At 72.0% G+C, this 166,766-nt stretch carries 154 protein-coding genes and 6 pseudogenes; 97 read left to right on the forward strand and 63 right to left on the reverse strand.

Going from position 1 to position 166,766, the window contains the following annotated elements; all coding sequences use genetic code 11:
- Positions 1-35 precede the first annotated feature (35 nt).
- The 3 genes from ACLZN2_RS42995 to ACLZN2_RS43005 are packed head-to-tail and all read left to right on the forward strand — an operon-like array spanning position 36 to position 2,291.
- On the forward strand, positions 36-842 hold the full coding sequence (locus ACLZN2_RS42995; protein WP_416985223.1) for a hypothetical protein: 807 nt from the start codon (positions 36-38) through the stop codon (positions 840-842).
- A 10-nt stretch (positions 843-852) separates the two neighbouring features.
- Complete coding sequence (locus tag ACLZN2_RS43000; RefSeq protein ID WP_416985224.1) at positions 853-1,662, forward strand: CoA transferase subunit A; 810 nt, start codon at positions 853-855, stop codon at positions 1,660-1,662.
- Positions 1,662-2,291, forward strand: coding sequence for a 3-oxoacid CoA-transferase subunit B (locus tag ACLZN2_RS43005; protein ID WP_416985225.1), 630 nt, complete (start codon positions 1,662-1,664; stop codon positions 2,289-2,291). The genes ACLZN2_RS43000 and ACLZN2_RS43005 overlap by 1 nt, the downstream gene beginning before the upstream one ends.
- 56 nt (positions 2,292-2,347) lie before the next feature.
- On the opposite strand, the gene ACLZN2_RS43010 is transcribed toward ACLZN2_RS43005, so the two are convergent.
- A complete protein-coding gene (locus tag ACLZN2_RS43010; RefSeq protein ID WP_416985226.1) occupies positions 2,348-3,529 on the reverse strand; it encodes a S1 family peptidase in 1,182 nt (393 codons plus the stop codon).
- A gap of 252 nt (positions 3,530-3,781) precedes the next feature.
- Between ACLZN2_RS43010 and ACLZN2_RS43015 the strand changes: the two genes are divergently transcribed.
- Positions 3,782-5,233, forward strand: coding sequence for a nitronate monooxygenase (locus tag ACLZN2_RS43015; protein ID WP_416985227.1), 1,452 nt, complete (start codon positions 3,782-3,784; stop codon positions 5,231-5,233).
- Between the two features lie 236 nt (positions 5,234-5,469).
- Here ACLZN2_RS43015 and ACLZN2_RS43020 read toward each other — a convergent pair.
- Positions 5,470-6,021, reverse strand: a pseudogene (locus ACLZN2_RS43020) (SMI1/KNR4 family protein); the annotation flags it as partial.
- Positions 6,022-6,141: 120 nt separating this feature from the next.
- Positions 6,142-7,377, reverse strand: a complete 1,236-nt coding sequence (locus tag ACLZN2_RS43025) for a transcriptional regulator (protein WP_416985228.1) — start codon at positions 7,375-7,377, stop codon at positions 6,142-6,144.
- Between the two features lie 56 nt (positions 7,378-7,433).
- Between ACLZN2_RS43025 and ACLZN2_RS43030 the strand changes: the two genes are divergently transcribed.
- From ACLZN2_RS43030 to ACLZN2_RS43070, 9 genes and pseudogenes are all read left to right on the forward strand, one after another.
- Complete coding sequence (locus tag ACLZN2_RS43030; protein WP_416985229.1) at positions 7,434-7,874, forward strand: alpha-hydroxy-acid oxidizing protein; 441 nt, start codon at positions 7,434-7,436, stop codon at positions 7,872-7,874.
- A gap of 96 nt (positions 7,875-7,970) precedes the next feature.
- Entirely contained in the window at positions 7,971-8,315 is a 345-nt protein-coding gene (locus tag ACLZN2_RS43035; RefSeq protein WP_416985230.1) for a creatininase family protein, read from the forward strand.
- Positions 8,285-8,794, forward strand: a pseudogene (gene mftE, locus ACLZN2_RS43040) (mycofactocin biosynthesis peptidyl-dipeptidase MftE); the annotation flags it as partial. The gene ACLZN2_RS43035 and the pseudogene mftE, both read left to right, overlap by 31 nt.
- Positions 8,791-8,859, forward strand: a pseudogene (locus ACLZN2_RS43045) (hypothetical protein); the annotation flags it as partial. The pseudogenes mftE and ACLZN2_RS43045, both read left to right, overlap by 4 nt.
- Positions 8,860-8,918: 59 nt before the next feature.
- On the forward strand, positions 8,919-9,131 hold the full coding sequence (locus ACLZN2_RS43050) for a hypothetical protein (RefSeq protein WP_416985231.1): 213 nt from the start codon (positions 8,919-8,921) through the stop codon (positions 9,129-9,131).
- A 27-nt stretch (positions 9,132-9,158) separates the two neighbouring features.
- Positions 9,159-9,578, forward strand: coding sequence for an SDR family oxidoreductase (locus tag ACLZN2_RS43055; protein WP_416985373.1), 420 nt, complete (start codon positions 9,159-9,161; stop codon positions 9,576-9,578).
- A gap of 298 nt (positions 9,579-9,876) precedes the next feature.
- Positions 9,877-10,188 carry a hypothetical protein gene (locus ACLZN2_RS43060; RefSeq protein ID WP_416985232.1) on the forward strand — a complete coding sequence of 104 codons (312 nt, stop codon included), beginning with the start codon at positions 9,877-9,879 and terminating at the stop codon, positions 10,186-10,188.
- Between the two features lie 154 nt (positions 10,189-10,342).
- A complete protein-coding gene (gene acs / locus ACLZN2_RS43065) occupies positions 10,343-12,328 on the forward strand; it encodes an acetate--CoA ligase (RefSeq protein ID WP_416985233.1) in 1,986 nt (661 codons plus the stop codon).
- 28 nt (positions 12,329-12,356) lie between these two features.
- Entirely contained in the window at positions 12,357-12,917 is a 561-nt protein-coding gene (locus tag ACLZN2_RS43070; RefSeq protein WP_416985234.1) for an adenylate kinase, read from the forward strand.
- A gap of 28 nt (positions 12,918-12,945) precedes the next feature.
- Here the strand turns inward: ACLZN2_RS43070 and ACLZN2_RS43075 are convergent, their stop codons facing one another.
- Positions 12,946-14,097, reverse strand: a complete 1,152-nt coding sequence (locus ACLZN2_RS43075; RefSeq protein ID WP_416985235.1) for a WD40/YVTN/BNR-like repeat-containing protein — start codon at positions 14,095-14,097, stop codon at positions 12,946-12,948.
- Between the two features lie 216 nt (positions 14,098-14,313).
- On the opposite strand from ACLZN2_RS43075, the gene ACLZN2_RS43080 reads away from it, so the two are divergent.
- Positions 14,314-14,898 carry a hypothetical protein gene (locus ACLZN2_RS43080; RefSeq protein WP_416985236.1) on the forward strand — a complete coding sequence of 195 codons (585 nt, stop codon included), beginning with the start codon at positions 14,314-14,316 and terminating at the stop codon, positions 14,896-14,898.
- A gap of 186 nt (positions 14,899-15,084) precedes the next feature.
- Here ACLZN2_RS43080 and ACLZN2_RS43085 read toward each other — a convergent pair whose 3' ends face one another.
- A complete protein-coding gene (locus tag ACLZN2_RS43085) occupies positions 15,085-16,743 on the reverse strand; it encodes a DNA alkylation response protein (RefSeq protein ID WP_416985237.1) in 1,659 nt (552 codons plus the stop codon).
- Between the two features lie 82 nt (positions 16,744-16,825).
- On the opposite strand from ACLZN2_RS43085, the gene ACLZN2_RS43090 reads away from it, so the two are divergent.
- The gene (locus ACLZN2_RS43090) at positions 16,826-17,572 is read left to right on the forward strand and encodes a PaaX family transcriptional regulator C-terminal domain-containing protein (RefSeq protein ID WP_416985238.1); all 747 of its coding nucleotides are present in this window, start codon (positions 16,826-16,828) and stop codon (positions 17,570-17,572) included.
- 126 nt (positions 17,573-17,698) lie between these two features.
- On the opposite strand, the gene ACLZN2_RS43095 is transcribed toward ACLZN2_RS43090, so the two are convergent.
- Entirely contained in the window at positions 17,699-18,502 is an 804-nt protein-coding gene (locus ACLZN2_RS43095; protein WP_416985239.1) for a pectate lyase, read from the reverse strand.
- Between the two features lie 53 nt (positions 18,503-18,555).
- Positions 18,556-19,533, reverse strand: coding sequence for a pectate lyase family protein (locus tag ACLZN2_RS43100; RefSeq protein ID WP_416985240.1), 978 nt, complete (start codon positions 19,531-19,533; stop codon positions 18,556-18,558).
- A 294-nt stretch (positions 19,534-19,827) separates the two neighbouring features.
- Here ACLZN2_RS43100 and ACLZN2_RS43105 point away from each other — a divergent pair, with 294 nt between their 5' ends.
- Positions 19,828-21,129 (forward strand): PHB depolymerase family esterase, encoded by a 1,302-nt coding sequence (locus ACLZN2_RS43105; protein ID WP_416985241.1) that lies wholly within the window; start codon positions 19,828-19,830, stop codon positions 21,127-21,129.
- 189 nt (positions 21,130-21,318) lie between these two features.
- Here ACLZN2_RS43105 and ACLZN2_RS43110 read toward each other — a convergent pair whose 3' ends face one another.
- On the reverse strand, positions 21,319-22,656 hold the full coding sequence (locus tag ACLZN2_RS43110; RefSeq protein ID WP_416985242.1) for an FAD-dependent oxidoreductase: 1,338 nt from the start codon (positions 22,654-22,656) through the stop codon (positions 21,319-21,321).
- Between the two features lie 213 nt (positions 22,657-22,869).
- Here ACLZN2_RS43110 and ACLZN2_RS43115 point away from each other — a divergent pair, with 213 nt between their 5' ends.
- Positions 22,870-23,346 carry a DUF6214 family protein gene (locus ACLZN2_RS43115; RefSeq protein ID WP_416985243.1) on the forward strand — a complete coding sequence of 159 codons (477 nt, stop codon included), beginning with the start codon at positions 22,870-22,872 and terminating at the stop codon, positions 23,344-23,346.
- Between the two features lie 34 nt (positions 23,347-23,380).
- On the opposite strand, the gene ACLZN2_RS43120 is transcribed toward ACLZN2_RS43115, so the two are convergent.
- Positions 23,381-24,019 carry a DUF305 domain-containing protein gene (locus ACLZN2_RS43120; RefSeq protein ID WP_416985244.1) on the reverse strand — a complete coding sequence of 213 codons (639 nt, stop codon included), beginning with the start codon at positions 24,017-24,019 and terminating at the stop codon, positions 23,381-23,383.
- Between the two features lie 188 nt (positions 24,020-24,207).
- On the opposite strand from ACLZN2_RS43120, the gene ACLZN2_RS43125 reads away from it, so the two are divergent.
- Complete coding sequence (locus ACLZN2_RS43125) at positions 24,208-25,710, forward strand: LVIVD repeat-containing protein (protein ID WP_416985245.1); 1,503 nt, start codon at positions 24,208-24,210, stop codon at positions 25,708-25,710.
- On the opposite strand, the gene ACLZN2_RS43130 is transcribed toward ACLZN2_RS43125, so the two are convergent.
- The 6 genes from ACLZN2_RS43130 to ACLZN2_RS43155 form a co-directional block, all read right to left on the reverse strand.
- Positions 25,698-26,372 carry a TetR/AcrR family transcriptional regulator gene (locus ACLZN2_RS43130; RefSeq protein ID WP_416985246.1) on the reverse strand — a complete coding sequence of 225 codons (675 nt, stop codon included), beginning with the start codon at positions 26,370-26,372 and terminating at the stop codon, positions 25,698-25,700. The two genes, ACLZN2_RS43125 and ACLZN2_RS43130, sit on opposite strands and share 13 nt — an antisense overlap.
- Positions 26,373-26,586: 214 nt before the next feature.
- Positions 26,587-27,300, reverse strand: coding sequence for an HAD family hydrolase (locus tag ACLZN2_RS43135; RefSeq protein WP_416985247.1), 714 nt, complete (start codon positions 27,298-27,300; stop codon positions 26,587-26,589).
- Positions 27,301-27,310: 10 nt separating this feature from the next.
- Positions 27,311-27,832, reverse strand: coding sequence for a hypothetical protein (locus ACLZN2_RS43140; RefSeq protein ID WP_416985374.1), 522 nt, complete (start codon positions 27,830-27,832; stop codon positions 27,311-27,313).
- Positions 27,820-28,491, reverse strand: coding sequence for a phosphatase PAP2 family protein (locus ACLZN2_RS43145; RefSeq protein WP_416985248.1), 672 nt, complete (start codon positions 28,489-28,491; stop codon positions 27,820-27,822). Before ACLZN2_RS43145 ends, ACLZN2_RS43140 begins: the two co-directional genes overlap by 13 nt.
- Positions 28,492-28,620: 129 nt before the next feature.
- Positions 28,621-29,556: a M56 family metallopeptidase gene (locus ACLZN2_RS43150; RefSeq protein WP_416985249.1), complete on the reverse strand. Its 936-nt coding sequence runs from the start codon at positions 29,554-29,556 to the stop codon at positions 28,621-28,623.
- A gap of 91 nt (positions 29,557-29,647) precedes the next feature.
- On the reverse strand, positions 29,648-30,232 hold the full coding sequence (locus tag ACLZN2_RS43155) for a DUF5134 domain-containing protein (protein ID WP_416985250.1): 585 nt from the start codon (positions 30,230-30,232) through the stop codon (positions 29,648-29,650).
- Positions 30,233-30,397: 165 nt separating this feature from the next.
- On the opposite strand from ACLZN2_RS43155, the gene ACLZN2_RS43160 reads away from it, so the two are divergent.
- The gene (locus ACLZN2_RS43160; protein WP_416985251.1) at positions 30,398-30,550 is read left to right on the forward strand and encodes a hypothetical protein; all 153 of its coding nucleotides are present in this window, start codon (positions 30,398-30,400) and stop codon (positions 30,548-30,550) included.
- A complete protein-coding gene (locus tag ACLZN2_RS43165; RefSeq protein ID WP_416985252.1) occupies positions 30,547-31,092 on the forward strand; it encodes a MarR family winged helix-turn-helix transcriptional regulator in 546 nt (181 codons plus the stop codon). Before ACLZN2_RS43160 ends, ACLZN2_RS43165 begins: the two co-directional genes overlap by 4 nt.
- Positions 31,093-31,128: 36 nt before the next feature.
- Here the strand turns inward: ACLZN2_RS43165 and ACLZN2_RS43170 are convergent, their stop codons facing one another.
- Both ACLZN2_RS43170 and ACLZN2_RS43175 read right to left on the reverse strand, forming a co-directional pair.
- Entirely contained in the window at positions 31,129-31,896 is a 768-nt protein-coding gene (locus ACLZN2_RS43170; protein ID WP_416985253.1) for a VOC family protein, read from the reverse strand.
- Positions 31,897-32,076: 180 nt separating this feature from the next.
- Positions 32,077-32,469, reverse strand: coding sequence for a VOC family protein (locus ACLZN2_RS43175; RefSeq protein WP_416985254.1), 393 nt, complete (start codon positions 32,467-32,469; stop codon positions 32,077-32,079).
- Positions 32,470-32,585: 116 nt separating this feature from the next.
- Between ACLZN2_RS43175 and ACLZN2_RS43180 the strand changes: the two genes are divergently transcribed.
- Positions 32,586-33,125 carry a GNAT family N-acetyltransferase gene (locus tag ACLZN2_RS43180; RefSeq protein WP_416985255.1) on the forward strand — a complete coding sequence of 180 codons (540 nt, stop codon included), beginning with the start codon at positions 32,586-32,588 and terminating at the stop codon, positions 33,123-33,125.
- A gap of 6 nt (positions 33,126-33,131) precedes the next feature.
- Here the strand turns inward: ACLZN2_RS43180 and ACLZN2_RS43185 are convergent, their stop codons facing one another.
- Positions 33,132-33,839: a glycerophosphodiester phosphodiesterase gene (locus ACLZN2_RS43185; RefSeq protein ID WP_416985256.1), complete on the reverse strand. Its 708-nt coding sequence runs from the start codon at positions 33,837-33,839 to the stop codon at positions 33,132-33,134.
- Between the two features lie 260 nt (positions 33,840-34,099).
- On the opposite strand from ACLZN2_RS43185, the gene ACLZN2_RS43190 reads away from it, so the two are divergent.
- The 4 genes from ACLZN2_RS43190 to ACLZN2_RS43205 all read left to right on the forward strand — a co-directional run bounded on the left by ACLZN2_RS43190 (position 34,100) and on the right by ACLZN2_RS43205 (position 38,025).
- Positions 34,100-35,497, forward strand: coding sequence for a DUF6421 family protein (locus ACLZN2_RS43190; protein ID WP_416985257.1), 1,398 nt, complete (start codon positions 34,100-34,102; stop codon positions 35,495-35,497).
- Positions 35,498-35,532: 35 nt separating this feature from the next.
- The gene (locus ACLZN2_RS43195) at positions 35,533-36,279 is read left to right on the forward strand and encodes an SDR family NAD(P)-dependent oxidoreductase (RefSeq protein ID WP_416985375.1); all 747 of its coding nucleotides are present in this window, start codon (positions 35,533-35,535) and stop codon (positions 36,277-36,279) included.
- Complete coding sequence (locus tag ACLZN2_RS43200) at positions 36,276-37,346, forward strand: threonine aldolase family protein (RefSeq protein WP_416985258.1); 1,071 nt, start codon at positions 36,276-36,278, stop codon at positions 37,344-37,346. The genes ACLZN2_RS43195 and ACLZN2_RS43200 overlap by 4 nt, the downstream gene beginning before the upstream one ends.
- A gap of 82 nt (positions 37,347-37,428) precedes the next feature.
- Positions 37,429-38,025, forward strand: a complete 597-nt coding sequence (locus ACLZN2_RS43205) for a transglutaminase-like domain-containing protein (protein ID WP_416985259.1) — start codon at positions 37,429-37,431, stop codon at positions 38,023-38,025.
- Positions 38,026-38,043: 18 nt separating this feature from the next.
- Here ACLZN2_RS43205 and ACLZN2_RS43210 read toward each other — a convergent pair whose 3' ends face one another.
- Complete coding sequence (locus ACLZN2_RS43210) at positions 38,044-38,772, reverse strand: lysophospholipid acyltransferase family protein (protein ID WP_416985260.1); 729 nt, start codon at positions 38,770-38,772, stop codon at positions 38,044-38,046.
- Positions 38,773-38,958: 186 nt separating this feature from the next.
- Positions 38,959-39,375, reverse strand: coding sequence for a DUF4395 domain-containing protein (locus ACLZN2_RS43215; protein ID WP_416985261.1), 417 nt, complete (start codon positions 39,373-39,375; stop codon positions 38,959-38,961).
- Positions 39,376-39,450: 75 nt separating this feature from the next.
- Here ACLZN2_RS43215 and ACLZN2_RS43220 point away from each other — a divergent pair, with 75 nt between their 5' ends.
- From ACLZN2_RS43220 to ACLZN2_RS43235, 4 genes are all read left to right on the forward strand, one after another.
- Positions 39,451-39,864 carry a TlpA family protein disulfide reductase gene (locus ACLZN2_RS43220; protein WP_416985262.1) on the forward strand — a complete coding sequence of 138 codons (414 nt, stop codon included), beginning with the start codon at positions 39,451-39,453 and terminating at the stop codon, positions 39,862-39,864.
- Positions 39,865-40,078: 214 nt separating this feature from the next.
- Complete coding sequence (locus ACLZN2_RS43225; protein ID WP_416985263.1) at positions 40,079-40,588, forward strand: flavin reductase family protein; 510 nt, start codon at positions 40,079-40,081, stop codon at positions 40,586-40,588.
- A gap of 218 nt (positions 40,589-40,806) precedes the next feature.
- Positions 40,807-41,595: an electron transfer flavoprotein subunit beta/FixA family protein gene (locus tag ACLZN2_RS43230; protein WP_416985264.1), complete on the forward strand. Its 789-nt coding sequence runs from the start codon at positions 40,807-40,809 to the stop codon at positions 41,593-41,595.
- A 52-nt stretch (positions 41,596-41,647) separates the two neighbouring features.
- Positions 41,648-42,610 (forward strand): electron transfer flavoprotein subunit alpha/FixB family protein, encoded by a 963-nt coding sequence (locus tag ACLZN2_RS43235; RefSeq protein ID WP_416985265.1) that lies wholly within the window; start codon positions 41,648-41,650, stop codon positions 42,608-42,610.
- Positions 42,611-42,673: 63 nt separating this feature from the next.
- Here ACLZN2_RS43235 and ACLZN2_RS43240 read toward each other — a convergent pair whose 3' ends face one another.
- A complete protein-coding gene (locus ACLZN2_RS43240; protein ID WP_416985266.1) occupies positions 42,674-43,591 on the reverse strand; it encodes an endonuclease/exonuclease/phosphatase family protein in 918 nt (305 codons plus the stop codon).
- A 206-nt stretch (positions 43,592-43,797) separates the two neighbouring features.
- Here ACLZN2_RS43240 and ACLZN2_RS43245 point away from each other — a divergent pair, with 206 nt between their 5' ends.
- Positions 43,798-45,093: a DUF6986 family protein gene (locus tag ACLZN2_RS43245; protein WP_416985267.1), complete on the forward strand. Its 1,296-nt coding sequence runs from the start codon at positions 43,798-43,800 to the stop codon at positions 45,091-45,093.
- Between the two features lie 29 nt (positions 45,094-45,122).
- Here ACLZN2_RS43245 and ACLZN2_RS43250 read toward each other — a convergent pair whose 3' ends face one another.
- Both ACLZN2_RS43250 and ACLZN2_RS43255 read right to left on the reverse strand, forming a co-directional pair.
- Positions 45,123-45,893, reverse strand: a complete 771-nt coding sequence (locus ACLZN2_RS43250) for a hypothetical protein (protein WP_416985268.1) — start codon at positions 45,891-45,893, stop codon at positions 45,123-45,125.
- Positions 45,894-45,909: 16 nt separating this feature from the next.
- Positions 45,910-46,947 (reverse strand): LacI family DNA-binding transcriptional regulator, encoded by a 1,038-nt coding sequence (locus tag ACLZN2_RS43255; RefSeq protein ID WP_416985269.1) that lies wholly within the window; start codon positions 46,945-46,947, stop codon positions 45,910-45,912.
- 238 nt (positions 46,948-47,185) lie between these two features.
- Between ACLZN2_RS43255 and ACLZN2_RS43260 the strand changes: the two genes are divergently transcribed.
- The 3 genes from ACLZN2_RS43260 to ACLZN2_RS43270 all read left to right on the forward strand — a co-directional run bounded on the left by ACLZN2_RS43260 (position 47,186) and on the right by ACLZN2_RS43270 (position 49,815).
- Entirely contained in the window at positions 47,186-48,130 is a 945-nt protein-coding gene (locus ACLZN2_RS43260) for an ROK family protein (protein ID WP_416985270.1), read from the forward strand.
- 134 nt (positions 48,131-48,264) lie between these two features.
- Entirely contained in the window at positions 48,265-48,459 is a 195-nt protein-coding gene (locus ACLZN2_RS43265; RefSeq protein WP_416985271.1) for a hypothetical protein, read from the forward strand.
- A 312-nt stretch (positions 48,460-48,771) separates the two neighbouring features.
- Positions 48,772-49,815: an NUDIX hydrolase gene (locus ACLZN2_RS43270; protein ID WP_416985272.1), complete on the forward strand. Its 1,044-nt coding sequence runs from the start codon at positions 48,772-48,774 to the stop codon at positions 49,813-49,815.
- 1,082 nt (positions 49,816-50,897) lie between these two features.
- Here the strand turns inward: ACLZN2_RS43270 and ACLZN2_RS43275 are convergent.
- Entirely contained in the window at positions 50,898-52,253 is a 1,356-nt protein-coding gene (locus ACLZN2_RS43275) for a dipeptidase (RefSeq protein WP_416985273.1), read from the reverse strand.
- A 202-nt stretch (positions 52,254-52,455) separates the two neighbouring features.
- Between ACLZN2_RS43275 and ACLZN2_RS43280 the strand changes: the two genes are divergently transcribed.
- Positions 52,456-53,721, forward strand: coding sequence for a geranylgeranyl reductase family protein (locus ACLZN2_RS43280; protein WP_416985274.1), 1,266 nt, complete (start codon positions 52,456-52,458; stop codon positions 53,719-53,721).
- Between the two features lie 66 nt (positions 53,722-53,787).
- Here the strand turns inward: ACLZN2_RS43280 and ACLZN2_RS43285 are convergent, their stop codons facing one another.
- Entirely contained in the window at positions 53,788-54,240 is a 453-nt protein-coding gene (locus ACLZN2_RS43285; protein WP_416985275.1) for a nitroreductase/quinone reductase family protein, read from the reverse strand.
- Positions 54,241-54,387: 147 nt separating this feature from the next.
- On the opposite strand from ACLZN2_RS43285, the gene ACLZN2_RS43290 reads away from it, so the two are divergent.
- Positions 54,388-55,080, forward strand: a complete 693-nt coding sequence (locus ACLZN2_RS43290; RefSeq protein WP_416985276.1) for a TetR/AcrR family transcriptional regulator — start codon at positions 54,388-54,390, stop codon at positions 55,078-55,080.
- Here the strand turns inward: ACLZN2_RS43290 and ACLZN2_RS43295 are convergent.
- Positions 55,077-55,229, reverse strand: a complete 153-nt coding sequence (locus ACLZN2_RS43295) for a hypothetical protein (protein ID WP_416985277.1) — start codon at positions 55,227-55,229, stop codon at positions 55,077-55,079. The genes ACLZN2_RS43290 and ACLZN2_RS43295 overlap by 4 nt on opposite strands.
- Before the next feature lie 107 nt (positions 55,230-55,336).
- On the opposite strand from ACLZN2_RS43295, the gene ACLZN2_RS43300 reads away from it, so the two are divergent.
- Together ACLZN2_RS43300 and ACLZN2_RS43305 are read left to right on the forward strand one after the other, a co-directional pair.
- Positions 55,337-56,596, forward strand: coding sequence for a sensor histidine kinase (locus tag ACLZN2_RS43300; RefSeq protein WP_416985278.1), 1,260 nt, complete (start codon positions 55,337-55,339; stop codon positions 56,594-56,596).
- The gene (locus tag ACLZN2_RS43305; protein WP_416985279.1) at positions 56,593-57,258 is read left to right on the forward strand and encodes a response regulator; all 666 of its coding nucleotides are present in this window, start codon (positions 56,593-56,595) and stop codon (positions 57,256-57,258) included. The genes ACLZN2_RS43300 and ACLZN2_RS43305 overlap by 4 nt, the downstream gene beginning before the upstream one ends.
- Positions 57,259-57,363: 105 nt before the next feature.
- Here the strand turns inward: ACLZN2_RS43305 and ACLZN2_RS43310 are convergent, their stop codons facing one another.
- From ACLZN2_RS43310 to ACLZN2_RS43325, 4 genes are all read right to left on the reverse strand, one after another.
- Positions 57,364-58,134, reverse strand: coding sequence for a maleylpyruvate isomerase family mycothiol-dependent enzyme (locus ACLZN2_RS43310; RefSeq protein ID WP_416985280.1), 771 nt, complete (start codon positions 58,132-58,134; stop codon positions 57,364-57,366).
- An 88-nt stretch (positions 58,135-58,222) separates the two neighbouring features.
- Positions 58,223-59,596: an MFS transporter gene (locus ACLZN2_RS43315; RefSeq protein WP_416985281.1), complete on the reverse strand. Its 1,374-nt coding sequence runs from the start codon at positions 59,594-59,596 to the stop codon at positions 58,223-58,225.
- An 83-nt stretch (positions 59,597-59,679) separates the two neighbouring features.
- Positions 59,680-60,255 (reverse strand): carboxymuconolactone decarboxylase family protein, encoded by a 576-nt coding sequence (locus tag ACLZN2_RS43320; RefSeq protein ID WP_416985282.1) that lies wholly within the window; start codon positions 60,253-60,255, stop codon positions 59,680-59,682.
- Positions 60,252-61,601: a hypothetical protein gene (locus ACLZN2_RS43325; protein ID WP_416985283.1), complete on the reverse strand. Its 1,350-nt coding sequence runs from the start codon at positions 61,599-61,601 to the stop codon at positions 60,252-60,254. The genes ACLZN2_RS43320 and ACLZN2_RS43325 overlap by 4 nt, the downstream gene beginning before the upstream one ends.
- A gap of 148 nt (positions 61,602-61,749) precedes the next feature.
- Between ACLZN2_RS43325 and ACLZN2_RS43330 the strand changes: the two genes are divergently transcribed.
- From ACLZN2_RS43330 to ACLZN2_RS43365, 8 genes are all read left to right on the forward strand, one after another.
- Complete coding sequence (locus tag ACLZN2_RS43330) at positions 61,750-62,586, forward strand: SDR family NAD(P)-dependent oxidoreductase (RefSeq protein WP_416985284.1); 837 nt, start codon at positions 61,750-61,752, stop codon at positions 62,584-62,586.
- On the forward strand, positions 62,579-63,505 hold the full coding sequence (locus ACLZN2_RS43335) for an amidohydrolase family protein (RefSeq protein WP_416985285.1): 927 nt from the start codon (positions 62,579-62,581) through the stop codon (positions 63,503-63,505). The genes ACLZN2_RS43330 and ACLZN2_RS43335 overlap by 8 nt, the downstream gene beginning before the upstream one ends.
- Positions 63,506-63,605: 100 nt before the next feature.
- Positions 63,606-65,006: an FAD-binding oxidoreductase gene (locus tag ACLZN2_RS43340; RefSeq protein WP_416985286.1), complete on the forward strand. Its 1,401-nt coding sequence runs from the start codon at positions 63,606-63,608 to the stop codon at positions 65,004-65,006.
- A 60-nt stretch (positions 65,007-65,066) separates the two neighbouring features.
- Positions 65,067-66,074 (forward strand): ABC transporter substrate-binding protein, encoded by a 1,008-nt coding sequence (locus ACLZN2_RS43345; protein ID WP_416985287.1) that lies wholly within the window; start codon positions 65,067-65,069, stop codon positions 66,072-66,074.
- 2 nt (positions 66,075-66,076) lie between these two features.
- Positions 66,077-66,844: an ABC transporter permease gene (locus ACLZN2_RS43350; RefSeq protein WP_416985288.1), complete on the forward strand. Its 768-nt coding sequence runs from the start codon at positions 66,077-66,079 to the stop codon at positions 66,842-66,844.
- A gap of 5 nt (positions 66,845-66,849) precedes the next feature.
- Positions 66,850-67,683 carry an ABC transporter permease gene (locus tag ACLZN2_RS43355; RefSeq protein ID WP_416985289.1) on the forward strand — a complete coding sequence of 278 codons (834 nt, stop codon included), beginning with the start codon at positions 66,850-66,852 and terminating at the stop codon, positions 67,681-67,683.
- Complete coding sequence (locus tag ACLZN2_RS43360) at positions 67,680-68,477, forward strand: ABC transporter ATP-binding protein (RefSeq protein ID WP_416985290.1); 798 nt, start codon at positions 67,680-67,682, stop codon at positions 68,475-68,477. The genes ACLZN2_RS43355 and ACLZN2_RS43360 overlap by 4 nt, the downstream gene beginning before the upstream one ends.
- A gap of 142 nt (positions 68,478-68,619) precedes the next feature.
- Positions 68,620-70,602, forward strand: a complete 1,983-nt coding sequence (locus ACLZN2_RS43365) for a hypothetical protein (RefSeq protein WP_416985291.1) — start codon at positions 68,620-68,622, stop codon at positions 70,600-70,602.
- Positions 70,603-70,775: 173 nt separating this feature from the next.
- On the opposite strand, the gene ACLZN2_RS43370 is transcribed toward ACLZN2_RS43365, so the two are convergent.
- On the reverse strand, positions 70,776-71,558 hold the full coding sequence (locus ACLZN2_RS43370; RefSeq protein ID WP_416985292.1) for an SDR family NAD(P)-dependent oxidoreductase: 783 nt from the start codon (positions 71,556-71,558) through the stop codon (positions 70,776-70,778).
- Positions 71,559-71,601: 43 nt separating this feature from the next.
- The gene (locus tag ACLZN2_RS43375) at positions 71,602-72,342 is read right to left on the reverse strand and encodes an SDR family NAD(P)-dependent oxidoreductase (protein ID WP_416985293.1); all 741 of its coding nucleotides are present in this window, start codon (positions 72,340-72,342) and stop codon (positions 71,602-71,604) included.
- A gap of 105 nt (positions 72,343-72,447) precedes the next feature.
- Here ACLZN2_RS43375 and ACLZN2_RS43380 point away from each other — a divergent pair, with 105 nt between their 5' ends.
- Genes ACLZN2_RS43380 through ACLZN2_RS43400 form a run of 5 tightly spaced genes read left to right on the forward strand, consistent with a single transcriptional unit; the run spans position 72,448 to position 77,378 of the window.
- The gene (locus ACLZN2_RS43380) at positions 72,448-73,332 is read left to right on the forward strand and encodes a fumarylacetoacetate hydrolase family protein (protein WP_416985294.1); all 885 of its coding nucleotides are present in this window, start codon (positions 72,448-72,450) and stop codon (positions 73,330-73,332) included.
- Positions 73,333-73,339: 7 nt separating this feature from the next.
- Entirely contained in the window at positions 73,340-74,161 is an 822-nt protein-coding gene (locus ACLZN2_RS43385; protein WP_416985295.1) for a fumarylacetoacetate hydrolase family protein, read from the forward strand.
- A 30-nt stretch (positions 74,162-74,191) separates the two neighbouring features.
- Positions 74,192-75,412 (forward strand): amidohydrolase family protein, encoded by a 1,221-nt coding sequence (locus tag ACLZN2_RS43390; RefSeq protein ID WP_416985296.1) that lies wholly within the window; start codon positions 74,192-74,194, stop codon positions 75,410-75,412.
- Positions 75,409-76,872, forward strand: coding sequence for a carboxylesterase/lipase family protein (locus tag ACLZN2_RS43395; RefSeq protein ID WP_416985297.1), 1,464 nt, complete (start codon positions 75,409-75,411; stop codon positions 76,870-76,872). The genes ACLZN2_RS43390 and ACLZN2_RS43395 overlap by 4 nt, the downstream gene beginning before the upstream one ends.
- Before the next feature lie 14 nt (positions 76,873-76,886).
- Entirely contained in the window at positions 76,887-77,378 is a 492-nt protein-coding gene (locus tag ACLZN2_RS43400; RefSeq protein ID WP_416985298.1) for a carboxymuconolactone decarboxylase family protein, read from the forward strand.
- Positions 77,379-77,391: 13 nt separating this feature from the next.
- Here the strand turns inward: ACLZN2_RS43400 and ACLZN2_RS43405 are convergent, their stop codons facing one another.
- Positions 77,392-78,357 carry an alpha/beta fold hydrolase gene (locus tag ACLZN2_RS43405; RefSeq protein WP_416985299.1) on the reverse strand — a complete coding sequence of 322 codons (966 nt, stop codon included), beginning with the start codon at positions 78,355-78,357 and terminating at the stop codon, positions 77,392-77,394.
- Between the two features lie 153 nt (positions 78,358-78,510).
- Between ACLZN2_RS43405 and ACLZN2_RS43410 the strand changes: the two genes are divergently transcribed.
- Positions 78,511-79,254, forward strand: coding sequence for a GntR family transcriptional regulator (locus ACLZN2_RS43410; RefSeq protein ID WP_416985300.1), 744 nt, complete (start codon positions 78,511-78,513; stop codon positions 79,252-79,254).
- A 17-nt stretch (positions 79,255-79,271) separates the two neighbouring features.
- Here the strand turns inward: ACLZN2_RS43410 and ACLZN2_RS43415 are convergent, their stop codons facing one another.
- A complete protein-coding gene (locus tag ACLZN2_RS43415) occupies positions 79,272-80,045 on the reverse strand; it encodes an SDR family NAD(P)-dependent oxidoreductase (protein ID WP_416985301.1) in 774 nt (257 codons plus the stop codon).
- A 435-nt stretch (positions 80,046-80,480) separates the two neighbouring features.
- Between ACLZN2_RS43415 and htpG the strand changes: the two genes are divergently transcribed.
- Both htpG and ACLZN2_RS43425 read left to right on the forward strand, forming a co-directional pair.
- Positions 80,481-82,379, forward strand: coding sequence for a molecular chaperone HtpG (gene htpG / locus ACLZN2_RS43420; RefSeq protein ID WP_416985302.1), 1,899 nt, complete (start codon positions 80,481-80,483; stop codon positions 82,377-82,379).
- A 159-nt stretch (positions 82,380-82,538) separates the two neighbouring features.
- Positions 82,539-84,869: an MFS transporter gene (locus ACLZN2_RS43425; RefSeq protein ID WP_416985303.1), complete on the forward strand. Its 2,331-nt coding sequence runs from the start codon at positions 82,539-82,541 to the stop codon at positions 84,867-84,869.
- Positions 84,870-84,993: 124 nt separating this feature from the next.
- On the opposite strand, the pseudogene ACLZN2_RS43430 reads toward ACLZN2_RS43425, so the two are convergent.
- Positions 84,994-85,092 (reverse strand): annotated as a pseudogene (locus ACLZN2_RS43430) (alkaline phosphatase); the annotation flags it as partial.
- Between the two features lie 15 nt (positions 85,093-85,107).
- On the opposite strand from ACLZN2_RS43430, the gene ACLZN2_RS43435 reads away from it, so the two are divergent.
- Both ACLZN2_RS43435 and ACLZN2_RS43440 read left to right on the forward strand, forming a co-directional pair.
- A complete protein-coding gene (locus tag ACLZN2_RS43435) occupies positions 85,108-85,983 on the forward strand; it encodes an SIS domain-containing protein (RefSeq protein ID WP_416985304.1) in 876 nt (291 codons plus the stop codon).
- Between the two features lie 21 nt (positions 85,984-86,004).
- Complete coding sequence (locus ACLZN2_RS43440) at positions 86,005-86,841, forward strand: class II fructose-bisphosphate aldolase (protein ID WP_416985305.1); 837 nt, start codon at positions 86,005-86,007, stop codon at positions 86,839-86,841.
- On the opposite strand, the gene ACLZN2_RS43445 is transcribed toward ACLZN2_RS43440, so the two are convergent.
- Positions 86,828-87,967 (reverse strand): methyltransferase, encoded by a 1,140-nt coding sequence (locus ACLZN2_RS43445; protein ID WP_416985376.1) that lies wholly within the window; start codon positions 87,965-87,967, stop codon positions 86,828-86,830. The two genes, ACLZN2_RS43440 and ACLZN2_RS43445, sit on opposite strands and share 14 nt — an antisense overlap.
- Positions 87,968-88,045: 78 nt before the next feature.
- On the opposite strand from ACLZN2_RS43445, the gene ACLZN2_RS43450 reads away from it, so the two are divergent.
- Positions 88,046-88,750 carry an alpha-ketoglutarate-dependent dioxygenase AlkB family protein gene (locus ACLZN2_RS43450; RefSeq protein ID WP_416985306.1) on the forward strand — a complete coding sequence of 235 codons (705 nt, stop codon included), beginning with the start codon at positions 88,046-88,048 and terminating at the stop codon, positions 88,748-88,750.
- A 27-nt stretch (positions 88,751-88,777) separates the two neighbouring features.
- Positions 88,778-90,022, forward strand: coding sequence for an ROK family protein (locus ACLZN2_RS43455; protein WP_416985307.1), 1,245 nt, complete (start codon positions 88,778-88,780; stop codon positions 90,020-90,022).
- A 13-nt stretch (positions 90,023-90,035) separates the two neighbouring features.
- Here the strand turns inward: ACLZN2_RS43455 and ACLZN2_RS43460 are convergent.
- A pseudogene (locus ACLZN2_RS43460) lies at positions 90,036-90,585 on the reverse strand (LysR substrate-binding domain-containing protein); the annotation flags it as partial.
- 3 nt (positions 90,586-90,588) lie between these two features.
- Here ACLZN2_RS43460 and ACLZN2_RS43465 point away from each other — a divergent pair.
- Together ACLZN2_RS43465 and ACLZN2_RS43470 are read left to right on the forward strand one after the other, a co-directional pair.
- Positions 90,589-90,900: pseudogene (locus ACLZN2_RS43465) on the forward strand (ketol-acid reductoisomerase); the annotation flags it as partial.
- Positions 90,901-90,915: 15 nt separating this feature from the next.
- Entirely contained in the window at positions 90,916-91,806 is an 891-nt protein-coding gene (locus tag ACLZN2_RS43470) for an NAD(P)-dependent oxidoreductase (protein ID WP_416985308.1), read from the forward strand.
- A 36-nt stretch (positions 91,807-91,842) separates the two neighbouring features.
- Here ACLZN2_RS43470 and ACLZN2_RS43475 read toward each other — a convergent pair whose 3' ends face one another.
- On the reverse strand, positions 91,843-92,028 hold the full coding sequence (locus ACLZN2_RS43475) for a DUF1272 domain-containing protein (protein WP_416985377.1): 186 nt from the start codon (positions 92,026-92,028) through the stop codon (positions 91,843-91,845).
- A 260-nt stretch (positions 92,029-92,288) separates the two neighbouring features.
- Here ACLZN2_RS43475 and ACLZN2_RS43480 point away from each other — a divergent pair, with 260 nt between their 5' ends.
- From ACLZN2_RS43480 to ACLZN2_RS43490, 3 genes are read left to right on the forward strand one after another with little or no spacing between them, the layout of a single operon-like run.
- On the forward strand, positions 92,289-92,570 hold the full coding sequence (locus tag ACLZN2_RS43480; protein WP_416985309.1) for an SHOCT domain-containing protein: 282 nt from the start codon (positions 92,289-92,291) through the stop codon (positions 92,568-92,570).
- Entirely contained in the window at positions 92,567-93,316 is a 750-nt protein-coding gene (locus ACLZN2_RS43485; protein WP_416985310.1) for an ABC transporter ATP-binding protein, read from the forward strand. Before ACLZN2_RS43480 ends, ACLZN2_RS43485 begins: the two co-directional genes overlap by 4 nt.
- On the forward strand, positions 93,313-95,874 hold the full coding sequence (locus ACLZN2_RS43490) for an ABC transporter permease (RefSeq protein ID WP_416985311.1): 2,562 nt from the start codon (positions 93,313-93,315) through the stop codon (positions 95,872-95,874). Before ACLZN2_RS43485 ends, ACLZN2_RS43490 begins: the two co-directional genes overlap by 4 nt.
- 222 nt (positions 95,875-96,096) lie before the next feature.
- On the opposite strand, the gene ACLZN2_RS43495 is transcribed toward ACLZN2_RS43490, so the two are convergent.
- On the reverse strand, positions 96,097-96,636 hold the full coding sequence (locus ACLZN2_RS43495; protein ID WP_416985312.1) for an ATP-binding protein: 540 nt from the start codon (positions 96,634-96,636) through the stop codon (positions 96,097-96,099).
- Positions 96,637-96,828: 192 nt separating this feature from the next.
- Complete coding sequence (locus ACLZN2_RS43500) at positions 96,829-97,152, reverse strand: hypothetical protein (protein WP_416985313.1); 324 nt, start codon at positions 97,150-97,152, stop codon at positions 96,829-96,831.
- Positions 97,153-97,520: 368 nt separating this feature from the next.
- On the opposite strand from ACLZN2_RS43500, the gene ACLZN2_RS43505 reads away from it, so the two are divergent.
- On the forward strand, positions 97,521-98,645 hold the full coding sequence (locus ACLZN2_RS43505) for a PLP-dependent cysteine synthase family protein (RefSeq protein WP_416985314.1): 1,125 nt from the start codon (positions 97,521-97,523) through the stop codon (positions 98,643-98,645).
- Between the two features lie 15 nt (positions 98,646-98,660).
- Here the strand turns inward: ACLZN2_RS43505 and ACLZN2_RS43510 are convergent, their stop codons facing one another.
- Both ACLZN2_RS43510 and ACLZN2_RS43515 read right to left on the reverse strand, forming a co-directional pair.
- Complete coding sequence (locus ACLZN2_RS43510) at positions 98,661-99,137, reverse strand: SRPBCC family protein (RefSeq protein WP_416985315.1); 477 nt, start codon at positions 99,135-99,137, stop codon at positions 98,661-98,663.
- A gap of 52 nt (positions 99,138-99,189) precedes the next feature.
- Positions 99,190-100,020 (reverse strand): DeoR/GlpR family DNA-binding transcription regulator, encoded by an 831-nt coding sequence (locus ACLZN2_RS43515; RefSeq protein WP_416985316.1) that lies wholly within the window; start codon positions 100,018-100,020, stop codon positions 99,190-99,192.
- 279 nt (positions 100,021-100,299) lie between these two features.
- Between ACLZN2_RS43515 and ACLZN2_RS43520 the strand changes: the two genes are divergently transcribed.
- Positions 100,300-102,642 (forward strand): hypothetical protein, encoded by a 2,343-nt coding sequence (locus ACLZN2_RS43520; RefSeq protein WP_416985317.1) that lies wholly within the window; start codon positions 100,300-100,302, stop codon positions 102,640-102,642.
- A gap of 5 nt (positions 102,643-102,647) precedes the next feature.
- Here the strand turns inward: ACLZN2_RS43520 and ACLZN2_RS43525 are convergent, their stop codons facing one another.
- The 4 genes from ACLZN2_RS43525 to ACLZN2_RS43540 all read right to left on the reverse strand — a co-directional run bounded on the left by ACLZN2_RS43525 (position 102,648) and on the right by ACLZN2_RS43540 (position 107,282).
- A complete protein-coding gene (locus ACLZN2_RS43525; protein WP_416985318.1) occupies positions 102,648-105,086 on the reverse strand; it encodes a right-handed parallel beta-helix repeat-containing protein in 2,439 nt (812 codons plus the stop codon).
- A 114-nt stretch (positions 105,087-105,200) separates the two neighbouring features.
- Positions 105,201-105,806 carry a hypothetical protein gene (locus tag ACLZN2_RS43530; RefSeq protein ID WP_416985319.1) on the reverse strand — a complete coding sequence of 202 codons (606 nt, stop codon included), beginning with the start codon at positions 105,804-105,806 and terminating at the stop codon, positions 105,201-105,203.
- 184 nt (positions 105,807-105,990) lie between these two features.
- On the reverse strand, positions 105,991-106,815 hold the full coding sequence (locus tag ACLZN2_RS43535; RefSeq protein ID WP_416985320.1) for an MOSC domain-containing protein: 825 nt from the start codon (positions 106,813-106,815) through the stop codon (positions 105,991-105,993).
- A 41-nt stretch (positions 106,816-106,856) separates the two neighbouring features.
- Positions 106,857-107,282 (reverse strand): DUF6643 family protein, encoded by a 426-nt coding sequence (locus ACLZN2_RS43540; RefSeq protein ID WP_416985321.1) that lies wholly within the window; start codon positions 107,280-107,282, stop codon positions 106,857-106,859.
- Between the two features lie 298 nt (positions 107,283-107,580).
- Between ACLZN2_RS43540 and ACLZN2_RS43545 the strand changes: the two genes are divergently transcribed.
- Positions 107,581-108,855 carry a TerD family protein gene (locus ACLZN2_RS43545; protein ID WP_416985378.1) on the forward strand — a complete coding sequence of 425 codons (1,275 nt, stop codon included), beginning with the start codon at positions 107,581-107,583 and terminating at the stop codon, positions 108,853-108,855.
- A gap of 15 nt (positions 108,856-108,870) precedes the next feature.
- Here ACLZN2_RS43545 and ACLZN2_RS43550 read toward each other — a convergent pair whose 3' ends face one another.
- Positions 108,871-110,064, reverse strand: a complete 1,194-nt coding sequence (locus tag ACLZN2_RS43550) for a glycosyltransferase (RefSeq protein WP_416985379.1) — start codon at positions 110,062-110,064, stop codon at positions 108,871-108,873.
- A gap of 39 nt (positions 110,065-110,103) precedes the next feature.
- Here ACLZN2_RS43550 and ACLZN2_RS43555 point away from each other — a divergent pair, with 39 nt between their 5' ends.
- Positions 110,104-110,889, forward strand: coding sequence for a glutamate racemase (locus ACLZN2_RS43555; RefSeq protein WP_416985322.1), 786 nt, complete (start codon positions 110,104-110,106; stop codon positions 110,887-110,889).
- Positions 110,890-110,994: 105 nt separating this feature from the next.
- A complete protein-coding gene (locus tag ACLZN2_RS43560; protein ID WP_416985323.1) occupies positions 110,995-111,552 on the forward strand; it encodes a hypothetical protein in 558 nt (185 codons plus the stop codon).
- Positions 111,553-111,592: 40 nt separating this feature from the next.
- Here ACLZN2_RS43560 and ACLZN2_RS43565 read toward each other — a convergent pair whose 3' ends face one another.
- Complete coding sequence (locus ACLZN2_RS43565; protein WP_416985324.1) at positions 111,593-112,663, reverse strand: O-antigen ligase family protein; 1,071 nt, start codon at positions 112,661-112,663, stop codon at positions 111,593-111,595.
- Positions 112,664-112,896: 233 nt separating this feature from the next.
- Here ACLZN2_RS43565 and lnt point away from each other — a divergent pair, with 233 nt between their 5' ends.
- On the forward strand, positions 112,897-114,507 hold the full coding sequence (gene lnt / locus ACLZN2_RS43570) for an apolipoprotein N-acyltransferase (RefSeq protein ID WP_416985325.1): 1,611 nt from the start codon (positions 112,897-112,899) through the stop codon (positions 114,505-114,507).
- Between the two features lie 62 nt (positions 114,508-114,569).
- Positions 114,570-115,043: an NUDIX hydrolase gene (locus tag ACLZN2_RS43575; protein ID WP_416985326.1), complete on the forward strand. Its 474-nt coding sequence runs from the start codon at positions 114,570-114,572 to the stop codon at positions 115,041-115,043.
- On the opposite strand, the gene rfbB is transcribed toward ACLZN2_RS43575, so the two are convergent.
- Positions 115,038-116,018 (reverse strand): dTDP-glucose 4,6-dehydratase, encoded by a 981-nt coding sequence (gene rfbB / locus ACLZN2_RS43580; RefSeq protein ID WP_416985327.1) that lies wholly within the window; start codon positions 116,016-116,018, stop codon positions 115,038-115,040. The genes ACLZN2_RS43575 and rfbB overlap by 6 nt on opposite strands.
- 184 nt (positions 116,019-116,202) lie before the next feature.
- Here rfbB and ACLZN2_RS43585 point away from each other — a divergent pair, with 184 nt between their 5' ends.
- On the forward strand, positions 116,203-117,000 hold the full coding sequence (locus tag ACLZN2_RS43585) for an antibiotic biosynthesis monooxygenase (protein WP_416985328.1): 798 nt from the start codon (positions 116,203-116,205) through the stop codon (positions 116,998-117,000).
- Positions 117,001-117,044: 44 nt separating this feature from the next.
- Here the strand turns inward: ACLZN2_RS43585 and ACLZN2_RS43590 are convergent, their stop codons facing one another.
- The 3 genes from ACLZN2_RS43590 to ACLZN2_RS43600 all read right to left on the reverse strand — a co-directional run bounded on the left by ACLZN2_RS43590 (position 117,045) and on the right by ACLZN2_RS43600 (position 119,851).
- Positions 117,045-117,848: an AfsR/SARP family transcriptional regulator gene (locus tag ACLZN2_RS43590; RefSeq protein ID WP_416985329.1), complete on the reverse strand. Its 804-nt coding sequence runs from the start codon at positions 117,846-117,848 to the stop codon at positions 117,045-117,047.
- Positions 117,849-118,003: 155 nt separating this feature from the next.
- Positions 118,004-118,408: a hypothetical protein gene (locus ACLZN2_RS43595; protein WP_416985330.1), complete on the reverse strand. Its 405-nt coding sequence runs from the start codon at positions 118,406-118,408 to the stop codon at positions 118,004-118,006.
- A gap of 27 nt (positions 118,409-118,435) precedes the next feature.
- Positions 118,436-119,851, reverse strand: coding sequence for an NDP-hexose 2,3-dehydratase family protein (locus ACLZN2_RS43600; protein ID WP_416985331.1), 1,416 nt, complete (start codon positions 119,849-119,851; stop codon positions 118,436-118,438).
- 178 nt (positions 119,852-120,029) lie between these two features.
- Between ACLZN2_RS43600 and ACLZN2_RS43605 the strand changes: the two genes are divergently transcribed.
- Both ACLZN2_RS43605 and ACLZN2_RS43610 read left to right on the forward strand, forming a co-directional pair.
- A complete protein-coding gene (locus tag ACLZN2_RS43605) occupies positions 120,030-120,278 on the forward strand; it encodes an acyl carrier protein (protein ID WP_416985332.1) in 249 nt (82 codons plus the stop codon).
- Between the two features lie 44 nt (positions 120,279-120,322).
- Positions 120,323-121,102, forward strand: coding sequence for an SDR family NAD(P)-dependent oxidoreductase (locus ACLZN2_RS43610; protein ID WP_416985333.1), 780 nt, complete (start codon positions 120,323-120,325; stop codon positions 121,100-121,102).
- 91 nt (positions 121,103-121,193) lie between these two features.
- Here the strand turns inward: ACLZN2_RS43610 and ACLZN2_RS43615 are convergent, their stop codons facing one another.
- Entirely contained in the window at positions 121,194-122,411 is a 1,218-nt protein-coding gene (locus tag ACLZN2_RS43615; RefSeq protein ID WP_416985334.1) for a cytochrome P450, read from the reverse strand.
- 2 nt (positions 122,412-122,413) lie between these two features.
- The gene (locus ACLZN2_RS43620; RefSeq protein WP_416985335.1) at positions 122,414-123,106 is read right to left on the reverse strand and encodes a dTDP-4-dehydrorhamnose 3,5-epimerase family protein; all 693 of its coding nucleotides are present in this window, start codon (positions 123,104-123,106) and stop codon (positions 122,414-122,416) included.
- Positions 123,107-123,194: 88 nt separating this feature from the next.
- Between ACLZN2_RS43620 and ACLZN2_RS43625 the strand changes: the two genes are divergently transcribed.
- The 9 genes from ACLZN2_RS43625 (at position 123,195) to ACLZN2_RS43665 (ending at position 135,758) form a co-directional block, all read left to right on the forward strand.
- The gene (locus tag ACLZN2_RS43625) at positions 123,195-124,352 is read left to right on the forward strand and encodes a nucleotide disphospho-sugar-binding domain-containing protein (RefSeq protein ID WP_416985336.1); all 1,158 of its coding nucleotides are present in this window, start codon (positions 123,195-123,197) and stop codon (positions 124,350-124,352) included.
- 43 nt (positions 124,353-124,395) lie between these two features.
- On the forward strand, positions 124,396-126,873 hold the full coding sequence (uvrA, locus tag ACLZN2_RS43630) for an excinuclease ABC subunit UvrA (RefSeq protein ID WP_416985380.1): 2,478 nt from the start codon (positions 124,396-124,398) through the stop codon (positions 126,871-126,873).
- A complete protein-coding gene (locus ACLZN2_RS43635; protein ID WP_416985337.1) occupies positions 126,873-127,988 on the forward strand; it encodes a Gfo/Idh/MocA family protein in 1,116 nt (371 codons plus the stop codon). Before uvrA ends, ACLZN2_RS43635 begins: the two co-directional genes overlap by 1 nt.
- A gap of 52 nt (positions 127,989-128,040) precedes the next feature.
- The gene (locus ACLZN2_RS43640) at positions 128,041-128,352 is read left to right on the forward strand and encodes a cupin domain-containing protein (protein ID WP_416985338.1); all 312 of its coding nucleotides are present in this window, start codon (positions 128,041-128,043) and stop codon (positions 128,350-128,352) included.
- Between the two features lie 45 nt (positions 128,353-128,397).
- On the forward strand, positions 128,398-130,122 hold the full coding sequence (locus ACLZN2_RS43645) for an MFS transporter (RefSeq protein WP_416985339.1): 1,725 nt from the start codon (positions 128,398-128,400) through the stop codon (positions 130,120-130,122).
- A gap of 400 nt (positions 130,123-130,522) precedes the next feature.
- Positions 130,523-130,660, forward strand: coding sequence for a hypothetical protein (locus tag ACLZN2_RS43650; protein WP_416985340.1), 138 nt, complete (start codon positions 130,523-130,525; stop codon positions 130,658-130,660).
- A gap of 1 nt (position 130,661) precedes the next feature.
- Positions 130,662-132,929 carry a TOMM precursor leader peptide-binding protein gene (locus ACLZN2_RS43655; protein WP_416985341.1) on the forward strand — a complete coding sequence of 756 codons (2,268 nt, stop codon included), beginning with the start codon at positions 130,662-130,664 and terminating at the stop codon, positions 132,927-132,929.
- 69 nt (positions 132,930-132,998) lie between these two features.
- Positions 132,999-134,465, forward strand: coding sequence for a SagB family peptide dehydrogenase (locus tag ACLZN2_RS43660; protein ID WP_416985342.1), 1,467 nt, complete (start codon positions 132,999-133,001; stop codon positions 134,463-134,465).
- 81 nt (positions 134,466-134,546) lie between these two features.
- Positions 134,547-135,758: a sensor histidine kinase gene (locus tag ACLZN2_RS43665; RefSeq protein WP_416985343.1), complete on the forward strand. Its 1,212-nt coding sequence runs from the start codon at positions 134,547-134,549 to the stop codon at positions 135,756-135,758.
- Between the two features lie 3 nt (positions 135,759-135,761).
- On the opposite strand, the gene ACLZN2_RS43670 is transcribed toward ACLZN2_RS43665, so the two are convergent.
- Genes ACLZN2_RS43670 through ACLZN2_RS43685 form a run of 4 tightly spaced genes read right to left on the reverse strand, consistent with a single transcriptional unit; the run spans position 135,762 to position 139,695 of the window.
- Positions 135,762-136,367 carry a response regulator transcription factor gene (locus ACLZN2_RS43670; RefSeq protein ID WP_416985344.1) on the reverse strand — a complete coding sequence of 202 codons (606 nt, stop codon included), beginning with the start codon at positions 136,365-136,367 and terminating at the stop codon, positions 135,762-135,764.
- Positions 136,368-136,410: 43 nt separating this feature from the next.
- Positions 136,411-137,526, reverse strand: a complete 1,116-nt coding sequence (locus ACLZN2_RS43675; protein ID WP_416985345.1) for an acyl-CoA dehydrogenase family protein — start codon at positions 137,524-137,526, stop codon at positions 136,411-136,413.
- A 37-nt stretch (positions 137,527-137,563) separates the two neighbouring features.
- Positions 137,564-138,679: a winged helix DNA-binding domain-containing protein gene (locus ACLZN2_RS43680; protein ID WP_416985346.1), complete on the reverse strand. Its 1,116-nt coding sequence runs from the start codon at positions 138,677-138,679 to the stop codon at positions 137,564-137,566.
- A gap of 2 nt (positions 138,680-138,681) precedes the next feature.
- Complete coding sequence (locus tag ACLZN2_RS43685; protein WP_416985347.1) at positions 138,682-139,695, reverse strand: zinc-binding dehydrogenase; 1,014 nt, start codon at positions 139,693-139,695, stop codon at positions 138,682-138,684.
- A 188-nt stretch (positions 139,696-139,883) separates the two neighbouring features.
- Here ACLZN2_RS43685 and ACLZN2_RS43690 point away from each other — a divergent pair, with 188 nt between their 5' ends.
- The 7 genes from ACLZN2_RS43690 (at position 139,884) to ACLZN2_RS43720 (ending at position 147,151) form a co-directional block, all read left to right on the forward strand.
- Complete coding sequence (locus ACLZN2_RS43690; RefSeq protein WP_416985348.1) at positions 139,884-140,366, forward strand: nuclear transport factor 2 family protein; 483 nt, start codon at positions 139,884-139,886, stop codon at positions 140,364-140,366.
- 40 nt (positions 140,367-140,406) lie between these two features.
- The gene (locus ACLZN2_RS43695) at positions 140,407-141,450 is read left to right on the forward strand and encodes a methyltransferase (RefSeq protein ID WP_416985349.1); all 1,044 of its coding nucleotides are present in this window, start codon (positions 140,407-140,409) and stop codon (positions 141,448-141,450) included.
- 226 nt (positions 141,451-141,676) lie between these two features.
- Positions 141,677-142,333 (forward strand): FMN-dependent NADH-azoreductase, encoded by a 657-nt coding sequence (locus ACLZN2_RS43700; protein ID WP_416985350.1) that lies wholly within the window; start codon positions 141,677-141,679, stop codon positions 142,331-142,333.
- A gap of 72 nt (positions 142,334-142,405) precedes the next feature.
- Positions 142,406-143,674 carry a beta-ketoacyl-[acyl-carrier-protein] synthase family protein gene (locus ACLZN2_RS43705; protein WP_416985351.1) on the forward strand — a complete coding sequence of 423 codons (1,269 nt, stop codon included), beginning with the start codon at positions 142,406-142,408 and terminating at the stop codon, positions 143,672-143,674.
- The gene (locus ACLZN2_RS43710; RefSeq protein ID WP_416985352.1) at positions 143,671-144,888 is read left to right on the forward strand and encodes a ketosynthase chain-length factor; all 1,218 of its coding nucleotides are present in this window, start codon (positions 143,671-143,673) and stop codon (positions 144,886-144,888) included. The genes ACLZN2_RS43705 and ACLZN2_RS43710 overlap by 4 nt, the downstream gene beginning before the upstream one ends.
- A gap of 362 nt (positions 144,889-145,250) precedes the next feature.
- On the forward strand, positions 145,251-146,873 hold the full coding sequence (locus tag ACLZN2_RS43715) for an acyl-CoA carboxylase subunit beta (RefSeq protein WP_416985353.1): 1,623 nt from the start codon (positions 145,251-145,253) through the stop codon (positions 146,871-146,873).
- A 2-nt stretch (positions 146,874-146,875) separates the two neighbouring features.
- On the forward strand, positions 146,876-147,151 hold the full coding sequence (locus tag ACLZN2_RS43720) for a hypothetical protein (protein ID WP_416985354.1): 276 nt from the start codon (positions 146,876-146,878) through the stop codon (positions 147,149-147,151).
- Positions 147,152-147,220: 69 nt separating this feature from the next.
- On the opposite strand, the gene ACLZN2_RS43725 is transcribed toward ACLZN2_RS43720, so the two are convergent.
- Positions 147,221-148,138: an MBL fold metallo-hydrolase gene (locus tag ACLZN2_RS43725; protein ID WP_416985355.1), complete on the reverse strand. Its 918-nt coding sequence runs from the start codon at positions 148,136-148,138 to the stop codon at positions 147,221-147,223.
- A gap of 195 nt (positions 148,139-148,333) precedes the next feature.
- On the opposite strand from ACLZN2_RS43725, the gene ACLZN2_RS43730 reads away from it, so the two are divergent.
- Together ACLZN2_RS43730 and rfbA are read left to right on the forward strand one after the other, a co-directional pair.
- Positions 148,334-148,774 (forward strand): nuclear transport factor 2 family protein, encoded by a 441-nt coding sequence (locus ACLZN2_RS43730; RefSeq protein ID WP_416985356.1) that lies wholly within the window; start codon positions 148,334-148,336, stop codon positions 148,772-148,774.
- Between the two features lie 14 nt (positions 148,775-148,788).
- A complete protein-coding gene (gene rfbA, locus ACLZN2_RS43735; RefSeq protein WP_416985357.1) occupies positions 148,789-149,706 on the forward strand; it encodes a glucose-1-phosphate thymidylyltransferase RfbA in 918 nt (305 codons plus the stop codon).
- 82 nt (positions 149,707-149,788) lie between these two features.
- On the opposite strand, the gene ACLZN2_RS43740 is transcribed toward rfbA, so the two are convergent.
- Complete coding sequence (locus ACLZN2_RS43740) at positions 149,789-150,805, reverse strand: ketoacyl-ACP synthase III family protein (protein ID WP_416985358.1); 1,017 nt, start codon at positions 150,803-150,805, stop codon at positions 149,789-149,791.
- Between the two features lie 178 nt (positions 150,806-150,983).
- Between ACLZN2_RS43740 and ACLZN2_RS43745 the strand changes: the two genes are divergently transcribed.
- From ACLZN2_RS43745 to ACLZN2_RS43765, 5 genes are all read left to right on the forward strand, one after another.
- Positions 150,984-152,042, forward strand: coding sequence for an acyltransferase domain-containing protein (locus ACLZN2_RS43745; RefSeq protein WP_416985359.1), 1,059 nt, complete (start codon positions 150,984-150,986; stop codon positions 152,040-152,042).
- Between the two features lie 92 nt (positions 152,043-152,134).
- Positions 152,135-154,171 (forward strand): beta-ketoacyl synthase N-terminal-like domain-containing protein, encoded by a 2,037-nt coding sequence (locus ACLZN2_RS43750; RefSeq protein ID WP_416985360.1) that lies wholly within the window; start codon positions 152,135-152,137, stop codon positions 154,169-154,171.
- Positions 154,168-160,299, forward strand: a complete 6,132-nt coding sequence (locus ACLZN2_RS43755) for a type I polyketide synthase (protein WP_416985361.1) — start codon at positions 154,168-154,170, stop codon at positions 160,297-160,299. The genes ACLZN2_RS43750 and ACLZN2_RS43755 overlap by 4 nt, the downstream gene beginning before the upstream one ends.
- Entirely contained in the window at positions 160,299-161,264 is a 966-nt protein-coding gene (locus tag ACLZN2_RS43760) for an aromatase/cyclase (RefSeq protein ID WP_416985362.1), read from the forward strand. The genes ACLZN2_RS43755 and ACLZN2_RS43760 overlap by 1 nt, the downstream gene beginning before the upstream one ends.
- 10 nt (positions 161,265-161,274) lie before the next feature.
- A complete protein-coding gene (locus ACLZN2_RS43765) occupies positions 161,275-162,483 on the forward strand; it encodes an acyl-CoA dehydrogenase family protein (RefSeq protein WP_416985363.1) in 1,209 nt (402 codons plus the stop codon).
- Positions 162,484-162,548: 65 nt separating this feature from the next.
- Here the strand turns inward: ACLZN2_RS43765 and ACLZN2_RS43770 are convergent, their stop codons facing one another.
- Positions 162,549-163,988: an alpha/beta fold hydrolase gene (locus ACLZN2_RS43770; RefSeq protein ID WP_416985364.1), complete on the reverse strand. Its 1,440-nt coding sequence runs from the start codon at positions 163,986-163,988 to the stop codon at positions 162,549-162,551.
- A gap of 219 nt (positions 163,989-164,207) precedes the next feature.
- On the opposite strand from ACLZN2_RS43770, the gene ACLZN2_RS43775 reads away from it, so the two are divergent.
- A complete protein-coding gene (locus ACLZN2_RS43775) occupies positions 164,208-164,531 on the forward strand; it encodes a 2Fe-2S iron-sulfur cluster-binding protein (protein ID WP_416985365.1) in 324 nt (107 codons plus the stop codon).
- 27 nt (positions 164,532-164,558) lie between these two features.
- Here ACLZN2_RS43775 and ACLZN2_RS43780 read toward each other — a convergent pair whose 3' ends face one another.
- The gene (locus ACLZN2_RS43780; protein WP_416985366.1) at positions 164,559-165,392 is read right to left on the reverse strand and encodes an NAD(P)H-binding protein; all 834 of its coding nucleotides are present in this window, start codon (positions 165,390-165,392) and stop codon (positions 164,559-164,561) included.
- Between the two features lie 142 nt (positions 165,393-165,534).
- On the opposite strand from ACLZN2_RS43780, the gene ACLZN2_RS43785 reads away from it, so the two are divergent.
- Entirely contained in the window at positions 165,535-166,494 is a 960-nt protein-coding gene (locus tag ACLZN2_RS43785) for a helix-turn-helix transcriptional regulator (RefSeq protein WP_416985367.1), read from the forward strand.
- On the opposite strand, the gene ACLZN2_RS43790 is transcribed toward ACLZN2_RS43785, so the two are convergent.
- Positions 166,480-166,766 (reverse strand): hypothetical protein (locus ACLZN2_RS43790; RefSeq protein WP_416985368.1); only part of this gene is annotated, 287 nt, incomplete at its 5' end. The genes ACLZN2_RS43785 and ACLZN2_RS43790 overlap by 15 nt on opposite strands.

Here is a 166,766-nt window from a genome sequence, read left to right on the forward strand (position 1 = left end):
CACCCCTCCCATCCACCAGGCAGCCAGGAGCGACCATGCCCTCTTCCCTCCACTCCCTCGCCGCGGACCCCCCGAGCGGCAACGCCAGGCCGTTGCTCGTCGAGTCCGACGCCTACGCGGCGGCCGTCATCCGCCAGGGAGCGCCGATCCCGTGGACCGACCTCGCCGCCCTCGCCGGTCATGTCGGCCAGGTCCACTCCCTCCTCGACCCGGACGCCCTCTGGGTGGACGTCGAAGCGCTCTACGGCGCACACCTGGCCGTCGAGCCGGATCTCGTCACGGAGATGGGGGCACGGTCCCGGACCGGCCACGCCCTGCGCACTCTGCTCGGGGCCGACTCCGGTGTGGACCGGGTCCTGACGACGGTAGGCACTCTCGCCGAGGCGACGAAACGGCGAGTCGTCCTGGACGTGCCCTCCCCGGCGCGATGGCTCGCCCGGACCCACGCGCTCGCGGGCCGTCCGCTCGACGGCGTCGACGAGGACCAGGCCGACAGCGCGTCGATGTATCTCGCGGAGTGGCTCGGGAAGCTGGGGACTCTTCCGGTCGCCCTCGTCCTGCTCGACGCCCGGGCCGCCGAGGGGGATGCCGAGGTCGTCGCCCTGGAGACGCTCTCCGCCTGCTCCTCGCTCACCAACGTGGCCGGCCACTTCGAATGGACACTCGCCCTCCGGGACGAGGACACGGTGGAGGTTCCGGCCGGCGAGCCCGGCATCGGGCTGGTGCCCGGCGACCACTGGACCGGGGGAGCCGGCGTACCGGCGGCAGACGTCCTCCTCGCGGGCATTCCCCCGACGGCGTCCCCGGAGCGCGTGCTCGACCAGCGCGCCCGGCTGCGTTGAGGGGCGGGTCATGGACAAGGTCGTCACCAGCGCGGACGAGGCCGTCCGGGACGTCGTGGACGGAATGACGCTCGCGACCGGGGGCTTCGGGATCTGCGGCATCCCCGCCGTCCTCCTGCGGGCACTCGCCCGCCGGGGAAGCCGGGACCTCACCGTCGTGTCGAACAACTGCGGCCTCCCCGGGATCGGCAACTCCCTCCTTCTGGAGAACCGCCAGATCCGCAGGCTCATCGCGTCCTACGTCGGGGAGAACAAGGAACTCGAACGGCAGTACCTGACCGGCGAGGTCGAGATCGAGCTCACCCCGCAAGGGACCCTCGCCGAGCGGCTGCGCGCCGGCGGCGCGGGCATCCCCGCGTTCTACACCCGGACCGGGGTGGGCACCCAGGTGGCCCTCGGAGGTCTGCCCGTCCGGTACGCCGCGGACGGCTCCGTGGCGCTCGCATCGGCACCGAAGCCGACGGAGTCCTTCGCCTGGGACGGAACGGAGCGGGCCTTCGTCCGCGAGGAGGCGCTGCGCCCCGACGTCTCCCTCGTACGGGCGTGGAAGGGCGACCGGCACGGCAATCTCGTCTTCCGCAAGGCCGCGCGCAACTTCAACCCCCTGTGCGCCATGGCCGCGCGACGGACCGTCGCCGAGGTCGAGCACCTCGTCGACGTGGGCGAGATCGACCCCGACCAGGTGCACCTGCCGGGGATCCACGTCGACCGGGTGCTGCCCCTCACGGGCGAGCAGGCCGCCGACAAGGGCATCGAGCGGCGGACGGTGCGGCCCTGCCCCACGTCCGGCCCGACGGGACATGGCGAAGGAGCACGGTGATGGCGTGGACCCGCGAGGAAATGGCGGCCCGGGCCGCGGTCGAGCTCAAGGACGGGGACTACGTCAACCTGGGCATCGGACTGCCGACGCTCGTTCCCGGGCACGTCCCCGAGGGCGTCCACATCGTGCTCCAGTCGGAGAACGGCATCCTGGGCCTGGGCCCGTACCCGTTCGACGGGGAGGAGGACGCCGACCTCGTCAACGCCGGGAAGGAGACCGTGACCACGACGGCCGGGGCGAGCTACTTCGACTCGGCGACGAGCTTCGGGATGATCCGCTCGGGAAAGGTCGATGCGGCGATCCTCGGCGGGATGCAGGTGAGCGAGCGGGGAGACCTCAGCAACTGGGTCGTTCCCGGCAGGCTCGTCAAGGGGATGGGCGGGGCCATGGACCTCGTCCACGGGGCCCGACGGGTGATCGTCCTCATGGAGCACGTCGCCAAGGACGGCACGCCGAAGATCCTGCGCGACAACACCCTCCCGCTCACCGGCGAGAAGGTCGTCGACCGCGTCATCACCGACCTCGCGGTCATCGATGTGACGGCCGACGGCCTGCGCCTCGTCGAGTGCGCGCCCGGCGTGCGCCCCGAGAAGGTCAGGGCGCTGACAGACGCACCGCTGGGCGGCTGAGCCCGCCCCGGTCGTGGTGAACCGGGGCAGGCCGGAGGGTGGTTGCCGAGTCGTCGTCAGTAGGTCTGCAGCGTGAGACCGTACGCCCACAGGATCGGGTTGACCGGCTGGAACCAGGTCTCGCCGCCGGAGGTGCAGTTGCCCCACCCGCCGGAGGTGACGCCCTGGGCCTGGTCACCGCTGATGAAGGAGCCGCCGGAGTCGCCCGGTTCGGCGCACACGTTGGTCCTCGTCATCGCTATGACGCTGCCCTCGCTGTAGTTCACCGTCTCGTTCTTGCCGAGGATCGTGCCGCAGTGCCAGTGGGTCGTGGATCCCGAGCGGCACACCGACCCGCCGATCGGCGCCTCGGTGGAACCGCGTACCAGGGCATCGGGGACGGTGCCCCAGCCGAGCACGACGGGCACGGTCCACCAGCCGCTGCCGACACTCACCCAGGCCATGTCGAGCGTGGGGAAGTTGCCGCGCTGGAACGTGCCTATGTAGGAGTTGTCCCAGCCGTAGACGGCGGCTCCCACCTGGGCACAGTGGCCGGCGGTGATGAAGCCGCCGATCACCGAGAAGCCGATGGAACAGCGGATGCCGTGGCTGTAGTAGGGGTCTCCGCCGACGGTACCGGCCGACAACGTTGTCGGCGCTGCGGCGGTGGTCCGGTGCACCGTGACGATGCCGGGGGTGCCGCGCTGCTCGGCCTGGGTGACGAAGGCGCGCACCGCCGGGTCCTGTGCGGAGTCGGCCCGTACCTCGATCACGACGCTGCTGGTCCGGGGGTCGACGCGCCAACTGCTCACCCCCGGTGGGGCCTTGTGCTTCTTGGCCGCGGCGTCGATCGCCGCCTTGGCCGCGTCCAGTTGCCGGGCGGTGTGCGCCACGACCACCGTGGCCGCTCCGGTCCGCCGCACCGCCGTGGTCGCGGACGTGTCGGTGACGGCGACGACCAGTTTTCCGCTCGCCGGGTCGAACCATGAACCTCCGTAGGACTTTCCGGCGGCCCGTTCCGCCTTCGGCGTGGTGCGTGCGGCGGCGGCTTCCTGGCTCAGCCGCTGCCGGGCCTCGGCCTTGGACAGGCCCAGGTCCCTGGACATGGCCGTGACCACGGCGTCCAGCGCACCGGCGTGGGCTGCGGCGCGCGACTCCGGGGCCGGAGCGGCGCTCGCCGTGACGGAGCCGGTGCTTCCGAGGGTGGCGGCCGCGAGTAAGGCGGACAGGCTGACGAGTGTGGCGATCTTGCGTCTCATGAACTTCTTCTTCCGTCCGGGGGATGGGACCGAAGCCAGTGAGAGCGCGCTCTGGTGACGTCCGGCTCAGGATAGGGGCACGCAGGTTGTCATGACTAGACCAATGCGGGCCGAGGGTTCGCGTGGGGCCGACGGCGGCGGCGAGTTGCCCGACCCGGGGGCGCCGATGGGGCGAAGCCTGGTTACGGTAGCGTAGGTTACGGCACCGTAAGTACGCGTTGCCGAACCTGGCGATCACCCTTGCGAGGACCCATGAGCACATCCCCGACGACGACCGACCTGCCCTGGCTGATCCAAGGCGGAATGGGGGTGGGCGTGTCCGGCTGGCGCCTGGCCCGTGCCGTCGCGCGTACCGGGCAGTTGGGGGTCGTCTCCGGCACCGCCCTGGACACCCTGCTGATCCGGGTGCTGCAGAGCGGTGACCCCGGCGGTCACGCGAGGCGGGCGCTGGCCGCCTTCCCCGTGCCCGAACTCGCCGCTTCCATACGGGACCGCTACTTCGTCGAGGGCGGGATCGGCGCCGGCGAGCGGTTCGCGGCCACACCCCGGCTGACCGCTGAGGAGACGTGCCCCGCCCGGGTGCTGACGGTCGTGGCCAACTTCTGCGAGGTGTGGCTCGCCAAGGAAGGCCACGGCGGACCGGTCGGCGTCAACTACCTGGAGAAGGTCCAACTGGCCACGGTCCCCGCCATGTTCGGCGCGATCCTGGCCGGCGTGGACTACGTCCTGGTCGGCGCGGGTATTCCGGCGCAGATCCCGGGCATCGCGACCGGGCTCGCCCAACTGCGGTCCGTCACCGCGCGGGTGGACGTCGACGGCGACGACAAGCCCGTGGAGCTGCGCTTCGACCCGGCCTCGGTGCTGTGCGGGGCGCGGCCGGGGGCCCTGCGCCGTCCCGATGTCCTGGCCATCGTCTCGCTGCCGGCCCTGGCGGCGTACCTGACCCGTTCCGCGGAGACCATGCCGGACGGCTTCGTCGTCGAGGGCCACCGCGCCGGCGGGCACAGCGCGCCGCCGCGCGGGCCGATGCGCCTGGACGAGCACGGCGATCCCGTCTACGGCCCCCGGGACACCCCCGATTTCGCGAAGATGGCCGCCCTCGGCCTGCCCTTCTGGATCGCCGGCGGCCAGTGCGGGCCGGAACACCTCCGCAGGGCGCGGGCCCTGGGCGCGGTCGGTGTCCAACTCGGCAGTGTCTTCGCACTCTGCGAGGAGTCCGGTCTCGACCCACGGTTGCGGCGGGAGATGGTGGAGCGCGAGCTTCGCTCCGAGCTGACCGTGCGCAACGATCCCGCGGCCTCTCCCACCAGCTTCCCGTTCAAGGTCGCCGACCTGCCCGGCACGATGGCCGACCCCGGTGTGAGCGCGGCGCGCCGCCGGGTCTGCGACCTCGGCTATCTGCGCACCCCCTACCGCACCGAGCGCGGCGACCTCGTCTATCGCTGCCCGGCGGAGCCCCGCGCGGCATACGTCCGCAAGGGCGGCGCCGCCGAACAGACGGAAGGCCGGCAGTGCCTGTGCAACGGGCTGCTCGCCGCCGTCGGACTCGGCCAGCGTCGCCCGCGCGGCGTGGTGGAACCCCCCATCGTCACCATCGGCCAGGACCTCGGCTTCCTCCGGCAGATCACCCCCGAAGGGCGGCCGTACAGCGCGGAGTCGGTGGTGCGCTGGCTGTCCGCGGGCCTTGCGGAAGCGCTTGTGTGAGCGGTGCTCCGTGCGGGCCGTACGGATGTGGATGAGCCTGAGAGCCTGTGCCATATCCCCGGCCGGATCAGCGCGCGGCGTCATGGGGATCCCCCCGCGCGAGCGAAGCCGAGCGTGGGGGAGGAGCCACGTGGGTGTTTCGGCAACGCGGCTGGGGGTCCCCCCTCTGGGGGTGGGGGTACCCCCTCTGGGGGAGCGTGCCAGGCGTCGGGCGCCCGGCCGGGGATATGACACAGGCTCTGAAGCCCGGGTGAGGTGAGTTCCAGGGCTCGGTTGTCCAGCCCGGCGGCCATGTGGTCGAGCCATCGTTCGTACCAGGAGAGAAAGTCCGGGGCGGAGGAGACGTTCGGGCCCCAGAAGCCGTCGGCGTTGCCGATGAGCATGCGCCCGGTGAGCGGGCCGGTCACGCCTATGAGGACGAGATCGCTGCAGCCGGCTTCGATGATGTGCAGGAAGAGGTGACCGTCGCGTGTCGGGCGGTAGGCCCGGCTGAATCCTCTTGAACCGGTCCCGGCGCCACCGGGGTTCATCGTGAAGAGGGTGCAGTCCTCCAGCGGGATCAGTCCGTGGTAGGGGGCCGCGCCGCTGCCGCCCATGGTCGTGAGGAAGTCCCGGTAAGGCCGGGGGAGTTCCACGTCATGCTCGGCTTCGAACGCGTCTGCCCGAGCTTTTGGCAGGCGCGGGCCGAGACGAAACGCGTGCCGCTCCTCGCCGAAGGAATGGCTTCGGTCGGGCGCGTAGGGGATGTGTGCCAGCTTGCGTCGCAGCCGCGGGATGCGGGAGTCCATGCGGGCTCTTCTCTCGTGTCGCCCGCAGTCTATTGTGCGGGCGCGAGACGCGTGGAGTGCGGTGCCGCCGGAGACGTCGGCGAGGGTGCCAGGTCGACGCCGCACGCCCGCTGGGGGCGGTCAGTGGTGCAGGGCCGTGGTCAAGCGGCCGGCCGCGATCGCGCGGCGGGTGTCGCCGCGACCGAGCAGGTGGAGCGCGTGCTCGTGTACCTCCGTGTCGTAGGGGGCCCGCTCGCCGTAGTGCAGGGCGTGCTCCGGGCGGGTACTGGCCAGTACCGCCTCGCGCACGGCCACCTCCAGATGGGTGCGCCACGCCTCGATCCCGGGTGCCTCGGAGCGGGGGAGGAGGGGACCGCGGTAGAGGCGCAGCGCGGTGTCCGCGTCACCGTTGTGCAGTGCCTCCAGCACCTCGGCCGCGTCGCAGGAGACGGGGGTGGTCAGCGCGTAGCGGCGCGTGGCGACGCCGCCGCCGAGGGCCCGGCGCAGGTGGGAGATCTCCGCCTTGAAGGTGGACGCGGTCACGGGCCGGTCGCCGTAGAGGGCGTCGCGCAGCCGCTCGGGGGTGAAGCCGTCCGGTTCGAGTGCGAGGAGTGTCAGGATCTCCACCTGGCGGGGCCGCAGGGGCATCGGCCGCCCGTCGCGTACGGCCTGTCCGGCGCCCAGACTGTGCAGCTGCACCGGGGTCCGGGGACCGTGGGGCCCGGGGTTCGGCGCGCTGGTGAGCCGGGCCTCGATGGCGGACACCAGGGTGCGCACGGTGGACATGGCCAGCGGGTGCGAGCGGTCCCAGGTCGTGGACATGTCGAGCACGCCGAGAACGCGGCCGTCCGGGCCGTGGATCGGCGCGCAGTAGCAGACCCAGCCGTGCAGCGCCGTCACCAGGTGCTCGGCGGAGAAGACCGTGCTGGCGCGGCCGGTGCGCAGCGTGAGGGAGAGGGCGTTGGTGCCCATGGCCTGCTCGTCCCAGCGCCCGCCGGGCGCGAAGTTGACCTTCTCGGCCCGTCGGCGCATCGTCCGTCCGCCGCACGTCCACAGGATCGTGCCGGACGCGTCGGTGACCGCGGTGACGAATCCCGCGTCGTCGGCGATGCTGTTCAGCTCGTCGGCGAGGTCGCCGACCGGCCGGTGCAGCGGAGAGCCCGCCCAGCGGTGGTGCACCGCGCCCGAGTCGGCGACCGGCGCGCTGTCCTGGCCGGGATCCACGCTGCTCAGCGAGCGCACCCAGGATTCGGCCACCTCGTCGCGCAAGGCGTCGAGGCCGCCCGGACCGCTCCCCGTGGCCTTCAGCCGGGGCACCCAGCGGGACCACTCGTTCTCCAGCGTGGCCCTGCGGCGCCGGAGGTCACTCTGCGACATGTGCTTCCCCTGCCGTCGAAGGGGGACAACCGAACCAATGTCCGCCATTGTCCACAATGACGTCGCCGGCGCACCTCACCGCCCGGGCCGGTCCCCCTGTCCGAAAGGAGCAGGTGCCGCACCCCGGCAGGCGCGCCTGGCTTGGTCCTCGGTCTGACGACAGTGTTATCGGCCAATCAGGCAGTAAATTCAAGGTTGCGCACGCGTTTCGGGGCCGGACGGCCCTTGATCCGGGCCGAACGGCCCTTGGGGAGGTCGCATGCCTGGCGCTGGGTGCCAGAGCGGTGCTCATCGGGCGCGCCTACCTGTGGGGCCTGGTGGCGGGCGGGCAGACCGGCGTGGAGAACGTGCTGGACATCCTGAGCCGCGGCATCGACTCCGCCCTGCTCGGCCTCGGCCGTTCGTCCGTCCACGAGCTGACCCGCGACGACGTGATCGTCCCGCCGGACTTCACCCGCGCCCCGGGCGCGGCCCGCAGCGCGCTGGGGACGGCCTGACATCCGTCCGAGGGCGTGGACCCGACCCGTCCAAGCAGGTCGGGTGAAGGCCGCTGCGGTGCGACAGCGCCCAAAAGGGGCGCGGGCGGTATCGACATGCGGCTCCGCCACGCGGGCGCGACCAGCCACAGCGGGCCCGCGGATGATCGACGGCCCGACGCGGCACTTCCCGCGGCGCGCTTGGCGGACCTGTCCTGGCCGGACCTGCGGGACCGCCGCCCCGTGGTGCTGCTGCCCCTCGGCTCTTGCGAACAGCACGGCCCGCACCTCCCGTTCGACACCGACACCGCGGTGGCCTCCGCGGTGGCCGAGCGGGCCGCGGCACGCCTGGACGGCGACGTCGACGTGGTCTTCGCGCCGCCCCAGCCCTACGGGCCGGCGGCGAGCACGAGGGCTTCCCCGGCACGGTCTCCATCGGGCACGCCGCGCTGCGCCTGCTGATCACCGAGACCGGCCGCTCGCTGCTGCGCTGGGCGGACCGGCTGCTGGTGGTCAACGCGCACGGCGGCAACCTGGTGAGCCTGGCCGACGCGGTGACCGGCCTGCGCGCGGAGGGCCGCGACGCGGCCTGGTGAACCTGCCCGCCGCCGGGGTCCGACGCCCACGCGGGCCGCACCGAGACCCCGCTGATGCTCCGGCTGCGGCCCTCGGCCGTGCGCGCGGAGAGAGCCGCGGCCGGCCCCACCGAGCCGGTGCACCTGCTGATGGACCGGCTGGTCGCCGAGTCCGTCCGCGGCGTCAGCCCCTGCGGCGTGCTCGGGAATCCCGAGGGAGCCGACGCGAGCGAGGGCGAACGGCTCCTCGGCGAGATGGCGGACCGCGTCGCCGACGACATCCGCACCTGGCGGATTTCGGGGCGGGGCCGACTCGGTCCGCCCGCACGCCGGCCGGTCATCGCCCGTGCCGGGGGCGGGCGATGACCGTCCGCAGGGTCGCCGTCGTCACCGGCGCCGCCCGCGGCATCGGCGCCGCGACCGTAAGCCGACTGGCCCGCACCGGCTGGGCGGTGGTCGCCGTGGACCGCTGCGCCGACGACCCCGGCTGGTGCCCTACCCCCTGGCCGAGCCCGGTCAACTGGACGTCCTGGCGGGGGAGTTCCCTCAGGTGCGTACGGTGCGGGCGGACGTCCGGGACGCGGCCGCGCTGCGGGTGGCCGTCGCCCGGGCCGAAGCGGAGTTCGGCGGGCTGGACGCCGCCGTGGCCGCCGCGGCGGTCATGCTCGGCGGTGGCCCGGTGTGGGAGCAGACCGACGCGTAGTGGCGGACGCTGCTCGACGTGGACGTCATGGGCGTCGCGCATCTCGCCCGTGTCGCCGTACCCGCGCTCCTGCGCCGACCGCAGCCCCGTGGCGGCCGGTTCGTCGACCTCGCCTCGGCCGCCGCGCACCGCGGCCTGTGGGGCCTGGGCGCCTACTGCGCCGCCAAGCACGCCGTGGTCGGCCTGGTCCGTGGCCTGGCCTGCGACCTGCGGGACACCGGCGTGAATGCGGTGGCCGTGTCGCCCGGCTCGACCCGGACGGACATGCTGAGGGCCACAGCGGACCTGTACGGGCTGCCGGGCCTCGAGAAGCTCGCCGACCAGCAGCTCACCGGGCGCCCGCTGGAGCCCGAGGAGGTGGCCGCGGTGGTGGCCTGGGCGTGTTCGGCGGAGTCCTTCGCGGTCACCGGCTCCGTACGCCACGCGGACGGAGGTTTCACGGCATGACACCGCTCCGGTCCGATCCGCCGCTCCGGCGTGGCATCCGGTCGCCCTCCCCGCCGGACGTTCTGCTGCCCGAGGGGTTCGCGGTCGAACTCGCCGCCGGTTCACACCGATCGCGCGACGGACGTCTCATGGTCGGGGGCTCCCCGGCCCGGCTGGTCCGGCTGAGCGCCACGGCGGCCCGTCGACTGGACGGCGGCCGGTTCACCGTCTCGGACCGGGCGAGCGCGACACTCGCCCGGCGGCTCCTGGACGCCGGCGTCCTGCACCCGCGCCCCGCCCCGGAGCACTGCTCTCGCGCATGGCGCTGCGCGGCACCGCCGAACAACTGCTGCACTGCGCGACCCGGCACCACTGGCCGGTGGCGGTGACCATGGCCGCCGTGAGCCGCCGCGCGCGGTACCTGCTGATCGCCGGCGCGGTCGCCGAGGGGCTGGCGGACCACCGCCGTTCACTGCCGCCCCTCACCCATGTGGCGATCCGCCGCCTGGACGACCTCGCCTACGGCTGGGGCGTCTGGCAGGGTGCCGTGCGCCACCGTACCGCCGCACCGCTGAAACCGCGTCTCGCCCTGCGCGTGGTGAGCCGCTGGACGGCGGGGATGCGGCCGTGACCACCGGCCCGCCCCGGCCGTGACCACCGGCCCGGCCGGGCCCGCCAACCTCGCGCCAACCCTCTTCGTCCACGGTTTCCCCCGACGACACCCCACAGCCCCTCACGGAACACCGCACCCGCACTGCCGTCCACACCCCACTGGAGGAGCCCGCATGTCCCCGAGCTCTGACCACCGCGTCCAGCCCGACAGTCCGCCCGTCGCGCCGGGCGAGGCCACGCCCCCACCGCCGGACGGAGCTGCGGACGACCGGCTCGCGTTCTGGGCGCGGCAGGCCGAACACCTCCACTGGGACACCGGGTGGGCCCAGGTGCTCGACTGGTCGAACGCGCCTTTCGCCCGCTGGTTCACCGGAGGCCGGCTGAACGTGGCGTACAACTGCGTCGACCGGCACGTCGAATCCGGCCACGGTGACCAGGTCGCCTTCCACTGGGAGGGCGAGCCGGGCGACACCCGCACCGTCACCTACGCCGAACTGCGCCGCGAGGTCTGCAAGGTCGCAGGCGCCCTGCGCTTCCTTGGCCTGACGGCGGGGGACCGGGTCGCGATCCAGCTGCCCATGATCCCCGAGGCGGTGTTCGCCATGCTGGCCTGCGCCCGCCTCGGGCTGCCGCACACCGTGGTGTTCGGCGGGTTCTCCCCGGCCGCCCTCCAGGCGCGCATCGAGGACGCCGACGCGCGGCTCCTGATCACCTCGGACGGCCAGTACCGCCGGGGCAGGGCGGAGCCCATGAAAGCCAACACCGACGAGGCGACACGGCACACGCCCCGCGTCGAGCACGTCCTGGTGGTCCGGCGCACCGGTACCGACGTGCCCTGGACCGACGGCCGCGACCTGTGGTGGCACGACCTCGTGGACGCCCAGCCCGAAGAGCACCAGCCGGAGTCCTTCGACGCCGAGCACCCGCTGTTCGTCCTGCACACCTCGGGCACCACCGGGAAACCGAAGGGCATCCTCCACACCACCGGCGGCTACCTCACCCAGGCCGCCTACACCCACCGCACCGCCTTCGGGCTCGACCCGGACACCGACGTCTACTGGTGCACCGCCGACATCGGCTGGATCACCGGACACTCGTACATCGTGTACGGCCCGCTCGCCAACCGCGCGACGTCCGTCCTGTACGAGGGCACCCCCAACACCCCGCACGAGGGACGGCACTTCGAGATCATCGAGAAGTACGGTGTCTCCGTCTACTACACGGCCCCCACTGTCATCCGCACCTTCATGAAGTGGGGCGAGCACATCCCCGCACGCCACGACCTGTCCTCGATCCGTGTCCTCGGCAGCGTCGGCGAACCGATCAACCCCGAGGCGTGGCTCTGGTACCGCAAGCACCTCGGCGGCGACCGGGCACCGGTCGTGGACACCTGGTGGCAGACCGAGACGGGCGCCGTCATGATCGCCCCCCTGCCGGGAGCCTCCCCGGCCAAGCCCGGCTCGGCACAGCGGCCGCTGCCGGGGATCTCCGCCAAGGTGGTCGACGACCAGGGCCGCGAGGTGGGCAAGGGCGAGAGCGGCTACCTCGTGCTCGACCGGCCCTGGCCGTCCATGCTGCGCGGCGTCTGGGGCGACGAGGAGCGGTACCGGGAGACGTATTGGTCCCGGTTCGCGCAGCACGGCTACTACTTCGCCGGCGACGGCGCCCGCTACGACGACGACGGCGACATCTGGCTGCTGGGCCGCGTCGACGACGTCATGAACGTCTCCGGGCACCGGATCTCCACCACCGAGGTCGAATCGGCGCTCGTCGCGCACCCCACGGTGGCCGAGGCCGCGGTGGTCGGCGCGTCGGACGTGACCACCGGGCAGGCCATCGTCGCCTTCGTCATCCTGCGCGGCGGCGCGGCCGGGCAGCCGACGGACGGGCTTCGGGCGGATGGGCTTCGGGCGGATGGGCAGGACGCCGCCGTGGTGCTGCGCGAACACGTGGCGAACGAGATCGGCCCGATCGCCAAGCCCCGTCAGATCATTGTCGTCCCCGAGCTGCCCAAGACCCGCTCCGGGAAGATCATGCGGCGGCTGCTGCGCGACGTCGCCGAGCATCGCGAGGCCGGTGATGTCAGCACGCTCGCCGACGCCTCCGTCATGGAACTGATCAATGCCGGGCTCGCGGGCGGATCCCCGCAGACCGGCTGACGTACAACCGAAGGGAATGCAACGGCTGATGCGACTCGTCCTCATAGGCCCTCCCGGAGCGGGCAAGGGCACCCAAGCGGCCATACTCAGCGACTGTCTCGACATCCCCCACATCTCCACCGGAGACCTGTTCCGGGACCATGTGACCCGGCGGACCCCTCTCGGACGGGACGCCCAGCGGTACCTCGACACAGGAGAACTCGTCCCCGACCAGGTCACCGGCGACATGGTCCGTGAACGGCTGGCGCAGTCGGACGCCCGCGGCTTCCTCCTCGACGGCTTCCCCCGCACCGTGGCCCAGGCGCGAGGACTGTCGGCCATGCTGGACGCCACAGGCTCCGCGCTGGACGCGGTGCTGGAGTTCACGGCTCCCGAAGACGTCGTCGTGACACGCCTGTTGAACCGTGGCAGGCCGGACGACACCGAGGACGTCATCCGGCACCGGCTACGGGTCTACCGACGCCAGACGGCACCCCTCCTCGCCCACTACTCGGGCATCCTGCTGACGGTGCAGGCCGTCGGCCCCGTCGAGGTGATCGCGGCACGGGCCATGGCCTGTCTGCTGGGCGCGGGGCGACGGGCCGGGTAGCCGACGCCTCGCGGTCCCCCCGCCGGGCTCATCCGGTCACCGCTGCCCGCACACACAGCACGTCCGGCAGATGAGAGGCCAGCTGCCGCCAGCTGTCGCCGTCGTCGGCCGACGCGAACACCTCACCGTTGCGGTTGCCGAAGTACACGCCCGCCGGATCCGCGTCGTCCGTGCACAGCGCGTCGCGCAGCACCGTGCCGTAGTGGTCCTCCTGCGGCAGACCGGCCGTGAGCGGCTCCCAGCTGTTGCCCGCGTCCGCCGTACGGAACACCCGGCACCGGCGGCCGGCGGGGACCCGGTCCGCGTCGGCGTTGATCGGGAAGACGTACGCCGTGTCGCCGCGCGTGGGGTGCGCGGCGGCCGCGAAACCGAAGGTGGACGGCAGGTCCGCGCCGATGTCCGTCCAGTTCCGGCCGGCGTCGTCGCTGCGGTACACACCCCAGTGGTTCTGCAGATACAGGCGGTCCGGGGTCGCCGCGTCCTGGGCGATCTTGTGCACACACTGGCCGAACTCCGGGTGCGGGTCCGGCAGGAACACCGCGGAGACACCGGAGTTGGAGGGCTCCCAGCTCGCCCCGCCGTCGGTGCTGCGGAACACCCCGGCCGTGGACACCGCCACCGTGACCGCGTCGGGGTCGCGCTTGTCGGTCAGGACGGTGTGCAGGCCCTCCCCGCCGCCGCCCGGCACCCACTTCGAGCGCGTGGGGTGCTCCCACAGCGGGCGGACCAGCTCGAAGGTCTCCCCGCGGTCCTCCGAGCGGTACAGCGCCGCCGGTTCCGTCCCCGCGTAGACCACGTCGGGCTCGGCCGCCGCCGGGTGCAGCTGCCACACACGCTCCAGCGAAGCCTCCGTGTCCTGGGGGAACTTGACGGCGGGCTTGGCCGGTTCGGTCCAGGTGCGGCCGAGGTCGTCGGAGTGGAACACCGACGGGCCCCAGTGCGCGCTGTCACCGCCGGCCAGCAGCCGGGGCCGCTCGCCCCTCGTGTCGATGGCGACCGAATAGATCGCCTGTGCGTTGAAGTACGGGGATTCGTCGAACTCCCATGTGCTCCCGCGCCGACGCCCGATGAACAGGCCTTTGCGCGTGCCCACGGCGAGCAGCACCTCGGTCATACCGATCTCCTCCGCTGTGTCCTCGACCTCGTTGTTCCAGACACCGGCCAGTCTGCACCCCACCACTGACAGTCACCTCCGCACAGGTCGTCGCCGCAGGTCACGGCGGTCGCGCCGGTCCCGTACCGCATGACGTCGGCCACCTTCGGACGGACGCCTGCGCGGGCGGCGGGACACGTGGGACCGTCGTGACGAAGGACTCGCCCTGAGCATCCGGACCGCCCGCCCCGTATGGGAGGGCGGTCCAAGGATGTTCGTGCGCTCATGAGGAGGAAGCCTTCGATGGCGTTCCGTGGTCCGAAGGTGTGGCTGTGGCGCTGGCGGCGCAACCCGCTCAGGCGTCGCGCCGACGCGGTGGAGGCCTGGGTCGTGCTCGGTGCCTGGGTACTGACCGTCCTCGTCGGGATTCTGGCGGGATGGGGGACCGCGGGGTCCGTCGAACACGGTTTGGCCAGAGAACGCGTCGAGTGGCGCCCCCTCGAGGCCCGGCTGAGCGAAACGGCGCCCGGGAAGGCCGTCGAGCAGTCCGGCTCCGCCGGCGCCGACCAGGTCTGGGCGAAGGTCGGCTGGACCGGCCCGGACGGCTCCGCGCACACCGGTCAGGTCCGGGTCGCGACCGGCAGCCCCGCCGGCACACCGGTCACCGTCTGGACGGACCGCCAGGGCCGCCTGGTCACCAAGCCCGCCACCGCCGCCCAGGCCCGCCTCCGCTCCGCCATGGTCGGCGGCCTGGCCGGCGTGGCCGCGGCGGCCCTGCCGTTCGCGGGCGGCCGTCTCCTGCGCGGCCACCTGGAACGCCGCCGCATCGAACAGTGGGACACCGACTGGGCCCGCTTCGACACCCTCCGGGGCCGCCCGATGAGCTGAACAACGCCCGCCGTTCCCCCTGACCGCTCACCCACCGGCCGCGCCCTCTGGCGACCGGTGCCTGGCAGCGCCCCAAAGGGGCGCGGGGCCGTGTCGATATGCGGCTCCGCCGCGTGGGCGCGACCAGCCACGACGGACCCGCAGCTGACGCACTGGACTCCCAGCGGAGCTGGTCGGTGAGGGGCGTCAGTTCGCGGCGGGAAGGCTCCTCTCCAGGATCGCGCCCGCGTCGGCCCCGTCGGGGAGCGTGCCGAAGGCGTACCCCCAGTCGCCGCCGAGCCGGGTCGCGCAGAAGGCGTCCGCGACCGCGGGCGGGGCGTGCCGGACGAGGAGGGAGGCCTGGAGGGTGAGGGCCATCCGCTCCACCAGCCGGCGGGCACCGGACGGTGTCGCGGCACCCAGGTCGGACCGCAGCCGCGCGACGGCATCGTCCAGCCGGGCGTCCGCCCCCTGCGCCAGGGCCAGTTCACCGAACAGCGCCTCCGCGGTCCCCGGTTCACGCGTCAACGCCCGCAGCACGTCGAGGGCGTTGACGTTGCCCGAGCCCTCCCAGATCGACAGCAGCGGTGCCTCGCGGTAGTGCCGGGGCATACCCGAGTCCTCCACGTAGCCGTTTCCGCCCAGGCACTCCAGCGCCTCCGCGGTGAAGGCAGGCCCCCGCTTGGTCACCCAGTACTTGCCGACGGCCGTGGCGATCCGCCGGAAGGCCTGCTCACCGGAGTCCCCCCGCACCGCACGGTCGGCGGCCCCGGCCAGCCGCAGCGTCAGCGTCGTCGCCGCCTCCGACTCCAGCGCCAGGTCGGCCAGGACGTTCCGCATCAGCGGCTGCTCCAGCAGCCGCGCGCCGAACGCGCTCCGGTGCCGTACGTGATGACCCGCCTCGACGAGCGTCTTGCGCATCAGCGCCGCCGACATCATCACGCAGTCCAGACGGGTGCAGTTGACCATCTCGATGATGGTCTTCACCCCCTGCCCCTCCGGCCCCACCAGCCAGGCCACGGTCCCGTCGAACTCCGGCTCGGAGGACGCGTTGGAACGGTTGCCCAGCTTGTCCTTCAGTCGCTGGATGCGGAACGTGTTGCGGGTGCCGTCCGGCAGCACACGCGGCACCAGGAAGCAGGACAGCCCGCCCGGCGCCTGCGCCAGCACCAGGAACACGTCGCACATCGGCGCCGACGTGAACCACTTGTGCCCCCGCAGGGTGTACACACCGGGCTCCGCCGTCGGTGAGGCCGCCGTGGTGTTCGTACGGACGTCCGAGCCGCCCTGCTTCTCGGTCATCCCCATACCGGCCAGCAGCCCACGCTTCTCCGTCGGCACCCGCAGCCCCGGGTCGTACTCCCGTCCGGTCAGCAGCGGCTCGTACACCTTCGCGAGCTCCGGCTGCCGGCGCAGGGCGGGGACGGCCGCGTACGTCATCGACGTAGGACAGCCGTGCCCGGCGTCGGTGTGCCCCCACACCAGCCCGCCCGCCGACCGCGCGACATGCGCGCCGGGCCGGTCGTCCGCCCAGGGGGCGCCCGCCTGGCCCTCGGCGACCGCCACCCGCATCAGCTCGTGCCAGCTCGGGTGGAAGTCGACCTCGTCGACACGGTGGCCGTACCGGTCGTGCGTGCGCAGCACGGGCTCGTGCCGGTTGGCCAGGTCGCTCCACTCCTGCGCCTCGACGCCGCCGGCCAGCAGCCCGAGCCGGCGCACGTCCGGCTCCGCCCAGCCGGCGCCCTCCCGGCGCAGTCCCTCCAGCAGGGCGGTGTCGTCGGAGGCGTCGTAGGGGGCGAGGGACGGCGGCTGATTGGTCACGTCGTGCGTGGCGTACGGCGGTGTCTGCGCGGGTGTCGAGGTCATGGCGACCATGTTGCACTTGTTCTGCGGTCGCAGCAATAGTGCAACACCGAAGTGAAGTAAGGGGCCACGTACAGTCGTGCCCATGCGGATGAACGTCTCTGCGGAGCCCGGCGGGGTCGACCTGCGCCCCCTGTCCGCCCGGTCGGTGGTGCTGAGCCTGCTGCTGGGGGCGCACCCGCCCGAGCTCCCGGCGCGGGACCTGGTGCGCGGCGTGGAGCCCTTCGGGGTGGGCGGGTCGACCGTGCGGGCCGCGCTCAGCCGGATGGTGGCCGCCGGTGACCTGCGGCGCACGGACACCGTCTACCGGCTCAGCGACCGGCTGCTGGAGCGGCAGCGCCGCCAGGACGACGCCGTCAGTCCCGACACGCGCGCGTGGGACGGCGACTGGGAGATGGCCGTGATCACCGCGACCGGCCGGGGCCCCGCCGAACGCGCCGAACTGCGCACCCGGTTGACCGCCCTACGGCTCGCCGAGCTCCGCGAGGGCGTCTGGCTGCGCCCCGCCAACCTGGGCCGCCCCTGGCCCCCGGACCTCGACCAGGTGCTCCAGCGCTTCACCACCCGGCCCGCGGAGCCCGCGCGTGACCTCGCCGCGAGCCTGTGGCCCCTCGACGCCTGGGCCGGCACGGCGAGGGCCCTGCTGGCCCACGTGGAGCGCGTACCCTGTCCCGCCGACCGCTTCACGGCCCTCGCCGCCGTCGTACGGCATCTGTTGGCCGACCCGGTCCTGCCCCCCGCCCTGCTGCCCGCCGGCTGGCCGGGCCCGGCACTGCGCACCGCGTACGAGGAGCACCGCCGCACCATCGCCGAGATGGCCCTCGGCGCATAGGCGCCCGGACGCACGGCACGGCGCGCACGCCGTACACGCCGTACACGGCGCGGCGGCCGTGCGAAGCGCCGTGCGGGGGCGCTTCGTACGGCCGCCTTCACCGTGGGGGGACGGTGTACGGGAGGGCTACTTGTAGGTGAGGTCGGCTGCCGTGTAGTTGCAGTACGTGCCGTCTGCGCTCGTGCCGTTGGTGGTCGGCTCCGCACCCGTGTTGTTCCCTATGTACTTCTGGCAGGGGATGATCTTCTTGCTGCTGTCGCCGACGATGGTGATGGCGCGCAACGCCACGCTGTCGCCGTAGTTGGTGTTGATGCCGGCGATCCGGCCGCCCGGGTAGGTGACCTCGATGGTGTTCAGGATGATCGTCCGCTTGTACTGCGTCTTGCAGTTGCCGCAGGACCTGACGAAGGTGCCGAAGTTCTGCACGGCGAACTTGGAGACGACCAGCTTGCCCGCGCCGTTGAACTGGAACACCTTGTCGCTGGCGGCCTTCGCGCCCCCGCCGTAGACGGTGTAGACGCTCGACGAGGAGGTGCCCTTGAAGGTGGCGGCGTCCTCGCCGACGTCCTCCCACCACACGTTCTGCAGCGTGCAGCTGCCCTTGCAGTGGACGCCGTCCGCGGCCGGGGCGCCGATGATGACGTTCTTCAGGACGGCACCGTCGGCCAGCTCCAGGATCGGCCCCTGGTCCTCGTCCTGGCTGCCGCTGCCCAGGTCGCCGGTGCCGTAGAGACGGATGTACCCGTAGTCCTTGGTTCCGGACACGGAGATGGTGGAGGAGACCGCCTGGCTGCCGGTCGCAGTGGGCCAGGTGGCGGCGTTCGCGGGCGCGGAGCCCAATGTCGTGATCATGCCAACCGAGAGCCCGAGGGCGGCCAGCATGCCGGTCAGCGCGCGCACGAAGGCGCGCGGACGTGCCGAAGAAGTCATGTCCCGATTCCTTCTTCCTCGTTGGGGGGGTGGGCAGGTGTGTGTGGGGGTGGTCAGAGCTTTCCGGCGCCCGCGCCGGACGTCACCGATGCGACGACGGACGAGGCGGGCTCGGCGGTGTAGCTGTACGGCGGTCTGGTGAACGTCCCCACCCGCGAGACCTCGGTCGCGGCTCCGCCGAGGTCGTTGCCGGTGAGGTTGGCGTAGCCGTCCTCGTCGCTGTCGCGGCTGGTGGTCACGGCGACCGCGGTCGAGCGGAAGACGTTGTTCTCGACCAGCAGCTGGGCGCCCATGCGCGAGTGGACGGCCGTCTCGGCGCCGACGACGTAGTTGTCGTAGAAGTGCCCGGTGCCGAACCGCAGACTGGGGATGCGCGAGTAGACGTTACTGAACAGGTTGTGGTGGTACGTCACCCGCAAGTGGCCCGTGTCCTCAGTGGCGTTGTTGTCGCTGTGGCCGACGAGCGAGCCCTTGAAGTGGTCCTTGAAGGTGTTCCAGGACACCGTCACGTAGTCCGAGGCGTGGTTGATGTCCAGCAGACCGTCGTAGTAGTCCTTGTCGTGATCGCGGTCCGCCGAGAAGGAGTTGTGGTCGATCCACACCTTCGTCGAGGCCTGGACCTCGATTCCGTCGGCCGGCTTGAGCGGCTTGCTGATGTTCAGATTGCGGATGACGACGTTCGTCACCTTCTTCAGCCGCAGCCCGCCCCCGGTGAATCCGGACGACGAACCGACGCCCAGGACCGTGGTGTTGGACCCGATGTCGATCTGACCGCTCAGCGAGATCAGGCCGTTGACCTTCACGACCTTCGAAGTGCTTCCGGTCACCGCCGACTTGAAGGCGGCCGACGTCGAGACGGTGACCGGCGCGGCGCTCCCGCCACCGGTCGTGCCGGCGCCGAACCCGACCGGCGAGGTGTCGGCCGCACCGGCCGGCTGGGGGAGAGCGAGGACCGCGGTCGCGGCGAGAGCGGCGGTGGCCGCGGCGAGAGCGGACCTTTGCGCCCGTGCATGTGGGGGGCTTGCGTGCATGCGGATGCGTCCCTTCGGGGGGAGTGGGGAGAACGCATGTATGAACTATGTTCGCGTATCTGAACTGCTTGCTGACGACAGTGCGACCTTTGGGGGATCTTGAACGGGCGGGTCGGTCACACTGCTGAACGGAACGTAGAGGGCAAGCGCTTTCTAGTCAACGCTTTGCGCAGAACGCATCGTCGTTCCGCGCAAAGCGTGGGAGCGCTTCCATGAGACGCATGTGCATGCCACCATGCGAGACGGACTCCACGTACGACGTCCCCCAAGCCCCCACCAGAAAGGGACAAGCACGTGTCCAACTCCTTAGGAAGAGCGCTGCGTTCACTGGTGGGAGCCCTGACGCTCCTGCTCGCCGCGGCCCTCCTCACCGCCCCCGCCGCCTCGGCCCGCCCGCAGACCGCGGCCCCCGTCCCGACCGCCACCCTCGCCGAGGTCACCGACTTCGGCACCAACCCCAGCGGTCTGAGGATGTACGTGTACGTACCGGCGAGCGTCACGGCGCATCCGGCCGTCCTCGTCGCCGTGCACTGGTGCACCGGTTCCGGCCCCGACATGTTCAACGGCACCGAGTACGACACGCTGGCCGACCAGTACGGATACATCGTCGTCTACCCGTCGGTCACCCGTAGCAGCAAGTGCTTCGACGTCTCCTCGCCCCAGGCGCTCAGGCGCGGCGGCGGCAGCGATCCCGTCGGCATCAGGTCCATGGTCGACTGGGTGACCGCGAACTACTCCGCCGACACCAGCCGCGTCTACGCCACCGGCATCTCCTCCGGCGCGATGATGACCAACGTCCTGCTCGGCGACTACCCGGACGTCTTCGCGGCCGGTGCCGCGTTCTCCGGCGTTCCCTTCGGCTGCTTCGCCACCACCGACGGCTCCGAGTGGAACAGCGCTTGTTCGGGCGGCACCGTGATCCACACCGCGCAGGAGTGGGGCGACATCGCCCGCGCCGCCTACCCCGGGTACACCGGCACCAGGCCCCGGACGCAGCTGTGGCACGGCACCGAGGACGACGTCCTGCGCTACCCCAACTTCGGGGAGGAGATCAAGCAGTGGACGAACGTGCGGGGCGTCGGCCAGACACCGGCCGCCACGGACTCGCCCCAGTCCGGCTGGACCCGCACCCGCTACGGCGGCACCGGTGACCAGGCCCCGGTGGAGGCGATCAGCCTTCAGGGCATCGGCCACAACCTGTACGCGTACGGGATGGCGGCCCGCGTGCTCACGTTCTTCGGTCTCGACAGCGGTGGCCCGGCACCCCAGCCCCAGCCGGGCGGCTGCAAGGTGACCGTCACGACCAACGCCTGGAACACCGGACTGACCGCCTCGGTGACCGTCACCAACACCGGCACGACCACCGTCAACGGCTGGCAGCTAGCCTTCACGCTTCCCTCCGGCCAGACCATCACCAACGGCTGGGGCGCCACGTACACCCCCGCCTCCGGGGCGGTGACGGCGACGAACGTGTCGTACAACGCCACCCTCGCGCCGAACGCGAGCGTCAGCATCGGCTACCAGGCGAACCACACGGGCAACAGCGCGGCACCGGGTGCCTACACCCTCAACGGGGCGACCTGCACGCTGGGTTGACGCGCGGACGGTAGGGCACCGAGTGAACTCGGCACACTGTTCGGGACGGCCCTCCCGAACGGTGTGCCGGCGGGCTACGCCGCCTCGCCCGGGGACTCCCCACCCCCGGCCGGGGGCGCCGCCGCCTCCGGTGGACTGAACAGATTGTTGAGTTCCGAGGTGTTGCCGCCGCGTGTGATCGTCAGCGATCTATGCCCGGCCCGCGGCCGCCCGCAACGCCGCCCAGTCCGGCAGCTTCACGGCACCCCGCCCCAGTGAGGCCCCGAGTTCCGCCTCGGCCCGCTCGATCGCCAGCCACCCGTCCCAGCCGACGGGCTCGGCCCCGGCGGCCCGCAGCAGCGGCAGTACGTCCTCGGGCACCGGTGTGGCCACGAGCAGGGGGGCATCCTCCAGTAGCGAGGTCACCGTCTCCTTCGAGCACGGCCGGTTGCTGCCGATGACCCCGGTCGGGCCCCGCTTGATCCAGCCCGCCACATACTCACCCGGCGCCGGCTCGCCCGCGCGCACCACCCGCCCGGCGGTGTGCGGCACCGTGCCTCGCGCGGCGTCGAACGGCAGCCCCTCCAGCGGTACCCCGCGATACCCCACCGACCGCAGCACCAGCTGTGCCTCGACGTCCTCGTACCGGCCGGTGCCGGTCACCCCGCCCCGGCCGTCGGGCGCCGTCCGCTCGAACCGCACCGCGCCCACCCGGCCCTCGTCGGCGAGCAGTTCGACGGGCCGCAGGAAGAAACGGAGCCGGATCCGCCGTCGTACGTCCCGCGACGGCAGGGCCGTCCAGCCGCGCAGCACCTCCACATTGCGGCGCTGCGCCGCCGCCAGCCCGGACGGATCGCCGTAGGCGGGGTCGAGGGCCAGCTCCGCCGCGTCCACGAGCACGTCGGTGTCCGGCAGCGCGGCGAGTTCCCGCAGCTCCTTGGTGGTGAAGCGGGCCTGGGAGGGGCCGCGCCGGCCCACCGTGTGGATCCGCGTGACCCCGCTCGCGGCCAGCGCGGTCAGCGCCCCCTGGGGCATGTCGGTGGGGCCCAGCTCGGCCGCGCCGCGCGCCAGGATCCGCGTGACGTCCACCGCCACGTTCCCCACGCCGACCACGACCGCCGAGCGGACACCCCGCACAAAGCCCTCGGTGACGGCGTCCGGATGCGCGCTGTACCAGGAGACGAACTCCGTGGCCGACCAGCTGCCCGGCAGTTCCTCGCCCGGGATGCCCAGCCGGCGGTCGGTCGCCGCGCCGACGCAGTACACCACCGCGTGGTAGAGCTCCCGCAGTCGGGCCAGGGGCACACCGCCCGCGCCGACCTCGACCCCGCCGAGGAACCGCACCCGCTCGTGCTCCAGCACCGTCCGCAGGTTCCGCTGGAGCGACTTGATCTTCTCGTGGTCCGGGGCGACGCCGTACCGCACCAGGCCGTACGGGCACGGCAGCCGGTCCAGGACGTCGACGAGCACCTCGGGATCCTGCTGGACCAGACTCTGGGCGGTGTAGACCCCACTCGGCCCGGAGCCGACGACGGCGACACGCAGCACGGGGTGACTCCTTACCCGCACGACTTTGTCCGCGCGACGGAGGAGATCGCTGGTGTCTCCAGCATCGCACCGAGGGTGCTCCGCTGACAGGGTGCTGTCGGTTCGATGCACGTGCGTGTCCGTTCGTATGGAAAGTGATCATTCGGTTACGTTGCGTGTGTGCTGGAAGCATCTTTCCTTAATCTTTCTGATCGTTCCGCTGAGGACGGGACCGTGTCCGTGTGGCCGGCGTGGGACCTGCGGCAGACCGGTCACTCCGCCGTGAACTGGTTCAATGTCCGGCTCGCCTTCGCCGACGGGGCCGGAGTCGACGTGCTGGCCGTGGTGTCCGAGGGGTGCGTCTCCGTCGAGGAGGTCCACGCCCGGCCGCCCCTGTCCCTCGTCGACCTGACGGAACTCGCGGACTGGATCGAGGGGCCGCTCTTCGAGCGGTGCGCGGGCGGCGCCGAGACGGAGCCCCGGGGGATCGCCGCGTCGTCGAACGGTCCCCGCCGCGCCCGTCCGGCCTGGCCGCGCGGGGGCGAGGGGCGGCGGCTGGTCGCCGAGGAGTACCGCGCGGCCCAGCGCGAGGGCGTGGACCCGGTGCTCGCGGTGATGTGCGCGACGGGGCACAGCCGCCGCAGGTCCCTGCGGCTGATCGCCCAGGCGCGGGACGCGGGCCATCTGGCACCGCGTCACGCGAAGCGCTGAGCCCCCGCGACGGGAAAGTCGGTCACCACATTGGTCACCGCATCTGCTGCATCCGGGCGATCTCGCTCGTCTGCTGGGCCACCACGTCGTCCGCCATCTCCTCGACGCGCAGGTTGTTGCCCTGCGCCTTGACCTCCGTGGCCATGGTGATCGCGCCCTCGTGGTGCGTGATCATCAGGGTGAGGAAGAGGGCGTCGAAGGCCTTGCCGTGCGCCGCGCGCAGCTTCTTCAGCTGGGCGCCGGTCGCCATGCCCGGCATCGCGGTGTGGTCGTGCGGGTCGCCGGTCCCGGCCTTGTCGTACGACGCGAGCCAGCCCTTCATCGCCTCGATCTCCGGTCCCTGCGCGGCCGAGATGCGCAGGGCGAGGCGCTTGAGGTCGGCCGACTCGGCGCGCTCCGGGGCGAGTTCGGTCATCTCCAGGGCCTGGGCATGGTGCTGGATCATCATCCGGGCGTAGGACACGTCCGCCGAGTTGGGGGTGTCGTCCTCGGCCCGCTGTTCGGCCGCCTCCTGGGCGGACAGCGTCTGGTTCCCCTCGCCGGGCTTGCCCGGCGCGATCACCGAAGGCCCGCTCGCCGCCCCCGACTTGGCCTGCGTACCGGAGTCGCAGCCCGTGAGGGTGAGCGCGAGCAACGCGGCCGCGGTGGTGAGGGATGCGCGGCGGATGAGCACAACGGCCTCCTGGGGCAGGCGGGTTGAGGACCTGGACCTTCCACTTCCGTGACCTTCCCGGATCTTCGCACTACTGACCGGAAAGATTCATTACGAGTGCGTTGCCGACCCTTGATATGTGCATGATGAAGACGATACTTCAGGGGACCGTGAACCGTTCCACAGGAACGGCAACGAGGGAGGACGCAGTGACCCTGTTGAACGATCCCCGAACGCGGCGCAGACGGCTGGGAGTTGCCGCCGCCTGTACCGGGCTCCTGGCCGCGCTGCTCACCGCGGTCCCGGCGGCCGCGACCCCCGACCCCGGGGACGCGCCGGCCGCGGAGCGCGAGGTCTCGCAGAGCGCGCAGGCCGAGGTGGCCGAGGCGATCGCCGACGGCGAGGTACCCGGGCAGGACGAGATCGTCCACTCCGACAACATCGAGCACCTCACCAACATCCCCAAGGACGCGCTGTCCGGCACCAATTCGGACCTCGCCTTCCAGGGGAAGTACGCCTTCGCCGGCAACTACGACGGCTTCCGTATCTTCGACATCAGCAACCCGAAGGCCCCGAAGACCGTCTCCCAGGTGCTGTGCCCCGGCTCGCAGAACGACATATCCGTCTCCGGCGACCTGCTCTTCCTCTCCACCGACTCCTCGCGCAGCGACAGCAGTTGCAACAGCACCACGCAGCCCGCGACCGAGAAGTCCTCCTGGGAGGGCATGAAGGTCTTCGACATCAGCGACAAGGCGAACCCGAAGTACGTCGCCGCCGTCGAGACCGCCTGCGGCTCGCACACCCACACCCTGGTGCCCGAGCGCAAGAACGTGTACATCTACGTCTCCTCGTACTCGCCCAGCGCCACCTACCCCGACTGCCAGCCGCCGCACGACGGCATCTCCGTCATCAAGGTGCCGCGCAAGGCGCCCGAGACGGCGGCGGTCGTGAACTTCCCCGTCCTCTTCCCGGGCGAGGGCCCGGACGGCGGCGGCAACCCCGGCTCGCCCACCAACCCGGGCGTGTCCAAGACCACCGGCTGCCACGACATCACGGTGCTGCCGGAGAAGGACCTGGCGGCCGGCGCCTGCATGGGTGACGGCATCCTGTTCTCCATCAAGGACCCGGAGAACCCGAAGGTCATCGACCAGGTGCAGGACAACGTGAACTTCGCGTTCTGGCACTCCGCGACCTTCAACCAGAAGGCCAACAAGGTCGTCTTCACCGACGAGCTGGGCGGCGGCGGCGCGGCCACCTGCAACGCGGAGATCGGCCCGAACAGGGGCGCCGACGGCATCTACGACATCGTCGGCAAGGGCGACAAGCGCAAGCTGGTCTTCCGCAGCTACTTCAAGATCGACCGTCCTCAGGCCGCCACCGAGGTGTGCGTGGCCCACAACGGCTCGCTGATCCCGGTCAAGGGCAAGGACATCATGGTCCAGGCCTGGTACCAGGGCGGCGTCTCCGTGTGGGACTTCACCGACTCCGCCCACCCGAAGGAGATCGCCTACTTCGAGCGCGGCCCGGTGAACACCGAGCGGCTGACGACCGCCGGCCCGTGGTCGGCGTACTACTACAACGGCTACATCTACTCGAACGACATCGCCAAGGGCCTCGACGTGCTGAGGCTCAGCGACCGGCGCACGGATCCGGCCAAGCGGATCCATCTGCGTGAGCTCAACGTCCAGACCCAGCCGGACTACTTCGACTGATTCCCGGCGGACGGCTCCGTCGCGAAGAAGCGCGACAGATCCTCCGCGCAGCTCCCGTCGGGCGCCTCGGCGTCCGGCGGGAGGCCCGACTCCCAGTCCAGTCGATAACGTTGGAACAGCTCGGAGCGCAACGTCGCCAGCGGCAGGGGCACGTTGGGCAGCACCAGCGCGTAGACGGCACCCATGAGCTGGGAACGCAGCATCGGGTAGTCGTGGTCGACGTCCTGCGATCCGTGCCGCGCGGCGGTCTCCCGCAGCAGCTCGGCCAGCCGCTGCTGTTCGGGGCACTGCATGAACCCCTCGGCCTGCAGCAGCCCGGCCATGTGCTGACGCATCAGCACCGTACGGTCCCGGGCCAGTCCGAGGATCGCGTCGATGGCCCGCGCCATCCGCTCCCGGCCGTCCTCCGTGCGCGGCTCCCGCTCCAGGGCCTCCTCGAGCGTACGGTGCATCAGCCGGTGCACCGCCGACTGCACCAACTGCCGTTTGCCGGGGAAGTAGTACGACACCAGCCCACGGGCCGAACCCGCCCGGTCCGCGATGTCGCCGAGTGTCGTCGCCTCGTACCCGCGCTCGCTCACCAGCTCCAGGGCCGCCTGCAGCAGCCGCTCCCGCGAACGCCGCCGCAATTCTTCATTGACCGAGGCGCTGCGCGGGGACATCCTGTAACTCCTGCGTTGACTGGCTATCAGCCAACTATACTCAGCGCATCCCGGACGGCTCCGCACGGAGTGTGGCCGGGCTGCCGCCTGCTCTGGGCGACGCGGGGGATCGTCCAGAGTGGGCGCGCCTCCGTCCCGATGGTGGCCTCGGGCTACCGACCTGCGGTGTTCCAGGGGGTGCCGACCCCCGTGTCCCGATGTTCTGGCGGTCGCGCTACTGGTTCCCGGTGCCCGGGCGTCGGCCCACGAGGTCCAGGACCGGCCGCAGCCCGTCCGGACGGTCGGCCGTCGGCAGATGGTCCACGAAGTGCACCCCACAGCCCAGCGCGGCCGCCCCGCCGTCGGCCCGCCGGTCGTCCCCGACCATCAGGACCGCGCGCGGATCGACCCCGAGCGCCTCACAGGCCACCGCGAACAGCCGGGGATCCGGCTTCTGGACCCCGTGCTCGTACGACAGCACGTACGCGTCGACGAACCGGTCCAGCCCGTGCTCCCGGAACACCGGCCGCAGGTCCCAGCCGATGTTGCTGACCACGCCCACCCCGACCCCCAGCTCCCGCAGCCCACTCAGCACATCGAGGGCGTCGGGGTACGGCGCCCAGGCCGCCGGTGTCATGTGCCGGTCGTACAGCGCGTCGTGCAGTCCCGGATCCGGCAGCACCACCTGACGCGACAACCCGGTGTACGCGGCCCGATGCGCCGCGGCGCTCTCGTCCCGCACCCCCCACACCCCGGCCACCTCCTCGGGCACCCGCCCGGGAGCCGCCCCGCCCGGCAACGCCCCGGCCGCCTCCAGCGCCCGCGCCGTCACGGCCACGTCCCCCTCCGGCCACCCGATCCCGGCGTCCTCCACCACGGCACGCAACCAGGACTCGGCGGACTCGACACGGAAGAGGGTCCCGGAGAAGTCGAACAGAACGGCAGCCATGAGCCTGATCCTAGGAACGCGGAGGATCTCGCGGGGCCACGTTCCACAACAGGGGCAGCTCCTCCTCGCAGAACACACAGACGTACACCCCTTCCCGCACGACGTTGATCTCCCGGCACCGCTCACAGCGCCGGAACACCAGGGCATGCGTGAACCCGTCGGGCCGCGCGACACCCACCCGGTCCAGGGCGGCGGCGACCGCCGGCCAGCAGTCGGGGTCGGGGCAGTAGCCGGTGGACTGGTTGCTGACCTCGTGGACCTCCCAGCCCCGCCGGGTACGACGGAACGAGATCTCACCCGCGCCGAGCACGTCCGCGCCGCCTGCGCAGGCCACGTGCTCGCTACGGCGAGGCGCCAGCCGCAGCTGGCCGTCGAGTCCCACGACGTACGTGTACGGCTCCCCGTCCTCCGCCGCGAACACGGTCAGGTCGGCCACGTCGCGCACGACGTACCCCCCGGTGCCCGGCACGACGGCTCGCCGGATGTCCTCCGGCCCGACGTAGCCGTACGACGGCGCGCTCACGGGTGCCAGTGACGGTGGGCCATGACCGCCAGGGTCACCAGCAGAGAGCCCAGGAGCCAGCCGCCCATGACGTCCGAGGGCCAGTGGACGCCCAGCCAGACACGGGTCAGGCCCACGCCGATCACCGAGACCACCGCCACCGTCACCGCCGTACGCCATACCGGGCGGCTCACTCCATGGCAGTGAAGAAGCCAGAGGAGGAGGCCCAGGACGACCGTGGCGGTCAGGGCGTGGCCGGAGGGAAACGCCTGGTAGTGGGCGGAGTCGACGGGGTCGGGCCAGACCGGCCGGTCCCGGCCGACCACGGCCTTGAGGCCCTGCTGGATCAGTGTGCCCACCGCCGACGTGACCACCAGCCAGCCCGCCGTCCACCAGGCCGCGTGCCGCCACACCAGCCACACCGCCACCGCCGCCCCCAGCAGCCGCATCGTCACCGGATCCCACACCCAGTCCGTGAGGATGCGGCAGAGCTCGGTGACGCCGGGATCGGACAGGGCCCAGCGGTGGGTGGTCCGGGAGAGGCCGCCGTCGACGGACATCAAGGGGTGCCACGTGGCCGCGACCAGGACGAGAAGGACGAGCGAGCCCAGGCCGAGCGCCACGGCGACGCGGGCGGTCGTGGACAGGACGGGCGGACGGGGCGGGGAGTCGACGTACCGGGTGTGCATGATGCGATCCTCGCCGACCCGTGGGGTCCAAGGCGAACCAGAGGCGTTCGCGGAGGCCGAGTCAAGGGTCTCGGCCCGCTCCCGCTCAGCCCGGGGCCCGCCTCCGCTCAGCCCGGGGCCCGCCTCCGCTCAGCCCAGCGCCCGCAGCCCCGGTACCAGGGTCACCAGCACCGGGATCACCGGCACCAGCGAGGCCGCCGCCGTCAGTCGCAGCCGGCGGGCAGCCGTGAGCCGGTCCGGGGGCGTGAGCAGCCGGTGGACCCGCTGCGGGACATGGGCCAGCGGGGTGGGGGAGGGGCCGAACACCCCGCGGTCCTCGTTGAGCTCGACCAGGGCGAGCGCGGTCGTCAGCCGGCCGAAGCGGCGGGAGGCCATGTCGTCGGCGGCCAGCTCGACCAGCCGGTGCATCTCGTCGCGGAACGCCGCGAACACCGGCACCTGCGGAAACCCGGTGGCCAGCGCCGACGACGAGTGCAGCAGCCAGTGGTGCCGGGCCTGCGCGTGACCCTGCTCGTGCGCGAGCAGGGCATCCAGCTGACGTCCCTTCAGGCGGCGCAACGCGGCCGTGGTGACGACCAGTTGGGGCGCCACCCCCGGCAGCCACCAGGCATCGGCCCGCTCGCCCTCGAGAACGACGAGCCGTCCCCGGGTGGGTTCCTCACCCGGCAACAGCGGTGCGCGCAAACGGACGTCGGCCCGGCGTGCCCGGCTGCGGGCCCGTGCCCGCACCACCTCCCGTACGAGCATCGCCCCGCTCCACAGCCCGGCGCAGGCCAGCGCCACGGCCGTGGCCGCCGCCCAAGGGCCGGTCGGGCCAAGGGCGTAGGCCTCCACGACCGCACGCGGCGCCGGCGCGAAGACATGACCGCGCACCGCCTGCCAGGCCGCCGCCGCGCTGAGCGTCATCGACAGCGCACAGCACAGCAGGACCGCCGCCACCACGCACTGCCAGGCCCACAGCGCGAGCACCGGTTCACGGTCCGGCCAGTCGGCGCGGGCGAGCAGCCGGGGTGCGCCGACTGCGGTCAGGGCGCCGAGCAGCAGCAGGACCGCGGGGACCATCATGGGCAGCACCCTATGAGCGGCGCACCGCTCGGGGGTACGGCTTGTCCCGGCAAAGTGACGCAGGCCACGGCCGAGTTGGGATCAGTCGGGATCACATCGACAGCAGCATCGCCACCATGCCGATCCCCATCGACAGGCGGCACGCCCGCGCCAGCTCGGGACGGTCGCTCCAGCCGACAGCGGCCCCGGGGGCTCCGGTGGTCCCGGCGGACGGGGTGCCCCCGGCGGCCCCCGTCACCGGCAGCAGCCGCGCCCCGGAGAGAAGGACGTATCCGGTGAAGTACAGCAGCAGCGCCCCCGTGAGGAGCGGGACACCGGAGGCGGCACCGCCGTGCGCGTGCGCGTGGGGCGGTGAGACGGCCATCGCGACCGCCATGTAGACCATGGCCGCGGTCCCCACCACGTGGTGCAGATGATGGGTGCTCGTGCGAGCCGCCCACAGGGCCCGCAACGCGGCCGCGCCGAACACGGTGGCGTAGGCCGGCCAGGCCCACGAGGGCGGGGTGAACGCCGCCGTGGGCACCGCCATGACGGCCATCCCGAACCCCATGAACGCCTCACCGCCCGCCGCTCTGCGCTGCTCCTCGACACGGCTGCGCATCCGCAGCAGACAGTAGGCCCCGGTCGCCGCACACAGCGTGACCAGCAGCCAGCCGGGCGAAGTCGGTCCGTGCACGCGCACCTCCCGCTCGACGGGTCGCGTCGAGAGTTGCGATGCCCACGGCACGCGGCGCGCACGCGGCGCAACGATGTACACGGGGAGCATTCGAGGGAGCACGGCGGGTGAGCGATTGCCGACCGCATATGGCACGAGAACGGGCCGCACCGCACGGCCGACGCCGTGTCCGGCAAGTGGTGGCGGCGCGCCCCGCCCGAGGAGCGGGTCGTGGCGGCCGAACGGTCCGGACACCGTACGCTCGCCGCGACGGTACGGCACCAGGGTCTGCACCTGGGCCGGGACGCGACCACGAGAGCGGAAGGCGTGCGGCGATGACGGGGACACGGGGACCAGCGGCGGCCGGAGACGGGGCGAGGAGGGACACCGTCGCGGCGGTGGTGGGGCAGTGGCAGACCGTGCGGCCCGACCTGGACACCGGCCCGATGGAGATCATCGGCCGCGTCAACCGCTGCGCCGCCCTGCTTCAGCAGGCCGAGGACGCGCCCCTGCGCCGGGCGGGCCTGAGCCGCCCGGAGTTCGACCTGCTCGGCGCGCTGCGCCGCACCGGCCATGAACTGACCCCCGGCGAACTGGCCCGGGAGACCTTCTCCTCCGGCGCCGCCGTCACCAAGCGCCTCAAGCAGCTCACGGAACGCGGCCTCGTGGAACGCCGGGGCGACACCCGCGACCGCCGCGTCGCCCACCTCCGCCTCACCGACGCCGGCCGTGACCTCGTCGACGCCGTCCTCCCCGAGCAACTCACCTACGAGCGGGCCGTACTGTCCGCCCTGGACGGCGACCGCCAGGGCGAACTCGCCGGACTCCTGGGCGAGTTGCTGAGCCGCCTGGAAGGACAGACGCAAGGCCTCAGGGCCTGAGTCCCGGCGCAACCAGCGCATCAATGACCGATGTGCTCACCCTTCGTCCCCGGCCCGGTACACCCCGAACGCCGCGCCCTGCGGATCGCGCAGTACGGCGATCCGCGGGCCGTCGGGCACGGAGGTCGGCTCCATCAGCGCGGTGCCGCCGGCCTCTGTCGCCGTGGCAGCGGAGGCGTCCACATCGGCCACCGCGAAGTACGGCAGCCAGTGCGGCGGCACCTCGGGCGGGAACTTCTCGTCGTCCATCCTGATCATGCCGCCGAAGTCGGCGCCTCCGACGCCCCACTGGAGATAGTTCTCCGAGGAGCTCACCGTCCAGCCGAACACGGTCGTGTAGAAGGTCTCCGCGCGGTCCGGATCGCGGGTCAGCAGCTCCACCCAGCCGAGCGAGCCGGGCGCGTTGAACAGCCCCGCTCCAGGAAAGGCCCGCGCCTGCCACAACTGGAACGCGGCCCCGCCCGGGTCGAGGGCGACCACGAAACGGCCCACGTCGAACACGTCCATAGGGCCGACCAGCACCTTGCCGCCGGCCTCGGTGACCAGCCGCGCGCTGACATCCGCGTCGGTCACCGCGAACGACACGTTCCAGGCGCACGGCTGCCCCTTCTGGTACAGGGGGGTCAGCGCGGCGACGGCCGCCTCTCCGAGGTGGGCGACGGTGTAGCCGCCGGCCTCCTGCCGCGGATCGGTCTCCGCGCGCCAGCCGAACAGCTCCGCGTAGAACCGCTTCGCCGCCTGAAGATCACTGGTCCCCAGCTCGGCCCAGCAGGGCCCGCCGGGCACGGGCGCGTCGAGCTTCATGACGTTCCTTCCAGAAAAGGGGACCCCTCCAGCACGCTAAGCCCGTCTCCGCGCCCCGGCATCCGGTCAGCTGTCGACAGGGGCGTCGGCACCCACCTGGGGGCGCGGGGAACTGCGCGATCAGCCACAACGCACCCGCACCCGCCCACGGTGGCCTCCAACCGAGTCGCCAGGCGGCCCTCAAATCCCCGGCCGATACCTGATCGGATGATCCTCCGGCACCTCCACCACCACGATCGGCGTCCCGTCCGGATCCTCGATCCACATCTCCACGAGCCCCCACGGCTCCTTCACCGGCGCCCGCACGACAGCGACCCCCTTCGCCCGCAGCTCCTCGTACGCCGCCGTCACGTCCGCGACCTGCAACCACAGCCGTACCGCGGGATCCGGCGGCGTCTGCGACCGCCCCGAGAGCTCCAGGAAACCGCCGCCTAGGAAGTAGACGACCCCGCGCTCCGGCCCCGTACCGAACTCGCGGTAGACCGCGAGTCCGAGCTGTCCGCCGTAGAAGGCACGCGAGCGCTCGGGGTCGGTGGGACGGAGGAGGACCCTACTGCTGAGTACATGCACCATGCGTGGGGAGCCTAGGGCCTGTCCGGCGGATCATGCCGGAGGCGCGGACCGGGCCGGGGTCGGTGGGGATACCCTCGTCCGAGTCCCAGCCGCGCCACATACCGGAGACCGCCCGCATGGACACCGCCGCCACCGCCCTCACCTTCCGTGACGCCACCGACGCCGACGTGGACGAGCTGGTCGCGCTGGTCGAGTCGGCCTACCGCGGGGAGTCCAGCCGGGCCGGCTGGACCACGGAGGCGGACATCCTCCAGGGGCAGCGGACCGACCCCCAGGGTGTGCTGGAGATCATCGGTTCGGCCGGCGGACGGGTGCTCACGGTCGAGCGGGACGGCCGGATCGTCGCCTGCTGCCAGCTCGAACACCGTGGCGACCACGCCTACTTCGGCATGTTCGCGGTCAGCCCCACGGCCCAGGCCTGCGGCCTCGGCAGGACGGTCCTCGCGGAGGCCGAGAGGCAGGCGCGGGAGGGCTGGGGCGCCACCGAGATGCACATGACCGTGATCTCCGTACGCGACGACCTCATCGCCTGGTACGAGCGCCGCGGCTACCGCCGCACCGGGAACATGACGCCCTTCCCCTACGGCGACGAGCGCTTCGGCATCCCGCAGCGCGACGACCTGCAGTTCGAGCTGCTGGTCAAGCCGCTCGACTGACCCCGCTCACGCCCGATCGCCCGGCCCGGCCCACGCCGTGAAGCGGCCCGTACGCCTGATCTCCGGATAGTCGGTGGTCGCCCCGTCCAGCTCCAGCGCGCGCACAAGGCGCAGCTGGTGCTGGGTGTTGACGACCCAGCCGATGATCCGCAGATCCCGTCTGCGGGCCTCCTCGACGATCTCCAGGGTGAGGCGCCGCAGGTTCAGGCACACGGTCGTGGCCCCGGCGTCCTCGGCCCGGGCGACGATGTCGAGGCCGTAGCGGCTGCCGATCAGCGCGGTGCGCACCCCCGGTACCAGCCGGGCCATCTCGGCCAGCGCCTCGTCGTGGAACGAGGACACCTCCACCCGGCCCACCAGATCCCGGGCACGCATCACCTCGGCCAGCGCCCGGGCCGCCTGCACGTCCTTGATCTCGGCCTGCAGCGGCAGCGTCACGGCGTCCAGGACCTCCTCGAACACCGGCACCCGCTCCCCGCGCCCCGCGTCCAGGGTCCTCAGCTCCGCGAGCGTCTGGTCGGCGATGGGCCCGGTCCCGTCCGTCGTACGGTCCACATCTGGATCGTGCATGACCACCAGGGCGCCGTCCTTGCTCAGATGTAGATCGAGTTCGATCACATCGAGGCCGGCTTCCTCGGCGGCGACAAAGGAGCGCAGAGTGTTCTCGGGCTCGACACCCATGACGCCGCGATGACCGATGGTGACGAAGTTCAAGACGGGGACTCGCTTCCGTCGACGTGCGGGTGCGCAGACTCGCAGCCTAACGGCCTGCGCTGGTCATGGACACGTGTAGATGCGAGTGGTTCCCATGTATGCCCAGTCGTAGCGGAACTAGTCACTCCTCCGATGTCGGACAGGAAAAACTCACGTGAAACTGCGGACATGCAGGATAATTTCCCGTGGCTCCACTTGCTGGAGGAAACCTCGTATGCATACGGTGTCCATACGCGAGGTTCTCCCGTGGAGGATGGGACATGACGGAAATTCTTGTGCAGGCGGCGACGGGGGAGCAGGTTCCTCCCGGCACCAGGGTGGTGGAGCACCCGGCGTGGCCCGTGCTCAAGGATGCCGTGGAGCGGATCCGCCCCTGGCAGTCCAAGGACGGATCGGTCGACTTCACCGCCGGGGACGCCCCTGAGCGCACCGAGGCCGAGCGGGCCGTACGGGACGTGATCGACGCGGTCGAGAAGCTGGCGCCACTGCTCCCGCACGACGCCGACTACCACCGTGCCCTGGTGAAGGACCTGCACCGCTGGGCCGACGGCGGCTTCGGGGTGCCGGACTTCCTCGACTCGCTGCTGGCCTTCCAGCCCGCCGCGAACCGCGCCGACGGGCTGCAGCACCTGGTCGTCTTCCCGATGTACACGCAGAACGGCAACCCGGACCGCAACCTGGAGGCGGTCGTGCTGCGCATGGTCTGGCCGGACTGGCTGGCCGAGCTGGAGCGCACCCGCTACGACAACCCGCTGTTCTGCGGCATCACCTTCGAGGACTTCACCTCCGGCTACGACACCAACTCGGCCGTGCTCTTCCCGGAGACCATCGCCGTCCGTGAGGCGCCGGAACGTTTCTCCTGGGGTGGCATCTTCTGCGACCGCGAGGCCGCCCGCTTCCGCCGGGTCACCGACGCCGCCGTCGGCATCCTGGGCCTGGAACTGCCCGAGGACATCGCCGCCATGGTCCACGACCAGAAGCGCTGCGAGGAGGCATTCGTCCTGTGGGACATGGTCCACGACCGCACCCACAGCCACGGCGACCTCCCCTTCGACCCCTTCATGATCAAGCAGCGCCAGCCGTTCTGGATGTACGGCCTGGAGGAACTGCGCTGCGACCTCACCGCCTTCAAGGAGGCCGTGAAGCTGGAGGCCGACGGCGTCCCGCAGGCCCGTGACGTGCAGTACGCGGTCCTCTTCGACCGCATGTTCCGCTTCCCGGTCACCGGCGAGCGCATCCGCAACTACGACGGCCTCGGCGGCCAGCTGCTCTTCGCCTACCTGCACCGGCACGACGTCGTCCGCTGGACCGACAACAAGCTGTTCATCGACTGGCAGCGCGCCCCGCAGGTCACCAACGAGCTGTGCGCGGAGATCGAGAAGCTGTACCGGGACGGCATCGACCGCCCGAAGCTGGTCCACTGGTTCGCCGGCTACGAGCTGGTGGCCGGCTACCTCGCCCCGCACCCGGGCTCCCGCTGGGCCAAGGGCCCCGACGCCCTTGATCTGACGCAGCCGCCGCGCAGACTCGTGGATGACGTGCTTCCCGACGAGTTTCCGCTGAGCATGTTCTATGAGGCACTGTCCAAGAAGCTGAAGAACGTGATCGCCTCCACCAAGGGCATCACGGCGGACAGCGCGGAGAAGGTCGCCGCGTGAGCGACCGAACGGACACCGCTCAGCAGGAGGCAAGGATGGGGAACGGCGCTCTCAACGGTGCGGTGATCGCGGTGGCCGGCGCGGGCGGACCCGCGGGCCGCGCGGCACTGCTTCGGCTCGCCCGGGCGGGCGCGACCGTCGTCGGCTCGGACAACGACCCCGAACGGCTGGCCGAGGCCGTCGACCACGCCCGCTACGAGGCCGGCGGCGCCACCGTCACCGGCGACACCGTCGATCTGCTCGACCTCAAATCCACCCGTGAATGGGCCACGCGGGTCGAGAAGGACTTCGGCCGTGTCGACGGCCTGGTCCACCTCGTCGGCGGCTGGCGTGGCAGCGAGACGTTCGTCAAGACGAGCCTGGACGACTGGGACTTCCTCGAACTGCTGCTCGTCAAAACCGTGCAGCACACGTCACTGGCGTTCTTCGAGGGTCTCCAGCGCAGCGAGCACGGGCGGTACGTGCTGATCAGCGCGGCCGGGGCGTCCAGGCCCACCGCGGGCAACGCCGCCTACGCCGCCGCCAAGGCCGCGGCCGAGGCGTGGATCCTCGCGCTCGCGGACGCCTTCCACAAGGCCGGGGGAGCGGCGGGGCCCACCTCCGCGGCTGCCATCCTGGTGGTGAAGGCTCTGGTGCACGACGCGATGCGCGCCGAGCGGCCGCACGCGAAGTTCGCGGGCTTCACCGACGTCACGGACCTCGCCGAGGCGATCGCCGGAGTCTGGGAGAAGCCCGCCCCCGAAGTGAACGGACAGCGTCTGTGGCTCACCGACAAGCCGTGAACCCCCCGAAGACCGACGCCCGTCGCCATCACGACCCGGAGGTCCGCGGTTTCGCCAGCGACAACTACGCCGGGGCCCACCCGGAGGTGATGGCCGCCCTGGCCCTGGCCAACGGCGGCCATCAGGTCGCCTACGGCGAGGACGACTACACGGAGAACCTCCAGGGGATCGTCCGCAGCCACTTCGGCCCCACGGCCGAGGCGTTCCCGGTCTTCAACGGCACCGGCGCCAACGTCGTCGCTCTCCAGGCGGTCACCGACCGCTGGGGAGCGGTGATCTGCGCCGAGAGCGCCCATATCAACGTGGACGAGGGTGGTGCTCCGGAGCGCATGGGCGGCCTGAAGCTGCTCACCGTCCCCACACCCGACGGCAAGCTCACCCCGGAGCTGATCGACCGGCAGGCCTGGGGCTGGGAGGACGAGCACCGCGCGATGCCGCAGGTCGTCTCGATCACCCAGAGCACGGAGCTCGGCACCCTCTACACACCGGACGAGATCCGCGCGATCTGCGCCCACGCCCACGCGCACGGCATGAAGGTCCACCTGGACGGCTCCCGCATAGCCAACGCCGCCGCCTCCCTGAACGTCCCCATGCGGACCTTCACCAACGCGGTCGGCGTCGACATCCTCTCCCTCGGCGGGACCAAGAACGGTGCTCTGTTCGGCGAGGCGGTCGTCGTCGTCAACCAGGACGCCGTCAGCCGTATGAAGCACCTGCGCAAGCTGTCCATGCAGCTCGCCTCCAAGATGCGGTTCGTCTCCGTGCAGTTGGAAGCACTGCTCGCGAAGGACCTGTGGCTGCGCAACGCCCGGCACGCCAACGAGATGGCCCAGCGGCTCGCCGAGGGCGTGCGCGCGGTGCACGGTGTGGAGATCCTCTACCCGGTCCAGGCCAACGGGGTCTTCGCCCGGCTGCCGCACGAGGTGAGTCTGCGGCTGCAGAAGCGGTTCCGGTTCTACTTCTGGGACGAGGCCGCGGGCGTCGTGCGCTGGATGTGCGCCTTCGACACCACCGAGGAGGACGTGGACGCGTTCGTCGCGGCGGTCAAGGAGGAGATGGCGCACTAGCGGAAGCCCGGCTGTGCATAGATATGCGGTCACCCGAAAAATCATTGACGATCGGGTGGTCGCGTTTCTATGCTCTACGATCATGGAGCTGATCCAGGAGAACCCCGATCTGTCCGCATATCTGGCCGCCGACGAGGTAATCGACCACCATCACCCGCTCGTCCGGGAGACCGCCGTGCGTCTCGCCAAGGACGCCATGGACTCGTATGCCTATGCGCGCCTGGCTTTCGAATTCGTCCGCGACACCATTCCGCACGCCCAGGACTCCGGCGACCCGCGCGTCACCTGGCGGGCCTCCGACGTGCTGGAGCGGGGCACCGGCATCTGCTACGCCAAGGCCCACGCGCTCACCGCGCTGCTGCGGGCCGAGGACATCCCGACGGCCCTGTGCTACCAGCGCCTCAGGTACGACGCCGGCGACGGACACTGTGTGCACGGTCTTGTCGCCGTCCGTTTCAACGGCGCCTGGCACCGCCAGGACCCGCGCGGCAACAAACCCGGGGTGGACGCGCGGTTCTCCCTGAACGGCGAACAGCTCGCCTTCCTCCCCGACCGGGAGGCGGGCGAGCTGGACCATCCGGTGCTGTACGCGGCACCGCACCCGGCGGTGCTGAACGCGCTCAAGGCCGCCCCGGACCGGGCGTACCTCTGGGAGACGCTCCCGGCCGAGCTGGCCTGAGGCGCCTCCCGGCCCCCGTCAGTGGGCCTCGGTCTCCTGCACCTGCTCCGGCGTCGGCGCCGTACCACCCAGATGCGCCGGCATCCACCAGGTGTCGTTCGCGTCCTTCGGGCGGACGGGGTAGGCGCGCTGGGCGGCCTCCAGAAGCTCCTGGACGCGCTCGCGCAGCTGACGGGTGATCGCGCCCGCGTACTTGTCCTTGGATGCCTCGATCGCCTCACCGACGCGGATGGTGATCGGGGTGTGGCTGCGCTTGAAGTTGCGCGGGTGCCCCTTCGTCCACAGCCGCTGCGTCCCCCACACGGCCATCGGGATCAGCGGGACGCCCGCCTCCTGCGCGAGCCGCGCCGCACCCGACTTGAAGGCCTTCAGTGTGAACGACTGGGAGATGGTCGCCTCGGGGAAGACCCCGACGATCTCACCCGAGCGCAGCGAGGCCAACGCGTGCTGGTAGGCCGCCTCGCCCTGGTTGCGGTCCACCGGGATGTGCTTCATCCCGCGCATCAGCGGACCGGAGATCTTGTGGCGGAAGACGGACTCCTTCGCCATGAAGCGAACGAGACGTTTCTGCGGGAGCGCGGCCAGACCGTCGAAGATGAAGTCGAGGTAGCTGATGTGATTGCTCACCAGCACGGCGCCGCCCGAGCGCGGGATGTTCTCCGACCCCTTGCAGTCGATCTTCAGATCCCACGCCTTGAACAACGTCAGGGCGAGGCCGACGGCGGGACGGTAGACAAGCTCTGCCATGGGCGGCGCGGACCCTTCCTTCTGCCCGGGAAGGATTCCCCCTCGGGCAAAGTTACGCAGCCGTAGGTTTACGGCATCTCGCAGATCGTGCCCGAAGAACGGCCGGGGGGCCAGTCCCCGTGCCCCTTGACGACGAGATCCTCGTCACTAGGCCCCCGTGATCCACCTCGGCCTTTTAAGCCGCCTTTACCGCGCGCGGACCGTCACCCGCCGTACGAGCAGGTAGAACTCGCACCCCAGGCAGTACCCGAAAGCGGCATTGAGGAAGGCGGCCGCGAGCGCCGCTCCGGTCGCCGAGAGCCCCAGCCAGCCGAGCCCCAGCGCGAAACCGGCCAGCCCCACCGCCGCGAAGACCAGCCCCACCGCCTGGGCGAAGCGCGGCGGCTCCGGGGACTCGAACTCCGTCGGCGGCCCGAGCCGCGGCCGGACGACCCTGCGGAACACCCAGCCGTACGGCGAACGCCCCACCCCGCCCGCGGCGCCCAGCGCGAACGCCAGCGTCTGCCAGGCCAGCAGCCACCCACTGCCGGTCACCAGAACGACCGCCAGTACTACGGTCGTGACGGCGGCCCCGAAACGCGGGCCCCTCACATCGATGTCCATGGATCGAGCATCCCTCAGAAGAAACGATTCTTGGTGCGGGGAATCCTTGCAGTCTCATGAACGCTGGAGCAGTTGGTGACCGGACTGATGGTGTGCGTGGCGGTGCTCGCGGCGGCGAGCGCCTACGGAGTGCTGCAGAAGCGGCGGAGCGGGAGGGTGCGGGTGCGCGGGCGCGACGACGGAAAGCGGCTCGGCGCCGACCGGCTCGGTGGCGAACTGGGGGAGCGGGCCACGCTCGTGCAGTTCTCCAGCGCCTTCTGCGCGCCCTGCCGGGCCACCCGCCGGGTCCTCGGCGAGGTGGCCGGCATGGTGCCCGGCGTCTCCCACATCGAGATCGACGCCGAGGAGCACCTGGACCTCGTACGCGAGCTCGACATCCTCAAGACCCCGACCGTCCTGGTCCTCGACGCCGACGGCCGGATCGTCCGGCGCGCCACCGGACAGCCCCGCAGGGCCGACGTCATCGCGGCCCTGGGGGAGGCCGTGTGACCTGCCACCAGGTGAGGGTGAGGCACCTTTCAGATTCCGGAACGTACTTGACTGGACACGCCACCCGTCGTCAGCCTGACCACATGCCTCAGGAACTCCTTCTCCACGGACGGGTCCACGTCGACCTCGTCCGTACCGCGAGCGCGCGCTGTCCGGGCCGTTGACAGCCCTCGGACCCTCCCGCCGCCGCTCACCCCAGAAGGACGACAACTCCATGACGGCCTCGCCCGACCTCGGCACCGCCCAGCTCGCCTCCCCCGACCTCCTGCGTTCGGTCTTCCGGCGGCACGCCGCCGGAGTCGCCGTGATCACCGCTCCGGGTGCCTCCGGTCCGGTCGGTTTCACCGCCACCTCCCTCACCTCCGTCTCCGCGGAGCCCCCGATGCTCTCCTTCGGCATCGGCACGGGCGCCTCCAGCTGGCCCGCGATATCCCGCGCGGAGCACGTGGGCGTCCATCTGCTCGGCGAGCACCAGCAGGACCTGGCCGCCACCTTCGCCCGCAGCGGCGCCGACCGCTTCGGCGCGCCCACCGCCTGGCGAGAGGGCCCCGAGGGTGTCCCCGTCCTCGACGACGTCCTCGCCTGGCTGGTGTGCCGGGTCGTCGCCCGCGTCCCCGCCGGGGATCACCGGATCGTGCTGGCCGAGGTCGTCCTGGGCGACCCGGCGGGCGCGGGCCGGCCGCTGCTCTACCACCAGGGCCGGTTCACCGCCCTGCGGGATTGATCACTGTCCGGCTCTCCTGCGAAGCCGTCGGGTTCCGGTTACGCTGCGTTGCAGAGGTCACACTCCAAAGCGCTTGCTCAGCGGGCGGGAACTGGGTGTACTGACGAGTAATATTTCGTTCGGAGCGCGGGCCGCCCCGATCGGGATCGGCCGCTTGTGGCGCCTATGCTGCCTGAAAGAAGGCAGCCGAGAACTGACGATGCAGTAGGAGAGCCGGCGTGAGCTTGAGGATCGTTGTCACTGTGAAGTACGTGCCCGACGCCACTGGCGACCGGCACTTCGCCGATGACCTGACCGTCGACCGGGACGACATGGACGGTCTGCTCTCCGAGCTCGACGAGTACGCCGTCGAACAGGCGCTGCAGATCTCCGAGAACTCCGACGACGACGTGGAGATCACCGTTCTCACGGTGGGCCCCGAGGACGCCAAGGACGCCCTGCGCAAGGCGCTGTCCATGGGCGCGGACAAGGCGATCCACGTCGAGGACGACGACCTGCACGGCACCGATGCCATCGGCACCTCCCTGGTGCTCGCCAAGGCGATCGAGAAGGCCGGCTACGACCTGGTGATCTCCGGCATGGCCTCCACCGACGGCACCGCCGGTATCGTCCCGGCCCTGCTCGCCGAGCGCCTGGGCGTCCCGCAGGTCACCCTGCTGTCCGAGGTCACCGTCGAGGACGGCACGGTCAAGGGCCGCCGCGACGGCGACGCCGCCTCCGAGCAGCTCGAGGCCTCCCTGCCGGCGGTCGTGTCGGTGACCGACCAGTCGGGCGAGGCCCGTTACCCGTCCTTCAAGGGCATCATGGCGGCCAAGAAGAAGCCGGTTCAGGCCTGGGACCTGTCCGACCTCGACATCGAGGCGGAGGAGGTCGGCCTGGAGGGTGCCTGGACCAAGGTCGAGGACGCCTCCGCGCGCCCGGCCCGTACCGCCGGCACGATCGTCAAGGACGAGGGCGAGGGCGGCAAGCAGCTCGCCGAGTTCCTCGCGAGCCAGAAGTTCATCTAAGGCCCGCGCACGCCGACCGCCCCTCAACTTCGTTTCGCAGGAGAGCAATCCCATGGCTGAAGTCCTCGTCTACGTCGACCACGTGGACGGTGCCGTCCGCAAGCCGACCCTCGAGCTGCTGACCCTCGCCCGCCGTATCGGCGAGCCCGTCGCCGTCGCGCTCGGCGCCGGTGCCGAGAACACCGCCGCCGCGCTCGCCGAGCACGGCGCCGTCAAGGTCCTCACCCACGACGCGTCCGAGTACGCCGACTACCTCGTCGTACCGAAGGTGGACGCGCTGCAGGCCGCCGTCGCCGCCGTCTCCCCGGCCGCCGTGCTGGTCCCGTCCTCCGCGGAGGGCAAGGAGATCGCCGCCCGTCTGGCGCTGCGCATCGGCTCCGGCATCATCACCGACGCCGTCGACCTGGAGGCCGGTGACGAGGGTCCGGTGGCCACCCAGTCGGTGTTCGCCGCGTCCTTCACCACCAAGTCCCGTGTCGCCAAGGGCACCCCGGTCATCACGGTCAAGCCCAACAGCGCGGCCGTCGAGGCCGCCCCGGCCGCCGGTGCGGTCGAGGCGCTCGCGGTGTCCTTCTCCGCTCAGGCGACCGGTACCAAGGTCACCGGCCGCACGGCCCGTGAGTCGACCGGGCGTCCGGAGCTGACCGAGGCCGCGATCGTGGTCTCCGGTGGCCGTGGCGTCAACGGCGCGGAGAACTTCGCGATCATCGAGGCCCTCGCCGACTCCCTCGGCGCGGCCGTCGGCGCCTCCCGCGCCGCCGTGGACGCCGGCTGGTACCCGCACACCAACCAGGTCGGCCAGACCGGCAAGTCCGTCTCGCCGCAGCTGTACATCGCCAACGGCATCTCCGGCGCCATCCAGCACCGCGCCGGCATGCAGACCTCGAAGACGATCGTGGCCGTCAACAAGGACGCCGAGGCCCCGATCTTCGACCTCGTCGACTACGGCATCGTCGGCGACCTCTTCGACGTCGTCCCGCAGCTCACCGAGGAGATCAAGGCCCGCAAGGGCTGATCACCCGATCGGCGCAGTCGCCCGAGGCCCCCGTGACCCCAGCGGTCACGGGGGCCTCGGCGTTCACTTCAGGCTCACCGACGCCAGCACCGGCAGATGGTCGCTCGGATAGCGGCCGTTCACGGTGAACGGGTCGGCCCACGCCCGGTGGACGGTGACGTCCGGGGTCGACAGGATCCAGTCGATGCGGTCCCCGTCGGGCTTGAGCGCCTTCCAGCCGTTGAACGTCCCGAACACCGGGCCGTTCTCCTGCGCCGTGTCCCAGGTGTCGACGAGACCGGAGTCCAACAGAGTGCCGTACGCCTGGTCGGTGTGGGCGACGGCGTTGAAGTCGCCGGTCAGCAGGACCGGACGGGAGGGGCCGAGCCCCCTGATCCGCTCGCCGATCATCCTGGCGGCCCGCACGCGCGCGTACTTGCTGCGATGGTCGAGGTGGGTGTTGAGGACGTGGAACTCCCGTCCCGTGCCCTGCCGGTCGCGGAAGAGGACCCGGGTCACCAGCCGGGGGAAGGCCGCGCCCCAGGTGTTGGAGCCCGGTACCGTCGGCGTGTCGGAGAGGCGGAAGACGTCGTGTTCGAGGGGCTCGAGCCGGCGGACGTCGTAGTAGACCGCCACCGACTCCTCGTCGCCGCTGCCGGGGGTGCCGATCCAGTCGTAGTGCGGGCCCATGTCGGCCCAGACGGCCTGGAGCTGCTTGAACTGGCCCTCCTGGGTGCCCATGACGTGTGGGGCGGTCCTCCGTAACAGCGCCTGCACCACCGGGCGGCGGTGGACCCAGCTGTTGCCGTCCTGGTCGACCGGGACCCGGAGGTTGAACGTCATGATCCTCAGCGGGGGCACGGGGCGCGGCTTCGGGTCCGGCGCCGGGGGCGACCGGCGTGGCTCGGCGGCCCCGACCGCGGCGAGCAGCGGTACCGCGACGGTTGCCGCGACCATCGATCTCAGTCCCGTCCGCCGCGTCGGCCCCGCGGTGCCCGTCATGTGTCCCCTCTCGCCTCGTGAGCCAGGATGAAGGTGTGCGGGTCTGTGCGGAAGAGGTTGAAGGTGCGGGAGTGATCACACAGGACGACAGAGGTGTGCGCGAGACGACCGTGGCGTGGACACGGTGTTGACCCGCCGGAACGTCCACGGATAGCTTCGTTCTACGGATTGTTGATTCCGTACTGCGGAAAACTGGAGGGTATGGGATGGGCCAGGGCCAGCAGGAGACGGTGGCGACGAGCCTCGCGGGCGCCGTCAGCGAGGAGATCAGTGCTTCCCTCGCCCCCGTCGACGCCGAACTCGAACGCCGCTACCCCGGTGACCCCGGCACCCGCCAGCCCGTCCACACCGTCTACGTACCCGCCGACGCCTTCGCCGCCGACACCATCCGCTCCTGGGGCGACCGCGCCCTCGCCGCACTCGACGAACACGCCCCCGACGCCGCCTCCTTCGCCGCCTGCCTCGGCCTGTCCGACGGACTCGCCGGACCCGTCCACGCGCGCGTACGGGCCAAACTGGAGCGCGAGCCGATTGAAGACCTGCGCATCGACTTCGAGGACGGCTACGGACCCCGCCCCGACCCCGAGGAGGACGAGGCGGCCGCCCGGGCCGCCCGGCTCGTCGCCGAGGCGTACGCGAAGGGCACGGCCGCCCCGTACATGGGCATCCGCATGAAGTGCATGGAGGCCGCCGTCCGCGACCGGGGCATCCGTACCCTCGACATCTTCCTCACCGGCCTGCTGGCGGCCGGCGGCCTGCCCGAGGGCCTGGTGCTGACCCTGCCCAAGGTCACCTACCCGGAACAGGTCACCGCCCTGGTGCGGCTCCTGGAGGCATTCGAGAAGGCACGCGGCCTCGAACCCGGCCGGCTCGGCTTCGAGATCCAGATCGAGACCAGCCAGGCCATCCTCGCCACCGACGGCACCGCGACCGTCGCCCGGATGATCCAGGCCGCCGAGGGCCGCGCCACCGGCCTGCACTACGGCACCTTCGACTACAGCGCCTGCCTCGGCGTGTCCGCCGCCTACCAGGCCAGTGACCACCCGGCCGCCGACCACGCCAAGGCGGTCATGCAGGTCGCCGCGGCCGGCACCGGCGTGCGCGTCTCGGACGGCTCCACCAACGTCCTGCCCGTCGGCCCGACCGAGAAGGTCCACGACGCCTGGCGGCTGCACTACGGCCTCACCCGCCGCGCCCTGGCCCGCGCCTACTACCAGGGCTGGGACATGCACCCCGCCCACATCCCCACCCGCTACGCGGCCGTCTTCGCCTTCTACCGCGAGGGGTTCGCCCGGGCCGCCGAGCGCCTCGCCCGGTACGCCGACCGGGCCGGCGGCGACGTGATGGACGAACCGGCCACCGCGAAGGCCCTCAGCGGCCATCTGCTGCGCGGCCTTGACTGCGGCGCCCTCGACCTCGCCGAAGTCACCGACGCGACCGGGCTGACCCGGACGACCCTGGAGGGCTTCGCGACACCTCGACGGGACAGTCCGACGGCCTAGGACCTGTCCTGGGCGCAAGTGCCACGCCGCTACCGTGTCCCGCTCGGGTCACCCCTATCCCAGCCGTCACACCGCAGGTGCTCCAGTCCGGAGTTCGTCACCAGCCTCTCCTCCGCCAACAACCGCGTACCGCGCTCGCAGAGCCGTACGTCGGCCCGGGCGCGGGCGACGAACTCCTCCGGAGTCGCCCCGAACAGCCGCCTCAACGCCGGTGATCCCAGGAGGAGTTCGGCGATCATCGCGCGCTGGCCGGGGTGACTGCGCGGGGAGCCGCTGCCGTTGTGCAGGACTCCGTGCCGATTCACGTACGAGAACACGCCGTCGAGCGTCTCGCCGTTCTCCAGCTCGACACGGAACCGGGGTGCGGGCAGGGCCACCCGGTCGTAGTTCGGCTCTGTCGCGTCGACGGCGGCGAGCTGCTCCTCGTCCAGCCAGATGACGAACAACTCCCGTGCCACGCCCGGGGAGTCGACCGGAGAGGCGGACATGTATCCCAGGCGGCTCACGTGCGCGGAGACACCGACATCGATGCCGGTCACCCGGGTGCGCACCATCGGGATCGGGGAGGTGATCCCCAATACGGCCATCTTGTACCGCAGTTGCGCGGGGGAGGCGTTGGAGCCGACGGCCAGGACAGGGCTGCGGCCAGGATGCGTGAGGCGGTCCAGGGGCAGCAGCAGATCGCCGGCGAGCAGGCCCGACCCGGCCGGCCACACACCCGGGTAGATGAGCGGATGGTCGCGCGGCGCGTGAGCCAGACCCAGCGCCTCCAGCGTGCGGTGCTCCTGGCGTTCGTCCATCTGTGCCCAGTCTGCCTCAGCCCGCGGGCGGCAGCTCGCCCGAACCGCGCGTGATCAGCCGGGTCGGCAGTTCGATGCGCTCCGGGACGACGAGCGTGCCCTCCAACTGCCGGAACAGCCGCTCGGCGGCCGTCCGGCCGAGGGCCGCCGCGTCCTGGGCGACCACGGTCACGCCCGGCTGCAGCAGATCGGCCAGCTCCAGGTCGTCGAAGGCCACCAGCGCCACCCGGTGGGACCGCTCCGCGAGGACCCGGATCACGGTGACCGTCACGCGGTTGTTGCCCGTGAAGACCGCCGTGACCGGCGCGGGGCCGGACAGCATCTCCTCGGCCGCCCGGCGCACCCGCTCCGGGTCGGTGGTGCCCAGCGAGATCCAGGCGTCCGCGACGTCTGTCCCCGCGTCCTCCATCGCCGTCCGGTAGCCGCGCAGGCGTTCCGCGGCGGTGTGGATGCGCGGCATGTCGCCGATGAAGCCGATCCTGCGGTGCCCGTGCGCGATGAGATGGGCCACGCCCTCGCGGGCCCCGCCGAAGTTGTCCGACAGCACACAGTCCGCGTCGATCTGACCGGCCGGCCGGTCCACGAACACCGTCGCCACGCCCGCCTTGATCTCCGGCTCCAGATAGCGGTGGTCGTCTCCGGCCGGGATCACCACGAGACCGTCCACCCGCCGGGCGCACAGCGCCAGCGCCAGCTCCTGCTCACGGTCCGGGTCCTCGGCGCTGGAGCCGTTGATCAGCAGCGCGCCGTGGGCACGGGCCACCTCCTCCACCGCGCGGCTGAGCGGGCCGTAGAACGGGTCCGCGAGATCCTCCAGGACCAGGCCGATGCTCGCCGTGCGGCCCTTGCGGAGCACGCGCGCGCTGTCGTTGCGGCGGAAGCCCAGCGCGTCGATGGCCTCCTGGACGCGCCGCTCCGTCTCGGGGGTGACCCCCGGCTCGCCGTTCACCACCCGGGAGACGGTCTTGAGTCCTACCCCGGCGCGTGCCGCGACATCCTTCATGGTGGGACGGTTGCCGTAACGGCTGTCGGGGCGGCGCGGCGTCTCGGGCACGATGCGGTGTCCTGTTCCTGTCGTCCACGGGACGGCTCGCCGCGCCGACATCCGGGAAATGATGCCGGCGGGGTGGATACGTCCCTGCGTTTGTATGAGGATGTGGCGTCGAGCATAGAGCCTGGACAACGTTGTCAGATGCGGGAGAGACTGTACAGCGACAAACTCCGGCCCACGTCCGCCACCACAGACCGGCCGGCCCCTTTTCCAAGGTTGACCGGGGAGAACCGAGACTTTGATGCAGACCGACCTCGTGGCCGCGCTCGACATGGGCGGCACCAAGATCGCCGGAGCACTGGTGGACGGCGACGGCACGATCCTGGTCCGCGCGCAGCGGCCCACGCCCACGCAGGAGGACGGCGACACCGTGATGGCGGCCGTCGAGGAGGTGCTGAAGGAACTGACGGCCTCACCGCTGTGGCCGCGCGTGTACGCCGTCGGCATCGGCAGCGCCGGCCCGGTGGACGCCTCCGCCGGCACGGTCAGCCCGGTGAACGTGCCCGGCTGGCGCGACTTCCCGCTCGTCGACCGCGTCCGCGCCGCGACCGGCGGCCTGCCGGTCGAGCTGATCGGCGACGGCGTCGCGATCACGGCGGCCGAACACTGGCAGGGCGCCGCTCGCGGCCATGACAACGCGCTCTGCATGGTGGTCTCGACGGGCGTGGGCGGAGGGCTGGTCCTCGGGGGCCGTCTTCACCCCGGCCCCACCGGCAACGCCGGTCACATCGGCCACATCTGCGTCGACCTCGACGGCGACACCTGCCCGTGCGGCGCGCGCGGCTGTGTGGAGCGCATCGCCAGCGGCCCCAACATCGCCCGCCGTGCCCTGGAGAACGGCTGGCGGCCCGGCCCCGACGGCGACACCTCCGCGGCCGCCGTGGCCGCCGCCGCCCGCGCGGGCGACCCGGTGGCCGTCGCCTCCTTCGAACGCGCCGCCCAGGCCCTCGCCGCCGGTATCGCCGCCACCGCGACCCTCGTCGAGATAGACATCGCGGTGATCGGCGGGGGCGTGGGCAAGGCCGGCGACATCCTCTTCGCGCCCCTGCGCCGCTCCCTCGCCGACTACGCCACGCTCTCCTTCGTCCAGCGGCTGACCGTGGTCCCGGCCCAGATGGGGACGGACGCGGGGCTGGTGGGGGCGGCCGCGGCGGCGCTGGCGGGGTCCGGGGCCGTACGGGTGTGAGAGCCGCGGGTGTGGGGCCGCCCCTGCAGGAACGTTCAGGCCTGCCATGCGTCAGGCTGTGACGGCGGGCCGTGCGGCAGGAGGCGACAGCGGTCGGGGCGTGACCTCTGTCGTGTCCGGCCGTTGGAGTGGGCATGAAGAAGCGCAGCATGCTCGCCATCGCCTCCCTCGCCACCGGGTTCGTCGTCGCGGCCATCACCCCCTCCCACGGCGTCGGCGCCGAGGACCTCGACGACCTGAACGTCCGGGACACCGTCGGCAGCCTCGACCACACCATCGCCGGCGACAGCCTGGCGATCGACGACGACGCCCTGGGTCAGAACGGCTGACGGCGGGCGCGGCACGCCGGACGCGTCGGGGCGGGGGGGGGGGGGGGGCCNCCTCGACGACCTGAACGTCCGGGACACCGTCGGCAGCCTCGACCACACCATCGCCGGCGACAGCCTGGCGATCGACGACGACGCCCTGGGTCAGAACGGCTGACGGCGGGCGCGGCACGCCGGACGCGTCGGGCCGTGGCGCCGGGTGCCCCTTCGCGGGAGCACCGGCGCCACGGCCTTCGTGCGCCCTCTTCCCGGAGGTGGTTTCCGTGGCAGGGTGGAGCGGGCAAGCCACAGGGGGCCAACAGAAGAGGGGGACATGTGACCGTCGTTTGGATCAACGGCGCGTTCGGTGCGGGCAAGACCACGACCGCACGGGAACTGATCGACCTGATCCCGAACAGCACGCTCTTCGACCCCGAGGTCATCGGCGGAGCGCTCCCGCACCTGCTGCCGCCCAAGTGCCTCGCCGAGGTCGGCGACTACCAGGACCTGCAGATCTGGCGACGCCTCGTGATCGACACCACGGCCGCGCTCCTCGGCGAGGTCGGCGGCACCCTCGTCGTCCCCATGACCCTGCTGCGCCAGGAGTACCGCGACGAGATCTTCGGTGGTCTCGCCGCCCGCCGGATACCGGTCCGCCATGTCCTCCTCGCTCCGGCGGAAACGATCCTGCGCGGGCGTATAGCCGGTCGAGAGGTCCCGCCCGACCTCCCCGACGGCGAGATACGCGTCCGTCAGTGGTCCTACGACCACATCGAGCCCTACCGCGCCGCCCTCGCCTCCTGGCTCACCGCGGACGCCCACCTCGTCGACACCAGCCACCTCACCCCGTACGAGACCGCCGTCCGCATAGCCGACGCGGTCGGCACCGGGGCCGTGCCCGCCTGCGACATCGTGCAGACCCCCGAACCCACCGGCGAGACGCTCGCCTCCGGAGTGCTGCTCTTCGACGAGCAGGACCGGGTGCTGCTCGTCGACCCGACCTACAAACCCGGCTGGGAGTTCCCCGGCGGGGTCGTGGAGCCCGGCGAGGCGCCCGCCCGCGCCGGCATGCGCGAGGTCGAGGAGGAGACCGGCGTCCACCTGGACGAGGTCCCCCGGCTGCTCGTCGTCGACTGGGAACGGCCGAAGCCCCCCGGCTACGGCGGACTGCGCCTCCTCTTCGACGGCGGTCGGCTCGACACCGCGGCCGTCGAGGGGCTGCTGCTGCCCGGCCCCGAACTGCGCGGGTGGCGATTCGTCACCGAGGCGGAGGCGGCGGACCTTCTGCCGCCGGTCCGCTACGAGCGGCTGCGCTGGGCGCTGAGGGCCCGGGAGCGCGGCGCCGCCCTGTACCTGGAGGCCGGGGTTCCGGTCGGCTGAGCGCGCCTCGGCCGAGCGCACGCCGCACCTCTCGCGCCGGGAACGGAGTCGACCGGCTCTCCTCCACCAGCCGGTGCTGGAACTCCTCCATCACGACGGCGACCGGGGCGTGGCGGCGCAGCAGTGCAGCCGCGCCCCCGGGGATCCCCTGCGGCCTCAGCCCCTCGGCACAGGCACGCACAAAGGCCTCACGCTCCTCGCCGACATACCCGTACAGGTCGGTGACCAGCCACTTCACCAGGTAGGAGCGGGTGTAGGCGTGGTCGTAGTCCTGGTGTACGGCGAGGAAGTCCCGTTCTCCGTGACCGAGCCGGAACCGGGCGGAGACGGCGAGTCCGTAATCGGTGAGGCAGAGCCGCCGCCCGTCCGTGAGGATGTTGTGGAAATGCGCGTCGAAGTGGAGGAGCCGGCGCTCGCGGAGGAAGGACGTGAGGGCCGACAGCTCCCGGTCCACCAGCGCGCACGCCGCGTCCGCCGCCGCGTCCGAGATGCGCAACCGCGCGCCCAGCCAGCCGTGGAGGGTGTCCGGGACGTACTCCAGGAACAGCGTGAGGGCCGTCGTAGCCGCCCGCAGCCCCTCCAGCCGCTCGCGCACCCCCCGGCCGCCGCCCCAGTACGCCACCGTCCGCTCCACGTCCGCCAGTTCGGGCGGCAGCGGACGCGGCTCGTCGGGCAGCAGCCGCCAGTGGTGCAGCAGCGGGAATCCGGCGAACCGCCCGGACAGTGCCCAGCGGGTCGTCATCACCTGAACGGCCAGCTCACGCCACCCGCCGAACCCAGGGCTGCCGATGCCGTAGTGGCAGGCGGGCGGCAGCCCGAACGGATCGGCCGTGGACTGCCGCCGCCCGGGCCGCAGTTCGGCGTCGGACATCCGGATCCGCTTCACGAACACGGTCCGCCCGCCCATCTCGACCCGCAGGACCTGACCGCCGATCCCCGTCCCGAGCGGCACTCCACCGGCCAGGAGAGCGGTGATCTCATCGTCGTCCAGCCGGTCCAGGAACGCGGCGACGGTGCGGTGGGCGACGATCCGGCTGGACGGCACGGACCCATCTTCCGTCAGCGTGGCGGCAGTTGTCCGCTCATCCGGCCGCGTAGTTCCGCAGGAACAGCGCCTCGGCCACCGACAGCCGCTCCAACTCCTCCGGGGACACGCTCTCGTTGACCGCGTGGATCTGGGCCTCCGGCTCGCTCAGCCCGATGAGGAGGATCTCCGCGGCCGGGTAGAGGGCCGCGAGGGTGTTGCACAGCGGGATGGAGCCGCCCTGACCGGCGTACTGCATCTCCTGGCCCGGGTAGGCGACCGCCATCGCGTCCGCCATCGCCGCGTACGCCGGGCTGGTGGTGTCGGCGCTGAACGGCTGGCCCTGACCGATCTGTTCGGTGCTCACCCGGGCGCCCCACGGCGTGTGCGCCTCCAGGTGCGCCTGGAGCAGCTTCGTCGCCTCGGCCGCGTCCACGCCCGGCGGCACCCGCAGGCTGATCAGCGCGCGGGCGCTCGCCTGCACGGACGGGGTGGCGCCGACGACCGGCGGGCAGTCGATGCCGAGGACGGTGACGGCCGGCCGGGCCCAGATGCGGTCGGCGACCGTGCCGGAGCCGATCAGCCCGACGCCGTCCAGCACCTTGGCGTCCTGACGGAACCGCTGCTCGTCGTACTGCAGGCCCTGCCACCCGGCGTCACCGGTCAGCCCGTCCACCGTCGTCGAACCGTCCTCGGCCCGCAGCGAGTCCAGTACGCGGATCAGGGCGCCGAGCGCGTCGGGGGCCGCGCCGCCGAACTGGCCCGAGTGCAGGTTGCCCTCAAGGGTGTCGATCTTCACACGCAGCATGGTCATGCCGCGCAGGGTGGAGGTGGCCGTGGGCAGGCCGACGCGGAAGTTGCCCGAGTCGCCGATCACGACGGCGTCGGCGGTCAGCAGCTCCGGGTGCTGCTCGGCGTACCGCTCCAGACCACCGGTGCCCTGCTCCTCCGAGCCCTCCACGATCACCTTCACCTGCACCGGGACGCCACCGTTCGCCTTCAGGGCGCGCAGCGCGAGCAGGTGCATGATGAAGCCGCCCTTGCAGTCGGCGGTGCCGCGTCCGTACCAGCGGCCGTCGCGCTCGGTGAGCTCGAACGGCGGGGTCGTCCAGCCGGACTCGTCCAGCGGCGGCTGCACGTCGTAGTGCGCGTACAGCAGAACGGTCCGCGCGCCCTCGGGCCCGGGCAGCCGGCCGTACACCGACTGGGTGCCGTCGGGGGTGTCGAGCACGGCCACGTCCTCGAAACCCTCGGCGCGCAGCGCGGCCGTGATCCAGTCCGCGGCGGCCTCGCTCTCACTGCGGGGGAACTGGTCGAAGTCCGCCACCGACTTGAAGGCCACCAGCTCGGTGAGCTCCTCCTTCGCCCTGGGCATCAGCGAGGCGACGGTCTCGGCGACCGGATTCGACGACATGGGCACGCTCCTTGTGGGTGCGACGTTGTACAGGGTGGCACTGGTCCGTTCGGGGGACCGTGCGAGCGTACGCGCTGCCGGGATGGGGTCGCGTACCTCGCCGATCTTTCCACAGCGGACTGTCATCGGGTCGTGACGATCTCCGCCGTAGGATGCGGGGGACAGGTGCGGCAGACGGCTTGACCGGGAGCAGTAGACCATCGTGAGCAGCGAGAACTCTTCAGCGGACGACGTGCGGCAGGTGTGGGACGTCGTCGTGGTGGGCGCGGGACCCGCGGGGGCTTCGGCCGCCTACGCGGCGGCGGTCACGGGACGGCGTGTGCTGTTGCTGGAGAAGGCGGAGCTGCCCCGCTACAAGACGTGCGGCGGCGGCATCATCGGCCCTTCGCGGGACGCGCTGCCCCCCGGCTTCGAACTCCCCTTCCGCGACCGGGTGCACGCGGTGACCTTCTCCAACAACGGCCGCTTCACCCGCACCCGCCGTTCCCGGCAGATGCTGTTCGGGCTGATCAACCGGCCCGAGTTCGACCAGCAACTGGTCGAGCACGCCCAGAAGGCGGGCGCCGAACTGCGGACGGGCGTCACGGTCACCCGCGTCGAGCAGCACGGCTCGGCGGTGCCCGACCGGCGCACGGTCGCGGTCGTCCTGCAGGGCGGTGAGACCCTGCTGGCGCGTGCGGTGGTGGGCGCGGACGGCAGCGCCAGCCGCATAGGGGCGCACGTCGGCGTGAAGCTCGGCCAGGTCGACCTCGGCCTGGAGGCGGAGATCCCGGTGCCGGACACGGTCGCCGAGGACTGGAAGGGCCGCGTCCTCATCGACTGGGGCCCGATGCCCGGCAGCTACGGCTGGGTGTTCCCCAAGGGGGACACGCTGACGGTCGGCGTGATCTCCGCGCGCGGCGAGGGCGCCGCCACCAAGCGGTATCTGGAGGACTTCATCGGACGGCTCGGCCTGGCCGGCTTCGAGCCGAGCATCTCCTCCGGCCACCTCACGCGCTGCCGCGCCGACGACTCGCCGCTCTCGCGCGGGCGGGTGCTGGTCTGCGGCGACGCGGCGGGCCTGCTGGAGCCGTGGACCCGCGAGGGCATCTCCTTCGCGCTGCGCTCGGGCCGGCTCGCGGGTGAGTGGGCGGTCCGCATCGCGGAGGCGCACGACGCGGTGGACACCCGCCGTCAGGCCCTGAACTACGCGTTCGCGGTCAAGGCGGGCCTCGGCGTGGAGATGGCCGTCGGCAAGCGGCTCCTCACCGCCTTCGAGCGCCGCCCCGGCCTGTTCCACGCGGCCCTCACCGGCTTCCGCCCGGCCTGGCGCGCGTTCGCCGACATCACCCGCGGCCGTACGACCCTCGGCGAGCTCGTCCGTACGCATCCGATGGCCCAGCGCGCGCTGACCTTGATGGACCGCAGACAGCAGGAGCCGGTCGCGGCACCGGCAGCGGAGACCGAGACCGAGACCGAGGACTCCTGAGGCTCCCGGCCGGGCGCGGCGTTCGAACACGGTCGGCCGCCGGGCCGAGCCGTCCGCCCGTGGTCGTCAGCCCTCGACCGTGATCCGGAACACCGGGTGGTCGGGGGCCGCCGCCACCAACTCCTCGTCCGTGGACTTCGCCGTGACGCCGTTGAAGTACTGGTTGACCTCCCAGCCCCACTTCTCCAGGTAGGTCCGCAGGACCGGGAGCTTCTCCTCGTCGGGGAGCTCCACCGCGGTGAACGTCCGTACCCCGCGCCCCACCCGCAGCTCCCCACCGCCGGCCACCCGCATGTTGCGCACCCACTGGGAGTGCCCGCGCGCCGAGACCAGGAACTGGGTGCCCTCGTACGTGTGCGGGTTGACCGGGATGCGCTGCATCTGCCCGCTCTTGCGGCCCCGCACGGACATCTCCGCCGAGCCCATGAGGCTCAGCCCGTGCCGGGCCAGCCAGCCGACGACACTGTTGAAACGGACGTTGAGCGGGCTGCCCTTGAGGTAGTACGGCTGCGACGACATCGGTGACCCCCAGTCACGGAGAGAGCGGTGCTCTCGCTTGATTCGAGTGTGCCGGAGATCGGCGATCCAATGCAAGAGCGGTGCTCTCGAACTTTTGCGCTGCTCTCGAATGTGTGCACCGATCCGCTCCGTGGAACACTGGCGTGCATGAGCAGCAACACCACCCAGGGGGCTCGCGCCCGCGCCCGGATCGAAGTCACCGCCGCCATCAAGGAGGAGGCGCGCAGACAACTGGCCGCAGACGGCGCGGCCAAGCTCTCGCTGCGGGCCGTGGCGCGCGAGCTGGGCATGGTCTCCTCCGCGCTCTACCGCTACTTCCCGAGCCGCGACGACCTGCTCACCGCACTCATCATCGATGCGTACGACTCCCTCGGCGAGCGGGCGGAAGCGGCGCACGCCGCCGTCGCCGGGGCGGAGCCGGTCCGGCGCTGGGTCGCGGTGTGCGAGGCGGTGCGCGGCTGGGCGCAGACGCATCCGCACGAGTACGCGCTGATCTACGGCACACCCGTCCCCGGATACAGCGCTCCCCGGACCACCGTGCCGGCCGCGTCCCGCGTCGGGCTTCTCCTCATCGGCATCGTCCGGGAAGCGCATCAGACGCGGGTCCTGGAGGTGCCGCTGCTCACGGACGAACTCGTTCCGGAGGCCGTGCGCATGGCGGGCGACCTCGCCCCCGACCTGCCACCGGGAGCGGTCGCGGCGCTGGTCGCGGCCTGGGCGCAGCTCTACGGACTGGTCGGCTTCGAGCTGTTCGGCCAGTTCAACCGGATGGTGGAGGAGCGCGAGCCGTTCTTCCGGTACGCGGTGACGCGGCTGGCGCACGGGGTGGGGCTGCGCTAGCGCTCGTGCGGGCCGTCCGGTCCGGCGGGTGGGCTCGGGTGTCCGGTCGGTTCGGTGAAGTCCCGGACGAAGCGGGTCAGCAGCCGGGCCAGGGCGTTACGGTCCTCGGCCGGCCAGTCGGCGACCGTCTCGGCGACCACGCGTTGCACGTCGTACTCGTGGGGGCGGCGGGACCGGTCCTACTTCCAGGGGAGTACGGCTGATCACCTCGCCCGGCGGACGTCCGGCGCCGGCCGGCACGTCTAGCGTGGCGGACATGGACGTAGAGCAGGTGCGCGGGGGCGGTGGCCCTGGACGGTGGCGGGGACACGGGCCGCCGTGGTCGCGCCGGTGGGCCGGTGAGGGACCGGACGGCGACCGCTGGCCGTGGCGGTCCACCCTGCTGTTGACCGTCTTCGTCTTCGTCGGCTCGACCTTCGCCGCACGCATGCAGCAGGACGAGCGGGCCGAGCTCGGCCCCTTCGCCCGCGTCCTGCTGCTCGTCGCCTGCGCGCTCCTGCTGTGGCGGCGACGGTATCCGGTGCCCGTCGTGTTCGGTACGGCGGTCGCGGTCGCGCTCTATCTGGGGGCGGGCTATCCGTACGGCCCGGTCTTCCTCACGGTGGCCGTGGCCTGCTTCTCCGCCGTCGTCGCCGGGCACCGCAAGGCCGCCTGGACCGCGCTCGGGCTGCTGTGGGCCGTACATCTGCTGGTCGCGCACTGGTTGTACCGCTGGCTGCCGCCGTCCGGGGACGCGCCGGCGTCCTTCGGGCAGGAGATCGTGGTCACCGGCTGGGTCGTCGCGATCGTGGCGATCGCGGAGCTGGCCCGGGCCCGGCGCGAGCAGTGGGCCCGGGACCGGGCCGAGCGCGCGCAGGCCGCCCGGCGGCGCGCCGACGAGGAACGGCTGCGGATCGCCCGCGAACTGCACGACGTCCTCGCGCACAGCCTCTCCGTCATCACCATCCAGGCCGGCGTCGGCCTCGCCCTGCTCGACGCCGACCCGGAACAGGCGCGCACCGCGCTCACCACCATCAAGTCCGCGAGCAAGGAAGCGCTCGGCGAGGTGCGTCAGGTGCTCGACTCCCTCCGTACGCCCGGAGACGCGCCGCGCGCCCCGGCGCCCGGCCTGGACCGGCTCCCCGAACTGGTCGAGCAGGCGGCACGCGCGGGACTCACGGTCGAGGTGGCGGGGGAGCGGCCCCGGTTGTCGCCCGGCACCGATCTCGCCGCCTTCCGTATCGTCCAGGAGGCCCTCACCAACGTCGTACGTCACTCCGGTTCGCGGCACGCGCGTGTACGGCTCGACGAGGAGAGCGGGACGCTACGGCTGCGTATCGACGACGACGGACCGCCGACCGGCGCTGACGCGGGCGGCAGCGGCAACGGTCTCGCCGGGATGCGGGAGCGGGCGGCGGCGCTGGGTGGCACGATCGAGGCGGGGCCGCGTGCCGACGGCGGCTTCCGGGTGCTCGCCGTACTGCCGGTGAAGTCGACGGTGCGGGCGACGACGGACGAGGGCGGGGAGGATCAGTGATCCGCGTACTGCTCGCCGACGACCAGTCCCTGGTCCGGGCGGGATTCGGGGCGCTGCTCGACGCGCAGCCGGACATCGAGGTGTGCGGGGAGGCCGCCGACGGCGAGGAGGCGGTGCGCGTGGTCCGCGAGCTGCGCCCGGACGTCGTCCTGATGGACATCCGCATGCCGCTGCTGGACGGGCTGGCCGCCACCCGCCGTATCACCGGGGACGAGGCGCTCGCGGGCGTCCGGGTGGTCATGCTGACCACCTTCGAGCTCGACGAGTACGTCTTCGAAGCGATCCGGTCCGGGGCCTCCGGCTTCCTCGTCAAGGACACCGAACCCGATGAACTCCTGCGCGCGGTGAGGGCGGTGGTGGCCGGTGACGCACTGCTCTCGCCGGGCGTGACACGTCGGCTCATCGCCGAGTTCGCCGCCCGCTCCAAGGAGCCCGCGGCAGCCGACGAGTTGAGCCGGCTCACGGAACGCGAACGCGAGGTGATGGCCCTGGTCGGCATCGGCCTGTCCAACGAGGAGATCGCCCGCCGCCTGGTCGTCAGCCCCCTCACCGCCAAGACCCATGTCAGCCGCACGATGGTGAAACTGGGCGTCCGTGACCGCGCCCAACTGGTCGTCCTGGCCTACGAGTCGGGCCTGGTGCGACCGGGCTGGCTGGGCTGAGCCGCGCCCTGGAGAAACGCAGCAGCACACTCACGGCGTGGCCGGTCGCGCCCACGCGGCGGCGCCGCATGTCGACACGGCCCCGCGCCCCTTGGGGCGCTGCCCTTAGCGCCCGGGGCGCTGGCCCCAGGTGACTGCGGACTTCTCTCGCCACAGAGTGGTGAGCGCCGCGTCCCCGGTGACGGCGGGGAACGGGCCCCGGTTCCACAGCGCCAGGTGGAGCTGCGCCGCCGTTCCGGTGATCTCGCAGTCCGCGTCGCCGTCGGCGGTCCGCTCCGTCACGGGCGGCTCCGGAGACAGTCGTACGGTCCACACGGCGCCCTCCTCGAGATCCGTCGCCCGCAGCCGCAGCACCCGGGGTTCCTCGGTGCGCAGCCTGCTCTTGGGGCGGGCGTGGAAGCCGCTCAGCAGCTCGTCGATGCCGTCGGCGGCGAAGGCGGCGGGAAGACTTCGCGCGCTCTCCTGCGGTGTGCGGCCCCACGCCGACTCGGCGTCCACGCGGTGGACGGCCGTCTCGTGCGCCTGCCGTCTGGCCCAGAACGCCAGCGGCGACGGGGCGGGCAGGAAGTGCCAGCACGCCACATCGGGCGGCGCGGCGACAAGGGTGTCGACCAGCCGGCGGTGCCCGTCCCGGAACCAGTCCAGCAGCTCGGGACCGTCGAGGTCCGGCTCGCCCTCGACGGGGTGGTACGTCGTGTGCCCCTCCGCCACGAACGACCCCGCCCACCGATGGACCATGCCCGTGTGCCGCAGCAGGTCCCTGACCTGCCAGCCCGGGCAGGTGGGCACCTTGGCGTCGGTGCCCGCCCCGGCCGCCGCGTCGGCCAGCGAACGCCCCTCGCGGTCGAGGACGCGGATGAACTCGGCAGTCTCCATGGGGGTGAGTCTGCCGGATGGAGTGCGGTCCAACACCCGGATTTCTACGCGGCCTTCTTGCTGCCCTGTCGCCTGCCGTGCGGCCTGCTCACGCCACCCGTCGTGTGCCGAAGCCGATCAGCGCGGCCAGTCCGGCCAGGACGGCCACGCTCGTCAGGGCGGCGGGCAGGGAGATCCACTCGGCCATGAACCCGATGGCGGGCGGTCCGAGGAGCATGCCGCCGTAGCCCAGGGTGGAGGCGGTGGCGACCCCGCCGGGGCCGGCCAGGGCGCCCGCGCGTTCGACGGCCACCGGGAAGAGGTTGGCCAGGCCGAGCCCCGCGATCAGATAGCCCAGCAGTGCCGCCCACAGCGCAGGGGCGAGTGAGCCGAGCAGCATCCCGGCCGCCGCGACGGCACCGCCGGCCACCACCGTACGGGTGCGGCCGAGCCGTTCGAGCAGGGTGGTGCCGGTCAGTCGGCCGACGGTCATCGCCAGCGCGAAACACGAGTAGCCGATCGCGGCGGCCCCGGCCGAGGAGCCCAGGTCCTGCCGCAGATGCAGCGCGCCCCAGTCGGCGAGGGCCCCCTCACCGTAGGCCGTGCACAGCGCGATGAGGCCGAAGACGAGGACGAGACGGCGCGTGCGGGGGTCGGGGGTGCGGGTGTCGGGGGTGCGGGTGTCGGGCCGGCGGGCGGCCGCCGACTCCGGGGAGGGCCGCGGCAGTGTCGTGGGGATCGCCGGCCTCTCGGACGCGGGCGGCTCCGCCGACGTGCCCGGCTCCACGGTGGCAGGCGGCTCCGTGGACATGCGGTGTTCCGTCGGGGACGGCGCCCCTGCGGGCGTACGCGCGGCGGCGGCCGTGCCCGAGCCCGCAGGCGTATGCGGCCCTGCGACCGCGTGTGCCCCCGCAGCCGTCGGCGGTGTCAGGCGCAGCAGGGCCGGTCCCGCCGTCGCCGTCACGACCAGGCCGATGATCCCGAGCCCGAGCAGATGGAGGGTGGGGGAGAGCGACCCGGCGACCAGCGCGCCCAGCCCGGCGCCCAGCATGCCGCCCAGGCTGAACGCCGCGTGGAAGGTGGGCATGATCGGCCTGCGCAGGGCCGCGACCAGATCGACGGCGGCGCTGTTGAAGGCGACGTTGATCCCCCCGTACGCGCTGCCGAACACGAGGAGCACGAGGCCTAGGGTGAGGGCGGAGTGGGTGAGCGGGGGCAGCATGACGCCGAGGGAGAGCAGGACGGCACACGCGACCGTGACCGGATGGCTGCCGTAGCGGCGGCAGAGACGCCCGGTCAGGGTCATGGTGATCACTGCTCCGGCGGAGACGCCGAGCAGGGCGAGGCCAAGGGTGCCCGCGGTGGCGTCGGTCTGCTCCTTGATGGCGGGGATGCGGACGACCCAGCCGGCGAAGACGAAGCCGTCGAGGGCGAAGAAGGCGGTGAGGACGATCCGGAGGCGGGTGAGGGTGCGACCCGGCACGGCACTGTGCGTTCGGGTTTTGTTTATTGGCGGCACAAACTCAGGCTAGAGGTGTGCCGGGGGTTCAAACAAGGTGGCGATTCTCAGGGTGGCGGGGCCGGTACGGCGAAAACGCGCAGCTGAACGGCGAGCGTGCTGTAGTAGCCGACCAGTGTCGACAGTTCGAAGAGGGTGCGTTCACCGAGGGCGGCGCGGGCGGTGGCGTACTCCTGCTCGTCGAGGGTGCCGGAGCGGGCGGTGAGCGCGCGGGTGAACGTCCAGGCGGCCCGCTCCGCCGGGTCGGACAGCCCCGGATCCCCGCCCGAGCGCAGCGCCAGCAGCTCGGCCCCGGTCAGGCCCGCCGCGGCGCCGACGCGTTCGTGGGCGTGCCGTTCGAACGCGCTGTCCCAGGCCTGCGCCACGACGAGGATCGCGATCTCACGGATGCGCGAGGTGAGTTCCGTCCGGTAGCGGATGGCGGCACCCAACTCCTGGAGCGAGCGCCCGAGAGCGGGGCTGAGCAGCATGGCGTTGAACGGGCCCAGCAGGCATCCCTCGTCGTCGGCGAGCGCGAAATGCTGTGGCCCGGCGGCGCGCGGACCGCCGGTGATCTCCTCGTACAACTTCCGCTGCTCCGCGTCGAGTTCTGCCGGAGGGAGCAGCCGTAGACGCGGGTTCACCGCACCTCCTCGGCCAGCAGGGCCAGTTCGGCGTCCGTGAGCAGCCGGCCCTCGTGCGCCATCCGTCCGCGGGCCCGGTCGAGTACGTCGTCCAACTGGGCCCGGTCGAGCGCGATGCCCCGCGCCGCCAGTTTGTCGGCGAGGGTGTACGGGCCGCTGTCGGGAGTGAAGGGGACCCGGCGGGCGTTGCCGACCAGGGCGGGCTCCACGCAGTTGTGCAGGAGCGGGTCGATCTCCGTCTCCTGCGTGATGAAGTCCAGTCCGCCCCAGCAGAAGGCGTGGCTGCCGGTGACGGGATGGTTCCAGGCCGTGTGATAACCAGTCAACTTCTCACCCATACGGGCGAGTTCGGTGAGGCGATCGGTCCTGATGCCCGTGCGCACCCCGTACAGCGCCTCGAAGGCGAGAGCCGTCGCCGCCAGGTCGGCGTTGCCGGGGCCGCCGCAGTAGCCGTTGACCGACAGTTCGACGGCGGTGGCGCCCGCGCGGACGGCGGACACCGCGCAGGCGACCGCCAGGCCGAACGTGTTGTGCGGGTGGAGGCCGACCTCCGCCTCGGGGGCGAGGGTACGGGTGAGTCGGACCAGGTGCGCGTACGCCTCGGGGCTCATCGCGCCCGGCCCGTCGAACAGGGTGAGCTCGCTCGCGCCGGCGGCGGCCAGTGCGGTGACCGACTCCTCGTGGCTCTCCTCGGTCGCGTACGACACCATCAGCAGCGGCACGATCACCTCGAGGCCGCGCTCACGGGCGTACGAGACGAGCCGTGCGGCACGGGCCAGTACGGCCGCCCGGTCGCGCGGGGTGTCCTCGGTGCGCCACTCCTCGCCGCGCCAGGCCCGGGCGTACGCCTGCGGCTGGTAGAGCAGCGAGGTCTCGCCGAACGCCTGCACCCACACCTGTACGGCGTCGTAGCCGGCGGCGGCCGCGCGGTCGACGTCCTGCGGGGAACGCATCAGCGGGCACACCACCCGGCACCGCGCGTTCGCCTCCTTGACCAGCTCGACCTCGCCCTTGAGCGCCGCGTCGGTCCGGCCACCGAGCCCGGCCGTGACGACCTCGGCCACCCCGACGGCCACGAGCCCGCGCAGGAACGCCTCCTTCGCCTCGGCGGTCGCGACGACTCCGGGCAGTGTCTCCACCGAGCGCAGGGTCGCGTCCCGTAGTCGCACCGACGCGGGCAGGGAACCCACCACGTCCGTACGGCGGTTGAGCGGGCTCACCGACCAGCGGCCGGGCTCGTGGGCGCCGGGGGCGCGCCGCGCCGCCAGCTCCGCGCGGAAGCGGGCGATCTCCTCGGGCGTGAACACGGGCGGCTTGTCCAGTGGCTCGTCCAGTGGCTTGTCCATGGGCCTCCTTCGGGGTTCCTGTCCCTGTCATGCATATGACCTGTCGACACTATGGGTATTAACTTCGCATCAGAGTCGTAGATGTTTACTTCGTGTCGACACTTGGTTAGAACTGTCGACAGTTTAGCCCTTCGAGCGAGGAGCATCCATGACTCAAGACCTGTCCGACGACCTGCCCGGACCACGGCTCGGCCGTCTCGCGGGCCGGATCGCCGTCATCGGCGGGGCCGGCAGTGTGGGGCCGGGGTGGGGCAACGGCCGTGCCACGGCGGTGATCTTCGCCCGCGAGGGCGCCACCGTCTTCCTGGCCGACCGGGACAAGGAGTCCCTGGAGGCCACCGCGCGGCAGATCCGCGAGGAGGGCGGTACCGCGCACACGGCGGTCCTGGATGTCACCGAAGCCGAGGCCGTCCAGGGCTACTTCGCGGAGTGCGAGCGGCTGGCGGGCCGCATCGACGTGCTCGTCAACAACGTCGGCGGCTCGCGGCCCGGCGGTGCGGTCGAGCTCAGCCTGGAGGACTGGGACAACCAGCTGCGCACCAACCTCACCAGTGCCTTCCTCGCCTGCAAGTACGCCGTGCCCGCCATGCGGCGCGCAGGCGGCGGCGCCATCGTCAACACCGCCTCCGCGTCCGGGCTGCGCTGGACCGGCGCCGCACAGGTGGGGTACGCGGCGGCCAAGGCCGCGGTCATCCAGCTCTCCCGGGTCACCGCCGTGGAGTACGCGCCGGACGGCATCCGCGTGAACACCGTCGTGCCCGGTCAGTTGCACACGCCGATGGTGGAGGCGCGGCTCGCTCGTCAGCGCGCGGGCGGCGACGTGGAGAAGCTGCTCGCCCAGCGGCAGGCACGGATCCCGCTCGGCTTCATGGGTGACGGCCGCGACACGGCGTACGCGGCGCTCTTCCTCGCCTCCGAGGAGGCGCGCTTCGTCACCGGCACGGAGATCGTCGTCGACGGTGGAATGACGGCGCGCTGTGACTGAACACGCCGTCCACGAAACGGAGTTGGTGCCCTCCCCGGGATGCCCCCCGCCGCACCCCTCCCCCCGGACCCCGTCCCTGGCACTCCCCGGGGACAGCTGCGACGCCCACTGCCACATCCTCGGGCCCGCCGACGTCTTCCCCTACGCCCCGGACCGCACCTTCACGCCCCTGGACGCGCCCAAGGAACAACTGCGGGCCCTGCACGCTCACTTGGGCATCAGCCGCGCGGTGATCGTGCAGTCGTCCTGCCACGGCTACGACCACGCCGTCCTGCTGGACGCCCTGCGCGCCGGTGAGGGCCGGTTGCGGGGCGTGGCACTGATCGGCGAGCGCAGTACCCGGGCCGAGATCGAGGAGCTGCACCGGGCCGGCGTACGCGGATTCCGGCTCAACTTCCTGCCGCATCTGCGCACTCCGCCCACCCGTGACGAGATCGACGCGGTGCTGGAACGCGTCGAGGGCCTCGGCTGGGCCGCCCAACTCCACGTCAGGGGCGCGGAGATCGCCGTTCTGGAAGACCTCGTGCGTGCCCTCCCCGGCAGGGTGGTCGTCGACCACATCGGACGCGTCGACCTGGCGGCCGGCCACGACAGCCCGGCGCTGCGCAGTCTGCGTGCCCTGCTCGACAGCGGGAACGTGTGGGTGAAGGTCAGTGGTGTCGACCGGGTCTCCCGGCAGGGGCCGCCGTACGCCGACGCGGTGGCGCTGGCCGCCTCCCTGGTGGCGTACGCCCCGGAGCGGGTCGTATGGGGAACCGACTATCCGCACGTCAACATCACCGGCGAAGCCCCCGACGACGGCCTGCTCGTCGACCTCGTGGAGCACATAGCGCCCGATCCGGCACATCTCAGGCGGCTGATGGTCGACAACCCCGCGGAACTCTTCGACTTTCCGCCCGCTCACCGGACCGATTCCTAGTGTCGGCAGAAACCCACAGGTTTTTCCCTGTCCCATCCCTTGAAGGCCAAAAGTGTCGACAGTAGTGTCCCGACTCGAACCCCGCGAGAGGAGGACCGCCATGGCTGTGCCGCCCCCCGAAAGGCTGCTCAGGCGCGGCGAGGCCGCGTACGAACAGGCCCGGCTCGACGCCGTCTGGAACGAGCGCAAGCCCCACCGGTACCCCGACGTCATCGTGCTCGCCGCCGACGAGCAGGACGTGGTGGCCGCCGTACGGCTCGCCCGCAGCGAGGGGCTCACCATCGGGATCCGCTCCGGCGGGCACAGCTGGGTGGGCAACGGGGTGCGCGACGGCGGCATGCTGCTCGATCTGTCCCGGCTGCAGGACATCACCGTCGACCCCGCCACCCGCACAGCCTCGGTCCAGCCCGCGGTCAAGGGGCCCGCCCTGCTCGAACAACTGGCTCCACACGGCTTGTTCTTCCCCGCGGGCCACGCGCCCACCGTCGGCATCGGAGGTTTCCTCCTCGGCGGCGGCTACGGCTGGAACTCCCGCCGGCTCGGCCCCGCCTGCATGAGCATCCGCGCGATCGACGTCGTCCTCGCCGACGGCACCCTCGTGCACGCCACCGACGCCACCCACCCCGACCTGCTGTGGGCGGCGCGGGGCAGCGGCCCCGGCTTCTTCGGCGTGGTCACCCGCTTCCACCTCACCGCGCACGACCTGCCCCAGCGGTTGCTGCGGACCGTGCACAGCTATCCGCTGGAGCTGCGCGACGAGGTGCTGGCCTGGTCGTACGACACCCTCGAACTCCTCGCACCCGAAGTGGAGTTCTCGGCCAAGGTGGGGTGGGGGTCTGGGGGCTTGCCCCCAGAAAAGCACAGCACGCCAGGGCTGGACCGGCAGACGGTCTCCGTCACCGCCACCGCGTTCTGCGAGGGCGACGACAACCCCTTCGCCCCGCTGGAGGACGCCCCCTTCCGCGACCGCGCGATCCGTGCGCTCGTCGCGCGGGAGTCCAGCATGGCGGCGCTGTACGAGCACGCCGACCGGCTGACCCCACCGGGCATGCGCTGGGCGCTCGACGGGATCTGGACCGACGAACCCGTGGACAAGGTCCTGGACGCCGCCCGGCCGCTGTTCGACACCATCCCCGACACCACCAGTCACGTCCTGTGGATGCTCTGGGGCGGCTATCCGCAGCGCCCGGACGCCTGCTGGTCCAGCCAGGCCAAGCTGTACCTCTCGCCCAACGCGGGCTGGACCGACCCGGCCGAGGACCTCGCCCACGAGCGGTGGGCCCACGGCCGGCTCGCCGACCTCCAACACCTGTCGGCGGGGCTGCAGTTCTCCGACAACAACCTCGCCGACCGCTTCGACCACGGGCTCAGCCCCGCCAACGCCGCGCGCCTGGAGGAGATCCGGGCCGTGTACGACCCCGAGGGCCGCTTCCGCACCTACATGACCCCCGGGGAATCCACCACCGCCTACGCCGCCGCGGGACACGCGCGGACGCAGTAGCTCGCACCAGCCGGCCTGAACCCGACTGGTTCGTACGTGAGTCATCAAGGAGAGCCGTTCATGGAAACCTCGAGAACCCCGCGGCGTCGTGGCATCGTCGTCCTGTCCGCACTGGTCGTCACCGCCTCGCTCACCCTCACCGCCTGCGGTGGCGACGCCGCCGGTGACACCACCGCCGACGGCAAGGCCAAGGTCACCGTCCTGCGCTCCAACGGCGCCATCTTCGAGCCGCTCTACATAGCCGAGCAGCAGGGCTACTTCAAGTCCGCGGGGCTCGACGTCACGATCAAGGCCGGAGCCCAGGACACCTCGCAGAACGCGCCGTCCGTCCTCAACGGCGAGGCCCAGTTCGCGATGACGGACAGCTCCGGCTTCCTCAAGGGCGCCGCCCAGGACATGCCCATCCGGATCGTGACCGGCCTGCAGTCCGCGACGACGAAGACGGACCCCACCGACGGACTGCTGGTCAAGAAGGACAGCAAGATCGAGTCCTTCGCGGACCTGGAGGGCAAGACCGTCGGCATCTCCGCGCTCGGCGGCACCATCCAGTTCATCTGCGAGTACCTGGTGCAGAAGGCCGGCGGCGACCCGTCCAAGGTCAAGTTCGTGGCCCTGCCGACGACTTCGCTGACCGACGCGGCCACCTCCGGCAAGACCGACGCGATCTTCTCCTTCGGCCCGTTCTACTTCGCCGGCAAGGACAGCGGACTGCGCTCCATCGGCAACGGCATGAACGACGTGCCCGGCATGGTCCAGGGCCTGCTGTTCTCCAGCCAGGAGTACCTGGCGAAGAACTCCGGCACGGCCAAGAAGTTCATCGACGCCGTCGCCAAGGCCATCGACTACGCCAACGCTCACCCCGAGGCCGTCAAGGCCATCGACAAGAAGTACACCCAGGTGCCCGCCGACTTCATCGACAAGCACGACACCAACTACTACGACAAGAACCTCAACACCACCGTGATGCGCACGGTGATCACGAAGATGCACGAGTTCGACCTGCTCGACAAGGAGCCCAAGGACGACGCCCTCTACTGGGACCAGGCCCCGACCTCGGCCGGGGAGTAGCGGTGCTCAAGGTCCGTCTGCTCCAACTGGGCGCGCTCGCCGCCGTGCTGGCGCTCTGGGCGCTCATCACCGCGGTTGGCGTGGTCAGTTCGACCGCGCTGCCGGGACCGCGCGCCGTGCTGGTCGCCCTCGGCGACCTCCTCGGCAGCGGCGCCTTCTGGCAGGCGGTGGGGGAGACCCTGCGCGGCGCGGTCACCGGACTGCTCGTGGCGATCGCCGTGGGCATCCCGGTCGGCCTGCTCACCGGCGTGTACCAGGCGGCCGAGGAATCCTCCCGGCTGCTCCTGGAGATCCTCCGCTCCTTCCCGGTGATCGCCCTGCTCCCGGTGTTCCTGCTGGTCCTCGGCTCCACCCCGGGCATGAAGGCCACGGTCGTCTTCATCGCCTGCGTCTTCCCGGTGCTGCTCCAGGCCCAGTACGGGGCGCGGGCCGTGAGCCAGGCCGTCCATGAGACCGTGCGCAGTTACCGCATTCCGAGGCTGCTGCGGCTGCGCCGGGTGGTCCTGCCGGCCGCGGTCCCGTCCATCACGACGGGCCTGCGGCTGGCAGCGACCACCTCGGTCCTGGTCGCCATCGGCGTCGAGGTGCTCACCACGCTCCCCGGCATCGGTCACATGATCATGGAGTCGCAGCAGGCGGGCGCCTCCGCCCGGGCCTACGCCTACATCCTCACCGCCGGGGCCATCGGATACACGATCACGCTGCTCGCGCAGTTCGCCGAGCACCGGCTGCTGCGCTGGCGTCCGCCGACCCGGGCCGGAGAGGAGTGAGCCGCGTGCCCTGGAAACCGATACTCCGTCAACTCTGGCTGCCTCTACTGGTGTTCGTCGTCCTGCTGGTGACGACGGCCGGCAGCACCAGCTTCTACTTCCCCCCGCTCACCGAGGTCCTCGCCGCCCTGTGGCGCGAGCTGGTGGACGGCGACCTCGTCGGCGATCTGCTGTTCAGCCTCCGCAACATCCTCTGCGGCCTCGCGATCGCCACCGTGGTCGGTGTGGGCGCCGGGCTGGTCATCGGCGAGATCCGCACCCTGCGCCTGGCGACCGGCCCGCTCCTCGACTTCGCCCGCGCCACCCCCACCGTGGGCTTCGTGCCCGTCATCATCCTCACCCTGGGCATCGGCTCCGGACCGAAGATCTTCCTGATCTTCCTCGGCTCGGTCTGGCCGATCCTGCTCAACACCGTCAGCGGCGTCCAGGCCATCGGCCCGGCCGTCCACGAGACCGCGCGCAGCTACCGCATCCCCTGGCCGCTCCGGCTGCGCCGCGTGATCCTGCCCGGCGCGCTGCCGCAGATCCTCGCGGGCATCCGGGTCGCCCTGTCCGTCGCCGTCGTCCTCATGGTCGTGAGCGAGATCTACGGCTCACCCGTCGGCCTCGGCAACTTCATCCTGCAGAGCGGCTCCAGCTTCCATGTCGCCGAGACCTGGGCCGGCACCATCCTGATCGGCGTCCTCGGCTATGGCCTGAGCGTGCTGCTCCTGCTGGTCGAGCACCGCCTCCTGGGCTGGTACCACCAGCGCGCCCCCCGAGTGCGCTCACCACGCCCCGTCCCGGCCGGGGCCACCGACAGCACCGACAGCGTCAAGAGCAACGGAGTCGTCGTATGACACGCGGATCGAGCCTGCACGTCGAGGACCTCGGCATGTGCTTCGGCCAGGGACCGCAGCAGCACCGGGTCCTCGACGGACTGTCCCTGCGCGTGGACCCGGGGGAGTCGGTGTGCCTGGTCGGCCCGTCCGGCGCCGGCAAGACGACCCTGCTGCGCTGCCTCGCCGGACTGACCAGGCCCACCTCCGGCCGGGTCCGGTACGGCGACCAGCAGCTGACCGAGCCGCACGCCGACATCGCCGTGGTCTCCCAGGACTACCGCGGCTCCCTGCTGCCCTGGCTGCGCGTCTGGGACAACGTCGCCTTCCCGCTCCAGGGCCGGGGCGTGAAGAAGGCCGTCCGCAGGCAACGCGCGCTGGAGTGCCTGGAAGCCGTCGGCCTCCTCGACGTCGGCGACAAGTATCCGTGGCAGCTCTCCGGTGGTATGCAGCAGCGGGTGGCCATCGCGCGCGGACTGGCGTACGACGCCCCGGTGCTCCTCATGGACGAGCCGTTCGGGTCGGTGGACGCCCAGTCCCGGTTCGAACTGGAGGACCTCACGCTGGAGTTGCGCCGTCGGCTCGGCATCACCGTGGTCGTCGTCACCCACGACATCGACGAGGCCGTCTACCTCGGCGACCGGGTCGTCGTCCTCGGCGGGAAGCCGACGGCCGTGCTCGACACGCTCACCATCCCGCTCGGCACCGACCGCGACCAGCTCACCACCCGGTCCGACCCCCGCTTCGCCGAACTGCGCACCAGAGTCCTGGCGTTGATCCGGGGCGAGATCGAACTGGCGCCCCGCGCGGTCTGACCCACCGCGCGCTCCCCCTCACAGACCCACCCCCCTCCACCGGCCGACGCCACGCGTCGGTCCGGCCTGCCCGAAAACAGTCCGAATCCCCCGGACGACCCCCTGCACCCCCGACCGAACACTGAGAACAAGGGAGTTCACCGTGACACACACCACCAGCAGGCAGGGCCCCGAGCTCAGCTACCGGAACCGCCCCCGCGCCCTGCTCGTGGCGGTGGCCGCCGCCTTCGCGCCCACCCTCGCCGCCCCGGCCGTCGCCCACGCGGCGACGACCAAGGCCGGCAAGCGGATCACCGTGGCCTCCGGCGAGACCCTGGAACTGACCGAGACCACGACGGCAAGCGTCCTGACCATCGCGGAGGGCGGCGTCATCACCGTCCCCGACGGCTACAGCCTGACCCTCACCGTGAACGGCGTGGAGACCGGCAGCGCCCTGGCCGAACTCACCGACGGCTACGGCGGCGCCGCCACCGCGATCGCCGCCGGCACCTACCGCGGCACGATCATCCTCACGGTCGCCGAGGCCAACGACCTCGCCTACGACGACCTCACCTTCCCCTTCCGCCAGGCCATCTACATCGACGCCGACGGGGTCGACGAGGCCAAGTCGGTCCCCTCCGACGTGCGCGGCGGCACCATCACCGACACCGAGGCCTCCAACATCCAACTCCTGTCCAACGGCGAGGCGTTCAACGGCGTCTACGTCACCGGCGGCGGCAGCTACACGCTCACCAACCCGAAGATCGCCTTCGACGGCAACGGCCGCTGCGACTTCATCGGCTACGGCGCCTCGGTCGTCGGCACCGGTGACGGCACCACCCTCGTCCTGGACGGCGCCACCATCAGCAACGTCGGTGTCGTCCGCACCGCGGTCATCGCCGACGCCACCGCCAACGTGATCGTCAAGAACTCCACCCTGCACTGCGCCGACGGCGTCGTCCCCGACGAGTACCCGACGGCGGGCACCGGCGACACCCGCTACATGATCACCGTGCCGTGGATGCTGGGCCTCTCCGGCAACGTCCGCACCACCAACCTGCTCGGTGCGAGCACCCGCGCCTCGTACATCAACTCCACGATCTCCTCGGAGAAGTGGGGCGCGCTCTCCGTCGACGGCGGCAGCTACTGCACCCTCACCGCCATCAACAGCACCATCGCCAACACCGGCGGCCAGGGCTACGGTTCGTACGCCATCGGCAACGTGACCGAGCACTTCCTCGGCTGCACCTTCGACGTCGGCGACTACGCCCTCATCCACTGGGGCGCGTCGGCGCACTACGGCGACAGCACCGCGGACGCCGTGGCCGACCTGAACGACTCCCTCGAAATCGGGCTCACCAGCGCCGAGTTGAGCGCGCTCGACGAGAAGTCGACCGTCGTCAACTCCGGCCGGTTCATGGTCCTGTGGTACGCGGCGGGGTCCGTGACCATCGACGGCGGCACCGAGGTCAACACCGGTGAGACCACCTTCATGTGCAAGGCGGTCGCGGGTTCGGTCACCGTGGACGGCTCCGAGGGCGCGACCATCAGCGCCGGCAACGGCGTGATCTTCCAGCTGATGGACACCGACCGCCCGAGCAGCGTCTCGGTGTCCGGCAAGGCATGGAAGACCGAGACGATCGGTACCTACACCGAGCCGAGCGGATCGCCGACCAAGTCGTCGAGCTGGGTCACCACCAGCTCGCAGTCCACCGACGCCAAGGGCACCTTCACCGACATCGAGCTGACCGGTGACTTCTACAACTCCGTCTGGGGCGGCGGCAACGCGAGCCTCCAGGGCCAGAACCTCAGCCTCTCCTTCACCCGCTCCTCGATCGAGGGCGTGATCTCCGCGAGCACGGCCAAGCACAGCGTCTCCACCATCACCTCGGCCGAGTACCGCGAGATCAGCGAGGTCACCAACACCCCGAGCGCGGTCGTCAACAACGGCGTCCTCGTCACCCTGGGCACCGGCTCCAGCTGGACGGTCACCGGAACGTCGTACCTGAGCGCCCTCACCCTGGCCTCGGACGCGACGGTCACCGCCCCGTCCGGCAAGACGGTCACCCTGACGGTCAACGGCACCGCCACCACCCTCAAGGCGGGCACCACGTACACGGGCGCCGTCACCCTGACGGTGGCGTAACCACACATGAACCGGCCCCCGGGATGCGAACCAGTTCCCGGGGGCCGGCGTTTGTGTGTGGGGGGCGCAGCCGCCCCCCAGGGGCGCGGGGCTGTATCAATATGCGGCTCCGCCGCGTGGGCGCGACCAGCCCCCACGGACCCGCAGCCGAAAGCGCACCCCCTCGCGGAGCGCTACGCTCCGATCATGTTGTAGCCCCCGTCCGCCACCAGGAACCCACCGGTGATGTGGTTCGCGTCCTCCGTCGCCAGGAAGAGCGCCGCTCCCGCAAGCTCCTCAGGCCCCGGGATCCGACCCATCGGCGTAGCTGCCCGCAGGGCATCCCCGCGCCCGCCCTTCCAGTCCTCGCGCCCCAGCGTCGCGGCCGTCTCGATGAACCCCGGCGCGAACACGTTCACCCGCACCGCCGGCGCGAAGGCATGCGCGTACGACTTGGTCAGCCCGATGATCCCGTACTTGGCGGCCGCGTACTGCGGAGCCCGCGCACTGCCCCGTACGACGACCGTGGAGCCGATGTTGACGATGGCGCCGCCGCCCTCCTGCTCCAGCATCCGCGCCCCGAACTCATGGGTGCACAGCAGCGTGCCCTTGACGTCGACGGCGAGGACGTGGTCGATGGACTCCTCGCTGATGTTCCGCCAGGACATCTGCTCGCGGGCCACGTCACCGACGTTGTTGACCGCGACGTCGAGGCGCCCGAAGTGCCCCCACACCTCGTCGGCGAGGCGCTTGATCTGGTCGTGCTCGGCGATGTCGGCCTGGACGAGGACCGCCTTGCGGCCCAGCGCCGTGATCCGCTCGGCCGTCGCCTCCGCACCCTCGCGCGAACCGCGGTAGTGGACGGCGATGTCGGCGCCCTCCATCGCGGCCCGTACGGCGATCTCGGCGCCGAATCCGGTACCCGCGCCGGTGACGAGGACGGTCTTGCCGGCGAACCGTTCGGGGACGGGGTTCATGAGCTGGTCTCCGTTCGTGAAGTCTGGGGTGTGGCAGGGCAGTTCATACGAGGGTCCGCCCGCCGTCGGCGTACAGCACCTGTCCGGTGACGAAGGCGGACTCGGCGGAGGCGAGGAAGAGCACCGGCCCGGTGAGGTCCTCGGGGCGGCCGAGACGTCCGGCGGGCACCAGGGACTCCAGGGAGTCACGGACGCCGGGGCGGGCCAGGTAGTCGCGGGTCAGGTCGGTCTCGGTGTAGCCGGGCGCGACCGCGTTGACGGTGACCCCGTCGGCGGCCCACTCGCGGGCCATCACCCGCATCAGCTGGTTCACCCCGCCCTTCGTCGCCGCGTACGGCGCGTGGTCCCGGTGGGCGAGCAGCCCGGAGACGGAGGAGAGGTAGACGATCCGCCCGTAGCCGCGCGGCACCATCACCGCCCCGGCCGCCCGGCCCAGCCAGAACGCACTGTTGAGGTTGACCGCGAGCAGCCGCTCCCAGACCTCGTCCGGTGTCTCGAGGACCGGTCTGCGGTCGTTCACGCCCACCGCGTGGACGAACACGTCCAGCCCGCCCAGCAGTTGTACCGCCTCCTCGACCGCCCCCCGGCAGGCGCCGGCCGAGGTGAGGTCGGCCACCAGGCCGGTCACCCCGTCCTGGGCGATCTCGTCGAGCCGGTCCTTGTCCACGTCGAGGACGACCACGTCCGCGTACGCCTCGGCCAGTGCCCGGGCCACCGTCGCGCCGATCCCGCCGGCTCCGGCGATCAAGGCGCGGGTACCCGCGAAGTCCCACGTTGTCCGCATGCCCGGACGGTAAGCCACGCTCCGCTTTTGTGTCCACACTTCGCGCACCTCTTGACGGTCTTCCGTGTGATCGGCAGGCTGAGTGTCGACAGTTAGGGAGGTCTAATGAAGCTGGTGACGTTCGACGCGGGACCGGAGGCGGGGCTGGTGGGCCGGCTCGACGGGGACACCGTCGTGGAGCTGGAGGTGCCGTCCACCCGGGTGTACTTCGAGTGGGAGGGGCGGGTCCCCGAGACGAGGCGGACGTTCGCCCTCGACGGCGTACGACTGCGGGCACCCATCGTGCCGAAGAAGTTCTTCCACACGGCCGGCAACTTCCGTGAGCACCACGAGGACCTGGTCCGCGTCGACTGGTCCCACCCCGTCAACAAGGGCATCGTGTTCTTCCAGAACGTCGACGCGATCATCGGCCCCGACGAGCCGATCGTGTACCCGGCGAACCTCACCCGCGAGCTCGACTACGAACTCGAACTCGCCGTCGTCATCGGCAAACCGGGCCGCTTCTTCTCTGCCGAGCAGGCCGCCGAACACATCGCGGGCTACCTCGTCTTCAACGACATCACCGCCCGTGACATCCAGCGCAAGGAGATGGAGTCCGGGGTCTTCTCCTTCTCCAAGGCGATCGAGACGTTCTGCCCGATCGGGCCGTACATCGTCACCGCCGACGAGATCGACGACCCGCACGACCTCGACATGGAGCTCCGGGTCAACGGGGACGTCCGGCAGAAGTCCAACACCGCCCGGATGTCGGTGTCGATCCCGCAGCTGGTCGCCTACCACTCCCCGCAGACGTACAGCGCCGGCGACCTGATCACCACCGGCACCATCGCGGGCGTGGCCGCGAGCACCGAGGACCCGTTCGCCAACTACCTCAAGCCCGGTGACGTGGTCGAGGCGGAGATCGAGGGCCTCGGGGTGCTCCGCAACCGGGTGCTCTCCTGGCGGGACGCGTACGGCACCGTGGAGCCGCCCGCGGAAAACTGGGTGTGAGCGGCCGATGCGTATCGCACGACTCGCGGGCCGTACCGTGCTGCTGACCGAGGACGGAGCCCTCGACATCCCCGCCGCCTTCGAGGGGCGGCTGTTCGACCGCTGGGACGAGCTGCTCGACTGGTCCAGGGACGCCACAGGGGGGCGCCCCTACGACGAGTCCGAGCTCGAAGCGCCCGTCCCGGCCCCCCGGCAGATCTTCGCCGTCGCCCTCAACTACCGCCCCCACACCGCCGAGGCGGGCTACGAGGAACCCGAGGTCCCCCTCGTCTTCACCAAGTTCCCGACCTGCCTCACCGGCCCGTACGCCACCGTCGAGCTGCCGCCCGGACATGTCGACTGGGAGCTGGAGCTGGTGGCGGTCATCGGCCGCGAGGCGCGCCGGGTGCCGGTGGAGAAGGGCTGGGAGCCGGTCGTGGCGCTCACCGTGGGCCAGGACCTCTCCGAGCGTATCGCCCAACTCGCGGGCCGCCCCGCCCAGTTCTCGCTCGCCAAGTCGCATCCGGGCTTCGGCCCCATCGGCCCCGCCCTGGTCGGCCTCGACGAGATCCCCGACCGCGACGACCTCGAACTGACCTGCACGCTGAACGGCGAGGCCGTCCAGCACGACCGCACCGGCAACATGATCTTCCCGATCCCTCGACTGGTGTCGTACCTCAGCGAGTTCTGCACCCTGCTGCCCGGCGACCTGATCTTCACGGGCACCCCGGCCGGCGTCGGCAACCGCCGCACCCCCCAGCGGTTCCTGGCACCCGACGACGAACTGGTCAGCCGTATCGGGGGAGTCGGCGAGATGCGGCACCGCTTCCGGAAGGCGACCACGGCATGAAGGCAATCACGGCATGAAGGCGACCACGGCATGACCCGTACCCTGTTCACCGACGTCCAGGTCTTCGACGGCACCGGACGCGACCCCTTCCCGGCCCAGGTCCTCGTGGAGGACGGCCGGATCGCCGAGGTCTCCGACCGGCTCCCGCGCGACCTGCGGACCGACGCCCGGGTGATCGACGGGGGTGGCGGCACCCTGCTCCCCGGACTCGTGGACGCCCACGCCCACCTCGGCTTCGGCTCCACCGTCGAGCACCTCTCGCGCCGCCGCGACGAACCGGACGAGGAGAAGGCGCTGCTCGTCGCCCACGCCGGCCGTGTCCTCCTCGACCACGGCATCACCAGCGCCTACTCGGGCGGCAACCGGCTCCCCGGCACGGAGACCGCCGCCCGCAAGGCCTTCGCCGAGGGCTGGATGCCGGGACCGCGCCTGAAGGCCGCCTCCTGGGAGGGCACGGCCGGCATGGTCGAGCCCGGCGTCTACGACTTCCCGGGCGTCGAAGGCCGGTCCTCCGACCCGGAGTCGGTGTCCCGCTTCGTCGCCGACATGGCCGAACTCGGCGTCGACATCGTCAAGTTGTCCCTGTCGGGGGAGAGCGCGGTCGTCCAGGGCACCTCCCGGATCGTCCAGTTCACTGACGAGGAGGTGGCCGCCGCGGCCGCAACCGCCGACAAGCACGGCGTGTGGCTCACCGCGCACGCCCATGCCGCCGAGTCCGTCAAGATGGCCGTACGGCACGGCATCAGGGCCGTCTACCACTGCACCTTCGCCGACGAGGAGGCCCTCGACCTCCTCGAAGCCGCCCGCGACCGGATCTTCGTCGCCCCGACCCCCGGCATCATCCACGCCAACCTCCACGAGGCCGGCAGCGAACCCGAGCCGGGCATGGAGGTCGAGGCGACGGCGGCGGCCGTACGCGAGGTGGTGCCGGAACTCGTCCGGCGGGGCGTACGGGTCCTGCCCGGCGGCGACTACGGCTTCCCGTGGAACCCGGTCGGCCGCAACCTGCGCGACCTGGAACTGTTCGTCGACTGGTTCGGCTTCACCCCGGCCGAGGCCCTGCGCGCCGCCACCCAGTACGGCGGACAGATCATGGGCATGGGCGACGAACTCGGCCTCGTCCGGCCCGGGTTCCTCGCCGACCTCGTCCTCGTCGACGGTGAACCGCTGGAGGAGATCGCCCTCCTCCAGGACCGCGACCGGCTGACGGCGATCATGAAGGACGGCCTGCTCCACAAGGTGCCCGCGTGATCCGGACCAGGACGGGCAGCGGGCGGCTCGTGGGGGAGTGGCAGGGCGGTGTCGCGGTGTTCCGGGGCATCCCCTTCGCCGAGCCGCCCGTCGGCGATCTGCGCTGGCGACCTCCCCGGCCCGCCGCGCGCTGGGACGGCGAGCGGCGCGCGTACGACTTCGGACCGGCCCCCCTCCAGCCCCAGCCCCCACGCGATTCGATCATGTACCACACCAACTTCGCCGACCGGCGGGCCCTGGTGATGAGCGAGGACTGCCTCTACCTCAACGTCTGGACCCCCGACCCGGCGCCCGGCACCGCACTGCCGGTGATGGTCTGGATCCACGGCGGGGGCAACCGCTACGGCCACGGCGGGCAGGAGATCCACGACGGCGCCGCGATGGCCGGGCGCGGCCTCGTCGTGGTCACCCTGAACCACCGGCTCGGCGCCCTCGGCTTCCTCGCCCACCCCGAACTGGCCGCCGAGGACGAGCTGGGCGCCTCCGGCAACTACGGGCTGCTCGACATCGTCGCCGCCCTGACCTGGGTGCGGGAACACATCACGGCCTTCGGTGGCGACCCGGACCGGGTGACCCTCGCCGGCAACTCCGCCGGGGCCGCCCATATCTGCCACCTCATGGCGTCACCGGCGACCCGCTCCCTGTTCCGCGCGGCGCTCGGCCAGAGCGCCTCGGGCATCGGCCGAGCCGAGGGCCCCCTCGCCGACCAGGCGGAGGCCCAGAAACAGGGACTGCGGTGGGCGCAGGCGTTCGGCGACCGCGATCTCGCGGGACTGCGGCGGCTGGACGGGGTGGAACTGGTCCTCCGGGGCCACTTCGGACCGGTCGTCGACGGCCGGGTCCTCACCGAGCCGACCGACACGGTCTTCGCGGCCGGACGACAGCACGCGGTGCCGCTCCTCGTCGGCAGCAACACCGACGAGGGCTCCGTGTACACGACCCTGGACGTGCTGCGCCGACTCCCGGTGGAACCGGGCACCGACGAGGTGTACCCCGTACGGGACACGGAGGAGGCCCGCCGCACGGCCCGCCGGTTCACCGGCGAGAGCCGCTTCACCTACCCGGTCTGGCACTGGGCCACGGCCCATCGGGGGACCGCGCCGACCTGGCTGTACCGCTTCACCCGCACACCCCCGCTGCCCGAGGACCTGCCCCTGGCACCCCCACGGGACGGCCTGCCGGGATACGGCGTCCACCACACCGCCGAACTCCCGTACAGCCTGGACACCTTGCACTGCCGCCCCTGGCCCTGGACCGACACCGACCGCGAACTGGCCCGCACGATGGCCGACGCCTGGGCGCGCTTCGTCGAGACGGCCGACCCGAACGGGGGCGAGCTGCCGTCCTGGCCCGCCTTCACCGGGGACGAGGTCATGGTCCTCGGCGAGCACGTGGCACTCGGGTCCGTCGAACGCCCCGAGGCGATGCGGCTGTTGGCCGACTGCGTCCGCCCTCTGTGAAAGGACTTCCCCGCATGGCACGACTTCCCGACACCGAGGGCACCGGCGAGATCTCCGCCCGTGTCCGCGACCGCCGGGGCGGCGATCTGCGTCCCCTCGACCGGATGCTGCTGCACAGCCCCCAGCTCGCCGACGGCTGGAACACGCTCCTGGGCGCCATCAGAGGGCGGCTCCACCTGTCCCCGGACATCCGTGAATCGGTGATCCTGAGGATCGCGGTCCTCAACCGCGCCCCGTACGAATGGACCGCACACGAGCCCGAGGCACGGCGGGCCGGGCTCGGCGACGCGGAACTCACCGAACTCAGCCGTGAGAAGCCCGAACTCGACGCCCGGATGTCGCGGGTCATCTCCTACACCGATGCGATGACCCGCGACATCCACGTCCCCGACGAGCTGTTCGACGCCCTCCGCGCCGACTTCACGGACGCGGAGCTGGTCGAACTGACGGCGACCGTCGCGGCGTACAACATGGTGTCCCGTTTCCTGGTCGCCCTGGACATCTAGCCGGCCTGGGGGGCTAGGAGCCGCCGTGCCGTCCGAGGAAGCGGATCAGCAGGCGGTTCCAGGCGGCGGGCTGCTCCCAGTGCGGGTTGTGGCCCGCCTCGCGGACGACGTGGGTCTCCACGTCCCGCAGATGCCCGGAGTTCAGACGCATCACCGACGGCGGGCTGTACAAGTCGGCGTCCCCGGTGATCAGTTGGACCGGCAGGGTGAGCGTCTCCAGGGCCGCCCAGGTGATCGTGTGGGTGAGGGACTGGGCGAAGGCGTCGGAGGTGCGGGCGCGCTCGTGGATCTCCAGCCAGGCCGCCACCCCGTCCCGGTCACCACCCCGGTAGGACGGGCCCAGCTCCTTGAAGTCGGCCGGCATGTCTCCGAACGGGTCGGGCTGGAGCGCCGAGGTCAGCTCCTGGTACTCCGTGTCCTGGATGCCCATGACACTGCCCGACACGGTGAGGCTGAGCAGGCGGTCCGCGAAGGAGAGGGCGTAGTCGACCGCCACCGGGCCGCCCGCCGCCGAGCCGGACAGATGGAAGCGGCCCAGGCCCAGATGGTCGGCGAGGGTGTTCAGGTCGCCCGAGGCGGTGTCCGACTCCGCCTTGGTGCCGGCGACGGAGTTGTACGCCCCGCGCCGCGAGTAGCCGATCACCCGGAAGCCGGCCCCGGCGAGCACCGGCTGCTGGTACGGCCAGCTTTCGCCGCTGCCCGAGCCCGGATGCAGCAGCACGACGGCCTCCCCGTCGCCGCCGGTGTCCCAGCACCACAGACTGCCGCCCCCGGAGACCGGCACCTGGTACTCGGTGACCGGCACCTGCGCGGGCACCGGCACGGGCTCCCACGGCGCGGACGACTCCCCGGCGGCGCTCGCCGAGGCCGTACCCTGCGAGACACCGGACGTCGTGAGGGCGGCCAGTGCGGCGCCGCCGACCACCGCCCGTCTGCTGGGCCCCGTGGGGCCGCTGGGGCTGATGCGTACGTGCTTCATGATTCCTCCGGTGGACCATGGGCGTGGGTGTTGACAGGAATGTTGGAAGTCGACAGGAAGCGGGGGATCCCGTATCGGACGCGACACGGGGTGAGATAGTGTCGACACCGTTGAACCGGCTGTGAGCCCGGACCAGGCAGGGAGAAGTGCCGCATGACCGATCAGGACACGCACCTCGTGCTGGAGCGCCTCCTGCGGCTGCGGGACCGGCGCGAGCCGCTGGTCGCGCAGATCGCCGAATGGGTCGGCGCGGGCATCATCGAGGGCCGCCTCGAACCCGGGCAGGACCTCAACAGCGTCGATCTGTCACGCCGGTTCGACACCAGCCGCACCCCGGTGCGCGAGGCGCTGATGCTCCTCGAACAGGAGGGCCTGGTCGAGATGAAGGCGCGCCGCCGGCCCCGGGTCGCCGCGCCCTCCCCACAGGACATCCGGGACATCTACCAGGTGCGCAAGAACCTCCTGTCGATGCTCGCGGCGCTGCTCGTCGAGCGGGCGGGCGACGAGGAGATCGCCGAGCTGCGCACCCGGGTCGAGCGGATGCGGAAACTGGCGGACGACGGTGACGTGGACGGGTACTTCTGGAGCCATGTGACGCTCCAGGAGCGGATGACGGAGATCGTCGGCAACGCCACGCTCAAGCAGATCCTGGACTCCCTCGCGCTGCGCACCCTGATGCTGCGGCACCTGAGCCTGACCCGGGCCGGCCGCCTCGCCTACAGCGTCGACGACCAGGAGCGGCTGCTGCAGGCCGTCGAGGAGCGCGACGGGGAACTGGCCTCCGCGCTGATCGCGGGCGCGACGGTACGGGCACAGCGGGCGGTCGAGGAGCAGCTGGAGCAGGACGCGGCGGGCCGGGGCCGGGGACCCGCGCGACGGCGGCGCACGGCCTCCTGACGGCCGGTGAGGACCCTTCACTTGGCCAGTACTCCGCCGTCCACGGGGAAGTTCCCGCCGGTCACCCAGGCGGACTCGTCCGACGCCAGGTACACCGCGCACCAGGCGATGTCCCGAGGGGTCCCGACCCGGCCCAGCGGAATCCGGGCCAGCAGCGTCTCACGGGCCGTGCCGTCGTGGGCCCCCGCGGACTCCGTGGCGGGTGTGCGCACCATCCCCGGTGAGATCGTGTTGGCGCGGATGCCCGACGGGCCGCCCTCCACCGCGAGTTGACGGGTCAGGCCGAGCACCGCCGACTTGCCCGCGCAGTGCGCGACCATCCCGAAGGTCCCGCTGCCCCGGAAGGCGTTCACCGAGGCGAAGTTGACGATCGAGCCGCCGCCCGAGGCCTCCAGGTACGGCCACACCGCCTGAACGGGCAGGAAGACGACGTCGATCTCACCGCGGATGGTCGGCGTCCACTGCGCGCCGAAGTCCATCTCGGCGGTCGTCGCCATGTGCGGGGCGATCGCCCCCGCGGTGACCAGGACGTCGATCCGCCCGTGCCGCTCGTATGCCTCGTCCGCGAACCGCCGGGCGTCAGCCGGGACCGTCATGTCGTACGGGGCGAGCACCTCGACGGTCAGCCCCCGGTCGGCGGCCTCCTTGCGGGTGCGTTCGGCCGCGGCCGCGTCGATGTCACAGCCGACGACGGTCGCGCCCTGCTCCGCGAAGAGCAGCGCGCAGCCCTGGCCGATCCCGGCCCCCGCGCCGGTGACGAGAGCGACTTTCCCGGAGAGCCTGCCGGTCACATGGACCCCCTTCTCGCGACGTCCGCACGAGACGCGGCGCGACTCGCCCTCCCTTCTTAGTGTCGACAGTATGGGTGGGTCAAGGGGTGTGGCGCGCCGATAGGGGCTATCTGTCGACAGTTGGGCAGGTGGTCGGCCACCGGCGGCGACAGTGCCGTACGTCGGGCAGCCCGTGCCCGCGCGTCCGTACAGAGGTGGGCAGCGCGGACGTGCGGACGTCGAAGCCGCGGCCGTTGTCGGCCATGTCCAGGGAGATCTGGTCGCCTCCGACGCGGGGAGGGAGCGTCCTTCGACCGCACCGAGGGCGAGGAGTCGAAGATCCGTGTCACCCGCGCGGACGACCTCGGCCAACCCTGAACCCCGCCCCACCTGGTCTTTGTAGAGTGGCCCTCACCTGTCCACGAGACTCCGGAACCCGTGAGGTGCACCCCAACCATGACGACCGAAACGTTTGAGTTCCAGGTAGAGGCGCGTCAACTGCTCCAGTTGATGATCCACTCGGTCTACTCGAACAAGGACGTCTTCCTGCGCGAGCTCGTCTCCAACGCCTCCGACGCGCTGGACAAGCTACGCCTCGCCAAGCTGCGGGACGACGCGCTCGACGCCGACGTCTCCGACCTGCACATCGAGATCGACACCGACACCGAGGCCCGGACGCTCACCGTGCGGGACAACGGGATCGGGATGTCGTACGACGAGGTCGGCAAACTCATCGGCACCATCGCCCACTCCGGCACCGCGCAGTTCGCCAAGGAACTGCGCGAGGCCGAGGACGCGGACAGCGCCGAGGGGCTCATCGGCCAGTTCGGCGTCGGCTTCTACTCCGGCTTCATGGTCGCGGACGAGATGACCCTGCTGACCCGGCACGCCGGGGAGAGCCACGGCACCCGCTGGTCCTCGCGCGGCGAGGGAACGTACACCCTGGAGACCGTCGACGACGCGCCGCAGGGCACCTCCGTCACCCTGCACCTCAAGCCCGCCGACGACGAGGACAAGCTCCACGACTACACCTCCACCTGGACGATCAAGGACATCGTCAAGCGGTACTCGGACTTCATCACCTGGCCGATCCGCACGGTCCCGCAGCCGGGCGAGGACGGCACCACGCCCGAGCCCGAGACGCTCAACTCGATGAAGGCGCTGTGGGCGCGCTCGCGCGAGGAGGTGTCCGACGACGAGTACCACGAGCTGTACAAGCACATCAGCCACGACTGGCGCGAGCCGCTGGAGACCGTCAGGCTCCAGGCGGAGGGCACCTTCGAGTACCAGGCCCTGCTGTTCGTGCCCTCGCACGCCCCGCACGACCTCTACACCCAGGGCTACAAGCGCGGTGTGCAGTTGTACGTGAAGCGCGTCTTCATCATGGACGACTGCGAGGCGCTGCTGCCGCCCTACCTGCGCTTCGTCAAGGGCGTGGTCGACGCCGCGGACCTCTCCCTCAACGTCTCCCGCGAGATCCTGCAGCAGGACCGGCACATCCGCATGATGCAGCGCCGGCTCACCAAGAAGCTCCTGTCCACGGTCAAGGAGATGAGGGAGAACGCCCCGGAGCGGTACGCCACGTTCTGGCGGGAGTTCGGCTCCGTCCTCAAGGAGGGCCTGCTCAGCGACTCCGACAACCGCGAGACCCTCCTCGCCGCCGCGTCCTTCGCCAGCACCCACGCCGACAGCGAACCCACCACGCTCAAGGCGTACGTGGAGCGGATGAAGGACGGCCAGGAGGACATCTACTACCTGACCGGCGAGTCCCGCGAGAGCATCGAGAACTCCCCGCACATGGAGGCGTTCCGCGCCAAGGGCATCGAGGTCCTGCTGCTCACCGACGCCGTCGACGAGGTGTGGGTCGACGTGGTGGGCGAGTTCGAGGGCAAGCGGCTCAAGTCCGTCGCCAAGGGCGAGGTCGACCTCGACGGCGAGAGCGACGAAAAGGCCGACGGCGAGCGGGAGAAGCAGGGCGAGGAGTACGCCGCCCTGCTCGGCTGGATGAAGGAGCAACTGGGCGACGACATCAAGGAGGTTCGCCTCTCCTTGCGCCTCACCGTCTCCCCGTCCTGCCTCGTCTCCGACACGGGGGACCTCACCCCCGCGCTGGAGAACATGTACCGCGTGATGGGCCAGGAGGTGCCCAAGGCGCAGCGGATCCTCGAACTCAACCCCGGCCACCAGCTGGTGCGGGGTCTGAACAAGGCCTACAGCGAGCGCGAGGACCGCACCGAGCTCGCCGGGACCGCCGAACTGCTGCACGGCCTCGCGGTGCTCGCCGAGGGCGGCCGGCCGACGGATCCGGGACGGTTCGTGAAGCTGGTCGCGGAACGGCTGGAGCGCGCGCTGTAGAGGTCGCCGGGGGATTCCGGGCAGGGAAGGTGAATCGGCCCCTGCCCGGAATCTTCACGTTCCGAGCACCAAAAGTTCTAGTTGGTTGAGTCAATCAACTGGCCCTACGATGCTGGGCAGTTCGTGCTGGAACGCATCCCCCCACGGAGGCCCCCCACCATGTCCCACGCGCATCCCGCGCCCGCCCCGGCGGGGGTCTCCGCGCCCGCAGAGACCGCGCGGCGGGCGGGCCTCGTCGTCGCGGTGCTGGCCTTCGGCGGGATCGTCGTCTCGCTCATGCAGACGCTGGTCATCCCGATCGTCCCCGAACTGCCGAAGCTGCTGGACGCGTCAGCGTCGGACGCCGCCTGGGCCGTCACCGCCACCCTGCTCGCCGCCGCCGTCGCCACCCCCGTCATGGGCCGGCTCGGCGACATGTACGGCAAGCGCCGCATGCTGCTCGTCAGCCTGGTCATGCTCGTCGCCGGATCCGTCACGGCCGCCCTCAGCGACACGCTCGCCCCGATGATCGTCGGCCGGGCTCTCCAGGGCCTCGCCTCCGGCGTCATCCCGCTCGGCATCAGCATCATGCGCGACGAACTGCCCGCCGAGCGGCTCGGCTCGGCCACCGCGCTGATGAGCGCCTCCCTCGGCGTCGGCGGCGCCCTCGGACTGCCCGCCGCCGCGCTCATCGCGGACCACTTCGACTGGCACGCGCTGTTCTGGACGTCCGCCGCGCTGGGTGTCGTCGCGGCGGTGCTGGTCCCGCTGTGCGTGCCCGAGTCGCCGGTGCGGGCCGGCGGCCGCTTCGACGTCGTGGGCGCCCTCGGCATGGCGGCCGGGCTGGTCTGTCTGCTGCTGGCCATCTCCAAGGGCGCCGACTGGGGCTGGGACAGCACCACCACGCTCGGGCTGTTCGGCGCGGCGGCCGTGGTCCTCCTCGTCTGGGGCCTGTTCGAACTGCGCGTCGCCCGGCCCCTGGTGGACCTGCGGACCACCGCCCGCCGCCAGGTGCTGGTGACCAACCTCGCCTCCCTGGCCTTCGGCTTCTCCATGTTCGCGATGTCCCTGATCCTTCCCCAGCTGCTGCAGTTGCCTGAGGCGACGGGCTACGGTCTGGGCAGGTCGCTGTTGGCTGCCGGGCTGGTCATGGCTCCGACGGGCCTGGTCATGATGGCCACGGCGCCGCTGTCCGCGCTCGTGTCCAGGGCGCACGGGCCCAAGGTGACCCTGATGACCGGTGCCGTGATCGTGGCCGCCGGGTACGGGCTCGGCGTCGTGCTGATGGACGCCGTGTGGCAGTTGGTGCTGGTCTCCTGCGTCGTCGGCGCCGGCATCGGCTTCGCCTACGGGGCCATGCCCGCGCTCGTCATGGGCGCGGTGGACCCCTCCGAGACGGCCGCCGCGAACAGCCTCAACACGCTGATGCGATCCATCGGCACCTCGACCGCGAGCGCCGTCGCCGGGGTGATCCTGGCCCGGATGACCACCACCTTCGGCACGGTCGCCCTGCCGTCCGAGAACGGGTTCAAGGTGGTCATGGCGGTGGGGTCGGGGGCGGCGGTGCTGGCGCTGGTGGTCGCCGTGTTCCTGCCCCGACAGCAGGGGGCCGGGGCGGAACCCGAGGTGCGACCGGCGGTGGTACGGGACGAGCGGGCCCTCGGTGCCGCCGTCGCCGTCCCGCTGGCCCGTGCCGTCGCCGAACTGGTCGCCACGGTGCCGGGGCTCACCGACGGTGAGCCGGGCGGCGGCGGACGTCCCGTGCACGGGCGGGTGCGGGACGCGGAGAGCGCGCCGGTGGCGGGGGCCGCGATGACACTGATCTCCCTGGGCGGACGGCAGTTGGGCCGCACGGTCACCGCCGCCGACGGCTCCTACGCCCTCGACGCGCCGGGAGAGGGCACCTACGTGCTGATCACCGCCGCCGACGGCCATCAGCCGCAGGCGGCCACCGTCGTGGCGGGGGCGGCGCCGGTGACGTACGACGTCGTCCTCGTCGGCAGCAGCGGGCTCACCGGTGTGGTGCGCTCCGCCGACGGCGGGGCGCCGGTCGCCGGAGCGGTCGTCATCGTCACGGACGTGCGCGGGGACGTACTGGCCGGCGTACGGACGGACGGCGCAGGGGAGTTCACGATGGCGGACCTGGTGCCGGGACCGGTGACCGTCGCCGTCAGCTCGCCCAGGCACCGGCCGCTGGCACTCCCCGTGGAGATCGGCGCCACCGGTCTCACCCGGGTCGACGTCGAGCTGCGGCCCGGCGCCCAGGTCCGGGGCACGGTACGCGGCGCGGGCACCCCGCTCGGCGACGCGCGGGTGACGCTGGTGGACGCCGCCGGGAACGTCGTCGCTTCCACGACGACCGGGAGCGACGGCGCGTACGCCTTCTCCGACCTGGACGGCGGCCAGTACACGGTGATCGCGACCGGCTACCCGCCCCGGGCGACCGGGATCAGCCTCGGCGGCGGTGACATGGACGACCACGACATCGAACTCGCCCACGCAGGCGAGTAGTTCACTCGCCGCCCCTCGAGCGGACCGGCATCCGCCCCACTCGGGTGCCGGTCCTTCTTTCCGGGCCGTTCCTTCCGAGCCGTCGCTCGTCCTCACACCGTGAGCACCCGGATCCCCGCCTCGTCCTGGAGTCGGCGGCGCGCCCGGCCGTCTTGTAGCGCGACGGCAGCTCGTACGACACTCCGTGCACCACCGCGCCGCCCCGGGTGCGGACCAGCATTTCAGCGGGAGGTGGGGCATGACCCACGTCGAGGACGAGCTGAGGAGCCAGCCCGAGTGCTGGACCCGGGCCGCGGCCGAAGCCGGCCGGTACGCCCGGGAGCTGCCACAGCCGGGGGAGCGGGTGGCGATCGTCGGCTGCGGCACCTCCTTCTTCATGGCCCAGGCGGCCGCCGCCCTCCGCGAGGGCGCCGGGCAGGGCGAGACGGACGCCTTCGCCGCCTCCGAGTTCCCCCACCATCGTCCCTACGACCGGATCCTCGCCCTCACCCGCTCCGGCACCACCACCGAGGTCCTCGACCTCCTCGCCCGGCACCGGGGCCGGGCACGCACCACCGCCGTCACCGCCGACCCGCGCACCCCGGTCATGGAGGTGGCCGACCAGGTTGTCGTCCTCGATCACGCCGACGAACTCTCCGTCGTGCAGACCCGGTTCGCGACCACCGCGCTCACTCTTCTGCGCGCCCACCTCGGTGTGCACCCCGGCACCGCCGTCGCCGACGCCCGCACCGCGCTCACCGAGCCGCTGCCCCAAGGGCTCGTGGAATGCGGCCAGTTCACGTTCCTCGGGCGCGGCTGGACCGTGGGGCTGGCGAACGAGGCCGCTCTGAAGATGCGCGAGGCCTCGCTCGCCTGGGCCGAGGCGTACCCCGCCATGGAGTACCGGCACGGACCCATCAGCGTCAGCACGGCCGGCACGGCCACCTGGATGATCGGTGAGGCTCCCGACCAACTGGCCCAACAGGTGGGCGACACCGGCGCGTTGTGGGTGCGGGGAGTGCTGGACCCCCTCGCCGAGCTGGTTCGCGCCCAGCGGCTCGCCGTGGCCCTCGCCGCAGCCCGGGGGCTCGACCCGGACCGGCCCCGCCACCTCACCCGCTCCGTGATCCTCTGACCCGGCCGAGCTGGAGCTGCCGTGCCCCTCACCACCACCGGCGAGCTGGTCACCCGCGCCCGCGCGGCCCGTACCGCCGTCGTCGCCTTCAACATCATCACGCTGGAACACATCGAGGCCGTCGTCGGCGGCGCCGAGTCCGCCGGTGCGCCCGTCGTCCTCCAAGTCAGCGAGAACGCCGTCAGGTTCCGCAAAGGACGGTTGCTCCCGCTGGCCCGCGCCGCGATCGCCGCCGCCGAACAGACCGCCGTACCCGTCGCGTTGCATCTCGACCACGTCCAGAGCGATCCCTTGCTCCGCCGGGCGGCCGACGCCGGGTTCGGCTCGGTGATGTACGACGCCTCCCGGCTGCCGTACGCCGACAACCTCGCCGCGACCCGCGCCGCCGTCGACTGGGCGCACTCCCAAGGGCTCTGGATCGAGGGGGAGTTGGGGGAGATCGGCGGCAAGGGCGCGCACGCCCCCGGAGCCCGCACCGACCCCGGTGAGGCACGCGCCTTCGCCGACGGCTCCGGGGTGGACGCCCTGGCCGTCGCCATCGGCAGCGTGCATGCCATGACCACGCGTACCGCCACCCTCGACCACGCCCTGCTGGCACGGCTCGCCGCGGCCGTGGACGTGCCCCTGGTCCTGCACGGTTCGTCCGGGGTCCCCGACGACCAGCTGACCGCCGCCGTCGCGGGCGGGATCACCAAGGTCAACATCGGCACCGCCCTCAACCAGGCCCTCACCGGCGCGATCCGGGAGTTCCTGGACGCCGAGCCCACCGTCGTCGACCCGCGCCGCTATCTGAGCGTGGGAAGGGAGGCGATGGCACGGACCGTGGAGCGCACGATCCGCCTGCTCACCCGCGCCTGACGGCCTTCAGCACCACGAACTTCGGGTCCCCGGCGACGAGTCGGCAGTTCCCGAACAGCCGCTTCAGCTTCACGTGGTAGCCCAGATGCCGGTTGCCCACCACCCACAGCTCCCCGCCCGGCCGCAGCACGCGCCGCGCGCCCGTGAACATCCGCCGGGCCGTCGCGTCCGTGGTCGCCTGGTGGGAGTGGAACGGCGGATTGTTCAGCACGACGTCCACGCTGCCGTCCGGCACCCCGGTCAGCCCGTCCCCGACGCGGAACTCGGCGTGCCCCGGCACCCCGTTGGCCTTGAACGTCGCCTCCGCCGAGGCCACCGCCTGGAACGACTCGTCCGTGAACAGCACCTCCGCCTCCGGGTTGGCCAGCGCCACCGCCGTCCCCACGATCCCGTTGCCGCAGCCCAGGTCCACGACCCTGCGCGTGCCGTCCGTCTCCGGAAGGTGCTTCAGGAAGAAGCGGGTGCCGATGTCCAGCCGGTCGGCGCAGAACACCCCCGCGTGGTTGACGACCGGCCGTCCGGACAGCAGCGCGCCGACGTCGCCCGGAAGGCCGTAGGAGTACGGCCACGGGTTGGCGGGGCGGGGCAGTGACGCGTCCGGGGCGCAGAAGATCAGCCGCGCCTTCTGCCGGGCGAGCGATGTCCTGGTCGGGCCGAGGATCCGCTCGAAGAGGGTCAGCGTGGAGGTGTGGATCTCCTTCACCATTCCGGTGCCGATCACGACCGTGCCCGGGTGGACGGCGGGCGCGAGCCGCAGGAGCTGGTCCTCCAGGAGCGCCAGGCTCTTCGGCACCCGGACAAGGAGCAGGTCGACGCGGTCGGGCACCGGGTCCCGGGTGGTGAGCAGCCGCACGGCGCCGGGCTCGACACCGGCCCGCGCGAGGTTGGCCCGGGTCGCCTCCTGGCCCAGCCAGGAGTCGCTGATCTGCACCGGGCGGTGCGCCGCGAGCGCCGTGACCAGTGCGCCCCAGCGGTCGCCCAGCACCACGACCGTGCCGGACAGGGACACGTCCTGCTCGGCGAGGTGCCGGAGCAGATACACGTCGGAGGCGTCCCAGGCACGCAGCCGGTCGCGCGGTTCCTCGGGGAAGCGGGCCAGGGCGACCTCGCCCCACGGCGTCGTCATACGGTCGTTCATGGTGCCCCCAGGCTAGCCCAACCGCAGCTCAGACCCGGTGTCGGTGCGGTGGGGGAGGATGGCCGTATGGACGGCGAGCTGTTTCCCCGGGAGCGTGCCCGGATCGCGCCGGGCGCGGTCCACGTGCCCGACTGGCTCGACGCGGACCGCCAGCGCGAGCTCCTCGAAGCCTGCCGCGCGTGGGCCAGACCCCCGGCCGGCCTGCGCACGGTCCGCACCCCCGGCGGCGGCACGATGACCGCCCGCCAGGTCTGTCTGGGCTGGCACTGGTACCCGTACGCCTACGCCCGCACGGTCGTCGACGGGGACGGTACGCCGGTGAAGCCCTTCCCGTCCTGGCTCGGTGAGCTGGGGCGGCGCGCGGTGGCCGACGCGCTGGGACCGCGGGCGGCGAGCGCGGCCCCGTACGACATCGCGCTGATCAACTTCTACGACGGCGACGCCCGTATGGGCCTGCACCGGGACGCCGACGAACAGTCCGACGCGCCCGTGGTGTCCCTGAGCCTCGGCGACACCTGCGTGTTCCGCTTCGGCAACACCGAGACCCGCACCCGGCCCTGGACCGACGTGGAGCTGCGCAGCGGCGACCTGTTCGTGTTCGGCGGACCGTCCCGGCTCGCGTACCACGGAGTGCCGCGCGTCCTGCCGGGTACGGCACCGGCGGGGCTGGGCCTGACGGGGCGGCTGAACATCACGCTGCGGGTGAGCGGCTTCACCGGCGCACCCCCGCGCCCGGTCGACGCACCCGGTGGCTTCCCCGGCGGCGACTGAGTAACGGATCATGGGAGACTCCCCCTCATGAGCGGCAAGGCGGACCCCCGGCCGAAGGGGGAAGGGACCACCTCGAGGGCGCGGTTGGACCGGGGGCGCGGTGCCCTCGGGCCCGCGTTGGAGCTCGTGCACACCGGGCGGGCGCCCACCCGGTCCGTGCTCACCGCGGAACTCGGCGTCACCCGTGCCACGGCCGGCGCGGTCGCCGCGGAGCTGGAGGCGCTGGGGCTGATCAGGGTGGACGCGCGGCCCGGTGCCGCCGCCGGTTCCCAGGGCCGGCCCTCGCACCGGCTCGAACTCGCCGAGGAGGGCCCGGTCGCCCTGGCCGCGCAGGTGCACGCCGACGGGTTCCGGGCCGCACTGGTCGGCCTCGGCGGCCGGATCGTCGCCACCACACCCAGCTGCGAGGCCGTGGACGCCGATCCCGCGAAGGTCCTCGGCGCCGCCGTCGACGCCGGCGCGGAGCTGCTGGGCCGGACCGGCCGCCGGTGCGTCGGCGCAGGGCTCGCCGTGCCGTCGGCGGTCACCGAACCCGAAGGCCTGGCCCTGAACCCGCTCCACCTGGCCTGGCCGGTGGGGGCGCCGGTGCGCGAGGTCTTCGCCGAACGCGTCCGGGCCGCCGGGATCACCGGCCCCGCCTTCGTCGGCAACGACGTCAACCTCGCCGCCCTCGCCGAACACCGGCACGGCGCCGGACGCGGGGCGCGCGACCTGCTGTGCGTGGCCACCGGGCACCGGGGCGTCGGCGGCGCACTGGTCCTCGACGGGCGTCTGCACACGGGGAGTTCGGGGCTCGCCCTCGAAGTCGGGCACCTCACCGTCAACCCCGAGGGCCGCCCCTGCCACTGCGGCGGCCGCGGCTGCCTCGACGTCGAGGCCGACCCGCTGGCCCTGCTGACGACCGCCGGCCGCGAGCCCGGCCCCGAGGGCTCACTGCTCCACCAGGCCAACGAACTGATCCGCGAGGAGTACGGCGACCCCATCGTCCGCACGGCCGCCGAGGCCCTCATCGACCGGCTCGGCCTCGGACTCGCGGGCCTCGTGAACATCCTCAACCCCGACCGGATCATCCTCGGCGGACTGCACCGCACCCTCCTCGACGCCGACCCCGACCGGCTGCGCGCCGTCGTCGCCGACCGCAGCCTCTGGGGCCGCAGCGGCGGCGTCCCCATCCTCGCCTGCACCCTCGACCACAACAGCCTGGTCGGCGCGGCGGAACTGGCCTGGCAGCCGGTGCTGGACGATCCACTCGGGGCGCTGAGCGTGGCCTGAACAGCGTTCTACCTCACGGCCCCATCGGGCTCCACAACGCCGCCACCGCCGGCCTGCGCAGATCCGCCCTGCGCACACACAGCCCGATCGGGAACGGCTCCGGCGGCGGACCGGCCGCCGGCACCACCGCCGGCCGCTCCCGCACCGCGCTGTGCTCCAGGACCAGACCAGCCCCGGCATCACGCACGTGCCGCAGCCCAGGGAGACCAGCGCCAGCAGCCCCTCATGGCCGTCCGGTTCACAGACCACCTCGGGGGTCCGGCCGCGCGCCCGGAACCAGCGGTCGGCCGCCTCGCGCACCAGCCCCCGCTGCGGCAGCACGAACGGCCCGTCGAGCCCGTCGTCCGGCCGCTCCCGCGCGGTCACGAACACCAGCTCCGTGACCGCCACCGTCCGGCTCACCAGCGCCTCCGCAGCCGCGCCGGGATGCCCGCCACCGCCGCGTCGACCTCGCCCTCGTCCAGCCGGGCCGGCGCCACCGCGGCGCCCCCGGTCCGCAGATCGAGCCGGACCTGCGGATGCGCCGCCCGCAGCGGCGCCAGCAGGTCCGGCAGCAGCGCCTGACCATCGTCGAGAGCCTGTACGGGCGTTACCGGCTCGCGGGCGACGACGAGATCACCGCGTACGAGAAGTCCTGCGAGAACGTCACCGGCCCGATCGCCCGCACGATCTCCCGGTCCGCACTGCGGGCGGTGCGCGAGGACCTCGACCCGGCCGGACGGGAGGTCTTCGACCGTGCGTACACGGCGACGTACGCACCGGCCCGCGAGATCGTCGCGGAAATCTACGACGAGGTCGCCGACGGCACCGAGCTGCGCAGTGTCGTCCTCGCCGAACGGCGGCTCGCGCGGCGCCCGATGAGCCGGATCGGTGGTTCGAAGTAGGTTGACGGCATGACCGACAAGACCACCGTGAGTGTCCTCGGCACCGGCATCATGGGCGCCGCCATGGCCCGCAACCTCGTCCGCGCCGGACACGCCGTCCGCGCCTGGAACCGCACCCGCGCCAGGGCCGAGCCGCTGGCCGCCGACGGCGTCACCGTCACCGACACCCCCGCCGAGGCCGTCCGCGGCGCCGACGTCGTCCTGACCATGCTGTACGACGGCCCCGCCGCCCTGGACGTCATGCGCGAGGCCGCTCCCGCCCTGCGCTCCGGCGCCGCCTGGGTGCAGTCGACCACCGCCGGCATCGAGGCGATCGGCGACCTGGCCGCCTTCGCCCACGAGCACGGCCTCGCCTTCTTCGACGCGCCGGTGCTCGGCACCCGCCAGCCCGCCGAGGCCGGGCAGCTGACGGTCCTGGCGGCCGGCCCGGCCGAGCACCGGGACGCGGTCGCGCCCGTCTTCGACGCGGTCGGCGCCCGCACGGTGTGGACCGGAGAGGACGGCGGCGCGGGCAGCGCCACCCGGCTGAAGCTGGTCGCCAACAGCTGGGTCATCGCCGCGACCGCCGCGACCGGCGAGGTACTCGCCCTCGCCCAGTCCCTGGACGTCGCCCCGGAGGCGTTCTTCGGGCTCATCGAGGGAGGCCCGCTGGACATGGGCTATCTGAAGGCCAAGGCCGGGATGATCCTCGACGGCCGCCTCTCCCCGCCCCAGTTCGCGGTCGACACCGCGGCCAAGGACGCCCGTCTCATCGTCGAGGCCGGCCGCGCGAACGGTGTCCGTCTGGACGTGGCGGCCGCGAGCGCGGAACGCCTGGAGCGCGCGGCGGCACAGGGGCACGGCGACGAGGACATGGCCGCGGCCTACTTCGCGAGCTTCGACGAGAAGCCGTCCGCCTGAGGCACGTGCAGCATCTCCGGGTCGCGACCCGAGCCGTCACACCCCGGCGGCTCGGCGCGGCCGGTGCACCAACTCGCCGCCGCAGTTGGGGCAGACACCCCGCAGAGCCTCCCCGCACGGCCCGCAGAAGGTGCACTCGTAGGAGCAGATCAGCGCCGGCCCGTCGGGCGGCAGAGCGGCCGTCATACAGCGCTCGCAGCGCTCACGCATCTCCAGGGCCATGGCCGGACCACTCCTCACCCGCGGGTCTCTGTCACCGGCCATGCTCGCGGACCGTACGGCGACCGACAGCGCCCCGGCGGGACAGGGACCGACACGATCGGGCCACCCGCGCTCTCCGCCCGGAGCAGTTCCGGGACCCCACGTGTACTCCCCGGGAGGTACCCGCACTGCCGCTGGCCGTACGACGACCCGGGCCCCCTCCCGGCGGGATTCTCGAGGCATCGCAGCACGAAGGCCCCTCACCGAGGAGATGACCCGAGATGAACACCCTGGCGAACTGGGACGGCGGCGGCCCCGGCCCCTGGATCCTGTTCCTCCCGCTGATCTGGGCGGCCGTCGTCGTCGGCGTCGTCACCCTGCTGCGCCGCACGGTGTGGCGCGGTCGGCGCGGCCCCTGGAACCCCGTCGACCGGCCCACCGGCGACTCGCCCCTCGTCGTCCTCGGCCGGCGCTTCGCCTCCGGCGAGATCGACGAGGACGAGTACTGGCGCCGGCTGTCCGTTCTCGACGAGCAGTTCGGCCGGAAGGGGGGTGCGCTGTGACCACCGCGACCGCCCTCACGACGGCCGCCCGGGTCGCCGACGCCGTGAAGGTGTACGGCGTCGGCGACACCGCCGTACGGGCCCTGGACGGGGTGAGCGTCGACTTCCCGGCCGGACGGTTCACCGCGATCATGGGCCCGTCGGGCTCCGGAAAGTCCACCCTGATGCACTGCGCGGCCGGCCTGGACACGCTCACCTCCGGCGCGGCCTACATCGGCGACACCGAACTGGGCGCCCTCGACGACCGCCGCCTCACGCTCCTGCGCCGCGACCGGGTCGGGTTCGTGTTCCAGTCGTTCAACCTGGTCCCCACCCTGACCGTCGAGGAGAACATCCGGCTGCCGCTGGACCTCGCGGGCGCCCGGGGCGAGGCCGACTGGATCGATGCCCTGGTCGACGTCGTCGGTCTGCGCGACCGGCTCCACCACCGGCCCTCGCAGCTCTCCGGCGGACAGCAGCAACGGGTCGCCGTGGCCCGCGCGTTCGCCGGCCGTCCCGACGTCGTCTTCGCCGACGAGCCCACCGGCAACCTCGACTCCCGCTCCGGGGGAGAGGTCCTCGGGCTCCTCGCCCGGACCGTGCGTCACACCGGCCGTACGGTCGTGATGGTCACCCACGACCCGGTGGCCGCCGCCCACGCCGACGAGGTCGTCTTCCTCGCCGACGGACGGCTCGTCGACCGTATGCGGTCGCCGACCGCCGACCGCGTCCTGGACCGCGTGAAAGCGTTCGAGGTGCCGTCATGAACGCGTCCCTCCGCCTCGGCCTCTCCTCCCTGCGCGCCCACGGGCGACGCTTCGCCGGCACCTTCCTCGCCGTCTTCCTCGGTGTGGCCTTCCTCGCCGGGACGCTCGTCATGGGCGACACCCTGCGCGCGAGCTTCGACTCGATGTTCGGCAGCGCCACCGCCGGCACCGACGCCGTCGTACGCGGCGCCGACGCCATCACCACCCCCGGCGAGAGCCAGGGCGTACGCCGACCGGTCAGCACCTCCCTCGCCGAGACCGTCGAGAAGGTCCCCGGCGTGGCGGCCGCCGTCCCCGACATCCAGGGCGCGGGACAGCTCGTCGGCAGCGACGGCGAGCCGATCGGCGGCCAGGGGCCGCCCACCCTCGCCGGCAACTGGATCGCCGACCCGAAGCTCAACCCGTACCGGCTCGCCGAGGGCCGCGTCCCCGCCCGGTCCGGCGAGGTCGTCGTCAACCGGGGCACCGCCGAGAAGGGCGGACTGAAGATCGGCGACACGACCGTCCTGCGCACCCCCGACCCGGTGCGCGTGACGATCGTCGGGCTCGCCACCTTCGGCGGCGAGGACGGCATGGCCCAGGTGACCTTCACCGGGATGACCCGGGCCGACGCCGAGAAGTACCTCACCGCCAGGCCCGGCCAGGCCACGGGCATCGTGGTCCGCGCCGACCCCGGAGTGAGCCAGACCGAGCTGGTCCACCGGCTGACTCCCGTACTGCCCAAGGGTGTTGAAGCGATTACCGGGCAGGAGTCGGCGCGCGAGAACACCGACATGATCGCCAGTCAGTTCCTCACGGTCTTCACCACGTTCCTGCTGGTGTTCTCCGGAGTCGCCCTGCTCGTCGCGACCTTCTCCATCCACAACACCTTCGCGATCGTCGTCGCCCAACGCACCCGTGAGAACGCCCTGTTGCGCGCCCTCGGCGCATCCCGCCGTCAGATCTCCGCGGCCACCCTCACCGAGGCGAGCGTCGTCGCCGTGACCGCCTCCGCCGCCGGACTGGCGGGCGGCATCGGCATCGCGGCCGGGCTCCAGGCACTGTTCCCGGCGATCGGATTCCCCTTCCCCGAGGGCGACCTGGTGATCGGCGGCCTGTCGCTGGGCATCCCCCTCGCGGTCGGCGTCCTGGTCTGCCTCGGCTCCGCGCTGCTGCCCGCCGTACGCGCCGGACGCACCGCCCCGCTGGCCGCGCTCCGCGAGAGCGCCGTCGACACCTCCGGCGCCTCCCGGCCGCGTGCCGTCCTCGGTACCGGACTGCTCGCCGTGGCCGTCGCGGTGACCCTGACCGGCGTCCTCGTCTCGCCGTCCGTGTGGCTGGCCGGCCTCGGCGCCCTCCTCGCCCTCGTCGCCTTCGTCGTCCTCGGCCCGGTCGCCTCCGGCACCGTCGTACGTGTCCTCGGCAGCCCCCTCGACCGGCTGCGCGGAGTCACCGGCGGCCTCGCCCGGCGCAACGCCCTGCGCAGCCCCAGGCGGACGGCCGCCACCGCGAGCGCGCTGATGATCGGCGTGGCCGTGGTGTCCCTGTTCACCGTGTTCGGGGCCTCCCTGAAGGCCACCATGGACCAGACCGTCTCCCGGTCCTTCGCGGGCGACGTCGCCGTCAGCACCCCCTCCTTCGGCGCGGGCGGCAGCGGGCTGAGCCCGAGGCTGGCCCCCGCGATCGGCGCGCTGCCCGAGGTCGACACCGCCGTCGGACTCGGCCGCGGAGTCGCCGAAGTCGACGGCAGGGGACGGGCGTTGACCGTGACCGACCCGGCTGCCCTGGCACGCACCTTCGACCTCGGCACCGTACGCGGGAACCTGCGCGCCCTCGGCACTGACGGACTCGCCGTCACCCGCGCCGAAGCCGACCGCCAGGGCCTGCGCGTCGGCGACCCGGCCCGGCTCGTCTTCGCCGACGGCGAGCGGCGCATCTTCACCGTCCGCGCGGTCTACGGGCAGTCCGAACTCGCCGGCGACTACGTCATCACCCGCGCCGCCTGGGCCCCGCACCGCACCCAGGACGCCGACACCCTGATCGCCGTCTCCTTCAAGGACGGCGTGAGCACCGCACAGGGCGAGGCGGCCGTCGAGAAGGTCGCCGCGCACTACGGCAACCCCGAGGTCCAGACCCGCGACGCGTACGCGACGTCGTCCGCCGGCGGCATCGACATGATGCTCACCCTCGTCTACGCCCTGCTCGCCCTCGCGGTCCTCATCGCGCTCCTCGGCATCGCCAACACCCTGACGCTGGCGATCCACGAACGCACCCGGGAACTCGGTCTGCTGCGGGCCGTCGGCCAGACCCGGTCCCAGCTGCGGGCCATGGTCCGCTGGGAGTCGGTCCTGGTCGCCGCCTTCGGCACGGCGGGCGGCCTGGCGCTCGGCACCTTCCTCGGCTGGGTGCTGGTGACGGCCTCCGACGGGGCGAGCGACAGCGCGTTCGCCTTCGCGCTGCCGCCCGCCCAGCTCGCCGTGGTCGCCCTCATGGGCCTCGCCGCAGGAGCCCTCGCCGGTCTGCGCCCGGCCCGCCGCGCGGCCCGCCTGGACGTGCTGCGGGCCGTCGCCACAGAATGACTTGCCCGCGTTTGCGGGGTGCCGCTGCGCCCACCCTCCCCACTCTCGGCTTCTCCCCCACTCTCGGCTTCGCTCGAGCGGGAGGGACCCCCATGAGCGGGGGGACCTCCATCGCCCCAGCGGCACGACTGCCCGCAGCTACGCGGCTGCGCCGACGGGGATTGCCGGAGAGGCTCCCGGCGGGCCTGCCCGACTTACCGGAAAGGGCAGGTCACCGCCCGGTCAGCCGACGACGGCGGACCGGGCGGGAGCATGGGCGGGCCGGTGCGCGTCGACGGCGACGACGTCGGCGAACCGGGGCGCGACCTGTTCCCGGGGCGTACGGCGCGGCGGACGCGCCGACCGCTCCGGCGTGGCGACCGACGCGGGCAGCGTGAACCAGACGACCTTGCCGGACTCCCCGTCCGGCCGCGCGCCCCAGCTCTCGCTCATCGCGGCCACCATGGCGAGCCCACGCCCGCAGGTGGCCAGCGTCCCGGTGTCCTTGACGTCAGCCGGCACCGGAAGCCGCGGATCACGGTCGCGCACGGAGACGGTGAGCCGGTCCAGCAGCAGCTCCATCTCCACGACACACGTCTTGTCGGGCCGGGCGTGCAGGTGGACGTTGGTCAACAGCTCCGTCACACCGAGCGCGGCCCGGTCTATGAGGGGATCGAGATGCCAGTAGCGCAACTGCGCCGATACGATTCTGCGGACCTGGCCGATCCGCGACGGCAGGGCTTGGAGCTCCACCGTGCAGTGCCTGCTTGGGTTGCTGATCACGGCTGCGACTCCCCGACTGAGGTCCGGAAGAACACGGAGTTCGGATCGATCGAGCAGAGCTGCTGCGCAAGGCGGCCGCCTGCTGTGGCCGGCGGGCTGGTTCGCAGCGTTATCGCCGGTAAACCCAGAGTGACGTGAGAACAGCGTGACTCAGGGGGTCCCGCGGCGCAACTCGCACTGCCCGGGGCTGCTTCAGCGGGGGCGTCCCGCCGCCTTCCGTACGGCCTCGATGAACCGGCGTGCCGCGGGCGGCCCCGGCTCGCCCGGCGCGGGGTCGTGGTCGCCGAGGGTCAGCAGGTACCGGTTGCCGTTGAGGTCCGCCAGCGCCCGGTCCTCCGGGGCGAACCAGGGCCGGGAGGCGCGGACCGCCTGCACCGGCGCGCTGTCGATCTCGCTGCCGTAACTGGTGAGCAGTTCCAGCCTGCCGCCGCTGATCCGGACCTGCCCGGCCCGGGTGAGCGAGCGCAGTCTCTTCCCGATCCGCACGCCCGTCGCCGTGAACTCCGGCTCCGCCATGCCTCCCCGCCCCCTTGCGGTCGTACTCGCGTGAGCGAACTCGTCGTGTCCGTGATCCAGTGTGCGCCCCCGTCCGGGACCCGCGCCCGTGTCCAGGGACGTACGCCCTGACCCGGAGCTCCGCCCCGCCCGGTGCAGTCTGCCCGCGCCCGGCGTCGAGCACCAGTACGTATGACACGCCGACCCCGGCCTTCAGGAGCACTCGCGCGAATGCGCCCCCCGCGCGCCCGCACCCGCTCCCCAGGGCCGCCTTTGAGGCCCCCAAAGGTGTGTTTATGCAGGTGAGAAGCGGTACGGAAGGTGCTTATGATCGGTGTGCCGGCCGCCTCGGGCGCCCGTCGGCGCGACGCGCGTAAGGAGCTCCTGCCGTGACCACCCCCCAGCAGACCGGAACCGGTACCACCCTCGACGTCGACCGCAGCGACACCCTCTACCGCGACTGGCTGAAAGAAGCCGTCCGCAGAGTCCAGGCCGACGCCAACCGCTCGGCCGACACCCATCTGCTCCGCTTCCCGCTCCCCGACAGCTGGGGCGTCGACCTGTACCTCAAGGACGAGTCGACCCACCCCACCGGCAGCCTCAAGCACCGCCTCGCCCGATCGCTGTTCCTCTACGGCCTGTGCAATGGCTGGATCCGGCCGGACCGCCCGGTGATCGAGGCGTCCAGCGGCTCCACCGCCGTGTCGGAGGCGTACTTCGCCAAGCTGATCGGCGTGCCCTTCATCGCCGTCATGCCCCGCACCACGAGCGCCGAGAAGATCCGCCTCATCGAGTTCCACGGCGGCGGCTGTCACTTCGTCGACGACCCGCGCACCATGTACGAGGAGTCGGCCCGCCTCGCGGCGGACACCGGCGGCCACTACATGGACCAGTTCACCTACGCCGAGCGGGCCACGGACTGGCGCGGGAACAACAACATCGCCGAATCCGTCTTCCGCCAGCTGGAGTCGGAGCGGTTCCCGGAGCCCGCCTGGATCGTCGCCACGGCCGGCACCGGCGGCACCTCCGCGACCATCGCCCGGTACGTCCACTACACCCAGCGCGACACCCGCATCTGTGTCGCCGACCCCGAGAACTCGTGCTTCTTCGAGGGCTGGACCACCGGCGATCCGGACGTCACCTGCGACTGCGGCTCCCGTATCGAGGGCATCGGCCGGCCCCGTATGGAACCGAGCTTCGTGCCGGGCGCCGTCGACCGCATGATGAAGGTCCCTGACGCGGCCAGTGTCGCCGCCGTACGGGCCCTGGAGCAGGCGATCGGCCGCAGGGCGGGCGGCTCCACGGGCACCGGGCTGTGGAGCGCGCTGAAGATCGTCGCCGAGATGGTCGCCGACGGCCGGCGGGGGAGCGTGGTCACCCTGCTGTGCGACCCCGGCGACCGCTACCTCGACAAGTACTACTCCGACGCCTGGCTCGCCGAACAGGGCCTGGACATCGCGCCCTACACGGCGGCCATCGAGTCGATGCTGGCGACGGGGGTGTGGCCGGAATGAACCGGGCGCGCCGTTCTACGCGCCTGTCGCGAGCCGTCGCTCCAGCCGGGTCATCGCGTCCCGGAACGAACGCCCGAGGCCCGGGCTCGCCAGCCGCAGCACACCCCTGACCAGGGCGGGCCCGTCCGCGGCGAACGTCCACCGCACCCGTGTCCCGGCGCCGCCGGGCGTGAGCCGCCACTCCTCGACCAGCGCCCGCAGCCCCGGCGCGTTGGTGACGTCCACCCGGTACGCGTACACCTCGGGTTCCTTCGCCGCGAGCACCGTCTCCCGGAACCGCGTGCCGCCCCGCAGCCGTACGTCCCGCCCCGCCCCCTCGTCGAGCGGCTCGGCCGACGCGACGGCCGGGAACCAGTCGGCCCAGCCGGAGACGTCCGAGGCCAGCGCGTGGAAGACCCGCTCCGGCGGAGCGGCGAGCTCACGGGTGAAGACCAGCCGTACGGGAGCGGCCCCGACGAAGTCGAGACCTTCGGCACGCAGACGACGGACCATGGCGACACGGACCCCCTAGGTCGACGGCCCCGCCACCCTAGCCGTCACCCCGTCAGATGTCTTCCCCCGCACCGGGCTCGCCGGCCACCACCAGCCGCCGCAGATGCTCCGAGATCTCCGCGCGGGCCGCACCCGGCAGCCCGGCGTCCGTGACCAGCGTGTCGACCTGCTCCAGGGCCGCGAACGAACTCAGGCCCACCACACCCCACTTGGTGTGGTCGGCGACCACCACGACCCGGCGTGCCGACTGCACCAGGCGCCGGTTGGTCTCGGCCTCCGCCAGGTTCGGCGTCGACAGCCCCGCCTCGGTGGATATCCCGTGCACCCCGAGGAACAGCAGATCGAAGTGGAGCGCCGCGATGGCCTGGTCCGCGACCGGCCCCACCAGCGAGTCGGACGGGGTGCGCACCCCACCGGTCAGCACCACCGTCGCCGCGCCCTGCCGGGGACCCGAGGAGCGCTGTGCCATGTGGAACACATCGGCCACCCGCACCGAGTTCGTCACCACGGTCAGGTCCGGGACCTCCAGCAGCTGATGCGCCAGCGCGTACGTCGTCGTACCGCCCGACAGCGCGATCGCGCTGCCCGGCGCCACCAGCTCCGCCGCGGCCCGCGCGATGTCCTCCTTGGCGGTCAGCTCCAGCCCCGACTTCGCCTCGAAGCCCGGCTCGTGCGTGCTCGCCTCCACCACCGGCACCGCGCCGCCGTGCACCTTCTCCAGCATGCCCTGGCGGGCCAGCGCGTCCAGGTCGCGGCGGACCGTCATGTCCGACACGCCGAGTTTGCGGGTCAGCTCGTTGACACGGACGCCGCCCCGGCGACGTACCTCGTCCAGGATCAGGGCGCGGCGCTGCTCCGCGAGGAGGTTCTGATTCTCGCTCACGTACGCTCCGGTCCTTTCCTCGAACGGCTCCACAGGCCCGTTCACCTGCTGCGACGAGAACATTCTCACCGGTCACCGGTGCGCGGGCGTCCCATCCTCGCACGACAGGCCCCCGACTGTGCCAGCACCCCGACGCGTGCATGCCATCAGGCGGCTGTGATGTTCCTGTGCGGCCCGGATCGGGGAGACACGTATCGGGGAGATTCGGTGCGCACAGGTGTGGACGCACGCCGCAGCGGAGATCCTGAGCCCGCACGACAGACATGGAAGCGGCGTGTCATGGGGGAAGCGCGAACAGTGGAACGTTCCTCGACGGGCAGAGCGGCCCTGGAACTCCTGGTCCACGGCGTGGGCGGCGCCAGGCCGGAGAAGATGCTGAACGATCCGCGCACCGTGCGGATCACCGGCGACGACACGGCCGCGGTCTACCGGCGCGCAGAGGACGCCGACGCGGACGCCCCGGCGGCCGACGCCAACACACCGTCCGGCGATCACGACGGACGGCCGGTCCCGGAGGCGTACGTCTGGTCCAACCTGACCTCCGGCAACGGCACCCGCGCCCTGTGGCTGTTACTGCTGCCGTTCATGGTGGTCAACCTCGCCCACTGGATGCGCCCGGCCTCCCGCGAGGGCACGCGCGCGGTCCGCCTGTACGGTCTGCTCGTACGGCTCGCCGGCCTCAGCCTGACGGTCCTGCTCGTCGCCGCGGCCTGCGAGGTCGCCCTGGACCTCACCGCCTGGCAGTGCGCGGGCACGCGCGCGTGCGCCGCGCGCCACTCCTGGCTGGGCTTCCTTTCCCCCAGCGGCTCGCACGGCGGCTGGTGGAGCCCACCGGGCCGCCGCCTCGCCCTGGCGGCCCTGGTCCCGACCGCCCTGACCGGCCTCCTCTGGTACCTCTCCCACCGCACCTGGCGGGCGTACGAGTCCCAGGAGCCCCTCGACCGAGCCGCCGAGCCCGAACACGGCCCCGCCCACACCGCGCTGAGCCGCCCCGGCTTCTGGTACGGGCGCCGCCTCGTGGCCCGCCTGCGCGCAGCCCACACCGCGGCGGGCCTGCTCACGGTGGCCGCGGCGGTCGGTACGGCGGCGGCCCGCGAGGACCACCGCCCCGGCGGCCCCGCCGTCCTGGACGCGCTCGGCCGACTGCTGGAGGTGTCCCTCGCCGTCGGCGCCCTCGCCGTGGTCTGGGTGGTGTGCCGACGCGGCCGCAGCGAGAACCGCCTCGACCGCACCCTCGACGCCCACCTGGTGCACCGTCTCCCCCTCACCGCCCTCACCCTCCTCGCGCTCACCCTGGTCTACGCCGCCTGGAACCGCCCCGGCTGGCACTCCTCCGGTCGACTCCAGGGCGACACGACCTTCGGCGCCCTCGCCCTGTCCCAGGGGGCCCTGGTGCTCGCCCTGGCCGCCGTCGCGCACGTCCTGTACCGGGGACCGGGGGGCGACGCCGACCAGGGGAGGGACGAGCGGGAGCGGTGCGCCCTGCGTGGCCTCGGCGGGCCCGCCGTCGTGATGCTGGCCTGTGCGCTGGGCGGGGTGATGTCCGGCGGCGTGTCGCAACGGGTCTCGGACTGGCTGGACGGCACCGGGACCTTCCTCGACGGCCCGCCGGTGCTGCTGACCTGGCAGGCGTCCGTGATCCCCGTGCTGTTCGTCGTCCTGCTGGTGCTGTGCGGGCTGCTCGGCCGGCGCACCTGGCGGCTCACCCGGGCCGAACGGGTGGCGGTGGCCCGTGAGTACGGCGCCGACCCCGGTGACCCGGCCCGCACCGGCCGTATCGCCCGTACGCGGTCGATGGCCACGCTCACCGACCGCGGCCCCCTCCTCGTCGCCGTCACCGCCGGCACGACCCTGCTCCTGGGCGCGGCCGCCGTCGTCGGCACCTTCGCGAGTCGCAGGACCCCGGTCCGGGCCGCGGAGGCCGCCGGACCCTTCGTACAGGGCGCCGCCCAGGCCGCGCAGGCGCTCGGCTCCTGGCTGATCGGCCTCGGCTTCATACTGTTCGTCACCTGGGGCCGCCGCGCCTACAAGGACGCCTCCGCCCGGCGCACCATCGGCATCCTCTGGGACGTGGGCACCTTCTGGCCCCGCGCCGCCCATCCCTTCGCCCCGCCCTGCTACGCCGAGCGCGCCGTGCCCGACCTGACCTGGCGGATGACCAGCTGGACCCGGGCCACCGGCGGGCGTCTCGTCATCTCCGGGCACTCCCAGGGCAGCGTCCTCGCCGCGGCCGCCGCCTGGCAGCTGAAGCCCTCCGACCGCAAACGGGTCGCCCTGCTCACCTACGGCTCACCGATCGAGCGCCTCTACGGCCGCTGGTTCCCGGCCCACTTCGGCCCGGCCGCGCTCGCCGCCCTGCACCGGGACATCGCCTGCTGGCGCAACCTGTACCGGCTCACCGACCCCATCGGCGGCCCGGTGCGGCTGACCGGCGACGACTGCGGCCCCGAGGTGGACCGCGCGCCCCTCGCGGACCCCCTGGCGTACGGCCGCACCGCCGAGCATCCGCTGCCCGCCCCCATCCTGGGCCACTCCGACTACCAGGCGGACCCGGCCTTCGCCGAGGAACGCGCCCACCTGCTGGCCCGGTTGCACCCCGAGCTGCCCGCGCAGCGCACCTGAGCGGGTCAGGGCAGCTCGGGCAGGTCCTCCACGAACAGGAGGGTCAGATCGTCCGTGCTGGGCTCCGGCAGCTGGGCGACCCGGCTCGCGTGGCGCTCCACCATCGCCTCGAACGTCTGGCGCGCCGTACGGCCGTTGCCGAAGGCGGGGCCCTTGGGGATCTCCGTGAAGTACTTCAGCAGGGCCTCCGCGGTGCCCGGCGCCAACCGGTACTCGTGCTCCTCGGCCTGCTGGTCCACGATCCTCAGCAGTTCGTCGGGGCCGTAGTCACCGAAGGTGATGGTCCGCGAGAAGCGGGACGCCACACCCGGGTTGACCGTCAGGAACCGCTCCATCTCAGCCGTGTAGCCCGCCACGATCACCACCACGGAGTCCCGGTGGTCCTCCATCAGCTTCACCAGGGTGTCGATGGCCTCCTTGCCGAAGTCCCGCCCCGCGTCCTCCGGCGACAGCGCGTACGCCTCGTCGATGAACAGCACCCCGCCGTGCGCCCGCTGGAACGCCTCCTGCGTACGGATGGCGGTGGAGCCGATGTGCTCGCCGACCAGGTCGACCCGGGACACCTCGACGAGATGACCCTTCTCCAGCACCTCCAGCGAGGCGAGGATCTCGCCGTACAGACGCGCGACCGTCGTCTTGCCGGTGCCGGGGGAGCCGGTGAACACCAGATGGCGCTTGACCGAGGCCGCCTTCAGGCCCGCCCGCTGCCGGCGCCGGCCCACCTCGATCATGTCGGTCAGCGCCCGCACCTCGCGCTTGACGCTCTCCAGACCCACCAGCGCGTCGAGTTCGCCCAGCACGTCCTTCGACGTCCGCACCGACACCTCCGTCCCGGCCACGCCCGGCTGCGGCTCCGGCACGGTCACCCGCTGCTCGGGGATCGGACCGAGCAGACCCACCGAGGAGGGGGTCGTCTGCACGGCCGTCTCCCGGCCGGCCGCGGTCCGCAGCCCGGCGCTCTCGTCGCTGGTGCAGTCCTCGACCACGGCTCCCGCACCGGGCGCCCCGTCGGGCCCGCTCTCCGCGAACTCGTACCCCCCGCGGGCGCAGCGCTCGGTACGGCATCGGCGCAGCGTCGCACGGCAACCGTCTATCACGTGGAAGCCGTAGCCCCCGCTGTCGGTCACCCGGCAGTTCAGGAAGGTGCCCCGGCCCCCGGCGGAGACGTAGAAGCCGGCCTCGGCGGGGGAGGCGACCGTGCAGCGCTCCACGGTCGGGTCGGCGCCCTTCGTGACGATCACGCCGGTCTGGACGCCGTCCACCGTACAGTTGTTGAGGGTGCCGCCGCTGCCGTGGTCACGGAACCAGGCGCCGGTCGCCGCCTCCCGGATCCGGCAGTCGTCGAGCTGGGCGGTCGCGCCGTCGCTCACCGACACGGCCGTGTTGCGCACTTGCGCCAGATCGCTGTCGATGACGTCCGCGCGCGAGCCGCGGTCGAGGACGAACAGCGCGTCCGGCACGTCGTGCACCCGGCAGGAGTCGAGCACGGCGGTAGCGCCGTCGCTGACCCATACGGCCGGATAGTCGCCGGTGCTGTCGAAGATCTCGCACTGGTTGGCGTCCACCCGGGTACCCGGGTCCCACACCGACAGTCCGTTGCGCCCGAACTGACGCACCGTCGTGCGGGTCAGCGTCAGGACCGAGCGGGACCGCAGGTCGATCGCGTTCTCCGGGATGTCGTGGATACGGCAGTCGGCCAGCGTGAGCACCGCGTCCGTGTCGAGCGTGACCCCGTCGGCGGTGGTGCGGTGCACGGCGCAGTCCGTGAGGTGGGCGGTGGCCCGCGCGGTGATCTGCACCCCGCTGCCGCGGACCTCGTAGATCTCGCAACCCACCGCTTCCAGGCCGGAGTTGTCGCCGGTGACGCTCATTCCGGTGCCGGAGGCGTGATGGACCCGGGAGCGCTCGAGCCGGGGGTGCGCGCCCCCGCGGACCAGGACGCCCGCCTGCCCGGCCGAGACGACCTCGCACTCCTCGAAGACACCGCCGCCGCCGTCGACCACCGCGATCCCGACGCCCGCCGGGTTGTCCACCGTGCACCGCCGGACCGTCGGACGGGCGTTGCCGCGCACCTCGATGCCCGTCGCGGACCGCGTGACGATCCGCATGTCCAGCAGCTCGGGCGTGCCCTCCTCGACGAGCACCGCCGGCGCGGCCGCGTCCTGGCCCTCCACATGCAGGTCCTGCACCACCGCCGACGCGCACACCGTCAGCGGCACCCCGTCCACGGGCGCGATCCGCACCGAGCCGGGCGAACCCTCCGGGCCGCGCAGGGTCACCGACCGCTGCACGACGAGGTTCTCCCGGTAGGTGCCGGGAGCGATCGTGAGGACATCGCCCTCGGCCGCGGCCTCCAGGGCGGCGGCGAGCGATGCGTACTCACCCGTGCGGCGCCGCCACCTCGATGCGCCGGTGTGCGTCACCTGGACCGTGCCCTGTGCCATGGCGTTGCTGTGCCCCCACCTCGTCGTACGCGGGTTTGACGCCGAATCATGCTGCATCCGGCCGGACCACCGTAGCGTGCGCGCGGGCGGTGAGTTGACCACTGACCGAACGACTCAGCTACCGGTACCTGTACGGCCCCAGTCCGGGCCCGCGCGATCCCATGCCTGGTCCCAGCGGGCGTACCGGCGGCGGACCATGCGCCAGACGATCAGCCGCCTGCCGCCCTCGACCGCTCCGGCGCTCAGCAGGGCCGCTCCGAATCCGGCCAGCACCGCGTGTGTCGTCGCGGTGGCGGAGTCCAGCGGGCGGGCCACGAGACGGCCGTGCGCGTCCGTCCATATCGCGAAGTGGTCCCCGCGGTGCGGGGTCTTGAGAGAGGCCAGCACCGTGCCGTGCCGCGCTGTGCCGTCCGGGGCGGTCCAGTCGGCGACGACCCGGCTGTGGGTCTCCCGCCCGGAGGCGGCCTCGGGGTCGGCCTCCAGCGGCGAGGCGCCCGCCTTCCGTACGACGGTGGCCGTGATCTCGTGGCGGGCCTGTCGCTGCTCGCGGACCGCCTGTTGCAGGGCGTCCTGGGCGACGGCGCCGATCAGGGAGCCCACGACGGGCGCGACGAGGAGGATCAGCAGCAGCGCCGAAAGCGATACCCATGCCTCGGCCAGATCCGTCCTGCGGCGCAGCGGATTGTGCCGCCAGCGCCAGATTCCACCGATCGCTCGCACCGTCCCGCACCCCCTTCCCGCTCCGTGATAACCCCCGCCGGAGCCGTTCACGCGGGAACCCGGGCGAAGAGAGAGCGAAATCACCCACGCCCGGGACCTCTCATGAACTTCTCACGACAGCACAACGCCTGGGCAGACGGTGGAGGTTCCCGCAGGTCGAGGCTTCGTGGAACGGGGGCCGAATTTAGGTGATCAGCCGGACCGGGTCGCCGAGCCGGACGGTGCCGTGGGTGAGGGGTACCAGGTTCTGGCCGAAGACGAGCTTGCCGCCCAGCCGACGGTGGCGGCCCAGGGTGTGCAGGGGCTCCCTGCCGCGCCCGGCGGTGGCCTGGTCGGTGGTGGTGACGGCACACCGTCCGCAGGTCTTGGCGACCCGGAAGGAGACCTCCCCGATCTCCACCCGCGACCAGCCGTCCTCCGCCCAGGGCTCGGTACCCGCCACGACCAGGTTCGGCCGGAAACGGTTCATCGGCAAGGGGCCCTCGGCCGCGTGCTCACCGTCGGCCATCAGCGTGTTGAGGGCGTCGAGCGAGGCGACCGTGGTGACCAGCAATGGATAGCCGTCGGCGAAACTGACGGTCTCTCCCGGCAGCGCGTACTCGGGATCGACGGGCCGGCGTGTCGCGGGATCGTCCATGTGGACCAGGCGGACGTCGGCGCCGAGATACGCGCTGCACCAGGCATGCGCCTCGGCGCCGGCGAGGACCCCCTCCACCTTGTCGCGGAAGATCTCCAGCGCGACCGTGCCCACCGGATCGGGCACCGCCACGGTCAGCGGCTGCAGGCCGGGCGCGGACAGCCAGATGCCGCCTCCGGGCAGAAGCTCGGCGGCGGCCAGTGCCAGGCGCGGCTGCTGGCGTTGCGTGACGACCTTTCCCCCGTCGTCGATCAGCGCCCAGCGTCGGTCTCCGGCCAGCCCCCAGGGCTCCACTTCGGCCTCCCGGGGCGCCTCGCCCCGGCACGCCTTGACCGGATACAGATGGATGGACAGCAGCTCCGCATTCCCCATGGGGTCATCCTGCCAGGTGGCACCGACAACCCCGGGAGGGCTCAGTAGCCGCGGTACTGCTGGTTGTTGTACGGGTCCTGGTACTGGGGTGCGGCCGGCCGGGGAGCGGCGGGGCGCATCGCCTCGTAGCCCATCCCGGCCGCCGGGCGCGCCTGCTGCGGCACCTGCGGACCCGGGTAGCCGCGCGGCGCGGCGGCCTGCGGCGGGATGTACGCCGCGGGCGCCTGCTGCAGCGGCGAGGGCTGCTGCGCCTGCGGGTAGCCGTAGGACGCCTGCGGGGCCGCCGGGAGGGCGGGCAGTGCCGACGGCAGCGCGGGCAGGTTGCTGCTGCTCGGCATGTCGTAGGCGGCGGGGACCCGGATCGGGGCGATCTGCGGGGTGCCTCGCTCAGCCACGAGCGAGTCGTAGATCGGGGTGTCCGGGAAGGCGGAGTAGTAGCCGCCATAGGTGGAGCGGGGGGAGGTCATGGCACATAAGTTAAGCCCACGATGTGCTGGTTGGGGAGACCGATAAGAGGGTTGTTTTCCGTGTCGGCGGTGACCACGGATCCCTAATGCGAGCGAACTTGGCAAAAAGGGGCGCCGGGAACCGGTGCGATCGTGTAAAAGCCGAGTTCCGGGCGGGTTACCGGCGGGTCGGGAGGGGGGTGCTCCTGGGCCTTTCCTGGGCCTCCGCTGTCCTGCGGAATAGGTTGACCGGGTAGACAACCGAGAGGTGCCGGCGTGCGGCCCGGTACACGGAAAGGTGAGGGGGGCGGACATGTCGATGCCGAAGGGTTCCAACACCCCGGTGCCGACCACGGCGCTACGGGTCGAACTGGGCTGGCGTTCGGGGCCGGGGGTGCCCGACGCGGACGCCTCGGCGCTGCTGCTGGTGGGCGGAAAAGTCCGCTCCGACGCCGACTTCGTCTTCTACAACCAGCCGGCCCACTCCTCGGGCGCGGTCCGTCACGAGGGCAAGAGCACGGCAGGCGGCCGGGTGACCGACACCCTCCTCGTCGACCTCGCGCGCGTGGAGCCCGCCATCGAGACCGTCGTCCTGGCCGCCTCCTCCGACGGCGGCACCTTCGCGCAGCTGCCCGACCTCTACATCGAGGTGCGGGACGCGGCGCGGGGCACCGTCGCCGCCCGGTTCGACAGCACCGGCGCGACTGTCGAAACCGCTTTCGTGCTGGGCGAGTTCTACCGTCGTCAGGGCGCCTGGAAGTTCCGCGCCGTCGGGCAGGGGTACGGAACCGGCCTGGAGGGGCTGGCCACGGACTTCGGCATCACCGTGGACGAGCCGCAGCACTCGGCCCCGCCGCCTCCGTCCGCCCGGCCGACCATGCCCGCGCCGCCGGTCACCGTGCCCCCGCCCGCCCACCAGGCCCCGCCTCCACCGCCGGCCCCGCCCGCCGCCCCGGTCCGGCTGACCAAGGTGACGCTCACCAAGGCCGCCCCCGCGGTGTCGCTCACCAAGCAGGGCGCCACCTCGGGCGTCATGCGCGTGAACCTCAACTGGGAGGTGCGCAAACAGTTCTCCGGATGGGGCGGCAAACACGGCCGCGCGGTAGCGCTCCACAACGACCTCGACCTCGACCTGTGCGCCCTGTTCGAACTCGCCGACGGCCGCAAGGGCGTCGTCCAGGCCCTCGGCAACGCCTTCGGCGCGCTGCACCAGCCGCCGTACATCCACCTCGACGGAGACGACCGCACCGGGGCCGCCGCCCAGGGCGAGAACCTCACCGTCAACCTCGACCACAGGAACGACTTCCGGCGCATCCTCGTCTTCGTGACGGTCTACGAGGGCGCCCGCTCCTTCGCCGACCTTCACGCGACGGTCACCCTGCACCCCCAGTACGGCGCCCCGGTCGACTTCTCCCTCGACGAGTGCACCGTCCCCTCCACCGTGTGCGCCCTCGCGTTGATCACCAACCAGGGCGGCGACCTGATCGTCCAGCGCGAGGCCCGCTATCTCGTGCCCGAACGCGGCGTCAGCCCGCAGCGGACCGTCGACCACGCCTACAACTGGGGCATGAACTGGACACCGGGCCGTAAATAGCCCCTTTCCGAGACCTCAGCCCTCGTCGGTCACGGTGTCCGGACGGGCGTAGGTGCGGCCCTTCCAGGCCGCGCCCCGCCCCCGGTGGTGCTGTACGGCGGAATCCACCGTCATCAGCAGGTACAGGAACGCGGTGAACGGCAGCAGCGGCGCGAGCCACGGCGGCTGCCCGTAGTAGCGGAGCATGGGTACGTACGTCCCCGTCATCACCAGCCACGCCAGGCCGCCGAGCAGCGCGGTGGACGTACTGCCGACGACGAGCCCGGCGACCAGGGCCAGGGGCGGCACCAGGTACACCAGCGCCAGGCCGACCACCGTGCCGGTCAGCAGCAGCGGACTGTGGCGGAGTTGCGCGTAGGCACTGCGCGAGACCATCCGCCACAGGTCGCCCAGCCTCGGACAGGGGCGCACGCTGTCCACACGGTCGGCCAGCCCCAGCCAGATGTGGCCGCCCGAGCGCTTCACCGCGCGCGCGAGCGCCACGTCGTCGATGACCGCGTGACGGATCGCGTCCGGGATCCGCGCCCGCTCGGCCGCCTCGGCGCGCAGCAGCACACAACCGCCCGCCGCTGCCGCCGTCCGCGCCCCGCGCCGCCCGATCCGGCGGAACGGATACAGCTGAGCGAAGAAATAGACGAACGCGGGCACGACCAGCCGCTCCCACAGGCTCCGCACCCGCAGCCGCGCCATCTGCGACACGACGTCGAAGTCCCCGGCGTGCGCCGCCGCCACCAGCTGCCGCAGACTGTCGGGCGCGTGCGCGATGTCGGCGTCCGTCAGCAGCAGATACCCGGGCTCACGCGCGCGTGCCAGCGCGATGCCGTGCCGCACCGCCCACAGCTTCCCGGTCCAGCCCGCCGGCGGCTCACCCGGCGAGCCGACGGTCAGCGGCAGCCCGCCGTGCCGCCGCGCGAGTTCACGCGCGAGCTCTCCCGTGCCGTCCGAGCTGCCGTCGTCGACGAGGAACACCTCCGCCCGCCCCGGATAGTCCTGCGCGAGCAGCGACGGCAGGCTCGCGGGCAGCACCGCCGCCTCGTCGCGCGCGGGGACGACCACGCACACCGGCGGCCATTCCTCCGGCTCGCGCCGGGCCGGCAGCCTGACGTCCGTACGCCAGAAGAAGCCCTGACAGAGCGACAGCCACACCCAGGCGGCCAGGGACACGGCGGCGATCCACACGACGGCGCTCACCCGCGCAGTCTGCCCCACCCGGCCGGGCCGCAGGAGCACATCGTCTATGGTGGCCGGGTGAAGATCGCGCTCATGGACTCCGGAATCGGGCTGCTGGCGGCCACCGCCGCGGTACGGCGTCTGCGACCCGACGCCGATCTCGTGCTCTCCCTCGACCCCGACGGCATGCCCTGGGGCCCGCGCACCCCGCAGGACCTCACCGCCCGTGCCGTGGCCGTGGCCGAGGCCGCTGCCGCGCACCGCCCCGACGCCCTGATCGTCGGCTGCAACACCGCGACCGTGCACGCCCTGCCCGCTCTGCGCGCCCGCCTGGAACCGGGTATCCCGGTCATCGGGACCGTCCCCGCGATCAAGCCGGCCGCGGCCGGCGGCGGCCACGTGGCGATCTGGGCCACCCCCGCCACCACCGGCAGCCCCTACCAGCGCGGTCTGATCGAGGACTTCGCCGCCGGGGTCACCGTCACCGAGGTGCCCTGCTGGGGCCTGGCCGAGGCCGTGGAGCACGCGGACGAGACGGCCATCGCCTCCGCCGTCGCCGCGGCCGCCGCCCTCACCCCCGAGGATGTGACGACCGTCGTCCTGGGCTGCACCCATTACGAGCTGGTCGCCGACCGTATCCGTACCGCCGTCCAGATCCCCGGTCGGCCGCCTCTAGTCCTGCACGGTTCGGCCGGTGCGGTCGCCGCGCAGGCCCTGCGCCGCGTCGGCGCCCGGACCGAGCCCGGCGCGACCGGCCTGGGCTCCGTGACCGTCCTGCTCAGCGGCCGGGAGGGCGGCCTCCCACAGCCCGCTCTCACCTACGCGGAAGGCCTGCTGCTCCAGAGCGTCAGCCCCGCCCAGTGACCGGACATCATCCCCGGTAGGCCCTGTCCGGTCCGCCGTCCACTCGGCGCAGTGACCCTGTGCGACGCCCTACCCGCGCAGGGAAACCTGAGTAACCTCATGTATATGAGGGACCACTCCCACGTTCACCCCCCGGGCGAGGACACCCCGCATCCGGACGTCTGGACCGGTCGCGCCACCAACCGGTTCCAGTGGCTGCTCGCGCTGGTCGGCGCCGCCTGCATGGCGCTCGGCATCGAGCTCGCTGTCGACTCCGCCTGGACGTCCGGCACCGCACCCCTGGTCATGTCCGTCGTCGGCTGCATCGCCGCCGGACTGCTGGTCCTCTTCGGCACCCTCGCCTTCGTCCATGTCGACCTCAAGCTCGACCAGGACGCGCTGGAGGTGCGCTGCGGCCACATCGGTGTGCCACGCCGCCGCATCCCCCTCGCCCATGTCGCCGGCGCCGAGTTCGAACCGAACATCACCCCGCGCCACTGGGGCGGCTGGGGCTACCGCTGGCGTCCGGAGAAGGGCACCGCCGTCGTCGTACGCCGTGGTGAGGGTGTGGTGCTGCGGCTGTGGGACGGTCATACGTTCACGATCACGGTGGACGAGGCCGAGTCCGCCGTAGAGGTGATCAAGGCCCGGCTGGAGGCGCGGACGCCCGGGCCGGCTGTCTGACGTCAGCCGCCCGGCATCGTGCTCGTGGACGCCGCGGAGCTCAGACGGCCGGACGCTCGCGTTCCCTGCTTGATCCGGTCGGCAGCCCGGACAGCGGCTCGTCGGCGAGCGGCCGGGCCGTGGCCAGGCCGGCCAGGAGTCCCGCGCCGACCGACACCGTCGTGAAGCTCAGCGCGTTGCCGACCGCGGCGAGCGCCGCGAGAGCGGTGAGCGCGGCGCCCGCCGTGAGGACCACCGGCGTGGGACGGAGCGCACGCCACAGCGCGAACAGCACCCAGCAGTAGGCCGCCGCGAGAAGCAGCATCCCTACGACACCCTGTTCCGCCGCCAGCTGCAGGGGGGCCGAGTGCGGCTTGCCGTCGGAGAGCGTCGACTGTGCCGCCGTCGCGCTCAGCTCCCCGAAACGGCCCGGTCCGACACCGAGCCCGGGGTCACCCTGGGCCAGGTGCAGCGCGTCACGCCAGAGGGCGACCCGGCGGGGCGTGAGCTGGTCCTCCATGGACGCGGCGAGCCCGGTGGGCAGGGCGTTCCCGGCGACCGCCCAGGTCAGCCCTGTCACCGCGGCCGTGGCGAGGGCCAGACCGGCGAGGGCCGGCCCCCGGTGGCGCATGCGGCCCGCGGCCAGTGAGCACAGCAGGACGGCACAGCAGGTCACGACCGCCGTGATCGAGCCCAGGGCTGCCCCCGCGACCACGACACCGCAGGCCAGCAGCCGTAGAGCGAGCCGCAGCAACGGTACGGGCGTCGCCCAGGCGGCGCAGCACGCGGCACCGGCCGACAGCGTCAGCACCGCGGCGGTGGCACCCGCCTGGCCCAGCGGCGCGGCGATCTCGGGGCCCGGCGCGAGCCGCGGCAGCGCCACGGTCAGGGTGAGCCCGGTCAGCGCCGCGGCACACGGCGCGGCCACCGGCAGCAGCACGCCGCAGATCCGCCCCGTCGCGTATCCGGCCGCCACGGCCAGCACCGCGAGCAGGACACCCTCGGGCCGCCCGCCGTGCACGGCCGAGCTGACCAGGGACCACGCGGCGCAGGCCCCCAGTACGGCCACGCCGGCCGCGTCGGAAACGTTCCGTCTCTCCCCGTCGGCGCCCGCGTCGGCCGCCGCCGTCATCCCCCTGGAACCCGTGGACCCCACCCGACCCCCCGAACCCGGTCGCCCCCCGGCCAGTTCCCCCCGGCCAGTGCCCCCCGGACGTCTGTGCGAACGGGGCTCTGGCACACCGTAACGGCTGATGGACGGTTTGTGGATGAGCCGTGCCGGGGGCGTGTGCGAGAGGCGGTTCTCACGGGGCGCCCCGTGGACCGTGCTGTCGGCCAAAAGGTGACCCGCCGTACACTCCCGGAGTGACCGTCACCGCAACTTCCGTGGGCCAGCCCGACCAGCTCGAGCCCCAGGCCACGCCGGTTTCCCGCCGCGCGCGGCTTCTGCGCCTCGTCCCCGCCGCCGCGGCGGCACTCTCAGGAGTGCTGCTCTACGTGAGCTTCCCGCCCCGGACCGTGTGGTGGCTGGCCCTGCCGGCCTTCGCCGTCTTCGGCTGGGTGCTGCGCGGTCGCACCTGGAAGGCGGCGCTGGGCCTCGGCTACCTCTTCGGCCTGGGCTTCCTGCTGCCGCTCCTGGTGTGGACCGGCGTCGAGGTCGGCCCCGGCCCCTGGCTCGCCCTGGCGGCCATCGAGGCGGTCTTCATCGCCCTGGTCGGTGTGGGAGTCGCGAAGATCTCGAAGCTGCCGGCCTGGCCGGTGTGGGCGGCGGCCCTCTGGATCGCGGGCGAGGCCGCACGCGCGCGTGTGCCGTTCCGCGGCTTTCCCTGGGGCAAGATCGCCTTCGGTCAGGCGGACGGTGTCTTCCTGCCGCTCGCCGCACTCGGCGGCACCCCCGTCCTCGGCTTCGCCGTCGTCCTGTGCGGATTCGGTCTCTACGAGACGGTCCGGCTGGTCCTGGACCGCCGGCGCACGGGTGAGGTGCGCAGGTCGGCCGCCGCCGTGGCCCTGCTCAGTCTGGCCGTCCCCGTCGGCGCCGCACTGGCCTCGCGCTCCCTGGTGAGCGACAAGGCGGAGAACGGCACCGCGACGGTCGCCGTCATCCAGGGCAACGTCCCCCGCCTCGGCCTGGACTTCAACTCCCAGCGCCGCGCCGTGCTCGACTACCACGCGCGGGAAACGGAACGACTGGCCGCCGAGGTCGAGGCGGGCGAGAAGCCACAGCCCGACTTCGTGCTGTGGCCGGAGAACTCCTCCGACATCGACCCCTTCGCCTACGCGGACGCGGCCGCCGTCATCGACAAGGCCGCCAAGGCGATCGGTGTGCCCATCTCGGTCGGCGGAGTCGTCGAGCGGGACGGCAAGCTCTACAACGAGCAGATCCTGTGGGACCCGGAGAAGGGCCCCACCCAGACCTACGACAAGCGGCAGATCCAGCCCTTCGGCGAGTACCTCCCGCTGCGCTCGCTCATCGGCGCGATCAACAGCGAGTGGACGTCGATGGTCCGCCAGGACTTCAGCCGGGGCACCGAGCCGGGCGTGTTCACCATGGACGGCGCCGAGGTGGGCCTGGTCACCTGCTACGAGGCCGCCTTCGACTGGGCGGTGCGCTCCGAGGTCACCGACGGCGCCCAGTTGATCTCCGTGCCCAGCAACAACGCCACCTTCGACCGCAGCGAGATGACCTACCAGCAACTCGCCATGTCCCGCGTCCGCGCCGTCGAGCACAGCCGCACCGTGACCGTGCCCGTCACCAGCGGCGTGAGCGCGATCATCATGCCGGACGGGAAGATCACCCAGAGGACCGGCATGTTCGTCGCGGACAACCTGGTCCAGAAGGTGCCGCTGCGCTCCTCCGAGACCCCCGCGACCCGCCTCGGGATCCTCCCGGAGATCGCCCTGGTGCTCGTCGCCGCGGGCGGTCTGGGCTGGGCGATCGCCGCGGGCGTACGCGCCCGGCGGGGTGCCGGCGCCTGATCGGCGCCCGATCGCGCCGGTGAGCGGGGTCATGGGGCGGAGGTCCGGTTAGTGTCGGTGCCATGCCGACTCCTGAGTTCATCACCGAGATCCGGGCCTCCGCCGGCCATCAGCTCCTGTGGCTTCCCGGCGTCAGCGCCGTCGTCTTCGACGACGAGGGACGCGTCCTGCTGGGACAGCGCGCGGACAACGGCCAGTGGACCGTGATCACGGGCATCCCGGACCCGGGCGAGCAGCCCGCGGACTGCGCCGTGCGGGAGGTGGAGGAGGAGACGGGCGTGCACTGTGTTCCCGAGCGTGTCGTCCTGATCCGATCCGGGCGGCAGGTCGAGTACCCCAACGGCGACAAGTGCCAGTTCATGGACGTCACCCTGCGCTGCCGGGCGGTCGGCGGCGAGGCACGGGTCAACGACGACGAGTCCGTCCAGGTCGGCTGGTTCGACGTGGACGCTCTGCCGCCGATGCACGAACGCCAGGTGTTCCGCATCAAGCAGGCGCTCTCCGACGAACCCACGTGGTTCGAGACCGGGTCATGACCATGCCGCCCGCAGCCCCGGCCGCTTCCACCAGGACGGGTTGTCCCCGTACCAGGCGACCGTCGCCGCGAGGCCCTCTTCGAAGGGGACCTCGGGGGCGTAGCCGAGCTCGGTGCGGATCTTGGAGTCGTCCAGGGCGTAGCGCAGGTCGTGGCCCTTGCGGTCAGGAGCGCGGTCGACGAGGGACGGGTCGGCCCGGCACAGGTGGAGGAGCAGGTCGGTGATCTCCCGGTTGGTGCGCTCGGTGCCGCCGCCGACGTTGTAGACCTCGCCGGGGAGGCCGCCCGTCAGCACCAGCTGTACGGCACGGCAGTGGTCGGAGACGTGCAGCCACTCGCGGACGTTGGAGCCGTCGCCGTACAGCGGAACGGGGACGCCGCTCAGCAGGTTGGTGGTGAACAGGGGGATGAGTTTCTCGACGTGCTGGTGCGAGCCGTAGTTGTTGGAGCAGCGGGTGATGGACACGTCGAGGCCGTGGGTGCGGGCGTAGGAGAGGGCGATCAGGTCGCCGGCCGCCTTCGACGCCGCGTAGGGCGAGTTGGGTGCGAGCGGCCACTCCTCCGTCCACCGGCCCTCCGTGATGGAGCCGTACACCTCGTCGGTGGACACGTGCACCACGCGGGACACACCGGCGGCGAGGCTCGCCTCCATGACGTTGTGCGTGCCGACGCAGTTGGTGCCCACGAAGTCGGCCGCGCGTACCAGTGAGCGGTCGACGTGTGACTCCGCGGCGAAGTGGACGACGGCCTCGTGCCCGGGGACGAGGCCGAGCAGCAGCTCCCGGTCGCAGATGTCGCCGTGGACGAAGTTCAGGCGCGGGTGCTCGGCGGGCAGGTTCGCCCGGTTGCCGGCGTAGGTGAGTTTGTCGAGGACGGTGATCTCGGTTCGTTCGAATCCGGCGTACTCACCGTTCAGCATCGCCCGCACATAGTGGGAGCCGATGAAGCCGGCCGCGCCGGTGACCAGGATACGCATGGGTCCCACGGTGGCCCCGGCCCCTCGAGAACCCCTATACCCCCGATCGACCACGGCCCCCATCGACGGCCCCGATCGACCCCGGTCCGCTCGCTCCGGCGTACCGCGTTCCATCCGTGTTCCGTCGAGGTTCAAGACGGGTCGACCAGGGTGGGGACATGATCCCAACGCCCGAGGAGCATCCATGACCGAGGCCCAGAAGGTCCCCGATGTGCGCAAGACGGTGACGGTGGACGTGCCCGCGGACCGGGCCTTCGCCATCTTCGCCGAACGTCCGATCGAGTGGTTCCCCGAGAAGCACGTCTTCGTCGAGAACCGGGTGTCGCTCACCATCGAGCCCTTCGAGGGCGGCCGCTACTACGAGGTCGGAGCCGACGGAACCGAGATCGCCTGGGGCACGGTGGTGGAGTGGAACCCCCCCAAGCGGATCGTGCTGACCTGGCGTGTCGGCCCCCACTGGCAGCCGGTCTTCGACGACGAGAAGGCGAGCTTCATCGAGGTCGACTTCGAGGCACTCGGCCCCGGGAGGACATCCGTGGCCCTCACGCACAGCGGACTGCACCGGCACGGCGAGATCGCGCCCCTCATCCACGCGGCGCTCGACGGCCCGAGCCCCGGGGAGACGCTCGCCCGCTACGAGCAGGTCGTCGCCCGGGTCGGTGCGGCGGCGAGCCCGGTCCCCGTGACGCTCGTGAACCGGTTCCAGGTGACGGGGCCGGCCGAGCGGTTCGAGGAGGTCTTCGCCGCGACCTCGGCGTTCTTCGCGGCACAGCCGGGCTTCATCGAGCACACGCTGCACCGTCGGCTCGACGAGCCGACGTCGTACGTGAACATCGCACGCTGGACGGACGGCGCCAGCCTGCGGGCGGCGGTCGCACAGCCGGAGTTCCAGCCGCACAGCGCGGCGCTGCGGGAGCTCGCCGTGTCCGGCCCGGAGCTGTTCGAGGTACGTCTGAACGTGAAGGCCGCCGACGCCGAATGAGCAGCCGCGTGCGGGAACGGCCCGGTCGCCGTTCCCGCACCCGGTCACGTCGGCTGCGTGAACAGCACGGTCGGGGCGACGAAGTCGAGCGCGGGATCCGCGGACAGGATCGCGTGCTGCAACTGCTGCAGTCGCGCCGACGGCTCCAGCCCGAGTTCGTCGGCGAGCTCGGTCCGTACGCGCTGGTAGACCTCCAGTGCGCGCCAGCGCTGCCCCGAGCGGTAGAGGGCGACCATCAGCTTGGCGCAGAAGTTCTCGTGCAGCGGATTGCGGGCGACCAGCACCGCCAGCTCGCCGAGCAGCATGTGGTGCCTGCCCAGATGCAGTTCGGCGTCGATACGGGTCTCGAGCAGACCCAGCCGGCTCTGTTCCAGACGCGTGGCCTCGATGCTGAGATGAACCCCTCGTAGTACGTCGACCAGGGCGTCCCCGGACCACAGGTCGAGCGCCTGCCGGGCCAGCCGGTACGCCTCCACGTGGTCGCCGTTCTCCGATGCCTGGTTGGCCTCGTCGACGAGCCCGTCGTAGAGCTGGGCGTCCACCATCACACCCTCGGGGGTGAACAGGTAGCCGTTGTAGCGGGTCAGCAGGACGTCCTTCGCCGAGCCCGACAGCACGACGCGGCCGATCAGTCTGCGCAGTTGCAGGATGTAGGTCTGCAAGGTCGTCAGTGCGCTCCGCGGTGGTTTCTCACCCCAGATCTCCTCGACAAGGGTGGACACCGACACGACCTCACCGGCCCGCAGTGCCAGCAGTGCCAGGACCTGGCGCGGTTTCGCCGCCGTCGGCGCGATGCACCGGCCCGCCCCCGTGGCCTCCATCGGCCCGAGCACGTTTATTTCCAGCAACTTATTCCCCCTCTACGTGACGCTTCTTTGCAGCCTCTGATGTTCCCTTTGAAGAATGCACAAGCTGTTTGAGGCTCGGAACTGCCGCGATCACCAATACGCATGAGGTTCACAGGACCCGGGTATGGGATTTTCATACGCGTGACGAGAGCGGATCAGACGATCAGCACCTTGGTGTCCTCGGGGAGGGCGGGAGAGCCCACCATCCTGGCGGTGTGCCTCCAGCGACGGCGGCCCAGCACGAGCCAGCCGGGCTCGCTCCTCCTGACCAGGCCGGCGACGGCCCTGCCGGTGTCGCTGTAGGCCGTGTGCAGGGTCCACCTCACAGCCGTGCCCTCCAGGCACGCCCCGACCTTGAGCAGGGACTCCAGTTCGAGATCCGTGGAGTCGAACGCGGCGGCCAGGGAGCAGTCGAGCAGCAGGGTCCACGGCCGTCGTACGACCAGGACGACGACGAGATCGCCGCCGTGTTCCTCGGCCAGGCCGGCGGCGCAGCGCACGAGGCTGCCGTCCACCGTCCACATGACCGCGACGACGGGACGGGGGCGCCGCTGTGCCATCTTCCGCTCCTTTCCCCCGTGTGCCGCCTAGCCGAGGGAGTTCAGGCAGGCCACGAGGGTGCGTGCCTGCACGTCGACGTATTGGCTGTGCCGGAGCAGGGCGGTGAGCTGGCCCACGGTCACCCAGGCGTGGTCGGGGGGCAGCGCGCCGGGTGCCGGCCCGTCCGCCTCCGCGATGACATACCGGCTGACCGCGTTCAGGAACCGGCCGCCCTCCTCGGCGTGGAGTGCCTCGTAGCGGATCAGCGGGGAGCCCGCGGCGGGGATCCGGGCGAGGAACGGCGAGGTCTCCTCCTCCAGTTCGCAGGCGGACATGCACTGGACCGTCGGGCCCAGTTCGACGCCGTCCAGGAAGCCGCCCTCGGTCCTGGCGCGCACGAGTACGTGGAGCACCCCGTCGAACTCCCGGACCAGGAAGGCCGACAGGCCCGTGCCGACGGGCTCGATGAGCGGCTGGGACCAGCTGGTGACCTCCCGGTTGCCGGCCCGCACGTCGACGGCGACCACCCGGAAGCGACGGCCGTCGTCCCGGCTGATCTCCTTGTCGTCGCGGTGCCAGCCCGGCAGGGCGCCCAGCGGCAGCCGGCCGGCGTCGAGCCGGCATTCGGTCCGCAGCCCGGTGAACCAGCTCAGCAGCTCGGCCATGGTCGACACCGCGCCGGCGTCGGGGTCGCGCGAGGCGGTCAGCGACCGGCCGAACCGGTCGGCGGACTCGGCGCCGGGTCCCCCCAGGGGCAGGCACGCCAGCACCGTGCGCGAGTCCATGTTGATCACGTTGTCCCGGGCCAGCAGGGCGTTGATCTGCCCGAGGGTCAGCCAGCAGAAGTCGTCGGCCGGCGGTACGACGTCGTCGGCGTCCGCCTCGACGAGCATGTTCCGGTTGCGTTTGCGGTAGAACCAGTCGCCGTGCTCGGACTGCAGCACGTCGGCCATCACCCGCGCCGGACGCCGCCCCGTGAAGTACTCCAGGTACCTGACCGGGGAACCCCGGTGGACCTGGGTGTAGTTGCTCCGGGTCGCCTGGACAGTCGGCGAGAGCATCAGCGGCACGGGATTGCCCGGCTCCATCTTGGCCTGCATCAGGAAATGCAGGATCCCGTCGAACTCCTTGACGAGAATCCCGAGTATTCCGACCTCCGGTTGGTTGATGATCGGCTGGAACCGGTCGGCGCACCCGGGGGTGCGCAGGCAGAGGCCCTCCACGGAGAAGAAGCGGCCGCTGTCGTGCACCAGGTTTCCGATGTCGTTCTCGAAATGCCAGCCGCGCAGCCCGGAGAACGGAATGCGATCGACCGTGAAATCATGCGCAGCCGCCCGTTCGGCCAGCCACGCGTCGAACTCGTCCATACGCATCTGAACGCCCGCCGTCCGCTTGGCGGAATCGGCAAGTCGGCTGGGAAGACCGATGTCCTCCCGTGGCTTCAGACTTATCACGTCCGACACACCCTCGCTGGCTGGGATTCGTTGGTCCGCCCACGCTGGACGGGACCGCTCGAATTCCGCGGCAGCGCTACTGGAGCGTTGCTCGTGAAGTCGGTTTTCCAGGCGTCCACGAGCGCGATTTGAGTCGTCCGGAAGAGATTTTCAGAGCACGGACAACCCTCCGACACGGGAGATGGACATGGCGGAACTGACGATCGAGCGGCTCAAGGACATTCTGCGGATCAGCGCGGGCGAGGACGAGTCGGAGCAGCTCGCCGGCGAAATCGGCGAGACCACGTTCAGTGAACTCGGCTACGACTCGCTCGCCCTGCTGGAGACCGCGGCCCTGATCAAGCGGGAGTACGGGGTCGACATCACCGACGACATCGAGCACCTGAGCACGCCGCAGGCGCTGACGGACTTCGTGAACGCCAAGTTCGCCGCGTGAGGGGCCCGGACGGGAAGGGACGGGAAGAGACGGGAGGAACCCCGATGAGTGACAGGCGGGTGGCTTTCGTCACCGGAGCAAGCAGCGGCATCGGACTCGCGGTGACCCGGACCCTCGCGGAGCAGGGGATCGCGGTGTACGGGTGCGCCCGGGACGCCGACAAGCTGGCCGAGACGGTGGCGAAGCTCGCTTCGGAGGGGCTGGAGGTGGCCGGCGGACCGTGCGACGTGACCTCCACCGCCGATGTGCGGGCCGCCGTCGCGGCGGCCGTGGAGCGCTTCGGCCGTATCGACATCCTGGTCAACAACGCCGGCCGGGGCGGCGGCGGGGAGATCGCGCAGCTCGACGAGGAGCTCTGGCTCGATGTGATCGACACCAACCTCAACGGTGTCTTCCGCGTGACCAGAGAGGTGCTGGCGTCCGGCCGGATGGGCGAGAACGGCTACGGGCGGATCGTCAGCGTCGCCTCCACCGGAGGCAAGCAGGGGGTCGTCTACGCGTCGCCCTACTCGGCGTCCAAGCACGGGGTCGTCGGCTTCACCAAGGCCGTCGGTCTCGAACTGGCGAAGACGGGCATCACCGTCAACGCGGTGTGTCCCGGATACGTCGAGACACCGATGGCCGAGCGGGTCCGGTCCGGGTACGCGGACTTCTGGGGCGTCTCCGAACAGGACGTCCTGGAGAAGTTCAACGCGAAGATACCGCTGGGCCGTTACTCGACCCCGGAGGAGGTCGCGGGCCTGGTCTCCTACCTGGTGACCGACACCGCGGCGTCCATCACGGCGCAGGCGATCAACGTCTGCGGCGGTCTGGGCAACTACTGAGTGCGCGACGGCTCCGGCCGCCGCGCACTCGGCGACAGAACGGCACACAGTGGAGGGAGGGAGTGCGGGCACTCCCTCCCTCAAGTCGTGTTCACCACGCGACCGGCAGCGACCACACACCGTAGACGACGGAGCCCTCCTTGGTGCGGATGTCCTCGAAGGGCACCGCCAACCGGAGGTTCGGGAAGCGCTCGAAGATCTTGGTGAGGGCGATCTCCAGCTCGACCCGGGCCAGGTCCGCGCCGATGCAGTAGTGCGCGCCGTGGCCGAAACCGAGGTGGCGCCGGGTGCCGCGGGAGAGGATCAGCTCGTCCGGCCGCTCGAAGACCGTGGCGTCGCGGTTGGCGGGCAGGGCCAGGCACAGGATGCCGTCGCCCTTCTTGATGGTCACGCCGTCGAGCTCGATGTCGTCCAGGGCGACCCGGGGAATGGCCAGGTCGCCGATGGTGATGTAGCGGACGAGTTCCTCGACGGCCGGGCCGATCAGCGACGGGTCGGCCTTGAGCTGCTCCAGCTGGTCCGGGTTGCGCAGCAGGGCCATGGTGCACAGGGAGATCATGTTGGCGGTGGTCTCGTGCCCGCCGTTCATCAGCAGCCGGCACAGGTTGACCAGGTCGCGCGTCGTGTACTCCTCGCCGGACTCCCGGTAGGCGACGATCGCCCGGCTGAGCAGGTCGTCGCCGGGCTCGCGCTCCTTGAGACCGACCAGCTTCTCCAGGTAGCCGCCCACCTCCACCATCGCGGCCTGGCGCTGTTCGGGGGTGCTGTGGCCGCCGAGCAGGTTGGTGCCGTGCATGGCGAAGAACTCGTGGTCCTCGTACGGCACTCCGAGCAGCTCGCAGATCATCGACATCGGTACCGGGAGCGAGACCACCTCGTGCAGGTCGGCCGGCGAGCCCGCGGCCTCCAGGGCGTCGAGGCGGAGGTCCACGTTCTCGGCGATCTTCTCGCGCAGCTGCTGCACCCGGCGGTTGGTGAAGGTGACGGCGGCCTTGCGGCGGGTGGTGGTGTGCTCGGGGGCGTCGTATCCGATGAAGGAGGTCTCGGTGCGGAACTCCGGCGGGGCCTCGAAGTAGAAGGGAAAGTTCTCGTGCTTGCGCGAGGAACTGATCCGCGGGTCGGTCAGCAGTTGGCGGATCAGGTGGTAGTCGGTGACCGCCCAGACCTCCAGCCCGGTGGTGAGGCCGACCTTGGTCACCGACCCCTTCTCCATCATGGGCCCGTACTCCTGGGGCATGGAGAAGGGGCACTTGCGCTTGTAGGGAAAGGCTGATTGCTCGGTCGTGGATTCTGCGGCGTTCACCGACATGGCTACTCCTTTTCTCCGGCGAATTCTGAGGTGAATTCCGAGGTGAACTCAGAGGCGGATTCCGAGGCGGATTCCGAGGCGGATTCAGAGGGCAGAGCAGTGCGCTGCCGGGCGTAGTGCGCCAGGCAGTCCTCGTAGCGGGGCAGGATGCCGAGTTCGGCGGCCCGGGACAGGCCCGGTGCCCGAAGATCCTTCTCCGCCACCACCGGTTCCTCCGTCAAGGCCCAGGGCAGTGCCAGATCCGGGTCGAACGGGTTGAGCTCGAAGGGCGTGCCCGGGACGTACGGGGTGTCGAACACATAGCTCACACAGGAATCCTGGGTCAGTGAGATGAAACCGTGCGCCATCCCGTCGGGCAGGAACACGGCCGTCCCCTTGCCGGGCTCCAGCAGATTGACGTCGTGCGCGCCGAAGGTCGGCGAACCGACGCGTACGTCCAGCACGATGTCCAGCACGGCGCCGCGGACACAGGTGACGTACTTGGCCTGGCCCGGCGGCAGGCTCACCCCGTGCATCCCGCGCAGCACGGCGCGGTGGTTGACGGAGAAGTTGGTCTGCACCGGCCGGAACACATGGCCGGTGACCCGGGTGAACTCCCTGTCCCGGAAGGACTCGAAGAACGCACCCCGCTCGTCGCCGTGGATTCGCGGCCGGATGCGGTAGGCGTCCCGCACGGCCATCTCCTCGATCTCCATGGCCCGCGAAGCTACGAGATCCGGCTAGAGCGGCGCTGGTGGCGGCGGCTCAAGCAAGGCTCGAGTGAAGGGGAGTTGGGTGCTCAGCATGAGGATTCTCGTGAGCACCGGCCCGAGCTACGGGCTCTACTGTCCCGTCGTACCGCTGGCCTGGGCACTGCGCGCGGCAGGTCACGACGTGCTGGTCGCCGCACCGGAGAGCCTTGCGCCCATGGCCAACGGCTCCGGGCTGCCCTTCATCCCGACCTACGGGCCGATGCACATGCGCGAGGTCATGGCCCACGACCGGCAGGGAAACCCCATCGCCTTCGCGCGTGAAGAGCCCCAGATGCTGGAGCAGGCCGGCCGCGGCTTCGGCAGGCTCGCGGCGCGTACCCTGCCCGGCCTCCTCGACGTCACCGAGAAGTGGAAGCCCGACGTCATCCTCGCCGAGCCGCACACCTACGCGGCCGGCGTCGTGGCGCAGGTGAAGGGCATCCCGTGGATCGAGCACGGCGTCGGCCTCGGCTACTTCCGCGAGATGGACAAGTCGGGGGCCGACGAGCTGACGCCGGAGCTGTCCGAGCTGGGCCTGGGCGCCCTGCCCGAGCCGGACCTGGCGCTGGAGCCCTGCCCGGCCTCGCTGCTGCCCAGCGGCGGCCGCCACGGCGTCCCGATGCGCTACGTCCAGTACGACCCCCCGGCCACCGTGCCGTCCTGGGTCTTCGACGAGCGCACGCGCCCCCGTCTGCTGCTCACGCTGGGCACGGTGGCCCCGGCGGCCGGTGGCGCCCGAGTGCTCAGGGACCTGGTCAACTCGCTGCCCGCACTCGGGGTGGAACTGCTCGTCGCGGTCGCCGACGACGTCGTACCCGAGCTGGGCCCGCTGCCCGACGCGGTGCTGGCCGCCGGTTTCCTGCCGCTGGCCTCGGTCCTGCCCTCGTGCGACCTGGTGGTCCATCACTGCGGCGGCGGCTCCACCATGGCGGCGATCCTTGCGGGGCTGCCGCAGCTCCTGGTCCCACAGCCGATCGTCGCCGAACAGTACGACAGCGCGCGCCGCGTCACCGCGTACGGCTCCGCCCGCCAGATGGTGGAACAGCCGATCGATCCGGACGCCGTCGTGGAGAACTGCCGGGCCCTGCTCGAGGACGACTCGTACCGGGTCAAGGCCGAGGCGCTGCGCGCGGAGGTGGCTGCCATGCCGTCCCCGGCGGCCGTGGTGCCCCTCGTCGAAGAACTCGCCGGCGCCAGGCCGGGACGGTAGGGAAGGGACCCCGTTGAGCAACACGAACAGCCGCGCGCACCTGCTGCCGGAGACGCTCCAGGTTCGCGGCGCCCGCGAGCACAATCTGCGCGGCGTCGACGTGGACCTGCCGCACCGCAACCTCACGGTGTTCACCGGTGTCTCCGGATCGGGCAAGTCCTCCCTGGCCTTCGCGACCATCTACGCCGAGGGCCAGCGACGCCAGCTGCAGAGCATGTCGACCTTCGCCCGGCAGTTCATGCACCAGATGGACAAGCCGGACGTGGACCACATCGGCGGCCTGTGCTCGGCGGTCGCCGTCGACCAGCGTTCGTCGGCCTCCCGCAGCCCGCGCTCCACGGTGGGCACGGTCACCGAGGTGTACGACCTGCTGCGGGTGGTGTTCGCGCGGATCGGACACCCGCACTGCACCGTGTGCGGGACCGAGCTGAGCGAGGACGCCTGTCCGCAGGGCCACGACACCGCCCTGCCCGAGATGACCAACGGGGCCTTCTCCTTCAATCTGCCCTTCGGCCAGTGCACCGCCTGCCAGGGCGTCGGCACCCGTCTCGAGGTGGACCCCACGACCCTCGTCGCCGATCCGGCCCGCTCCCTGGTGGAGGGCGCGATCACGCCCTGGCGGCCCACGTTCACCGAACCGGAGCGGATGAAGGCCCGGGCGGTGGCGCAACTGGAGGGCGAGGACGAGAACACGCCCTGGGAGGAACTCTCCGAGGAACTGCGGCACAAGCTGCTGCACGGCACCGACATCAAGGTCCGGGCCAGGAAGTTCGACAAGCCGGGCGACCCGGTCAAGGACGTGGTGTTCACCGGGGTGGTGCCCTGGCTCTACGAGCGGTACCGCAAGTCCGGCGGCGAGAACTTCGGCCAGCTGGAGAACTACATGCGGCCGGCCCCCTGCGGCGAGTGCGGGGGCGGCAGGCTCAACCCGGCGCAGCTCGCGGTCCGGGTGGCCGGGCGCGGCATCTCGGAGGTCACGGCGCTGCCGGTCTCCGTGTCGCTGCGCTTCTTCCAGGAGCTGGACGTGTCCGGGCGGGAGCGTGCCGCCGTGGGCCAGGCCCTGGAGGAGATCGTCCAGCGGCTCGGCCATCTGGCGCGGATGGGGCTGGAGTACCTCACTCTGGACCGTCCGGCGCGCACCCTGTCCGGTGGCGAGTCGCAGCGCATCCGGCTGGCCGGCCTGCTCGGCACCGACATGTTCGGCCTGCTGTACGTCCTGGACGAGCCGACCACCGGTCTGCACCCCAGGGACATCGAGAAGCTGGTGGCCACGCTGCAGGACCTGCGGGACCAGGGCAACACGGTGCTGATCGTCGAGCACGACCACCAGATGATCAAGGCCGCGGACTGGGTGGTGGAACTCGGTCCCGCCGCCGGCGAGCACGGCGGCGAACTGCTGTACAGCGGCCCGGTCGAGCAGTTGCTCGGCGACGTGAACTCGCCGACGGGCGGCTACACGAGCGGGACGCGCGGCATCGCGGTGCCCGAGAGCCGACGGCCTCCGGCGCCGGACCGCCGGATCGCCGTGTACGGCGCGAAGGAGAACAACCTCGCCGGGTTCGACGTCTCCTTCCCGCTCGGCACCTTCATCGCGGTGACCGGGGTGTCGGGGGCCGGCAAGTCCACGCTGGTGGACGACATCCTCTACCCGGCGGTGGAGGGCGCGCTGGGCGGCGACGCACCGGCGCCGGGGGCCCACACCCGGATCGAGGGCCTGCACCTCGTCGACCGTGTGATCAAGGTGGACCAGGCGCCGATCGGGCGTTCGGGCCGGTCGACTCCGGCGACGTACACCGGCGTCTTCGACAGCATCCGCAAGGTGTTCTGCCAGACCCCGGAGGCGAAGAAGCGCCGCTACAAGCCCGGCCGGTTCTCCTTCAACTCGGCGGGCGGGCGCTGCGAGACCTGCACCGGCGACGGCTCCATCAAGATCGAGATGCAGCTGCTGCCCGATGTCTTCCTGCACTGCGAGACCTGCAACGGCACCCGCTACAACGCGGAGACGCTGGAGATCCGTTACCGCGGCAAGAACATCGCCGAGGTGCTGGACATGCCCATCGAGGAGGCGCTGGAGTTCTTCGCGGGGGAGTCCGTGATCGAGGCCCCGCTGCGCGTGCTCGACGAGGTCGGCCTGGGCTATCTGCGACTGGGGCAGTCCGCGACCACGCTCTCCGGCGGCGAGGCCCAGCGCGTCAAGCTCGCCAACGAACTGCAGCGCAGGGCGGGCGCGCACACCCTCTACCTGCTGGACGAGCCGACCACCGGCCTGCACTCCAGCGATGTCGACCGGTTGCTGTCGGTGCTGCACAGCCTGGTGGACAAGGGACACACCGTGCTCGCGGTCTCGCACAACCTCGACCTGATCAAGACGGCGGACTGGGTGGTGGACATCGGTCCGGAAGGCGGAGACGGAGGCGGCGCGCTGGTGGCCGCGGGCACCCCCGAGCAGGTGGCCGGGCAGCCGGACGGCCACACCGGGCGCTTCCTGCGCGACGTGCTGGGGATGAGCGGGCGTCCGTGATGAAGCGGTCCCCCTTGCCGGGCTCGGAGCAGGTGCGTATCGGTGTCCTGGGGTGTGCGGACATCGCCCGCCGCCGGGTGCTGCCCGCCTTCGCGGCGGACCCCGGCAGCCGGGTGGTGGCCGTGGCCAGCCGGGACGGCGCCCGGGCCCGCGAGGTGGCCGACCGGTACGGCTGCGCGGCCGTGACGGGCTACGAACGCCTGCTCGCCGACCCGGAGGTGGAGGCCGTCTATGTGCCGCTGCCGGTGGCCCTGCACGCCCGGTGGATCGAACGAGCGCTGCTGGCGGGCAAGCACGTCCTCGGCGAGAAGCCGCTGACGGGCGACGTCCACTCCACCGACCGGCTCTTCGAGCTGGCTGCCGCGCGCGGCCTGGTGCTCGCCGAGAACTTCATGTTTCCCCACCACCGCCTGCACCAGCGGATCGGGGACCTGCTCGCGGACGGTGCCATCGGTGAACTACGAAGCTTCACAGGGGAGTTCGCCATTCCCGCACCGCCGCGGGGCGACATCCGCTACGACGCGGACCTGGGCGGCGGCGCCCTGCTGGACATCGCCGTCCATCCACTGCTCGCCGCCCGCCTCTTCCTCGGCCCCGCGCTCACGGTCTGCGGGGCGCGGCTGCGCCGGCACCCCGTGCACGGCGTGGACACCGGCGGCGCGGTCCTGCTGGCCGCACCGGACGGGGTGACCGCGCAGGTGGTGTTCGGCATGGAGCACGCCTACCGGTCGGCGTACGAGCTGTGGGGGAGCGCGGGCCGGATCCGGGTCGAGCGCGCCTACGCGCCGCCCGCCGACCACCGCCCGGTGATCCGCCTGGAGCGGCCGGACGGCACCGAGGAACTGGTCCTGCCCCCCGACGACCAGTATCTCGGGGCCGTACGCGCGTTCTCGCGCGCCGTCCGGCACGGGCCGCGCGCGGGGCGCGGTCTTCGCGAGCGGCACCAGGAGCGGGCCGTGGCGGTGGCCCGGCTGGTGACCGAGGTTCGAGCGGCGGACGAGGCCGCTTCCAGCGCTGCACAGCACCCTGTTCCGAGCTGGGAGATCCGAGAGGGGCCCTATGAACTCCGCTGTCACCGACAAACTCCGCTGCGAGCGCATCGCGAAATTCCGTGACGTCATACCCGGCGACGGCCCGGGCAGGCTCTCCTCTCCCGCCGGAGATCTCGTGAGGTTCGCCAACGGCGACACCTACCGGTTCGCCGCCTACTGGGACTGCCTGCCGGGCGGACCCTGCCGCGGCAACCACTACCACCTCGACAAGACCGAGGTGATGTTCGTGATCTCCGGCGAACTGAGGGCCGCGTACTACGACCTCGACACCGGCCGGCGCGTCGACACCGTGCTGGTGGCCGGGGACCTGGTCACCGTTCACCCGCGCCTTGTGCACAGCTACATGGCGCTCAGCCCCACCCAGGTGGTGGAGGTGGCCTCGCACGCCTACTCGCCGAGCGACACACATCCCTACGTGCTGCTCTGACACCGACAACCCCGCCGCACACACCCCCCATAGAAGGAGAAGCTCGTGACCGCTCTGGAAGCAACCTCGTCGGGAGAGCAGAAGGGAGAGCTCAATCCCAAGCGCTGGATCGCGCTGACCGTGATCCTCGTGGCCGCGTTCATGGACATGCTCGACAGCACGATCCTGAACGTGGCCATCCCGTCCATCCGAAACGATCTCGACGCCGGCTACGCGGACATCCAGTGGGTCACCGCCGGCTACCAGCTCGCCTTCGCCCTCCTGCTGATCCTCGGCGGTCGGCTCGGCGACATCTACGGCCGTAAGCGCATTTTCCAGATCGGCGTGGCGGGCTTCACCCTCGCCTCGCTGGCCGCCGCCGTGTCGGTCGACCCGGGCATGCTGATCGTGTCCCGGCTGGCGCAGGGCGGCTTCGCCTCGATCATGGTGCCGCAGGTCCTGGCCATCATCCACGTCAGCTTCCCGCCGGAGGAGCGCGCCAAGGCGTTCGGCATGTTCGGCACGGTGGCCGGCCTCGCCGCGCTCACCGGGCTGAGCCTCGGCGGCCTGCTGGTCGAGTGGAACCTGTTCGGCCTGGAGTGGCGGCTGGTGTTCCTGATCAACGTCCCCGTCGGCCTGTTCGGCCTGATCGTGGGACAGACCACCATCACCGAGTCCAGGGCGCCGGTGGCGCTCCGGCTGGACATCATCGGCGCGATCCTCGCCGCGGTCACCCTCTTCCTGCTCGTCTTCCCGCTCATCCAGGGGCGCGAGCTGGGCTGGCCGGCCTGGGGCTTCGCCCTGCTCGCGCTGACGCCGGTCGCGCTGGTCGTCTTCCTCAAGCAGCAGCAGGCCCGCACCCGCAAGGACGGCTCGCCGCTGGTCGCGCTCAACCTGTTCCGGCTGCGCAGCTTTTCCTCCGCGCTCGGCGTGCAGCTGGCGTTCAACATCGGCGTGGGCGTGTTCTTCCTGTCCTGGAGCCTGTACATGCAGGTCGGCCTGGGCTGGACCCCGATCCATGCCGGTCTGACCAGCCTGCCGTTCTGCATCGCCACCTTCATCACCTCCGCGCTGTCGTACGCCGTACTCGCCGCCAAGATGGGGCGCAAGCTGCTGCAACTCGGCGCGGTGCTGGTGCTGCTGGGCCTCGGCTCCTACATCTGGGTGGTCGAGCACTACGGCAGCGGCGCCACCAGCTGGCAGATGGCGCTCCCGCTGGCCCTCTTCGGGCTCGGCTTCGGCATGGTGATGTCCCCGATCCCGGACATCGCCACCAGCGAGGCCCCGATGAAGGACGCGGGCTCGGCCTCCGGCCTGGTCAACACCAACCAGCAGCTCGGGTTCGCCATCGGCACGGCCCTGGTCAGCGTCATCTTCTTCGGCGCGCTGGGCGGCAACGCCTCCGACAACGCCCGGGACACGGCCTCGCAGCTGCGCCAGGACCTGGCCGCCGTGTCGGTCACCGGGCAGAGCGCGGACCGGATCGTGGACTACTTCGTGCAGTGCACGAGCGACCAGGCCAAGGAGAAGGACTGGACGGTCCAGGCGCCGAGCTGCGCCAAGGTCCCGTCCGACCTGAGCGGCAATCAGAACGCCGCGGCGGTCTACGCCGACGCGGGCAAGCACACCAACGCGCTGACGTTCGCCGACACCTTCGCCCACTCGTTGCGCTGGTTCATCGGCGGCATGGTCCTCACCCTCCTGCTGACGTTCCTGCTGCCCCGTAAGAACGCGGCGCACGGCGGGAGCGAGGCCGGCGCGGCGCCGAAGGCCGCGGCGGAGACCTCCTGAACGGCCGCGACCCGTAACGCAAGCCGGGCCGCGGCCCACGGGGCAGTACACCCCGTGGGCCGCGGCCCGCACGGCCGTCGGCGCACGGACGCGGCGGCGCACGGACGCGGCGGCGAACGGCATCGTTGTCACCGCTGTCGCGCTCCGGCATCCATCCTCGCCACCGCAGCCGGTCCCCGCCAATCCCCGGGTGAAGCCTGCTGAACCCGTCATCCGGCGATCATGAATTCGTCACCCCGTCCGGTGAGTGAGGCACTACCCCGGCCTTCGCCCTCTCGACGAGACTCCTGGTCAGACGCCGACGCCACGGATTCACCGACCGGCAGGACGACGGCGCACCGCACGGTCACACCGACCGCGTCGCCCGATGCGGTTCTCTGACGATCGAAGGGGGAAGACCATGGCCGCACAGCACGTTTCCGAGGACCTGTTCATCGAGGAGTACAACCCGGCCGGCCCGTGGACCGCGCCGACCGATTCCTTCGTGTGCTGGGCCGAGTCGGCGGTGCCCGCCACCACGGACCGCACCGGGGCCTGACGTGATCCGGTCGGCTTCGGAGAAGCTCCGCCTGGGCTTCAAGGAACACCTGACGGTCCAGATCGTCCCCGGGGACGCCGTCTACCTGGTGTCCGGGCGACGCGTCACCACGCTGCACGGCGAGGAGATCTGCCACCTCGCGGGGCTGCTGGACGGAGTCAGGTCGCGCGACGCCATCCTTGAGGAGGCGTCCGGGCGGCTGCCGGTCGAGCGAACGCTGCGGCTGCTCGACCGTCTCTTCGAAGCCGACCTGCTGGCCGAACTGCCCGCGCGGCAGGCCGACAACGCCGCGGAGCGCGCGTACTGGGACGCCGCCGGTCTCGGTGACGGCGCCGCCGTCCGCTCCGCGGCCACCGTGCACACCGTGGCGGTGGGGGGCGTCGGCCCGGAGGCACTGGGCGCCGCCGTCGCGGCGGCCGGTCTGCGCACCGGGCCGGCGGCCGACGCCGAGCTGGTCCTGGTGGCCTGCGACGACTATCTCGATCCCCGGCTGCGCGAACTCGACCGGGAGTACCGGGAGATGGGACGCTGCTGGCTCCCGATCCAGCTCCACGGCACCGAGACCTGGATCGGCCCGTTCCTCGGCGTGCCGGACGGCCCGTGCTGGTCCTGCCTGGCCGAGCGGCTGTGGCGCAGCCGCCCCGTCGAGCACGGCCTCCAGCAGGGGCTGGGCCGCTCCGGCCCGCTGCCCCGCCGCCCCTGCGCGGTGCCGGCGAGCCTGCTCGCCGGGCTCCATCTGGCGGTGCTGGAGGCGGTCAAGTGGCTGGCCGGGCACCGTCACCCGGGCCAGGAGGCCCTGTGGACCCTGAACGGGCTCGTGCTGACGGGCAGTCATCATCCGGTACGGCGGCGCCCGCAGTGCCGCGACTGCGGTGACCCCGCTCTGGTGGCCGCCCGGGTCGAGGCACCCGTGGTGCTGACGTCCCGGCCCAAGGCGGACAGCGAGGGCGGCGGGCACCGGGCGCTGTGTCCGGAGGAGATGCTCCGGCTCTACGGCCATCATGTGGACCCGCTCACCGGGCTGGTCCGGGAGATCCGCCGCGACCCGCGCGGCCCGGCCTTCCTCAACGTGTTCCACGCCGGGCACAACCTGGCCCTGGCCCACCATGACCCGCGCTGCCGGGGCGCCGGACCGCGTGCCACCAGCGCGGGCAAGGGCAGCACCCCGCTGCGGGCGCAGGTGAGCGCGCTCGCCGAGGCGCTGGAGCGGCACTGCGGCCATCTCCAGGGCGACGAGCCGATGGTGCGCGCGAGCCACCGTTCGCTGGGCGGGGAGGCCGTCCACCCCGACACCGTCCAGCTCTTCGCCGCCGAGCAGTTCGCCGACCGCGGGCGCTGGAACCCCGAGCACGGCTCGTTCCAGCAGATCTGCGAACCCTTCGACGAGGACCGGGAGATCGAGTGGACCCCGGCGTGGTCGCTCACCGGGCAGCGGCGCCGGCTGCTGCCCACGGCACTGCTCTACTTCGGCGCCTCCCGCCTCGTAGGCCGTCCGTACTGCCTCGCCACCTCCAACGGCGTGGCCGCGGGAGCCAGTCTCGAGGACGCGGTGCTCCAGGGGTTTCTGGAACTGGTCGAGCGGGACGCCGTAGCCCTGTGGTGGTACAACCGGCTGCGCCGGCCCGAGGTGGACCTCGGCTCCTTCGCGGATCCCTGGATCGCCGAACTGCGCATGGTGCACGCCTCCCTCCACCGTGAGGTGTGGGCCCTCGATCTCACCGCCGACCTCGGCATTCCCACGGTCGTCGCGCTGTCGCGCCGTACCGACAAGAACGAGGAGGACATCACCCTCGGCTTCGGCGCGCACTTCGATCCCCGGATCGCGCTGCACCGCGCCCTCACCGAACTGAACCAGATGCTCCCGTACGTCGTGGAGGTGGGTGGAGACGGCAACGGTTACGGGACCGGCGACGCCGAGGTGCTGCGCTGGATGCGCACCGCACGGGCCGCCGAACTCCCCTACCTGCTGCCCGATCCGGAGCGTCCCGCGACGACCCCGGACACCCGTCCGTACCGGGCCCGGGCCGATCTGCGTGAGGACGTCGCCCTGGCGGAGCAGATCGTCCGCCGGGCCGGACTGGAACTGCTCGTGCTCGACCAGACCCGTCCCGACGTCGGGCTGCCGGTGGCCCGCGTCGTCGTCCCCGGGCTGCGCCCCCACTGGGCCCGGTTCGCCCCCGGCCGTCTCTACGACGTCCCGGTGCGCATGGGCGACCTGACCGAACCGACCCGCTACGAGGACCTCAACCCGGTCCCGCTGTTCCTGTGAGCGTTCCTGTGATCGTCCGTGTCATTGCCCCTGCGATTGCCCCAGTGATCCCCCCACCTTGGATTAGCCGTGCACCTTGACAGTCTCGCCCCCCAATTGGTCAATCTCTGGTCCCTGCGGCAGGACATCGTTGTCGATCTGGGCACCGGTCCCCAGGACGCCATCCTGCTGGAGACGCCCTGGGAGGATCTCCGGATCAAGGAGCCCAGCGCCGGTCTGCGCGAGGCCGTGCGCCGGATGCTGCTCGGGCCGGTGGCCATCCGTAACGTCCTGGCCCCGCCGTCCGGCTCCCCAGGCGGTGTCGAGGAGCTGCTGGACGAACTCCGGCCGCTCCAGCACCTGATAGTGCGCACCCTCGCCATCGGCGCGGTGCCGCTGCTGTCGGTGGTCCCGGTCTCGGGACGGGCCCGGTTCACCAGGCTGAAGCCGCTGCTGGGCCGGACCTGCAGACTCTCGCGTTTCGCCGTGATCCGTCACGCCCCGGGCGGCTTGTGCGTGGAGTCCTCGCTCGTCGACCACAGGGTGGACCTGCACCACCCCGGCGTCCTGGGGATGCTGGGCCGTGTCGACGGCACGGCGGACGACGTGGACGCGCCCCACTCCCCGGTGGTGGAGGCGGTCCGGGCGTATCTGGTCGCCGCAGGGGTCCTGGTGGTCGCGGACGGGCTAGCCGAGCCCTCCTTCGCGGAGGACCGCGATCCGGCGCTGACAGGCTGGTCACCGGACGAGTTGCTGGTGCACTCCGGCAGTCGGCGGGAGCGCCTCGGCCGGCCGCGCGGAGCCGCCTTCGCCCAGGTCGGCCGGATGCCCCCGCCGCCGGTGGTCAAGCCGCCGGCCGCGGCGGACCCGGCCCGCCCCGCGCACCGGATCGCGCTCGCCCGGCCCGACCTCGACCGGCTGGCGGCCACCGACCCGCCCCTCACCGCGGTGCTGGAGCCCGGCCTCCTGCCGGTCACCGGGGACGGCGAGCTGACGCTCGACCGGCTCGGCGCGCTGCTGTACCGGGCGGCGCGGGTCCGCGCCCTGCTGCCGCCGGCGGGCTTCGACCCGGCCGACTACCCGACGAGCGAGCGCCCGTACCCCAGTGTCGACGACAGTTACGCGCTGGAGGTGTACGTCCTGGCCGACGAGGAGGCGTTCTGCCTGCCGCCGGGCGCGTACCACTACGACCCGCTCGACCACGGCCTGGAGCGGATGACCGGAGATCCCGGCGCCGCGGCCGGTCTGGCGGGCGCGGCACGGTGCGAGGCCCCGGAGTCGACCGGGGCGGGGTCCGTGCTGGTCGCCATCTCCGCCCGGTTCGCGCGCGCCGCGTACAAGTTCAGCGGTACGGCCTACAGCAACATCCTCAAGGACGTGGGCGCGCTCCAGCAGACACTGGCGCTGGTGGCGCGGGCCATGGGCCTGCAGACCCGCATCCTGTCCGTCGCCGACGCGGACGCCTTCCAGCGGGCCGTCGGCCTGGACTGGAGGGTGGAGGTGAGTGTCGGAGACATGGTGATCTCGTGTCGTAAACGGGGGAGTTGTGGGAATTGAGGGGCCGTCACAAGACTGGTATCGTGCGCCTTCACCAGCTGGGACTCGCGTCGGGGGAGCGGTCGAGACGGCATGGAACCAATGGAACCCACTGTCCTGCCGGTCGGTGAGACCGAGGAAACGGCCGAGCAGCTCGCACCCAGGATCGCCGCGGCCATCACCACGGTCATCCTGCTGGCCTTCAGCTTCGTGGCGGTCACCTACCTGCTGGCCGCCGACCATCCACCGGGCCTGCTGGCCGAGGCGCTGGGGCTGCTCGCGGTGGTGCTGGCGCTGCAGTTCTGCATCTCCTTCCCGCGGCTGCTGCCCAGGCTGGCCCCTCGTCTGGGGGCCCGGCTGGGCCGCCATGCGTGGTTCCTGCTGCTCCTGCAGGCCCTGCTGACCTATGTGCCCTTTCTGCAGTTCGGGCAGGCCTGGCTGCCGTTGCCCGGACTGCTGGCGGGATCGGCGCTGCTGGTGCTGCGCGATCCGCGACAGGGCTGGGCGGCGTTCGGTGCCATCGTCCTGAGTACGGACGTGCTGCAGTTCGGCATCGGGCTCGGTTGGAGGAACGTTTCTTACACCACCGTGTCCACCATCCTGACCGGGCTCGTCGTCTTCGCGCTGTCCCGGCTCACCGACCTGGTCTCCGAGGTGCACCGGTCCCGTGCCGAGCTGGCCCAGTTCGCGGTCACCCAGGAGCGGTTGCGGTTCGCCCGGGACCTGCACGACCTGCTCGGCTACAGCCTGTCGACGATCACCCTCAAGTGTGAACTCGCCTACCGGTTGACGCCGATGCCCGCCGACCAGGCCCGGCAGGAGATCTCCGAGGTCCTCGGCATTTCCCGGCAGGCGCTCGCCGACGTCCGCGCCGTCGCCCACGGCTACCGCAAGATGTCCCTGCGCACGGAGGTCTGCGATGCCCAGGCCATGCTCGCGGTGCTCGGTGTGCAGGCGAAGGTCAGCGTGGCGTACGAGACGCTGCCGACCGAGGTGGACACCGTGCTGGCCACCGTGTTGCGCGAGGGGCTGACCAACATCCTGCGCCACAGCGAGGTCAGGCGGTGCGAGATCGAGACCGGGCGCCGGGGCGACGCGGTCTGGTTCCGGCTGGCCAACGACGGCGTGGTCCGCACCGTGCCGGCTCAGGGCTCGTCGCACAAGGGCGGCAGCGGCATCGAGAACCTGACCTTCCGCGTCAAACGCCTCGGCGGTCACCTCACCGTCGGCGTCACCGACAACGGGTGGTTCGAACTCCGCCTGGAAATGCCCCTGGACGGCGTCCCGGCGACACCGACGACCGTACGGTCCTGACGGTCACAGCCAACCTGACTCGCGGGCGATTCTGATGGCGTCCACGCGGTTGCGGGCGCCCAGTTTGGTGACCGCGGTGGTCAGGTAGTTGCGTACCGTGCCGGTGGCGAGGTGGAGTTTCCTGGCTATCTGGGTGGCCTCCTCGCCCTGGGCGGCCAGCCGTAGGACCTCGACCTCGCGGGAGGTGAGCGCGGCGGGCTCGCTCTCCAGCGCGGCGAGGGCGAGCGTCGCGTCGAACGCGCGCTCGCCCCTGGCGATGGCCCGGATCGCGGCGGTCAGGCGCTCCGGCTCGGCGTCCTTGGGCAGGAAGCCGTGGGCGTGGGCCGCCACCGCCCGGCGCAGGTGGCCGGGCTGCCCCAGACCGGTGAGGATCAGCGTCCGGCAATCGGGGAGGGTGGTGTGCAGCGCCGACGCCACACTGATCCCGTCCGTGCCCGGCAGGTCGATGTCCAGCACCGCCACGTCCGGGCTGCACTCCTGCGCGCGCGCCACGACGTCCGAGCCGTTCGAAAGCTCCGCGACGACCTCTATGTCCTCTTCGAGGCTCAGCAGGGAGACAAGTGCCCTGCGTAGCATGTGGAGATCCTCAGCCAGCAAGACTCTGATCACATGGTCATTCAAGCATGGGAATCGGCCGGGTACGCGACTTTCGTCAGATGGCTTGTTCGACAAGCGCCGCACTGTAGTTCGCCGCGGCACGGGTGATGTCGTAGCGCAGTGCCACATGACTCGTGGCCGTGGTGACGTCACGCCAGAAGCGCTGCAGGTCACCCGAGTCGCTCAGTCCCGCGGTGCCGGCCACGCGCACCAGCGCCGTCACGGCCTCGGCCGCCTGTTCGCCGGCGAACGACGCATTCCGCTGATTGCGTGCCAGAAAGTTTGGCGTGAAAGACCGGCCGTCGATCACGGCGGCGTTCTGCTCCACCAGATGGCGCGCCGAGTCGATCCGGGCCGTGGCCCGGACCAGATCGATCTGGACCGCGTCGGTGAGCCGCTTGCCCTTCAGCACGCGGACGGCCGCCGCCAGCGCGCCCTCCGCGGCGCCCACGGCGGGGACGGCGAAGGTCGTGGCCCCGATCGCCTGGAAGGGGATGTTGTGGACGGGCAGCCGGGACCAGCTGTTGGCGCCGCTCTCCATCTCGCTCCGGGCGAAGGACAGATGCGCCGGTACGAACACGTCGTCGACCACCACGGTGTGGCTGCCGGTGGCCCGCATACCGACGCAGTCCCAGGACTCCACCACGCCGAACGTCCCCCTGGGCAGCGCGAAGAAGCGCGGCCTGGCGTCCTCCTCGGGCACCTTCGCGCACAGCAGCACCCAGTCCGCGAAGTCCACACCGCTGACGTACTGCCAGCGACCGGAGAGCCGGTAGCCGTTCTCGGCCCGCTCGGCCGTGCCCGTAGGGACCAGGCCGGTGGCGATGAGGGCGTCGGCACCGGAGCCCCACAGCTTCTCGTGCCCCTGCTCGGGCAGATGCGCGGCGTAGCGGGAGGACGCGGCCAGCAGCGCGACGCACCAGCCGGTGGCGGCGCAGGACGCCGACACCCGCAGGACGCCCCGCACGAGGTCGGCGACCGTCCCCTCGGTCCCGCCCCAGCGCGCGGAGACGAAGTGCCGGGCGAATCCGCTCGCGCGCAGGGCGCTGACGACGTCCGGGGACAGACGCCCGGCGGTGTCGGCGGCGGCGGCGCGCTCGGCCGAGAGAGCGGCGAGTTCGTCGGCCGCCGCGAGCAGTTCGCGGGCGGCGGAGAGGGTGGCGACAGTCATGGGGAACGACCTCCTCAGGTGGTGGGCGCGCGGGGTGTCAGCCGACCGGCTCGAACCGGATGTCGTGGCGCCCGGCGGGGGAGGCGGCGAAGCGCAGCAGCCGTTCCCCCTCCTCGGTCAGTTCGACGACGTCCCGACGCGCCAGCGGGACGAAGGGCTGGACGACCAGGGTGGCGGCCTCCTTGACGCGATCGATCCGCCAGAGGCCCCGCACGAAGCCGTCGATCAGGAAGGTGGCGCGGATGATGCCGTTGCTGGTGAAGACCCGGGGGCGGTACTCCGGCGCCATGATCCGTTCCCGGTCGGCGTGCGAGAGCAGGATGTTGTCGAACTCCGGCAGATACCGGGCGGGCAACTCCTCGGCCGGGTCCGGCAGTTGCGTCCCGGCGAGGTCGTACAGCACGGTCCCGGTCTCGTCCCGGTAGGTGCGCAGCGCCGGCCCGAGCCGGGCGAACGCCTCCCGCAGCCGGGTCAGACCGGACCACTTCTGCATGTCCTTGACGCTCGCCGGACCGAACGCGGCCAGGTAGCGCCGTACGTAGGTGTCGATGGAGGCGTTCGGGTCGAGCCCGCGGCCCAGCCAGCGCCCGGCGGTGGTGTGGGCGGCCTGGCCGCTGTGGCCCCACAGACCGCGCGGCGGAACCTGGACCAGCGGCACCAGGTTGCGCACGGTCTGGGCCAGCGCGTTGGCGTCGTGACCCGCCCAGCGCTCCGCCATGAGCGCACCCAGCTCGGCGAAGGTGAGCTCGCGCTCCTCGGCCAGCTCGGTGCCCAGCTTGGCGATCTCGTCGATGTCCAGGCCCGCGACCTGCCGGCCGAACTGCCCCTTCACCGTGCGGGCCAGCATCTCGGCCAGCAGCGGACGCAGGGCGAGGCAGTCGTCGTCGGTGACGAGGTGGATGGTGGAGCGCATCAGGGCGATGCGCACCACCTTCCGCTCACGGACCAGGACCGCCAGATCCTCGACCGCGAAGTCCGTGAGCCGTGTCCACAACCCGATGTAGGGCGGGTTGGGGGCCTGGGCCTGCAGGCCGGCCAGGTGGGTGATGGCCTGCGCGGGCGACAGCGCGGACCGCTGGGCGAGCAACTGGCGGTGGATCAGTGCCCGGTTGAGCGCCCGTGGGCTCAGGACCGGTCCTTCGGCGGTACTCATGCTCAGGACAACCTCACCAGCGCCGTGCCGGAGAGCCGGCCGCTCAGCAGGTCGATCATGGCCTGCGGAAGCGCGGCGACCCCGCCCTCCACCACGGTGTGCGGGAAGGAGATCCGGCCCTCGGCGAGCCAGGTGCCGAACCGCGCGTTCCACTCCTCGATCTGCTGCGGTGTGTGCAGGGTGGCGAAGCCCTGGAAGGACAGCTCGCGCGGGATGAGGCTCTGCAGGTCCAGACGCGGGCGGGCGTCCTCGCCGTGCTGCGCGGCCAGCGAGCCGCAGAGCGCGAAGCGGGCGCCGGGGGCGGCCGCCTGGACCGCCGCCTCGAACTGCTCGCCGCCGACGTTGTCGAAGAAGACCGTGATCCCGTCGGGGGCCAGCTCGCGCAGCCGGTCGACGACCGGGCCGTCGTGGTAGTCGAACGCGGCGTCGTAGCCGGCCTCCCGGAGCAGGAAGTCGGTCTTCTTCGGGGAGCCGGTGCTGCCGATGACCTTCGCCGCGCCGAGCGCCTTGGCGATGTGGGCGGCGAGGCAGCCGACGCCGGAGGTGGCGCCGGAGACGAACACCACGTCACCCTCGCGCACCTGGGCGATCTCCGCCAGCCCGCGCCAGGCCGTGGGCCCGTTGGAGAGGAAGTACTCGCTCCCGGGCAGCTGCCCGGGGTTCCTCTTGAAGAACTGCCCGGCGTACCCCACGGCGTAGTCGCGCCAGCCGCTGAAGTGCTCGACCAGGTCGCCCACGGCGAGGTCGGGGCTCGCGGACCTCACCACGGTGCCGACCGTGCGGCCCCACATGGCCTGGCCGAGCTGGAAGACGGGGATCGGGATGTCCAGCGCGGACTGCATCTGGTCGCGGTAGACCGTGCCGAGCGACATCCACTCGTTGCGGACCACCACCTGACCCGGCTCCGGCTCGGCGAGCTCGGTCACGGCGATCTCGAAGTGGTCGAGGGAGAGTTCACCGTCCGGATAGGAGACGAGCCGTACCTCCTGGCTCTTCGTCGGCGTCCCGTCGGGCATGTCGTCAGCTCCTTGTGCGAGGGATCGGTGGGCGTGCTGTGCCGAGGGTGGGAGATCGCTCTCGAAGGGAGGTCGCGCGCGGCTGGAGCTCGTCGCGTCGGCGTTTCACCCACACTCCAGCCGCTCTGGATCGCGAGGGTGCACGGTGCGGTTCCCGCGAACCACCGGACCGTCGAAAGGGGTGCACCGTGTCGCAGACGCTGCAGCACTCGGAGCAGCATACTGAGCAGCACTCGGACCCGTCCTTCGAGATCGCCGCCTTCTACGCCCACCAGATGCCGCTGCTGGAGGAGCGCGAGTTCGAGGCCTTCGCACAGACCTTCACCGAGGACTGCGTCTTCGGCTACGAGGGTGCCTGGCAGCTCCGGAGCCGCGTGGCGCTGCTGGAGGGCATGCGCGGCAACATCCCCCGCTACGGGACCAGCACCATCCGGCACTGGTTCGAGAACCGCCGCGCCGAGCCGCAGCCGGACGGCTCCATACGGGTCACCGCCACCTGTCTGGTCAGCGTCACCGACGAGAACGGTGCCGTGACCTTCGAACCGAGCTGTGTCGTCACCGACGAGCTGGTGCGCACCGAGGAGGGACTGCGCGCCAGGTCCCGGATCATCCGCCACGACCTGCCCGATCCCGGCCGCTACTTCGCCCGGCTCACGGCACAGCACGGCTGACCCGAGCCCCACGACCGGCACGATTGGAGCAGAGAGAGCCATGACCACTGCCGCACTTCCCTCCCTGGAAGCCCGGGTGACGCTGTATCGGATCGGCATGGGCTTCGCGGCCCTGCAGTTCGTCCAGGCGGCCGTCGATCTGAAGGTGGCCGACGCGCTGGACGACGAGCCACTCGGCGCCGGGGAGCTGGCGAAGACCGTCGGCGCGGACCCGGACGCGCTCGGGCGGCTGCTGCGCGCACTGTCCTGCCTGGGGTTCTTCGAGGCCGTCGAGGACGGGCGGTTCCGCCACACCGAGCTGTCGCGGATGATCCGTCAGGACTCGCCCTGGGGAGCTCCCGACGTCATCCGCTTCGGATGGCTGCACGTCCCGGTCTCGGTGCTGCACCACACCGCGGACGCCGTGCGCACCGGCGAGGCGGCCTTCCCCAAGGTCTTCGGCACCCAGGCGCAGAGCTACTTCGTCAACGACGACCCCGAGGCCGGCGCGATCTTCAACCGGGCGATGACCGCCAACACCATCCTGCTCAACAACGCCCCCGCCCTGGTGGCCGCGCTGGCCCCGGCCCCCGGCGAGACGGTCATGGACGTGGGGGGCGGCCAGGGACAGCTGCTGCTGCGGCTTCTGCAGGCGCACCCCGGCATCCGCGGTGTGCTGCTCGAACTGGAACAGGTGCTGCCCAGCGTCGACGAACAGCTGCGGGCGGGCGGTGCCCTGGCCGAACGTGCCGAACTGCTCGCCGGGGACTGCCGCGAGTCCGTGCCCGGTGGCGCGGACACCTATCTGTACAAGCACATGATGTACATGTGGGACGACGACACCGTCGTCAGGATCCTGCGGAACACCGCGCGGGCCGCGGCCTCCGGCGCCCGAGTGGTGGTCGTCGACATGCTGCTGGGCGGCGACAGCCCGTTCGAGGAGATCTGCACCGCCGTGGATCTGCTGATGGTGCTCATGGGCGGCGGGAAGCGGCGCAGCGTCGACCAGTTCGCCGCGCTGTTCGAGCAGGCTGGCCTGGTCTACCAGGGCGTGCGGAGTATCGAGGGCGACCAGTCGGTCCTGCTGACCGCGCTCGTCCCGTAGGAGCGCACGGCGTCCGACACCACCGGAGAACACGAGAACACCGGAGAACACGAGAACACCGGAGAACAGCTGAGCACAGGGGCGGGAATGCCGTGGGCATCCCGCCCCTGACGCGTGCCGGGGCGCGGCGCCGCTTGAGGCGGGGTCCGCCGCGACACGAGCGAGCTGACCGACCGTGGCGTGAACGGGCCCATGCCACGGTCCGCAGACCTTTCGGGAGACAGCCATGCCGCACCTGCTGCACATCGACTCCTCCGCCATGTCCCACGGTTCGGTCTCCAGGGAACTGGCCAAGACCTTCCGCCGGGCGTGGCAGGACGAGAACCCGGACGGCGTCGTCACCTACCGGGACCTGGGCGCCGTCCCCGTGCCGCCGCTGACCGAGGCGGGGGTCACCGCCGGTTTCACCCCGCCGGCCGCGCACGACGGACGCCAGCGCGCCGCCATGCTGCTGCGCGACGAACTCGTCGAGGAACTGCTGGCCGCCGACACGCTGCTGGTGAGCACCCCGATGTACAACTGGTCCATCCCCTCCACGCTCAAGGCGTGGCTCGACCAGGTCCTGGTCAACGACCGCACGATCACCTTCGACGGCACCCCCGGCCCGCTGGCCGGCCGCCCCGCGACCGTCGTCGCCAGCTACGGCGGCGGGTACACCCCGGGTGCCCCCATGGAGAAGGCCAACCACTGCGGCCCGTACCTGGAGACCGTGTTCGGCACCGGTCTCGGCCTGCGGGTCGAGGTCATCGCCGCCCAGCTCTCGCTGGCCCCGCGGGTGCCCGCGATGGCCGATCTCGTGCCCCTCGCCGAGCAGTCCCTCGCCATGGCGCACCAGGCGGCCGAGAAGCGAGCCCGTGAGGTCTGCGCCGTGCCGGTGCGGTGATAGTCGAGTCAGTCACGAGCCAGGCGGCGCATTCTCACACAAATCAACCTGCACTGATCCAGGAGGCCATCGGTGTCCCGTCGCGCTGTGATCACCGGGCTCGGCGTCATTTCGCCAGGTGCCATAGGTGTCAAGGAATATTGGAGCCTACTTGCCGAGGGCAGGACGGCGACCAGGGCGATCTCCCACTTCGACCCTTCGGCCTTCCGCTCCCGCATGGCGGGGGAGGTCGACTTCAATCCGCTGAAGTCGGGTCTCACCCCGCAGGACGTGCGCCGCCTGGACCGCGCCGCGCAGTTCGCGGTGGTCGCGGGCCGGGAAGCGGCCACGGACGCGGGCCTGCAGTTCGACGCGCTGGACCCGACCCGGGTCGGCGTCGCCCTCGGCTCCGCGGTCGGCTGCACCACCAGTCTGGAGCGGGAGTTCACCATCGGCAGTGACGGCGGCCGGCACTGGGAGGTCGACCAGGGCTACACCGTCCCCCACCTGTACGACTACGTGAACCCCAGCTCGATGGCGGCCGAACTCGCCACGGACGCGGGCGCGGAAGGACCGGTCACCCTGGTCTCGACCGGCTGCACCTCCGGCATCGACTCGGTGGGCTACGCGGCCCGGCTGATCGAGGAGGGCAGCGCCGACGTCGTCATCAGCGGAGGCACGGAGGCCCCGCTGTCACCGATCACGGTGGTCTGCTTCGACGTGCTGCGCGCGAGCTCCACCCGTAACGACGACCCCGAGCACGCCTGCCGCCCCTTCGACAGGACCCGGGACGGCCTGGTGCTCGCCGAGGGCTGCGCCATCGTCGTGGTCGAGGAGCTCGAGCACGCACGGGCCCGCGGCGCGCGGATCTACGGCGAGGTCGCCGGGTACGCCTCGCGTTGCAACGCGTACCACATGACCGGTCTGGAGGCCGAGGGCAAGGACATGGCCTCGGCCATCGAGGTGGCGATGGACCAGGCGCGGATCCTGCCCCCGTACATCGACTACATCAACGCGCACGGCTCGGGCACCAAGCAGAACGACCTGCACGAGACCGGTGCCTTCAAGCGCAGCCTCGGCGAGGACGCCTTCACCACGCCGATCAGCGGCTTCAAATCGATGATCGGTCACTCACTGGGCGCGATCGGCTCGCTGGAGATCGCCGGCTGCCTGCTCGCCATGCGCGAGGGACTGATCCCGCCGACGGCCAACCTCAACGAACCCGACCCGCAGTGCGACCTGGACTACGTGCCCAACGTGGCCCGTGAGAAGCGGCTCAACACCGTGCTGACCGTCGGCAGCGGCTTCGGTGGGTTCCAGAGCGCGATGATCCTGCGAAACGTACGAGGAGCGAAGCGATGACCAGGCGAGCAGTGGTGACCGGAGTCGGCATCGCGGCGCCCAACGGGCTGGGCCCGACCGCGTACTGGCGCGCGTTGATGGCCGGCCAGTCCGGCATCCGCCGGGTGACCAAGTTCGACATCTCGAAGTACCGCAGCAAACTCGGCGGCGAGATACCCGACTTCGCGCCCGACCGGCACCTGCAGGACCGGATCCTGCCCCAGTCCGACCACATCACCCGGTTGTCCCTGGTGGCCACCGACTGGGCGCTGCGCCAGGCCGGGGTGCGAGGCGGCGACGTGCCCACCGACGAGATGGGCGTGGTCACGGCGGCCTCCGGCGGCGGGTACGAGTTCGGCCAGCGCGAGCTGGCCAAGCTGCACCACCAGGGCCCGGAGTACGTCAGCGCCTACCAGTCGTTCGCGTGGTTCTACGCGGTCAACACGGGTCAGATATCCATCCGGCACAAGATGCACGGGCCCGGCGCCGTGGTGATCAGCGAGCAGGCCGGCGGGATCGACGCGATCGGGCACGCCCGGCGGCAGCTGCGGGACGGCGCGGGCCTCATGCTCACCGGCGGGATCGACAGCACGCTGTGCCCGTGGGCCTGGGTCGCCCACCAGTCCACCGGCCGGATCAGCCGCAGCTCCGACCCGCAGCGGGCCTATCTGCCCTTCGACGAGCGCGCGGGCGGCTATGTGCCCGGCGAGGGCGGCGCGATCATGGTGCTGGAGACGCCGGAGACCGCGAAGAAGCGGCCCGGCAGCACGATCTACGGCGAGATCGCCGGATACGCCTCCACCTTCGACTCGCGCACACCGGGCCGCACGCCCGGCCTGCAGCGGGCCATCGAGATGGCGCTGGGCGACGCCGGCATGGACGCCGCGGACATCGACGTAGTCTTCGCCGACGCGGTGGGCGAGCCCGAGCTGGACCAGGTCGAGGCGGAGGCGATCAAGGCGGTCTTCGGGCCCCGGGGCGTCCCGGTCGCCGTGCCCAAGACCATGACCGGACGGTTGTTCGCCGGCGGTGCCTCCCTCGACGTCGCCACGGCGCTGCTGTCGATGTTCTGGAGCGCCATCCCGCCCGCCGTGGGCGTCAGGGACGTCGTCCCCGAGTACGAGCTGGACCTCGTGGTCGGCGAGCCCCGGCAGATGGCGGTGCGGTCGGCGCTGATCGTCGCCCGGGGGCACGGAGGCTTCAACTCGGCGATGGCGGTACGCCAGTTCCGCTGAGTCGCGGCAGCTGTCGCCGCGGCCGCAGCAGCGTCGCGGCCTCAGCGGCCTCAGAGCCTGTGTCATATCCCCGGCCGGGCGCGCGGCGTCTGGCACGCTCCCCCAGAGGGGGCACCCCCACCCCCCAGAGGGGGGACCCCCACCCCCAGAGGGGGGACCCCCACCCCCAGAGGGGGCACCCCCACCCCCAGAGGGGGGACCCCCAGCCGCGTTGCCGAAACGCCCACGTGGCTCCTCCCCCACGCTCGGCTTCGCTCGCGGGGGAGGGGCCCCATGACGCCGCACGCTGATCCGGCCGGGGATATGACACAGGCTCTCAGCCGCGGTCCGCCCATCGCCATGTCGCAACGAAAGGGCTTTTCATGCTGACGCCAGTCACCGAGCCGGCCTGGAGCGCGGTACTCCCGGACGACCACGAGGAGGCCGTCCAGCCGGACGACCTGCGGACCCGTACCGAGGAGCTCACCCGGCTCAAGGCGGTGATCCGCGAGGGGCCGAGCGCGGAGGCGACCGCCGCCCAGCGCGCCAAGGGGAAACTCACCGTCAGGGAACGCCTCGACCTGCTCTTCGACGAGGGGACGTTCATCGAGATCGAGGCCTTCCGCAAGCACCGGGCGACAGCCTTCGGACTGGCGGACAAGCGCCCCAGCACCGACGGGGTCGTCGTCGGCTGGGGGCAGGTCCACGGGCAGAAGGTCTTCGCCTACGCGCACGACTTCCGTATGTTCGGCGGCGCCCTGGGCGAGGCCCATGCCGCGAAGATCCACAAGCTGATGGACATGGCCGTCGCCGCCGGCGCCCCGCTGGTCAGCCTGTGCGACGGGGCGGGGGCCCGGATCCAGGAGGGCGTCACCGCGCTCGCCGGCTACGGCGGGATCTTCCGCCGTAACGCCCTGGCGTCCGGAGTCATCCCGCAGATCAGCGTGATCCTCGGACCGTGCGCGGGCGGGGCCGCCTACTCGCCCGCGCTGACGGACTTCGTGTTCATGGTCCGGGACATGGCCCAGATGTTCATCACCGGCCCGGACGTGGTCCAGGCCGTGACCGGCGAGCGGATCAGTATGAACGGCCTCGGCGGGGCGGACGTTCACGCGGGTGTCTCCGGCGTCTCGTCGTTCGTCTACGACGACGAGCACACGTGCATCGCCGACGTCCGGTACCTGCTGTCGCTGCTCCCCGCCAACAACCGGTCCCTGCCCCCGGTCGTCCCCTGCACGGACCCGGTGGACCGCAGGACCGACGCCCTCCTCGACCTCGTACCCTCGGTGCCCACCCAGGCGTACGACATCCTCCGGGTGATCGAGGAGATCGTGGACGACGGCGAGTACTTCGAGGTGCAGCCGAACTGGGCGCGCAACATCGTCTGCGCGTTGGCGCGGATGGGCGGCCGGGTGGTCGGGGTGGTCGCCAACCAGCCCATGGTCTCGGCGGGGACCCTGGACATCGACGCATCCGACAAGGGCGCGCGCTTCGTCCAGATGTGCGACTCCTTCAGCATTCCGCTGGTCACCCTGGTCGACGTGCCCGGCTTCCTACCGGGCAGGGACCAGGAGCACCAGGGGATCATCCGGCACGGGGCGAAGCTCCTCTACGCCTACTGCGTCGCCACCGTCCCCCGCGTCCAGCTGATCCTGCGCAAGGCCTACGGCGGCGCCTGGATCGTCATGGACTCGCGGTCCATCGGGACCGATCTGTCCCTGGCCTGGCCCACCAACGAGATCGCGGTGATGGGCGCCGAGGGCGCCGCGAACGTCATCTTCCGCCGGGAGATCGCGGCGTCGAGCGATCCGGAGGAGACGCGGGAGCAGTACATCCGCTCCTACCGCGAGGAGTTGGTGCACCCCTACTACGCGGCCGAGCACGGGCTGGTCGACGACGTCATCGACCCCGCGCACACCCGCGAGACCCTCGTCCGGGCGCTGGAGATGCTGGAGGGCAAACGCGGCTCCCTGGCGGCGCGCAAGCACGGCAACCCCCCGATGTAGTCATGACCGCGGACCCGTTGTTCACGATCCGCGCCGGGCGGCCGACCGAGCACGAGATCGCCGTCCTCACCGTGGCGCTGTTGACCTGCCTGCACCGGTCCGCCGCGGATCCGTCCGCGGTGGCCGGCGCGGTACCTCCCCTCCGCCCGGACGCGACCGAGGTGGCCGGCTGGGTGGACTGGCCCTGCCCGCATCAGCCCGCCGCCAACGGCTGGGGGCACCGGCCCGACTCGGGGTCGCCCGCGGCGGCCGACTGGCCCGAGTGGCCCGACCAGTAGTGCTTCGCCGTCTCGGGCGAGGGGGGTGTGACGCGAGCGCGTCACACCCCCCNCCCGACAGGCCGTCACTCAGGCATGGCACACCGGGAGACCGCCGTGGAACTCCACCATCTCCCCGAAGGCCATGGCCACGTCGATCGGCGCACCCGGTACCGCTCCGGCGAGCTCGGCGTAGGAGCGGTGCAGGTTCCCGACGATGCGCTCGGCGTCGAGGAACCCGGCCCACGCGCCCAGATCCGTGGCCCGGGCCGTCTCCAGCACCGACCGTCCGGCCCGCAGCCCCGAGTCCGCCACCTCCAGCAGCCAGCCCAGATAGGAAGCGGTCTCGTCCAGCAGCTCCGCACCGCCGACCGGCCCGTGACCGGGCACGACCGTCTCCGCCCCCAGCGCGCCCAGCCGCTCGATCGCCTCCAGCGAGCCGGTGACCGAGCCCATCAGACAGAACGGGGTGCTCCGGGACCACACGACGTCCCCGGCGAACAGGACGCCGTCGTCGGGCAGCCACACCACCGTGTCGCCGGTGGTGTGGGCCGTCCCGGGGTGCAGCAGGGCGATGCGCCGACCGCCCGAGTGGACGGCGGCCTCGTCGCCGCCGTAGGTCACGTCGGGTCCGAGAACCGGTGTCTCCCCCCACTCCACGTCCGGCCACAACCCGCGCAGCCCCGGGCCCGCGGCGATCTGGTCACGGGCGCAGTTCTCATGGGCGATGATCGTCGCCCGCGGCTTGAAGTAGGAGTTGCCGAAGGTGTGGTCGCCGTGGAAGTGCGTGTTGACGAGGAAGTCCGGCCCGGCCGGCGCCAGCGCGCCCACCGCCTCGGCCAGGGCGCGGGTACGGCGTTCGGTGGCGGCCGTGTCGACCAGCACCGCGCAGTCCCCGTCGAGGATCAGCCCGGCGTTGTTCAGGCACCACCCGCCGTCGGGCTGAATCCAGGCATATACCGACCGGGCGACCTCTCGCATTTCCGACCGGACCTGTTGAAGCGTCATTCCCGACTCCATTCCCGGTGCGACGTCATTTTGTCGGCGAGGATCACCAGAAGGACATGAGCCTCACTGGAATGCGGGAAGACCCGGTCGAGGGACAGTCGGGTGATATTCGGTGCACCGAGAATCCAGCCGATTTCCAGCTGCCCGGACAACGCTTCCTCAGGAAGGAAACCCATGCCTGAGGAGGAGTGCACCGTGGCTACGCAGACCGCCGAGCGGCAGAAGGTGACGGCCGAGGAGTACATGGAGATCCTCGGTTTCTACGCCCGACAGTGCCGCCTGATGGATGCCCTGAAGATCGAGGAGTTCGCCGACACCTTCACCGAGGACGGTGTCATCGACCACGCGCACCGCGGAGAGCGCCTCGCCGGCCGCGAGGCGATGGTCACGGCGATGCGGGCCGCGCTCCCGCGGTACAGGTCGGTCGTGCCGCGGCACTGGTTCGACCACTACCTCGTCGAGAGGACCGAGGACGGCTGGCGGGTGGACTACGTCTGCCTGGTCACGCGGACCGACGCCACCGGGAAGGTGGACTTCGAGCCGACCTTCACCGTGGTCGACGAACTGGTGCGCACCGAGACGGGCGGGATCCGGACCCGGGAGCGCGTCATCGACCAGGACCGTCCGGCCTCCTGAGGCCGAGGACCACGATGAAGGGGATAGTCCTCGCAGGAGGCACGGGGACCCGGCTGCATCCGATCACCCTGGCCGTGTCGAAACAGCTCCTCCCCGTCAGTGACAAGCCGATGATCTACTACCCGTTGTCGGTGCTCATGCTGGCCGACATCCGGGAGATCCTCGTCATCACCACGCCCACCGACATGCCGTACTTCCAGCGGCTGCTCGGCGACGGCTCGCGGCTGGGCCTCTCGCTCAGCTACGCCGCGCAGGAGAAGCCCGGCGGCCTGGCGCAGGCGTTCACCATCGGGGCCGACTTCATCGGCGCCGACCCGGTCGCCCTGGTGCTGGGGGACAACATCTTCCACGGCTCGGGATTCCGGGAGCTGCTGCGCCGCAACGCCCGCGACGTGGACGGCTGCGTCCTCTTCGGCTACCCGGTACCGGACCCCGAGCGGTACGGGGTCGGGGTGACCGACGCCGAGGGGCGGCTGGTCTCGCTCGAGGAGAAGCCGGCCGAACCGAAGTCCGACCGGGCGATCACCGGCCTGTACTTCTACGACAACGACGTCGTGGACGTGGCCAAGAACCTGAGCCCGTCGCCGCGTGGCGAACTGGAGATCACCGACGTCAACCGGTGGTACCTGGAACGCCGCAGGGCCAAGCTGATCGAGCTCGGCCGGGGCTTCGCCTGGCTCGACACGGGCACCCCCGAGGCGCTGCTCAAGGCCGGCATCTACGTGCAGGCCATGGAGGAGCGCATGGGGGTGCGTATCGCCTGTCTGGAGGAGGTCGCGCTGCAGATGGGCTTCATCGACGCCGAGACGTGCCGCCGGCTGGGCGAGGGAATGGCCAAGTCGCCGTACGGCCGGTACGTGATGGAGGTCGCCGCCGAAGCCGTCGGCGTCGGCTACCGCCGTCGGCTCGTCGGCGCGAAGCGAGGGGTTTGACCCCGGCGCACCGAGGCCGGCCGGGAGGCCGGCCGTCAGGGTCTGTCCGGCGGATCATACGAAGTGATCCGCCGGACGGACCCTACGCCGCGGTCAGGATCTCCAGGACGGCCACCGTCCAGGCGAAGCCGCCGCCCGCGCTGACCAGCGCCCCCGTCCGGCCCGGGCGCAGCGCACCGGTCCGTGTCAGATGGGCGAGCCCGGCGAACATGTCGCCGGCGCCGAGGTGGCCGACCCCCGATCCCCAGGGCCACGTGGTCCGCTCCGGGTCGAGGTCCAGCGCCGAGAAGAACTGGAAGTCCATCTTCGCGCGGCCGAGGTGGGGCAGCACCGTCCAGTCGAGGTCCTCCTGCTTCACGTCCGCCTCGAGCAGGGCCTGTTCGAAGGCCGCCCGCTGTCCGGTGTGCAGCCGGTCGATCAGCTCCGACATGCCCATCTCCTTCACCAGGCGGGCGCGGGGCTCCTCCACACTGATCGGGGTCCTGGTCTCCAGCGGGGTCGTGGCGAAGGGATCGTCGCCCCGCCCCATCTTCTCCAGGGTCGGGTCGGACACCGTCACCAGACTGCGGATCAGCGCGAAACCGTCCTCCGTGGACAGCACGATCGCGGTGCCGCCGTCCCCGAGCACGGTCCCCGGGTCGGTGGTCCACCGGTCGATCCCCGGCAGGCAGAACCGGTCGCCGGTCGTCACGAGGGCACCGCGGCGGCCGGCGTCCGCGCGCAGATAGGCCACCGCGAGCTCCAGGGCGGCCATCCCGCCGTTGGACAGCTGCTCGACGGCCAGCGAAAGGCACGCGTTGCCGACGGCCTCGCGCTGCACGTACGAGGCGGGCGCCCACAGGTCGTAGCCCTGGAAATAGCTGCTGGCGTGCAGGACCAGGTCGATGTCATGGGGCGCGGCGCCCGCGTGGCGCAGCGCCTCCCGTGCGGCCCTGACCGCCATCTGCGGTCCGGCCTCCGTGCCGACGCACACCGACCGCATCCGGGTGCGCCGCACGGTCCATTCGTCGGTCAGCCCCTGCCGGACCGCCTCCTCGGCCGGCATGGCCGGCGGCAGATGAAGCCCCACCCCGGAAACGAACACCTCTTTTTCTGGCACCGCTTTTCCCTCCGCCCGACGGCATTCGGCCGTCGAGCCTGCACGGTGCCGCTCGGAGGTGGCTCAAATCCAGACGGAGCCGGATCTTGTTCCCGATTCTCGATCGGGGCTCAGGTGAACGTCGAATCCCCTGACCCATAGTGCGGCAGCGAGGAAAGACGGAAAGGACGGCAACCGGATGTCGCTCACAGCGCAACAGCCGAATCTGCCGGTCGCACTCGTCTTCCCCGGCCAGGGTGCGCAGTACCCACGCATGGCCGCGGGTCTGTACGAGCACGACTCGACGTTCACCTTCTGGATGGACGAGGCGTTCCGGCTCCTGGGACAGGACGGTCCGCGGCTACGGCGGGAATGGCTCGCCGAGGTGCCGTCGGCGCAGTACGACGACGTGACGGTGGCTCAGCCGTTGCTCTACGCCGTGAACCACGCCCTCGGACGGATGGTGCTCGGCTGGGGCGTGCGCCCGGCGGCCCTGCTCGGGCACAGCGTCGGGGAGTTCGCCGCGGCGACCCTGGCCGGGATTCTCGGTTTCGACGACGGCATACGCCTGATGCGTGAGCGGGTCGTGCACTTCGCCGACACACCGCCCGGCGGGATGCTGGCCGTCGCGGCCACCACCGACGACGTCGCCGACCTGCTCGGCGAGGAGGTGCACCTGGCCGCGGTGAACGCCGCCCGCCAGCTCCTGCTCGCCGGGGAGCGCGAACCCCTGGCCCGGGCGGCCCGGGAGCTGGACGGACGGGGTGTCGTCTGCCGCCAGGTGCTGGCCAGGCAGGCCTTCCACAGCCCCGCGGTCGACGACGCCGTACGCGCGACCCTGCCCGGGTTCCGGGCCGTGCCGCTGCGACGGCCGGACGTCCCCTTCTACTCCGCCTGCACGCCCGGTCTGCTCGCCGAGAAGGAGGCGCTGGACCCTGACTTCTGGGCCTGGCAGGCCGCCCGGACCGTGTACTTCGCACCGGCGCTCACCGCCCTGCTCGCCGCGCACGACTGCCTGCTGCTGGAGGCCGGTCCGGGCGACGGCCTCAGCCGGCTGGCCCGCCGCCAACCCCAGGTGATCGCCGGGCGCAGCCTCGTCCAGCCGCTGGTGCCGGGAGACCGCGACGACCGCGAGGCCGCGGGCGAGGTACGGCGCCGGCTCAGAGCCTGTGTCATATCCCCGGCCGGGCGCGCGACGCCTGGCACGCACGCACGGCTTCGCTCGCGCGGGAGGGGCCCCCATGACGCCGCGCGCTGATCCGGCCGGGGATATGACACAGGCTCTCCCCCTCGTCGCCGCCGGCGACCGGCACGACCGACCCGACCACCGACACAGCCGACGGGACTGACATGACTGAGGTGATCCACATGACCGGTGCGTCCGGGGAGCCCGTGGCCGTGGTGGGCATGGCCTGCCGCTTTCCCGGCGCCGACGATCTCGACGGCTTCTGGCGGATGCTGCGCCGGGGCGGCGACGCCATAGGCCCGGGTACGGGCCTGCGCGAGGGCCGCCGTCCCGGCGGATACCTGCGCGACGTCGAGCTCTTCGACGCGGAACTGTTCGGGATCTCGCCGCACGAGGCCGCCCTGATGGACCCGCAGCAGCGCCTGCTGCTCGAACTGTGCTGGCACGCCCTGGAGGACGCGCGCATCCCGCCCACGGCCGGCGGTGCGACCGGCGTCTTCGTCGGATCCTGCTCGGACGACTACTCGCTGCTGAGCCGTATGTCCGCGGTGGCGGACGCCTACACCATGACCGGCACGGCACGGACCTTCCTCGCCAACCGCCTCTCCTACTTCTTCGGGTTCACCGGCCCCAGCACCGTCGTCGACACCGGCCAGTCCTCCTCACTGACCGCCCTCGACCAGGCGCTGGGCAGTCTGCGGCGCCGGGAGTGCACGACCGCGGTGGTCGCGGGCGTCCAGCTCAACCTCACCCCGACGGGCGACCGGCTCATCGAGGAGCTCGGGGCGATGTCGCCGACCGGCCGCTGCCACACCTTCGACGCCAGCGCCGACGGGATCGTACGAGGTGAGGGCGCCGGCGTTCTGGTCCTCAAGCCGCTCCAGGCAGCCCTCGCCGCCGGGGACCGGGTGTACTGCACCGTGCTGGCCACCGCCGTCAACAACGACGGCGGCGGCGCCAGCCTGACCACCCCCACCCAGGACGCCCAGCAGAACATGCTGGCCGAGGCCTACCGCCGGGCGGGCGTGGATCCGGCCGGGGTCGCGTACGTGGAACTGCACGGCACCGGCACCAAGGCCGGCGATCCGGTGGAGGCCCGAGCCCTCGGTGGTGTCCTCGGCCGGGGCCGGCCCGCGGACCGGCCGCTGCTGGTCGGCTCGGTGAAGACCAACATCGGGCATCTGGAGGGCGCGGCCGGTGTCGCCGGGCTGATCAAGACCGCGGCGAGCCTCTTCCACCGCGAACTCCCGCCGACCCTCAACCACCGGCGGCCCAACCCCGACATCGACCTCGACGGACTGCGGCTGCGCGTCAGCACCCGACGGCGGACCTGGCCGGCCGACGAGGGGCCGCTGGTCTGCGGCGTCTCGGCCTTCGGCCTCGGCGGCACGAACGCCCACGCCGTGCTCGGCGAGGTGCCCCGGCGGGAGGCCGCCACACCGGCGTCTCGTGCGCGGGTGTCCGACGAGCCGGTGCCCGTGCTGCTCTGCGGGCACACCGACGCGGCGCTCCGGGCCCAGGCGGCCCGGCTGGCCGACCAGCTGGAGCGCCACGCCGGGGCCGACCTCCGCGACCTCGGCCTCGCCTCCGCGACGACCCGCGCGGCCCTGCCCGTACGCGCCGCCGTCATCGTCTCCGAACACGCGGAACTGGTCACCCGGCTCCGGGAGCTGGCCGACGGAGCCTCCGCCGACGGGGTGACGGTCCTCATGGGCCGGGCGGGAGCGGAGCCGACGGCCCGACCGGCAGCCGGGAACGAGCCCGCCACGGCCGCCGCGACGGCGGGTGCCGCCTTCGTGCTGGGCAAGCCGGTGGACTGGCTCGCGGTCTACGGCCCGCAGGCCCGGCCGGCCGAGCTGCCGCTGTACCCCTTCCAGCGGCGCCCGTACTGGCTGGACACGGCGACGCCCACCGGCCCCGCCACCGAGGGCTCCGCGCCCCCGTGGTCCGGAGACCCGCTGGACCTGGTCCTCGACCTCACCGCCGAGATCCTCGGCCGGGCACCCGGCGCCGACCTCGACCTCGACGCCACGTTCACCGACCTCGGTCTGGACTCCCGCATGGCCGTGGCGCTGCGTACCGCCGTCGGCAGGGCCATCGGCCGCGTCCTGCCGACGACCCTGCTGTTCGACCACCCCACTCCGGCGGCGCTCATCGAGGCGCTCCGGTCGGACGACACGAAAGGTCACGAGTTTCGATGACTCCCCAGACCGGACCAGTGGACGGTGACCAGGAAGCCGTCGCCGTCGTGGCCATGGGCTGCCGTTACCCGGGCGGTGTGCGTACGCCCGCGGACCTGTGGCAGCTGGTCGCGGACGGCCGCGACGCGACGTCCTCCTTCCCGGCCGACCGCGGCTGGCGTGCGGCGGACCTCGCCGACGGCCGCTCCGCCACCACCCGCGGGGGCTTCCTCGACGACGCCGACCGCTTCGACGCCAAGTTCTTCGGCATCTCGCCCCGCGAGGCGGAGGGAATGGACCCCCAGCAGCGGGTGCTGCTGGAGACGGCCTGGGAGACCTTCGAGCGGGCCGGCCTGAGCCGGGACGCCCTGACGGGCAGCAACACCGGTGTGTTCGTCGGGGCGATGGCCCAGGAGTACGGGCCGCGCCTGCACGAGGACAACCAGGGCGCCGGCGGCTACCGCATCACCGGCAGCTCGACCAGCGTCGCCTCGGGGCGCATCGCCTACTGCTTCGGGCTGCGCGGCCCGGCCCTCACGGTGGACACGGCGTGCTCGTCCTCGCTGGTCGCCGTACACCTGGCCGTGCGGGCGCTGCGCGCCGGCGAGTGCGACCTGGCGCTGGCCGGCGGTGTCGCGGTGATGTCGACGCCCGGCATGTTCGTCGACTTCACCCGGCAGGGCGGACTCTCCCCCGACGGGCGCTGCCGCCCCTTCTCCGACGACGCGGACGGCACCGCCTGGGCGGAGGGCGCCGGACTGCTGCTGCTGGAGCGCCTTTCGGACGCCCGCGCGCGCGGTCACCGCGTCCTCGCCGTGGTGCGGGGCACCGCCACCAACTCGGACGGCGCGAGCAACGGTCTCACCGCGCCCAACCGGGCGGCCCAGGAGGACGTCATCCGGCAGGCCCTGAGCCAGGCCGGACTCGACCCGCACGACGTCGACGCGGTCGAGGCGCACGGCACCGGCACCGAACTCGGCGACCCCATCGAGGCGCGGGCGCTGTCCGCCGTCTACGGCCAGGGCCGCGGTGCCGACCGCCCGCTCTGGCTGGGCTCGCTGAAGTCGAACCTCGGGCACGCCCAGGCCGCGGCGGGCGTCGCCGGTGTGATCAAGATGGTGGAGGCGCTGCGCGCCGGTGTCCTGCCCGCCACGCTGAACGTCTCCCGGCCCACCCACCACATCGACTGGGACCGCAGCGGCCTCGCGCTGCTGACCGAGGCACGCCCGTGGGAGCGGGGGAACGGGCCACGGCGGGCCGGGGTCTCCGCGTTCGGGATCAGCGGGTCCAACGCCCACCTGGTGATCGAGGAGGCCGAGCCCGAGCCCGAGCGGGAACCCGCCGCCGACACGACGACACCGCTGGTGTGGGCCCTCTCCGCCCCGCACACCGACTCGCTGCGCGCCCAGGCCAGGGCCCTCGCCGACCACGTCGGCCGGGCACCGCGGGACGCGCCCGAGGACGTGGCGCACACCCTGCGCGCCCGCACCGGGTTCCGGCAGCGCGGCATCGTGATCGCCGACAGCCGCGAGGACCTGCGGACCGGACTGGAGTCGCTGGCCTCCGACACCCCGCTGCCTAAGACGCCCGGGCGCTACCGGTCGCCGACCGTGCTGCGCACCGAGTCCTACCGCGACCTGGCCGGGCCGGTCTTCGTCTTCCCCGGGCAGGGATCGCAGTGGCGCGGGATGGGTCTCGCCCTGATGGAGGAGTCGGCGGTCTTCCGCGCCAGTATGGAGGCCTGCGCGGAGGAGCTGGCCCCGCTGTGCGACTGGCGGCTGACCGACGCGCTGCGCGGCGAGGGGCTGGAACGGGTCGATGTCGTCCAGCCCGCGCTGTTCTCGGTGATGGTGTCGCTGGCCGCGCTGTGGAAGTCGGTCGGTGTCCGGCCCGCCGCGGTCGTCGGCCACTCCCAGGGAGAGATCGCCGCGGCCCACGTGGCCGGTGCCCTCGGCCTCGCCGACGCCTGCCGGGTGGTGGCCCTGCGCAGCCAGGCCCTGGCACAGCTCGCGCCCCCCGGTGGGATGGCGTCCGTCCTGCTGGGCGCCGCGGAGACCCAGCGGCTGCTCAACAGCGTGGACGGGGTGAGCGTCGCGGCGGTCAACTCCGCGACCTCGACCGTGGTCGCCGGGGACGTCGCGGGCCTCACCGATCTGCTGGCCCGTTGCGAACGCCAGGGCATCGACGCGCGGCGCATCGAGGTCGACTACGCGTCGCACACCGAGGCGATGGAGCGGCTCGAGGAGCGCCTGCTCACCGACCTGGCCGGGATCTCCCCGCGCTCCTGCGACACCAAGCTCCACTCGACGCTGACCGGCACCGTCATCGACACCGCGGAGATGGACGCGACGTACTGGTGCGACAACCTGACCAACACCGTGCGGTTCGAGCCGGTGCTGCGGGGGCTGGTGGAGCGACGGCACCGCACCTTCATCGAGGTCAGCCCGCACCCCGTGCTGACCTTCGCGGTCCAGGAGGTCCTGGACGCGGCCGGGGCGAGCGGCACCGTACTGGGCACCCTGCGCCGGGACAGCGGCGGTGCGGGCCAGTTCCTGGCGTCGGCCGCGGCCCTCCCCGACTCCGCGGGGCCGGTGGACCTCGCCACGCTGCAGCCCGCGGGCCGTCAGATCGACCTGCCGTCCTTCCCGTTCGACCGCACACGGTTCTGGGTGACCGCACCGTCCGCCGGAACCGGCGACGGCGGCGGCGCGTTCACCGCGGCGCCGACCGAGCTGCCCTCCGGCCAGACCGTCGTCACCGCGTCCGTCGACCGGGAGCGCTACCCGTGGCTGGCCGACCATGTGGTCCGGGGGGCCGCGCTGGTGCCGGCGACCGTGTTCCTGTCCCTGCTCGGCGAGATCGGCGAGCGGATCGGCCGCCCCGTCGTGGCCGACCTCACCCTCGGCGTGCCGCTGCCGCTGCCCGAGCAGGGGGCGGCGGACCTGCGGATCGTCCTCGAACCCGAGGACGCCGCCGGGCACCGGGCCCTGACCGTGCACGCGCGCCAACCCGACGGTGGGTGGGTGCGGCACGCCACGGGCGCGCTGGCCGGCCGTGATCCCGCGCCGGCCGCCCCGCCCGCGCGCTGGTCCACCGAGGGCGCCTCCCCGGTCGACGTCACCGGGGCCTACGAGCGGCTCGCCCGGCGTGGCTACCACTACGGTCCGGCGTTCGCCGGACTGCGCGGACTGTGGACGCGCGGTGCGGAGATCCTCGCCGAGGTGGCCCTGCCCGACGCGGACCCGGGCGACTTCGCCGCCGCGCACCCGGCACTGCTCGACGCGGCTCTGCACCCCGCCGTGCTCCGGGCGGGTGCCGGACTGCTGGTGCCGTTCGCCTGGCGTGACACCGTCCTGCTGCCCACCGACACCCGGACCCTGCGCGTGCACGCGCGGCCGGACGGAGACGATCTGTCCCTGACCCTCTTCGACGGTCAGGACCGGTTCGTCGGCTCGGTGCGGTCGCTGGCGCTGCGGCCGTTGCCCGCCGAGGAGCGCGGCGTCAGCCTCGAACCGGTGTGGGAGAGGCTGCGCGGCACGCAGGCGCCCGGCCCCGACGAGTGGGTGACGGTGGGCGCGGGCGACCTGTGGGACCGGCCGGACTTCCCCGACCTGGAGTCGGTGACGCTCCCGGTGCCGGCGGTCGTGGTGGCCCCGCTCGGCTCCGCCCAGGGCGCGGACGGCGCCCCGGCCCATGCCGAGCGGCTGGCTCTCGCCGCCGCCGACCTGGTGCAGAGCTGGCGCGCCGACTCCAGGTTCACCGCCTCGCGGCTCGCCGTGGTCACCCGGGGCGCGCTCGCCGTCTCCGACCGCGAACCCGTCCACGACCTGGCCGCCTCGGCGGTCACCGGACTGGTGCGCTCGGCGCAGGCCGAACACCCCGACACCTTCGTGCTGATCGACGTCGACGACGACCCGGCGTCCCTGCGGGCCCTGCCGCAGGCGCTCGCCAGTGGTGAGCCCGAGGTGGCCCTGCGGGCGGGGCGGCTGTACCGGCCGCGGCTGCGGACCGCCCGCGAGAGCGGGCTGCGGCCCCCGGCCACAAGCCGGGCCTGGCGGCTCGACGTCACCGCCAAGGGCACCCTCGACGACCTCGCGCTCGTCGAACACCCGGAGGCCGAGGCCGAGCTGGGCCCCCGTCAGGTGCGGGTCGAGGTGCGCGCGGCCGGGCTGAACTTCCGTGACATCACCGTCGGCCTCGGCCTCGTCGCCACCGAGAGGACCATGGGCAGCGAAGGCGCGGGCGTGATCACCGAGGTCGGCGCCGAGGTGACCCGCTTCGCGGCCGGCGACCGGGTGTTCGGGATGTTCGAGCGCTCGCTGGGCCCGGTGGCCGTTGCCGACGAACGCATGGTCAAGCCGCTCCCGGACGGCTGGAGCTTCGCCCAGGCGGCCGGCGTGCCCATCGTGTTCATCACCGCCTACCAGTGCCTGGTCGACGTGGCCGGCACCCGGCCGGGCGACAAGGTGCTGATCCACACCGCGACCGGCGGCGTCGGACTGGCGGCGATCCAGCTAGCCCGGCACCTGGGCGCCGACGTGTTCGCCACCGCCCGCCCCGACAAGCAGGCGACGCTGCGCGCCCGGGGCGTCCCCGACGACCACATCGCCTCCTCCCGCACGCTCGACTTCGCCGACGAGTTCCGGGCCGTCACCGGCGGCCGGGGCGTGGACGTCGTACTGAACTCGCTGTCGGGCAGGGCCCTCGACCTCTCCCTCGGCCTGCTGGCGCCGGGCGGCCGGTTCGCCGAGATGGGCAAGACCGATCTGCGCGACGTGGCCGCCACGGAGGCCGAGCACCCCGGGATCACCTACCGGGCGTACAACATCCTGGGCGTCGGGCCGGATCGGATCAGCGAGGTCCTGGAGGAGCTCGTCGCCCTGTTCGAGACGGGCGCGCTGCGCCACCTGCCGGTGCGCACCTGGGACGTCCGGGACGGCCGCGTGCCGCTGCGCATGCTCAGCCGGGCCCGCCACCAGGGCAAGCTCGTGCTGACCATGCCGCGCTCCTACGATCCGCTGCGCCCGACGCTGATCACCGGCGGCACCGGCGGTCTCGGCGCCGAGCTGGCCCGGCACCTGGTCACCGAGCGCGGCGCCCGGCAGCTGGTGCTGGTGAGCCGGAGCGGGCCGGGCGCCGAGGGCGCGGCGGAGCTGAGTGCGGAACTGACCGCGTACGGGGCTCAGGTGTCCGTGGTGGCCTGCGACGTCACCGACGCCGACGCCGTCGCGAAGGTGGTCGCCGAGTACGAGCCCGGCAGCGTCTTCCACACCGCCGGGGTGCTGCGCGACGGGCTGGTCACCGGGCTCACGCCGGTCCAGCTGCGGGCGGTGCTGCGGCCCAAGGTCGCCGGGGCCTGGCAGCTGCACCGGCTCACCGAGCACCTGGACCTGTCGGCGTTCGTGCTGTTCTCCTCGGTGGCGGGGGTGCTCGGCAACCCGGGCCAGGCGAACTACGCGGCGGCCAACACCTACCTCGACGCCCTCGCGCAGTACCGCCGGGCGCGGGGGCTGGAGGCGACGTCGCTGGCGTGGGGCCTGTGGCGGGTGCCCACCGGGATGACCGGCCATCTGACCGAGGCCGACACCGCCGCGCTGGCCCGGATCGGGATCGCCCCGCTGGACAGCCGGGACGGGATGCGGCTCCTCTTCGAGAACCTGGCCTCGCCCGCGCCGGTGCGGGTGCCGCTGCGGCTCGCCCCGGACGAGCTGCGGCCCGGGAGCCGTGCGGCCCGTCTGCTCGGGGACCTGCCGGACCTGCCGGGCCTGCCGGGCCTGCCGCGGACGGACACACCCCTCACGCCCTCCGCACCGGCGCCCGCACCGGCCGTCGTACCGGCACCGCCGGCACCGGTACCCGCACCCGCGCCCGCTGCCGCCCCCGTGCCTGCCGCGGCGGCGTCCTCGGGGGACGACGACCTCATGCGGCTCGTCCGTACCCACACCGCCGAGGTGCTGGGCTACCTCGAACCGTCCGCGGTCGGCCCCGAGGACCCCTTCAAGGAACTCGGCTTCGATTCGCTGCTCAGTGTCGACCTGCGCAACCGGCTCGCCGCCGCGACCGGGCTCCGGCTCCCCGCCGGCGCCGTACTGGACCACCCGACGCCGCGGGAACTTGTCAAGTTCATCTCAGGACTGGAGGGCGCGTGATGGCACGCGAGGCCGAAACCGGCACCATCGACGGCACCACCGAAGTGACCCACCGCATCGAGGTGTCGGCCCCGGCGACGGCGGTCTACCGGATCGTCGCGGAAGTGGGCCTGTGGCCGCTGTACTTCCCGCCCACCGTGCGGGCCGAGCGGACCGGCGGCGACGAGACCGACGAGCGGATCCGGATCTGGGCGCTGGCCAACGGCGAACTGCGCACCTGGGAGTCGCGGCGCCGGCTGGACCCGGTCGCGTTCCGGATCGAGTTCGAACAGATCCAGCCGCGCGAGCCGGTCGCGGCCATGGGCGGCACCTGGCGGATCACCGAGCGGAGCGACGGCGGCTGCACGGTGGAGCTCGACCACTTCTACCGGGCGGTCGACGGCGATCCGGTGGCCCATGAGCGCATCACCCGGGCCGTCGACACCAACAGCCGCTCGGAGTTGGAGCACCTCAAGCGGGCGGCCGAACGAGGGGACGCGGAGCAGGAGCTGTTGTTCGACTTCGCCGACACGGAGACCATCACCGGCTCGATCGAGGACGCGTACGCCTTCATCTACGAGGCGTCCCGGTGGCCAGAACGGCTTCCACACGTGGCACGGATCGAACTCCGCGAGGAGGAGACCGGGCTGCAGTTCATGGAGATGGACACCCGCTCCCCGGACGGCTCGCTGCACACCACGGCGTCCGGCCGGGTCTGCGAGCCGCTGCGGCGGATCACCTACAAGCAGACCACCCTGCCGCCGGTGCTCCACGCGCACAACGGGGAGTGGCGGTTCGAGGAGGGCCCGGAGGGCACCGTGAAGGTCACCTCGCACCACCAGGTCCTCCTCGACCCGGCCGGCATCAAGGCCCTGCCCGACCCGCCCGAGACGCTGGCCGGCGCCCGGCAGGCGGTGCGGCACGCGCTGGGCTCGAACAGCCGGGCCACCATGGCCAAGGCCCGCGAGTTCGTCCAGGACCGGTGAGGGGGACACCATGACGACCGACACCGACACCGACACGACCGACACCGACACCGACACGGCCGACGCGACGCAGGTGCTGGACCGGGTCCGGGCGTTCGTCCGCGCGGAACTGCTGCCCAGGGCCGAGTACTTCGACGGCCTGCCCGAACAGCCCACCGTCGAGTCGGCCCGGATGCACACGGCCGGGCTGGCCAACTGGTGGATCCCGGCCGCGTACGGCGGCGCCGGGGTGTCCCTCCAGGACAGCGTGGACATCGTGTCCGAACTGGCCTACGGCGACGCCGGCTTCGCGTTCGGCTCCTTCCTGTCGGTTCTGGGCACGGTGATGCTCCAGCTCCACGGCGACGAGGCGGTGGCACGACCCGTACTGGAGCGCCTCGTCCAAGGCGGCGGCCGGCTCGGAATCCTCGGGAGCGAGGAGGACGCGGGCAGCGAGCTCAACCGCACCGCCACCACCTACCGCCGCGACGGCGACGATCTGGTGCTCGACGGGGAGAAGTACTTCTCCACCAACTCCGAACCCGCCGACACCCTGCTCGTGCTCGCCCGGTCCGCCGACGACGACGGCGACTACGCCGTCGTCGCGGTGCCCCGTGCCGCTCCCGGGGTGGAGATCATCAAGCGCTGGGACATGCTCGGCGTCCGGGGCGCGGGCACCTACCGGGTCCGGCTGCGCGACTGCCGGGTGCCCGCCGTCGGCCGACTGCGCGGCAACGGTCTGCGTCTGCTGGAGATCGGCCTGAACGCCAGCCGTATCCTCATCGCCGCCACCGCGATCGGGGTCGCCCGCCGGATCCGGGACCTGTCCATGGAGTACGCGGCGCAGAAGCGGATCAAGGGCGCTCCGCTGCGGGAGAACGCCGTGTTCGCCGCCAAGCTCGGCCAGATCGAGATGACCATCGACGTGATGCGCCATCAGTGCCGGGCGGCGGCGGCCGAGTTCGACCGGTACCTGGCGGCGGACAACCCGGCCGCGGCGCTGTACCGGGTCGGCACGCTGCGCTCGGCCCTCGCCGCCAAGCTGTACTGCGGCCAGGCCGGCTGGCAGGTGGCGACGACCGGCTCGGAGATGTTCGGCGGGCTCGGCTACACCCACGACCATCCGATCGGGAAGCTGGTGCGCGACCTGCGCTACGTCGCGATCGTGGAGGGCGGCGACGACGTGATGCGCGAGCTGATCTACGCCAGGTACGTCGTTCCCGTCGGCAAGCGCCGCTGACGGGCGGCGCGCGACGGCGAAGGGGAGGGGCCGGTCGGCGGGCCCCTCCCCTTCGTCCCTTCGGATCAGGCGTCCTCGGCAACGGGCGGCGCCTGACGCGCACCGGGCACACTCACCCGGGGCGGCGGCAGCACCCCGTCCACCAGATACCGCTCGACGTACGCCTCCAGGCGCGGATTGCTCCCGCTGAGCACGTAGACCTCGTGGTCGCCGGAGTCCTCCACCATGATCAGATGGTGGCCGAGGAGTTCCGCCAGGGCCTCACCGCCCTCGCGGTGGTCCATCGGATCGCCGTCGGCCTGCACGACCAGGCCCGTCGGATAACCGTCCCGGGCGAGCACGGTGGGCGGCTCGGGCGACTGGAAGGTGCGGAACGCCCCGACCCACGGAGCCGCCCGCAGCACACCGTGCCCGTAGGGGTAGCGCTCCCGGCAGGTGCGCATGTCCGCGTAGTAGGTCTCCAGGTCGGTCGGCCACTCCGTCTCCAGCGTCACCGCCTCGAGCACACTCTGCCGCCACTGCTCGCTGGCCCGTGCTCCCCAGCCGCCCGTGGTGTGCTCGGCCAGCAGCGCGGCCGTCCGCTCGTCGGAGCCCTCGGAGCCCTCGGAGCCCTCGGCGGTCGTGGCCCGCAGCGCCCCGACCAGCAGACCCAGCCGCTCCCACGCCGAACGGTCGGTGGCCAGGCCGCCCACGATGCCGTCGAAGGACGTACGCGCGGCCGTCCCGAGCCGGCTCTCCAGTGCCGCGGCGACACCCTCCACGGCGGCCACGGTCAGCGCGGCCGTCGTTCCCAGGGCGAAGTGGTTGTCGCGTCTCGCGGTCCACTCGGCCCAGCGGTCCACGTTCTCGCGGACCGCCCGCGCCTGGGCCACGAACTGCTCACGCCAGGTCCAGCGGGGATGCACGCAGGAGTCGAGCACACTCCGGTCCAGACGCTCGGGGAACATCGTCCCGTAGACGGCGCCCACGTAACTGCCGTACGCGTAACCGAGGAAGTTCAGCTTCTCCTCGCCCAGCGCGACCCGGATGCTCTCCAGGTCGCGGGCCGTGTTGCGGGTGTTGATGTGCGGGCGTACCCCGCCGCCGGCCCGCAGGCAGCCGAGCTCGCGCTCACGCATGTCGGCGGCCATCGCCTCGAACACCGAGTCGGGCGGTCGGGAGTCGAAGGGCACGGTGGTGGGGGTGACCTCGATGCGCAGCGGCGTCGAGGCGCCGGTGCCGCGCGGGTCGAAGCCGATCAGGTCGTACACCTCCGCGAGCGGGGTGCCGGCCAGCCGGGAGGGCATGCCGGTGCCGAGGCCGCCGTCGCCGCCGGGCCCCCCGGTCACCCCGATCAGGACGCCCCGACGGCGCGCGGGATTCCCGGCACGCAGCCGGCTGACGGCGAGGGAGATCCGCTCGCCGTCCGGATCCGCGTGGTCGAGCGGGACCTCGAGCGTCGCGTACTCCAGGCGTTCGCCTGGTCCTGCGGCCGTCCATGTCAGCCGCTCGCCGGTCTTCGGCATGGGTCCTCCTGTGGGCCATGAGTGCCGTACGTACCGGCCAGGCTCCAGCGAGCCTCTCGAAACGACCTGGAGTGCGGGGCGCGCCGCGTTCGATCGAGCCCCCAGTGGCTCCCCAGGACACCGCGGCATGGTGGGGCGGCGACAGCACCGCGGGCACCCGTGGAACGTACGCCGACGCGGGTCCGTGCACCGTACGCGAACGCAGGAAGGACACGACGCATGGCCAGGATCACCTACCGGAGTCCGGACGGAACCGCGACGACCCTCGACGTCCCCGAGGGGAACTCCGTGATGCGGGGAGCGGTCGTCAACCGCGTCGACGGCATCGTCGGCGAGTGCGGCGGCGGCGCCATGTGCGCGACCTGCCACGTCTACGTCGACCGCGGCAGCCCGGTCACGCTGCCGGCCGTGTCCGACATCGAGGACGAACTGCTGCACACGACGGCCTGCCCGCGCCGGGAGAACAGCCGGCTCAGCTGCCAGCTGCCGGTCACCGACGAGATCGACGGGCTGGTGGTGGACGTCCCGGAGCGGCAGGTGTGACGCGGGCCGCTCCGGGGCCCGGTCGCGTCAGAACGCGGCGGCGTGGTCGGACACCCAGTCGCCGTAGGTGCGAGCGGGCCGGCCGGTGATCTTCTCGACGTCGGCCGTGACCAGGGCGGGCCGGCCGACCGAGTCGGCCCAGACCTTGAGGATGCCGTCGAGGATCGGACCGGGGACATGCGCGCTCATCGCCTGGCGCACCGCCTCCACGGGCAGCTCCTGGTAGGTGATGGGGCGCCCGAGCACATCGCCGATGATGTCGGCCTGGTCGGCATGGCTCAGCGACTGCGGGCCGGTGAGCCGGTGGATCTGCCCGGCGTGACCGTCCTCGGTGAGCGCGGCCACGGCCACGGCGGCGATGTCGGCCTCGTGGATCGGCGCGGCGGTGGCATCGGCGTAGGCACCGCGGACGACGTCACCGGCCCTGGTCTGCCCGGCCCACATCAGCGTGTTGGCGGCGAACACGTCGGGCCGCAGGAAGGTCCACTCCAGGTCGGAGCCCCGCAGCGCCTGCTCGATCTCGGCGTGGTAGGCGGCGATCGGCCCGTCCTGCTCCTCGGCGTCGTCGTCCACCGAGCCGGAGGACAGCAGCACCACCCGGCGTACGCCGGCGGCCTCGGCGGCGGCGACGAAGGCCGGTCCGCTGCCGGGGACGGCGAACAGGAACACCGCCTCGACCCCCTCCAGGGCGGTGGCCAGCGACGCCGGGTCGGCCAGATCGACCGCGACGGTCCGCGCTCCGGCAGGCCACGTCGCCCGCTCCGGCTCGCGGGACGCGGCCCGCACCTCGCGGCCCTGTCCGAGCAGCATCTCCAGTGCGTGACGGCCGACGTTCCCGGTGGCTCCGGTGACGAGGATCATGGTGTTCTCCCTTGCTGTGCCCGTGGTTCTGCTTGCCTGTGGTTCGGCCTGGCCTTCGGGGGCCGGCAGGTACGACACTAGGAAGCCCTGAGGACAGGTTCTGTCCTCGACCGGGCGCGATCGATGAGGAGATTCCAGCCAGATGCTCGAGACCTCGGCCCGATTACTGCGGCTGCTGTCCTTACTGCAGTCCCGTTCCGACTGGTCCGGCCGGGAACTGGCCGAGCGGCTGGGCGTGACGACGCGCACCGTCCGCCGGGACGCGGACCGGCTGCGCGAGCTGGGCTACCCGGTGCGGTCCCTGACCGGCCCCGGCGGCGGCTACCAGCTCGGCGTCGGCGCGGCACTGCCGCCGCTGCTGCTGGACGACGACGAGGCCGTCGCGGTGACCGTCGGACTGCGGGCCGCCGCGTCCGGCTCGGTGGCGGGCATCGAGGAGACCTCGCTCAGGGCCCTGGCGAAGCTTGAACAGGTCCTGCCCTCGCGGCTGAAGCACCGGGTGGCGGCGATGCAGTCGGCGATCCTGCCGCTGACGGCGTCCGGCCCGACCGTGGACGCGAACCTGCTGGCCGCGCTGGCCGCCGCGTGCCGGGGACACGAGGGCGTGCGCTTCGGCTACCAGGGCACGACGCGCCGCGTCGAGCCGTACCGTCTGGTCCACACCGGCCGCCGCTGGTATCTGCTGGCCTTCGACCTGACGCGCGACGACTGGCGCACCTTCCGTCTCGACCGCATCGACACCGCCCCGCAGTCCGGCCCCCGGTTCACCCCCCGCCGCGGCCCCGCCGAGGACCTGAACGCCTACCTCACCGACAAACTGTCCTCGGCCCCGTACCGCTACCGGGCGACCATCCTCTTCCACTGCCCCTGGGAAGCCCTCGTCGAGCACACGTCCCCGACCGCCGGCCGCCTGGAGCGGTACGACGACCACTCGTGCCTGTTCCACACCGGCGCCGCCACCCTGGACGAGATCGCGCTGCACATCGCGCTCAAGGGCGTCGACTTCCGGGTCATCGACCCGCCGGAACTCAACGACCGTCTCCGCGCCCTGGCCGCCCGGCTCACACGCGCCGCCGACCAGGCCCCGTTAGGCGCGGAGTGAGGTCGGCAGGCGTTCGCGGGCCACGGCGCGCCGCTCGTCCTCGCCGCCGACCGGCTGGGCACCGGCACCGGTGAACCGCGGGCCGCTTGCCCCGTGCCGGAACGACCAGTCAGCGGCCACGGGCCGCGACACCCGCGCGACCTCGGTGAAGCAGGAACCCCGGCGGGCGACCGCTGGAAGCCACGCCCTAGGGCGTGTTTCGAAAGTCCCGCCTGCCCGGCGACGCCTGGCACGCACGCTCGCCGCGTTGTCGGGATCACCCCGATACATCC

It is taken from the genome of Streptomyces sp. T028, assembly GCF_048159505.1.
In the GTDB taxonomy this organism is placed as follows: Bacteria; Actinomycetota; Actinomycetes; order Streptomycetales; family Streptomycetaceae; genus Streptomyces.

Excerpts from the sequence above, each read along its gene's own strand:
- ACLZN2_RS43165 (WP_416985252.1), top strand. The coding sequence starts at position 30,547 with ATGACGGGGACACGGGGACCAGCGGCGGCCGGAGACGGGGCGAGGAGG.
- ACLZN2_RS43030 (WP_416985229.1), top strand. The coding sequence starts at position 7,434 with ATGACGTCGCCGGCGCACCTCACCGCCCGGGCCGGTCCCCCTGTCCGA.
- ACLZN2_RS43750 (WP_416985360.1), top strand. The coding sequence starts at position 152,135 with ATGACTGAGGTGATCCACATGACCGGTGCGTCCGGGGAGCCCGTGGCC.
- ACLZN2_RS43520 (WP_416985317.1), top strand. The coding sequence starts at position 100,300 with ATGGGGGAAGCGCGAACAGTGGAACGTTCCTCGACGGGCAGAGCGGCC.
- ACLZN2_RS43780 (WP_416985366.1), bottom strand. The coding sequence starts at position 165,392 with ATGATCCTCGTCACCGGAGCCACCGGGAACGTCGGCCGTCACGCACTG.
- ACLZN2_RS43575 (WP_416985326.1), top strand. The coding sequence starts at position 114,570 with ATGCCGACTCCTGAGTTCATCACCGAGATCCGGGCCTCCGCCGGCCAT.
- ACLZN2_RS43455 (WP_416985307.1), top strand. The coding sequence starts at position 88,778 with ATGAGCGGCAAGGCGGACCCCCGGCCGAAGGGGGAAGGGACCACCTCG.
- ACLZN2_RS43500 (WP_416985313.1), bottom strand. The coding sequence starts at position 97,152 with ATGGCGGAGCCGGAGTTCACGGCGACGGGCGTGCGGATCGGGAAGAGA.
- ACLZN2_RS43785 (WP_416985367.1), top strand. The coding sequence starts at position 165,535 with ATGCTCGAGACCTCGGCCCGATTACTGCGGCTGCTGTCCTTACTGCAG.
- ACLZN2_RS43135 (WP_416985247.1), bottom strand. The coding sequence starts at position 27,300 with ATGGCTGCCGTTCTGTTCGACTTCTCCGGGACCCTCTTCCGTGTCGAG.
- ACLZN2_RS42995 (WP_416985223.1), top strand. The coding sequence starts at position 36 with ATGCCCTCTTCCCTCCACTCCCTCGCCGCGGACCCCCCGAGCGGCAAC.
- ACLZN2_RS43410 (WP_416985300.1), top strand. The coding sequence starts at position 78,511 with ATGACCGATCAGGACACGCACCTCGTGCTGGAGCGCCTCCTGCGGCTG.
- ACLZN2_RS43325 (WP_416985283.1), bottom strand. The coding sequence starts at position 61,601 with ATGGACAAGCCACTGGACGAGCCACTGGACAAGCCGCCCGTGTTCACG.
- ACLZN2_RS43405 (WP_416985299.1), bottom strand. The coding sequence starts at position 78,357 with ATGAAGCACGTACGCATCAGCCCCAGCGGCCCCACGGGGCCCAGCAGA.
- ACLZN2_RS43385 (WP_416985295.1), top strand. The coding sequence starts at position 73,340 with ATGCGTATCGCACGACTCGCGGGCCGTACCGTGCTGCTGACCGAGGAC.
- ACLZN2_RS43470 (WP_416985308.1), top strand. The coding sequence starts at position 90,916 with ATGACCGACAAGACCACCGTGAGTGTCCTCGGCACCGGCATCATGGGC.
- ACLZN2_RS43595 (WP_416985330.1), bottom strand. The coding sequence starts at position 118,408 with ATGGCACAGCGGCGCCCCCGTCCCGTCGTCGCGGTCATGTGGACGGTG.
- ACLZN2_RS43445 (WP_416985376.1), bottom strand. The coding sequence starts at position 87,967 with ATGACGACGCCGTGGGGCGAGGTCGCCCTGGCCCGCTTCCCCGAGGAA.
- ACLZN2_RS43695 (WP_416985349.1), top strand. The coding sequence starts at position 140,407 with ATGACCACTGCCGCACTTCCCTCCCTGGAAGCCCGGGTGACGCTGTAT.
- ACLZN2_RS43565 (WP_416985324.1), bottom strand. The coding sequence starts at position 112,663 with ATGACGGCGGCGGCCGACGCGGGCGCCGACGGGGAGAGACGGAACGTT.
- ACLZN2_RS43615 (WP_416985334.1), bottom strand. The coding sequence starts at position 122,411 with ATGTCGGTGAACGCCGCAGAATCCACGACCGAGCAATCAGCCTTTCCC.
- ACLZN2_RS43400 (WP_416985298.1), top strand. The coding sequence starts at position 76,887 with ATGGCACGACTTCCCGACACCGAGGGCACCGGCGAGATCTCCGCCCGT.
- ACLZN2_RS43250 (WP_416985268.1), bottom strand. The coding sequence starts at position 45,893 with ATGGACGAACGCCAGGAGCACCGCACGCTGGAGGCGCTGGGTCTGGCT.
- ACLZN2_RS43240 (WP_416985266.1), bottom strand. The coding sequence starts at position 43,591 with ATGACGGGCACCGCGGGGCCGACGCGGCGGACGGGACTGAGATCGATG.
- ACLZN2_RS43770 (WP_416985364.1), bottom strand. The coding sequence starts at position 163,988 with ATGCCGAAGACCGGCGAGCGGCTGACATGGACGGCCGCAGGACCAGGC.
- ACLZN2_RS43090 (WP_416985238.1), top strand. The coding sequence starts at position 16,826 with ATGCGGATGAACGTCTCTGCGGAGCCCGGCGGGGTCGACCTGCGCCCC.
- rfbA (WP_416985357.1), top strand. The coding sequence starts at position 148,789 with ATGAAGGGGATAGTCCTCGCAGGAGGCACGGGGACCCGGCTGCATCCG.
- acs (WP_416985233.1), top strand. The coding sequence starts at position 10,343 with ATGTCCCCGAGCTCTGACCACCGCGTCCAGCCCGACAGTCCGCCCGTC.
- ACLZN2_RS43260 (WP_416985270.1), top strand. The coding sequence starts at position 47,186 with ATGCAGACCGACCTCGTGGCCGCGCTCGACATGGGCGGCACCAAGATC.
- ACLZN2_RS43380 (WP_416985294.1), top strand. The coding sequence starts at position 72,448 with ATGAAGCTGGTGACGTTCGACGCGGGACCGGAGGCGGGGCTGGTGGGC.
- ACLZN2_RS43760 (WP_416985362.1), top strand. The coding sequence starts at position 160,299 with ATGGCACGCGAGGCCGAAACCGGCACCATCGACGGCACCACCGAAGTG.
- ACLZN2_RS43345 (WP_416985287.1), top strand. The coding sequence starts at position 65,067 with ATGGAAACCTCGAGAACCCCGCGGCGTCGTGGCATCGTCGTCCTGTCC.
- ACLZN2_RS43540 (WP_416985321.1), bottom strand. The coding sequence starts at position 107,282 with ATGACCTCCCCCCGCTCCACCTATGGCGGCTACTACTCCGCCTTCCCG.
- ACLZN2_RS43225 (WP_416985263.1), top strand. The coding sequence starts at position 40,079 with ATGACGGCCTCGCCCGACCTCGGCACCGCCCAGCTCGCCTCCCCCGAC.
- ACLZN2_RS43585 (WP_416985328.1), top strand. The coding sequence starts at position 116,203 with ATGACCGAGGCCCAGAAGGTCCCCGATGTGCGCAAGACGGTGACGGTG.
- ACLZN2_RS43265 (WP_416985271.1), top strand. The coding sequence starts at position 48,265 with ATGAAGAAGCGCAGCATGCTCGCCATCGCCTCCCTCGCCACCGGGTTC.
- ACLZN2_RS43080 (WP_416985236.1), top strand. The coding sequence starts at position 14,314 with ATGGCGTTCCGTGGTCCGAAGGTGTGGCTGTGGCGCTGGCGGCGCAAC.
- ACLZN2_RS43215 (WP_416985261.1), bottom strand. The coding sequence starts at position 39,375 with ATGGACATCGATGTGAGGGGCCCGCGTTTCGGGGCCGCCGTCACGACC.
- ACLZN2_RS43145 (WP_416985248.1), bottom strand. The coding sequence starts at position 28,491 with ATGCACACCCGGTACGTCGACTCCCCGCCCCGTCCGCCCGTCCTGTCC.
- ACLZN2_RS43285 (WP_416985275.1), bottom strand. The coding sequence starts at position 54,240 with ATGTCGTCGCAGCCGTACTACCTCAAGGGCAGCCCGCTCAACGTCCGT.
- ACLZN2_RS43480 (WP_416985309.1), top strand. The coding sequence starts at position 92,289 with ATGAACACCCTGGCGAACTGGGACGGCGGCGGCCCCGGCCCCTGGATC.
- ACLZN2_RS43745 (WP_416985359.1), top strand. The coding sequence starts at position 150,984 with ATGTCGCTCACAGCGCAACAGCCGAATCTGCCGGTCGCACTCGTCTTC.
- ACLZN2_RS43715 (WP_416985353.1), top strand. The coding sequence starts at position 145,251 with ATGCTGACGCCAGTCACCGAGCCGGCCTGGAGCGCGGTACTCCCGGAC.
- ACLZN2_RS43685 (WP_416985347.1), bottom strand. The coding sequence starts at position 139,695 with ATGCCCGACGGGACGCCGACGAAGAGCCAGGAGGTACGGCTCGTCTCC.
- ACLZN2_RS43010 (WP_416985226.1), bottom strand. The coding sequence starts at position 3,529 with ATGAGACGCAAGATCGCCACACTCGTCAGCCTGTCCGCCTTACTCGCG.
- ACLZN2_RS43605 (WP_416985332.1), top strand. The coding sequence starts at position 120,030 with ATGGCGGAACTGACGATCGAGCGGCTCAAGGACATTCTGCGGATCAGC.
- ACLZN2_RS43765 (WP_416985363.1), top strand. The coding sequence starts at position 161,275 with ATGACGACCGACACCGACACCGACACGACCGACACCGACACCGACACG.
- ACLZN2_RS43510 (WP_416985315.1), bottom strand. The coding sequence starts at position 99,137 with ATGGTCCGTCGTCTGCGTGCCGAAGGTCTCGACTTCGTCGGGGCCGCT.
- ACLZN2_RS43170 (WP_416985253.1), bottom strand. The coding sequence starts at position 31,896 with ATGAAGCTCGACGCGCCCGTGCCCGGCGGGCCCTGCTGGGCCGAGCTG.
- ACLZN2_RS43725 (WP_416985355.1), bottom strand. The coding sequence starts at position 148,138 with ATGACGCTTCAACAGGTCCGGTCGGAAATGCGAGAGGTCGCCCGGTCG.
- ACLZN2_RS43620 (WP_416985335.1), bottom strand. The coding sequence starts at position 123,106 with ATGGAGATCGAGGAGATGGCCGTGCGGGACGCCTACCGCATCCGGCCG.
- ACLZN2_RS43435 (WP_416985304.1), top strand. The coding sequence starts at position 85,108 with ATGACCCACGTCGAGGACGAGCTGAGGAGCCAGCCCGAGTGCTGGACC.
- ACLZN2_RS43680 (WP_416985346.1), bottom strand. The coding sequence starts at position 138,679 with ATGAGTACCGCCGAAGGACCGGTCCTGAGCCCACGGGCGCTCAACCGG.
- ACLZN2_RS43300 (WP_416985278.1), top strand. The coding sequence starts at position 55,337 with ATGGACGTAGAGCAGGTGCGCGGGGGCGGTGGCCCTGGACGGTGGCGG.
- ACLZN2_RS43710 (WP_416985352.1), top strand. The coding sequence starts at position 143,671 with ATGACCAGGCGAGCAGTGGTGACCGGAGTCGGCATCGCGGCGCCCAAC.
- ACLZN2_RS43175 (WP_416985254.1), bottom strand. The coding sequence starts at position 32,469 with ATGGTGCATGTACTCAGCAGTAGGGTCCTCCTCCGTCCCACCGACCCC.
- ACLZN2_RS43610 (WP_416985333.1), top strand. The coding sequence starts at position 120,323 with ATGAGTGACAGGCGGGTGGCTTTCGTCACCGGAGCAAGCAGCGGCATC.
- ACLZN2_RS43085 (WP_416985237.1), bottom strand. The coding sequence starts at position 16,743 with ATGACCTCGACACCCGCGCAGACACCGCCGTACGCCACGCACGACGTG.
- ACLZN2_RS43005 (WP_416985225.1), top strand. The coding sequence starts at position 1,662 with ATGGCGTGGACCCGCGAGGAAATGGCGGCCCGGGCCGCGGTCGAGCTC.
- ACLZN2_RS43210 (WP_416985260.1), bottom strand. The coding sequence starts at position 38,772 with ATGGCAGAGCTTGTCTACCGTCCCGCCGTCGGCCTCGCCCTGACGTTG.
- ACLZN2_RS43060 (WP_416985232.1), top strand. The coding sequence starts at position 9,877 with ATGGCGCTGCGCGGCACCGCCGAACAACTGCTGCACTGCGCGACCCGG.
- ACLZN2_RS43390 (WP_416985296.1), top strand. The coding sequence starts at position 74,192 with ATGACCCGTACCCTGTTCACCGACGTCCAGGTCTTCGACGGCACCGGA.
- ACLZN2_RS43340 (WP_416985286.1), top strand. The coding sequence starts at position 63,606 with ATGGCTGTGCCGCCCCCCGAAAGGCTGCTCAGGCGCGGCGAGGCCGCG.
- ACLZN2_RS43525 (WP_416985318.1), bottom strand. The coding sequence starts at position 105,086 with ATGGCACAGGGCACGGTCCAGGTGACGCACACCGGCGCATCGAGGTGG.
- ACLZN2_RS43330 (WP_416985284.1), top strand. The coding sequence starts at position 61,750 with ATGACTCAAGACCTGTCCGACGACCTGCCCGGACCACGGCTCGGCCGT.
- ACLZN2_RS43245 (WP_416985267.1), top strand. The coding sequence starts at position 43,798 with ATGGGCCAGGGCCAGCAGGAGACGGTGGCGACGAGCCTCGCGGGCGCC.
- ACLZN2_RS43100 (WP_416985240.1), bottom strand. The coding sequence starts at position 19,533 with ATGCACGCAAGCCCCCCACATGCACGGGCGCAAAGGTCCGCTCTCGCC.
- ACLZN2_RS43000 (WP_416985224.1), top strand. The coding sequence starts at position 853 with ATGGACAAGGTCGTCACCAGCGCGGACGAGGCCGTCCGGGACGTCGTG.
- ACLZN2_RS43775 (WP_416985365.1), top strand. The coding sequence starts at position 164,208 with ATGGCCAGGATCACCTACCGGAGTCCGGACGGAACCGCGACGACCCTC.
- ACLZN2_RS43195 (WP_416985375.1), top strand. The coding sequence starts at position 35,533 with ATGGGGAACGGCGCTCTCAACGGTGCGGTGATCGCGGTGGCCGGCGCG.
- ACLZN2_RS43535 (WP_416985320.1), bottom strand. The coding sequence starts at position 106,815 with ATGGGGAATGCGGAGCTGCTGTCCATCCATCTGTATCCGGTCAAGGCG.
- ACLZN2_RS43095 (WP_416985239.1), bottom strand. The coding sequence starts at position 18,502 with ATGACTTCTTCGGCACGTCCGCGCGCCTTCGTGCGCGCGCTGACCGGC.
- ACLZN2_RS43150 (WP_416985249.1), bottom strand. The coding sequence starts at position 29,556 with ATGATGGTCCCCGCGGTCCTGCTGCTGCTCGGCGCCCTGACCGCAGTC.
- ACLZN2_RS43310 (WP_416985280.1), bottom strand. The coding sequence starts at position 58,134 with ATGGAGACTGCCGAGTTCATCCGCGTCCTCGACCGCGAGGGGCGTTCG.
- ACLZN2_RS43025 (WP_416985228.1), bottom strand. The coding sequence starts at position 7,377 with ATGTCGCAGAGTGACCTCCGGCGCCGCAGGGCCACGCTGGAGAACGAG.
- ACLZN2_RS43700 (WP_416985350.1), top strand. The coding sequence starts at position 141,677 with ATGCCGCACCTGCTGCACATCGACTCCTCCGCCATGTCCCACGGTTCG.
- ACLZN2_RS43490 (WP_416985311.1), top strand. The coding sequence starts at position 93,313 with ATGAACGCGTCCCTCCGCCTCGGCCTCTCCTCCCTGCGCGCCCACGGG.
- rfbB (WP_416985327.1), bottom strand. The coding sequence starts at position 116,018 with ATGCGTATCCTGGTCACCGGCGCGGCCGGCTTCATCGGCTCCCACTAT.
- ACLZN2_RS43015 (WP_416985227.1), top strand. The coding sequence starts at position 3,782 with ATGAGCACATCCCCGACGACGACCGACCTGCCCTGGCTGATCCAAGGC.
- ACLZN2_RS43635 (WP_416985337.1), top strand. The coding sequence starts at position 126,873 with ATGAAGCGGTCCCCCTTGCCGGGCTCGGAGCAGGTGCGTATCGGTGTC.
- htpG (WP_416985302.1), top strand. The coding sequence starts at position 80,481 with ATGACGACCGAAACGTTTGAGTTCCAGGTAGAGGCGCGTCAACTGCTC.
- ACLZN2_RS43625 (WP_416985336.1), top strand. The coding sequence starts at position 123,195 with ATGAGGATTCTCGTGAGCACCGGCCCGAGCTACGGGCTCTACTGTCCC.
- ACLZN2_RS43475 (WP_416985377.1), bottom strand. The coding sequence starts at position 92,028 with ATGGCCCTGGAGATGCGTGAGCGCTGCGAGCGCTGTATGACGGCCGCT.
- ACLZN2_RS43035 (WP_416985230.1), top strand. The coding sequence starts at position 7,971 with ATGCGGCTCCGCCACGCGGGCGCGACCAGCCACAGCGGGCCCGCGGAT.
- ACLZN2_RS43650 (WP_416985340.1), top strand. The coding sequence starts at position 130,523 with ATGGCCGCACAGCACGTTTCCGAGGACCTGTTCATCGAGGAGTACAAC.
- ACLZN2_RS43560 (WP_416985323.1), top strand. The coding sequence starts at position 110,995 with ATGAGGGACCACTCCCACGTTCACCCCCCGGGCGAGGACACCCCGCAT.
- ACLZN2_RS43055 (WP_416985373.1), top strand. The coding sequence starts at position 9,159 with ATGGGCGTCGCGCATCTCGCCCGTGTCGCCGTACCCGCGCTCCTGCGC.
- ACLZN2_RS43755 (WP_416985361.1), top strand. The coding sequence starts at position 154,168 with ATGACTCCCCAGACCGGACCAGTGGACGGTGACCAGGAAGCCGTCGCC.
- ACLZN2_RS43675 (WP_416985345.1), bottom strand. The coding sequence starts at position 137,526 with ATGACTGTCGCCACCCTCTCCGCCGCCCGCGAACTGCTCGCGGCGGCC.
- ACLZN2_RS43205 (WP_416985259.1), top strand. The coding sequence starts at position 37,429 with ATGGAGCTGATCCAGGAGAACCCCGATCTGTCCGCATATCTGGCCGCC.
- ACLZN2_RS43545 (WP_416985378.1), top strand. The coding sequence starts at position 107,581 with ATGCCGAAGGGTTCCAACACCCCGGTGCCGACCACGGCGCTACGGGTC.
- ACLZN2_RS43275 (WP_416985273.1), bottom strand. The coding sequence starts at position 52,253 with ATGTCGTCGAATCCGGTCGCCGAGACCGTCGCCTCGCTGATGCCCAGG.
- ACLZN2_RS43425 (WP_416985303.1), top strand. The coding sequence starts at position 82,539 with ATGTCCCACGCGCATCCCGCGCCCGCCCCGGCGGGGGTCTCCGCGCCC.
- ACLZN2_RS43235 (WP_416985265.1), top strand. The coding sequence starts at position 41,648 with ATGGCTGAAGTCCTCGTCTACGTCGACCACGTGGACGGTGCCGTCCGC.
- ACLZN2_RS43070 (WP_416985234.1), top strand. The coding sequence starts at position 12,357 with ATGCGACTCGTCCTCATAGGCCCTCCCGGAGCGGGCAAGGGCACCCAA.
- ACLZN2_RS43130 (WP_416985246.1), bottom strand. The coding sequence starts at position 26,372 with ATGTCCCCGCGCAGCGCCTCGGTCAATGAAGAATTGCGGCGGCGTTCG.
- ACLZN2_RS43360 (WP_416985290.1), top strand. The coding sequence starts at position 67,680 with ATGACACGCGGATCGAGCCTGCACGTCGAGGACCTCGGCATGTGCTTC.
- ACLZN2_RS43190 (WP_416985257.1), top strand. The coding sequence starts at position 34,100 with ATGACGGAAATTCTTGTGCAGGCGGCGACGGGGGAGCAGGTTCCTCCC.
- ACLZN2_RS43290 (WP_416985276.1), top strand. The coding sequence starts at position 54,388 with ATGAGCAGCAACACCACCCAGGGGGCTCGCGCCCGCGCCCGGATCGAA.
- ACLZN2_RS43450 (WP_416985306.1), top strand. The coding sequence starts at position 88,046 with ATGGACGGCGAGCTGTTTCCCCGGGAGCGTGCCCGGATCGCGCCGGGC.
- ACLZN2_RS43720 (WP_416985354.1), top strand. The coding sequence starts at position 146,876 with ATGACCGCGGACCCGTTGTTCACGATCCGCGCCGGGCGGCCGACCGAG.
- ACLZN2_RS43180 (WP_416985255.1), top strand. The coding sequence starts at position 32,586 with ATGGACACCGCCGCCACCGCCCTCACCTTCCGTGACGCCACCGACGCC.
- ACLZN2_RS43370 (WP_416985292.1), bottom strand. The coding sequence starts at position 71,558 with ATGAACCCCGTCCCCGAACGGTTCGCCGGCAAGACCGTCCTCGTCACC.
- ACLZN2_RS43665 (WP_416985343.1), top strand. The coding sequence starts at position 134,547 with ATGGAACCCACTGTCCTGCCGGTCGGTGAGACCGAGGAAACGGCCGAG.
- ACLZN2_RS43375 (WP_416985293.1), bottom strand. The coding sequence starts at position 72,342 with ATGCGGACAACGTGGGACTTCGCGGGTACCCGCGCCTTGATCGCCGGA.